This is a genomic window from Pantoea sp. X-Soil-ISGK-285 (assembly GCF_059730815.1).
The window spans coordinates 1037560-1261809 of sequence record NZ_AP035938.1; the positions used below are offsets into that span (position 1 = coordinate 1037560).

Here is a 224250-nt window from a genome sequence, read left to right on the forward strand (position 1 = left end):
CCAGATTTAATAAATTCAGCAGATTTTGCAGTGCCTGACTCATGGCGCATTCCTCAATATAGTGACCTCCTCAGTGTGAAAGATCGGACCAGTTGACGTCAATCAGACTTTCTACATTGTCGGTGCCAGGCAAAATTTCATTTTTGTGCCAACATTAAGGACATACGGCGAGTGAAGCGCTGTAAGCAGGATTCGCTGCCGACAATCATTTTGATCAAATGGAGACGACATCAATGAAACTCAGGCATGTGTTCAGTGGAGTAGTTATGGCGGTTGCTGTTGTAGGATGCGCCGACAAGAGTAAACCCGTGCCAACGCCAACTCTGGGTTCTGCAGTTGCAGGACAGACGGCGGCGATTGCGCAGCCTAACGTAAGTGGTTCAGTCTTTATCCGCCAGCGCATTGCGCTGCCGCCGGATGCGGTATTAACCGTGACGCTCTCTGATGCGTCCGTCGCCGATGCACCATCAAAAGTGCTGTCGCAGCGCGTGGTGCGAACCGAAGGCAAACAGGCACCGTTCCAGTTCGTGCTGCCGTTTAACCCAGCCGACATCAAGCCTGATGCACGCATTCTGTTAAGCGCAGCTATCTCAATCGACGGTAAACTGGCCTTTATCACTGAAGGCGTGAAGCCAGTGATTAACCAGGGTGGCACCAAAGCAGAGCTGCTGCTGGTACCGGTACCGTCTATGGCGATGCCAACCCAGCCGGGCGCAGCGACCACCGTTCCTTCGACCTCACCGACTCAGGTGACGCCGTCTGCTGCGGTTCCTGCTCCAACCCGTCTGTAAACTCTTTTCGGGGCGACATAGTCGCCCTTTTTTCCCTGTCTAAACTCGCCAGCGATAAGTCTCGAGATCGAGCTGTCCGTCGTCACTCACCTCTATGCCTTCCGCCTCCAGTGCATCCCGCTGCCGCAACAGACGGTCACCCTGAAGAGAAATTGTGCCGTGTCGGTTTACGACGCGATGCCAGGGAAGGGTAGTGCCCTCGGGTAAGCGGCTCAGCACGCCACCGACCTGACGCGCCGCGCGCGGAGAACCGGCCAGTAGCGCCACATCGCCATAGGTGGTGACGCGGCCAGCCGGAATAGCGGCAACAATTTGCCAGATGCGTTGCTGGAAAGTGTCTGGCTGATTCATGTACTTATTTCATCAGGAAAAAGGGTTTTAACTTTAGCACGGGGAAAAGGCGGAGAAAGCGTAAAAGCGGTGGTTGTTCAAGAAAACAACGGTTGTCCCGACTACGCTTGCAATTGCCACCTCCTTCCCAGATAATGCCCCCGCTCTCGTAAAGAGGGCTTGTCAATGGGGGCCCTGTTGGTTCTCCCGCAATGCTAGCTTGTGAACTCGGTCAGATCCGGAAGGAAGCAGCCGTAGCAGGTGACGCGTGTGCCGGGATGTAGCTGGCAGGGCCCCCACCACTTTCTCCCTTTGATATTCTCCCCCTAAGCTGCAGACAGGCAAAACCCGCCTGGGCCGATCCTTTGCCGGCAGGCAGGATTATCCGGTACTTTATTGGGGTAAAACTGAGCCGTAAGCGATCAGATTAACGGACAAATTTCCATACTGAACCCGGGACTTTATCGTAGAGCTTGTTCATCGTCAGTTCCGCCAGGCGATGGTCAGCTGCTGAGTAAAATACCGCTAATTCATCTTCCGGTAATTCATACTTATTTTTTTCAATCACCCTTTCCAGGGTATCAAGAGAGCGGCAGCGCCGCAGTCGCATCAAATAATCGGTTTTAGTCAGGGTTTTGTTCATAAATAAACCGTTCTCATGTCTTTACTATAATGAATGGCTCGGTTGCTGGAGAAAAGCGCACTCTTCAGTGAACAGATTAAATAAGCGTTTTGCTGAACGTTGCCACCGCTGAAGATCCGGACTATTGACACCATAATTGCTGAATAGCATAAAAGTATCATCAAGATATTCATCGATTTGCGAAATCAGCGCTTCATCTTCAACGTGCTTAATTTTGTAATTCATGGTGAAAGAGGCGATATGCTCAATCAAATCGTTAAGCTGTAGATTGCTTTCAGAAGTGGGATCATTAACCCAGCCATGATGACTGTCGGTTAATGTTGCCATGCTGTCGTCAAACAGACTCTCACAAAGGTATTTAAGCTGGGCAATATCATGCCGTTTCGGTGAGTATTCGTCCATCTTTTTCCCCTCCATAGCTAGCACAGTTGCCGCAGGGCGGCGAGAGAAGATCACGCGGCCAGGAAGCGATTATTCGGGCAGTTATTAAACGGGATACCTTAAAGATAGTGTAAAACCATTAGTTCTGCTCACCTCCATTACTAAATATTACAATTCATCGCCAGGGGAGGGTTGCTCATTGTCGATCACATCAAACTCAAGTGCACCGGGCTTAATGTGAAAGTTTACCTGTTCTGACTGCGTCACGGTTTCATTTAGATCCAGGCAGGGACTAAATAAATTCCAGTCAAAATCGTAAAGTAATTTAAAACTATTCAGATCCTGGTATTCAACCGAAATGATTTTTAAACTGCCTGGAACTAACCGGGCATTTTGTGAGTACCAGCGTAAATCCCCTACCAGCAAATCGGTTATTTTGAGAATATTCCGCTGAACAATCTCTGCTATTTTTGCGCAGTCCGATTCACCCGCGGCAATATCACATTCAATGCGTGACAGCATATCTGTTCCACTTATAACCGTTAATAAACCTATCATTGGTTTTCTGCAACTGGTTTGCAAGTCAGTTGAGCACAAAACTCTCAGTTTCTGAGATTTGCCAGACGCAGCCGCAGGCCTTACCGCCAGCGCGGGTCTGCCAGTGCGTGCAGGTGGTATTTATCTTTTGATACACAATCCCACATTCAACAGAGAGCAACATCAGGTATCTTTACTGTTATGTTATAACATTATGGTGAAGTAATGCGTCAGAGTGGATTACTTATGTCACTGGGCGGGCGGCTGGGAGTAGCACTGCTATTTATCACGCTGCTTGCTGTGGCAATAAAATGGGGGATCAGCGCATGATCCTGTTTAACGCGCTTCGCGCGGGCTACCAGGGACAGGTTGTGACCCCGGCTATTACCGGCCAGCTCGCAGCCGGCTCGATGACCGCGCTGGTCGGCGCGAACGGTAGCGGCAAATCAACCCTGTTAAAAACCATTGCTGGCTTACTGCCACCGATAGCCGGGCGCTGTGAGCTGCAGGTTGCACGCCGGGATATCGGCTGGTTGCCGCAGCGCACCGAACTTGAGACCCGCTTTCCCCTGACGGTATTTGAACTGGTCTCTATTGGCTGCTGGCCACGCTGCGGCTGGTTCGGCGGCATTAACCGGATACTGCGTCGGGAGATCTGGCAGTCGCTGGAAGCGGTTCAGATGAGTGATTATGCGGATGCGCAGCCCGCGACGTTATCCGGCGGACAACTGCAGCGGGTATTGTTTGCGCGGCTGATGCTGCAGCGCAGCCAGGTCTGGCTTCTGGATGAGCCTTTTAACGGCATTGACAGCCAGACGGTGACGCTACTGATGTCGATCCTTGAGCAGCAACAGCAGGCCGGAACAACCCTGCTGGTGGTGCTGCACGATCGTCCGCTGGTGGCGCGCTACTTCAGTAACGTGATGTCGATGGATGAACGTGAGGTTAACTGCACCTGCCTGCCAGCTTCCTCTCTGCGGAGTCGTGCGCCGTGACTCTCATTCAACCCTTTATTGAGTTTGGTTTTATGCGACGCGCGCTGGTGGCCTGTCTGGCGCTGGCCGTCAGCGCCACGCCGCTCGGGGTATTCCTCTCCCTGCGACGTATGAGCCTGATTGGCGATGCCTTATCACACGCGGTGCTGCCCGGTGCCGCCATTGGCTATCTGATCTCCGGATTGTCACTGGTCGCGATGGGTGTTGGCGGCCTGATCGCAGGTTTAGCCGTGGCGCTACTCTCTGGCGCGGTCAGTCGCTACACGCCGCTGAAAGAGGATGCCAGTTTTGCCGGGTTCTATCTGGGTTCACTGGCGCTGGGCGTCACGCTGGTTTCATTACGCGGCTCAAGCGTGGATCTGCTGCACGTTCTGTTTGGCTCGCTGCTGGCGGTAGACAACGCAGCGCTGTTGCTGGTGGGCGGCATCGCTGCCTTTACGCTGATTCTGCTGGCGGTGATCTATCGTCCGCTGGTCATCGATGCGTTTGACGGCGACTTCCTGCGTGCGCAGGGAAAATGGAGCGCGCCGCTGGTGCATGGTCTGTTTTTAATGCTGGTGGTGCTGAATCTGGTGGCGGGTTTTCAGGTGCTGGGCACCCTGATGTCGGTGGGTTTAATGATGTTGCCCGCCGCCAGCGCCCGCTTCTGGAGTCGCCATCTCGCCGCAATGCTGGTTATCGCCATTTTCATGGCAATGATTTCGGCGCTGGCCGGTCTGATGCTCTCCTGGCACTTCTCATTGCCGGCGGGTCCCGCTGTGGTGCTAAGCGCCGCCATGCTGTTTTTTTTCTCCATTCTTACAGGGCCGTGCGGCGGAATTTTACGCCGCCATTAATCTTAAGGGGTATCTATGAAAAAATTACCGGTTAGCCTGGCGCTCGCTGCGCTGTTTGCCACGCCTCTGGCGATGGCCAAAACGGTGGATGTCGTGGCCAGCTTTACTGTGCTGGCTGACATCGTTAAGCAGGTCGGCGGCGATCATGTAAAGGTTAAAAGCCTGGTGGGGCCGAATGGCGATCCACATACTTTTGAACCGACACCGCAGGACAGTCAGGCGCTGGCGAAGGCCGATCTGGTGTTTGTCAGCGGACTGGGACTGGAAGGGTGGATGGATCGGCTGGTCAGCGCCTCAGGGTATCGCGGTCAACCCGTTGTCGCCTCAACCGGTGTCACCACCCGCAGCATGGAGGAGGAGGGTAAAACCGTTACCGATCCTCACGCCTGGAACAGCATGCAGAACGGCGTTATCTACGCGACCAACGTGATGAATGCGCTGGTCAAAGCCGATCCTGAAGATGCTCCGGCCATTCGTCAGCGTGGACAGAATTACATTCAGCAACTGCAGGCGCTGGATCGCTGGGCAAAAACCGCCTTTGACGCTGTGCCAGCCGATAAGCGTAAAGTGCTGACCAGTCACGATGCGTTTGGTTATTTTGGACAGCGATATGGCGTGACTTTCCTTGCGCCGGTAGGGTTCTCTACTGAGGCGGAAGCGAGTGCCAGCAACGTGGGTAACTTAATCACCCAACTGAAGCAGCAGCACATCAACCGCTATTTCATTGAGAACCAGACCGACCCGCGTCTGGTAAAACAGATTGCCAGCGCCACCGGGGCAGAGCCGGGTGGTGAGCTCTATCCGGAAGCGTTATCCACGGCCTCTGGCCCGGCAGCCACCTATCAGGCGGCTTTTAAACACAACGTGAATGCGATGCTGAAGAGCATGCACTAAGCATAAAAAAGGCCGGGCAAGCCCGGCCAGTCATCACGACACAAACTAGCGTTTTTTCTTTCTTCCCTGTACTGCTTTAAACCGCGGGTTCGATTTACAGATCACGTAAATACGGCCTTTGCGGCGGACCACTTTACAATCCCGATGGCGATTTTTTGCTGAACGCAGCGAGCTTAATACCTGCATGATCCTCACCTCTATTTCTTTCCAAGAAAGCGCCCGAAACGCTGGTTAAAGCGCGCGGTGCTGCCCTCTTTGGCAAAATCTTTCTGTTTACCGGTGTAGAACACATGTGAGGCAGACGACACATCCAGGGTGACGTAGGGCAGCGTTTCGCCTTCGAACTCCACGGTGCGATCGGTTTTGATGGTTGATCCGATTTTGAACCAGACATCAGCCGATGTGTCATGGAAGACCACGTGGCGATAGTGAGGATGAATATTTGCTTTCATAATGCACACCTATGTAATGTTATACTATAACAATATTATGCGATGCACAGGCCAGGATTGCAACTGTCCGTGAGACAGGAAAAGCAAGGGAACAGGAAATGAGAAGGGCTGAATCGCAGGCATAAAAAAAGGCCGCTTGCGCGGCCTCAGATGATTTACAGCTTAGTGAGTCTGGTTATGCTCAACCGGATGACTGTTCGCTGATTCTTCTTTTTTCTTGCCAAAGCGGCGGCGTACCACCACAAAGAACACAGGAACGAAGAAGATCGCCAGTATGGTCGCGGTGACCATACCACCGATAACGCCGGTACCTACGGCGTTTTGCGAACCGGAACCGGCACCGGTACTGATCGCCAGCGGCAGTACCCCGAGAATAAACGCCAGTGACGTCATCAGGATAGGACGCAGACGCATACGGCACGCTTCCAGCGCAGCTTCAATCAGCCCTTTACCCTCTTTATCCATCAAATCTTTAGCAAATTCGACGATAAGGATGGCGTTCTTGGTGGAGAGGCCGATGGTTGTCAGTAACCCCACTACGAAGTAGACGTCATTACTCAGGCCACGCAGGGTGGTAAAGATCAGTGCACCAATGACCCCGAGCGGGACAACCAGCATAACCGAGAATGGAATCGACCAGCTCTCGTACAGTGCGGCGAGACACAGGAAGACCACAATCAGCGAGATGGCATAGAGCGCAGGGGCCTGGTTACCTGACAAGCGTTCCTGATAGGACATACCGGTCCAGTCATAGCCGATACCGGCAGGCAGTTTCGCCGCCAGCTCTTCCATCAGGTCCATTGCCGCACCCGAGCTTTTGCCTGGCGCAGCCTGTCCCAGGATTTCCATCGCAGGCAGACCGTTGTAACGCTCAAGGCGCGGTGAGCCATATTGCCATTTCGCTGACGAGAAGGCAGAGAAGGGCACCATGGTTCCGCTGCTGTTGCGCACGTACCATTTACCAATGTCGTCCGGCAGCATGCGGGCGTCCGCTTTACCCATGACGTAAACTTTCTTCACGCGACCGCGGTCAATGAAGTCATTGACGTAGGAACCGCCCCAGGAAGCCGCCAGCGTGGTGTTGATATCACTCAGTGATACGCCCAGGGCCTGTGCTTTCTCCTGATCGATCGTCAGCTTGTACTGTGGCGTATCTTCCATCCCGTTAGGACGGACGCCAACCAGCGTATCAGGATGTTGCGCAATCATGCCGAACAGCTGATTACGCGCTTCCGTCAGCTTATCGTGGCCAAGGTTATTCTGGTCGATCAGCTCAAAGTCGAAGCCGGTCGCGTTACCCAGTTCAATAATGGCTGGCAGGTTGAAAGGAATGACCATTGCATCTTTGATCGCGCCCAGCGCCTGCATGGCACGGCCAGCAATCGCCGGTACTTTCATGTCGCTGCCGGTACGCTCATCCCACGGCTTGAGACTGACGAAGGCGATACCGGTGTTCTGTCCACGACCGGCAAAGCCGAAGCCGTTAACGGTAAACACCGATTTAACCGTGTCTTTCTCCTGGGTCAGGAAGTAATCCGTCACCTGATCCAGCACTTTCTGCGTACGCTCCTGGGTTGCACCAGCAGGCAGCTGCGCCTGAGCCAGCAGCAGACCCTGATCCTCTTCCGGTAAGAATGAAGAGGGCAGGCGCACAAACAGAAACGCCATACCGACCACGATCACCAGATAGATCACCATATAGCGACCCGTACTGCGAACCATGTGACCCACACCATCCACATAGTGGTTGGTGCTTTTGTCGAACATGCGGTTGAACCAGCCGAAGAAACCGGTGGTTTTACCGTGCTCGCCTTTTTTAATCGGTTTCAGCATGGTGGCACAGAGTGCCGGCGTCAGAATAAAGGCGACCAGCACCGACAGCGCCATTGCCGAAACGATAGTGATGGAGAACTGACGGTAGATAACACCGGTCGAACCACCAAAGAACGCCATCGGAATAAAGACGGCAGCCAGCACCAGCGCGATACCGACCAGTGCGCCCTGGATCTGCTCCATAGAACGCTTAGTCGCTTCTTTTGGCGGTAATCCCTCTTCCGCCATCACGCGCTCAACGTTCTCGACCACCACGATGGCGTCATCCACCAGCAAGCCGATGGCCAGCACCATCCCGAACATCGTCAGGGTGTTTATCGAATAGCCAAAAGCGCTGATAACGGCAAAGGTACCCAGCAATACCACAGGGACCGCGATGGTAGGAATGAGCGTGGCGCGGAAGTTCTGCAGAAACAGATACATGACCAGGAACACCAGCACGATCGCTTCGATCAGCGTTTTCACCACTTCGAAAATCGAGATTTTAACGAAAGGCGTGGTGTCATACGGATAGACCACTTTCAAACCGGCCGGGAACGTCGGCTGCAATTTGGCCAGTTCTTCTTTCACCGCATTGGCGGTATCCAGCGCATTCGCACCGGTGGCCAGCTTGATACCGATACCGGACGCAGGCTTGCCGTTATAACGGGCAACGATTTCGTAGTTTTCCGCGCCAAGTTCAATCCTTGCCACATCACGCAGACGAACCTGAGAACCATCTTCATTCACTTTCAGCAGGATTTTGCCGAATTCATCGGTAGAGGTGAGACGGGTTTGCGCAATGATAGAGGCGTTAAGCTGCTGTCCCGGAACCGGAGGCGTACCGCCCAACTGACCGGCAGCGACCTGGGTGTTCTGCGTATTCAGGGCGCTGATAACATCAACCGGCGTCAGGTTGTAGTTGTTCAGCTTGTGCGGATCCATCCAGATACGCATCGCGTACTGCGCACCGAATACCTGGGTATCACCCACGCCTTTGGTACGGCTGATCGGATCTTTGATGGACGATGAAATAAAGTCAGAAATATCATTCTGCGTCATATTGTCATCGTCGCTGATGAAGCCCGCTACCATCAGGAAGCTACTGGAAGATTTCTTAACCTGAATCCCCTGTTGCTGTACTTCCTGCGGTAACAGCGGCGTCGCCAGCTGCAGTTTGTTCTGCACCTGAACCTGCGCGATATCGGCATCTGTTCCTGACTCAAAGGAGATCGTCAGGGTCAGCGTACCGGATGAGTCGCTGCTTGAGGACATATACATCAGTCCATCAATGCCGTTCATATTTTGTTCGATGACCTGGGTCACCGAGTCCTGCAGCGTTTTAGCATCTGCACCAGGGTAGGTGGCCTGAATCTCAATCGCCGGCGGTGCAACATTGGGATATTGCTCAATCGGAAGTTTGAGAATCGATAGCGCACCGACCAGCATAATGATGATGGCGAGCACCCACGCAAAGATGGGCCGATCGATAAAGAACTTAGCCATGAATCAACGGCTCCTGTTATGACGATGACTTGTCAGACTGCGGCTTTGAATCGGGTGCCGCTTTCGCATCGTCTGAGACTTCTTGTGGGGTAACCTGTGCGCCCGGCTTGGCTCGCTGCAGACCCGTGCTGATCACACGTTCACCCGCTTTAACACCGTCGGTGACTAACCACTTGTCGCCAATCGCCTGAGAGGTGGTGACCTGACGAGCTTCCACTTTGTTATCTGCACCTACCACCATGACCGTTGCCTGACCCGTTGGGGTGCGGGCTACCGCCTGTTGCGGAACCAGCAACGCATTAGGATTGGTACCTTCATCCAGACGAGCGCGAACAAACATGCCCGGTAACAGCGCATGGTTCGGGTTCGGGACAATGGCGCGCAGGGTGATAGAACCCGTGGTTTCATCAACGGTAACGTCAGAGAACTCCAGCGTACCTGTCTGTGGATAGCTGTTGCCGTTCTGCATCAGCAGGGTCACGTTGGCTTTGCCATCGTTCTGCTTCAGCTGACCCGACTCCAGTTCTGAACGTAAGCGCATGAAATCTTCGCTCGACTGGGTGACGTCGACATACATCGGGTCAAGTTGCTGCACAGTGGCCAGAGCGGTGGTTTGCGCGTTTTGTACCAGCGCACCTTCCGTTACTGACGATTTGCCGATGCGGCCACTGATAGGCGAGGTGACTTTGGTATAAGCCAGGTTAATGCGGGCCGTTTCTACATTGGCTTTTGCTACCTGAACCGCAGCATCGTTTTGCGCGGCCGTGGCAACGGCGGTGTCGTAATCCTGCTGACTGATATATTTGGTGCCGAGTAAAGGCTTATAACGTTTGACGGTCAGCTGAGCGATGCGTGCATTGGCCTGCGCCTGAGTTAAGTCACCTTTGGCGCTGTCATAGGCGGCCTGATAGGTAGCAGGATCGATCTGATAAAGAGACTGACCCGCTTTGACATCGCTGCCTTCAACAAAGTTACGCTTCAGAATGATACCGGAAACCTGCGGACGGACTTCGGCGACACGATATGCCGAGGTGCGGCCAGGTAATTCAGTCGAGATTTTCAGGGGTTCAGTTTTCAGTGTTACAACCCCCACTGCTGGCGGTTGCTGGGCGGCTTGTTCGGATTTATTGTTGTCACATCCTGTTAACAAAAAGCTGCCTGATAGCATCAGGACGGCCGCCAGAGGCGATAATCCTCTGATTTTATTCATAAATAAACCTCTAGTGTCCGATATCAATTGGTCAATGGATCACAAACTGAAAAACCCATTGCTGTGTCAAGTCGCAGGTCATGCTATGGTACATACATTCGCAAATGTATGTAAACTTACCTGTTTGTAAAAAAAGCCCCTTATGGCACGAAAAACCAAAGCGCAAGCACTTGAAACGCGACATCAAATTCTTGATGCCGCCATTGTTCTGTTTTCGCAGCAGGGCGTTTCAGCCACTTCTCTGGCGGATATTGCAACCGCTGCCAGCGTCACGCGAGGGGCCATCTACTGGCACTTCAAAAATAAAGCCGATGTATTACATGAAATATGGCTTCGTTGTGATGCTGGTCTGGACGATGTGGAACTTGAGTATCAGACAAAATACCCTGGCGATCCACTCTCTGTGTTGCGAGCGATGCTGGTCTATATCTTTGACGCGACAGCAAAGGATCCGCAGCGCCGCGCCTTGATGGAGATCATTTTCCACAAATGTGAATTTGTGGGCGAAATGTCGGCGCTGAAGAATATGCAGCAGAGCTTACTGCTGGAGTGCTACGACAAAATTGAAGATGTCCTGCGCCAGTGTATCGAAGCCGGACAACTTCCTGGCAGTCTCAGCACGCGTCAGGCCGCTCTTATCCTGCGCGGTTACGTCAACGGTATGATGGAAAGCTGGCTGTTTGCGCCGGACAGTTTTGATTTAGCCGGAGACGCGCCGACGCTGGTCAATGCCTTTATCGATATGCTGCGCCTCAGTCCGACGCTGACTGCCCACCACTAAGCCGATGGGCGATCACGCTTGTTTTCGAAATCGCGCTGCACCATGGCCAGCGCTGAGAGCACGGTTTCTACCGGCAGTTGATGCTCTTCCAGTAGCTGAATCAGATCAACTGCCAGTTTGACGTCGTCAGGGGCATTTTCCAGTGACATCTCTTCTCCTAAATACGTAGTCGGGCCGCGACCAGCAGCATCACTAATGCACCGAGAATCGCCATGCCCAGTGCGCCAATATGCAGCGTTGCCAGGGTGCCCAGTTCAAAATAGGTGGCGATATAGCCGCCAATCAGTGCACCGATCATCGACAGCGTCAGGGTAGCAACCAGGCCGCCCGGTGGTCCCGGCATCAGCAGACGCTTCAGCAACCCCAGCAGTAAACCGCTTAACAGCCACACAAGTAAAGCCATGGTTCTTCTCCGCGCCGAATCACACCCAGTATAGGAGCGCTTTTGTCACGCTGCGCTTTATTCGCTGCCGCGCAACGAAGAGGCCCATTCGACAGAGCGAATCGCCTGCCGACAGCGTGCCAGTCGCTGCTCTAACGTTTCCAGATCCTGTTTCAGCTGATGCTGTACCGCCAGCGTTTCGGCCAGCGCCAGTCTCTGCTCACGCTGATCGATCATTGCCAGCAAACGCCGTTCAAATTCACGGTACTCCTGATATTTTGCGGCGCGTGGGTTCCTGATGGGCTGTTCGCGTCGGGTACGCAGCTGTTGCGTACTCGCCTCACGTTGCAGGGCGGCAATCTGATCGACCAGGCGTTCAGCCAGCCACGCACTGCGGGCCAGATCGTGGCTGCTGTCGCACAGCCGGGCAAAACTCTGTTCCACTTCCAGCAGGTAATCAGCCAGCCGCGTGCCTTTGGTGCGAAACAGCTGAGTATCAAAACGTGGCAGACGGCAAACCCCATCTGAATGGCAGGCAAGCTCCTGCCGCAAGGCGATAAGGAGCTGTTGCAGGCGCTGTTGTATGGCGATCGCACTCATCGCGTGACGCTCAATTGTGCTAACGTACGCTGATGAGGAAAGAGTTGGGCGGCATTCATGCAACGCATTCTGTTATTAACCCTCGGCTGGCTGGCGATTGTGCTGGGGACGCTGGGCATTGTATTACCTTTATTACCTACCACACCATTCATGCTGCTGGCGGCCTGGTGTTTTGCCCGTTCATCGCCGCGTTTTCATCACTGGCTGCTGTGGAAATCGCCATTTGGCCGCTATCTGCGTCACTGGCAGCAGCATCGCGCGATGCCGCCAGGGACTAAAGTACGCGCTATCTGCCTGATAGTCGCAACCTTTAGTCTCTCACTCTTCCTGGTGCATCAGCTCTGGGTACGCATCATGCTGCTGATCATGCTGGCGGCGCTGCTGCTGTTTATGTGGCGTATTCCGGTGGTGGCAGAAGCAGCGGACGCACCGCCGCCGCCGCGATAAAGTTGCATTTAGCCGGTCATTTGCTTAGATTTGGGCGTCTTCGTGCGTGGCTTCCCTTTGTGAATTGACTTCCGCTGAGCCTGTTATCAGGTATTAGCGCTTTTGAAGCTGCGCGAAACAGAATTTTTTACCAGGCGTATCATTATGACCGACACTGCGCAGCAGCTTGAATTCATTAAAAACAGCATTAAAAGCATTCCCGATTATCCTAAGCCAGGCATCCTGTTCCGCGATGTCACCAGCCTGCTGGAAGATCCCAAAGCCTATGCCGCGTCGATTGCGCTGCTGGTTGAGCGTTACCGTAATAAAGGCATCACTAAGGTGGTGGGGACGGAAGCGCGTGGTTTCCTGTTTGGTGCACCGGTGGCGTTAGGCCTCGGCGTCGGTTTTGTTCCGGTGCGTAAGCCCGGCAAACTGCCCCGTGAAGTCTACAGCGAATCCTATGAGCTGGAGTACGGCACCGATAAGCTGGAATTGCACAAAGATGCCATCCAGCCAGGCGATCTGGTGCTGGTGGTTGACGACCTGCTGGCGACCGGCGGGACGATTGAAGCGACCGTTAAACTGATTCGTCGTGCAGGCGGTGAAGTTAAAGACGCGGCTTTCATTATTAATCTGTTCGATCTGACCGGAGAAACGCGTCTTAATGCCATGGGCGTTGAGAGCTACAGCCTGGTTAAATTCCCCGGCCACTAAGCCACTCTTTCGGCCTTGCCACCCGGCGAGGCCGTCACGCCTTCGGCGTCAAGATAACGAGTGCCAGCCAAAAGCGTAGCTGATAGACTACTGCAATCTTATACAGGGGTTGCAGAGCGTCTGCGCTCATCTTTCCATCCAACTTCGTCGAACTCCACATGAGCTATCAGGTACTTGCGCGAAAATGGCGTCCCCAGGCTTTTGCTGATGTTGTCGGTCAGGAACATGTTCTGACGGCGCTGGCGAATGGATTGTCTCTGGGACGCATCCATCATGCTTATCTCTTCTCCGGCACCCGCGGAGTAGGGAAAACCACTATTGCGCGTCTGCTGGCCAAAGGCCTTAACTGCGAAACCGGTATCACTGCCACCCCCTGTGGTCAGTGTGATAACTGCCGTGAAATTGAGCAGGGCCGCTTTGTCGATCTGATTGAGATTGACGCCGCATCGCGTACCAAAGTTGAAGATACCCGCGATCTGCTCGACAACGTGCAGTACGCCCCGGCGCGTGGCCGCTTCAAAGTCTATCTGATCGATGAAGTGCATATGCTGTCGCGTCACAGCTTCAATGCGCTGTTAAAGACGCTGGAAGAGCCCCCTTCACACGTTAAATTCCTGCTGGCGACCACCGATCCGCAGAAACTGCCGGTGACTATTCTCTCGCGCTGCCTGCAGTTCCACCTCAAAGCGCTGGATGTCGATCAAATCCGTCAGCAGCTTGAGCATGTTCTGAAGCAGGAACAGATTGAGAGTGAAACCCGGGCGCTGCAGCTGCTGGCGCGGGCTGCCGATGGCAGTATGCGTGATGCGCTGAGCCTTACCGACCAGGCCATTGCCATGGGGCAGGGCGCGGTGACCAGCAGTACGGTCAGCGTCATGCTCGGCACGCTGGACGATGAACAGCCGCTGGGGCTGCTGGAAGCGCTGGTCGACGGTGACGGTCAGCAGGTGATGAGCCTGTTGAGCCAGGCCGCGTCACGGGGTGTGGAATGGGAAGCGCTGCTGGTAGAAATGCTGCGCCTGCTGCACCAGATTGCGATGGTGCAATTGCTGCCGACCTCGCTTAATGACGATGATGAGAGTAACGCACTTCGCTTGCGTGAACTGGCGCGGGTTGTGCCGCCCGCCGATCTGCAACTCTATTATCAGACCCTGTTGATGGGCCGCAAGGATCTGCCTATTGCGCCCGATCGTCGCATGGGTGTGGAGATGACGCTGCTGCGTGCACTGGCGTTTCATCCTAAAGCTGCCGTAGCTGAACCCATTGCGCGTCCCGCATTAACTCAGCAGACGGCGCCTGTCGCCCCTGCGCAGACGTCACCGGCAGTATCCGGCCCATCGTCGTTAGCACGGCAACCGGCAGCACAGCCAGCCTCACCGTCACCTGCCGCTACGCCGCCGCCGCCGCACACCGCGTCGCCCGTCGCGCAGCAGACTCAACAGCAGATGCCGGAGCAGACTCAACAGCAGATGCCGGAGCAGACGCAGCAGCAGGTTGCCGCTCAGCCGCAGATGGCCGCGCCCGATGCTGCACCGCAGCATTCGCCGTCGCCTGACGTTGCACCTGACACCGCACTCTCCAGTTCCACCAGTCAGCTCCTGCAGGCGCGCACTCAGTTGTTGCGTCAGGGAGCGAACAAGCCAAAAAAGCGTGAGCCGGCAGCGCCAGGTGCGCGGCCGGCCAACTCCGCGCTGGAGCGGCTGGCCTCGGTCACCGAGCGCAGTCAGCAGCGTATCCGCGATCGCGAGCCTGCCGCCCCGGTAAAAGAGGAAGCGTACCGCTGGAAAGCGGTTAATCAGCCGGTGGAAGTGGCGGAGCCGGTGGCGACGCCAAAGGCCTTGCGTTCTGCGCTGGAGCATGAGAAAACCCCTGAGCTGGCGGCGCGTCTGGCCGAAGAAGCGCAGCAGCGCGATCCCTGGGCCGCAGAGATTGCGATCCTGCCGCTGCCGAAACTGGTGCAGCAGCTGGCGTTAAATGCCTGGAAAGAGACCACCGAAACTGGGGTCTGCCTGCATTTGCGTAGCAGCCAGCGTCACCTTAATTCACCGTCGGCGCAGCAGGTATTAAGCGATGCGCTGAGTCAGCATGCCGGGCAGAGAGTTGAACTCTCGGTAGTTGAAGACGATAATTCATCGGTGTTGACGCCACTTGAATGGCGTCAGGCCATTTACGAAGAGAAACTGGCGCAGGCGCGTCAGTCGATCACCTGTGATACCCACATCCAGACGCTGCAGCGCTTTTTTGATGCCGATCTGGATGAGGAGAGTATCCGACCTGTTTGAACACGCTGCTGCTATCTTAACGATAGCGTTGTAGCCTCAGCTGAGAGAGAAAACTATGTTTGGTGGTAAAGGCGGATTGGGCAACCTGATGAAACAGGCCCAGCAGATGCAGGACAAAATGGCCAAGGTTCAGGAAGAGATTGCCGCGATTGAAGTGACCGGTGAGTCTGGTGCTGGCCTGGTAAAAGTCACCATTAACGGCGCGCACAACTGCCGTCGCGTGGAAGTCGATCCCAGCCTGCTGGAAGATGACAAAGATATGCTGGAAGATCTGATTGCAGCCGCGTTCAACGATGCGGCACGTCGCATTGATGAAACCCAGAAAGAGAAGATGGCTTCTGTCTCTTCAGGCATGCAGCTGCCACCAGGCTTTAAGATGCCGTTCTGATGCAAACCAGTCCACTGCTTGAATCTTTGATGGAGTCGCTGCGCTGTCTGCCCGGCGTTGGGCCGAAGTCGGCACAGCGCATGGCGTTCCAGCTGCTGCAGCGCGATCGCAGCGGTGGCATGCGGCTGGCGCAGGCGCTGACCCGGGCGATGTCGGAGATCGGACACTGCGCCGATTGCCGGACATTCACCGAGCAGGAAATTTGCACCATCTGCGCCAATCCACGGCGTCAGCAGAATGGTCAAATCTGCGTGGTGGAAAGCCCGGCGGATATTCACGCCATTGAGCAAACCGGCCAGTTTGGCGGTCGCTACTTTGTGCTGATGGGCCATCTCTCGCCGCTCGACGGCATCGGTCCGGCTGATATTGGCCTGGATCGTCTGGAGCAGCGACTGGAGAGTGAAACCCTGCAGGAAGTGATCCTCGCCACCAACCCGACGGTGGAAGGCGAGGCGACCGCGAACTACATCGCAGAACTCTGTGGTCAGTATGGCGTCGACGCCAGCCGTATCGCGCACGGCGTGCCGGTGGGCGGTGAGCTGGAGATGGTTGATGGCACCACGCTGTCCCATTCACTGGCGGGCCGCCAGAAGTTTAAATTTTAATCACTTGCCGGTGTTGTGACAGACACCGGCTTGAAAATCTCCCTGTCACCCCCACATCAACCTCAACGTTTGTTCAACCTGTTTTGTTGAGGTAGCAATGACCATGAAAGGACAAGAGACCCGTGGCTTTCAGTCGGAAGTAAAACAACTTCTGCACCTGATGATCCATTCTCTCTATTCAAACAAAGAAATTTTCCTGCGTGAGCTGATCTCCAACGCCTCGGATGCGGCAGACAAACTGCGCTTCCGTGCCCTGTCAGATTCCAGCCTGTATGAAGGTGATGGCGAGCTGCACGTTCGTCTCTCTGTTGATAAGGACAACCGTACCATTACGCTCAGCGACAACGGTATCGGTATGCGTCGCGATGAGGTCATTGAGAACCTCGGGACTATCGCCAAATCAGGCACCAAATCCTTCCTTGAATCCCTGGGCTCCGATCAGGCGAAAGATAGCCAGCTGATTGGTCAGTTCGGTGTCGGTTTCTATTCTGCATTCATCGTGGCGGATAAAGTCACGGTGCGCACCCGTGCCGCGGGCGCGTCAGCCGAAGAAGGCGTGTTCTGGGAATCCGCAGGCGAGGGCGAATATACCCTGGCTGAAATTGAGAAAGCCGATCGCGGTACCGAGATCACCCTGCATCTGCGCGAAGGCGAGGATGAGTTCCTGGATGCATGGCGCGTGCGCAACATCATCAGCAAATATTCCGATCACATCGCACTGCCGGTTGAGATCGAAAGCAAAGATGAAGAAGGCGAAGGGACACACTGGGAGAAGATTAACAAAGCCCAGGCGCTGTGGACCCGCAACAAATCTGAGATCAGCGACGAAGAGTACAACGAGTTCTACAAGCATATCGCCCACGATTACAGCGATCCGGTCGCCTGGAGCCACAATCGGGTGGAAGGTAAGCAGGAATATACCAGCCTGCTCTACATTCCGGCGCGTGCGCCATTCGATATGTGGAACCGCGATCAGAAACATGGCCTGAAACTCTACGTACAGCGCGTCTTTATCATGGATGACGCTGAGCAGTTTATGCCGAACTATCTGCGCTTTGTGCGTGGCCTGATTGACTCCAACGATCTGCCGCTGAACGTCTCCCGTGAGATCCTGCAGGATAGCCGCGTGACCCAGAGTCTGCGCGCTGCGCTGACGAAGCGTACCCTGCAGATGCTGGAAAAACTGGCAAAAGATGACAACGAGAAATATCAGACCTTCTGGAATGAGTTCGGTCTGGTGCTGAAAGAGGGCCCGGCGGAAGATCACGCTAACCAGGAGACGATCGCTAAGCTACTGCGTTTCGCCACCACCCAGAGCGAAGGTTCGGCACAGACCATTTCGCTGGAAGATTACGTCAGCCGCATGGTGGAAGGTCAGGAGAAGATTTACTACATCACCGCTGACAGCTATGCCGCCGCGAAGAGCAGCCCGCATCTGGAACTGTTCCGCAAAAAAGGCATTGAGGTGCTGCTGCTCTCCGATCGCATCGACGAATGGATGATGAGCTACCTCACTGAGTTCGATGGTAAAACCTTCCAGTCAGTCAGCAAAGCGGATGAATCGCTGAGCAAGCTCGCGGATGAAGAGACCGAAGAGCAGAAAGAGGCGGAAAAAGCGCTGGAGCCTTTTGTTGAGCGGGTGAAAACTCTGCTGGGCGAACGTGTTAAAGAGGTGCGTCTGACGCATCGCCTGACCGATACTCCGGCGATTGTCACCACCGACGCCAACGAGATGACCACGCAGATGGCGAAGCTGTTTGCCGCGGCCGGACAGGAAGTGCCGGAAGTGAAGTACCTGTTCGAAATCAACCCGGATCATCCGCTGGTGAAACGTGTTGCGGATACGCAGGATGAAGCACGCTTCGGTGAGTGGATTGAGCTGCTGCTGGATCAGGCCTTGCTGGCCGAGCGCGGCACGCTGGACGATCCTAACCAGTTTATCCGCCGCATGAACCAGTTGCTGACCGCATAATGGTAACAGGCAGGTGGTTTTCACCGGCCTGAAGTTGCAGCTACGATGCTGGCTCAGGGAGCATACGCCCTCCGCAAAGACGCAAAAAGCCGCCATCCCTGGCGGGCTCAGCGCGGGCGATTACGCACCTCATCCCTGAGGTGCGCCCGTTGCCGGGCCAACGCTTTGCGTTGTTCAAAAACGCTCCCGGCGTTTTTGTCCATGGCCCGCGATGCTTTGCTCCAGGCGTATGCTCCCATCGCATTGACTCTGATGCCGTCTGTCTGAATCAGTCAGCGCTGATTGTGAGCGGGATTTCAGGGTTAAAAAGCAGTAAATTTGTCAGCTGTCTGAAGCCGGTGACCCTCACCGGCTTTTTTTATGGTTTTGCGGCATCCTGCAGCCAGTCGCGAAACAGGCTGATCTCCGTATCGTGCCGACGGCTCTGTTTTGTCATCATCCATGTGGCCCGCTCGACGCGTACAAAGCCAAGCGGCGCAAGCAGCGTGCCATCCTCCAGCTCTTTGCGTACCAGCAAACGCGGTGCCATCAGGACGCCAAGACCACTTCGTGCAGCCTGAATCCCCAGTGTCAGACTCTCAAAATGCTTTCCGCCGTTAAAGCGGCCGCTGACCCCTGCTTTGTCCGCCCACTCTGACCAGGCGTGCAGCCGGGTATCCGCATGCAGCAGGGGCATCGCGGCCAGATCCTCGCCGACCCGCAGTTGCGAAGCAAAGTGAGGTGCGCAGAGCGGTCCAATCTCATCCTCGCTGACCAGCGTGGCGTCTATGTCAGATTCAGGTGGCTCGCCGTGACTGAGGATCAGCACATCCACATGTTCGCTGCGCAGTTGCGAGATCTGCGTCAGCGGCTGGAAGTGAACTTCAATCTCCGGATAGCGTTGATAAAAGCTGGCGATACGGGGGATCAGCCATTGCGACAAAAAGCTGGGGGCGCAGGAGACCCGAATCTGCTGAAGCAGCCCGGTACGAATGCTTTCGCAGCTGCTGCGCAACTCACTGAACGCTTGCTGACAGCTCAGCAGCAGACGTTCACCGTGTGAGGTCAGTTTCACGCGGCCATGGCTGCGGACAAAAAGTGGTTTGCCCATCCAGCTCTCCAGCTGGCGAATCTGATGGCTGATGGCGCTGTGCGTAACATGCAGATGTTCAGCCGCCACGCTAAAACTGCTGTGTAAGGCTGCCTGGTGAAAATAGTGCAGCGCTCTCAGTGGCGGCAGTCCGTTCATCCTCTTCCCCTGTGCAAAAATCTAACAGGGATTGTCAATTTATATCATTTTAAAGTCCAGCCGCATTGACCTACTCTGTAGGGCAAATTCTGGCGGGTTGACTCAGCCTTATATCTGTGATTTTTCAGGGTATTCCGCCTCGCTTAACCAGCGTTCACGCCGCACACTCCCCGAAGCGAGACAACCATGGCACACCGCTCTTTATCCTCTGAAACTTCAGCAGAGGCGCGCCATCGGTTACGCCTGGCGCTCTCACGTTTTTACCGGCTGGAGCAGTTCGATCTCTTCTTCGCGCCCTCGCTGCATGTGGCGCAGGTCCTTCTTTCTCAGCTCTTTCTGCGGCAGGAGCAGGCGCGCAATCAGCACCGTTACGCCTCGCACTTTCCGGTAACCGAACTCAACATCCTGCCAGCAGTTCCGCTGATCGCGGGCAGCATCATGCTGGTACCGCATGTCGAATTGCCCAATGGCCGCGTGCGTCCGCTGCGGGATTGCCAGAACCAGGGTGTGACGGAGGCGAGCGAGAGTTTTGCCAGCGTGCTGCATCAGAAACTGATCGACGAAGCCCATCTGTTTGTCACCCGACTGGATCGCCACGCTGAGATCTGCAGCGATCTGGTGCTGGTGGCGTTGCGGACCCATGACTTCAGTACGCTGGTGCGCAGCGAACTGCGGCTTTTCGAACAGGGGCTGACCCTGACCGCCACGCATGAGGCACTGCGCCGCTTCGACGATCCGCACTGGCGGCCTTACAATGCCGCCACCGTCGATGCGCTCTCCCTGTCAGACCCGCTGCCGCTGAACTCCTGCCATCAGCCCGGTTTGCCGTTTGCCAGCTTTAATGTCCCGGCCTCCGTGATCACATCGCTTTCAGATGCGGAAGATGTGGTGAAATGGCCGCAGCAGGCGCGGCTGCTGCTGAATGCTAACGTGCGCGGCAGCGGCAAAAAAAGCGTGAATATGACCCATCATCTGAGCCGACGACTGCAATTCCTGCTCGGCTCAGGCGGTAAATCTGAAAAAGCGTCCGGCAGGCCAGGCGGGTAGGGGGCAGGGCCAAAAAGCAGCTCAGGTCGCCCTGCGCGATCCGCGCCCTTCCTTGTGATGAGCGGGTCATAATGGTATGTTCTTTCGCTTCTAAGATAGATCAATGCGATTCGCAAGGGGATTTACGCAATGCGTATTATTCTGCTCGGAGCTCCGGGCGCAGGTAAGGGGACTCAGGCCCAATTCATCATGGAGAAGTATGGCATTCCGCAAATCTCCACCGGCGACATGTTGCGTGCAGCAGTAAAAGCAGGCAGCGAGCTGGGCAACCAGGCGAAAGCCATTATGGATGCTGGCAAACTGGTGACCGATGAACTGGTGATTGCGCTGGTCAAAGAGCGTATCACCCAGGAAGACTGCAAAAACGGTTTCCTGCTGGACGGTTTCCCGCGCACCATTCCTCAGGCAGATGCAATGAAAGAGGCCGGGATCACCGTTGATCACGTGCTGGAGTTCGCCGTACCGGATGAACTGATCGTTGAGCGTATCGTGGGCCGTCGCGTTCACACGCCATCAGGCCGCGTTTATCACGTCACTTTTAATCCACCGAAAGTGGAAGGCAAAGATGATGTGACCGGCGAAGAGCTGACCATGCGTAAAGACGATCAGGAAGAGACCGTGCGTAAGCGCCTGGTGGAATATCATCAGATGACCGCGCCGCTGATTGCTTACTACAGCAAAGAGGCGGAAGCGGGCAACACTGCCTATCATAAAATCGACGGCACCCGTAAGGTGACCGAAGTCAGTGCCGAGCTGGCTAAGATCCTGGGCTAAGTTCACAGGGGCCGGTATTACTGGCCCCTTTTGCAGTAATCGCTTTTACCTCCCACTAATTCCGCTACAATTTCCCCGTTTTCACGCATCCCCGTTGTTATCAAGGAACTCAAATGAGGCAAGATAAGGCCGGCGTGTTATTGGTTAATTTAGGTACGCCAGACGCGCCCACCACACCTGCAGTTAAACGCTATCTGAAACAGTTTTTAAGCGATCCGCGCGTGGTCGATGCGCCGCGCTGGCTCTGGTGGCCGGTTCTCAATGCCGTTATTCTGCCGTTTCGCTCGCCGCGCGTCTCTAAGCTCTACTCATCGGTCTGGATGGAAGGCGGTTCACCGCTGCTGGTTTACAGCATGCGTCAGCGCGATGCGCTGGCGGCACGGGTCGATATGCCCGTCGAGGTGGGCATGAGCTACGGTAATCCCAGCCTGAAAAGCGCGGTTGATAAGCTAATGGCGCAGGGCGTGACCCGCCTGATTGTGCTGCCGCTCTATCCGCAATTCTCCTGCTCCACCGTGGCGGCAGTGTGGGATGGCCTGACCGAGGTATTCAAAGATTATCGCTCGCTGCCTGATGTGCAGTTTATCCGCGACTACGCCGAACATCCGGCCTATATCGCCGCGCTGAAAGCGACGGTGGAGCGATCCTTTGAGCGGCACGGTCAGCCCGATCTGCTGGTGTTATCCTTCCACGGCATTCCGCAACGTTTTGCTAACGAAGGCGATGACTACCCGCAGCGCTGTGCGGATACCACGGCGGCCCTGGTCAAAGCGCTGGGCCTGCGTGATGATCAGTATATGATGACCTTCCAGTCGCGTTTTGGTCGTGAGCCGTGGCTGATGCCCTACACCGATAAAACCATGGAAAGCCTGCCCGCTAAAGGGATCAAACATGTTCAGGTGATGAGCCCGGGCTTCTCGTCAGACTGCCTGGAGACGCTGGAAGAGATCAGTGGTGAAAACTGCGAAATCTTTATGCATGCCGGGGGTGAGAAGTTTGAGTATATCCCTGCGCTGAACGCCGATGAGGCGCATATCGACATGATGGTGCAACTGGTCGACGCACGCCGTTAAAGCGCAGGCGGAGAGTGTGATATCATTCTCCGCCTGTTTTTCCAGACGGCACCTCCCGATGAAATTTCCCGGCAAACGCAAATCCAAACACTACTTTCCTGTCAGCGCACGCGATCCCCTGTTACAGCCCGCCCAGCACGATGTTGATGCAGGCAGCTGGGTGGTGGGTATCGACCAGACGCTGGTGGATATCGAAGCCAAAGTCGATGACGCTTTTCTCGCACGTTATGGCCTGAGTGCCGGGCACTCGCTGGTTATCGATAATGCCGTCGCGGAAGCGTTGTACAACGAGCTGATGCAGGAAGCGCTGATCACCCACCAGTTTGCTGGTGGCACCATCGGTAACACGCTGCATAATTTCTCGGTGCTGGCCGATGACCGCTCCGTGCTGCTGGGCGTCATGTGCAATAACATCCAGATTGGCGGCTACGCCTATCGCTATCTCTGTAACACCTCAAGCCGGGTCGATCTTAACTATCTGCAGGGCGTGGATGGCGCCATTGGACGCTGCTTTACGCTGATTGGCGAACATGGCGAGCGAACCTTTGCTATCAGCCCCGGCCAGATGAACCAGCTGCATCCGGATAACGTACCGGAAGAGGTGATCGCCGGAGCCTCTGCGCTGGTACTGACCTCCTATCTGGTGCGCTGTGCCGAAGGTGAACCGATGCCACAGGCAACATTGCGGGCGATTGAGTATGCCAAACGCCACAACGTGCCGGTGGTGCTGACGCTGGGCACCAAACATGTGATTGGCGACAATCCTCAGTTCTGGCGCGATTTCCTGCGCGAGCATGTCAGCATCGTGGCGATGAATGAAGAGGAAGCGCTGGCGCTGACCGGCGAAAGCGATCCGCTGCTCGCCGCCAATATGGCGCTGGACTGGGTCGATCTGGTGCTGTGTACTGCTGGCCCGATTGGGCTCTATATGGCGGGTTACACCGAAGAAGAGTTCAAACGCAAAACCAACCATCCACTGCTGCCTGGCGCGATTGCTGAATTCAACCAGTATGAGTTCAGCCGGGTGATGCGCCAGCAGGATTGCCAGCAGCCGCTGCGCATTTTCTCGCACATCGCGCCTTATATGGGCGGACCGGAAAAGATCATGAACACCAACGGCGCCGGAGATGGTGCGCTGGCGGCGTTACTGCATGACATCACCGCCAACAACTATCACAGCCTGAATGTGCCGAACTCCAGCAAACATGCGCGTCCTTACCTGACCTACTCATCGCTGGCGCAGGTATGTAAATATGCCAACCGCGTCAGCTACCAGGTGCTGAATCAGCATTCGCCGCGTCTGACCCGCGGTCTGCCGGAGCGGGAAGACAGTCTGGAAGAGTCTTACTGGGATCGGTAAAGCTGGCAGCTGCCGCGCATAAAAAAGCCCTTCTGAAGAGAAGGGCCTTAGAAGACTGGCAACGTCTGGCTCGGTTAGCGATGAGATCGAGCCTGTTAAGGGAACACGGTCAGATCGGAAAATTGCTAAGCCATCCGTAGCCGGGCGAACTCTTCGCGTTGTTCAAAAACGCTCCCGGCGTTTTTAGTACGCACCTCATCCCTGAGGTGCGCCCGTAGCCGGGCCAACGCTTCGCGTTGTTCAAAAACGCTCCCGGCGTTTTTGTCCCGGTCGACGGGACGCTTTGCTCTTCTGTCCGTGTTCCCTGCGTGTTGAGTTTATTCGTTGCGGTAAAATTTACCCTGGTTTTGATATATCAGAAGCCTGCCAGGCTTTGCTTAACACGAATCAGCGCACGACATCGCAGGGCTGTAAATCTTCGCCCTGGGTCATCTCATCCTGCAGGATTTGCAGCATACTGCTGGCGATCTCACGTTCGCCCATCACCACACGGGTGGCACCCCGTTCCATGATGTACTCGACTTCATCGTCATAGTGGGCGCGGGCGATAATCTCGATATTCTGATGTTTTTCACGCGCGGCGGTGACCACTTCACCCGCTTCATAGCCATTCGGAATAGTCAGTAACAGCCAGCGGGCGCAGTCGAGTCGGGCCAGTTCCATGGTGTCAGCGCGGGCAGCATTACCCAGCACCGCCTTGATGCCGCGCTCGCGCAGCGCTTCAACACGCGCGCGGGAGTTTTCAACCACCACCAGCGGAACATTGGCCTCAAGCAGCTTCTGACCAATCAGACTGCCCACCCGGCCGTAACCTACAATTACCGCGTGATTGCAGAAATCCACCGGGATCTGCTTCTCTTCTTCAATCGCCTCTTCCAGCGTCTGCTCTTCCATCGTCTCCGTTTTCGCCAGGAAACGCTCCAGCAGGGTAAACAGGATCGGATTAAGCATAATCGACAGGATGGCGGCGGCCAGCACCAGGTTGCGGCCCTCGTCAGTCAGCAGGCCCAGCGAGATACCCAGACCGGCCAGAATAAAGGCGAATTCACCAATCTGCGCCAGACTGACCGAAATGGTCAACGCCGTACGACGTGAATGGCCGAGCAGCGACACCAGCAGCCAGGCGGCGACCGATTTACCCACCACAATAATCACCAGCGCGCCCAGCACTGCCAGCGGCTGCGTCACCAGAATCGACGGGTCAAACAGCATGCCGACCGAGACAAAGAACAGCACGGCAAAGGCATCACGCAGCGGCAGCGTATCGCGCGCGGCGCGGTGGCTCAGTTCCGATTCGTTCAGCACCATACCGGCAAAGAAAGCGCCCAGCGCAAACGAAACATCAAAGAATTCAACAGCACCAAAGGCGATGCCCAGCGCCAGCGCTAATACCGCCAGAGTAAACAGCTCACGCGAGCCGGTGGCGGCGCTGCGGGCGAGGATCCAGGGGACGGCACGCCGTCCCACCACCATCATCAGCACCATAAAGGCGGCGACTTTGCCGATGGTCCACAGCAGGTCCCAGGCCAGCAGTCCGGCGCTGGCATTGCCCTGTTCCATCATGCCGGCAATCGCAGGCAGCAGCACCAGTGTCAGCACCATCACCAGATCTTCAACAATCAGCCAGCCAATCGCAATCTGCCCGCGCTGGCTATCGATCAGTTGCCGCTCTTCAAGCGCGCGCAGTAACACCACGGTACTGGCGGTAGAGAGGCAGAGACCAAACACCAGGCCGGTCATCCACGACCATCCCAGCGTCCACGATAAGCCCATTCCCAGTAACGTCGCGACCGCGATCTGTGCGATGGCACCGGGAATGGCTATCGACTTTACCGACATGAGATCTTTCATTGAGAAGTGCAGGCCGACACCAAACATCAGCAGGATAACGCCGAGTTCTGCCAGTTCAGGAGCCAGATTGGTATCGGCAACAAAGCCGGGGGTAAAAGGGCCAGCCAGCACGCCTGCCATCAGGTAGCCAACCAGGGGCGAAATACGCAGGCGGTTTGCCAGCATCCCAAGGAGAAATGCCAGAACCAGTGCTCCGACAATGGTAGTGATCAACGGTGTGGTGTGATGCATGCCTGTCTCCTTGTATACAAATGTATCCGCTTGTAACAAATGAGTTTAAAACAAAATCTATTCTTTCGCTGAGCAATTTGCGGGAATACCCTAAAAAAGCAGGAAAAAAAGTCAAATGCACAATCGAAAGGGTGTTTTTGTTCATTATCCATAATATTGACTGATTTGACGGTTTAAAGCGGTCCGGGTAAATAAAAATTAGCATCCCTAAATGCCGTGGGTATGACACAAATAAGGGTTAAATGCGCGCACAGACAGGGTAAAGCCCGTCAGCGGCACTTTTGCAGGGGTAAACAACTGGTTAACATCAGGCCTGGCTACCCGTTCTGGCTTATCCGGAAGAAACCAGCCTGACGCTGGCACGGCCTTACGGCTATTGTCATGCTCAGCAAAAGCGGTCCGGAGATAAAAAGAGCGGCATACAGAGACAGGCGAATGTGCGTTGGCCTTGAGTTCGCCGGGGGAATGTGCGACACAGTGGGGCAAACCGGCAGAAAATCGGGCCAGACGGCAAATTAAGGAGAATCACAGTGTTGTTATCTAAATGGACAGGGGCGGGCGTGGCACTACTGGTGGCCCTGATGCCGCTGTTTTCACAGGCCGCCCAGGCCGATCGCACCTATCGTTTCAGCCTGCTGCACACCAACGATGAGCATGGTCATTTCTGGTTTACTGAGCAGGGTGAATATGGTCTGGCGGCGCAGAAAACCTTAATGGATACGATGCGCTACGATGTGCAGTCCAGAGGCGGCGGCGCATTGATTCTCTCTGCCGGTGATGTGAACACGGGCGTACCGGAGTCCGATGAGCTGGACGCTGAACCCGATTTTCGCGCGATGAACCTGATTGGCTATGATGCCATGGCGCTGGGCAACCATGAGTTCGACAAGCCCATCGCGGTCCTGCGCAAGCAGGAGAAGTGGGCACGATTCCCGCTGCTCGCCGCTAACGTTTATCAGAAAAGTACCGGTCAGCGCCTGTTTAAGCCCTGGGCGGTATTCAACCGTCTCGGGCTGAAAATTGCGGTGGTCGGGCTGATCACCCCGGACACGGCGAAACTGGCTAATCCGGCGGGTCTGACAGATACCGAATTCCGCGATCCGATTGCGGAGGCGGAGAAGGCGGTTGCCGAACTGCGCGCCACAGAGAAGCCGGACGTGATTGTCGCGCTGACCCACCTTGGTCATTATGACGACGGTAAGCATGGCAGCAATGGCATTGATGACGTCACCCTGGCGCGCAGCCTGCCTGCCGGCACCATCGATCTGATTGTGGGTGGTCATTCGCATGATGCGGTCTGCATGGAAAAAGAGAACGTCAGCGTCAAAAATTATCAGCCGGGCCAGCCCTGCAAACCCGATCAGCAGAACGGGATCTGGATTATGCAGGCGGATAAATGGGGCAAATATGTCGGACGTGGTGACTTCACCTTCCGTAATGGGCAGGTGACGCTGGAGGCTTATCAGCTGGTGCCGGTCAACCTTAAACATCAGATAAAGAACGCGGATGGCAGCGAAACCTGGCTCACCTGGCAGGAAGAGATCCCGAAAAACACCGCCATGATGAAACTGCTGATGCCATTCCAGAAACGGGCTGAGGCGAAGTTAACCGTGAATGTCGGCAGCGCCGACGGCAGCTTCAGCGGTGAAAAAGAGCAGGTTCGCTTTGAGCAGACGAATCTCGGCCAGCTGATTCTGCGCGCCCAGATGGCGCACACCAAAGCCGATTTTGCGGTGATGAGCGGCGGTGGTATTCGCACCTCGCTGAAATCGGGCAAGCTGAGCTGGCGTGACCTGCTGCAGGTCCAGCCGTTTGGCAATCAGGTGGTCTCGGTCAGCCTGACCGGGGCGGAGATCAAAAAATATCTGGATGTGGTCGCCAATATTCAGCCTGACTCAGGTGGCTACGCCCAGTTTGCCGGTATCAGCCTGACCGCAGACGGTAAACATGTCAGCGACGTCAGTATTAACGGTAAACCGCTGCAGGATGCACAGCATTATCGCATGGCAACCAACAGCTTCAATGCGGCTGGCGGCGACGGTTATCCGCGTCTGGATAATCATGCGGGTTATCTCAACAGCGGGGCAGTCGATGCGCAGGTGTTGCGTGACTGGATCAAGACGCACTCGCCGGTCAAAGCCAGCGACTATCAGCCGAAAGGGCAGATTGTGCATCTGACCGATGAGCAGATCCGGGCGCGGGATGAAGCTGCGGAAAAAGCGCGGAAGCGTAACTATCCCAAAATGATCCTGGCGTGGATCTGGCCGTGGGGGAACGAAACAGCCGCCACGCATTGAACTGACCGGGAGGCGCTTGCGCCTCCCGTTTTTCTTACGCCCGGCAGGGGTGACGTCTGATCCAGCGCTCGCGCAGTTTGTCCCACACCCAGTTGTAGGCCATGGTGTAGGGCAGGAAGAAGAGGAAAAAAGCCACTTCGACCAGGAAAGCCTGACCCAGAGAGATATCCAGCATCCAGGCGGCAATGGGCAGACCAATCAGGATAAATCCACCTTCAAACCCCAGCGCATGTAATACACGCACGCCCGGGCCACGTTTCTGGCCTGGCGCATAGAGGCGATCAAATCCGCTGTTGTAAATCATGTTCCATAGCATCGCGACCGTAGAGAGCATAATCGCCAGCGATCCCATCTGAAACAGCGGTTTATTCATTGCCCATGCCGCCAGCGGCGAAACGGTGAGAATCGCCAGTGTTTCAAAGCAGACAGCATGAAGAATACGTTCTTTAAGTGAGCGGGTACGCATTGTGAGTTCTCCTTCAATAATGCGGCGCATTTTCACACGTCGGAATGCTAAGATAAAATGAACACCTATCGAAAAAAGCGATGGTTCAGATGCGTTACTCCCCGGAATCCCTTGAGGCTTTTATGCAGACTGTCGCGAGCGGTTCTTTCTCTGCCGCTGCGCGCGCGCTGGGTAAAAGTCAGTCCACCATCAGCGCGGCGGTAGCCAGTCTTGAAGACGACCTTGGCTTTGCGCTGTTTGAACGGGCAGGGCGTCAGCCGGTCCTCACCGAGCAGGGACGCCGCGTTATTCCTCAGGTTCAGCAGATCCTGGCGGCCAGCGAGCGGCTGGATGCGCTGGCGATACGGCTTTCGCAGGGCGTTGAACCCCGGCTCAGTTTTGCCATGTCAGACTTCTGGCAAACGGATCATCACGAGCATCTGCTCAGGCAATTTGATGCCCGTTATCCGGAGATTGAACTGGAGGTCATGATTGCCGAGGATGGTGATGTGCTGGATCTGCTGCAGGCCGGGCGGGTACATCTGGGCGTGGTGCGGGCACAGCCCAATCTGCCGGTGGATATCGCCGTGGCGCGACTGCAGGTTGAAGCACAGATGGCGGTCTTTTTACATCGCGATCATCCGCTGGCCCAGCTTAAGACCCTGAGCGAAAGCGAGCTGGAAGGGGTTCGTCACCTGCGATTAAATACCTGGGTTGAGGCATCTGAACCCGCGCCAATGGGGCGCATCTGGTCGGCACCGACCTATCTGTTACTGCTGGAGATGGCGGAGCAGGGATTTGGCTGGACGGTTCTGCCGCGCTGGCTGGTGAAACAGTTTGGTCATGGCGTTCTGAAAGAGTTGTCGATGCCGGGCTGGCCGCAGCATATCGCCATTGAGGTGGTCTGGTCACGCCGTACGCCACCCGGTCCGGCGGGTCGCTGGATGATCGATCAGCTCTGCGCCCAGCCACGGGTTTAGTCGTGGCGGGCGATATCCGCAAACGGAGCGTCCAGCAGTCGTGAAAGATCCTGGGGAGCCAGTTCGATATCCAGTCCACGCTTGCCGCCTGAGATAAACATGGCGTCAAACGCGCTGGCTGAGTGGTCGATCACCGTAGGCAGCCGTTTTTTCTGGCCCAGCGGACTGATGCCGCCCACCAGATAGCCAGTGACCCGCTGGGCCAGCTGTGGGTCGGCCATATCCGCTTTCTTCGCGCCCAGCGCTTTTGCCACCTTCTTGAGATCCAGTTGCGTCGATACCGGCGTAATCGCCACTGCCAGCTGTTTCGCCTCGCCATTCAGCGCCACCAGCAGCGTCTTATAGACATGGCGCGCATCCAGATTGAGTTTACGTACCGCTTCGTCACCAAAATGGGTTTCGCTGCTGTCATGCTCATAGGGATGCAGGGTGAAGCTGACTTTTTGTTTTTCCAGCAATTTTACGGCGGGCGTCATACAGGTTCCTTACTAAGAAAAATCTTATTACGCAGAATCGTGGAAAAAGGTGGCGAAACTTTGTTCTTTGAGTGAAAATTAGCCGCGCGCCAGCAATCTGAATGCTGAGCGATAACCAAAATCATAAACAAATTCCTCTTTGACGGGCCGATAATATTATCGGCTCTCTTTTTTTCAGGGCTTCTTCAGCATCTCAGGCAGGTTATCTTCGCCGTAGAGATGCAGAGCACCGACCGCTACCACATAGTTTCCCGCTGATAATCCCTGAAGCCGGTCACACCACTGCGCATTTCGCTGACCGATCAACGTATCATTCAGCGCCTGGCTGAAGGTGGCGGGCAGGGTGATTTCCGGCTGGCGTGGCGGCGTATCGAGCCACCAGCTCACCATCATCTGCAGCAGGCGCGCATTGGTGTGCCAGTGCAGCAGCGTATCCTGCAACAACGCCATGCCGTCATCCGGCAGCGCAGTCAGCAGGGCGATCTGCGCCTCTGCGCCTTCCAGTTCAATCACCGGTTTGTTCAGACCTTTCGCGGCCTGCAACAGCTGATAATCGATGCCGTAGTCAGGTCGCAATCCCAGCCTTTGTGCCTGCTGCGCCTGTAACATCAGCGCCACCTGCCAGGCGGGCAGATTATCAAACAGGCTCAGATTGAGGCTCATCTCCTGACAGAGTGCGTTGAGCGTTTGCATCGCGTGACTATCCAGCCGGGTGGAAAGCTCAGGACGATCGCCGTGGTGATCAAAGGGTGAACCACCCTGCGTAATATCCGCTTCCACAATCAGTGCATCCGCCTGCTGCAACTGACGCAGTAGACGGGCGGGCAACGGCTGCATGTCGCGCGTCCCCATGTGGATGCTGCCGACCAGATGCAGCTGACGATCGCCAAGCCGGACATCCATCGCAGGCCAGCGGTAACTGGCGGGAAAAAGTTGGCTGATAAAGCCGCGCAGTGAGCGCCAGATGTTGCCTGTCATTCCCGGTCCTTTGCGATTCAAAACCCCATGCTAGCGACTTCAGCGCGTGAAAAACAGCGCTGAAACGGCGATCACTCGCGCGGTGGCCGGTAACGCAGCAGGCGGTTAGCATTGCTGACCACGGTAATGGAGGAGAGCGCCATCGCTGCACCCGCCACAATCGGGCTGAGCAGGGTACCGGTCAGCGGATAGAGCACACCCGCTGCCACCGGAATGCCGATGCTGTTATAGATAAATGCCCCAAACAGGTTCTGCCGGATATTGCGCAGGGTCGCGGAAGAGAGCGCTAACGCGTCTGCCACGCTGTTCAGGTCGGCACGCATCAACGTGATGCCCGCGGTTTCCACCGCCACATCGCTGCCGCCACCCATGGCAATGCCCACATCGGCCTGCGCCAGTGCGGGCGCGTCATTGATGCCATCACCCACCATCGCGACGCGACGGCCCTGCTGCTGTAATTGTTCAATTGCAGCCGCTTTGCCTTCCGGCATCACGCCCGCAATTACTTCATCAATACCGACCTCGGCAGCAATGGCGCGCGCGGTATTTTCATGATCGCCAGTCAGCATAATCAGGCGATAACCCTGCTGATGCAGTCGCTTCAGAGCTGCGCCGCTTTCCGGTCGAAGCTGATCGCGCAGCGCGATAAGCCCGGTTAGCTGGCCCTGCTCAGCCAGTAACACCGGCGTTGCACCCTGTTGCGTCAGCCGCGCAATCTCTGCTTCCGCCGCCTGGTAATCGACGCCGTTATCCTGCATTAGCGCGGCATTACCCAGCAGCAGCGTTCTGCCATCCAGACTACCGCTGACCCCTTTGCCGCGTATTGTACGAAATTGCGCTAACAGAGGCGGCTGGGTCAGTTTCGCTTCGGCGACAATCGCTTTCGCCAGCGGATGGCCCGAGGCGAACTCCAGCGCAGCCGCGGTCGCTAATACTGATTCACGGGTGGCATCACCCCAGACCTGCACGTCACTGACCTGCGGCTTGCCGGCAGTGAGTGTGCCGGTTTTATCAAACACCAGGGTGTCGATTTGGCTGGCGCGCTGCAAGGCATCGGCGTCGCGCACCAGCACCCCCAGTTCGGCGGCGCGGCCAACACCGGCAATAATCGACATCGGCGTCGCCAGGCCCAGCGCACAAGGACAGGCGATAATCAGCACGGTTGTCGCGATCACCAGCATATAGGCAATTTGTGGCTGCGGTCCGAACAGATACCATACTGCGCCGCTGAGCAGTGCGATCAACACCACCACCGGGACAAAAACGGCGGAGATGCGATCCGCCAGACGGCCCACATCCGGTTTACTGCTCTGCGCCTGACGCACCAGCCGGATAATGCGCGACAGGGTGGTGTGATTACCCGTCGCCCGGGCGATAAATTCTACCGAGCCATCCTGCACCAGGGTGCCGGCAAAGATGGCTGCGCCCGGGGTCTTGCTTTGCGGCACCGCTTCGCCGGTCAGCATCGCTTCATCAAACCAGGCTTCACCGGTAGCGATTTCGCCATCGACCGGCACCCGATCGCCGGTGACCAGGCGCAGCGTCATGCCGGGCTGCACTTCGCTGACCGGAATCAGCCTGTCGCCCTGTTGATCAACCTGCCGCGCCTGTGCTGGCGTCAGATCCAGCAATCTTTCCAGCGCTTTAGAAGATCGCTGGCGCGCCCGCTGCTCCAGGGCATGCCCCAGATTGATCAGGCCCAGGATCATGACGCTGGCTTCGAAATAGAGATGGCGCGCCTGTGGCGGGAAAAAGTCGGGCCACAGCACCACGCTAAAGGAGTAAATCCAGGCGGCGCCTGTGCCGAGTGCCACCAGCGTATCCATGGTGGCGCTGCCATTGCGTAAACTGCGCCAGGCACTGCGATAAAAATGGCTGCCGGTGACGATCATGATCAGCAGAGTCACGATGCCCAGCGTCAGCCAGACGCGGTGGTTGTGGTCGGTGAGCATCATGTTGTCGCCCACCATGCCCCAGATCATCAGCGGCAGGCCAAACGCTAAGGCGACTGCAGCCTGCCAGCTGAAACGCCGCATCGCGCTGCGGGCGCTGAGCTGCTGCTTCTCCCGTCGCTCCTGCTCGTCATCCACTACCTGCGCGCCATAACCCGCGGCATCGACGGCCGCTACCAGCTGCTGCGGATCAGCGTCGCCCAGCACCAGCGCACTGCGTTCGCTGAGATTGACGCGCGCCTGGCTGACGCCTGCGACCTGCTGCAGTGCTTTTTCCACCCGGCTCACGCAGCTGGCGCAGGTCATGCCCTCAATCAGCAGCATATGGGTGGGGAGGGTTGTTTCTGCCGGACGGGAAGCAGTCTCCGTTGTCAGCGCCTCCGGCGGCGGCTCTGATGCTGTCAACGGTTCAGACTTTGGGGAAGCGTCCGCGGTTTTCAGCGTCGCGTGATAACCCGCCTGCTCCACGGTGGCGATCAGCGCGGCCGCATCTGCGTGACCGGAAACCTGCGCTTCCTGTTGGGTCACGTCGGCCTGGTCAACATCATCGCGTTGTTCCAGTGCCTCTTTGACACGTTTGACACAGTGGCCGCAGGACAAGCCGTCCAGTGCCAGAGAAATAGTGTGTGACATAATCAACTCCTTCTGTAATCCCATTTGACCGATTGGTCATTTTCGATTCATGCTTAAGCATAAACCTTCCATCAAGGGGAAGGTCAAGGGGACGAAAATGAACATCAGCGATGTGGCAAAAAAGACCGGACTGACCAGCAAGGCGATACGTTTTTACGAAGAGAAGGGGGTGGTGACGCCGCCGTTGCGCAGTGAAAATGGCTACCGCAGCTACAACGGACACCATCTTGAGGAGCTGAACCTGTTACGTCAGGCACGACAGGTTGGCTTCACGCTGGATGAGTGTCGTGAGCTGGTGGCGCTGTTTAACAATCCGTCGCGCCACAGTGCCGATGTAAAAGCCCGTACTCTGCAGAAAGCGGAGGAAATTGCGGCGCATATTGAAGAGCTGCACGTCATGCGCGCTCGCCTGCTGGCGCTGGCAGAGGCCTGTCCCGGCGATGACGGCGCCGAATGTCCGATTATCAACAATCTGGCCGGGTGCTGCGGTCAGCGTGGCTGAATACGCAGCGTAATCCCTTCAATGCCGGTTACGACCACTGCTGTGCCCGCAGGCAGATCCTGCTCCGCCTCGACCCGCCAGCTGCTGTCCCCGATCCGCACATGGCCGGTGCGGTTATGCAGCGCGGTATCCAGCGTCAGCTGCAACCCGATCATCTGACTGCCGCGCTGGTTCAGGGCATTGGGTTTCTGACGCGCTTCACGATGGCGCATCCAGCGATACCATAAAAAGACGCAGATCAGCGTCAGCACGGCAAACAGAGAGCCCTGCGCCGTCCAGCTTACCGGCACAAACCACTCAATGAGGCCGACGATGACCGCCGCCAGCCCGCTCCAGAGCAGGTAACCGCTGGTGCCCAGCATCTCAGCCGCCAGCAGTAACCCACCCAGCGTCAGCCAGAACCAGTGCGGATGCGCGATAATATCGACCAGCATCAGCGTTTCGACTCAGTGCGTGATTCCTTCAGCAGTTCACCGATGCCCGCAATCGAACCCAGCAGACTGCTCGCCTCCAGCGGCATCATCACCACTTTGCTGTTATTAGCTTCACCGATTTTTTGCAGCGCATCGGTATATTTCTGTGCCACAAAGTAGTTAATGGCCTGAATATCACCTGATGCGATCGCTTCCGAGACCATCTTAGTGGCGTTAGCTTCCGCTTCCGCCTGACGTTCGCGCGCTTCTGCCTGCAGGAACGCCGAGGTCCGTTCACCTTCTGCTTTGAGGATTTGCGACTGCTTATCCCCTTCAGCGCGCAGGATCGCCGCCTGTCGCACCCCTTCGGCTGTCAGAATATCGGCGCGTTTAGTTCGCTCCGCTTTCATCTGCGCATTCATCGCGCCAATCAGCTCCTGCGGCGGACGCACATCGCGGATCTCGATGCGGGTGATCTTGACGCCCCACGGGTTGGTCGCTTCATCCACGATATGCAGCAGGCGGGTGTTGATGCTGTCGCGCTGTGACAGCATTTCGTCCAGCTCCATGCTGCCAAGCACGGTACGCATATTGGTCATGGTGAGGTTAAGAATCGCCTGCTCAAGATTGCTGACTTCATACGCGGCACGCGCGGGATCAACGACCTGAATAAAGCAGACCGCATCGATGGTGACGTTGGCATTGTCTTTGGAGATGATCTCCTGCGAGGGAATATCGAGTACCTGTTCCATCATGTTGATCTTACGACCGACACGATCCATGAACGGCACCACCAGGCTTAATCCTGGCTGCAGGGTGCGGGTATAACGGCCAAAGCGCTCAACCGTCCATTGAAAACCTTGTGGCACGATCTTGACGGTGGCCCAGACCGCCACCAGCGCCAGAATAATCAGGGCAGGAATTACAGTTATCATACAACCTCCGCGTTGTCAGATTAACGGGCCGAGTCGCTTCGGCCCGGGGTGCTGCCGCTTAGTAGAGCAGGGAATAGAGCTGACGACGATAACGCGCGGCAAGTGCATCGCCGGTACCCAGCGCCGCCAGAATCTCCTGCAGCATTTTACGCGCCTGGCCATCAGCGGCATTGAGATCGGATTTCAGGAAGCTGAACAGCAGTTCCAGCGCTTCTTCATTACGGCCCACCTGATGCAGCTGTAACGAGAGTTTAGCAGCCAGCCCGGCGTTAGTCGGGTCAGCCTCCAGCTGGGATTGCAGCTGCTGAATCTCCGGCGTATCCGCTGCCTGTTTCAGCAGATCGATCTGCGCCATCAGGCTCTGATAGCGGGTATCCTGATCCTGCAATGGCACCACTTTCAGCACCGCTTCCGCTTCATCGCTGCGGTTCAGGGTAATCAGTACGTCAGCCAGCAGGAAACCGATCTCGCTGGACTGATTGCTCAGCTGCCACGCATCTTTTAACAACGGCAGCGCCTCCAGCGGTTTACCTTCCTGCATCAGCGCCATCGCCTGCTGCGCTTTCAGCTCTTCTTCGCGCGGCAGGACTTTTTCCAGCAGGGCGCGGATCGCTTCTTCCGGCTGCGGTCCCTGGAAGCCATCAACCGGCTGACCATCCTGGAACAGATAGACGGTCGGGATTGAACGCAGACCAAACTGCGACGCCACCCTTTGCTCTTTGTCGCAATCCAGTTTTGCGAGAATAAACTGACCCGCGTACTCCTGCGCCAGGCGCTCCAGCACAGGCGTCAGATCCTGACAGTGCTGGCTGCGCTCAGACCAGAAGTAGAACAGCACCGGCAGCTGCATCGACTGCTCAAGGGTCTGCTGCAGGTTAGATTCGTTGATGTCGATGATCGAAGCTTGTGGTGACATGGATAAGTCTCTTTGCAAAAAGTGTTCTAAGAATATGGGGCCAACTGGCCCGGCTTCAAGCGCTATTGCGCATGGCTGATTAATGGCTGCGCAAAATGCGATCCAGCATCCAGCCGGGGAGTAACCGTTTCAGCAGGCTCATTATGTGTGCGACCAGTGTCACCGGATAGCGTAAACGCGGATGTTTACTCTCGAGTGCATGACGAAGTTTAGGCAGAATGGCTTCCGGTGGCAGGGTAAAACGTGCCGCGATGCCAGGGTTGCACACCGGGTTATGCTGTTCGCCCTGCGTCACATTGTCGGTAAAGCGGGTCTGAATCGGACCCGGTTCAATCAGGCTGACCCGGATGCCGCGGCTGCGCACTTCAAGCCGCAGCGCATCGCTCCAGGCTTCCAGTGCATATTTACTGGCGGCATAGGCGCCCCGGCCTGGTGTGGAGATCAGCCCCAGCACCGAGCTGGTATTAATAATGCGGCCATCGCCGCTGGCCTGCAACGCGGGCAACAGACGCAGTGTCAGCTGATGGACGCCGAAAAAGTTGCTGGAAAACTGCTGTTCCAGCTGCTGGCGGGAGAGGGTGTGCAGCGGGCCATAGAGACCAAATCCGGCGTTGTTAAACAACGCCGTCAGACGGTTATCGCAGAGCGCGAGCACTGTGTCGGCGGCCTGATCCACACTTTGCGGATCGTCGAGATCCAGCTGCAGCCCGGTAAAGCCCAGTGTTTCCATGCGGGCGACATCCTCTGCTTTACGGCAGGCGGCGATCACCCGGTAGCCCCGCGCCAGTAAATCGTGAGCGGCAACCAGGCCAATACCGCTCGAACAACCTGTAATCAGAATGGTTTTTTGCATTTCTTTACCCTTTTTGCGCATCCCGGCGCGCTACGGCTGCTTAACTAAGGGGGCCAGGTCTTTTGCCATTAACTGGGCGATAAAAGGCTGGGCATCAGGATTAGGATGAATGCCATCCTGCTGCATCCACTCGGGTTTCAGATAAACCTGCTCCATGAAAAAGGGCACCAGAGGAATGTTATGCTGCTGCGCTAATCCGGGATAGATGCCGCTGAACGCTTCGGTGTAGCGGCGACCATAGTTGGCAGGCAGACGAATCTGCATCAGCAGCGGCTTCGCATTGGCGGCTTTAACATCGTCGATAACTTTACTCAGATTCTGCGCGATAGCGTCGGGCGGGAAACCGCGCAAACCATCGTTACCGCCCAATTCGATTAACACCCATTGCGGCTGATGCTGTTTTAATAGTGCGGGCAGGCGCGCCAGCCCCTGTGCAGCCGTATCACCGCTGATACTGGCGTTGATCACTTTAGGTTTTTGCTGCCACTGCTTATCGAGCAGGCTGGGCCAGGCCGCAGTGGCAGACATGCGATAGCCCGCACTCAGGCTGTCGCCCAGTACCATCAGCGTATCTGCAGCAGCAAGACGCGACACCAGCAGAAGAATCAATAACAGGAAGGGATAATGCCAGCGGAAAACATTGTTGAAGTTCATCATCTTACTAAGTCCGTCGGTCAGGGAGAGCATCAGTTAACCATCCTTACCGGAGTTGAGTTGGTTGTCAAACCAGCTGAGACCATTGCGCTGATTGGCGAGTCCGGCTCCGGCAAGTCAACCCTGCTCGGAATTCTGGCCGGGCTGGACGATGGCAGCAGCGGCGAAGTCCATCTGCTGGGGCAGCCACTGCATCAAATGAACGAAGAGCAGCGTGCGGCCCTGCGTGCGCGACAGGTCGGCTTTGTATTCCAGTCATTTATGCTGGTGCCGACCCTGAATGCCCAGGAGAATGTGCAGCTACCTTCCCTGCTGCGCGGCGACAGCGATCGCCAGAGCCGTGAACAGGCGAGAGAGCTTCTGACGCTGCTCGGACTGGGTGAACGTCTGCATCATCTGCCCGCCCAGCTTTCAGGCGGCGAGCAGCAGCGCGTGGCGCTGGCCCGCGCCTTCAGTGGCCGTCCTGGTCTGCTGTTTGCCGATGAACCGACCGGCAATCTCGATCGTAAAACCGGTGACCGCATTGCCGATCTGCTGTTTTCCCTTAACCGCGACTTCGCCACCACGCTGATTCTGGTGACGCATGACGAGCAACTGGCGGCGCGCTGCGATCGTCGCCTGCGGCTGCGCGACGGTAAATTGTGGGAGGAGCAATGATCTGGCGCTGGTTCTGGCGCGAGTGGCGTTCGCCCTCGCTGCTGATTGTCTGGCTGGCCCTGACGCTGGCGGTGGCCTGCGTGCTGGCGCTGGGGTCGATCAGCGATCGCATGGAAAAAGGGCTGAATCAGCAGAGCCGTGATTTTATGGCCGGAGACCGTACGCTGCGCAGCAGTGATGCAGCGCCAGAAGCCTGGCTGGCAAAAGCAGCTGAAACCGGTCTGACGGTCAGCCGTCAGCTGACCTTTATGACCATGACCTTTGCCGATCAGTCACCGCAGCTTGCCTCAGTAAAAGCGGTGGACGATCGCTACCCGATGTTTGGCACGCTGCAGACGCAGCCGCCAGGGCTGAGGCCGCAGGCGGGTACCGCGCTGGCGGCACCGCGCCTGATGGCGCTGCTGAACCTGAAAGTGGGCGACACGCTGGAAGTGGGTGATACCCAGCTGCGCATCAGCGGGGAGGTGATCCAGGAGCCGGATGGCGGCTTTAACCCGTTTGAGATGGCACCGCGTCTGCTGATCAATCTGGCGGATGCCGCCAAAACTGGTGCGATTCAGCCAGGCAGCCGCATCACCTGGCGCTATAAGTTTTCCGGTAATCCCGATCAGCTGGCCAGCTATGACCGCTGGATTGAACCGCAGCTGAAGGCGGAACAGCGCTGGATCAGCGTGGAGAACTCGGAAGATGCACTGGGCCGTTCGATGCAGCGCGCGCAGCAGTTCCTGCTGCTCTCGGCCTTGCTGACGCTGATGCTGGCGATTGCGGCCGTGGCGGTCGCCATGAGCCACTATTGCCGCAGCCGCTACGATCTGGTGGCAGTGCTGAAAACCCTGGGTGCGACGCACGGCGCGTTGCAGCGGCTGATCATCGGTCAGTGGCTGGCGGTGCTGCTGCTGGCGGCGATTGCCGGTGGTCTGGTGGGGCAGGGCGTTGAAGCGATCCTGATGGCGATGCTGAAACCCGTGCTGCCTGCCAGCTTACCGGCGGCCAGCGTCTGGCCATGGATCTGGGCGGTGGGATCGTTGTTTGTGATTTCGCTGCTGGTGGGTCTGCGTCCCTATCGTCTGCTGCTGGCGACACAGCCGCTGCGGGTGTTGCGGCGCGATGCGGTGGCGAATCTCTGGCCGCTGAAGATCTATATTCCGGTGATGATCGCGGTGGTGGTGACGCTGTTAGCGCTGCTGGTTGGCGGCAGTAAAATGCTCTGGGCGCTGCTGGCGGGTGTGATGGTGCTGGCCGGATTGCTGGCCCTACTCGGCTGGGGAACCCTGCTGCTGCTGCGTCGGCTGGTAGTGCGCAACCTGGCGTTACGACTGGCGATCAACCGGCTGCTGCGCCAGCCCGGCATGACGCTGAGCCAGCTTGCGGCCTTTTCGCTGTCGTTCATGCTGCTGGCGCTGCTGCTGGTAATGCGTGGCGATCTGCTGGATCGCTGGCAGCAGCAGTTACCGGCGGATAGCCCGAACTTCTTCCTGCTGAACATGACGGCAGATCAGGTGCCGCAGATGCGTGATTTCCTGCAGTCGCATCAGATCACGCCCGGGACCTTTTACCCGATTGCGCGGGTGCGGCTCAGTGAACTCAACGGCAAACCGGCCGATCCGAAGCTGGATAATGCCCTGAACCGTGAGCTCAACCTGACGGAACTGGCCGATCGCCCGGATCATAATCCGCTGGTGGCAGGCAACTGGCCACCCAAAGCGGGTGAAGTGTCGATGGAAGTGGAGCTGGCCGATCGGCTGGGGCTGAAGCTCGGCGATACCCTGACGTTCGACGGCGATACGCAGACCTTCAGCGCGCGCATTACCAGTTTGCGTAAAGTGGACTGGGAAAGCCTGAAGCCGAACTTCTTCTTTATCTTCCCGCCGGGCGCGCTCGACAGCCAGCCGCAGACCTGGCTCACCAGCTTCCGCATGGAGGCGAATCCTGTTCTGCTGGCGCAGCTTAACCGTGCTTTTCCGGCGCTGAGTCTGCTGGATATCGGCAGCATAATGCGGCAGATCGGCCAGGTGCTGGCGCAGGTCAGCCAGGCGCTGGAGATCATGGTGGTGCTGGTAACCGCCTGCGGCGTGTTGCTGCTGCTGGCGCAGATTCAGGTCGGTATGCGCCAGCGGCGTCAGGAGCTGGTGGTCTATCGCACGCTGGGTGCCGGTAAACGCCTGCTGCGCACGACGCTGTGGTGTGAGTTTGCATTGCTCGGCGTGGTCTCCGGCGTGGCGGCGGCGATGGGGGCAGAAGCGGCACTGTGGGGATTACAGACTAAGATTTTCGACTTCCCGTGGCAGCCTGACTGGACCCTGTGGCTGGCGCTGCCGTTGTGTGGCGCACTGCTGTTATCGCTGTGCGGTGGCTGGCTGGGGATCCGATTACTGAAAGGGAAGGCGCTGTTCAGGAAGTTTGATGCGGCGTAAGGCAGGGCTGGAATAAGGCGGCACCAGGCCGCCTTTGACCTTTATCCCGATCGCACCCGTTACCGGCGTCTGCCTCTGACTTACCGGCGACTGAAACTGACCAACCGGTGTCGGACCTGACTTACCGGTGTATGCGCCCATCCCATTAACCTTCTGAACCGCCTGATAAACCCTTCATCAGGCGGTGCAGGGATTACAGTTTTTCAACCGCCCAGGCGATGCCGCTGGCGTACGCTTCCGGTAGCTGCGTCACCAGCGCATTAAGGGCAGCCCTGAGCCGCTCTGTATCACTGTCGGTCAGGTTCAGATGGCCCACTTTACGACCCGGACGCACCTCTTTGTCATACCAGTGCAGATGCACCAGCGGCTGCTGCAGCCAGCTGAGATTCACGTCAGTGCCAATCAGATTGACCATCGCCGACGGCGCAAACACCACCGGCTGTGGTAATGCCAGACCAAGAATGGCGCGCAGATGCAGCTCAAACTGGCTGATCGATGCACCGTTCTGCGTCCAGTGCCCACTGTTATGGACGCGCGGCGCCAGCTCATTGATCAGCAATCCGTCTGGCGTAACGAAACACTCCATCGCCATTACGCCGACGTAGTTCAGTTCCTGCATGATCGCGCTCAGCATCGCTTCAGCCTGCTGCTGCTGTGCCTGATCCGCCTGCGGCAGCGCGACGCTGGTGCGCAGAATGCCATCCTGATGCAGGTTATGCGTCAGCGGATAGAACACCACCTGGCCATCGTGACCGCGCGCCCCCACCAGTGAGACTTCACCGGAAAAGTTGATGCCCTGCTCAACGATGCATTCGCCGTAGCACGCCTCCGGCAGGGTGTGAGTCTCATCGGCACGCAGACGCCACTGACCCCGGCCGTCGTAACCGCCGGTGCGGCTTTTCACAATCGCTAATTCGCCCAGCGAGTCGAACACCGCTGGCCATTCGCTTTTATCTGCCAGCAACTGCCACGGCGCGGTGGCCAGTCCCAGCTGATCCAGCAGCTGTTTCTGCGTGAGACGATCCGCCAGACGCGGAAAGATATCGCGGTTAACAAAGGCCGGATGGCTGGCCAGCTCACGCGTCAGCGCCGTCTCCGGCCAGCGTTCGATTTCGGCGGTGATCACGCTGTCGGCGATAGGGAGCGCGGTAGGATCGGCGTCTAAGCCCACCGGATACACCGCGATGCCCAGGGGTTCACCCGCCTGACGCAGCATACGACCTAACTGGCCGTTGCCCAGTACGCAAACCGGCTTCATGCATCCACCCGCGGATCGGGATGGTTCAGCACCTCATCGGTCTGGCTCTGACGCCAGGTGGTCAGGCGTAACGCCAGCGCACTGTCATGCAGCGCCAGAATCTGCGCCGCCAGCAGCGCGGCATTGGCTGCGCCCGCCTTGCCAATCGCCAGCGTACCGACCGGAATACCGCGCGGCATCTGCACAATCGAATAGAGGCTATCGACGCCGCTCAGTGCCGCGCTCTGCACCGGCACACCCAGCACCGGCACCAGCGTTTTTGCCGCCAGCATACCCGGCAGATGTGCCGCGCCACCTGCGCCAGCAATAATCACCTGAAGACCCTTGTCGGCTGCCGTTTCGGCGAAGCTGAACAGTTTATCCGGGGTGCGGTGCGCAGAGACCACTTCAACATCAAAAGGGACGTCCAGGCTGGAGAGGATTTCAGCGGCGAACTGCATGGTGGCCCAGTCACTTCTGGAACCCATAACAATGGCGATGCGGGCCGGGGCGTTGGATGACATGGGGTCAACTCCTGTGAATGAACAAACAGACCTGGCCGGGCGGACAGGTTTTGAAGGGCACCGAGAATAGCATGAGAAGCACGCAAGGAAAACGGTTGCGTCGGGCTTAAGGTCGTGGATTTAACCGCAGATTAAAAGTCGAAATGGATAAGCTGAATGCCACTGGCGTCGAGCTGGATCATGGAACCCCGGCTGTGCCAGGCACCCAGCACCGCGCGTTGCGCCGGTTCACCCTGCAGGCTCAACGTATGAATCGCCGGACGATGAGTGTGACCGTGGATTAACAGCGGCACCTGCTGGCGCAGCATAGTGGCGACGACCGCTTCCTGATTCACATCCATGATGGTCTGGGATTTATGCTGGTTGGCCTGTTTACTGTCGGCGCGCATCCGGGCGGCAATGCGTTTACGTATCCACAACGGCAACGCGAGAAACAGCCGCTGGATCCAGGGATTATGCACTTTGGCCCGAAAACGCAGGTAACCCGCATCGTCGGTACAGAGCGTATCGCCGTGCATGATCAGCAACCGATGGCCGTAGAGCGTCAGCACCTGCTCTTCCGGCAGCAGCGTCATGCCACAGGCCTGCGCAAAACGTCGGCCAATCAGGAAGTCGCGATTGCCATGGATAAAGTAAACCGGAACCGGCAGGGCGCGCAGGGCGCGGGCAACCTGCTGATGCAGCGGATTGGGATCGTCGTCGCCAATCCAGGCTTCAAACAGATCGCCGAGAATATAGAGCGCGTCGCAGTGGGGCGCTTCGCGCTGTAAAAAATGCAGAAAACCGGCGGTAATCGCCGGTTCTTCCTGACACAGATGGAGATCTGCGATAAACAGCGTGCGCGACATTACTCGCTGACGGTCACTTTCTGGATAACGACGTCGTCTTTTGGCACATCCTGGTGCATGCCGCTGCGGCCGGTAGAGACCGCTTTGATCTTCTCGACCACATCCATACCTTCAACCACTTCAGCGAACACGCAGTAGCCCCAGCCCTGAACGCTTTCGTCACGGAAGTTCAGGAAGTCGTTGTCAGCTACGTTGATGAAAAACTGTGCGGTCGCAGAGTGCGGCGCAGAGGTACGTGCCATTGCCAGCGTACCTTTGGTGTTTTTCAGGCCATTGCTGGCTTCGTTCTGAATTTCGGCTTTGGTTTCTTTCTGCTTCATGCCCGGCTCGAAGCCGCCGCCCTGAATCATAAAGCCGTTGATTACGCGGTGAAAAATGGTGTTGTCGTAAAAACCTTCACGGCAGTAATCCAGGAAGTTCTGTACGGTTGCCGGCGCTTTATCATCGAAAGTTTTGATTACGATATCGCCATGGTTCGTCTGGAAAGTTACCATTTTTGTCGTCCTGTAAAGGTTGTCATCAGTTGCTGAGGTCGCTCTGTCGATGGGCGTCCCCCTTTTTGTCGACCGTTCTTATATCATAATTTCCAATGACGCGTCAGCAGCGCGGCGCAGTTGGCTTGCTTTGCGTCGCGCGAGCGATAAAAATACGGCACAATGTCTGGATACTTAAAAGTGCCAACCACACGCGAAAACGGAACCGTTCAATGCTTAAGATTTATAACACCCTGAGTCGACAGAAAGAGGAATTCAAACCCATTCATGCCGGTAAAATCGGGATGTATGTTTGCGGCATCACGGTGTATGACCTCTGTCACATTGGTCATGGGCGGACGTTCGTGGCGTTTGACGTGGTGGCGCGCTACCTGCGTTACCTCGGTTATCAGCTTAATTATGTACGTAACATCACCGACATTGATGACAAAATCATCAGGCGCGCCAACGAAAACGGCGAGAGCATCGAAACCCTGACTAACCGCATGATTGGCGAGATGCACAACGACTTCGCCGCGCTGGGGATTCTGCCGCCCGATGAGGAGCCGCGCGCTACCCGTCACATCGCTGAGATTATCGAGCTGGTGGAAACACTTATCGCTCGCGGTCACGCTTATGTGGCGGACAATGGCGATGTGATGTTCGATGTGCTTAGCGACACCGATTACGGCGCGCTGTCGCGTCAGGATCTGGAGCAGTTGCAGGCGGGCGCGCGCGTTGAAGTCGCCGACGTGAAACGCAATCCGATGGACTTCGTGCTGTGGAAAATGTCCAAAGCGGATGAGCCAGCCTGGTCATCGCCGTGGGGCAACGGTCGTCCCGGCTGGCACATCGAGTGCTCGGCAATGAACTGCAAACAGCTGGGCACCCATTTCGATATCCACGGCGGCGGTTCAGACCTGATGTTCCCGCACCATGAAAACGAAATCGCCCAGTCGAGCTGCGCCCATGACGGCCCTTACGTCAACTACTGGATGCACTCCGGCATGGTGATGGTTGACCGCGAGAAGATGTCTAAATCGCTCGGTAACTTCTTCACCGTGCGTGACGTGCTGCAACATTATGATGCGGAGACGGTGCGTTACTTCCTGATGTCCGGTCACTATCGCAGCCAGCTTAACTACGGCGAAGATAACCTGAATCAGGCGCGTGCGGCGCTGGAGCGTCTCTATACGGCACTGCGTCACACCGACAGCAGCGTGCCTGCCCACGGCGGCGAAGCGTTTGAAGCGCGGTTCCGCAGCGCAATGGATGATGATTTCAACACCCCGGAAGCCTATTCGGTGCTGTTCGACATGGCGCGTGAAGTGAACCGCCTGAAAAGTGAAGATGGCGCTTCAGCGCATGGGCTGGCGTCGAAGCTGCGCGAGATGGCCAACGTGCTGGGCATTCTGCAGCAGGATCCTGAGCTGTTCCTGCAAAGCGGCGCGCAGGTCAATGACGAAGAGGTTGCCGAGATTGAGCACTGGGTTAAAGCCCGTGCCGATGCGCGCGCCGCCAAAGCCTGGGCGGAAGCGGACATCGCGCGCGACAAGCTTAACGCGCTGGGTGTCATCGTCGAGGATGGGCCGCAGGGCTCCAGCTGGCGTCGAAAATAAACCGGAGAGGGCGAGCAATCGCCCTTTTTTATTATGGCGATTGAACAGATTCAGATCCGCGGCTTCCGCTCAATACGTAACCTGACGCTGTCGCTGCAGCAGCTGAATGTGGTGAGCGGTCCCAACGGCTGCGGTAAATCCAACCTCTACAAAGCGGTGCGGTTGCTGCATGAGGCGGCCAGCGGTCGTCTGGCACTGGCGCTGGCTGAAGAAGGCGGCATTCAGAAAGCGATGTGGGCGGGCGGCTTACGTCGGGGCGATCGCCGACACGATCCAAAGCGGCTGGAGCTGGCCGTGGTGATGGATGACATGGATTACCAGCTGGAGATTGGCTTTCCCGAGCCGCTGGTGACCAGCCTGTTTAATCTCGATCCGCTGGTGAAGCAGGAGCGACTCTGGCTGAGCGGTCAGCAGCGCCGTCCTTCCGCCTGTATTATGCAGCGCGAAAATCAGACCGCCTTTCTGCACAACGTTGAGGGCGAGCGCGTCGCCTATCCGGCGGTGCTGCATCCCGAAGAGTCGCTGTTTGGTCAGCTTGGCGAACCGCATCGCTATCCGGAGCTTTCGCAGTTGCGCGAACGTCTGCAGCAGTGGCGCTTTTACCATGAGTTTGCGGTCTGGCCTGGCTCACCGATACGGGCACCGCAGATTGGCGTGCGTGCGCCGGTGCTGAGCCATGATGGCAGCAATCTGGCGGCGGCCTGGGCGACCATTTTTGAGCGCGGTCATTCCGAACTCCTGTCTGAGGTGATGGAACAGGCGTTTCCCGACAGCCAGTTTGATGTCGATGTGCAGAATGGCCGTTTCCAGATGCTGATGTCGCGCCAGGGCATTCTGCGTCCGCTGGAGAGCGCGGAGTTTTCTGATGGCACGCTGCGGTTTCTCTGTCTGGTTGTCGCACTGCTCAGCCCGCGTCCGCCCGCCTTTATGGCACTGAATGAGCCGGAAAACAGCCTGCATGAAGATCTGTTGCCTGCGCTGGCGCGCTTAATCGCCGAAGCCAGCGAGTTCAGTCAGCTCTGGATCACCAGCCATTCACCCCGGCTCGCGACGTTGATAGCGCAGCATACGGCGGTGAATCATATTGCACTGGAACAGCGGGAAGGGGAGACGTGCGTAAAGGGGGATGAGCGGGTGTAACAGCGTCCCCGCAGGGACGCCCGGAAATTACTCGACCACAGTAATGCGGAAACCCGCGAATTCCACGGTCTGACCGGCTACGATTTTGCAGCGCTTGCGGGTTTCTACCGCACCGTTGACCTTCACTTCACCCTCGGCAATCACGACTTTCGCCTGTGCGCCGCTCTGAACCCATCCTTCCAGTTTCAGCAGGTCACACAGATCGACGTGCGGGAATTTACCCAGTGAAAAACTTGTCATTTATACTACCTCTTTATCATGAAACTCTTCGCACGCCTGCAGCGTGTTTTGAATCAGTGTTGCTACTGTCATCGGACCAACACCGCCCGGCACCGGGGTAATGTAGGAGGCGCGCTCGGATGCACTATCAAAATCAACATCGCCCACCACTTTGCCGCTCTCCAGCCGGTTAATGCCCACGTCGATGACGATGGCGCCCGGTTTGATCCAGTCACCCGGAATAAACCCGGGCTTACCCACTGCAACGACCAGCAGATCGGCATGCTCAACGTGATGGCGCAGATCTTTGGTAAAGCGATGAGTGACGGTCGTGGTGCAGCCCGCCAGCAGCAGTTCCATACTCATCGGACGACCAACAATGTTGGATGCGCCAACCACCACGGCATTCAGGCCGTAGGTGTCAATGTTGTAGCGCTCCAGCAGCGTCACGATACCGCGTGGCGTGCAGGGACGCAGGGTTGGCGCACGCTGACAGAGGCGACCGACATTATAAGGGTGGAATCCATCGACATCTTTATCAGGCGTGATGCGCTCCAGCACTTTGACATTATCAATGCCGGCTGGCAGTGGCAGCTGCACCAGAATGCCATCGATTTCGTCGTCCTGATTGAGCGCATCAATCAGCTCCAGCAGCTCAGCTTCGCGGGTCGTAGCAGGCAGATCGTAAGAGCGGGAGTGGAAACCGACCTCTTCACAGGCGCGGCATTTGCTGGCCACGTAGATCTGCGATGCCGGGTTTTCACCCACCAGAACCACTGCCAGACCTGGCGCGCGTTTTCCGGCGGCCAGGCGCTGCTTCACTTTTTCCGCAACCTCAACGCGCACCTGCTGCGCAATCGTTTTACCGTCAATAATTTTTGCTGCCATCAGAGAGGAAATCCACTGTGTTGTGTTGAATCGGGGAAGGGGGGTATTTTGTCAGAAGCGCGGCGCGCTGTCAGTTACAGTTTCAGCCGCGTATGTGCTTTCCGGCTTTTTCGTCGCGACGAGTGCCAGCCTGCATGCGTATGATATCTGCAGGACAATCCGGGGACGATGTAATGATTTGGATAATACTTGCTACTCTGGCGGTGGTGTTTGTCGCTGGATTTCAGCTGCTCACCGCTGGCTCACGACACGCCGCTCAGCGGCTCAGCAAACGGCTGCAGCTGCCACCGGTACAGGTGGAATCAATGATCTCTATGATGGGGAAAGAGGCGGCGAAAGAGTTTACCGACTATCTCAGCAAGGATAATGAAACGCACCTGCATAATGGCGCAGCGGTACTGCTGATCTGGCAGGTGTTCATTGTTGACGGCAGCGAGGAGAACAGCCAGCGCTGGCATGCGATTCTCAGTCGTGCCGGTTTTCCACCGCTTATTAACCGCCAGCAGTTGCTGCTCGCGCTGGGCTTTCTGCGCCAGCTGGAGCCGGACATCCAGGCGCTGCATGCACTTCGTGAGCAATACAATGCGCGTTTCACATCACAAGGGATTGAGCTGGAAGGAGAATTTACCGACAACAGTAAACTCGTGTCGCTCAGCGAATGGCGCAGGCGTCACTGACGCCAATTGGTCATTACCGCAGCACTTCGCTGCGGAGAAACGGCAAAAACGTTGACGTACCCGCTTCCCGACGTATAATCCGTGCCATCTCCATGCGCCCTTAGCTCAGTTGGATAGAGCACCGGCCTTCTAAGCCGTAGGTCACAGGTTCGAATCCTGTAGGGCGTACCAAATAAAATCATCGACTTACGCCAGCTTTAATCCTACCTGATTATCTCCTTGTGTCGTATTTGTGTCTCTCTCACCCAAAAGTGAGTCAATTTTGCGCGCATGTTCGGTCAGGTGGTTAGGTGCGAGGTGAGCATACCGGCGCACCATTTCGATACTTTCCCAGCCACCCATTTCCTGCAACGCGGAAAGCGGAACACCAGACTGTATTAACCAGCTCGCCCACGTATGCCGCAAGTCATGAAAGCGGAAGTCTTCTATGCCTGCCGCCTTTAGACCGATATTCCACGCCGTGTTATCATCACTGCGCATTTTCCTGCCTGCCGGCGCCAGCGTTCCGTCGCTGCGATGCTTCGCCTTGGTGTGTACGAACACCCAGCGTGAATGCTTCCCTATCTGTCCCTTCAGCACTTTGCATGCCGTATCATTCAGAGCCACGCCAATAGCCTTGCCCGCTTTGGCGTTCTCCGGATTAATCCAGGCGACCTTCCTTTGCATATCAACCTGCGTCCATTCCAGATCCAGAATGTTTGAACGGCGAAGGCCGGTAGCCAGCGCAAATATTACCACTGGCTTTATGCTTTCCGGCATGCAATCAATCAGCCGGTTCGCTTCCTCTCGCGTTAACAGCGGATGCGCTAGCTGTCAGGCTTCTTTGTTTTGATAACCGGCGCTGTCTTTATCCAGCCCCATTCATTTGCTGCTGCACGCAGCAGCGATTGCATAAGGGCTGCGCGGATGAGGTTATTCAGGCATTCACTATGCAGACACTTTTGAGTGAGTGGCGAAATATTACGCCACCCTTACTGGAATCTTATATAGCTGTGTAATAATGAACCTAAAACATTAGCTGGGATGAAAAATAATGGGATTTCAGTATTGGTTCACAGTATGTGCCGCCTTTATAGTTGGTCTAATAACGCTGGCTGAGTCTTTCATTTACATGCATCGGGGAATCTATACCAAAACCTTTAAGGGAACGAGTCGCAAGGAATTCATCTACAAGGATGCCAAACCTATTGAATATTGGATCAGCACTATTCTTCATTTTGGAATTAGCATCATGATGATTGGGATCGGCTTCTGGTTCTTACAGGAAATCCCCGCAGTTAACCATTGGTACAATGAAATCCGCACAATGCCAGCATTTTGGTTTTAGGTCTCGTTCGCAGTTCAACCTTTGCTTAGGAAAAACAACCTCATCGTTTACCCAATCTTAAACCTCTAACTTGCGGTTTTTTTATTGCCCGGAGAAAGCTATGGGCATTCAAGTAAAAGGCATTCAACTGGCTCAGTAGAACCTCAACCCTCTGATTGGAGACATTTAGGGCTGAGCAGCGAGAAGTGTTTGAAGGGGATTAAAATTTGAATGGGTAATCCATATTTCGCATGATGGTTATAATCTTCAGGTAGCTATACCATTTTTGCTGCACAACTTTTAGGTGGCGATGATGAGATTCTTGTTAGTCTGGGGGAGCACTCAGGGAGTATTGGGCTCGAAGAGCCAGAATTTATGAAAAGACTAATGAAGTTGTTGCAACAAAGAATCGCTAGTGCCTTTCCATAAATTCATAAAGTGCATAATGGCATAGCCCACTCAGGTGGTTTTTTTGCTATCAGGTCTCAAGCATTGGGCAGATTGGGCCACTTCTTATAAGCGAAGATATAGAGTGTAAAGAAATGCAAGCCGGGGAATGATAGTAACAGAGCCATTTTCCATCCGAATCCCGCCTTTTGAGCCATACGAAAGCATGGAATAAACATAAAAAACCAGATTATGAACGTCATCGCTGCGAGTGGGTTTGGGTGTTCCATTGTGATTTCTCCGTGATTTGCGTTCTCTGGCTTATCGGCAGGCGCGCTATGACTTTTAGCAAAATTGATCATTTTCCACTTTTTTTCGACTACTCCATGCGAGGATTTATCCCGTCTATTATTTTGGGTATAGGGATATGAAGAAGCTGATTTTTGGTGCGGTTATTGCAACATTGCTTTCCGGCCGCGTCTACACAGGCACTAACTTCGACGAATCAAAGCTGAAGAAATGGATAAAGTAATTACCATTTCTCAAAACGGCTTAGCCGCTTTGTCTGACAACTACACCAACCTTGCGCGAATGAATGCTCAGGCTAAGCCCCTGAGGTCCTTCTGTTGGCCGTCGATGAACATCTTCTTGAATGTCGCTTCGTTATCGTTGGTTAGCTTTGCGATATAGCCAGACACCGATAAAGGCCAGCAGAACCGAAAGCACCGCCTTAAGTGCAATCACTGTGAATTCGAAACTATCCATAGCGCCTTCACCGTCACCGCTAATGTGGCCTTCTACCAGGGATCTGATGATCCCTTCAGGTATGAGAAACCAGGTTGCGGAGAAGATTAAAATAAATATCAGTATTTTCATCGCACTACACACTTTGTGAAATCAGGAACATCAATGCGGCCGTATGCTGGTAATCCTCCTTTCATAAAGCAACGTCCCATTCTTACGGCTCCTTGATCGCTGCCCTGATATGCCTTCCGACTAACGCGTCTATTGGTTATCCCTTCTGTACAGTGCCCACTCCTCGATGCGCTCTCCGCCTGGCAGAGTACAGTAACCTGATTCACCATCCGGGCCCTTAACTATGTCCAGCTTGCCGCCCCTCTTTTCACAATGCACAGAGGCTGGGTTAGCCATGCCCACAGCGTGTTGTCTGTCATTATGGGGTACACAGGCTGTGAGTAATAAAGTGGTCGCTGCGATTGTAATTGCTTTCATTTTTAACCTTATCTGAAGAGATTGAGGAGGGTTAATTGTTATATCCACGCTGCTTCATCTCGCGCTGGCTTTTCTGTTTAATTAACCGGCTATTGTGACCTTGGGTAGCCATTGAAATCAGATCATAACCTGGGCTTAATCCCGCCAGTTAGTGTGGATTTATACATACATCGTGTTCATTAGGTGCATCACCTCTATCCCTTACCTTTGGGATCGCATCTCATCAGGGTACAGCCAGAGCTGCGTTGGCCACACCAACCGGCTTTCAGCAGCTGCATTGCTGGCCGCTTATTCGTCAGCTGTAACAGGCGCATTGATAGAGCACTTAAGGAGGGCAGCCATCGCGGGATTAACGGGTTACACCACAGCAATGACAGTAGCCTAGACAATTTCATCGGGCGGTACCGGTGTCGGCTACGTAAAGAGGTGGGTTAGCATGGGCCGGGTTCACTGTGCTATATTTCGCTCGTATCGCAACGTCATTCAGGATGAATCAGATGAACGAATTTGAGAAAGAACTCTTTAATAATGGCTTCTCTGCTAAAGAGATCGGTAAACTCAAAAGTATTATAAAAAAAGACGAGTCAAAAAAAGATACACTTCAGAGCCTCGTGATTGATCTAAGTAAACGCTTCTGGGGCGGAGTTATTGCTCTTATTATTTTGATGCTTATTGGACTGGATGGCATTTTCAATGCAGATGCTTCAAATGCCATTCCATATATTGTTGTTCTGACGTTTGCATTCCTTGTGGTCTATTTTGTTACGCCTATGAGACTGGCATGGAAATCCTACAAATTTGTCAGAAAAACCAGAAGTTAGTTTTGAGAGGAGCTATTTTGCATTTGATAAAGGTTGATACCTATTCCACTCCCCTTATAGGCTGCTCCAGCGCCTTTTAAAGCAAGTGCTGGTTTACTCATAACCTGTACTTTGCGGTAATAGTCAGTTGGCAGATATTTGTATAGCCTCCAGGCCTCTGGCTTCAAAGTCAGCTTGAAAATGCCATAGTATGAAGTGGTCAAATCAACAACCTGATAGGCTAGCAATCCCAGTCGCTTATCAAAGCCAAAGAAATCTGCAACATCTTCATATTTATCTCTTATTGGGTTAGATGGATGAGCCACACCGCTAAGTCTACCTATGCTCTCAATCCCTGATCCCACTCCATTCATCACAAGGGTGGACCCCGCTACAACACCTAAAATATTACCCGTGGTGACAGAACCCACAATCAGACCGACCCCAGCCACGATTTGTAAGCCACTCAACACCACGCCGATGCCATTGATTACATATCCAATGACCTTTTCATGGTCATGGTAAAACTGCACCGAAGACGATACGACAGCTTCACCGGTTCTGAGCATTCGGTCCTGAATCTTAAGATACTGGCTTTCCTGCTTCAGATTCTGGATACACTCCTGACACTGATCATCCGAAGTCGAATTGCGAATCGTATGGAGCTGTAGTCGAGCGAATCCACGCACTTCATCCTGAAATTTCACTCTTAAAAGAGCATCTTTAAGATGAAAGTGAGAGAGAGAGGTTGCTACATTAACTAACTGATTAGCTTCCAAATTTGCCATCGTTAGAAAGTAGTTTGAGAGTCTTTTCGTGTCCCAATAGTTGTCCATAACAATACCTTTATATAAACGTCGTTCTCACCAGACATGGTTAATCAGATCCTAAAATAGCTGGAGTTTTTAGAGATTACAAATTGAAGATTTTAAGGAGTGGTGACAATTTTAGTAAGGGGTGTCTCAGGAGCATGCAACAAATTCAAATAAACAATTTCTTATAGAACAATAGGCTTTCTGACAAGAGTAAATCCTTTAGGGTACCCAATCCTACCTTTTGTTTAGCATCCACATACTCTTTGTTTTCATACTGCCGTCATAATACCTTAATAGTTTGCTTTCGTTCGTACGCACGTATTTAATAGCCGTAATTTGACTATGCGGTGGTTTGGATATGGTTCCAATTTATGGCTTTGTCTGGAGGTTCGTAAAGTCAAAACCTGTTTATCGACAGTTCGAATGTTTGCATTCGCCGATTAATTGCTCACGCTGTAGGATTTTCAGCAAGTTGAAAAAAGGTTCATCCAGGGGTAGAAAAACACTGATGGCGGATCAGATCATATAAAAAGGTTGGTCAGGATGGTATCTTCGTACGCATAGAAACATACTTCAGGAGGAATCTGTTGAACGAATTTGAGCAAAAGCTTTTACAAAATGGTTTCTCAGCTAAAGATCTGCGAAAACTAAAAGATATGCTTACCAGAGATGAGAACAAATCATACACCCCGCAGTCTCTCGTCCAGGAACTCAGTAAGCGTTTTTGGGCTGGAATTATTTGCATGGCGACTTTAATTTCTGTTTTCATTTATGGAGTAGCAAAAGGACATCAGCAAAGCCTGATATCATATGCAATCGTCCTGATGGTAGGAGCAGTTATAGTCTATTTAGTGATACCGATGAATCTTGCATGGAAATCATATAAATTAACCAGAGCATGTAAGCGCTAATTTTCACCCAAAGTTAATTATCTGATTCCTGATTTGGCACGCATTTATAGTAGTACGATCCTTACAGGAACATAGTGTGTACATCGATAATCTGTATTTTGCGATAGCAATCTGATAATAACCATTTAATAATTCTCCAGAAATCATTCCAATCTATAGATTATCTATCCTCTCATTATAAAAGGCGATTAAAACAGGGGAGCGCTACGTTGGCGGGGCAAAAGATCCTTTAAATATAGAAACGCGGATAATTATTGCCAGCAATACTGATCTGCCGCTCCCCAGCCAGAAGCGGCATCCCTTCAGCAGAAATTAAACCTGACCCGCAACCACACCCGACAAAACCAGAACCTGCTTCTGTTTCCTGGCGGGCAGCTTATTCAGCTGCGCTAACGCGTTAACCAGCTGCTCATCGACCGGCACTGGTGGTTTCACGGTCAGCACAATACGGCCCGCTGTGACTTTTACTTCTACTTCGGTGCCGGTGGTAAATCCGGCGGCAGCCAGCCACTGGCCTTTCATAATAATCGACGGAATACGCGCGTAACTGGGATACCGGCTGGCGTAACTCACCGTTAATTTACGCTGGGAAGCGGAAGGGGCTTCTGAATTTAAACCAACTGCATTACACTCTGACTCAGTCATGATCTCTATTCTCACTCAATAGTGGTTGTGATTAGCGATACAGGAGTGCTCCAACACCTCTGTATCGCGCTAAATACCTGTACATATAATCAACTATTGCAGGAAAAGTCCAGCTGAAAATCGATGTAAATCAGTGGCTTTAATCATCTGATAAACAGCAAATTTTAGGATAACGATCTCAAAAAAATGCAATTAACTGAAAGCATTCATTGTTCGGAATATAAGGAAAGTCACAGATGATATCTCGTCATAAATATCTGCCATTAGCCGTATTCAGTAAGCCCGCTATCAGTAACAGGTGCTTAACCCGCAGTGTGCTTAAGCAGAAAGTCGATTAACGTTTTTACTCTTTTCGTTTTACCCGCGCTTTTAGGATAATAGAGATAAACCGGCGGATAAGTTTTCCAGTAACGCTCCATCACCGGAATAAATGCCTCTTTATCCGGCTGTAAATTATGAACCGGTTCAAACAGTCGCCCGATACCCAGCCCGTTGCGAATGCCATCAGCCATCACCTCAATATCATTACTCATCAACTGACCCGGCATCTCAACGGTCAGCTGTTCGCCATGATGATCCAGAATCAGCGGCAGAATACGATTATTGGTGATAAACCGGTAACCGATAAGCCGGTGCTGATGCAGGTCAGACGGAGACGCTGGAATACCGAACGCTGCCAGATAGGCAGAAGAGGCATACAAACCTTCGCGAAACGGCTTCATCAGCGGTCGCGCCACCACGCCACCTTCCAGAATGTCGCCAAACCGGATCCCCAAATCAAAGCGTTCATCAATGATGTTCACGGTGCCATCGTATACCGAAATTTCCAGCTGAATACCGGGATATTGCTGGCAGAAAGCGGCCATCGCAGGTTTCAGCACCAGCAGATAGGCAAAGCGCGAAAGGGTGATTCTGACCAGTCCCGACGGTTCCTGATTCTGGTCGCGGATGCTTTCCAGCGATTTTTCCAGCGAGGCTACCGCTGCTGAGGTTTGTTCCAGCAGCTGCTGTCCGGCATCGGTCAGCTCAATCCGGCGCGTGGTTCGTACAAATAGCGGATGACCGATGTGCGCTTCAAGCAGCTTCAGCGCCTTACTGACAGAGGGGGAAGTAATCTCCAGTTTGCGCGCTGCCGATGAAATATTCCCTTCGCGGGCGATGCTCTGGAAGATGCGTATCTGGTTATAGATGGCGTTGTTCACGGGATAATCCTGACACAATCGGGCTGCTTATTATTAGCCGCAGGCTAAATATCTTTGAGTCAATAGTGGCCTAATCTTCACTAAATCGCGAGCATATACTCCTTATCAGTTCCCCCTGGCCGTGAATCTCAGGAGATTGCTATGCGAATTTTGTGTCTGGATAAACCCGCCCCCGATGCCACGCTGGAAAAGTATCACCCTCATCTGGCTGCCGAAGCTTTCCATGCCTGGAGTCTGTATAAATCCGGTGCGCTACGCGATATTTACTACCGACAGGATCGACCCGGCGTTGCGATCTTCCTTGAATGCGACTCGGTGGAACAGGCCCAAAGCCTGCTGGCTGACTTTCCGCTGGCAAAAGCCGGTCTGCTGAGTTTTGACTGCATCCCGTTAGGTGCATTCACCAACTGGGAAAGCCTGTTCGCTGCAGAGTATAAGCCTCAGCAAGAGGGCGCCACCCAATGATCAGTCGCAAACCGCTACCGTGTGTTGTCACCAGTCATCCGACAGGTGTCAGGCAGGCGGCGCAGTAAAAACGCCGCGTGAAGCGCTGGCTGCAGGAAAGGCGGAAGCCGTAGCGAGTGGATTTGATTAAACGGTGCCGGACGGCAAAAAGTACCCAGCGCGTGATGGCATCGCCAACGCCTTGCCATCTGTTAAAAAAAGATGATTAAAAACTGAAAATGAAAAATATATTAATTATTTCCGGTCATCCTGACCTGAGCCATTCGGTCGGTAATGCTACCATTCTTAATGAAGTCGCTTCTGCGCTGCCTGATGCTGAAATCCGTCGTCTGGATGCACTTTATCCGGACAACAACATCAATGTCAGCGCCGAACAGGATGCACTGCTGAAGGCAGATATTATCGTCTGGCAATTTCCCTTCTCATGGTATTCGCTGCCAGGGCTCATGAAGTTATGGCTGGATGACGTATTTGTTCATGGGTTTGCGCACGGATCAACGGCCAGACTCGGCGGTAAAAAACTGATCCTCTCCTTCACCACTGGCGCACCGCAGGCGTTATACGCGGCAGATGGCGTCTTTGGTCATCAGCTGGAGGATTATCTGATTCAGTTTGAAACCACCGCCCGACTCTGCAATCTGGAGATGCAGAAACCGCTTTATACCTGCGGGATAAGCTATGCCAGTCGTAATGAAACTATCATCACGCAGCAAATTGCTGCAGCAAAGCAACACGCGTCGCGACTCATTGCTCAGCTCAATGCGGAACTCACAACGGCTTAATAGCCAGATGAAACAGAAATCGCGCCGGTTAATACACAGAATGAATCGCAAATCACCTCATCCGATAATTAAGGCAGACCGTGAACAATATTACCGCTCTGACTCTGACTCTGCTGATGGCCGGCCCGGCATCGGCAGCCGCTTTAACAGAACCCACAAATCGTGTCATTAATCTGCATGAAATGGAAATTAAGGCCGGGAAAAACGGACAGTACGATGAAGTTGCCAGAGATAATATTACCCGTTCGCTGGCAGAGCAACCAGGTACGCTGGCGATGTATTCACTGAAACATAAAGAAAATGCTCATCAGGCTTATATGATTGAAATTTATGCGAGTGAAGAGGCATACCAGCAACATCTCAGTTCAGAGCCGTACCGGTCTTTTATTACACGCGCACCTGATCTTATCGGCCAGAAAAAGAGCACTGTGCTGGAGCCGCAGTTTCTGGGTGATAAACCCTTCGTACAGAATAAAGAAACCATCAATAACCTGGTGATCGTTGACGTGAAACCGGCCGATCAGCAGGCATTCCGCGATATTGTGCTGCCTGAAATGGCAGAGTCACTGAAGGTGGAACCGGGCGTACTGGCGATGTATGCCGCGACCGATGCAAAAAACAGATATCGCTGGTTCTTCTATGAAATCTACGCGAGTGACGCCGCCTATCAGCAACACCGCGAAACGCCCCATTTTCGCGACTATATCCGGCTGACAGCTGCGATGACCGACCGCAAAGAGGCGATCCCCGTGGTGCCAGCTCTGCTGAAAAACCGCAGCGCTCTTAATGCTTTTGTTAACTGACCTTTACCAGGAAGCTGATCAGAGGATGAAAAAAGTGATTGCCGCCGCCGCGATCTCCATGATGCTGGCCGACCTGGCCGCTGCTGAACCCAAAAGAGGTGAAACTATGTTGAACGTCAATCCATCCAGCCTTTCGGTTGCCGACATTGAGTCCGTCTCTCCCGCACTGGCTCGTTTCGGACGTGAAGCGATAACCGACGATCTCTGGAAACGCGACGCACTTTCGATCCGAGACCGCAGTATCGTCACGCTTGCCATTCTCATCGCCCGCAACCAGCCTGCTGAGTTACAACATTACGCTGGTGTGGCGCTCGATTGTGGAGTGACGCCTGCTGAAGTCTCCGAAATAATTACTCACCTGGCGTTCTATTCCGGCTGGCCTAATGCGATGTCCGCAATTGCGGTGACCAAAAATGTGTTTCAGGCGCGAGGCATTGGTGCCGATCAACTGGCCGAAGCCTCTCCGGCACTGCTGCCACTGAATCAGACAGCAGAACAGCAGCGTTCTGCAACGGTGGAGAAAAATGTGGGGCCGATCTCGCCCGGGCTGGTCAGATTCACCGCCGATCCGCTGTTTCTCAATCTGTGGCAGCGGCCAGCGCTACAGCCTCGTGACAGAAGTCTGGTGACGGTCAGCGCACTGATTGCTTCGGGACAAAGTGCGCAAATTAGCTACCATCTCAACCGGGCGATGGACAACGGATTGACGGCTGAAGAAGCGGGCGAGATTATCACTCAGGCCGCGTTCTATGCTGGCTGGCCAAATGCCTTTTCAGCGGTTCCGGTGGTGGGTGAAGTGCTGCGGGATCGCGCAGCAAAACAGGAATAACCCGCAGCGGGTGAGGATCTCAGGTTTTACTTCACCCGCCGTTTCTTATGCCCGCCGGATACCGACAGAGATCCGGCAAAGTGCTGCGCCATTCTGGTGGTTTTTTCCCCTCCCGCCGCAATGCCATGATGACCGCTCCAAACCCTCCGCTTACGACCACCCGCCACCGGGCATAAAAACAGGGAGCACCGCGTCATGGAAAGTAAAAATCTGACAGATATTGCTGAAGACGTTCAGACGGTGTGAAATATAAAGCAGTAATAAATGAAGGATGGGCAGGGAAGGACGCAAGAGTTATTTAACAGAATAAATGAAATAAGCCGTGGCGGGCGCCACGGCTAATGTTTTATGCAGACTGCCACTCACTTTCAACATCCGCTTTGGCTTTAGAAAGGATGACTTTATTATCATCAACCTCTTTTACCCAGCTGAATGGAATAATGTGGTGTTTGCCGCCCGCTTCAGGATCGCTTTTCGCCAGCTTAATTTTGTCGTCGCCTTCGAAGTGGTCGACAATCCCGACATGTTCGCCATTCACATCAACAACCTGCGCGTGATCTAAAATCTCTGATTTATCTACCATGGTGGCTTAATCCTTATATTTAATGAGTTCAGTTGCCCTCAGACAAAACAAGCCTGGTTGTTAAATGCTGTTTTCGCCAGGGGATTAACAAAATGAAATAGTTCAGTGAACTGGACCTGGTCGTTGTTATTTATTGCCGGCAGGAGAATAAAGGGCACATAAGCGAAACCGCAAACAGAGTCGGAGTATCTGCAGCCACGGGTCTGCTGACCTCACTGCCTGCCACATCGACACCATCAGATTTGCCGCAATCGTCTGCCGCCCGTTCACCAATCAACGCTATGATAATCAGGTCAATCGCCACGCCGCAGATCGGCCAGAATGCGGGCGGTTTAACTTACCCAAAGGAGTGCCTATGACAGCAGTCAGTTCAATTACCACTGAAGGTGGCGTCTGGATTAATCAGCCGCCGGTACACAGCCTGGATGGCGATACGCTGAGGTTCGAAACCGCGCTGAACAGCGATTTCTGGCAGCGTACCTGGTACGGCTTCGAACGGCACAGCGGCCACGCTTTCGGCTTCTGGGTGGAACACGACTTTACCGTTCAGGTGCAGGTAAGGGCGGATTTCAGTCAGCTCTACGATCAGGCCGGGCTGTTTATTCAGGATAACGAAACGCACTGGGTTAAGGCGGGCATTGAGTTTAACGATGACCAGCCCGCCATTGGCAGCGTGGTGACGCGCGAGTTTTCCGACTGGTCTACCGGTGTGTTTCCCGGCGATGCGCGCCAGTTCTGGCTGCGCGCCACGCTGGAAAACGCGGCCTTAAGAATTCAGTACTCTACCGACGGCGTGAGCTGGCCGCTGTTACGGCTCTGCCCGTGGCCCGGTCAGGCGCGGCGGTTTGTCGGAGTGATGGGCTGCTCGCCTGAACGTGAAGGGCTGGCGATGAGTTTTACGGACTTCGCTATTACTCCACCGCTCGGCAAAGCACTGCACGATCTCTCCTGAGCCAGGCGGCGCATTGCATATCGTCGCAGAATCGGCTTAATTGTCAGGTCAGAATTTGCGGTGACGCGTCGCCCGTGCAAGACGACGCCTTAACAGGGAAAGCTATGCGTTGCGCCACCTCGTTTATCCCGCTGCTGGTCATCAGTTGCTGCGCCGGATGGGCACAGCAGGCCACTGCCGATACCGTCTGGCTGAATAATGGCGATCGGCTGACCGGCACGATTCGTTATCTCAGCGACGGCAAGCTGGGGATAGAGACACACTACGCCGGTACCGTCACGCTGGACTGGAGTGCGGTCAGTACGCTTGCCAGCGAGAATCCGGTGAATGTCGAAAACAAAAAGACCGGCGAACATTATCAGGTGCGGCTCTCCTCATCCGATCCCGGCTATGTCTGGGTGGAACGCAACGAGCAGGAGCAGCAGGTTTCGCTGCGACGCATTGATGAGTTTATGAAAGCCAAAGTCCGCAGCGATCAGCTTGCCTGGACCGGCAACATCGATGCGGGCGTGAAAGTCAAAAAAGCCTCGACCAAAACTGACGACTACAGCTTCGCGCTCAACACGAAACTGAACCAGGGAAAATGGCGTCACGATATCGGTGCGACCTACAATCGCGAGCAGGAAAACGAGAACATCAATACCGATAACTACAGCCTGCGCTACGCCTTCGACTATCTGGTCAGGGAGCAGTTCTTCTGGCAGACCCGCGCCACCTACAAGCGCGACTGGGTGGAGAATCTGTCACGTCAGGCGCTAATCGGCACCGGTCCGGGTTATCAGTTGTGGGACACCGAACTCAGCGCGTTCTCACTCTCGGTGCTGGGCGGTGCCTTTGAGTATGGCTACAGCGATGACCGGGAAGAGCGGCACTTTGGCGGCTCGCTGCGCTGGAACTATCAGCGCTATCTGCTGGGCAAGTCGGTCACGCTTTACAGCAATGGCGATGTTGGCCATTCGCTGGATGATGACGGCGTATTTATGCTGGATGCCGAAGTCGGGCTGCGCTACAGCCTGACTTCGTGGTCAACGCTGCACGTTGGCTATCACCGTAATCTGGTCAGCGGCATACCGGATACCCTGAACGAAGGCATTTTCTCCACCGGATTAGGGCTGAAGTGGTAAGCCGCTGATCGAACAGCGTCGCAGCAAATCCTTACGGTTTTTATCCGGTTACAGGCGTGGGATTGGCTAAGCTGCATGTATTGTCACAACGGGAAAGCAGAAGATGATCGTAAGCAGCAGGGTGTATCGTCCGGGATGCGCGGGCGAAGAGGTTGAAGTCGATGATATCAGTGAAGTGATCAAAGAGCCGGAGGCGTTTATCTGGCTCGGGTTGTGGCAGCCAGACGCTGAGTTTATGGCGAAGATTAAAGAGGAGTTCGGCCTTCATGAACTGGCGGTTGAGGATGCACTCAATGCCCATCAGCGACCTAAAATTGAACATTATGGCGAATCGCTGTTTATCGTGGTGAAAACGGTGTGCGCTAAGGATGACAGCTGCGAACTGGGCGAAACGCATCTTTTTGTCGGAAAAAACTTCCTGATCAGCATCCGTCACGGCGCCTCTGAAAGCTACACCCCGGTGCGGCAGCGGGCGGCTGAAAACCCGGCGCTGCTGAAGTTTGGTCCCGCTTATCCGCTCTACTGCCTGCTCGATTTTATTGTTGATCGCTATGCGGAGCTTTCTACCTCGCTGAATGAACGGGTCGGACAGATGGAGAACGATCTCTTCACCAGTGAATTTGATCGCAAGTCGGTGCAGTCGGTCTACACCGTGCGGCGTCATCTGCTGAAACTACGCAATGCGGCGCTGCCCGTGGAGGAGATCTGCAATCAGCTGATCCACCTGCATGAAGATCTGATCCCGCGTCCGCTGCGCGCCTACATCCGCGACGTGCAGGATCACGCCCGCCATGTCGTCACCGACGCGGAAGATATGCGCGAAATGCTGACCAGCGCCATGCAGGTCAATCTGGCGCTGGTGACGGTGCAGCAGAATGAAGTGGTGAAAAAGCTGGCAGGCTGGGGTGCGATCCTGGTGATCCCGACCGTAGTCTTCAGTATGTATGGCATGAACTTTGAGCATATGCCGGAGCTGAAGTCGCTGTATGGCTATCCGCTGGCGGTTGGGCTGACGCTGCTGGCCTGCGGCGGGCTGTGGGCCAAACTGCGTCGCTCCGGCTGGCTGTAAACGGCAGGATGCGGTGCCAGATTGTCCCGCTGAAAAGGTCACGACCCGCCAGATAGTGAACCGATACTGTCTGGCTATGCTTAACGCAGCGTGCAGTTTTTGTTCCTGAGCCAACAGTGTGTGAGGTCACGGTGAAAAAAGAGGATAGCAGCGGTCAGGCAGTACCGATTCAGGAAAACCTCCGCTGGGTACGCCGTGAATGGCTGATTCAGCGTATCGGTGAATACGTCCTGATTGCGCTGGTGATTCTGGGTGCGTGCGGACTCTTTTCCAAAGGCGTGCTGAGTAACGGCAGCGCCCGCTCGCCGGACGGGACCATCCAGGTGGAGTATGAACGGTTTGGCCGGGTTGAGAGCAATATGGATATGCGCATTCGCTACAACGCACCGGTAACCGATCGCTTTACCGTTACGATTGGCGGTGGCGCCCTGGATAACCTGCAAATCCAGACGCTGCAGCCTCAACCGCTGGAGGCGGTGACGATTGGCAGCGATCTGCGGCTGACCTTTTCGGCCCGCAACACCGGACCGGATCACGCGATCTGGCTTGGCCTGCAGCCGCGCAATGCGGGCCGCATTCACGTCACTATTCATGGTGACGGCTATGCTCCGGCCCGTTTTACCCAATGGATTTATCCCTGACAGAGGCGCTTTATGGAAACGGTATTACGTGCCGCAGCGATCTACCTGGTGCTGATGGTCGTGTTCAAAATTGCCGGCAGACGCACTCTGTTGCAGATGACCTCTTTCGATCTGATTCTGCTATTGATCATCAGTGAAGCAACTCAGCAGGCGCTGCTGGGCGACGATTTTTCGGTGACCGGCGCTGCGCTGACTATTATCACGCTGGTAGCGATTGATATTGTGCTGGGCAAACTGAAAAGTCGCTTTCCGGTGGTGGAGCAGGTGATCGATGGCGGCCCGGTGATCCTGGTCGAGAATGGTAATCTGCTGACTGACCGCATGAAGATGACCGGCATCAGTCCTGATGATGTGCTGGAAGCGGCGCGCTCCGGGCAGGGTCTGGAGCGATTTGATCAGATTAAATATGCGGTGCTGGAGGTTAACGGCCATATCTCGATTATTCCCCGAGCCGATAAAGAGTCCTGAGGGGCGTTCGCCCTGACAGGAGAGCGCCCGTGCCGGAGCCGCGCAGGTTACACACGCCTGAGATATCCTCATCCCCTTGCTGCAGCAGGCCCTGGATGCATTACAGATCCTCATTGCGTCACGCTGCGCTTGTTATGCCGCTTCCCTTGTAATCCTGTCGATTTCGTTCAGACTGAGTATTCCACTCATGCTTTATCATCAGAGCTGGCCTGACTATCAATCAGCGTTATGCTTTTACAGTCAGGATTAAATGAATGAATTTACGCGATTTACCTTCTACCCGGTTACCGGCTGGCATATTGGTCCCCTGAATACCCATCAGGCACTGGTAGTGAAATTCGGTTATATCGATCCCGATGCCCCGCGTGAAAAGGGCCCGCAGGAGACCCTATTTCTGGGTCTGACCCTCGAAATGGCGAAAAAGCTGGTCGCCAATCTTTCCGAACACATCGACTACGCTGAAAAAAAGAGCACCCAGCACTAGTTTCTCACCGCGATCGGTACCGCGCCCACCGTCGGGCTATTTTGCTGCGCTGTCGCCCGGTGCATAAACCCGCAGTGCACTGGCGATCAGGCGAAAATGCGCGGGTGTCTGACCGATAATCTCACCATCTGCATTGATGTAATGGGGACGGCGCGTCTCAATCGTCAGCTCCGTGGCGCTGAATGCCCGCACGTTACGCCAGCGACCGTGAGTGCCGCGCCGCAGAAAGGGCAGCAGCGCAATGAGCTGCCAGCTATGCTGCAGCTCCAGACTGTAGACATCCAGTAACCCATCGTCCGGTGCGGCACGCTGTTCCACTGTCATGCCGCCCCCATAAAAGCGTCCATTGCCCACCGACACCTGAACCGTTTTGATCGGCGTCCGATGGCCCTGATGCACCAGCGTAGCGCTGAAGGGACGGCTCTGCCGCAGCACCCGCAAAGCCGCCAGGGCATAACCGCCCACTCCCCAGCGTTTTTTCGATTCCGCCGTGAGGTTGCGCGCCAGTTCCACCGAAAAGCCGATGCTGGAGACGTTCAGAAACAGGTGCTGATTCACTTCACCCAGGTCTACTGCGCGCAGCTGCCCGTCAGCGATAATCTTTATCGCGGACTCCAGGCTGGCAGGAATGCCCAGCGTGCGGGCAAAATCGTTGGCGGTGCCCAGCGGTAAAATGCCCAGCGGCAGGCCGGTCTGCATCAGTCCCGGCGCGGCCGCATTAAGCGTGCCGTCGCCACCGCCGACGATCACCGCATCAACGCGATGGGCATACGCCGCGATTAATTCGCTGTAGCTGCGGGTATCATCTCCGGCCGGTTGCAGCAGGGTGAACCCGGCCTGAGCCAGCAGCGACTGTGCGCGGCTGGCCTCGGCGCGTCCTTTGCGCGAGCGCTGATTAATCAGCAGCAGGGCAGTTTTCTCCTGTTGAGACATACTTTTGCGTTATCCCGATGTCAAAATGGCTGTAACGAGACGGCAAGTACAGCACTGGCCTGACCGGTGAACAACCCTGCTTGCGCTACTTTACGTAACCTGTTGAGTGCCATAAGCGGCGATAAAGATCGTCTACACTGCTAAGGGTCAGATCCACACTGAGGAGTTGCGATGACAGAACACGAATTCAGAAAATTGTTAGCCGAACAGGGTTTTGACGAGCCTTTGTTGATTGAGCGTGCAGCCGCCGCCCAGCTTGATAATCACGTACATCCCTTTGAAGCACTGGCACTGATTCTGAGTGGTGACATCACCATCAGTACCGAACAAGGCGATACCACCTATCATCCCGGTGAGACATTTCATCTGCAGCCAAATGAACTCCATCGTGAGGCGTTCGGGTCGCAGGGCGTACGCTATCTGGCGGGACGTAAATATGAGTGACTGGCAATCAGCATGAAGGTTTCTGACGATCTTTTTACCCGGCTGTCACGCTCGCCGTTCCGTCAGCGCTTTCGTCTGGGACGCGCGGAATATGATTATGCGAGCAGCAAAGGCGAGCCGGTATTGCGCCAGCACGCCGCTGAGTTTGTGGCACAGCGGCTGGCGCCTGCGCAGCCTGAAAATGATGGCAAGCAGACGCCGATGCGCGGCCACCCGGTGTTTATCGCTCAGCACGCCACCGCAACCTGCTGTCGTGGCTGTCTGAGTAAGTGGCACAACATCGGACAGCACCAGCCGCTGAGCGCGGAGCAGCAGACCTATATAGTGACGGTGTTGCTGCAGTGGATCACTCATCAGATGCAGCAGCCTGCACCGCCTGCTCGCATCAGCCGAAGCCAGCCGAAACCGGACGACGATCCGCAACTCGCACTTTGGTAATGGACGAAAAAGCTAAAACCGGCGGCTTTTTCTGGTGAAAACTGGCCCTTTTTCATTCCTGGTTTATTCTTAAATCTTTCCTGGGAACACTATGCCAGGATTAAAACCTACACGGCAACGATTCATACAGAGGGAATTATGAAGAAATCAATTATTGCACTGTCTGCTATTTTGCTGGCCTCGCCGGTATTTGCTGCTACCACCACAGACAACACCGTTGCGGAAGCGCATAAAGGCGCCGATACCGCGAAGGAAAAACTGCATCAGACCCAGAACGAAGGCAAAGAGCTGAAGCTGAAGTCTGAGCACGCCGCTGAAGGCAAAAGCGATACCACCGGCAGTAAAATCACCGAAGGTACGCAGAAAGGCTGGCACAAAACCAAAGAAGGCACTGAGAAAGGCTGGGATAAAACCAAGCAGGGTGCTGAAGATCTGAAAAACAAAGCGACTAACTAATTCGCGGCTGTTCTCAGGTTAAAAAAAGAACCCACCGAAAGGTGGGTTTTTTTATGGGTGATAAAGCCGACGCGTAATGCCCCTGGCAGCAACGCATAAGCTCAACGCGCAGGGAACACGGTCAGAAGAGGAAAGCGTCCCGCGCCAGGGATGGCGCGGGCCGAGCATGCCATGGATGGCGGGTTTTGCGCCTTTCCGATCTGACCGTGTTTCCTGAGCAGGCCTCGCTCTCACTGCGATACTAACCTGGGTTTGCCTGACGCGGATTACGCTTTCTTTTCCGCTGTTTCTTTCTCTGAGGCGGCTAACGCCGCGACTTTCCTTTCCGTCTCTGCAGCCGCATCGGCGGAGGCCGCCGCCGCTTCAGCCGCAGCCTCTGCCGCGGTATCAGACTGTTTCTTACCTTCTTCGATAAACTCTTCGTCGATGGCTTCGATGTTTTCGCGGTTATCGCGTCCGGAGAGCAGGTTCCAGCAGGCGATAAACAGAGCGGCAATCACCGGACCGATTACAAAACCGTTGATGCCGTAAATCTCCATGCCGCCCAGCGTGGCGATCAGAATCAGATAGTCAGGCATTTTGGTGTCTTTGCCGACCAGTAGCGGACGCAGGATGTTATCCACTAGTCCGACAATCACCACGAAGAAGCCCACCAGGAACAGCCCTTTCCACAGTGCACCAGTGGCGAAGAAGAAGATCGCCGCAGGCACCCAGATAATGGCGGAACCGACTGCCGGAATAAGAGAGAGGAAGGCCATCAGTGCGCCCCACAGCAGGCTGCCGTCTATACCGGTAAACCAGAATGCCAGCCCACCGAGAATACCCTGAACAATACCGACCACCACCGTGCCTTTCACCGTCGCGCGCGCCACGGCCGCAAACTTCACCATCAGGTGATGCTTCACGTAGGTTGAGAGCGGCAGCGCTTCCAGGATCAGATGCACCAGATAGGAGCCATCTTTCAGCAGGAAGAACAGCAGATAAAGCATCACGCCAAAGCCGACGGTGAAGCTGAACGTCCCTTTACCGATGATAAAGGCGCTGCCTGCCACATACTGACCGCCCTTAAGGGCAAACGAGGAGAGCTTCTGCTGAATCTGTTCGGCGTTATCCAGGTTATTTTCAGCCAGATAATGTTTTGCCCAGCGCGGCAGATGCTGCAACAGATCGGCGAAGACCGCCGGGAACTGCGCCGAATTGGTCTGCAGTTTGTGATAGACCGCGTTGGTTTCGACCACCAGCGATGAGGCGATAATAGCCAGCGGCGTGAACACAATCAGACAGATACAGAGCAGGGTAATCAACGCGGCCAGGCCATTGCGTTCGCCCATTCGGACCCGCAGATACGTTTTCAGCGGATGGAAAATCACCGCCAGAATCGCCGCCCATAAAATCGGCGAGAAATAGGGCGAAAGCACCTCGAAAAAACCGAGGGTGGCGATAGCCAGAATCAAAATGAAAAACCCGATGTTCAATCCTTTAAAACGCATGGAAAAACCTCATCTCGAACAACTCTGATAAACCCGACGCGCGAATTTTCTGTGTCTGGCTTTGCTTATGCGGCTGCCTCGTCACTGATTATCGGTCAGGCTTTGCTTTTTAAACGCTGCTGATGACAGCATCATGCTGGCTAACTCTTTGAAAGGTCTGGCAGAAGTGATGAACGGGCAATGTGCGTTCGCTGCGTGACTTCCTATAGGTAACACGCTGCAACTGACAGCAGCGCGCTGAATCCTACATTAGCGTAGCGGTTTCGACCATTATTGGTAGGTCAGAGACTCATGATCCCGGGGGATGCTGCCGATAACAGTATTAACTGAATAAAAAACAGGCAATGAAAAATGAGTAAACAGAGCGTCTTAATCGTGCTGCTGACGCTGGTATTAAGCGGCTGCGCCACCAAGCAGTATCCGCAGGCATCCGCGGTCACCCCGGAAGAGACGGCGATGCTGAATTGCAGCGCGCTGGATCAGGAGCTGGTGAAAGCGCACAGCGTGCAGAGTGATATTGAGCAGACCGGCCAGTTCGATGCACTGACCGTGCTGGGCTTTGTCGGGGATTTCGGGCTGGGCAATGGCATTGCGAAATACAATGCCAGCCAGAAGGCGGAGCGGCGACTGACGCAGTTGCAGTCGCTGAAAGCCGCGAAGTGCAGCCAGCGGCTTTCGTAGCAACTGCGCCGGGTCAGCCGAGCGTCCGTTCGCTGACATGCTGCAGCCGGACATTTTCGGCGGCGCGTTTACCGGCAAGGAAGGCGTGATCCGAGTTGTAATATTCCCACTCGCTGTAGCGGCCTGACAGATGAATGTCCTGGGTCAGCAGCCACTGGCGGATCTGCGCCACGTTAGCGCTGCGCGCATGGTCATAGACCACGTAGGCGTAGGGCATATCGACCTCTGAGGCACAGAGCAGCGGATCGTCCGCGGTGATCATGCCAACTCTGATGCAATCCTGACGGCAGCGCTCAATCAGCGCATCCCCCGCCAGCGGCAGCGGATTGGCCGCGTTATAGGTAATTTCGCAGGTTAAGCCGAAACCGCCCGGCGGGTTGCAGTGCGGACTCGCATTGCCCTGCACAAAGATGCGGTGAAACAGCGTATCACCAGGATAGTAAATCCAGTGCTTTTCGGTCAGGTCAGCGCGGCCAATCCCCAGATTAACGCAGCGCACCGAGACAAACTGCAACTGCTGCGCCGCCCGTTGCACACTATCCGGCACTTCATCGCCCATCAGTTTAATCAGCTCCGGCAGCGGCATGGTGCTGATCAATTGTTCATAACGGTAGTGGCGGCCATCCGCCAGCAGCGCGACGTGCGCCTGCGGGTAGAGGCGGGTCAGGGTGGCGTCCGTTTCCAGCGTACATTTCAGGTGCGGCAAAAAGCCGGACATCAGCGCCTGGAAGCCACCGCGCAGCGGATAGCCGAAACGGGCGTTGAGGCCAACCGGTTTCGCCAGCGGTTGCAGTGCGCCATCAATGATCTGCGCCAGATCGGGCAGCGGTACGCGTCCGCCCAGCCATGAAGTTTCCATGTCGGTCAGCGGCACCTTCCACAGTTTCTGGTTGTAGGGCAGGGCAAAGTGACGCGCGATGCCTTTGCCCCAGGTGCGCATAATGAAGTGCTGGAAATCCTCTTCGCCTTCCACCACGCCTGTGCTGCTGCCCTCATCGGGGATCGCGCCATCTGCGCAGCAGTCCCGCCGTGCCCGCGCCCGATCCAGTGGCACCGCGGCGGCGGCCGTTTCGCCATAACGCGCCTCGATAGCGCCCAGCACGCACTCTTTTACCACCTCGACCGGCAAGCCGTGCAGCGCGGACTGGAAGGGATAGCGGGTATAAACGCCGTCGCTGTAGACCCAGGCTTCACGCGCCTGCCAGTGCAGGTTGTCGCCCAGCAACATCTCATACAGCTGCAAGACGTACGGGTCCTGCGAGAACATAATGTGACCGGCATAGTCGAAGGTAAAACCCTGATCGTCAATCGAGCGGCACCAGCCGCCAGGCGTGGCATTTTTCTCCAGCAACACTGCGCCTTCGCCATAGTGATAACCTGCGCTCAGCCCGGTTGGCCCGGCTCCGATAATCAGGCAGGGCACGGCTTCACTCTCCAGCATCAATGGGGTTAACGGCGTGATATTCGCCTGCGCGCTGCCCTGGCTGACCGAACTTAGTGCGGGCTGACGCTGCGTCAGCGCCTGCTGGATCAGTCCATGAATCTGTTCAGCGGTGCGATCCCATGAGGTGGCATCGACCTTTGCCTGCATCCGTCCCGCCAGCGCCAGCCGTTCTGCGGCACCAATCGCCATCGCCTGTTCACAGGCGGCAATAAATTCCGCGTGGCTCTCTGCCACCGCGACTTCCTCTGCGTAATGCCGCGCAACGTCAATAATCGCGGTACTGACAATCGGCAGCTGCGCCGCCATATACTCCAGCACCTTAGTCGGTGAGATGTAGCGCGTCGAGGCATTGATGGCAAACGGCATCAGACAGACATCCCAGCCCGCCAGAAACTGCGGCAGCGCCTGATAGGGCTGCTGGCCGAGCCAGTGAATATTGTCGCGCTGCGGCAGGCTGGCGGGATCAATTTTTACCACCGGCCCGACCATAATAATCTGCCACTCGGGGTGGCTGTCCGCCAGCGCCGCAATCAGCGGCAGGTCTATGCGCTCATCCAGCACGCCGTAATAGCCAAGACGCTGTGCCGGAATCGCATCCTGCATCGGATGACGATTGCTGCGATCGCGCGCCTGCTCAAAATGAATAGCATCGACGCTGCTGGGAAAGCAGTAAACCTGAGGATGTTTGTCACGCTTCGCTTCATAGAGGCTGGTGCCGCCGGTAAAGACCAGATCGGCGCGGGTCATCAGCGCGGATTCGCGCTGCTGCAGCTGGCGCGGTGCATTCTGAAAAGCGGAAAGCTCATCCATGCAGTCGTAAATCACCAGTGACGGATCAAAAGGGGTCAGCAACGGCAGCGCCATCGGCGTATAGAACCAGATCAGCGGCTGTTCATCTTCCTCCAGCAGCGGCGTCAGCAGCAGCAGCAGCGAGGCGATCTGGCTGTCGTGGAAACCAGGCGCGTCGCTGTCGGTATGCGGCTGGATCACCGTGATGTTAGCGGCAGGCGAGCTCTGATGCAGACCCTGTGGCCCCGCCTGCCAGACCGGCTCTTCGACAAACAGCACGCGATAGTGCTGTGCCAGTCGTGTCAGTAGCTGCTGCGGACGCTGAAAAACAAATCCCCAGCGTAAATGGCTGAAAACAATGAGAACAGGTGGTTTCATAGTGTGCTCCTGACAGGGGTGTTTTGAGGAGTGGATGTGCTGCAAAAAGCGCTGCGCCTGACGTAATGCGTCGGCATAAGGCTGCTGTAGCTGGCGGGCATAGGGATCGGCCCCCAGCAGATCGAGATCCCACAAACCGCTGCGGGTCCAGAAAGTCGTCTCCTCCCATAAGGGACGATCGAGGATCGGATAGAGGCAGATGCCGTGCAGCTCAACGCCTGCCAGTTGCGCCTGCGCAACCTGCGCGGCGATCTCAAGGATCCAGCTTCCGCGTCCGCTGCCGACGTGGCTGGTTTCCGCCAGCAGCAGTGGCCGCTGATAACGCTGCCAGACCTGCTGCAGCATCCGATGCAGCGGCAGGCGTCGGCTGTCGCCAAGATGCCAGTAAAGCCGCCGGTTTGATCCCTGCTCCCACTGGTTGTCGTGGTAGTAATTCACGCCAATCAGATCGAGATAGTGTGGGGCGCCGCCCAGTTCCGGGTTAAGCCTGCCGCTCAGCATGTCCCACGCCTGAAACTGGGTGTCACACATCTCACGTGCCAGCACATCGCTGGCCGGATCGACGGGATCGGGCACGATATGGATCAGTGGATCACAGTGCAGCAGACGGGCTCGCGGATCGGCCAGCCAGATGGCATCACAGGCTGCCAGCGTAGCGCGCACCAGCTGCTGCTTGGCGGCATCCGCCCGATCCGCCTCAGCGATCGCCTCACAGGTGAACAGCCCTACCGAGATACCCCAGCTGACAAAGGAGATCTCATTCATCGGAGAGTAGACTGGCGCCTGCTGATACCAGGGGGCCAGGAAGCGGGCCAGTGCGCCACAGAAGGCGGCGAAACGGCTGACAAAGTCGTGGTCAAACAGGCTGACGCCAGCGGGCCAGCCGTAGTGGCAGATTGTCCAGCTCAGCTGAATGCCCTGCTGCTCTGCGGCCTGCATCCGGGCCGCGACCGTCGAGAAGTCATAGCGGCCATCGTGCTCACATAACCGCCAGCCGACGCTTTCGCGCACTGTGCGAATGGAAAAGGGGGCCAGCGCGGCATAATCTTCTGCTGCACGCGCCTGATGCTGGTTAAGATCGTTCATCGACAGCGCAAGGCCGGCAGGATTGATATGATCGGCACCTTCGTAGCCGGCCTGCCAGAAACTGGAAAAGGGCGTCATGGCATCTCCCGAAAAAAAGCAACACGCTTCCCGCTGACGAGCCGTCGTGAAACGGGTCAGGGCGTTAGGGTATGCATTGCAGACTGATCGATCTGACCACTCTGAACGGACGGGCGATCCATGCCATAAGCCACAGACACTGAGTTGCAGGCATCAGGGCCTGTCGCGGTGTGGACGAGTGAGATAGCAGGTATAGGCCAGTGACGCTATCGGCAGAAAAAGGCTGGCTTCTCTGGATGTTGAAAGGATTTGCGGAAGCCTTACTGGAAAGTATAGGCAGTAAGGTTTGGTTCGCAATTTATTGAAGTAAAAGAAAAAAGCGCAGCGGTAAAAATTATCCAGCAAGAAACAGGAAGTTTTAGCATGCGGTTTTGCAAACGGCCCGATAAGCGTAGCGTGAATAGTGTCAGTGCCATTTTCAGCTTTGTTAACCTTTTCCTCAACATGCAGAGAGGTCAGACTCGCCCACTTTCGCGTTACAGCTTCGCTTGCCTTTTGGCGGGCTGGCGACAAGATTTACTTATCACTGGCCTGAATCTGCGGGTCATCAACGGGTGATGCGACGATGCGCGCCCCCTAAAACAGGATGTTTTACAGACTATGTTCTCATTCGACTGGCACCGTTTCTTACTTAACGATCAACCGGCCACCTTTTTGTTTGAGGTGGTGATACGGGTCATGATCGCTTATCTGGTGGTGTTCACCTTTCTGAAAGTCTCAGGACGACGCGGCGTGCGCCAGCTGTCGCTGTTCGAGCTGGTGGTGATCCTGACGCTGGGTTCCGCGTCCGGTGATGTGACATTTTACGATGATGTGCCGGTACTGCCGGTCATTATGGTGTTTGTAGTCCTGCTGGCGCTCTACCGCTTCACGACCTGGCTGACGGCGCACAGCCCGCGCTTTTCACGGCTTATTCAGGGCGACGTGATTACCCTGATTAAAGAGGGGTTGTATGTGCTGGAGAGTCTGGATCGTCTGAATATTTCCGAAGATGAGTTTTATATGGAGTTGCGCCAGAGTGGTGTGGAGCATCTGGGGCAGATCCGGCTGGCGCTGGTGGAGGTAGATGGTCAGCTTAGCCTCTACTTCTACGATGACGATGAGATGCGCGCCGGGTTAAGCGTGCTGCCGCCAGAGCACCGGCAGGATTACAGCACTGTGCCGGTCAGCGCGCTCTATGCCTGCACCCATTGCGGCCAGACGCAGATCATTGAGGCTGAGCAGCAGGCAGTCTGCCCGCGCTGTCAGCGACAGCGCTGGTCCGCGGCACTGACCGTGCGTCGGTTGCATTAATCGCCAGCATCCGCTCCGCGTTCAGGACTTGTCGCGTTTGCATCAGCCGGGTTAACGTCGGCGAAGCAGGCGCTGAGCGGGCGCTTTTGCTGTCCCCCGGCAGCGAAATTATCCGCACTTAGCCAGGCACTCAGGGCGCGCTGAACATCCGGCCATTCACGGTCAATAATTGATAGCCAGTCGGTATCGCGATTACGCTGTTTACGCGTCATCACCTGACGAAAACGGCCCTCAAAGCGGAACCCCAGCCGTTCTGCTGCGCGTCGTGATGCGATATTGGTTGAATCACAGCGCCACGCCACCCGCCGATAGCCGAGCGAGAAAGCCTGTTGCAGCAGCAGATAAATCGCCTCGCTGCCAATGACACTGCGCTGCATCAGCGGCGACCAGGTGACGTGACCGATTTCAACAGTGCCGTGTCCCGGCTCAATGCTGGCGAAGCAGACCACGCCGCAGGGCTGCTGATTTGGCGAGCAGACCGTGAAGGGCACGAGGGCCGCATCCGCCACTTTATCCGCAATCCAGTGCTGCATCTGCGGCAGAGAGGCGGGCCGCTCTGCGCTCAGCCAGGTCCAGTCGCGATCATCCGGTGCCAGCATAAATGCCTGCAATAGCGGTTCTGCATGATCGATGCTTAGCGGCAGGAGAAGGCAGTGCTGACCCGTGAGTGGCATACAGGGTGGTCTGGTGACCGGTTGCCAGTCGGGCAGAGCCTCACCGACCGGCTGATCAAACTGATTGAGGTTCAATAGCATTCTCCTGAAAGAAAACGGACGTTTAGCCGGGAAACTTATGATGCCGGGCTGACGGACTATCCTGAACCGCGGTTAAACCCGTCGCAGCTTGTTCCCGCTTACCACATAACTTTGCCTGTTACTGACAGAAAATGAAAACCCTTCGGGCAGCATAGCGGCACCGTTACCAAAGAGGTGTGCGTATGAAAGTGAGGCTAGCCAGTGCATTACTGTTTTTGCTGTTATCGTTTGGCGCGTTTTCACAACAGGTGATCAGCGAAAGTCATCCCCATTCACGCAGTGCGCGATGGCTGGAGCAGAGCAGTCAGGTTGATACGGCGGATTCGCCGGATGAACATCTGCTGGAGAGGCGGGAGTGGCGAAGCAGCCTGCAACGCAAGCCGTTCTGAGATGAGATCCCCGGCGGAAAACAGCCGGGGAGCCAGGGTTAAGCGTTTCAGACCCGTTGTGAAATTATATTGTGGCCTGTGTCGCAGCCATGCCAGGCACCAGAATCACCTTGCGGCACTCCTCTTCGCGTTTGGCGAAAATATCGTAGCCACGCGCAGCATCTTCCAGCGGCAGATGGTGGGTCACAATCTCTTCTGGCGTCAGATGACCCTGTTCGATCAGCTTCAGCAGGTCGGGCAGATAAGCGTGTACGTGGGTCTGTCCCATCTTAAAGGTCAGCCCTTTGTCAAAGGCGTCACCAAACAGGAAGCCGTGAATGAATCCGGCATAGACGCCCGGCACGCTGACGATACCGCCACGCCTTACTGCGGCAATACACTGACGCAACGCTTTACCGCTGCTGCCTTCCAGTTTGAGATTGGTGAGCACGGTTTCGGTCATGCTGCCTTTTGCCTCGAATCCTACTGCATCAATTACCGCATCCACACCGCGATTGCCGGTGCTGTGTTCGATAATCCAGCCGGCCGGGTCATCGATCTCATCGAAGTTAATCGGGATAACACCGTAGCGCTCACGGGCAAAGTTTAAGCGGTAGTTGTTGTGGTCGATCATGTAGATCTGTTCGGCACCCTGCTGTCGGGCGCAGGCGGCACTGAGCAGGCCAACCGGTCCGGCACCGAAAATCGCCAGGCTGGAGCCCGGTTTCACCTCGGCGTTTTTCACCGCCTGCCACGCGGTGGGCAGAATGTCTGACAGGAACAGCACTTTCTCATCCGACAGTACCGACGGCACTTTAAACGGGCCGGTATTGGCTTTCGGCACCCGGACATATTCCGCCTGTCCACCAGGCACACCGCCATAGAGTTTGCTGAAACCAAACAGGGCTGCGGGCGGCGTGATGTTTTTCCGGTTCAGGATGGCACCCCGTCCGCTGTTGGTATTTTCACAGGCAGCATACTGGCTCATCAGGCAGAAAAAACAGTCGCCACAGGCGATAACAAACGGGATCACCACCCGATCGCCTTTGGCCACGGCGGTCACTGCGCTGCCTGCTTCAACCACTTCGCCCATAAACTCATGACCAAAGATATCTCCGTGCCCGGTACCGGGGATTTTGCCGCGGTAAAGGTGCAGGTCTGAACCGCAAATAGCGGTGGCGGTCACACGCAGAATAATGTCATCTGCGGCTTCCAGACCGGGATCGGGCACGTTATCGACGCTGACTTTATGGGGGCCGTGATAAGTTAATGCTTTCATCTGTTTATCTCCTGATGATTAGGGGACGGCGGCCAGACCAGAAGGCGTGGCCACGCACGGGAAAGACTCAGGAAACCTGAAATCGAAACCTGCCTGAAGTGTAGTAATCCTTTAAGGAGTAAGCAGAGCGGTGCAGCAGGCTGGTCAGTTTCAGCCGGGCTGACAGGGCGGCTGAACCTGCGTTGTGGCGACCGTTACGGCTCGGGTTTCGGGTTGCCAGAGAGCGAGGTCGGCAAACGCACGACGATAAACCGTGTCGATTTGTGCCGGAACCTGTTCGATGTAGTGCCAGGCATGCTCACGCGTTACACCGGTGAGCTGCTGCAGATAGTGCCGCGCGTCGTCCAGCGTCGGGATCTGGCCTTCGACACCCGCCATGCGGGCAGGCAGACCGGTCCAGATCAGACCTTCTATGCCTTTGGTCTTAGCCCACTCTGCCAGTGGTCCCGCTGAGGTCGCTGTCACCGTCATCATCCCGATGCCATCGATACGGCTGTCCGGAATGGCTTCACGGAGGCGCAATGCGCCGCAGGCGCTCTCAAGTGAGGCGGTATTCAGCCAGGCCCAGTACACCGGCACCGGGCTGGCGTTAAGGCAGATCGCGGTCGACAGCTCGCCGCCGTCAGCGATGCGCACAAACTCAATCGGTAGCTCAGGACCATCATGATGCCACTGACTGGCCACCGGCAGTGCGCCAGCTTTCCAGATTAACGATCCCCATCCGAGGCAGGCAATTTTCATTCTCTTCTCCTGTGCACCTGTCGGCGTGATCGCGACAGAATCTGTTTAAGCGTAGCCCGTTGCGCTGAACCGTTACAGGGATCACCTTTTTAGGGGCGGTAAAACCGCCACAAAGATGGCATGATCGCCGCGCAGTCACTTTGCACAACCTGACGATTTTTTCAGCAATCCATGCGTGTTTTTCTGCACGGCTTGAACTTTTATCGTCAGGTAGTGTAAAAAGTGGCGCACGCAATCGATTACCTATGCACGGACGGGTCAGCATCACGTTGACTGATCCGGTTGCAGCTGAGGCGCAGAGTGGGGCGGACATTTGCCTGCCTGACGGCTCAGGTTACTGGCGGCTTTTAAAACGGAAGATCTGATGAAAACCACGCAAACTGGCACGCTGGGCGCGCTTGAGAGTGACGTCGATACGGGATGGCGTAAAACCGACACCATGTGGATGCTGGGTTTATACGGCACGGCGATTGGGGCGGGTGTGCTGTTCCTGCCTATCAATGCTGGCGTCGGCGGGCTGATCCCGCTGATCATCATGGCGATACTGGCGTTTCCGCTGACCTTTTTTGCGCACCGCGCCCTGACCCGATTCGTTCTCTCCGGTAAAAATCCGGCCGGGGATATCACCGAGGTGGTCGAGGAGCATTTTGGTGTTGGTGCGGGCAAGCTGATTACGCTGCTCTATTTCTTCGCTATCTACCCGATTCTGCTGATGTACAGCGTAGCGATCACCAACACGGTTGAGAGCCTGATGGTGAATCAGCTCGGCCTGGTGCCGCCACCGCGTGTGCTGCTGTCGCTGCTGCTGATTGTCGGACTGATGACCATTGTGCGTTTCGGCGAGAAGATGATTGTCAAAGCGATGAGCGTGCTGGTTTATCCCTTTGTGGCGGTGCTGATGCTGATGGCCTGCTATCTGATCCCGCACTGGCACGGCGCTGTGCTTTCGACCCTGAACGTTCAGCCCGCGGGCAGCAGCCTGTGGATGACGCTGTGGCTGGCGATTCCGGTGATGGTCTTCTCCTTTAATCACTCGCCGATTATCTCCTCATTCGCGCTGGCAAAGCGGGAAGAGTATGGCGATGCCGCAGAGAAAAAGTGTTCGCGCATTCTGGCCTGCTCGCACCTGATGATGGTGGTGACGGTGATGTTCTTTGTCTTCAGCTGCGTGCTGAGCCTGTCGCCTGAAGATTTACACGCCGCCAAGGCGCAGAACATCACCATTCTTTCCTATCTGGCGAACCATTTTAAGGTGCCGATGATCGCCTGGCTGGGACCGCTGATTGCCATTGTGGCGATCACGAAATCGTTTCTCGGTCACTATCTTGGCGCGCGCGAAGGATTTAACGGCATGGTTAATAAGGCGCTGCGCAGTCGCGGCAAAACCATCGCGCCCGCCAGACTGAATCGCCTGACCGGACTCTTTATGCTGCTGACGACCTGGCTGGTGGCAACGCTGGATCCCAATATTCTCGGCATGATTGAGACGCTTGGCGGGCCGGTCATTGCGATGATTCTGTTCCTGATGCCGATGTACGCTATCCAGAAGGTACCCGCGATGCGGAAGTACAGCGGTCACATCAGCAATCTGTTTGTCGTGCTGATCGGACTGATTGCCATCTCCGCAATCTTCTATTCGCTGGTGAAGTAACACTTAGCGCAACAGGCGCATCTCAATCCCCCTGGGATGCGCCTGCCATTCTGCCCGCCCTTCGCCATTCTCTCCGTGCACCTCCACGTATTCAGCGATATCGCTCCCTGATTTAAGCCCGCTGCCGCGTTGTTAATGCCGCCTCTCAGACGCATCTGGTTAGCAATAGTTACATTTGGTACTTATCAGCATGGTAGAGTTAACGCGAATAATTATTATTCCCTAAAAGGACAGGAGAAAAATGAAAATCGGGATAGTTGCTGCCACCACACTTTTACTGTCAACCGCCTGTGCGGCTACCACCTATCCGGTCACGGTGACCGATATGGATGGTCAGAAAATTACGCTGCAAAAAGAGCCGCAGCATGTGATTTTACAGGATGGGCGTGACGTGATGGCGCTGGCATTACTGGATCGCCAGAACCCGTTTCAGCGTGTCGTTGCCTGGAACAACCTGCCGAAAAAGCAGGATACCCAGACCTGGGACCTGCTGAAGCAGCGCTGGCCGCAGGCGGCATCGATTGTTGATATGGGCTTTAACGATCAGGGGCAGGTCAATCTGGAGAGCGTGCTGGCGAAGCAGCCCGATCTGATGATTGCGCAACTGCGCGCCAAACCGGCCCTGACCCAGTCAGGCGTGCTCGCCACCCTGAAAAATCTCCATATCCCGGTGCTGTTCCTTGATGTTGAACTTCATCCGAAAGAGAACACCCTGAAGAGCGTGAAAGTGCTGGGCACCGTTCTGAATCGCGAAGCCGAGGCGAAAGCCTACGCCGATTTTTACCAGCAGCGCTGGCAGATGCTTCAGCAGAAGATTGCGCAGGTGCCCCACAAGCCAACCGTGTTTATTGAACCTATTGCCGGTAACAGCGACAACTGCTGCTTTACCCACGGTCATAACGGCTGGGGCGCGCTGGTGGAAGCGGTCGGTGGCAAGAATATCGGTTCTGCACTGCTGCCCGGCAGCTCAGGATTTGTGTCGCTGGAGAAGATTATCGCCATGAAGCCGGACGTCTATATCATGACCGGCTCTAAACGCCCGAACAGTAACGTGCTGCCGTTTGGTTACGGTGCCAGTCAGACCGACGTGACCGCCACCTTTAACCGCCTGCAGAGCCGCACCGGTCTGGAGCAGATCGAACCGGTGAAACAGAAGCGGGTGTATGGCGTTTATCACCATTTCTATAATCACCCTTACAACATTATCGGCATGGAAATTCTGGCAAAAGATCTCTATCCGGAAGTGTTCCGCGATCTGGACCCGACGGCTGATTACCACCACATCGTGACGCACTTTACCGGGTTACCGGATGCGCCAGTGATCCTCAGCACGCCATAACCGCAAAAATGTCAGGGTGCGTTTCAGCATCCTGACTTTTCATCGGCCATCATCCGTCAACCAGAGCGTGATTTTCAGACAGCGCAGGTTGCCCGGTTAACCTCTGGATTGCGTCAGCAACGTTGTCATCGCATGTCCTGTGTTAAGAAAGCGCTAAGCAAGCGTAATAGTGTGTAAGTTACCGGATTTTAAGACTTTTACAGATGTCTCCCGCCACAATTATTGCCATGATGCCGATCAACGGTGCCTGAACAGCCGTTATTTTCGGAGGCAGTATCATGAAAAAAACAACATTAACGCTTATCGCTTCACTTTTGACATGCAGCACACTCTTTTCTCAGGCCTCACGGGCAGACGATCGTGATGACGCGCACCGCAAGCCTGTGCCGCATCAGAACGGTGACCATCGTGCTGACAATCGCGGTTCTGACCAGAATCAGGAGCGTGGCAACAACCGTCATGACAGCGTCAATCATCGCCCGGATCAGGACAACAACGGTCGGGGCAGAGAGGCACGTAATGACCGCGACCATTTCGCCTGGCAGGGACACGACTTCCGTCGCGGGCATCCTGTCCCGCAAGAGTACCGCGGCGACCATTACCGCGTAGCCGACTGGCATGAACGCGGTCTGCGTGAACCGCCGCGCGGTTATCACTGGGCAAACATCGACGGCAACTATGTGCTGATTGCTGCTGCAACCGGGGTAATTACCGCGCTGGTGCTGAACAGCGCCCTGAACTGATCCCCAGGGGATGGCTGCGGCCATCCCTCTTTCTTTCCGTTTTGCTGCGCCAGCGGCTATCCTGACACTCCACGCTGAAAATTCCCTGTGTGAGGAGTCATGATGACGACGGTTAAGATGGTTGCGGTAGATATGGATGGCACCTTTCTGGACGATAACAAGCAGTACAATCGATCCCGCTTTCTCGACTGCTATCAGCAACTCACCGCCCGTGACATCAAATTTGTGGTGGCCAGCGGCAATCAGTATTACCAGCTCAAATCCTTCTTCCCGGAGATCGCCAGCGATATCGCCTTTGTAGCCGAAAACGGCGCATGGATTATCGATCGTGATGAGGAACTGTTTTGCGGTGCCTTTGAACGCCGCGATGTTGACGCGGTGATCGATACCCTGCAAAACGGCGACTATCCGGGTCTGCGTTACCTGCTGTGTGGCCGGGAGAGCGCCTGGTACTTCGACGGCATGGAAGAAAACTGGCTGAAGAAGATGCGCCATTACTGTCACCGGCTGAAGCCGATTCATCATCTGGATGAGGTGCAGCATGACCGGCTGTTTAAGTTCGCGCTGAATCTCTCTGATGACTATATCGAGCCACTGATGGCGGATATTGAACGTCTGCATCAGGGGCGTGTGGCAGCGACCTCAAGCGGTCACGGCTCGGTGGATTTGATCGTGCCGGGGAATCATAAAGCGCACGGTCTGGATCTGCTGGCACAACGCTGGGGGATCGCGCACGACCAGGTGCTGGCCTTTGGTGATGGCGGTAACGATCTTGAGATGCTCAGACAGTCTGGCTTCAGTTTTGCCATGGACAACGCGCCACAGCGGGTGAAACAGGCGGCACGCTATGCCGCGCCTTCTAACAACGAGCAGGGCGTGCTGCAGGTGATTGAGCAGATGCTGGCAGGTGAGGGGCCTTTTAGCGCCACGCAGGCTTAGCCGTCTGGCGCTGCGATTAAGCCAGGGCGGTTAGCGCCGTGATTCAGCCAGCCGCCTGGCTCAGAGAGCGGGTGCAAGAGGATAGCGCTGAGGAGCAGCAAAGCCGGGCGAGGCTGGCAGGCCCGGTTGTGCCTGGTCAGCGAATGCGGGCAACGCGGCTCCTGATCACGCCGTGATTTCCCAGGCCTGCGCGATCATCATCTGCATCTGTTCGCGGCTGTAATTCACCAGCGAATTTTTGCTGTTGGCTCGCGCCAGAATCCACTCCACCTCGGCGCGGCTCAGTGAAGGGCCATCCTGCCAGAATGGGGTGATCGCCTGCTGCTGCAGCCACTGTTTCAGAAACTGCGCCGGTGAGTCCGTAGTTTCGCTGAAGAGCTGCGGGTGCAGTTCCGCCATTAGCTTACGCTGCAGCGGCTGTTCGCTGTCGGACAACAGATCCAGGAACGGAAACAGCAGACGTCCGCACACTTCACCGTGATGGAACGGCTTTATCGCGCCCAGTTCCCCCGCAATACCGTGGATCACCCCCAGACCCGCACTGCTGAGACTGACACCGCCCAGCCACGACGCCATCATCATCGCTTCCCGTGCCGCGTCGCCAGCAGCATCCTCACGATTAAGGGCAGGCCAGGCCTGAACAAACTGATGCAGGCCGGTCAGCGCCAGCTGTCGGGTAAAGAGGTTGCCTTTGCCGGAGAGATACGCTTCAAACAGGTGGGTAAACGCATCAATACCGCAGGTCGCCAGCACCCGGTCAGGCGCACCTTTCAGCAGATCGGCATCGAGAATCGCCACCTCCGGCACAAAGACCGGGTGGCGCAGTGACGCTTTTATCTGAATGTCACGCTGATCAGTCACTACCGCATTTTGCGTCACTTCACTGCCGGTACCGGCGGTGGTCGGAATAGCAATCAGCGGCAACGTGATGGGCTGAACCGCGGTGTCACCCACTTTTTCCAGATAGCGGGCGGTTGGCAATGGGTGTTGCACCATCGCGCTAAACGCTTTCGCCGCATCCAGCACGCTCCCGCCGCCAATCGCGACGACCCGATCCACATGACCGCGCCAGCGCGCAACCCAGCCATCAATCTCGGCGGGTGAGGCTTCATGGCTGACAATTTCATAGCCAATAATATGATCGTTGAGTCCGGCTTTTAGCCGGGCATATGCGGGGCCTTGCAGAAAAGATTGTCCACAAAACAGCAGGGTAGGCTGTGACCGGGCGGCCAGCAGCGGTACCAGTTTATCCAGGCTGCCCCGGCCAAAGAGGGTTCGTTGATTACTGTACAGCTCACTCAGGTTCTCACTCACCAGCGCATCCTTTTTACATTTCGCTAAAATCTGAGTGTAACGAAAAGCAAGGCGCCGGGACTGGCAAACTTTCTGATAACGCATTGGCAAAAAGTTGATCACCTTCGCAAAACAGAAATTCACCCCCGGCGGGGTGGTGCTTTCCTGCTGATGTTACCCTTAACATGTTATCGGTAACAGCGTTTGTCGGGATGTGTAAACATCTTACAGCGCACTGTTTTGTAGCCCTCAGGGGATCATGATAATAAACCGACACTGAATGATGTTCAGTGCACAAGGTGGAGAAAAGCTATGCCATTACTCTATGTGGCGATTGGCGTCGCGTTACTGCTGCTGCTGATGATTCGCTTTAAGCTTAATGGATTTATCGCGCTGATCCTGGTGGCGCTGGCGGTCGGTGTGATGCAGGGCATGCCGGTAAACAAAGTGATTACCTCAATCAAAGCGGGCGTGGGCGGCACGCTGGGCAGCCTGGCGCTGATCATGGGCTTTGGTGCCATGCTCGGTAAATTGCTGGCCGACTGCGGCGGTGCGCAGCGTATTGCCACCACCCTGATTGAAAAATTCGGCACTAAGCATATTCAGTGGGCGCTGGTGCTGACCGGTTTTATCGTCGGATTTGCGCTGTTCTATGAAGTCGGCTTTGTACTGATGCTGCCGCTGGTGTTCAGCGTTGCGGCATCGGCACGTGTGCCGCTGCTCTATGTCGGGGTGCCGATGGCGGCTGCCCTGTCCGTGACGCACGGCTTTCTTCCGCCGCATCCTGGCCCGACCGCAATCGCGACGCTGTTTAACGCTGACATGGGTAAAACGCTGCTGTTTGGTACGCTGCTGGGTATTCCTACGGTGATTCTGGCGGGTCCGGTCTACGCCCGCTTCCTGAAAGGCATCGACAAACCGATTCCTGAGGGTCTCTATAACCCGAAAACCTTTACCGAGGCGGAAATGCCTGGGTTTGGCGTCAGCGTCTGGACGGCACTGGTACCTGTGGTGCTGATGGCGCTGCGTGCGGTGGCAGAGATGCTGCTGCCTAAAGGCCATGTGCTGCTGCCCTATGCGGAGTTCTTTGGCGACCCGGTGATGGCGACACTGATTGCGGTGCTGATTGCAATCTTCACCTTTGGACTGAATCGCGGTCGCACGATGGAACAGGTCATGGATACCCTGACCGACTCGATCAAAATCATCGCCATGATGTTGTTGATCATCGGCGGTGGCGGTGCCTTCAAACAGGTGCTGGTGGACAGCGGCGTGGATAAATACATTGCCAGCATGATGCATTCTACTCAGCTGTCGCCAATCTTTATGGCCTGGTCGATTGCCGCGGTGCTGCGTATTGCTCTGGGTTCTGCCACGGTAGCGGCCATTACCGCCGGGGGAATTGTGGCACCGCTGATTGTTACCAGCGGCGCCAGCCCGGAACTGATGGTCATCGCCGTAGGGTCCGGCAGCGTGATCTTCTCGCACGTTAATGACCCGGGCTTCTGGCTGTTCAAAGAGTATTTCAACCTGACGATTGGCGAAACCATCCGCTCCTGGTCGGCGCTGGAAACCATTATTTCGGTCTGTGGTCTGGTGGGTTGCCTGCTGCTCTCCTGGGCGATTTAACTTCTGGCCGCTGGCAAGCCTGCCAGCGGCTCTTCGCTTTCGCGTCTCTCCCGCTGCCTCTTTGAGCTTTGAACATCCCGTCGCGCTTGCTGCCCCTGTTGCCGGTTAAACCGGAAAGGCGGGATGTGCGGGACAGACAGCATAAAAAAGGCCGCAAGGTGCGGCCTGACAGAGAAGATTCAGTCTGAATCTGCCACGTTAATGAGGCGGTTCAAAACCGGCTTTCACCATCTGTTCCCGCAGCGCGTGTGCAATGTCACGGTTGCCACCGGTAACGGGGTAGATAACGTTATTCACCACATCATCAAGGTAGTGCTCGTCAAACTCCTGCAGAGAGAGCTGCGTGCCGCCTTCATCGTTGATGGCGAAAGTCCCTTTGATGTGGTTACCGCTGTTTTTTGCCTTGAGGCTGTAGCGGCCCATGCTGGTATTAATCGTGCTCATAAGATCTCCTCGCGACTCATTTTCAATCTCATCACTCTTGAGGCCTGCCTTGCCGCCTAAATTTTAGCCAGGAGTGTTCTGTAAAACGAAGAAAGAGAGCCGTTAAAAAGTGGTGTTGCGATCGTTATCTCAGAATTTAAATAAAGCTCAGGGTTGATGAACTTATGACCAGTTGAGCCGTAAGTGAAGCGGCAGGGCGCATTTTCCTGTCTATAATGCTTACAGGAAAAGTGTTTAATTGGTGAGGGGAAAGGAAATGAAAATTATTCTGTGGATTATTGCGATCATTTTTATCGTTGGCTTACTGACCCTGACAGGGGTGTTCAAACTGATTTTCTGATATCTGTTAACGCTTTAGCAACAGCGGGCACCTAATCAGGTGCCCGCAATGTTTTCTGGCTGGCCAACAGAGCATCTGTAATGGGATCCATCGGCGTATTGGGCAGCAGATCCTGTGAGCCCAGAGGTTTCTTACAGTATGCGCAGCAGGCACCATGAAAGTTTCGCTGGCCCTCGCGGTAATCAGTAAAAACGAATCGGGCGCTTCCACATTGACCGCAACGTATCTTCATCACCATCCTGTGTCTCCCCCTCCTTTTACTCAGCATTAACGGATGCCTGTGCCTGACCGGTTAAGCGGACTTTATCTATTGCGCGGCAATATTATTTCGCACTGCGATAAGAAAAGTAGTTTCTTATGCTTTTGATTGTTTGTTGCCAAATGCGCATCCGGCCACTAAAAAGCATTTCATTGATCCAGATCAGTGTTTATTAGTTGTTGGCTAAAATATCCGCGAATAGCCTGCCATGACTGATGATAATTGCATAGCCGACTCATTTTTTTTGGCGAGGGAGCGGGATCTGCGCCAGTGAATTTAAGATTTATCGTACAATAAATAGCCACTGGCAGGACGCAGGCCTGAAAAAGCAGAAAAACGGGTTTAAGGTCATGGGACTTACCGTCCGGATGATAGAAAAAAAATGTCCTTTTAGCGGCGTAAACGTCATTAAGAACAGGAATATATCTTAATCAGATTTTTCTTTTTAACGTCAGTAACATAACCGCTTAAAATTAAAAAGGGTTTCGTTTCCAGCAGGTTAGCGACCGATACCCGCTCTGCGCCTGATACGCGTTGAGCGATGTTTCGCAAGTCGAAAAGCAGGAAAGTGTGATGGATGTACAGAATGTCGATATTTATCACTTTTTCATCAAATCATGCTGGACAAATCCCTCAGCAATTGCTGTACTAGACCCCGACACAGTTTAGTGTCCATTTTTCATGTAAAGGTAATATAGATGTCTAAGATCAAAGGTAACGTTAAGTGGTTTAATGAATCTAAAGGATTCGGTTTCATTACTCCTGAAGATGGCAGCAAAGATGTATTCGTACATTTCTCTGCAATCCAGAGCAACGGCTTCAAAACTCTGGCTGAAGGTCAGCGCGTAGAGTTTGAAATCACCGACGGCGCTAAAGGCCCATCTGCTGCTAACGTTATCAGTCTGTAAGTTAACAGTCAGAATTCTAAAAACCCGCCTTATGGCGGGTTTTTTTATGGCTGTAATCTGCGCTTCATCCCCCCTGTCGTACTCTCACTCTCGGCGTGTTGGCGCACAAACTGCGCGGCGGTTCACACTAAATAACCGTAACATATTTATAACAACCCGAGATGCAGCTTTTTGGCTTGCGACGCTATATAACTGTGCGACAGAACCCGGTGAGTGAGGAGGCAGGATGAACATACGTCAGGCAGAGTTGAAAGACAGTTTTGCGTTGAGTGCATTACTGAGCGAGTTAGGCTACGGCGGCACTGAAAGCTTTATTGAACAGCGCCTGGCGCAGTTATGCAGCGATCCCAGTGAAGCGCTGTTGGTGGCTGAACATGGCAGTCAGGTGCTGGGGTTTCTCTCCTTACATTTTATTCCTCAGCTGGCGCTGGCCGGTGATTTCGCCCGCATCAGCTATTTCTGCATTGCAGAAGGTGAGCGCAGTAAAGGCGTCGGCCAGCAGCTGATTCAGCATGCAGAAATGCTGGCGGCTCGTCGTGGCTGCGATCGCATGGAAGTCCATTGCCATCAGTCACGTCTCAAGGCGAACCAGTTCTACGCCCGCGAAGGCTATGTTGAATCCCCCTGTTATCTCATCAAAGATCTGCAAGCGAGTTAAATTCCCGTCCGCTGGCGATGACCAGCGCCCCGGCAATCATCTCCCGCTGTTCATCCCTGAGGCTGGCGATACTGACGCGAATAAATTGGGTTGGGCCGAGCCGACAGCGCTCGCCTGGCACGACCGCAATACCGCGGGCAGCCAGCGTGATCATGGCAAACTGCTCTGAAGTCACCGGAATATAGAGGCTTAATCCGTCGCGAAGCGGCAGATCAAGTCCACGCTGTGCCAGCGCCGCGAGCAACGCTTCACGCCGTTGCCGGTAGGTCGCGCGTGCGGTAGCGATCTGCCGTTGCGTTTCCTCATCCTCCAGCAGCCACGCCACCGCATCCTGCAGAATGCGGCTGGTCCAGCTGACGCCAAAATTTCGCCATGACTGAATGCGCCTGACCATCTCCGAGGTGGCAGAGAGCACTGCCAGCCGCAGGTCCGGTCCATAGGCTTTGGAAAACGAACGGACGTGCAGCGTGCGCTCAGGAAAGATTGAACCCAGGCTCCAGCTCGCCTCCGCGGAGAGATCGCCAATACCATCATCCTCAACGATCAGTGTGTTGCTCTGTTGCAGAACCTGCGCCATTGCCTGACGTCGCGCCGGGCTGATGCTGTTCCCGGTGGCCGAGTGGGTGCGGGGCTGATAGATCAACATTATCGGTGCCTGCTCCAGCAGAAGAGAAAGAACCTCTGGGAGCGGGCCTTGATCATCACACGCCAGCGGCAGAATCTCTGCGCCGACGTTATCCAGTATATCGAGCAGCCGGGTCGCGGTCGGATCTTCAATAATCACGCGGTCTCCCGGCGAGACCAGGGTTTGCACCAGCAGATTCATCGCGTCAAAACCGCCATCTGTCGCCAGAAACGCCTCTGCAGCATAGGGCCAGCGCGGCGCGATCGCCTGAAGCAGCGGCGCGGAAATCGCCTCACGGGTGTAGCTGTTGAGCTGCGGTGAGTGCAGGGCCGCCTGCAGCGCACGCTGCAGGTCAGGCAGCAGGGCGGGGTCGGGCGCGGCGAGGGTCAGATCGGCGCGGATGTTATCACCGTAGTTGCCGATCTTCTCAAAGCGAATCGGACGCGGCATCACCGTATTACTACTGACCCAGACACCACTGCGCCCCTTGCCCGCCAGCACTTTCTGCTTTCTGAGTTGCGCCCAGGCAGCAGAAACGGTTGCCGGGCTGACACCCAGCTGCTCCGCTATCTCCCGCACCGCAGGCATCTGCATACCTGTCGCGATCTGTCCGTCACGAATCAGCGCGGAGGCTGCCTGTGCAATGCCTTTCACTGAAGGCGATTTTATCTGGCTGCAAAACCAGTTGAGGTCGACGCTCTCTGTCATAAGAAAATACTTTGTTCAGTAACAAATTAATGATTGTTCAGGTAAGTATTCCGGATCTAGTATCAAATTCAAGCACTATTTCATGCCCCGTCCCGACGGTGCAGCGTAAACGGAGAGATCATGGCAAGGCTACTCATCAGACTGGCGGTACGCGACTGGGACTACTTCACCCCGCTGGCGCTGGGCGATATCAGACCAGAAGGTTTTGAACTGCAGATCGACCGCGTCGGCACACTTGTGAATGATCTGGCGACCAGCCCCGACTATGACGCGGGCGAAGTCTCCTTCAGCCGCTATGCTCAGGGCCGGGCCAGAGGAGACGAAACACTGCTTGGCCTGCCGCACTTCCTGATGCGCGGCTTCCGCCAGCGCTGCATTATCACAACCAGCAGCAGCCCCATCACCACGCCTGCGCAGCTGAAAGGTAAGAGAATCGGCGTCACCGGCTGGCAGGATTCGGGCAATACCTGGACACGCACGGTGCTGCGTGAAGCAGGCGTCGAAATCGATGATGTGTTCTGGTATGCCGGTCGTCTTACTGCCGATCATCCGATTGTCGATCGGCTGGCGGGATTTGGCCGCCCGGGCCGCATTGAACCCGCGCCTGACGAACGACCGCTGATAGAGATGCTGCAGGCGGGTGAGCTGGATGCCATCTTCACGCCATTTATGCCGGAGGGCTTTTTCCTGCCTGGTTCGGGATTACGTCAGCTGCAGATCGATTTTTATCAGGCGGAGCGGGACTACTTTAATCGTGTCGGCTATGTGCCGGGCATCCACATTCTGGCGCTGAAACCGGCACTGGCGGCGGCGCATCCGTGGCTGGCTGCGGCGTTAAGTGAAGTCATCGATCGCTCTTACCGGCTGTGGATGCAGAAAAGAGAGAAATATGCCGACACCACGCCGTGGCTGCTGGACGATTTGCGACGCACTGCGCAGGAATTACCCGCTGACTGGAATCAGAATGGTTTTAGCGTTAACAGAAAGATGATTGCGGACTTTGGTCGCGAGCTCTATGAGCAAGGGCTGACTCACCAGGTACTGACGCCGGAAGCAATGTTTCCGGCCGCTGCGGGAGAAGAGAAATGATGAAAGTAGCACTGGGACAATTTGCGGTGAGCCGCGAATGGCAGGAGAACGCCAGTATCTGTCTGGACTTAATGCAGCGGGCGACAGAAGGTGGCGCCGATCTGCTGGTACTGCCGGAAGGGGTGCTGGCACGTGATATAGCCGACCCCGATTTAGTGCTGAAGGCGGCGCAGCCGCTGGATGGCCCTTTTCTGAGCCAGCTGCTGGCCGCCAGCAAGCAGACTGCGCTGACCACCATGATGAGCATTCACGTTCCCACCGGCGAGCAAAAAGCGCTCAACGTGCTGGTAGCGATCCGCAACGGTGAGATCATCGCCGCCTATGAAAAGCTGCATCTGTACGATGCCTTTGCGATGCAGGAGTCGCAGCGGGTCAATCCCGGCCACGTCATTCCGCCGCTGATTGAGGTCGCGGGTATGAAAATCGGATTAATGACCTGCTATGACGTGCGCTTCCCGGAGCTGGCGCGTCGGCTGGTGCTGGATGGTGCAGAGGTGCTGGTGCTGCCTGCCGCCTGGGTTAAAGGTCCGCTGAAAGAGATGCACTGGGAACTGCTGACCCGTGCCCGCGCGCTGGAAAATACCTGCTATATGGTGGCGGTGGGGGAGTGTGGCCCGCGCAATATCGGCAACAGTCTGGTGGTCGATCCGCTGGGTGTAGCGGTGGCGAATGCGGCGGAATCGCCGGCGCTGCTGTTTGCCGATCTCGATCCTGAGCGCGTCGCCTATGCCCGCCGGGTGCTACCGGTACTGGAAAACCGGCGCTTTGCCCGTCCCGAACTCAACTGATCCGCTGAACCAGGAATCCATTATGACGAAGAGAGCAACCGCCTTAATCGTGGCGCTTGAGCTGACTGCATCCCTGTCGCAGGCTGCCGACGCTATTCCGGTGCAAAAAGTTGACCAGGCCCTGCATGACAGGCTGCCGGATGAGATCAAAAAATCGGGCAAAATGATTTCAGTGAATAACGGTTCATTTCCGCCCTATGAAATTGTGAATGGCCCGCACTCAATGGAGGGCGCGTCGGCCGAATTAACGACTGCACTGGCACAACTGCTGGGTGTGAAGATCGAGCATGCGACGGTGAGTGGTTTATCGGGCGTACTCACCGGCATCAATGCGGGTCGTTATCAGCTGGCAATTGGGCCGATTGGTGATTATCCGGACCGTCAGCAGAAAGTGGATTTCATCGATTTTGTGCAGGAGTTCGTGGTGTTCGGCGTGCAGAAGGGCAATCCGGCCAGAATCAATCAGCTGGACGACACCTGCGGCAAGCGCATTGCCGTTATGGCCGCTGGCTCTGCGGAACAGGTTATCCGTAAGCAGTCAGCCCGGTGTGTGGCCGACGGGAAACCGGCCGTGACGGTGCAGGCCTTTACCGATCAACCTTCATCAATTCTGGCGGTACGCTCTAAACGCTCCGATGCGTTCTTCTCATCACAGGCGCCGCTGACTTACTTTGTTAATCAGGCGAAAGGGCAACTTGAGCTGGCGGGCAAAGGGCAGAAAAACGGCTTTGGCGATATTTTCCAGGGCACGGTGGTGCCGAAAGGCTCGCCGCTGGGTCAGGTGGTGCTGGATGCCTACAAAGAGCTGTATCAGAACGGGACGTATGCGGCCATCATGAAAAAGTGGCAGCTTGAGGGCAACATGACCACCGCACCCGGACTGAATCTGGCGAATGAGGCCAGCAAATGAGCCCGCCGCGCCATCTGCACAGCGGCGAGGCACAGCTACGCGACGTGGCGTTCGCTCGCAGCGCCCCCACTTACGGACGCTGGATCAGCTGGATTTTAGTGCTGGTGATCGGCACCAATCTATTGTGGCTGGTGGCGACCAACCCTAATTTTGAATGGCAGGTGGTACTCAAGTGGTTTACCGAAGGATCCGTGCTCAAAGGGTTGCAGGTCACTCTGGGGCTGACAGTGGTGTCGATGGTGCTCGGCACGCTGCTCGGTCTGCTGCTGGGCGTCTGGCGGCTCTCTGAGAACCGGTTGCTGCGCGGCGTTGCCGGACTCTATATCTGGTTCTTTCGTGGCACGCCGCTACTGGTACAGCTGATCTTCTGGTACAACCTTTCTACGCTGTTTCCGGCGCTGTCGCTGACGCTGCCGTGGACCGATATCACGCTGGCCAGTTGGAATACCAACGATCTGATCACCCCACTGACAGCCGCTATTGCCGGGCTGGCGCTGAATGAAGCGGCCTATATGGCGGAAATTATTCGCGCCGGTCTGCTGTCGGTGGATAACGGTCAGGTAGAGACTACCCAGGCCTTTGGTATGAGTCGTTCACGGGCGCTGCGGCGCATCATCATTCCTCAGGCGATGCGATCGATTATTCCACCCACCGGCAACCAGCTGATCAGCATGATCAAGGCGACGTCGCTGGTCAGCGTGATCGCAATGGGCGATCTGCTCTACTCGGTGCAGGCGATCTACAACCGTACCTTCGAGATCATCCCGATGCTGATGGTGGCGGTGATCTGGTATCTGCTGATCACCTCGATCCTCAATCTGGGCCAGTCCGCCATCGAGCGTTACTACGCGCGTGGCACTCGTCGGGTGGCCAGCGCCCCCAGACGCGCCACCATCGCGGCTAACGTGCAACCCCAGCAGGAGGAGCAATGAGTCAGCGTGAACCCCTGGTCTGCGCCCGCAACGTGCAGAAGAATTACGGCGACAATCAGGTTCTGAAAGGGATCGATCTGGATGTCTGGCCCGGTGAAGTAGTGGTGATCCTCGGGCCATCTGGTTCCGGTAAATCCACGTTTCTGCGCTGCATCAATCATCTTGAAGAGATGAACGCCGGATCGATTCGGGTCGGCGATGAGCAGATCGGGTATGTACTTAAAGGGCATGTGCTGCACCGGTTGTCGCCACGCCAGATCGCCCGTCAGCGCCAGAAAATTGGCATGGTGTTTCAGCAGTTCAATCTCTACCCCCATATGACCGTGCTGCAGAACATCACTGAAGCGCCCATCGGCGTGCATAAATTCCCGCGTCAGGAGGCGATGGCCCATGCCCGATCGCTGCTGGCGACGGTGGGGTTAAGCGATAAAGCGGACGCCTGGCCACGTCACCTCTCGGGCGGACAGCAACAGCGTGTGGCGATTGCGCGGGCGCTGGCGATCAAGCCGCAGCTGATGCTGTTTGATGAGCCGACCTCCGCGCTCGATCCGGAACTGGTGGGCGAAGTGCTGGCGACCATGCGTACCCTGGCCGACCAGGGATTAACGATGATCGTGGTGACTCATGAGATTAGCTTTGCGAGGGAAGCCGCCGATCGCGTGGTCTTTATGGATGGGGGGGTGGTGGTGGAGCAGGGCACGCCTGAAGAGGTGATCGCGAATCCACAGCATCCGCGCACCCAGGCGTTCCTGAGTCGCTTTATCTGAGATCTTACTCTGTTACAGATTCCAGTTGTCGCCGCAGGCAAACTGCGCGTAAATATCAGTCACCGTGATTCGATAAAGTTGAAAGGTTAAATATGGAAGGTATCAGTATTGCCAAGCTGCTGATTATCGGTGCGCTTATCGTACTGCTTTTTGGTACCAACAAGTTGCGCTCACTGGGTGGCGATCTGGGCTCCGCAATCAAGGGCTTTAAAAAAGCCATGAAAGATGAAGATACCAGCGCAACCCGAACTGCGGCTGAAGACGTGCCGGCAGAACGCGTCGTTCATAAAGATTAATCGGTTATTTGCTGCAAATAACTGTTACTTTTTATTTCAGGCACAGATAAAAAAACCAGACTGTTTCCAGTCTGGTTTTTTGTTTTTCGGGCTTTCTAAAGCAAAAGCGTGCTTATTTCACTTCTTCGCCTTTGGCCTGCATATCCGCGTGATAGGAAGAGCGGACAAACGGACCGCACGCGGCATGGGTAAAGCCCATCGCCATCGCTTCTTCTTTCATCTCATCGAACTCAGCCGGGCTGACGTAGCGCTGAACCGGCAGGTGGTGGCGGCTCGGCTGCAGATACTGGCCCAGCGTCAGCATGGTGACACCGTGGCGACGCAGATCGCGCATCACCTCAACGATTTCGGCATTGGTTTCGCCCAGGCCCACCATCAGACCCGATTTTGTTGGGATATGAGGATGCGCCTCTTTGAAACGTTCAAGCAGCTTCAGTGACCACTCATAGTTCGCGCCCGGACGCACCTGGCGGTAGACGCGCGGTACGTTTTCCAGATTGTGGTTAAACACATCCGGTGGCGTCGCGGTAAGAATCTCCAGCGCGCGATCCATACGGCCACGGAAGTCCGGCACCAGCGTTTCGATTTTGATCGTCGGATTTTTTTCGCGAATCGCGCTGATGCAGTCGGCAAAGTGCTGTGCGCCACCATCACGCAAATCATCGCGGTCAACCGAGGTGATCACCACGTAGCGCAGGCCCATATCGGCAATCGTCTGCGCCAGTTTAGCGGGTTCGTTAGCGTCAGGGGCATTGGGGCGGCCATGTGCCACATCGCAGAACGGACAACGACGGGTACAGATTGCGCCAAGGATCATAAAGGTGGCGGTGCCGTGGTTGAAGCATTCGGCGAGGTTAGGGCAGGATGCCTCTTCACAGACTGAGTGCAGCCCGTTTTTGCGCATCGCGGCTTTAATGCCCTGAATACGACTGGAGTCAGCTGGCAGCTTGATTTTCATCCATTCCGGCTTACGCAACATCTCCTGCCGTTCAACAGCCACGGTTTTCACCGGGATCAGCGCCATTTTGTCTGCGTCACGATATTTGACGCCGCGTTCCATCTGAATTGGTTTACTCATAAATCAGCAGGTTCCGGTCGGATTGCGATTTGAAAGCGTTCCCACTCAAACCGGGAAGGCTGCTTTCAACTTTATTTGAAAAAAGTGCAAAAATTATATCATCACATCGCCTGCGAAGCAGCCACAGTCAGCGCGGATAAGTTACATATTTGTAAATTCGCATTCTGCGTTAAGGTTTAACAGGGAGATCCCCTGAAATCCATTCAACATTTTCATAACCTGACAGCCGCGCAAACGCGCTGACCAGCGGAGAGTGTACCTGCTCCGTCGTCACCTCTGGCTGGAAATTTTTCAACTGGGTCATGCTCATGCCGGCGTAACCACAGGGATTAATACGCAGGAAGGGCGACAAATCCATAGCAACATTCAGCGCCAGACCGTGAAACGAGCAGCCTTTACGGATGCGTAATCCCAGTGAACAGATCTTCTCTTCCCCGACGTAGACGCCAGGTGCATCAGCACGGGCGCGGGCGCTGACGCCAAACTCTGCCAGGGTGGCGATAACCGTCTCTTCCAGAATGGTCACCAGCTGGCGTACGCCGAGCTTACGGCGTTTTACATCGATCAGGACGTACATCACCTGCTGTCCTGGCCCGTGATAGGTGACCTGACCCCCACGGTCACTCTGCACCACCGGGATCTCGCCTGGCATCAGCAGATGCTCTGCTTTGCCCGCCTGACCCTGAGTAAAGACCGGAGGATGTTCAACCAGCCAGATTTCATCACGACTCTGGTCGTTGCGCTGGTCGGTATAGTGATGCATGGCGTCGGAGACAGATTGCCAGTCGCGCAGACCTGACTGGCGGACAAGAAGAGTTTCAACTGACAAAACGATAGCCCGCTAAAGGAAATAACGCTGAGGATAACGTCGGCAAACCGTCAGGCAGAGGCGCCTTGCCGACCCGTAAATTACAGTACCATCCGCACAATTTCGATGTTGCCCAGCTCTTCGTACAGGCGTTCTACCTGCTCGATGTGGGTGGCGGTGATAGTGATGTTGACGGAGTGATAGTTGCCTTTGCTGCTCGGCTTAACTTCAGGGCTGTAGTCGCCTGGCGCATGGCGTTGCACCACTTCAACCACTTGATCAACCAGCTCCGGTTGTGCCAGACCCATTACTTTGTAGGTAAATGGGGTAGGAAATTCGAGCAGCTCATTCAGTTTGGTTTTCATATTAACTCCGGTGCATAAAAAACAGGCTCCCGCCTGAGCGGGAGCAACATAATATCGTGTAATGGGGGCGAAGGGGTGATTTTTCAATCACCCGCCACGCTTAACCGAACCAGTGATGGAACATCAGCTTGATGTAATCAACGATACGGCCAAAGAAACCTCCTTCAGAGATCTCGTTCAGTACCACCAGCGGACGCTGTTCGATAGTCTTGCCATCCAGCTGAAAGTTGATGCTGCCGACCACCTGATTTTTCTTCAGTGGTGCATGCAGTTCCGTGTTGGTCAGCACATAGCTGGCTTTCAGATCTTTCATGCGGCCACGTGGGATGGTCAGGTAAGCATCTTTTTCCACGCCCAGCTGCACACGGTCGTTATCGCCGAACCAGACTGGCTCAGAGGCGAACTCTTTGCCCGCTTTCAGTGGCGCCACGGTTTCAAAGAAACGGAAGCCCCAGGTCAGCAGTTTCTTACTCTCAGTTTCACGGCCTTTGTAGGTATGACCGCCCATGACAGCAGAAATCAGGCGCATCTGGCCTTCAGTCGCAGACGCCACCAGGTTGTAACCGGCTGAGTTGGTATGACCGGTTTTGATGCCGTCCACATTCAGGTTGGTATCCCACAGCAGACCGTTACGGTTCATCTGACGGATATTATTGAAGGTGAACTCTTTCTCTTTATAGACAGCATACTCTTCCGGCACGTCACGGATCAGCGCCTGACCGATCAACGCCATATCGCGCGCGGAGCTGTACTGACCTTCCGCGTCCAGACCATGAACGGTCTGGAAGTGGGTATTCTGCAGGCCAATCGCTTTGACGTAATTGTTCATCAGATTAACGAACGCATCCTGGCTGCCAGCGACATAGTCAGCCATCGCAACACAGGCATCGTTACCGGACTGCAGCACAATCCCACGGGTCAGCTGAGAGACCGGCACGCGGTCGCCTGGCTTCAGGAACATCAGCGAGGAGCCTTTGAACACCGGGTTGCCGGTCGCCCAGGCATCCGGGCCGACGGTAACCATATCGTCCTGATGAATTTTACCCGCTTTAACGGCCTGACCAATGACATAGCTGGTCATCATCTTGGTCAGACTGGCAGGATCGCGGCGTGCATCGGCATTTTTCTCTGCCAGCACTTTGCCTGAGTTGTAGTCGATAAGGACGTACGCTTCGGCATCAATGTCCGGCACGCCCGGAATCATGGTCTTGAGATTGACGTCATCAGCAATAGCAGCATGGCTGAGAGAGAAAGCGATCAGTGATCCCACTGTCAGGCGTTTCAGCAAACGAGATGATTTCAGCGTGTTCATGTGTAGGACTACAACATCCGTGAGTTTGAGGTTGAAAATGTCACTCATCATACCCAATGCCAGATTAACTGGCACCGGACGTGATGATTGGGTTGTTAGCAGACGTAACGTGCAGCTGTCTGATAAACGGTTCAGCGACGCGTGTTAGTAATAAATGAGGCGGCCTGGCCTTCACTGCTCAGACGCTGTTGCAGCGCAGCCGCTTCGGCGCGGGAGGCGTAACCGCCGAGCTGAACGCGATACACATTGTTGCCCGCGTCTTCTACCTTACCGGGCACGCCATAACGCTGGCTCAGGCTTTTCATCATCTGCTGGGCACGCGCCGGGTCATTCAGCGCACCGACCTGCACCACATATCCGTCGGCACCACCACTGCTGGCTGCAGGCGCGGCGCTGGCTGCTGCGGGAGCAGCATTGCTGACTGCCGGTGCGGAACTGGCGGGTGCGGCGGCTGGCGGTTCATTACCTTCCAGTACGCCGGTCGCTAATGGCTGGGGTGCACCAAGAAAGCCGCTGCTCTGCACCGGCGCGCCCATGTTGTCACCGCTTTGCAGCGTACTGTTGCTGATGGCCTCAACATTTTGCGCAGGTGGCTCTGTGGGTGCTACGCTGCCGCCGTTCATCACCGCGCCACCACTCAGGTCCGGACGGGCAGGCAGAGAGTAGCTCTGTTTTGCCACGACGGTCCCGATGGTGCCGGGGCCAGAGAGCGAGCCGTCTGGGGCGACCTTGATGTAATCAACCCGCACGCGCGAATTGTTGGAGATGTTCAGGCGGTCACCGGCAGCCCGCGACAGGTCGATAATGCGTCCTGGCGTGTAAGGGCCGCGATCGTTAACGCGCACCACAATCTGACGGCCATTCGCGATATTGGTCACGCGCACATAGCTCGGCAGCGGCAGAGTAGGGTGGGCCGCGGTCAGTGCATCAGGATCGTAGGCTTCGCCGGTAGCGGTGCGGTTGCCCTGCGCCTCTTCGCCGTACCAGGTGGCCAGGCCGACTTCACTGTAGTTCGACGGATCTTTGATGACGCGATAATTTTTGCCGTTCACGCTGTAATCCTGGCTGGTGCCCGGATTGATCGGCTCATAACGTGGCTCAACGCCTGGAATCTCCACCACCGGTCCATTGTAAGCCGGTTGCGGCGGCGCCGTATTTTGGGGTTCCGGCGTGGTACAGGCCGCCAGAACCAGTGATGCCAGTGCAACGCCAAGCCATTCCTTACGCATCTGCAGCCTCTTAGACACTTTTAGATAACATTTTTCGGTGAGTGTGGATCGACATCACAATGCCAAATCCCGCCATAAGCACGATAAGCGCGGAGCCGCCATAACTGACCAGCGGCAGCGGCACGCCAACTACCGGTAAGATACCACTAACCATGCCAATGTTAACGAAAACATAAACGAATAAAATCAGCATTAAACCGCCCGCCATTACCCGGCCAAAGGTGGTCTGCGCCCGGGCTGCCACCACCAATCCCCGCATGATCAGCAGCAGATAAAGGGCCAGCAGCAGCAGCACGCCAACCAGGCCTAACTCTTCGGCCAGAACCGCAAAGATAAAGTCGGTATGACGTTCCGGTAAAAACTCCAGCTGAGACTGGGTGCCCTGCAGCCAGCCTTTACCGCGCAGACCTCCTGAGCCAATAGCAATTTTCGACTGGATAATGTGATAACCCGCTCCCAGCGGATCTGTTTCCGGGTCGAGCAGCATCATCACGCGGTCACGCTGATAATCGTGCATCAGGAAAAACCACAAAATCGGGATAAAGGCGGCGACCAGCAACACGGCTACGCCAATCAGTTTCCAGCTCATACCCGAGAGGAACAGCACAAACAAGCCGGAGGCGGCAATCAGAATTGAGGTGCCGAGATCGGGCTGTGCCGCCACCAGCAGGGTGGGCAGGAAGATCAGAATCAGCGCAATGCCGGTATTTTTCAGCGTCGGCGGACAGACATCGCGGTTGATAAAGCGCGCCACCATTAAAGGCACCGCTATCTTGGCAATCTCAGAGGGCTGAAAACGCACAAAGCCGAGGTCAAGCCAGCGTTGAGCGCCTTTACTGATCTGCCCAAAGGCATCCACCGCCACCAGCAGAATGACGCAGACAATATAGAGATAGGGCGCCCAGCCTTCATAGACGCGCGGCGGTACCTGCGCCAGCACAATCATGATGACCAGCCCCATCGCGATCTGACCGAGTTTACGCTCCATCATGCCGGGGTCCTGACCACTGGCGCTCCAGATCACCACAGCGCTGTAGGTCAGCAGGCCGAGAATGATCAGCATAAACAGCGGATCGATGTGGATGCGCATCCAGATCGAACGTTTCTGCGGACTATCTTGCATCGACATGTTTATTCACCTTCATAACCGGGCGGCACAGGAGCGGCGTCCGGCAGGACTGTATTGTTATCACCCAACATAATGTGATCCAGAATCTGGCGCATGACGGTGCCGACAGCCGGACCGGCGCCACCGTTTTCCAGGATAATGGTCACGGCGACCCGAGGTTTGTCATAAGGGGCAAACGCGGTCATTAATTTATGGTCGCGTAATCGTTCAGCAATTTTATGGGCGTTATAGGTTTCGTTCTCTTTCAGGCCAAAGACCTGCGCCGTACCGGACTTGGCGGCGATTTTATAGGGCGCATCGGCGAAGCTCTTGTGCGCGGTGCCGTTGGGCCGGTTCGCCACGCCATACATGCCATCTTTGGCAATTTCCCAGTAGCCGGAATGGATATCACCAATCGGGGCTTCAGGCGGCTGGCGATAGGGCACCAGGGTGCGGCCTTCGCGGGTGGCGCGCAGCATATGCGGCACCTTGACGACGCCGTCGTTGATCAGAATCATCATCGCTTTGTTCATCTGCAACGGCGTAGCGGTCCAGTAACCCTGTCCGATCCCCACCGGAATAGTATCGCCCTGATACCACGGCTTTTTAAAGCGTCTCTGTTTCCAGTCGCGGGTCGGCATGTTACCGGCGCTCTCCTGCGGTAAATCGATGCCGGTACGGCTGCCGTAACCAAATTTATTCATCCACTCCGACAGACGGTCGATGCCCATGTCATAGGCAACCTGATAGAAGAAGGTATCGGCAGACTCTTCCAGCGCTTTGGTGACGTTCAGACGTCCGTGGCCCCATTTTTTCCAGTCGCGGAAGCGTTTTTCTGAACCGGGAAGCTGCCACCAGCCGGGATCAAACAGGCTGGTATTACGGTTAATCACGCCAGCACTCAGGGCAGAGACCGCCACATAAGGTTTAACCGTCGAAGCCGGTGGATAGGCAGCCTGAATCGCACGGTTATAGAGCGGGCGGTTTTCATCTTCCAGCAGGCCGCGGTAATCCTTACTGGAAATACCGTCGACAAACATGTTGGCGTCATAGCTGGGCGTTGAGACCATGGCGAGAATTTCGCCGGTGCGCGGGTCGCTGACCACGACGGCCGCGCGACTGCCCGCCAGCAGGGTCTCGACATATTGCTGCAGTTTGAGATCGATAGTCAGATAGATATCACGGCCTGCCTGAGGGGACTCCTCATGCAGCTGGCGAATGACCCGGCCACGGTTGTTGACCTCAACCTCTTCAAAGCCGGTTTTGCCGTGCAGCAAATTTTCGTAATAGGCTTCAATGCCCAGCTTACCGATGTCGTGCGTCGCGGCGTAATTAGGCCATATGCCCTCTTTGTCGAGGCGTGCAACGTCACGATCGTTGATTTTTGAGACGTAGCCGACCACATGCGTCAGCGTGGCACCGTAAGGGTAGTAGCGGCGCTGGTAACCTTTAACTTCCACGCCGGGGAAGCGGTACTGATTGACCGCAAAGCGCGCGACCTGCACGTCATTCAGACCGGTTTTAACCGGGATAGAGGTGAACCGACGCGAGCGTTTACGCTCTTTCTGGAAGTTTTCGAGGTCGTCGTCAGTCAGCTCAAGAATCGGGCGTAAGTTTTCCAGGGTCTGTTGCAGATTATCTACTTTTTCCGGAACCAGTTCTGCCTGATAGATGGTGCGGTTCAGCGCCAGCGGCGTGCCGGTACGATCGTAAATTATGCCGCGGCTGGGGGCCACAGGCACCAGTTTGATACGGTTCTGGTTGGAGCGGGTGCTGTAATCATCAAAGCGAAGGATCTGCAGGTGGTAAAGGTTAACCACCAGTACTGAAGAGAGCAGTAAGATACCGACGAAGGCGATAAAGGCCCGACGGACAAAGAGTTTCTGTTCGGCGCTGTAATCGCGAAAGGCGTTGCTTTGTAATTTCATCCGCTACTTGTCATGTCTGATGTGGGCTGATCGGTCATTCACGATGATAAGGATGATTTGTCGTTATGCTCCAGGCCCGATACAGACTTTCGGCTACCAGCACGCGCACCAGCGGATGGGGCAACGTCAATGCTGACAGTGACCAGCTCTGCTCTGCCGCCGCTTTACAGGCGGGGGCCAGGCCTTCAGGCCCGCCAATCAGCAGGCTGACATCGCGACCATCCAGCTTCCAGCGTTCAATCTGCTGTGCCAGCTGCGGGGTTTCCCACGGATGACCAGGAATATCCAGCGTGACGATGCGATTGCCTTTGCCGACCGCCGCTAACATCGCTTCACCCTCTTTTTCAAGAATGCGTTTGATATCAGCATTTTTACCGCGTTTACCTGCGGTCACTTCGGTCAGCTCAAGCGGCATATCTTTCGGGAAGCGGCGCAGATATTCCATAAAACCGGTCTGCACCCAGTCAGGCATTTTCGTGCCGACGGCAACAAGTTGCAGTTTCACCGATTAGCCCCAGAGTTTTTCCAGCTCATACAGCTGGCGACTCTCTTCCTGCATCACATGCACGATGACATCACCCAGATCGACCACGACCCAGTCTGCCGCGCTTTTACCTTCAATGCCTAATGGCATCAGGCCTGCTAAACGCGACTCCTGCTCTACGTGTTCTGCGATCGAAGTCACATGACGCGTGGAGGTGCCGGTGCAGATGATCATGAAATCGGTGATGCTGGATTTGCCCTGAACGTCGATGGTGACAATGTCCTGGCCTTTGAGATCATCAATCTTATCAATAACGAACTCTTGGAGTGCTTTACCTTGCAAAAGGTTCCCCTTGGAATCTGGTGGTAACGAGCCGGCTGTAAGCCCGGAGAGTGCAGCCAAAAAATTAAGCGGCGTAGTATAGCATGCCCGGATCAGTCGCGATATAAGCCTTCGCGGTCGATATAATCGATAACCGCAGCGGGCAACAGATCGTCGCAGGGCTGATTCTGGTGGCGACGGCGGCGAATTTCCGTGGCCGAAATGTCATAGAGAGGGGTGTCCGCCAGCCAGATATGGCCTGCGGGCTGCTGATGCAGCTGCCGGATATCCTGAGCGAGGTGTTGCTCAAGCCAGCGCTGCATGTCAGGCGAGTCGAACCGGGTCGGATAGCCGGGGCGCTGGCACACCAGCAGATGGCAGAGTGACAGCAGATCCTGCCAGCGATGCCATTTTGATAAGCTCAGCAATGAATCCTGACCAATAATAAATCCCAGCGGCTGCTCTGCACCGCGTTCGGTGCGCCAGGCTTCCAGGGTGGTCACGGTCCAGGACGGCGTGTCGCGTTCCAGCTCGCGGGTATCGATCTCAAACAGCGGCAGGTCGCGGATAGCGCAGCGCAGCATAGCAACCCGCTGGGCAGCGCTGGCTTCCGGTTGCGGACGATGCGGCGGCACATTGTTGGGCAGCAGCGTCACACGCTGCAGGCCGGTCTGTTGCGCCAGCGCTTCGACCGGGCGCAGATGGCCAAAATGAATCGGATCAAAGGTGCCGCCAAACAGTGCGTGTAACTCAGACATGGGCAAAGCTCGTCGGAAAAGCACGACTGCTGAGCAGCAGCGTCAGGGTCTGTAACTGCGGCCACACCGGCTGTCCATAATCCTGCTTCAGGGTGATTTCAATCTGACTCAGCAGATGAATGGCGCGTTGCAGACGCGTGGCATCCACTCGTTGCAGCGCGTCGGTAAACAGCGCACGGCGATTCTGCCAGATGCGCTGCTGATCCATCAGCGTACGCAGCGGCTGCGCTGTCTGGTGGCGTTGCAGATGCAGCAGCGTCAGCAGATCACGCTGCAGCGTACGCAGCAGTATCACCACTTCGCTCTCTTCTTTCTCCAGCTGATGCAGAATATGCAGGGCGCGGCGGCTTTTTCCCGCCAGCAGGGCATCCACCCAGTGGAAAGGAGTAAAGTGCGCGGCATCACTGACCGCCTCTTCAACCCGGGGCAGTGTCAGCTTGCCGTCGGGCCACTGCAGCGAGAGCCGCTCAAGCGCCTGCGCCAGCGCCAGCAGATTGCCTTCATAGCAGTAACACAATAGCTGCACGGCTGCGTCATCCACCGATAATTTCAGCGCCTTAGCGCGATTAACGACCCAGCGTGGCAGTTGCGCCTGTTCAGGCGTCTGACAGGGCACCAATACCGCAGAGGCGGACAACGCTTTAAACCAGGCGCTGTTTTCCTGCGCTTTGGTCAGCTTCGCCATCCGGCAGATCAGCAGAATATCGGCGTGCAGCAACTGCGACAGCTTAACCAGTTGCTCTGACATCGCGGCGTTAGGGCCATTATCGGGGAATTGCAGCGTCATGGTCTGACGCTGAGCAAACAGACTCAGTGACTGGCAACTGACGAACAGGCTCTCCCAGTCAGTCTGTGCATCCAGCGTAAAACTAAAATGTTCTTCGAATCCCTGCGCGGTTGCGGCGACGCGAATCGCATCTGAACTTTCCTGCAGCAGCAGCGGTTCGTTACCGGCTAACAAATAACAGGCGCGCAGCCCCTCACGGAGCTGCGCGCTGAGTTGCTCAGGATAAATCCTGATCATTGCAGGCTGGTAGCAGAGGAAGTGGGCGCTTCCTGTGAACCCTGACCCGGCACCGGAATCACTGACGCCGGTAAGGTCTCTTTGCTGTTGATCTGCGCGGCGTGTACCGTCAGCAGTTTACGTACCAGCTGTTCAGCAGCACGCTGACGCATCTCCTGCGTAATCAGATCCTGCTCGGCATCTTTTGCCAGCGCAGCGTTCGGGTTATCGAAGAACGACCGATAAACCGTGGTGCTGATAGGATAGATACCTTTGCCCGGCAGCAGCACCTGCGCGGTGAGGGTCATCACCAGCTGATACTCGGCAGTGGTGCCGCTGATAAAGACCGAAGCCGTGTTACGGCCCGAGGATTCAGGCCCCAGGCGCAGCGTTGGAATATCCGTGCGATTCTGTTTGCTGTCTTCAACAATTTTGACATCGTTGATACGCAGCTGCTGACGCACAGTACGCGCCAGCGGCCCATAAGGATCGCCGGTTGAAACAATCAGGGTTTTCAGTTCGCTGGGCACCTGAGTGGTGCCGCGCGGATGAAAACCACAGCCAGCGGTGATCACCACCGCCAGCATGACAAACAGCCTGATAATCGGATGTCGCACAGTTCCTCCTGAACTTAACCTACGACCAGGTTAAGCAGTTTGCCCGGTACATAAATGACTTTACGGATAGTCACGCCGTCCAGATACTTCGCTACCAGATGCTCCTGCGCAGCGCGTGCCTGAACCTGTTCCTGTGTTGCATCGGCTGGCACGGTGATTTTACCGCGCACTTTACCGTTAACCTGAACCACTACCAGCAGCGAATCTTCAACCATAGCGGCTTCATCCGCAACCGGCCAGCTCGCTTCATCGATAGTGCCTTCGCCACCCAGCGTCTGCCACAGAACATAGCAGGCGTGCGGGGTAAACGGATAGAGCAGACGGACGATGGCCAGCAGCGCTTCCTGCATCAGGGCGCGATCCTGCTCGCTTTCCTGCGGGGCGCGTGCCAGTTTGTTCATCAGCTCCATGATCGCCGCAATGGCGGTGTTGAAAGTCTGACGACGGCCAATATCATCCGCCACTTTGGCGATGGTTTTGTGCAGATCGCGACGCAGCGATTTCTGCTCGTCATTCAGGCTCTCCACATCCAGTGCCACGGTCGCACCTTTCTGTGTATGCTCGAAGACCAGCTTCCAGACACGTTTCAGGAAGCGGTTCGCCCCTTCAACGCCCGACTCCTGCCACTCCAGCGTCATATCCGCCGGTGAAGCAAACATCATAAACAGACGCACGGTATCCGCGCCGTAACGCTCAACCATCAGCTGTGGGTCGATGCCGTTGTTTTTCGACTTCGACATTTTGCTCATGCCCGCGTAGATCACTTCGCGGCCCTGCGTGTCTGTGGCTTTAACAATGCGGCCTTTCTCATCCCGCTCAACCTCAACGTCAACCGGTGAAACCCAGTTACGCTCGCCGTTGGCACCAAGGTAGTAGAAGGCGTCAGCCAGCACCATGCCCTGGCACAGCAGACGTTTGGCTGGCTCATTGGAGTTCACCAGGCCGGCGTCACGCAGCAGCTTGTGGAAGAAGCGGAAATACATCAGGTGCATGATGGCGTGTTCAATACCGCCCACATACTGATCGACCGGCAGCCAGTAGTTTGCCGCTGCCGGATCCAGCATGCCTTCCTTGTAGCTGGCGCAGGTATAACGCGCGTAGTACCAGGAAGACTCCATGAAGGTGTCAAAGGTGTCGGTTTCACGCAGGGCTGGCTGGCCGTTTACCGTGGTTTTAGCCCACTCCGGATCCGCTTTGATTGGGCTGGTAATGCCATCCATCACCACATCTTCCGGCAGGATCACCGGCAGCTGGTCTTCTGGTGCAGGCATAACGGTGCCATCTTCCAGCGTCACCATCGGGATAGGAGCACCCCAGTAGCGCTGACGGGAGACACCCCAGTCGCGCAGGCGGTAGTTCACTTTACGCACGCCCACGCCTTTTGCCGCCAGCGAATCCGCGATGGCGTTAAAACCGGTGGCGTGATCCATGCCGTTAAACTCACCTGAGTTGAACAGCGCACCTTTGTCAGTCATCGCCGCGATGCTGACATCAGGAATGGAACCATCCAGATTCAGGATGACCGGCTTAATCGGCAGATCATATTTAGTGGCAAACTCCCAGTCGCGCTGATCGTGCGCCGGAACCGCCATCACAGCGCCGGTGCCATATTCCATCAGTACGAAGTTGGCAACCCAGACCGGGATAAGCTCGCCGGTCAGTGGATGAACAACAGACAGGCCGGTCGCCATGCCTTTCTTCTCCATGGTCGCCATATCGGCTTCGGCCACTTTGGTATTGCGGCATTCAGCGATAAAGTCAGCCAGCGCCGGATTATTGACCGACGCCTGGGTCGCCAGCGGATGGCCTGCGGCAACAGCAACATAGGTTGCGCCGATAAAGGTATCCGGGCGGGTGGTGTAGACAGTGACCTTCTCTTCGCTGTCAGCCACATCGAAGGTGATTTCGACACCTTCAGAGCGGCCAATCCAGTTACGCTGCATGGTTTTGACCTGCTCAGGCCACTCTTCCAGCGTATCCAGATCGTTTAGCAGCTCCTCCGCATAATCGGTGATTTTGATAAACCACTGCGGGATCTCTTTACGCTCAACTTTGGTGTCGCAGCGCCAGCAGCAGCCGTCAATCACCTGCTCGTTCGCCAGCACCGTCTGATCGTTCGGGCACCAGTTCACGGCAGAGGTCTTTTTATAGACCAGGCCTTTTTCATACAGTTTGGTAAAGAACCACTGTTCCCAGCGATAGTACTCTGGCTGGCAGGTTGCCAGTTCACGACTCCAGTCATAGCCAAAGCCCAGCAGTTTGAGCTGGTTTTTCATGTAGGCGATATTGTCGTAAGTCCACGGGGCCGGAGCGGTGTTGTTTTTCACCGCAGCGCCTTCCGCAGGCAGGCCGAAAGCATCCCAGCCAATCGGCTGTAGTACGTTTTTGCCGAGCATACGCTGATAACGCGCGATTACGTCGCCGATGGTGTAGTTACGAACGTGGCCCATGTGCAGGCGGCCAGAAGGATAGGGCAACATGGAGAGGCAATAGTATTTCTCTTTACCTTCCTGCTCAGTCACTTTAAACGTTTCGTTTTCATCCCAGTGCTGCTGCACACGGGATTCAATTTCTTCCGGGCGGTATTGCTCTTGCATGGCTGCCTGTGGTCCTTTATGAAAAACATTTTTCTGGCTCTAAGATCCGCATAGCATACCCATAAGGCCGCGTATCAACAACACTTCCCACTTTTGCCGGCACGATTTCTGCCGAAAGCGTCAGAGCCTTCACCCTTTTGTAATTCACTGTACAGACGACACGGCAAAAGCAACATTACGACTAAACTTAGTTCAGCGAGGGTCTGCATAAAGGAGAACAAAATGAATAAAGTGGCTCAGGAATATCGCGAGTCGTTAGCCGTATTGACCGAACGTCTTCGTCAGGGCGATCGTAACCTTGATGAGCTGATTGCCGGGCGACGAAGCCAGTTGCTGGTGCGCGATGATATGACGGAACAGGAGATTGACCAGGCGCTCAGCTCAGTGCGCCGTGATCTGGGCGAGTTTGCACGCAGCTACACCGATGTGGAAGAACCGCTGGCGGACTCACTGTTTATGCGCATCATCCGCGAGAGCGTCTGGAAAGAGCTGGCGGATATCACCGATAAAAGTCAGCTGGAGTGGCGAGAGGTCTTCCAGGATCTGCATCACCACGGGGTTTATCAGAGCGGGGAAGTGGTGGGGCTGGGCAATCTGGTCTGTGAGAAATGCCAGTTCACCCGGGCAATCTACACGCCTGAAACGCTGTCACGTTGTCCGGAATGCGGCAACGACCAGTTCCAGCGTCAGCCTTTCGAACCCTGATAGTGCGGCGTAGCTAAATGAAGCGGGCCACCCTGGGTGACCCGCCTGTTCGTCAGGTTTAGTGCAGAATTTTTGCGAGGAAATCTTTAGCGCGCTCAGACTGTGGATTATTAAAGAAGTCATCTTTGTTGGTGTCTTCGATAATTTTCCCTTCATCCATAAAGATCACGCGATTGGCAACCTTACGGGCGAAGCCCATCTCATGGGTCACCACCATCATCGTCATCCCTTCCTGTGCCAGTTCAACCATCACATCCAGCACTTCGTTGATCATTTCCGGATCCAGCGCGGAGGTGGGTTCATCAAACAGCATCGCGATAGGGTCCATGCAGAGCGCTCGCGCAATCGCCACACGCTGCTGCTGACCACCTGAGAGCTGGCCGGGAAACTTCTCAGCATGGGCGGAAAGACCCACACGCTTCAGCAGCTTCAGCCCTTTATCGCGGGCTGCCGCTTTGTCGCGCTTCAGCACTTTCACCTGCGCCAGAACCAGGTTGTTGATAATGCTCAGATGCGGAAACAGCTCGAAGTGCTGGAACACCATCCCGACCTGGCTGCGAAGCTGCGCAAGATTAGTCTTTTTGTTATTCACCTCGGTGCCGTTCACCGCAATCACGCCCTGCTGAATCGGCTCAAGGCCGTTCACCGTTTTGATCAGCGTTGATTTACCGGAGCCGGACGGGCCGCACACCACCACCACTTCACCGGTTTTGACGTCGGTTGAGCAGTCGGTCAGCACCTGAAAGTGACCATACCACTTAGAAACATTTTTCAGGCTAATCATTTAAACCGTCCTTTTTCTTTTTAGATAGCTGACCAACAGCGATGCGCTCAGGCTGATAACGAAGTAGACAAGACCTGCAAACAGAACCATTTCAACCTGGGTGCCATCACGCTCACCAATGGTGGATGCGGTACGGAAGAAGTCCGCCAGGCTTAAGACATAAACCAGCGAGGTATCCTGGAACAGCACGATACCCTGCGTCAGTAACAGCGGAACCATGGCGCGAAACGCCTGTGGCAGGATGATCAGTCGCATTGCCTGCCACTGCGTCATGCCCAGCGCCAGAGCCGCACTGCCCTGTCCACGCGAGATACTGATGATGCCGGCGCGAATAATTTCAGAGTAGTACGCCGCTTCGAACAGCGAAAAGGCGACCATGGCTGAAATCAGTCGGATATCCGTTTTGGGCGACAGGCCCAGCACCTGCTGCAGAAAACTCGGCACGACCAGATAGAACCACAGCAGCACCATGACCAGCGGCACTGAGCGGAACAGGTTGACGTAAATTTTAGCGAACCAGCTGATAGGCTTAAACGTCGACAGGCGCATCACCGCCAGCAGAGTGCCCCACAGGATGCCGAAGACCACGGCGGTAATCGTGATCTTAAAGGTGATCACTAAGCCATTAAGCAGATAGGGCAGGCTGGGTGTAATCGAACTCCAGTCAAACTCGTACATTACTTGCCTCCCGCATTGCCTGGCAGCCGGACTTTGCGCTCGACCAGACTCATCAACAACATAATCACCAGGTTAATCGCAACGTAGGCCAGCGTAATGGCGGTAAAGGATTCATAGGCGTGGGCAGAATAGTCGAGCAGTTTGCCCGCCTGCGCCGCCATATCGACCAGACCAATGGTGGAGGCGATAGCGGAGTTCTTCACCAGGTTCAGCATTTCCGAGGTCATCGGCGGCACAATCACGCGATACGCATTCGGCAGCAGCACATAGCGATAGGTCTGCGGCAGGGTTAAGCCCATCGCCAGACCGGCATTCTTCTGTCCACTCGGCAGTGACTGAATCGCTGCGCGCACCTGCTCGCAGACGCGGGCGGCGGTAAACAGGCCAAGACAGATCATCGAGGAGAGGAAGAACTGAATGTTGGGATCCAGCTCAGACTTAAACCACATGCCAAGCTTTTCGCCCACCAGCTCGGGCGCCACCAGATACCAGAAGAAGAACTGGACGATCAGTGGGATGTTACGAAACAGTTCTACATAGCAGGTGCCAATGGTCGACAGCAGGCGATTAGGCACGGTGCGCAGAATGCCGAAAAATGAACCCACACAGAAGGCGATAATCCAGGCGCAGCAGGAGACGGCAATTGTCACCTGAAAACCGGACCACAGCCAGCCGAGGTAGGTCGTGTTACCGAACGGGGCCTGTTCGAGGAATATGCCCCAGTTCCAATCGATACCCATAACGAGCTCCGGAAAAAAAGGGTAGCTAAGCTACCCTGAAGATTGATGAACGGCGTTTTATTTCCTGACTCAGGGGAACGACCCGTGTCAGTCTGTCTGTCCATGCCGCGGTTTCAGCAATCGAGAGGGCAGCCAGGCCGCCCTTGTTATACCCGTCGTCTTTCAGGCTGCATTTCTGTTGGCTACATTCACTCACCCGAATCACTTACCGGAGTAGGCTCATCGGGAGTCATTTTTCTGCTGCCTCAATGCAATCTGAAATCCATTGGGTATTTTGTTGTTAATTCAGTGCTTTATCATTTGGCGTTTTGAACAGCGCTTTCATGTCATCAGAGAGCTCAAAGTTCATGTTCAGGTTCTTTGGTGGAATCGGCTGTTTGAACCAGGTGTCGAACCATTTTTCTGCCTGGCCAGAGGTCTGGGCTTTGGCAATGGTTTCATCCACCAGGGCTTTGAACTGCGGATCATCTTTACGCAGCATGCAGCCATAAGCTTCTTTTGACTGTGGCGTGCCCAGAATTTCCCAGTTGTCCGGCTTTTTGGCTTTGGCGCGTTCGCCTGCCAGCAGGGCATCATCCATCATAAAGGCCACGGCACGACCGGTTTCCAGCGTACGGAAGGAGTCACCGTGATCTTTTGCGCTGATGATGCGCAGATCCAGTTTCTGTTCGTCGTTGAGTTTGTGCAGCAGCACTTCAGAGGTGGTACCTGAGGTCACCACTACGGTTTTGCCTTTCAGGTCAGCGAAATCTTTGATCGGGCCATCTTTCTTAACCAGCAGACGGGTGCCGATAACAAAAATAGTGTCTGAGAAGGCGGCCTGTTTCTGGCGCTCAAGGTTATTGGTGGTCGAGCCACACTCATAATCGTAGGTGCCGTTTTGCAGCAGCGGAATACGATTTTGTGAGGTGATCGGGATCATTTTGACCTGCAGATCAGGCTTGTTCAGCTTTGCTTTAATCGCTTCAACGATGGCGTTTGAGTAAGCCTGTGAGTAGCCGACGACTTTTTGCTGGTTGTCATAATAAGAAAAGGGAACTGATGATTCGCGATGCCCGACCACAATGACGCCATTGTCATTGATCTTCTTCAGGGTGCCGCTGAGATCTTCCGCCTGGGCCGCTCCCGCCGCTGCGCTGATCAGCAGAAGAGATAATGCCACTTTGCGTAGTTGCATGTTCCAACTCCTTCGTATGAAAAAGGCACAGGATATAACCTGCGCTGATTATGATGTTGTGTCTGTTTTCTGCTGCGTTTCTGCTCATTCTGCGGTTTAAACGGGCGCAGAAGAGTCATTAACATAGCGGATTGTTAACGCAATGAAACAAAAAAGTTTCTTTTTTGCGAGGTGATACGCACCAAAAAAAGGCAATTTTTTCACCCTGCGCGTTAATGGTGCAGCAGCGTCAATTGTTTTGGTGCAACCCGCCCGGCATCAGCGCCTGCAATCAGCCTGTTTGCGAAAAGCAGTGAAACATTTTGCAATCATCGTGCCAGAAAGAGGTTATGGGTTAGAAAGACAGCAGAGTGTGCGGCGTGGGGAGTGAAAAAAACCGGAGAGTCACCATGAAAAAGGCGAAGCACGTGCTTCGCCTTCAGTGAGCACAGGAGGGGAGGTTATCGACGCCGACGCAGGAGTGCTATCACCGCCGCCAGCAGCGTCAGTGACCAAACTGGCCAGATGCCAGCCCGCGCATAAGGGGTTTCTCCCTGTGTTGGCGTAACCTTGCTGGTCAGCACATCGCGGGTAAACTGCGGCAGCATGGCTTCCACATCACCACTGGCATTGACCACTGCAGTCACACCATTATTGGTGCTGCGCAATAGCGGACGTCCCAGTTCCAGCGCACGCATCCTCGCCATCTGGAAGTGCTGCCATGGGCCGATAGAGTGACCAAACCAGGCATCGTTCGAAACGGTGAGCAGGAAGTTGGTGTCAGGATGGAAGTTGGCCCGCACCTGTTCTCCCAGCACGATCTCATAACAGATGGCGCTGGTCAGGTTATAGCCCGCCACGCTGAGTTGCGGCTGGAGGTAGTTGCCACGACTGAATGCCGACATCGGCAGATCGAAGAACGGGGCCAGCGGACGCAGCAGATCGGCCAGCGGCACAAATTCGCCAAACGGCACCAGGTGATTCTTCTGGTAACGATTGCCGCTGAAGTAGTTGTACGGCGCTTTACCGCCCAGCACGATTACGGTGTTGTAATCGTGATAACGGTTCTGCTCCAGCCGGGAGTCCACAATGCCGGTGATCAGCGAACTGCCGCGCTCACGCAGTTCGTCATCCAGCGAACGCAGGAACGGCTGCTGATTACTCTCCAGATCGGTAATTGCCGATTCAGGCCAGATAATAATCGGCGCTTTGCCCATCAGCGGCTGACTCAGACCGTTGTAAATGCGCAGGGTAGTGAGCAGCTGCTGCGGATCCCACTTCATCGATTGCGGGATGTTTCCCTGCACCAGCGCCACCTCGACGGCCCGCTCGGGCATCGGCTGAACCCACTGGATGTAGCGCAACGGCCATGGCAATGCCAGCAGCAGCAGCGCTGCTCCCAGACTTCTGACGTTGCGCTGTTGCAGGGCATAAGCCAGCAGGCCAGCCACCACCATCAGCAGGAAGGTCAGCGTCTCTACGCCCGCCAGCGGGGCCAGGCCTTTTAACGGGCCATCGATCTGGCTGTAACCAAACTGCAGCCACGGAAAGCCGGTCAGCACCCAGCCGCGCAGGAACTCGGTGATTTGCCACAATGCCGGTGCCGCCAGCGCCAGGCGCCACAGCGTCGTTCGCGGCCAGATGCGATTCAGTACGCCGGCAAACAGCGCCGGGTAGATCGCCAGATAAGCCGCCAGCAGCGCCACGATAAAGACATTGACCGGGCCAGGCATGCCGCCAAAGGTGGCGACACTGACATAAACCCAGTTGATGCCACTGCCGAACAGACCTAAACCCCAGACAAACCCAATGGCGCTGGCCTGCGGGCTGGAGCGGTTAAGAGTCAGCAGCTGTAAGCCGCACAGCGAGAGCAGTGCGGCGGGCCAGAAATCGTAGGGAGAAAAGGCGAGGGTGCCAAGTGCACCCGTTATTAAAGCCAGCAGCAGGCGAACCCGCTGACGCGGGTAGAGTGAGGCTAAAGCCATAGACTTATTCGTCTTCCAGTTGAGGTTGTGGCGAATTTTCCGGAATAGTCACGTGAACCTGGATGATGCGGCGGCTGTCAGCCATCGCCACCTTGAACTGGTAACCCTCAATCTCGATGCTTTCACCGCGAGCGGGCAGATGACCGAAGCCCTGCATCACCAGACCACCGATGGTGTCGACTTCATCGTCACTGAACTGGGTGCCAAACACCTCGTTGAAATCTTCAATGGCAGTCAGTGCACGCACGGTAAAGGTGTGACGGTTGAGCTGACGGATATCACGATCTTCTTCGTCGTCATACTCATCTTCAATTTCACCGACGATCAGCTCCAGGATGTCTTCAATGGTCACCAGACCGGAGACACCGCCAAACTCATCAATGACGATCGCCATATGGTAACGCTGGGAGCGGAACTCTTTCAGCATCCGGTCGACACGCTTACTTTCAGGCACAACCACCGCAGGACGCAGCACTTTCTCAATGCTGAAAGGCTCAGATTCGCTGCTCATAAACGGCAGCAGATCTTTCGCCATCAGAATCCCTTCCACATGATCTTTATCTTCGCTGATCACCGGGAAACGAGAATGGGCGGATTCGATGATGACATCCAGACACTCTTCGAGGCTCTGATTACGTTTCAGGGTGATCATTTGCGAGCGCGGGATCATGATGTCACGCACGCGCTGCTCCGCAATATCCAGTACCCCTTCGAGCATGTCGCGGGTGTCCTGGTCAATCAGCTCTTTGTTATTCGAGTCGCGGATCAGCTCCAGTAGCTCATCACGGCTTTTTGGTTCACCGTGAAAGAGTTGGTTGATCAACAGGGAGAAAAATCCCTTTTTACTACTGGGTGCATCGCTGTTTTGAGAATGGTCGTCGCTCATGGCGGTTTTTAAAGATCTCTCTGGTGAGGAATGGGTGCTGTCAGTAACCTGTACTGACAGCAGGATTGACTGAATTCAGGATTCAGGCGTCTTCTTTCTCCGAAATGTACGGATCAGGATACCCAAGAGCAAGCATTATCTCGGTCTCCAGCCCTTCCATCTCGTCCGCTTCGTCGTCTTCAATATGGTCATAACCCAGCAGATGCAGCGTGCCGTGTACCACCATATGTGCCCAGTGGGCTTCAGCGCTTTTACCCTGTTCAGCGGCTTCCTGCTCAACGACCTGGCGGCAGATGATCAGATCGCCCAGCAGCGGCAGCTCAATGCCCGGCGGTGCTTCAAACGGGAAAGAGAGGACGTTGGTCGGCTTGTCTTTGCCGCGATAAGTCAGATTAAGCTCATGACTCTCCGCTTCATCAACCAGACGCACCGTAACTTCGCTTTCCGGCTGAAAAGGGGTGACAGCCGCTGACAGCCAGCGATGAAACTGGCTTTCATCAGGCAGGTCAGCGGTGTTGTCACAGGCGACCTGCAGGTCGAGAATCACCTCGCTCATTTGCTCTCCTGCGTGGCGCTCTGTGCAGCCAGTGCTTCACGTTTACGCTCTTCGGCCTGCTGGTCACGACGGGTCTGATCGGCCGCTTCCCAGGCTTCATAGGCGGTAACAATGCGGGCAACTACCGGATGGCGCACCACATCTTCGCTGTGGAAGAAGTTGAAGCTGATCTCTTCAACGTCCGCCAGCACCTCAATGGCATGACGCAGGCCTGACTTGACGTGACGCGGCAGGTCAATCTGGGTAACGTCGCCGGTAATCACCGCTTTAGAGTTAAAGCCGATACGCGTCAGGAACATTTTCATCTGCTCGATGGTGGTGTTCTGGCTCTCATCAAGAATGATAAACGCATCGTTCAGGGTACGACCACGCATGTAGGCCAGCGGGGCGACTTCAATGACGTTGCGCTCCATCAGCTTTTCCACCCGCTCGAAGCCGAGCATTTCGAACAGCGCATCGTAGAGCGGACGCAGATAAGGGTCGACTTTCTGGCTCAGATCGCCTGGCAGAAAGCCCAGCTTTTCACCCGCTTCGACGGCAGGGCGGGTCAGCATGATGCGGCGAATCTCCTGACGCTCCAGCGCATCCACTGCCGCGGCTACCGCCAGATAGGTTTTACCGGTACCAGCCGGGCCGACACCAAAGGTGATATCGTGGTCGAGCACATTAGCGATGTACTGGGCCTGGTTTGGGGTGCGCGGCTTGATCACACCGCGCTTGGTCTTGATATTGACCGCTTTACCGTACTCCGGCACGCTCTCAGCGGTTTGCTCCAGTACCCGGCTCTCTTTGATCGCCAGGTGAATCTGATCAGGCTCGATATCCGGGATGTCGCCACGCACAGGCGCGGTATCGACATAGAGGGTTTTCAGAATATCTGCTGCGGCATTGACGCAAAGTGGACGTCCTGACAGCTTAAAAACGTTGTCGCGACGATTGATCTCAATGCCCAGACGACGCTCAAGCTGTTTTACATTATCGTCGAAAGGCCCACACAGGCTCATCAGACGACGGTTATCAGCCGGTTCAAGGGCGATTTCACGAGTTTCGATATTCAAACGAATCCTTTGGGTCACTCAGGGCCAGTTATGGGATGTGTCTGACGCACCGTTAAACTTAACCGGATGCACCATAACGAAATTATTTATGCCGTAACGCCTGGGCGCAAGCTTATGGAGAGATATTTGGGCGACACTTTCAGAAAGCAAGTGGTGCAAAGTGAAATTGGCGGCAACGCGATGCGCGCTGCCGCACAGTAAAGCGGGCATCACGGCTGGAACAGACTCACGCCGATTTCATTTTCTTTACGGGTACGGGCGATCACTGACGCCGGGCTTTCCGCCATGCGCAGCCCCATCTCTTCTTCAGTACGCACCAGTTTGCCGCGCAGCGAGTTGGTGTAGACATCAACAATCTCAACATCCACAAAGCGGCCGATCATTTCAGGCGAGCCTTCGAAATTCACCACGCGGTTATTTTCGGTGCGGCCAGAGACTTCCATCACGTTCTTGCGGGAGATGCCTTCCACCAGAATACGCTGCACTGTGCCCACCATGCGGCGACTGATCGCCTGCGCCTGCTGGTTAATGCGGTCCTGCAGGATCCACAGACGCTGCTTTTTCTCCTCTTCGCTGACATCATCCGGCAGGTCAGCGGCGGGCGTGCCGGGACGGGCAGAGTAGATAAAGCTGAAGCTGACGTCGAAATTGATCTCGGCGATAAGCTTCATGGTCTGCTCGAAATCCTGCTGAGTTTCACCGGGGAAACCAATGATGAAGTCAGAGCTGATCTCAATATCCGGGCGCGCCGCGCGCAGCTTGCGGATAATCGACTTATATTCCAGCGCGGTATGAGCACGCTTCATCAGCGTCAGAATACGGTCTGATCCACTCTGAACCGGCAGGTGCAGGAAGCTCACCAGTTCCGGCGTATCGCGGTAGACCTCGATAATGTCATCGGTGAACTCAATCGGGTGGCTGGTGGTGAAGCGAATGCGGTCGATACCGTCGATGGCGGCGACCAGGCGCAGCAGCTCAGCGAAGGTACAGATTTCACCATCAAAGGTGGCACCACGATAGGCGTTGACGTTCTGGCCAAGCAGGTTAACTTCACGCACGCCCTGCGCCGCCAGCTGAGCGATCTCCAGCAGAATGTCATCGCTGGGACGGCTCACTTCCTCGCCACGGGTGTAAGGCACCACGCAGAAAGTACAATATTTGTTGCAGCCTTCCATGATGGAGACAAAGGCAGTCGGGCCGTCTGCGCGCGGTTCCGGCAGGCGATCAAATTTCTCGATTTCCGGGAAGCTGATGTCGACCACCGGGCTTTTGGTGCCGCGCACGGTGTTGATCATCTCCGGCAGGCGGTGCAGTGTCTGCGGACCAAAAACGATATCCACGCAGGGCGCACGCTGGCGGATATGATCCCCTTCCTGCGACGCCACGCAGCCGCCCACGCCGATAATCACATCCGGGTTGCGCTCTTTGAGTTTTCTCCAGCGTCCCAGCAGGTGGAATACTTTCTCCTGCGCTTTCTCACGAATAGAACAGGTGTTAAGCAGCAGAATATCCGCCTCTTCAGGAACCTCGGTCAGCGTATAGCCGTGCGTACTGTTCAGCAGATCAGACATCTTGGATGAATCATACTCATTCATCTGACATCCCCAGGTTTTGATATGCAGTTTTTTTGTCATCGCGCTAACCATTGATTCAGTGCAGTGAAGTGCGGGGGCCGTATTGTAATGCTTTGATGCTGTTGTGACCAGCCTCAGGGCTTTTCTGCCAGCAATCCGGTTTTCCGGTACACTTTGCTTTATTCAGACCCGTGTTGCGCAGGCTGGCGGGAATAAGAGAGGGACATAAGCAATGCAGGATAATCAGTTTGATGTAGTGATTGTTGGCGGTGGCATGGTCGGTGCGGCGCTGGCCTGTGGACTGACGCAGCAACATTTTCGCGTTGCGGTCATTGAGCGTGCCGAACCCGCGCCTTTTGATGCCGACAGCGATCCCGATCTGCGAATTTCTGCGATTGGCTCATCCTCGGTGGGGTTGCTGAAGCAGCTCAACGTCTGGCCACGGGTAGAGGCGATGCGCAGCGCGCCCTATCGCAGGCTGGAAACCTGGGAGTGGCAGACGGCGCAGGTGAGTTTTGATGCGGCCTCGCTGGGGCTGCCCGAGCTGGGCTTTATGGTCGAGAACAGCGTGCTTCAGCGGGCGCTATGGGAGGAGATGCAGTCGCTGGGCGTGACCTGCTATTGCCCGGCCACACTGGAGAACCTGCAGCCAGAAAATGGCGGCTGGCGCATCGACCTCAACGACGACGTTGCCTTACACACCCGCCTGGTGGTTGGGGCTGATGGCGCGAACTCTCAGGTGCGACAGATGGCCGGGATCGGTATTCATGGCTGGAGCTATGCGCAATCCTGTTTACTGATCAGCGTGACCTGCGAACATCCGGCAGGCGATGCGACCTGGCAGCACTTTACGCCTCAGGGACCGCGCGCCTTTTTACCGCTGTATGGCAACCGGGCCTCGCTGGTCTGGTATGACGCGCCTGCAAGAGTCCGCCAGCTACAGGCGATGCCGATGGCCCAGCTGGAAAAAGAGATAGCCAGCCACTTCCCGGCGCGGCTGGGACGTTTTAAAGCCCATGCGGCTGGCGGCTTCCCGCTGGTACGGCGTCACGCTTCACGGTATGTCCTGCCAGGACTGGCGCTGGTCGGTGATGCCGCGCATACCATTAATCCGCTGGCCGGGCAGGGCGTGAATCTGGGCTATCGCGATATTGATGCGTTGATTAATGTGCTGGTCAGCGCACGCGGTGCGGCGGAAGATTGGGCATCCGAGCGCGTATTGCAGCGCTATCATCGGCAACGTCGTAAAGACAATATGCTGATGCAGGGCGGTATGGATCTGTTCTATTTTGCCTTCAGCAATCAGCTGGCACCGCTGCGGTTTGCACGTAATCTCGGATTGATTGCCGCCGAACATTCCGGGGTACTGAAGCGGCAGGTATTGCGCTACGCGCTGGGGTTATAGCAGATTGCGCATGTTGGCTCGCCGCACGGCGGGCCTGCAATCAGGAAATCAGGAAGGGGAACGACAAAAACAACAAAGCCCGCAAAAGCGGGCCAGGTTGTGCAATTTGGCTGGGGTGCAGGGATTCGAACCCCGGAATGCTGGTATCAGAAACCAGTGCCTTACCGCTTGGCGACACCCCAATAATGGTGTTTTTCAAATTGTCTTTTGTATGGCTGGGGTGCAGGGATTCGAACCCCGGAATGCTGGTATCAGAAACCAGTGCCTTACCGCTTGGCGACACCCCAATTATATGGTGGCTACGACGGGAATCGAACCTGTGACCCCAGCATTATGAGTGCTGTGCTCTAACCAGCTGAGCTACGTAGCCAAATTGTACTGCATTTCAATGATGGCTGGGATACCTGGATTCGAACCAGGGAATGCCGGTATCAAAAACCGGTGCCTTACCGCTTGGCGATATCCCATTCGTCCGTTCTCAGCCTCGAGAATCATCGAAATTGGCTGGGATACCTGGATTCGAACCAGGGAATGCCGGTATCAAAAACCGGTGCCTTACCGCTTGGCGATATCCCATCCACGCTGCCGAATAATGAAATGGTGCGGGAGGCGAGACTTGAACTCGCACACCTTGCGGCGCCAGAACCTAAATCTGGTGCGTCTACCAATTTCGCCACTCCCGCAAAAAAAGATGGTGGCTACGACGGGAATCGAACCTGTGACCCCAGCATTATGAGTGCTGTGCTCTAACCAGCTGAGCTACGTAGCCATCTTTTTTTCGCGTTACCTTCATCGGCGTTGCGGGGCGCATTATGCGGAGTTGACCAGACAGCGTCAACAATTTTTTTACCGTTTTTTGCCAGATAATCGCTGTTTGACTGGCTTATAACCAGCCTGGATGTTTATTCGGCAATTTTTCAGTGAATACAACGCTAATCGTAAAAAAAATGGGCCGCAGCGGGCCCATTCTGGTTGCTTTCAGCCGGCTTATTTATAGGCTGACTGATGCACACCCACGGCACGACCAGATGGATCGTCCATGTTTTTAAACGCTTCATCCCATTCAATCGCTTTGGCAGAAGAACAGGCGACCGATGGACCGCCAGGCACACACTCTGCCGCGCTCGCCAACGGGAACAGCTCTTCAAAGATCTCACGATAGAGATAGGCTTCTTTCGAACCCGGCGTGTTGAACGGGAAGCGGAAGTGAGCGGTAGCCAGCTGCTGATCGCTGATTTGCTTCGCAGCCACTTCTTTCAGTGAGTCGATCCAGCTGTAACCCACGCCATCCGAGAACTGCTCTTTCTGACGCCACGCCACGCTCTCCGGCAGGTAAGAGGAGAAACATTCACGCAGAATGTGCTTCTCCATTTTACCGTTGCTGCCGCACATTTTATCGGCCGGATTGATTCGCATCGCCACATCCAGGAATTTTTTATCCAGGAACGGTACGCGGGCTTCAACGCCCCAGGCGGACATCGCTTTGTTGGCACGGGCGCAGTCGAACATATGCAGCGCCTGCAGTTTACGTACGTTTTCTTCGTGGAACTCTTTGGCGTTTGGCGCTTTATGGAAATAGAGATAGCCGCCGAAGACTTCATCTGCGCCTTCGCCCGACAGCACCATCTTAATGCCCATCGCTTTAATTTTACGCGACATTAAGTACATTGGCGTAGAGGCACGAATGGTGGTGACGTCATAGGTTTCAATGTGATAAATCACATCGCGAATGGCATCCAGACCTTCCTGCACGGTGAAATGAATTTCATGGTGTACGGTGCCCAGATGCTCCGCCACCGATTTCGCCGCTTTTAAGTCGGGTGAACCTTCCAGCCCTACCGCGAAGGAGTGCAGCTGTGGCCACCACGCATCACTTTTATCCTGATCTTCAACCCGCTTCGCCGCGTAACGCTTGGTCACGGCTGAAATGATGGAAGAGTCCAGACCGCCTGACAGCAGCACGCCGTAAGGCACATCTGACATCAGGTGGCTTTTCACGGACTCTTCCAGCGCATGTTTCAGGCCAGCGGCGTCGGTGGTGTTGTGCTCAACGTTTTTATATTCCATCCAGTCGCGCTGCCAGTAACGGCGGATCTCGCCATCGGTGCTGGAGAGGTAGCTTCCCGGCGGGAACTCTTTGATTGAACGGCAGGCAGGTACCAGCGCTTTCATTTCTGAAGCAACAAACAGGTTGCCATGCTCATCGTTACCCATATAGAGCGGGATGATGCCGATGTGGTCGCGACCAATCAGGTACGTTTTTTTAACGGTGTCATAGAGGATAAAGGCGAACATGCCTTCCAGCTCATCGAGGAAATCGACACCTTTCTCCTGATAGAGCGCCAGAATCACTTCACAGTCAGAACCGGTCTGAAACGCGTAGCGATCGCTGAGTTCAGCGCGCAGTGCCTGGTGGTTATAAATTTCGCCGTTAACTGCCAGTACGTGGGTGTGATCGGCGTTGTATAGCGGCTGTGCGCCATTGTTAACGTCAACAATTGAGAGACGTTCATGCGCCAGAATAGCATGGTCATCGGCGTAGACGCCTGACCAGTCCGGGCCGCGATGACGCATTAAGCGTGAACATTCCAGCGCTTTTTTGCGCAGCTCAACAGGATCGGTTTTCAGATCCAGCACACCAAAAATTGAACACATAACTGACTCCTGAGCTCACCTTACGGCGATGTTATCTTTTGCGTTTGTCCGGCAGCCTGATGCTGCGTGATACATAAGAAAATGCGCTATTTGGTGCATTCAATGCAAGAGGAATCGTGATTTACTGATAAAAAGATTGCTTGCATGGCAATAAAATTGAATAAACGATAATTTTAAAGCCGATTCATTGATGGATCAGCAATAAAATAGCTTTTTAGAGCAGAAAGCAGACAGTAAAAGTGGGAGATATAGCGCAAAAAGGGGGGACGCATCACAGATTAGCCGGATGCGTCATAAGAGAAATGAATCAGAACAGGTCGATATCGGCCACAGAAGGGTAGATCCAGTCCGGACGGAACGGCATGGCATCGATATCACTCAGCGTCGAGACGCCGGAGAGCACCAGCACCGTCTCCAGACCCGCCTGAAAACCGGCCAGAATATCGGTTCGCAGATTGTCACCGACAATCACGGTCTCTTCCGAGTGGGCCTGCATTTTGTTCAGCGCGGCGCGCATGATGTAGGGGCTGGGCTTGCCGACAACAAACGGGCGACGGCCTGATATCTTCTCAATACCCGCACAGAGTGCGCCACAGGCAGGAATAAAACCGCGCGCATGGGTATCCGGATTGGTGGCAATAAAGCGAGCGCCATTAGCCACGAAGAAGGCCGCTTTATGCATCATGTCCCAGTTAAACGAGCGCGTCTCTCCGACAATGACAAAATCGGGATTCACATCGGTAATGGTAAAGCCCGCTTTGTAGAGTTCATGAATCAGTGCGCCCTCACCAATCACATACGCCTTTTTGCCCTCCTGACGGCGCAGGAAGTCGGCGGTTGCCATTGCGGAGGTATAGAAAACGGAGTCGGGCACCTCGACACCGGCCGAGGCAAAGCGGTTTGCCAGATCCTGCTCGGTTTGCGAGGGATAGTTCGTCAGCACCACCAGCGGCATCTCTTTGGCCAGAATGCGCTGTAAAAACTCCTGTGCGCCGGGAACGGCCGTGTTGTCGTGCATCAGCACGCCATCGATATCACAAATTACGCTTTTAATGGTCATAGTCAGATCCGATATGGCCCGCCACAGCAGCGGGTTAGCTTAGTCTTCCAGAAGATGTTGCAGCAGAATGCCGTTAAGCATGGCACGTTTAGCGAGCGCAAAGGCACCAATAGCGGAACGATGATCCAGGGTGGAACGCACGACCGGCAGATTTTTACGGAAGGCCTCTAATGCCTGAGTATTAATGCAGCCCTCAATCGCTGGCAGCAGCACTTTTTCTGCTTCAGTGATCTCACCCGCCAGCACCACTTTTTGCGGATTAAACAGGTTGATCGCAATCGCGATAGCTTTGCCAAGATAACGGCCAACGTGCTCAACCACTTCGCAGGCCAGTGCATCACCCTGATTGGCCGCTTTGCAGATGTGGGATATCTGGCACGCCTCCAGCGTCAGTACGCTGGGATAGCCCTGATTCAGCAGATGGCGTACCCGATTTTCAATGGCGCCGTTGGCGGCAATGGTTTCAAGGCAGCCAAAGTTGCCGCAGTGGCAGCGCTCGCCAAGCGGGTCGACCTGAATATGGCCGATTTCGCCAACGTTGCCGTTGCTGCCGAGAAAAATATGGCCGTTGGCAATAATGCCGGCGCCCGTGCCCCGGTGTAAACGCACCAGAATCGAGTCAGCACAGTCGCGGCTTGCACCGAAATAGTGCTCGGCCAGCGCCAGGCTGCGAATATCATGACCCACAAAACTGGTAACGTTAAAACGTTTTTTCAGACTGGCGACCAGCGGCCAGCGGCTGACAGAGATGTGGGGCATATAACGGATCACGCCGTTAATCGGATCGACCAGCCCCGGCAGGATCACTGAAATCGCGATCAGCTCGCGAATTTTACGCTGGTGCTGCTCAATGAAGCTGCTGATGGCGTTAAACAGCGCATGTTCCAGCGTCTCCTGAGTGCGTTCCGGCAGCGCATAATCTTCCTGCGCCAGCGATTTACCGCTGAGGTCAAACAGAGTCAGGGTGGCGTCGTTGCGTCCGAGGCGGACGCCGATGGTATGGAAATGGCGGGTTTCAGTGATAATGGAGATGGCGCGGCGACCACCGGTAGACGCCTGCTGGTCTACCTCTTTGATCAGGCCGCGCTCAATCAACTGACGGGTAATTTTGGTGACGCTGGCGGGCGCGAGCTGGCTAAGTTCGGCAATCTGAATGCGCGATATCGGCCCCTGTTGATCAATCAGCCGGTAAACCGCTGCGCTATTGAGTTGCTTAACAAGATCGACATTTCCTATTTGTGACTGGCCGCCAGTGGTCATTCAGTGCTTACTCGCTCAGGACGTCGTCTCCGTTGACAAACGTCTTTATGATTTTAAAGTCGCGCGTAAACACAGTCAGGTTCGCGATTTTTCCTGCTTCGATCGAGCCTGACTGCCTTTCCACGCCCATCGCCCGTGCCGGGTAGAGTGTTGCCATGCGCAACGCTTCGTCCAGTGCGATCCCTGCATGCTCAACGCTGTTTTGTACCGCTTCAATCATCGTCAGGGCAGAACCACTTAATGTGCCGTTTTCGTCGACACAGAGCCCATCGCGATAATAGATTGTTTTGCCTGCAAAAATAAACTCGCTTATGTCCGCGCCAGCCGGTGCAGTGGCATCCGTGACCAGCACCAGTTTGTCGCCTTTGATGCGTTTTGCATTGCGCACGTTAGCGTAATGTACATGTAAACCGTCCGCAATAATGCCGCAGTATACATCAGGCGAATCAAACAGCGCACCGATAAGCCCGGGTTCACGTCCGGCAAAGGTGGGCATGGCGTTGTAGAGGTGCGTCGCGAAACTCACACCAGCAGAAAAGCCCGCTTTAGCCTCTTCATAGGTCGCATTCGAGTGACCGGCTGAGACAATAATCCCGGCATCAGTCAATTGACGAATCACATCGCTACCCGCATTTTCAGGGGCAAGCGTGACTTTGGTGATGACATCCGCGTTGTCGCACAGGTACTGCACCATTGCCGCATCCGGCAGGCGAATCAGCGCCGGATCGTGGGTGCCTTTTTTCGCTTTACTCAGCCAGGGCCCTTCCAGATGCAGACCCAGCGCCTGATTCTGATGTTTCTGCAGGTAGGCGCGCATGGTTTCAATCGCCCGTTTCATCAGGGCGTCGCTGCTGGTTATCAGCGTCGGTAAAAAGCTGGTGCAGCCAGACTTTTCATTGGCGCGCTGCATCGTTTCCAGCGTTTCAATGCTGAGCGCCTCAAGGCTGTCATTGAACTGCACGCCACCGCAGCCATTGAGCTGGAGATCGATAAAGCCTGGCGCAATATTCGCCCCCGCCATATCCCGCTGCTCAATATCCGCCGGGAGGGCTTCACGCGGACAGACGCGCGCTATACGCCCATCGGCAACCACCACCGCGTGATTATCCAGAACCTCATGGCCACTGTAGATTCGACCGTTAACTAATGCGTACATCTTTCTTCTCCCGTCCTGGCCTGCTGTCACTCAGCGTAACAGCAGGGCATGACAATGTTCTGTTACACGCCTTTCATATTTTCCGCTTCCATTTCGCGGAAATATTTCACGGTTTTCACTTTCAGTTCCATGGTGGCCGGCTCATCGCACACTACCACCGATTTCGCGTGCAGCTGCAGACAGCTGATGGTCCACATATGATTAACGTTGCCTTCAACCGCCGCCTGTAATGCCTGCGCTTTAACATGGCCGGTAACCAGAATCATCACTTCCTCTGCATCCAGCAGCGTACCGACGCCGACCGTCAGCGCATATTTAGGCACCTGATCAACGTCACCGTTAAAGAAGCGGGAGTTCGCCACGCGGGTGTCATGGGTCAGGGTTTTAATGCGGGTACGGGAAGCGAGAGAGGAAGCCGGTTCGTTAAAGGCGATATGACCGTCGTTGCCAACGCCGCCCATGAACAGGTGAATTTTACCCAGCGCGCGAATTTTCTCTTCGTACTGACGACATTCTGCGTCAATATCGGGGGCATTACCATTCAGCAGGTTGATATTTTCCGGTTGAATATCAACGTGATCGAAGAAATTTCGATACATGAAGCTGTGATAGCTCTCAGGATGCTCTTTTGGCAGGCCAACATATTCATCCATATTGAATGTCACGACGTTTTTAAAACTGACCTGGCCCGCTTTGTGCATATCAATCAGGTGTTTGTACGCTTCCAGTGGCGTACCGCCGGTTGGCAGACCCAGGACAAAAGGTTTATCCGCCGTCGGGTTAAACGCATTGATACGATTAACAATATGTCGGGCGGCCCATTTTCCCACCTGGGTTGGTGTCGCTAAAGGAATCAGTCTCATGTTTCACCTCAATTGAAAATAGAAAGGGGATGGCTAAGCCGTTGCGTGAGTCAACAATCTGAACAGATGATTCATTGTCGCCATGGCCAGCGCATAATTCAATATTTCGGATCATAAAATAAGTTTACGGTCATAGCCAGATGTTGCCGTATGAAACGATGTTTTTTAGTGATAAAAATCACATTTACCAGGCTTTTAATTTGCGAGGCGAATTAATTTATCATTACACTTCGCTGCGTGATATGAAGTGTATTAACGATCTTTGCAGCTGACATAACAACATTAAGCAGCGCAAAGCGACAAGTCAGGCTCATAGGGGGAAGGGGATATGTTAGGTTACTTACAAAAGGTGGGGCGCGCACTGATGGTGCCGGTAGCAACCCTGCCAGCAGCAGCGATATTAATGGGCGTGGGCTACTGGATCGATCCAGACAGCTGGGGCGCAGGTAATGCGCTGGCGGCATTGCTGATCAAATCTGGTGCTGCCATCATTGAAAACATGTCAGTGCTGTTTGCGATTGGTGTCGCGTATGGCATGTCGAAAGATAAAGATGGTGCGGCAGCCCTGACCGGCTTTGTCGGATTTCTGGTAGTCACCACGCTCTGCTCACCGGCCGCGGTGGCGATGATACAGAAGATGCCGGTTGACCAGGTACCTGTGGCGTTTGGCAAAATTAATAACCAGTTTGTCGGTATTCTGGTCGGTATCCTGTCGGCGGAGGTCTATAACCGCTTCAGCCACGTCGAGCTGCCGAAAGCACTCTCCTTCTTCAGCGGACGGCGACTGGTGCCGATACTGGTCTCGTTCCTGATGATCCTGGTCGCCTTTATCCTGATGTATATCTGGCCGGTTATCTTTAACGGTCTGGTGGGCTTTGGTGAACATATCCAGAAGCTCGGCTCTGCCGGTGCCGGTATCTACGCCTTCTTTAACCGCCTGCTGATTCCGGTCGGTCTGCATCACGCCCTGAACTCGGTGTTCTGGTTCGATGTTGCGGGCATTAATGACATTCCTAAATTCCTTGGCGGTGCACAGTCACTGGCTGATGGCTCGGCAACAGTCGGCATCACCGGTCGTTATCAGGCGGGCTTCTTCCCGATCATGATGTTTGGTCTGCCGGGTGCTGCGCTGGCTATCTACCACTGTGCGCGTCCTGAGAACCGCGTCAAAGTGGGTAGTATCATGCTGGCCGCGGCGTTTGCTGCCTTCTTTACGGGTATTACCGAACCGCTGGAGTTCTCCTTCATGTTCGTGGCACCCGTGCTTTATCTGATCCACGCCGTCCTGACCGGTATTTCTGTCTTCATCGCTGCCAGCATGCACTGGATTGCCGGATTTGGTTTCAGCGCCGGGCTGGTGGATATGGTGCTGTCGACCCGTAATCCGCTGGCGACACACTGGTACATGCTGATCCCGCAGGGTCTGGTCTTCTTCGTTATCTATTATGTGGTGTTCCGCTTTACCATCAAAAAATTCAACCTGATGACGCCGGGCCGCGAGCTGGCGGTTGATGGTGATGAAACTGATGGTTATGACGTTAACGTTGATAAAACGGATAGCGGTGAAAGTGCCACAGAGTCACTGGCGCGCCGCTACATTGGGGCGATTGGTGGTTCAGCTAACTTAACCAGCATCGATGCCTGTATCACCCGTCTGCGTCTTAACGTGAATGACTCGGCGCAGGTGAATGAGGCGGTTGCTAAGCGTCTTGGCGCGTCCGGTGTGATCCGTCTTAACAAACAGAGCGTGCAGATCATCGTGGGTACCCAGGCAGAAAGCATCGCCTCGGCCATGAAAAAAGTGCTGACCAAAGGTCCGGTCGCTGCAGCGGCTACCAGCAGTGCGCCGGCCGAGCCGGACGTTAAACCGCAGGCGGTGCTGAACAGTGAGAAGCAGGTCATCGCCACGCTGCTGGCGCCGGTCAGCGGTGAAGTCGTGGCGCTGGATGATGTGCCGGATGAAGCCTTTGCCAGCAAAGCGGTGGGCGACGGTCTGGCGATCAAGCCCAGCGACAAATGGGTAGTGGCACCGATTGCCGGTACGCTGGTGAAAATCTTTAACACCAATCATGCCTTCTGTCTGGAAACCGACAATGGCGTGGAGATTGTGGTGCACATGGGGCTGGATACCGTGGCGCTGGAAGGTAAAGGCTTTACCCGTCTGGTTGAAGAGGGGGCCAGCGTGGTCGCCGGTCAGCGAGTACTGGAGATGGACCTTGAATTCCTTAACGCCAATGCTCGCTCAATGGTGAGTCCGGTCGTGGTCAGCAACAGCGACGATTTCGCCGGTCTGACTTTACTGGCACAGGGTCAGGTAATAGCAGGGGAAACCCCGCTGTATGAAGTGAAAGGCTAATCCCCGCAACAGAACCCCACAGGCAGGAAGCGATTCCTGCCTTTTTTGTTTTAAAGGCTTAACAAACGGTTGTTTCCCTCAGACGCTTTGTGGATCATACTCCGTTACTTCGTGGTACAAATCACCCGTTATTCGTATTGAGGATTTTTGAGATGAGTGAGGCTGAAGCCCGCCCAACTAACTTTATTCGTCAGATCATTGACGAAGATTTGGCGAGCGGTAAGCACAGCAGCGTGCATACCCGTTTTCCGCCGGAGCCCAATGGCTATCTGCATATTGGTCATGCGAAATCGATCTGTCTGAATTTTGGCATCGCCCAGGATTATCAGGGGCAATGCAACCTGCGTTTCGACGATACCAATCCGGTTAAAGAGGATATGGAATTCGTTGAATCCATCAAGCGTGACGTTCAGTGGCTGGGTTTTGAGTGGAGCGGTGAGGTCTGTTACTCATCAAACTATTTCGATCAGCTCTACAACTATGCCATCGAGCTGATTTCCAAAGGACTGGCCTACGTTGATGAACTGAGTCCGGATGAGATTCGTGAATATCGCGGCACCCTGAAAGAGCCGGGTAAAAACAGCCCTTATCGCGATCGCAGCGTGGAAGAGAATCTGGCGCTGTTTGAGAAGATGCGAAACGGTGAGTTTGCCGAAGGCACCGCCTGTCTGCGCGCCAAAATCGACATGGCCTCTAATTTCATCGTGATGCGCGATCCGGTGCTTTACCGCATCAAGTTCGCGGAACACCACCAGACCGGCAATAAGTGGTGCATCTACCCGATGTATGACTTTACCCACTGCATCTCCGATGCGCTGGAAGGCATTACGCATTCGCTCTGTACGCTGGAGTTTCAGGACAACCGCCGTCTCTATGACTGGGTGCTGGACAACATCACTATTCCGGTTCATCCGCGTCAGTATGAATTCTCGCGCCTGAATCTGGAGTATGCGGTGATGTCGAAACGTAAACTCACTCAGCTGGTGACCGAGAAGCACGTAGAAGGGTGGGACGATCCGCGCATGCTGACCGTTTCAGGTCTGCGTCGCCGTGGATACACCGCCGCTTCTATCCGTGAGTTCTGCCGTCGTATTGGCGTGACCAAGCAGGATAACATCGTGGAGATGGCTTCGCTGGAGTCCTGTATCCGCGATGATCTCAACGAGAATGCGCCCCGCGCCATGGCGGTTTTAGATCCGCTTAAAGTGGTGATCGAAAACCTGCCAGCAGGCCATAGCGAAATCGTCACCATGCCAAATCATCCGGGTAAACCGGAGATGGGCACGCGTGAAGTGCCGTTCAGCCGCGAGATCTGGATCGATCGCGCGGATTTCCGTGAAGAGGCGAACAAACAATATAAGCGTCTGGTGCTGGGCAAAGAAGTCCGCCTGCGTAACGCCTATGTGATTCGTGCTGAGCGGGTCGCCAAAGATGAAGCGGGCAACATTACCTGCATCTACTGCACCAGCGATGTTGATACGCTGAGCAAAGATCCAGCCGATGGCCGCAAAGTCAAAGGCGTGATTCACTGGGTTTCTGCGGATCACGCGCAGCCAGCTGAGTTCCGTCTGTATGATCGTCTGTTCAGTGTGCCAAACCCGGCTGCTGCAGAGGATTTCCTGGCGGTCATTAATCCTGAGTCACTGACCATCAAAAACGGCTTTGTTGAACCCAGCCTGCGCGATGTGGAACCGACAACACCGTTTCAGTTTGAACGTGAAGGTTATTTCTGCGCCGACAGCGTTTACTCGAAACCGACGCAACTGGTGTTTAACCGCACCGTCGGTCTTCGTGATACCTGGACCAAAACGGGCGAATAAATTTTTTGGGGCTGACCTCATAAAATGACAAAAGGGCGATTTATCGCCCTTTTTTATTGCCCCGATTTTTACCATCGCCGACGTTTATTCTGCACTAACCACAACCGGTTCAATACCGACTTGTGGGAGTAATCTGAGTTTAAAAAAATTAATCAATTTCAGGATGTGAATTGTCAGCTTTCAGGTAGGCTATCCGCTCTCAGAGGTTGCAAAGCGGGTTACAGAAGGAAAAAAAATGACAGTTCTCGCCCAGGAAGCCAAACACTGTGTCGTCGTTTTACATCAGCTCATTGAACGTATTTTTAATCAGCCAGCCGGATCTGACGACAGTTTCCAGCTGCTGATGTCCTATTTTCATCCTGAGTTTCGCATGGTGACCCCAAAGGGCAAAGAGTACAATCTGAACGAGGTCGAGGATCTTTTCCAGCAGTTACAAGGGCAGCGGGAAGGGATGCGCATTGCCACCTGTGAACATGTCATTCTCTCTCATCATGAAAAAGAGATCGTCGTACAGTACCGCGAAATGCAGATGATGAACGGCAATAACCAGAGCCGCATTTCGCTGGCCATTCTGGATTGCAGCAGCTCCATTCCACGCTGGCGCTATCTGCAGGAGACGCTGGTCGCCTGAGATGAGGGCAGAAAACAGACGAAAAAAAACCGGTGAATTCACCGGTTTTTTTATTTCAGGCCGCGCCAGCGTTACTGGTCGTGCAGCGTTTCGTCTTCACGGCAATCGCCCAGCGTACAGTGTCCATAGAGATAGAGGCTGTGGTTGGTCAGCTTGATGCCATGGCGGGTCGCGATTTCACGCTGACGCGTTTCAATCGATTCGTCGCTGAACTCGATAACCTTGCCGCAATCCAGGCAGATCAGGTGATCGTGGTGATGCTGCTGCGTCAGTTCGAAGACAGACTTGCCGCCTTCAAAGTTGTGACGAGTCACAATACCGGCATCATCAAACTGGTTCAGAACACGGTAAACGGTCGCCAGGCCAATCTCTTCGCCAATGTCGATCAGGCGTTTATACAAATCTTCCGCACTGACGTGATGGCACTCAGGTTCCTGAAGCACTTCCAGAATTTTCAGTCTGGGCAGCGTTACTTTCAGGCCAGCCTTCTTTAATGCGGTGTTGTTGTCAGTCATGCGGATTTTGTCCTGTTACTAATATTCACTTTTGTGGCTTATCGCCTTGAATGTCGATCTGTGCTCATTCTCATTTGCGTCTCATTATAGAACTGAAGCGATGAAATGAAAACCAGAGGGCGTGTCTGAATCATCATGGGCTATTGGGGATGCGTCACCGGGCCGGGGAAGATTCTGACAGAGGTCTGTTAGCACATCACTTAGTCTTGCCGCCTGAGAAAATAAGCGGAAGATCGATGCGGGTATTCTACAGATTAAACGGAGAAAGTTAAAAAAATGTGGCTATTATTTCTATAGGCATTTTCATTGCCTCAATGTGAGCTGGCGCTCACATTGAGTCGGGCAGGATCAGGCTTCGATGATCTCTTTCAGCTGCAGTTCATCAAAAATCTGCTTAACCCATTGGTCAACACGCTGGCTGGTCAGCTCAGGCTGGCGATCTTCGTCAATGGCCAGGCCCAGGAAGTGGGTATCATCGGCCAGGCCTTTCGAAGCTTCGAAGTGGTAGCCTTCAGTTGGCCAGTGTCCGACAATGACGGCACCGTGCGGTTCGATAATGTCGCGAATCGTGCCCATGGCATCACAGAAATACTCTGCGTAATCTTCCTGGTCGCCACAGCCAAACAGCGCAACCAGCTTGCCGTTAAAATCGATCTCTTCCAGCGTCGGGAAAAAGTCATCCCAGTCGCACTGCGCTTCGCCGTAGTACCAGGTCGGAATACCCAGCAGCAGGATATCAAACGCTTCCAGATCTTCTTTTGTGCTTTTTGCGATGTCATGGACTTCTGCAACATCTGTACCCAGCTGTTTCTGGATCATTTTTGCAATGTTTTCGGTATTGCCGGTATCGCTGCCGAAGAAGATGCCTACGAGTGCCATGAGTAAAATAACCTCTTAAATCCTGATGATGAGATGTGTGCCGCAGCACATTTCAGCGAATAATAGCAGACGAGAGAAAACCGGTGAACGGTTAAAGCCCCGACATTTGCCTCTGCGTGCGATTTGCCCGCATTAATCCAGTTTGAGCTGTGCCAGTAGCATCTGTTCAATCAGTTCGCTACGGCTGAGATTGCGCTGTTCTGCCAGCGTATTGAGTGCATCGACGGCGTCACTGTTCATTTTCAGTTCGACACGACGAAGCCCGCGTCCTTTGTCACGTTTCAGTTGATTGCGCTTGTTAATGCGCAGCTGTTCATCACGCGAAAGCGGACTGGTTTTGGGTCGACCAGGGCGGCGCTCATCAGCAAAGAGATCAAGCGTCGTGCGGTCAGTCTGTTCTTTTGCCATGGCTTAGTAAAACTGAATGGGGGCGGGCGCCAGACACTCACCGCGCAGATTATAAATTATTGGCCATTGCCGCAGCAAAACTGACCCGCGGCAAAATTTTAGCGCGCCATCATACTTCACGCTTACGCCGGACGCCAATCCTAAACTTTTACCGCCATCTATTTGCTTTTAAAGCGCAAAAAAGCGACGGACACTGCGCAAAACGGCATCGGGTTTCTCTGCATGAACCCAGTGTCCTGCGCCACCGATCACATGCGCCTGAGCGGCCGGGAACTGCTGCAGCAACGCATCGCGATAGCTGTTATCCAGGTAGCTGGAGTCGCCGCCGCGAATAAACAGCGCCGGGTGATTCCAGGCGGGAACCGGCTGCCAGCCAGATATCGTGGTGTAGTTATCCCACAGCACCGGGACGTTGAAGCGCCACTCCCCCTCCTGGAAGGATTTCAGCAGGAACTGGATCACCCCTTCTTCCTCGATCAGCGTTCGCATGACCTTCGCCGCCTCGCTGCGGGATGAGACGCCCGCATCGGTGACGGCACGAATGCCGGCAAATATCTGGTCATGACGGCGCGTCTGGTAATCCACCGGGGCGATATCGATCATCACCAGGCGCTCAATGCGTTCCGGCACCAGCGCGCTCATGGTCATGGCGATTTTACCGCCCATCGAGTGTCCGATCACCGCGACGCGATCAATGCCATGTGCATCCAGTGTTTCGACCATATCCTGCGCCATTACAGCGTAGTTCATCTCGTCAGATCGTGGTGAAAGTCCGTGGTTGCGGACATCTACCTGCAGCAACGGACCGGCATCTTTCAGCCCGCGCGCCAGCACGCCAAGGTTATCGAGACTGCCAAACAGACCGTGGATAAGCAGGATGGGCAGAGAATCAGCAGGGGATTGTTCAGTTTGCAGACGGGCGTTCAAAATCATAGCAAAGTTCTTAAGTTTGAGACCTGAGCTTAGGTTATCATGGTTTCACCTTTTCAGGCGCGCCGGTTCCGGCGGCATTAGGACATATTCTGACTTTTGCCCGTAAACCGTTTGATTGCTAACAACCCGCCTGACTTTAACTTTATAATCCTGATGTTAGAACCCACACACCCTTTGAATTGCCTGACTATACTCAGAGCTTTTCAGGAAACAGGTGGTTCTGTCATGAGAAAGAACCGTACGGAATAAGATGAAAACGATCGAAGTTGACGAAGAGCTCTACCGTTATATTGCCAGCCACACGCAACACATTGGTGAAAGCGCATCCGACATTCTGCGTCGTATGCTGAAGTTCACGGCCGGTCAGACTGCACCCGCTTCGCCTGCACAGCCAGCCTCAAAAGATGCAGCGAAAGAGTCCCAGCCTGCGTCTGTGGGTTCGCGCCCGCAGGATCGTGTCCGCGCGGTGCGCGAGCTGCTGCTTTCCGATGAATATGCGGAGCAGAAGCGGGCGGTGAATCGCTTTATGCTTATCTTGTCAACGCTCTATCGTCTTGATACCGCAGCCTTTGCTGAAGCTACTGCATCTCTGCAGGGCCGCACCCGCGTCTATTTTGCAGGTGATGAGCATACGCTGTTGCAGAATGGCACCCATACTAAGCCGAAGCATGTGCCCGGCACGCCGTACTGGGTGATCACCAACACCAATACTGGTCGTAAATGCAGCATGATTGAACACATCATGCTCTCGATGCAGTTCCCTGCGGAACTGACCGAGAAAGTTTGCGGCACCATTTAAAACTTAAGCGTCAGGGAGCAGCGCCAATGGCCAATCACCCACGTGCCGGGCAACCCGCCCAGCAGAGCGATTTGATTAACGTTGCACAATTAACGTCACAATATTATGTCCTGCAGCCCGATGTGGCGAACCCGGAACATGCGGTGAAATTTGGCACTTCCGGCCATCGCGGCAGTGCAGGGCGTCAAAGCTTCAACGAGATGCACATTCTGGCGATCGCTCAGGCGATTGCCGAAGAGCGTAAAAAGAATGGTATCACCGGGCCTTGCTACGTCGGTAAAGACACCCATGCGCTGTCTGAACCCGCCATCCTGTCTGTTCTGGAAGTGCTGACGGCGAACGGCGTTGATGTGATTGTGCAGCAGGATAATGGCTATACGCCAACCCCTGCGATCTCGAATGCGATTCTTGAGCACAACAAAGCGGGTGGCGCGCTGGCTGACGGCATCGTGATTACGCCGTCGCATAACCCACCAGAAGATGGCGGCATCAAGTACAACCCACCTAACGGCGGACCTGCTGATACCAACGTCACCAAAGTGGTGGAAGATCGTGCCAATCAGCTGATCAAAGATGGCCTGAAAGAGGTGAAACGTCTGCCGCTGGAGCAGGCGATGGCCAGCGGTCATGTGGTCGAGAAAGATCTGATCCAGCCTTATGTTGAAGGTCTGGCAGAGATTATCGACTTCCCGGCGATTCAGAAAGCGGGCCTGAAGCTGGGTGTGGATCCACTGGGTGGTTCCGGTATTGCTTACTGGCAACGTATTGCTGAGCACTACAAGCTGGATCTGACGCTGGTGAATGACGCGGTCGATCAGACCTTCCGCTTTATGCATCTGGATAAAGATGGCGTGGTCCGCATGGACTGCTCGTCTGAAAGCGCAATGGCAGGCCTGCTGGCTTACCGTGACAAGTTCGATCTGGCGTTCGGCAACGATCCCGATTATGACCGTCACGGCATTGTGACCCCGGCGGGTCTGATGAATCCAAACCACTATCTGGCGGTGGCGATCAACTATCTGTTCCAGCACCGCCCACAGTGGGGTCAGGATGTTGCCGTGGGTAAAACCCTGGTCTCCAGCGCCATGATTGACCGTGTGGTCAACGACATTGGTCGCAAGCTGGTGGAAGTGCCGGTGGGTTTCAAATGGTTTGTTGATGGTCTGTATGACGGCAGCCTCGGTTTCGGTGGCGAAGAGAGCGCAGGCGCTTCATTCCTGCGTTTCGACGGTACGCCGTGGTCTACGGACAAAGATGGCATCATCATGTGTCTGCTGGCCGCTGAAATTACTGCAGTGACCGGTAAAAACCCGCAGCAGCACTATGACGAACTGGCAGCGCGCTTTGGCGCACCAAGCTACAACCGTCTGCAGGCATCAGCCACCTCAGCGCAGAAAGCCGCGCTGTCGAAGCTGTCACCGGAGATGGTCAGCGCTGATACGCTGGCGGGTGATCCTATCACCGCTCGTCTGACTGCCGCGCCAGGTAATGGTGCATCTATCGGCGGTCTGAAAGTGATGACGGAGAATGGCTGGTTTGCTGCCCGTCCTTCAGGCACCGAAGACGCTTACAAAATCTACTGTGAAAGCTTCCTGGGCGCTGAACACCGCGCGCAGATTGAGAAAGAAGCCGTTGAGATTGTCAGCGAAGTGCTGAAAAACGCCTGATTAGTCGGGCAGATAAAGAGGCGCATCGCGCGCCTCAGACTGCTGGTAAAGCGCGGCCTTCATCGCTGTGAGGCCGTGTAGCTAGCTCAGGAAACGCGGCCAGATCGGAAAGACGCAAAAGCCGTCATCCATGACACGCTCGGCCCACGCCATCCCTGGCGTGGGACGCTTTCCTCTTCTGGCCGTGTTCCCTGCGCTTTGAATTTATTCATTGCGGTGAGATTCACAGGATTTGGCTTTATCAGCACTCTGAAGGCGCCTCTGGCGCCTTTTTTTATGGCATAAAGCGATAGCCGATCCCGGTTTCCGTCAGCAGATGAGCCGGTTGTGTCGGATTGGCTTCCAGTTTCTGGCGCAGATGTCCCATATAGATGCGCAGATAGTGGCTGTGCTCCACCGCATTGGGTCCCCAGACCTGGCTCAGCAACTGCCGCTGTGTCAGCACCTTACCGGCATTGTTAAGCAGAATACTCAACAGACGAAATTCAATCGGGGTAAGGTGAATCTCGCTGCTGCCGCGCTGTACCCGTCGTGCGGCGAAATCGACGCTGACGTCGGCAAACGTCACTCTGGCATCCGGCTGCTGGCCACTATGACGACGCAGCGCAACCCGGACGCGCGCCAGCAGTTCGCCAATGCCAAAGGGTTTGGTCAGATAGTCATCTGCTCCCGCATCCAGTGCGGCGATCTTATCCTGCTCATCGCTGCGCGCTGACAGCACAATCACCGGTATGGCGCTCCACTGTCGCAGGTCACGAATGAAATCGGTGCCATCTCCATCCGGCAGACCCAGATCCAGGATCACTAAGTCCGGCTTGCGGGTCGCCGCTTCAATCAGTCCGCGTTGCAGTGTATCGGCATCAAACACCTTAAGGGCTTCATTTTCCAGCGCCAGCCGGACAAAGCGCCGGATCTCTTTTTCATCTTCAACGATCAAAACCGTGGTCACGCAATACCTGCCTTGAGTGGGGACCGAAGCGCTACTTTATCAACATTTTATGCTGGCGTCCGCGACCATAATCTGTCGGCCCTTTCAACGCTAACGCAACCAGGCGGTAACCTTTTTGTAACTTAATTACAGGTTAATTCTTAAACAGCAAAAATAGCGGTAAATAAGTGGTCAGATGAGTAGTAAAATTACACAACCTGGCGTAAAGTTGAACACAGATCACATTCACACTATTTCACTTACCGGGAGGAGAAACCATGTATCGGGCTTATCCACGTTATAAAATTATTGCGCGACGTACGCTGGTGGTTCTTCTCGGCGTACTGGCGCTTCCTGTTATGCTGTTTCGACAGGATCGGGCACGTTTCTACAGCTATCTGCACCGCGTCTGGTGTAAGACCAGCGCCAAGCCGGTCTGGCTGGCGCAGGCTGAAGCGGGCGGTGGCGCGTTCTGGTGATTTCCCCTGCCGCAAAACAGGCCTGGTCAATTGACCGGGCTTTTTTTTGCGTTTTTTCTGAGAATAAGCGATCCGGAATCCCGTTTTAACCCTTTATTCCTGACCATTTTACGCTACACTTAAACCTCTACAAGATTTCGGAGGTTGTACAAGTATGAGCAAAAAAATCCCCGTTGGAATCAGTGCATGCCTGCTCGGCGACCGCGTCAGATTTGATGGTGGGCATAAGCGTCTTACTTTTGCGACCGACGATCTCACCCCATTTGTCCGTTTTGAGCCCATCTGCCCTGAGATGGCGATTGGTCTGCCAACGCCGCGCCCGGCATTGCGTCTGGTGAAGCAGGGCGATGATGAGCTGCATCTCTGCTTCAGCAAAGATGGCGGAGAAGAGGTTACGACGCAGATGCGTGACTGGTCTGCTGAGCGGGTAAAATCGCTGCATCACCTCTGTGGCTATATCCTCTGCGCCAAATCACCCAGTTGTGGCATGGAGCGGGTGCGGGTTTATGAGCCCGATAACAACAATAACCGCAAAGCAGGCACCGGTATTTTTACTGAATTCCTGCAGCGCGAGATGCCCTGGCTGCCGCTGGAAGAAGATGGTCGTCTGCACGATCCCGCCCTGCGTGAGAACTTTATCGGTCGTGTCTGCGCGCTGCATGAATTTAATCAGATGTGGGAAAGCGGTCTGACCCGGCAGGGACTGATCGCCTTCCACAGCCGTTACAAGCTGATGATGCTGGCGCATTCGCAGGAGAAATACCGCGAGCTGGGACCCTTTGTCGCCTCCATGAGCCAGTGGGAGTCGCTGGACGCCTTTGCCTTTGAGTACCGCAATCGCATGATGGAACTGATGTCACGTCCCGCCTCACGTCGCAATCACACCAATGTGCTGATGCATGTGCAGGGCTACTTCCGCACGCATCTGAGTTCACCGCAGCGCCAGGAGCTGGCAACGCTGATTGACCGCTATCGTCAGGGCACACAACCGCTGCTGGTGCCGATTACCATTCTCAAACACTACATGGCGGAGTACCCGCACCCGTGGCTGGCCCAGCAACGCTATTTCGATCCCTATCCCGAAGCCTTGTGCTTACGCTACGGACAGTAATACAGGAGGAGTATGACCACCCATCTGGTCTGGCTGCGTAACGATTTACGCGTCAACGACAATCTGGCGCTGCACGCCGCCTGCCGCGACAGCGATGCAAAAGTGATTGCGCTCTACCTTGCCACGCCAGCACAGTGGCAGCAGCATGACATGTCACCGAAGCAGGCGGCGTTTATCCACGCCAGTCTGTTGCAGGTGCAGCGTGCGCTGGCAGAGCGGGGCATTGAACTGCACTATCAGGCGTGTCACGCCTTCAGCGACAGTATTGATGCGCTGCTGCAGTTCTGCGCTAAGCAGCAGGTCGATCAGCTCTTCTACAATTACCAGTATGAAGTTAATGAACGCCAGCGCGATGCGGAGGCTGAAAAACGTCTCGACGACGCGGGCGTGATTTGCCAGGGCTTTGATGACAGCCTGTTGCTGCCGCCCGGCAGTGTGCAGAGCGGCGATCGCTCGATGTATAAGGTGTTTACCCCGTTCAGCAAAGCCTTTGTCCGCCGCTTGCAGCAGGGGCTGCCTGAGTGCGTGCCTGCGCCGAAAGCGCGCGAAGGCGCACCGCTGAAAGCCTCCCCGATTCCCGCCTTTGACTATCCAACCGAAGACTTTGATCAGGATCTGTTTCCGCCAGGCGAAGCGGCGGCGCTGAAGCGGTTGCGCCATTTCGCCACGCAACCGGTTATCGACTATCCCGCTAAGCGCGACCTTCCGGCGCTGGACGCCACCAGCCGTCTGTCGGTTTATCTGGCGACCGGCGTACTGTCGCCACGTCAGTGCCTGCATCGCGTGCTGCATGAACATCCCGATGCGCTGGACAACAGCCGCGCGTTCACCTGGCTGAACGAGCTGATCTGGCGTGAATTCTACCGTCATCTGCTGGTTGCCTGGCCGGCGCTGTGCCGACACAAGCCGTTTATCGACTGGACGCGAAACGTTGAATGGCAGCGTAACGACGCACATTTCGACGCGTGGAAAGCGGGTAAAACCGGCTATCCGATTGTCGATGCCGCAATGCGTCAGATGAAGGCGCTGGGCTGGATGCACAACCGCTTACGGATGATCACCGCCAGTTTCCTGGTCAAAGATCTGCTGATCGACTGGCGTGAAGGTGAACGCTATTTCATGCAGCAGCTGATTGATGGTGACCTGGCTGCGAACAACGGCGGCTGGCAGTGGGCGGCCTCGACCGGCACGGACGCGGCGCCCTATTTCCGCATCTTTAACCCGACCACGCAGGGCGAGCGCTTCGATGAGAAGGGGGATTTTATCCGTCACTATCTGCCGGAACTGGCCGGGGTGCCTGACAGCGATATTCACCAGCCCCATGTCTGGGCGGAGAAGCATCATAAGAAACTCGATTATCCGGCACCAATCGTGGATCATAAGGTGGCACGCAAAAAGACATTAGACGCCTTTGAGCGCGCCAAAAGCGCAGCCTGAGGCCTCGAAGGAGCCTGAATGAACCATTACGAATTAGAGACGCTGATCAATCAGCAACTCGATAGCCACAGTTTCAGCGATTACGCCCCCAACGGTTTGCAGGTTGAGGGACGCAGCGAGATCAAAACGATTATCACCGGCGTCACTGCCTGTCAGGCGCTGCTGGATGAGGCGGTGGCGCGTCAGGCCGATGCGATTATTGTCCATCATGGCTATTTCTGGAAAAGTGAACCGGCCACGATTAAGGGCATGAAGCGCCGTCGTCTGCGGACTCTGCTGGCCAACGATATCAATCTCTATGGCTGGCATCTGCCGCTCGACGCGCATCCTGAATTAGGCAACAACGCCCAGATGGCGAAACTGCTGGATATCGAAGTGCGCGGCGAAGTGATGCCGCTGGTGTTCTGGGGTGAGCTGGCTGAGCCCCTGTCCGGCGAACAGCTGGCCCGCCGAATCGGTGAGAGGCTGGGACGTGAACCCCTGCATTGTGGTGACAACGCGCCAGCGCTGATCCGTCGTATTGCCTGGTGCAGCGGGGGCGGGCAGGGCTTTATCGACCAGGCCGCGGCGGCGGGCGTCGATGCCTTTATCACCGGTGAAGTTTCTGAACAGACTATTCACAGCGCGCGTGAGCAGGGGCTGCATTTCTTTGCCGCAGGCCATCACGCCACCGAGCGCGGCGGCGTAAAAGCGCTGGGCGACTGGCTGGCGCAACACCACGATCTTGATGTGACCTTCATCGATATCCCCAATCCTGCCTGACACTCTCCCTTGTCCTGCGCGCCTGCGCAGGACCTAAATCTGTTGACACATCCCTGTCACTTTCGCATAACTGTTTGCTTTACGTAGATAAGCAATGGGCTGCACCGGGCATCCGGTCAGGTCGGCCAGGCGCGATCTCAACTGAGCGGGAGGTAGCTGTTGCAACGAGCACGGTGTTATTTATTGGGTGAACGCGCTGTCGTGCTGGAGCTGGAACCGCCGGTCTCACTGGAGAGCCAGCAACGAATCTGGGGACTGAATCAGCGACTGCACGACTATGCCAGCGTGCTGGAGGTAATCCCCGGCATGAACAACATCACCCTGATCCTGCGTGATCCCCAGCAGAGCGCGCTGGACGCAATAGAGCGGCTTCAGCGCTGGTGGGAAGAGAGTGAAGCGCAGTTGCCGGAGTCGCGTCAGGTGGAGATCCCGGTGATCTATGGCGGCGAGTCTGGCCCCGATCTGACGGTGGTGGCGGAACACGCCGCGCTGACGCCCCGTCAGGTGGTTGAGCTGCACAGCAGCAGCGACTATGTGGTCTTTTTTATCGGCTTTCAGCCCGGTTTTCCCTATCTGGGCGGACTGGATCAGCGCCTGCACATCCCGCGGCGTGCTGAGCCCAGGGTTGCAGTGCCCGCCGGCTCGGTGGGCATCGGCGGCAGCCAGACCGGCGTCTATCCGCTGGCTTCGCCCGGCGGCTGGCAGTTGATTGGCCAGACGCGCACCGCGCTGTTTGATCCCCTGCAGCAACCGCCCACGCTGCTCCGTCCCGGTGACAGGGTTCGCTTTGTGCCGCAACAGGAGGGCGTATGTTAAACATTCTGCGAGCCGGCCTGGCCGCCACTATTCAGGATGCGGGCCGTTACGGCTGGCGTCAGTATGGCATCAGCCCTGGCGGTGTGCTGGATCATCCCGCGATGTTCACCGCCAATGTGCTGGTGGGCAATGATCCCGACAGCGCGGTACTGGAGATGGTGCTCGGCCAGTTCAAAGCGGAGTTTACCCGCGATGGCTGGTTTGCGCTGACCGGCGCAGGCTGCCATGCGGAGCTTGACGGCCAGCCGGTCTGGACGGGCTGGCGTACCCCGGTGAAACGGGGGCAGCTCCTGTCACTGGCGATGCCGCAGCGCGGCATGCGCAGCTATCTGGCAGTGCAGGGCGGTTTTGATATCCCCGCGATGCTCGGCTCTGCCAGCACCGATCTAAAAGCAAAATTTGGCGGATTCCAGGGGCGAACCTTGCAGGATGGCGATCAGCTCCCGCTGGGTAAACCGACCCGCACGTTTGACCGTAAAGTCGGGGTGCGGCAACTGCTGTGGGGCAACCGCATCCGCGCACTACCTGGCCCGGAGTATCACGAGTTCAGCCGCGAAGCGCAGCAGGCGTTCTGGCGTACCGCATGGAAACTCAGCCCGCAAAGTAACCGGATGGGATACCGGCTTGAGGGACGCAAGCTTGAGCGCGAAAGTCCGCGCGAGTTGCTGTCACACGGCGTGATGCCGGGTGTGATTCAGGTGCCGCCGAACGGACAGCCTATCGTGCTGATGGCGGATGCCCAGACCACCGGCGGCTATCCGCGCATCGCCTCGGTTATCGAAGCCGATCTCTATCACCTGGCGCAAATCCGGCTGGGTGAGCCGATTCACTTTATTCACTGCACCCTGCCAGAAGCGATGCTGGCACGTCAGCATCAGCAACGCGCCCTGGACCAGATGAAGTGGGGACTCAATGAAAATTGATTTAAACGCCGACCTGGGCGAGGGCTGCGCCAGCGATCAGGCGCTGCTGCAACTGGTGAGTTCCGCCAACATCGCCTGTGGCTTTCACGCAGGTGATGCGCAGACCATGCTGCAGTCGGTGCGCTGGGCACAGGCATCCGGCGTCGCGATTGGTGCACATCCCGCTTTTCCCGATCGGGAGAACTTTGGCCGCAGCGCCATGCAGCTGCCGCCGGAAACGGTCTACGCCCAGATGATCTACCAGATTGGTGCGCTGAAAAGTCTGGCGGAAAGCGAAGGTGCGCGGCTGCTTCATGTTAAACCGCACGGCATGCTCTACAACCAGGCTGCAGCCGATCCGGTGCTGGCGGACGCCATTGCCCGTGCCATCAGGGCGGTCGACAGCCAGCTGATTGTGGTGGGACTGGCTAACAGCGAATCGATTCGCGCGGCGGCGCATTACGGCCTACGCACGCGGGAAGAGGTGTTCGCTGACCGTGGCTATCTCAGCAGCGGTGCGCTGGTGCCGCGCAGCGAGCCGGGTGCGCTGATTGAAGATGAACAGCAGGCTATCAGTCAGACGCTGACGATGGTGCAGCAGGGCAAAGTAAAAAGTATCACCGGAGAATGGGTTGCGGTGAATGCACAGACCGTCTGCTTACATGGCGACGGCGCGCACGCCCTGCAATTTGCACAGCGGTTGCGTGATGCGTTTGCCGATCAGCAGATTCGTGTCACCAGCAACTGAACAACCACACTTAGCCCGGCGTATGCCGGGTTTTTCAACTCTGAGGGAAATCCATGGATAGTGCAGTAAATCTCTGGCCATTACTGGGCATCGCCGCCATCGTCGTCGGCTTCCTGTTACGGTTCAATCCGGTGCTGGTGGTGATTGTCGCCGGGTTTGTGACCGGTCTGGCCGCGATGATGCCGCTGGCGGACATTCTGGAAAAGCTCGGGGCAGGTTTTCTCAACACCCGCAACCTGCCACTGATCCTGCTGCTGCCGCTGGCAGTCATTGGCCTGCTGGAGCGTCACGGACTGAAAGAGCGGGCGCAGGCGTGGATTGCACAGATCAAAACGGCAACCGCCGGACGGCTGCTGATCGTCTACCTGTTTGTGCGCGAAATCACCGCCGCGCTGGGGTTAACCAGTCTCGGCGGACATCCGCAGATGGTGCGTCCGTTGCTGGCACCGATGGCGGAAGGAGCAACTGAAAGTCGCTATGGCGAGATCTCACCTGAGCTGCGCCATCGGCTGCGCGCGATGTCAGCAGCGACCGATAATGTCGGTCTCTTCTTTGGTGAGGATATCTTCGTGGCGTTTGGCGCGATTATCTTTATGCACAACTTTATGCAGGAGTCAGCCGGGATTCAGACCGAACCGCTGCACATCGCCTTATGGGGCATTCCGACTGCCGTCGCCGCGTTCCTGATCCACTCGGCACGTCTGGTGCGGCTGGATCGGCAACTGGCGCGAGAGCTGCAGCAGCTGAACCGTCAGGCGCTGAAAGCCAAAGGAGGTGAGTAATGTTCCAGCAACAATATCTGATGTGGCTGGCGGGCATTATCCTGCTGGTAGTGGCGGTGCTTTCCTGGCGTGACAGCGCGAATCCACGTCGCTTTACCACCGGACTGTTCTGGGCCTTGTATGGCCTGGTTTTTCTGGTCGGTGACTGGACGACGCAACTGATGAGCGCCTGGATGGGTTCAGATGCGGCGGGCACCCGTATGCTGCACATCGGCATCGGTGTCATTGTGGTGGTGATGGCGCTGATTGCCGGGTTTGGCGGTGTCAGGCTGGGTCGCTATCATCAGCGCAGCGATGAAGAGAAACAGGCCAGTGCGCTGCGTCTGCGCAATAAACTGTTTCTGCCTGCACTGTCGATTCCGGTCGTGACCGTGGTCGGTGTGCTGGCGTTTAACCATATTCCCGGTTTGCAGGATGCGGTGTTCGGCCCCGGTAACCACGCCACGCTGGTGACGCTGTTTTCAATGATGGTCGGTTGCGTGATTGGCTGGCTGGTGGCGTTAAAACTGACCCACGAGAAACCGGTGCAGTCGATGCAGGAGACCCGTCGCCTGCTGGATTCGATTGGCTGGGCCTTTATCCTGCCGCAGATCCTCGCCACCCTGGGGCTGCTGTTTACCAGCGCGGGCGTGGGCAGCGCCATTTCGCATCTGACAGAAACCTGGCTGGCGGTAGATAATCGCTTTGTCGCGGTCACCGTCTATGCCGTCGGGATGGCGCTTTTAACCATGATCATGGGTAATGCTTTTGCGGCGTTTCCGATTATCACCGCAGGCGTCGGCATCCCGATTCTGGTGTTGCAGCACGGCGGAAATCCGGCAGTGATGGCGGCAATTGGCATGTTCTCCGGCTATTGCGGCACGCTGATGACGCCGATGGCGGCCAACTTCAATATCGTCCCGGCAGCGCTGCTGGAACTGCCCGATCGTAACGCGGTGATCAAGGCTCAGATTCCGACCGGTGTGCTACTGTTAATCGTTAATATTTTCCTGCTCTATTTCCTGATGTTCCTGTGAGGTTGCATGAAAACTGTCCTGATGACCGCCTTTGAACCTTTTGGCGGTGAAACGATTAACCCTTCATGGGAAGCGGTGCGCGCGCTGGAAGGTAAACAGATTAGCGGGGCGACGATAGTTATCCGCCAGTTGCCGGTGGTATTCAGCGACGTACTCAGGGTGCTGAATCAGGCGCTGGAAGAGGTGAAACCGGATGCGATTCTGTCGGTGGGGCAGGCGGGCGGGCGAAGCGACATTACCGTTGAACGTATTGGTATTAATGTCGATGACGCCCGTATCCCGGACAACGCTGGTCATCAGCCGGTAGATGAGCCCGTTGTAGCAGGTGGCCCGGCAGCCTATTTTTCCCGTCTGCCCATCAAAGCGATTGTGGCGGCGGTGCGGGAAGCGGGGATCCCCGCTTCAGTGTCGCAAACGGCGGGCACCTTTACCTGCAACCGCGTAATGTACGGCCTGCTGCACTGGCTTGAGCAGCATGACAGTCCGGTGCGGGGAGGCTTTATCCATATTCCTTATCTGCCTGAACAGGCGGCGCAGCATCCGGGCGCACCGAGCATGGCGCTGGCGTCCATTATTCAGGCGCTGGAAATTGCGGTAAAGGTCACGCTGGAGACCGGCGAGGATATCAGACAGGCTGGCGGCGCCACCCATTAAGAGGATGAACGATGCCTGAAGGACCGGAAATTCGCCGCGTGGCGGATAAACTTGAAGACGCCATTGTGGGTCAGCCGTTAACGGAAGCGTGGTTCGCGTTTCCTCAGCTCAAAACCTATGAACCGGCATTGATTGGTGAGCAGGTTAATGCGATTGAGACGCGGGGTAAAGCGCTGCTGACTCATTTCAGCAATGGCCTGACGCTCTACAGCCATAACCAGCTTTATGGTGTCTGGCGCATTGTAAAACCCGACACCGAACTGAATTCCACCCGTCAGTTGCGGGTGCGACTGGCGACGGCGGGCAAAGCGATTCTGCTCTACAGCGCCTCTGATATTGAGCTGCTTAATGCGGATACGCTGGCGGCACATCCGTTTCTTAATCGTATCGGGCCGGATGTGCTGAACAGCGCGCTGACAGTGGAAGAGGTGAAAGAGCGGCTGCTGTCACCCCGTTTCCGGCGGCGGCAGTTCAGTGGTCTGTTGCTGGATCAGGCTTTTCTGGCCGGGCTGGGAAACTACCTGCGTGCCGAGATTCTGTGGCTGGCGCAGTTGCTGCCAAATCATCGGGCGCAGGATCTCAGTAACGATCAGCTGACTGCTTTCAGCGAAGCGCTGCTTTCAGTGCCGCGCCATGCCTATCGGATGCGTGGAACCATGAAGAAATATCATGAGGAAGCGGCGTTTCAGTTTGAGGTTTTTCATCGGCAGGGCAAAAAATGCCGACGCTGCGGCACGGTGATTGAGAAGGGCACGCTCTCATCACGGCCTTTTTACTGGTGTCCGGGTTGTCAGAGATAGACAGTAAAGTCAAAAGGGTAAAATGCTCTTACGGCTGACAGAGTCAAACCCGTGTGAATCTTACAGCAATAAAATAGCTTAACGCGCAGAGAACACGGTCAGAAGAGGAAAGCGTCCCGCGCCAGGGATGGCGCGGGCCGAGCGTGTCATGGATGACGGCTTTTGCGTCTTTCCGATCTGACCGTGTTCTCTGCGCAGGCGCAGTATCACAGCTAACTGCCCCCAGCTTTATACCAACATCAAGCGGAAATCCCTATCTGCCCTGCGAACCTTACTTTTTCAGCTGTGAGCTGAATTCGCGCTCGGTATAACCGGTGTAGAGCTGACGTGGACGGGCAATCTTCATGCCTTCGTCGTGCATCTCTTTCCAGTGTGCAATCCAGCCAACGGTACGGGCCATCGCGAAGATCACCGTAAACATGGAGGATGGAATACCCATCGCTTTCAGAATGATACCGGAGTAGAAGTCCACGTTTGGATAGAGTTTACGCTCAATGAAGTACGGGTCGTTCAGCGCAATGTGTTCCAGCTCCATCGCCACTTCCAGCAGGTCATCCTTCATACCCAGCTCATTCAGGACTTCATGGCAGGTATCGCGCATCACGGTCGCGCGTGGATCGTAGTTTTTGTAAACGCGGTGACCAAAGCCCATCAGACGGAAGGAGTCATTTTTGTCTTTGGCGCGTTTAACAAATTCCGGAATATGCTCAACGGTGCTGATCTCTTCCAGCATACGCAGGGTCGCTTCGTTGGCACCACCGTGCGCCGGTCCCCACAGGGAGGCGATCCCGGCGGCGATACAGGCAAACGGATTCGCGCCGCTTGAACCGGCGGTACGAACGGTAGAGGTTGAGGCGTTCTGCTCATGGTCAGCATGCAGGATCAGGATGCGGTCCATGGCGCGTTCCAGCACCGGATTCACTTTGTACTCTTCGCACGGCGTGGCAAACATCATGTGCAGGAAGTTACCCGCATAGGAGAGATCGTTGCGCGGATAGACAAACGGCTGGCCGATAGAATATTTGTAACACATCGCTGCCATGGTCGGCATTTTAGAAAGCAGACGGAATGCTGCGATTTCGCGGTGGCGCTCAATGTTTACATCCAGCGAATCGTGGTAAAACGCAGCCAGTGCACCAGTAACACCGCACATTACCGCCATCGGATGCGAATCGCGACGGAAGCCGTGGAACAGGCGGGTAATCTGCTCATGAATCATGGTGTGGCGGGTAACCGTGGTACGGAACTCATCAAACTGTTTCTGGTTTGGTGCTTCGCCGTTCAGCAGGATATAGCAGACTTCCAGATAGTTAGAGTGGGTCGCCAGCTCAGAAATAGGGAAACCACGGTGCAGCAGGATACCTTCATCCCCATCGATAAAGGTGATTGCAGATTCGCAGGACGCGGTAGACGTAAAACCGGGATCGAAGGTGAACAGGCCACTTGAACCCAGAGTGCGGACATCAACGACATCCTGGCCCAGCGTACCTTTCAGCACGTCCAGTTCAATAGATGTTCCATCTTGCAGGGTTAGCGTTACTTTTTTATCTGTCATTTTCGTCTCCATAGCGCCTTATGTAGGTAAGGATCTTTAGACACCTGAAACGCGTTCATGTTGCGGTTGGCAAAACTACACAGTATCACTCTGCGGGGATAAAACGGGTGCAGGGTACAGAGTGAGCGGCGCGTTCCCAGCGGGAACCGGTGAGCCATGGACATGCTGCATATCGCGGTTGTTAAAGATCCGGTCAGGACATAACTTCTTGGTAACCAATAACCTGATGCTTTTTAATGCTCATTATCGCAATGTTACATAACTTGCGCTTAGGGGAAAGTGTATCCCCATAACTTTTGCGCATCATAGGAATTTACAGGCTTAGTTTGTAACTGAATTGTTGAACTATTGTCAAATCAGATAATTAAAATTGTATCAATTGTGAAAATCGTGAGTAGGATCACTGTTCCACCTAAAATATACCAAAGAGTTTGTAGGGGAATTGTAATCAGAATGTGATCCTCCTATACTCCAGGCAGGTCTCCGGAACACCCTGACACCAGGAGCCACCCAGCGTTTACTACCGCGTCAATTAACACTGGATGTTGCTTTTTTGGTGACGGTTAAAGTCTGCCACGCGTTGTGATTAGACTCCGCCTCAGGTCCGGAGGAAGCAAAATAAAAAAGAGCTGTGTGGGCAAAACCGTGAAAAAACAAAGACCTGTCAACTTGGATCTCTCGACGATCCGGTTTCCCGTTACTGCAATATCGTCCATTCTTCACCGCGTCTCCGGCGTAATCACATTGGTTGCCATTGGCATCCTGCTGTGGCTGCTCGGTCTCTCTCTCTCCTCTCCTGAAGGTTTCCAGCACGCTGCGTCCATCATGGATGGCTTCTTCGCGAAGTTCATTATGTGGGGCATCTTAACGGCGCTGGCCTATCACGCGGTGAGCGGGATTCGTCATATGTTGATGGATTTTGGTTATCTGGCCGAAACGCTGCAGGTTGGTAAGCGTTCCGCTCATATGACTTTTGTGATCACTGTCGTGCTGGCAATTCTGGCGGGAGTCCTCGTATGGTAAGCAATGCATCCGCATTGGGTCGCAACGGCATTCAGGACTGGCTGCTGCTGCGGGCAACTGCAATTCTCATTACGCTGTACATCGTCTACATCCTCGGTTTCGTGGTGATGACAGACACGCTGACTTATGACCTGTGGCGTGGCTTCTTCGCTTCCGCATTCACCAAAGTGTTCACGCTGCTGACGCTGTTCTCCATTCTGATCCACGGCTGGATTGGCATGTGGCAGGTGTTAACAGACTACGTTAAATCACTGCCAACCCGCCTGTTGTTGCAGTTTGTGATTGTCGTGGCACTGTTGTGGTATGCGATTTATGGCTTTGTTGTTGTGTGGGGTGTGTAAATGAGTTTGCCAATCAGAGAGTTCGATGCCGTGGTAATCGGCGCAGGTGGCGCAGGAATGCGAGCCGCACTGCAAATCTCCCAGGGCGGCCAGAGCTGTGCCCTGTTATCTAAAGTTTTCCCGACCCGTTCCCACACCGTATCTGCGCAGGGCGGTATTACTGTTGCGCTGGGTAATACCCATGAAGATAACTGGGAATGGCACATGTACGACACCGTCAAAGGTTCCGACTATATCGGTGACCAGGACGCGATTGAATATATGTGTAAAACCGGCCCGGAAGCGATTCTGGAACTGGAACACATGGGTCTGCCTTTCTCGCGTCTGGAAGATGGTCGTGTCTATCAGCGTCCGTTTGGTGGCCAGTCAAAGAATTTCGGTGGCGAGCAGGCGGCACGTACGGCGGCTGCGGCTGACCGTACCGGTCACGCATTGCTGCACACTCTTTATCAGCAGAACCTGAAAAACAAAACCACTATCTTCTCTGAGTGGTATGCACTGGATCTGGTGAAAAACGCCGATGGCGCAGTCGTGGGTTGTACCGCTATCTGCATCGAAACCGGCGAAACGGTTTATTTCAAAGCGAAAGCGACCATTCTGGCCACCGGCGGCGCGGGCCGTATCTACCAGTCCACCACCAATGCACACATCAACACCGGTGACGGCGTAGGTATGGCACTGCGTGCGGGCGTACCGGTGCAGGATATGGAGATGTGGCAGTTCCACCCAACCGGTATCGCCGGTGCGGGCGTGCTGGTCACCGAAGGCTGCCGTGGTGAAGGCGGCTATCTGCTGAACAAACATGGCGAACGCTTCATGGAGCGTTATGCGCCGAACGCCAAAGATCTGGCGGGCCGCGACGTGGTTGCGCGCTCGATGATGATTGAAATCCGTGAAGGTCGCGGCTGTGATGGCCCGTGGGGTCCACATCTCAAACTGAAACTGGATCATCTGGGTAAAGAGGTGCTTGAGTCACGTCTGCCTGGCATCCTTGAGCTGTCACGCACCTTTGCGCACGCCGATCCGATTAAAGAGCCGATTCCGGTCATCCCGACCTGCCACTACATGATGGGCGGTATACCGACCAAAGTGACCGGCCAGGCCCTGCGCGTCAATGAGCAGGGCGAAGATGTAGTGATTCCAGGCCTGTTCGCCGTCGGTGAAATCGCCTGCGTATCGGTGCATGGTGCCAACCGTCTGGGCGGTAACTCACTGCTCGACCTGGTGGTCTTTGGCCGTGCAGCGGGTCTGCATCTGCTGGCGAGTATTCAGGAGCAGGGCGACCTGCGTGATGCCACAGAAGATGAGATCGCCGGGGCGATGGCGCGTTTCAACCGCTGGGAAAATAACACCACGGGTGAAGATCCGGTTGAGATTCGTAAAGCGCTGCAACGCTGCATGCAGAATAACTTCTCGGTATTCCGTGAAGGCGAAGCGATGGCACAGGGTCTGGAAGAGCTGAAAGAGATTCGCCAGCGCCTGAAGTCAGCGCGTCTGGATGACCGCTCACCGGATTTCAACACCCAGCGTATTGAGTGCCTGGAGCTGGATAACCTGATGGAGACGGCCTTTGCCACGGCGGTAGCGGCTAACTATCGCACCGAAAGCCGCGGTGCGCACAGTCGCTTCGACTTCCCGGATCGTGATGATGAAAACTGGCTGTGCCACAGTCTTTATGTCCCGGAAACCGAAAGCATGACGCGCCGTGAGGTGAACATGCAGCCGAAACTGCGCGCGGCCTTCCCGCCGAAAGTGCGTACCTACTAATTTCGGAGACGATCATGAGACTCGAGTTTTCAATTTATCGCTACAATCCGGACGTCGATGACAAACCGCGCATGCAGGATTACACCCTGGAAGCGGAAGATGGTCGCGACATGATGCTGCTGGACGCACTGATTCGCCTGAAAGAGAAAGATCCGACCCTGGCGTTTCGTCGCTCCTGTCGTGAAGGCGTCTGCGGTTCCGATGGCCTGAACATGAACGGTAAAAACGGACTGGCCTGCATTACGCCCGTCTCGGCGCTGGGCAACGGCAAACAGAAAATTGTTATCCGTCCACTGCCAGGTTTACCGGTGGTGCGTGACCTGGTTGTAGACATGAGCCAGTTTTATGCACAGTATGAGAAAATTAAGCCTTTCCTGTTGAATAATGGGGAAAATCCGCCAGCTCGTGAACATCTGCAGTCGCCGGATGAGCGTGAGCACCTGGATGGCCTGTACGAATGTATACTCTGTGCCTGCTGCTCAACCTCATGCCCATCATTCTGGTGGAATCCTGAGAAGTTCATCGGTCCTGCTGGCCTGCTGGCCGCTTACCGCTTCCTGATTGACAGCCGCGACACCGAAACCGAGGCGCGTCTCGACAATCTGAATGATGCTTTCAGCGTATTCCGCTGCCATAGCATCATGAACTGTGTGAGCGTATGTCCGAAAGGGCTGAACCCGACGCGCGCCATCGGCCATATCAAGTCGATGCTGCTGCAGCGCGGCGCATAAACAGTTTCTGCCGGGAACCTCAGGTTCCCGGTGTTTTACGGAAGCCTCTGTAAGCGCGGTGATTACCACGTTTACAAAGGTTCCCTTACGGGCCACGCGCGCTGCGCAAAGTGCTCGTATCGCTGAACTCACTACGGCAAACCGCGAAAGCGGCAACAAATGAAACCTCAAAAAAGCATAGCAATGCTTAAGGGATCACAATGCAGAACAGCGCGATGAAGCCCTGGCTGGACTCTTCCTGGCTGGCCGGCGCGAATCAGTCTTACATAGAGCAGCTCTATGAGGATTTCCTGACCGATCCTGACTCTGTCGATGCAGTGTGGCGCTCGATGTTCCAGCAGTTACCGGGCACCGGAATGAAACCTGAGCAGTTTCACTCCACCACACGTGAGTACTTCCGTCGCCTGGCGAAAGACGCATCTCGTTACACCTCATCTGTCTCCGATCCTGAAACCAACTCCAAGCAAGTAAAAGTGCTGCAGCTGATTAACGCGTTTCGTTTTCGCGGTCATCAGCACGCCAATCTTGACCCGCTTGGTCTGTGGAAACAGGACCGGGTAGCCGATCTCGATCCCGCTTTTCACGATCTGACCGAGGCCGATTTTCAGGAAAGCTTTAACGTCGGCTCTTTTGCCATTGGCAAAGAGACTATGAAGCTGGCCGAACTGTTCGAGGCGCTGACTCAGACTTACTGCGGCTCGATCGGTGCAGAATATATGCACATCAACAACACTGATGAGAAACGCTGGATTCAGCAGCGTCTTGAGTCAGTCGCGGGCCGTGCAGCCTTCAGCAATGAAGAGAAAAAAGGTTTCCTGAAAGAGCTGACCGCGGCCGAAGGGCTGGAAAAATATCTCGGAGCGAAATTCCCGGGTGCCAAACGCTTCTCGCTGGAAGGCGGCGATGCACTGGTTCCGATGCTGCGCGAAATGATCCGTCATGCCGGTAAGAGCGGAACCCGTGAAGTCGTATTGGGTATGGCACACCGTGGCCGTCTCAACGTGCTGATCAACGTGCTGGGTAAAAAGCCACAGGATCTGTTCGACGAGTTCGCCGGTAAGCACAAAGAGCATCTGGGCACCGGTGACGTGAAGTACCACATGGGCTTCTCGTCTGACGTGGAAACCGAAGGCGGCCTGGTTCACCTGGCGCTGGCGTTTAACCCGTCGCACCTGGAGATCGTCAGCCCGGTGGTGATGGGTTCAGTACGTGCCCGTCTGGATCGTCTGGATGAGCCAGCCAGCAATAAAGTCTTACCGATCACCATTCATGGTGATGCGGCCGTGATTGGCCAGGGCGTGGTTCAGGAAACTCTGAACATGTCACAGGCGCGCGGTTATGAAGTGGGCGGTACCGTTCGCATCGTCATCAACAACCAGGTTGGCTTCACCACCTCCAACCCGAAAGATGCGCGTTCGACCCCTTACTGCACCGATATCGGCAAAATGGTGCTGGCACCGATTTTCCACGTCAATGCTGACGATCCGGAAGCGGTCGCGTTTGTGACCCGTCTGGCGCTCGACTATCGCAACACCTTTAAGCGTGATGTGTTTATCGATCTGGTCTGCTATCGCCGTCATGGTCACAACGAGGCGGATGAGCCAAGTGCGACCCAGCCGCTGATGTACCAGAAAATCAAAAAACACCCGACGCCGCGTAAAATCTATGCCGACCGTCTGGAAGGTGAAGCCATTGCCACGCAGGAAGATGCGACCGAAATGGTCAATCTCTACCGTGACGCGCTGGATGCGGGTGAGTGTGTGGTGCCGGAATGGCGTCCAATGAGCCTGCACTCCTTTACCTGGTCACCTTACCTGAATCATGAGTGGGATGAACCTTACCCGGCTCAGGTCGACATGAAACGTCTGAAGGAGCTGGCGCTGCGTATCAGCCAGGTGCCGGAAGAAGTGGAAGTGCAGTCGCGTGTTGCCAAGATTTACAACGACCGTCGCCTGATGGCTGAAGGCGAGAAAGCCTTTGACTGGGGCGGCGCGGAAAACCTGGCATACGCCACGCTGGTTGATGAAGGCATTCCGGTGCGTCTGTCGGGTGAAGATACCGGTCGCGGAACCTTCTTCCATCGTCACGCGGTAGTCCATAACCAGGCGAACGGCTCAACCTATACCCCTCTGCACCACGTGCACAGCGGACAGGGTCAGTTCAAAGTGTGGGACTCCGTGCTGTCAGAAGAGGCGGTACTGGCCTTTGAATATGGTTATGCCACCGCAGAGCCGCGCATCCTGACCATCTGGGAAGCGCAGTTTGGTGACTTCGCCAACGGCGCACAGGTTGTTATCGACCAGTTCATCAGCTCCGGTGAGCAGAAATGGGGCCGGATGTGTGGCCTGGTGATGCTGCTGCCGCACGGTTATGAAGGTCAGGGGCCAGAGCACTCCTCTGCGCGCCTGGAGCGTTATCTGCAACTCTGCGCTGAGCAGAACATGCAGGTCTGCGTGCCGTCTACCCCTGCGCAGGTTTACCATATGCTGCGTCGTCAGGCGCTGCGCGGTATGCGCCGTCCGCTGATTGTGATGTCGCCGAAATCACTGCTGCGTCATCCGCTGGCGATCTCCACGCTGGATGAACTGGCTAACGGCAGCTTCCAGCCTGCGATTGGCGAAGTCGATGATCTGGATCCGCAGGGCGTGAAACGCGTCGTGCTGTGCTCCGGTAAAGTCTATTACGACCTGCTGGAGCAGCGTCGTAAAAATGAGCAGACCGATGTGGCTATCGTGCGCATCGAGCAGCTCTATCCGTTCCCGCATCACGCGGTACAGGAAGCATTAAAAGCGTATGCTCACGTGCAGGATTTTGTCTGGTGTCAGGAAGAGCCACTGAATCAGGGCGCCTGGTATTGCAGTCAGCATCATTTCCGTGAAGTTGTGCCGTTTGGTGCCACCTTACGTTATGCAGGCCGCCCGGCATCCGCCTCACCGGCCGTGGGTTACATGTCCGTACACCAACAACAGCAGCAAGACCTGGTTAATGACGCGCTGAACGTTAATTAATTAAAAGGAAAGATAATGAGTAGCGTAGATATTCTCGTTCCCGACCTGCCTGAATCGGTTGCCGATGCCTCTGTGGCAACCTGGCATAAAAAACCAGGCGATGCAGTCACTCGCGATGAAGTGCTGGTCGAAATCGAAACTGACAAAGTTGTGCTGGAAGTGCCAGCCTCTGCGGACGGTATCCTGGAAGCCGTTCTGGAAGAAGAGGGCGCCACCGTCACTTCCCGCCAGATCCTGGGTCGTCTGAAAGAGGGCAACAGCGCCGGTAAAGAGAGCAGCGCGAAGTCTGAAAGCAAAGAGTCTACCCCGGCTCAGCGTCAGACTGCGTCACTGGAAGAAGAGAGCAACGATGCGCTCAGCCCGGCTATCCGCCGTCTGATTGCAGAGCACAATCTTGATGCCTCACAGATCAAAGGCAGCGGTGTTGGCGGTCGTCTGACCCGTGAAGATGTTGAAAAACATCTGGCCAACAAACCGCAGGCTGCCAAAGCCGCTGCGCCAGCTGCTGATGCGGCCGCCGCGCAGCAGCCAGTGGCTAACCGCAGCGAAAAACGCGTGCCGATGACCCGTCTGCGTAAGCGTGTTGCCGAGCGTCTGCTGGAAGCGAAGAACAGCACCGCGATGCTGACCACCTTCAACGAAATCAACATGAAGCCCATCATGGATCTGCGTAAGCAGTATGGTGAGGCCTTCGAGAAGCGTCACGGTGTACGTCTGGGCTTTATGTCCTTCTACATCAAAGCGGTTGTTGAAGCGCTGAAACGCTATCCGGAAGTGAATGCTTCTATCGATGGTGAAGATGTGGTTTACCACAACTACTTCGACGTCAGCATTGCGGTCTCTACGCCACGTGGTCTGGTTACACCAGTCCTGCGTGACGTGGATGCGCTGAGCATGGCGGACATCGAGAAGAAAATCAAAGAGCTGGCAGTGAAAGGCCGTGACGGCAAACTGACAGTTGAGGATCTGACCGGCGGTAACTTTACCATCACCAACGGCGGCGTCTTTGGTTCACTGATGTCCACCCCGATCATCAACCCACCGCAGAGCGCCATCCTGGGCATGCACGCCATCAAAGATCGCCCGATGGCGGTCAATGGTCAGGTTGTGGTGCTGCCGATGATGTATCTGGCGCTCTCCTACGACCACCGTCTGATCGATGGCCGTGAATCAGTTGGTTATCTGGTTGCAGTGAAAGAGATGCTGGAAGATCCGGCGCGCCTGCTGCTGGATGTCTGATTTTCACCGGGCGCGCCTTGCCGCGCGCCCAACCTCATTACTCTTTTCAGACCTGAATGGATAGAACATCATGAACTTACACGAATACCAGGCGAAACAACTGTTTGCACGGTATGGCATGCCGGCACCAACGGGTTACGCCTGTACTACACCACGTGAAGCGGAAGAAGCAGCCTCTAAAATTGGCGCAGGCCCGTGGGTAGTTAAATGTCAGGTTCATGCCGGTGGCCGCGGTAAAGCGGGCGGTGTGAAAGTGGTTAACAGCAAAGAAGAGATTCGCGCTTTTGCTGAAAACTGGCTGGGCAAACGCCTGGTTACCTATCAGACAGACGCAAACGGCCAGCCGGTAAACCAGATTCTGGTTGAAGCGGCGACCGATATCGATCAGGAGCTCTATCTGGGCGCTGTGGTCGATCGCGCAACGCGTCGCGTAATTTTCATGGCCTCCACTGAAGGCGGCGTGGAAATTGAAAAAGTGGCGGAAGAGACCCCGCACCTGATCCACAAAATGGCGCTGGATCCACTGACCGGCCCGCAGCCTTATCAGGGTCGTGAGCTGGCGTTCAAACTTGGCCTGACCGGCAAGCTGGTTGGCCAGTTCACCAAGATCTTCATGGGTCTGGCGACACTGTTCCTGGAGCGCGATCTGGCGATGGTTGAGATCAACCCGCTGGTGATCACCAAACAGGGCGACCTGATCTGCCTGGATGGCAAACTGGGTGCCGATGGCAACGCCCTGTTCCGTCAGCCAGAGCTGCGCGAAATGCGCGATCCAAGCCAGGAAGATCCGCGTGAAGCCCATGCGACACAGTGGGAACTGAACTATGTTGCGCTGGAAGGCAACATCGGTTGTATGGTTAACGGCGCAGGTCTGGCGATGGGCACCATGGACATCGTTAAACACCACGGCGGTCAACCGGCCAACTTCCTTGATGTCGGCGGCGGCGCAACCAAAGAGCGCGTGACCGAAGCCTTCAAAATCATCCTGTCTGACGATGCGGTTAAAGCCGTATTCGTTAACATCTTCGGCGGTATCGTACGCTGCGACCTGATTGCCGACGGCATCATCGGCGCAGTCGCTGAAGTGGGTGTGAACGTACCAGTTGTGGTACGTCTGGAAGGTAACAACGCCGAGCTGGGCGCCCAGAAACTGGCGGACAGCGGTCTGAACATCATTGCAGCAACCAGCCTGACAGACGCCGCACAGCGTGTTGTTGCTGCCGCGGAGGGTAAATAATGTCCATTCTGATCGACAAAAACACCAAAGTCATTTGCCAGGGTTTCACCGGTGGCCAGGGGACTTTCCATTCTGAGCAGGCGCTGGCATACGGCACCCAACTGGTTGGCGGCGTGACGCCAGGCAAAGGTGGCACGACCCATCTCGGCCTGCCGGTGTTCAACACCGTTCGCGAAGCGGTAGAAGCAACAGGCGCGACCGCCACTGTGATCTACGTTCCGGCTCCTTTCTGTAAAGATGGCATCCTGGAAGCGATCGACGCGGGCATCAAACTGATCATCACCATCACCGAAGGCATCCCGACCCTGGATATGCTGACTGTGAAAGTGAAGCTGGATGAAGCAGGCGTGCGGATGATCGGTCCAAACTGCCCAGGCGTTATCACCCCAGGCGAATGTAAAATCGGCATCATGCCGGGCCACATTCACCAGCCGGGCCGCGTCGGTATCGTGTCACGTTCAGGCACCCTGACCTATGAAGCGGTTAAGCAGACCACGGATATCGGCTACGGCCAGTCAACCTGCGTTGGCATCGGTGGTGACCCGATCCCAGGCTCTAACTTCATCGACATCCTGAAAATGTTCCAGGATGATCCACAGACTGAAGTTATCGTGATGATCGGAGAGATCGGCGGTAGCGCAGAAGAAGAAGCTGCAGCCTTCATTAAAGAGCACGTGACCAAGCCGGTTGTAGGCTACATTGCTGGCGTCACCGCGCCGAAAGGCAAGCGTATGGGCCATGCTGGCGCCATCATTGCCGGTGGTAAAGGTACAGCAGATGAGAAATTTGCTGCGCTGGAAGCGGCAGGCGTGAAAACTGTCCGCAGTCTGGCGGATATCGGTGACGCAGTTAAAGCCGTATTACCGGCTAAATAAGTCAGCGTCATCTGAGACTAAGCCACCTTCGGGTGGCTTTTTTTATGGCTGTAAATGAGAGGTATAACGCAGGGAGCTAAAGAGTAGAGTGCGCGGTTAAATAACCGGCCCACGACTCATCACGTTAAGAAAAAGTGTCAAAGGTAAATGATTCCTTCGCGCTTTATTTCAATGCTGACATCTCATTAACAAGAAACCTACCTGACCCTATCTGGAAACTTATTGCGTTAATCCAGATCAATTAATCGCGACTTATATCCAACTATATCTCTGGCAAAGCGCAACGCTAAGGGCGTAAATTGCGCTGCATCAATCCAGCCTTTTACACAAATTTTCAAACGTCTGCTCAACCCGGGATAACACCCGCTTTCCTCCTGTTAAAGCATGCGTTAACGAAAGCGCTGATTGACAATTTTCTGAGCTGCTTCATTCGCTACTCGCCTGTTCGGGCAGCTCACAGACCTGTTCTGCGGGTAATAAAAAACTGGAATCAATAAACAGTCGTTGCTGACTCTGATTGCGTTCGATCTGATCGCGCGCGTGACGGAGACAAAGCGAGGAGCAAGGAGTCCTTATGTTAGATATCGTCGAGCTGTCGCGGTTACAGTTTGCCTTAACGGCGATGTACCATTTTCTGTTCGTCCCTTTAACGCTGGGTATGGCGTTCTTGCTGGCGATCATGGAAACGGTATATGTCCTGAGCGGCAAACAAATCTATAAAGATATGACGAAGTTCTGGGGCAAGTTATTTGGTATTAACTTTGCGCTGGGTGTCGCCACCGGCCTGACCATGGAATTTCAGTTCGGGACTAACTGGTCATATTACTCTCACTACGTCGGCGATATCTTCGGCGCGCCGCTCGCCATCGAAGGTCTGATGGCGTTCTTCCTGGAATCCACCTTTGTTGGCCTGTTCTTTTTTGGCTGGGATCGCCTGGGCAAAGTGCAGCACCTCGCCGTCACCTGGCTGGTGGCGCTGGGCTCAAACATGTCGGCGCTGTGGATTCTGGTGGCTAACGGCTGGATGCAGAACCCGATCGCCTCTGAGTTCAACTTCGAAACCATGCGCATGGAGATGGTCAGCTTCTCAGAGCTGGTGCTGAACCCGGTCGCGCAGGTGAAATTCGTTCACACCGTGGCAGCCGGTTACACCACCGGTGCAATGTTTATTATGGGCATCAGCGCCTGGTACATGCTGAAAGGCCGTGACTTCGCCTTTGCTAAACGCTCGTTCGCTATCGCGGCCAGCTTTGGCATGGCGGCGGTGCTGTCAGTCATCGTTCTGGGCGATGAGTCAGGTTACGAGATGGGGGACGTGCAGAAAACCAAACTGGCCGCTATCGAAGCGGAGTGGGAAACCCAGCCGGCACCGGCCTCGTTTACCCTGTTTGGCCTGCCCGATCAGGCAACTCAGGAGAACCGATACGCAGTACAGATCCCCTGGCTGCTGGGCCTGATCGCCACCCGATCTACCGATACGCCGGTAACCGGCCTGAAAGATCTGATGGCACAGCATGAAGTGCGCATCCGCAACGGCATGAAAGCCTATGCCCTGCTGAATGAGCTGCGCGGTGGCAGCCAGGATCCGGCGGTGCGTGACGCGTTCAACAGTCACAAACAGGATCTCGGCTACGGTCTGCTGCTGAAGCGTTATACCGACAACGTGGCTGATGCAACCGAAGCGCAGATTAAACAGGCGACGCAGGACTCTATCCCGCGTGTCGCTCCGCTCTATTTTGCCTTCCGCATCATGGTGCTGTGTGGCGTACTGCTGCTGGGCATTATCGCGCTGGCGTTCTGGAGCGTACTGCGTAACCGCATCGGTAAAAATCGCTGGTTACTGAAAGCGGCGCTGTTTGGTATTCCGCTGCCGTGGATCGCTATCGAATCAGGCTGGTTTGTGGCGGAGTATGGCCGTCAGCCCTGGGCTATCGGTGAAGTGCTGCCGACTGCGGTGGCCAACTCCTCCCTGACCGTTGGCGATCTGCTTTTCTCCATGATCCTGATCTGCGGACTCTACACAATGTTCCTGGTGGCTGAGATGTACCTGATGTTCAAATTCGCCCGCCTTGGGCCGAGCAGCCTGAAAACCGGGCGTTATCATCATGAGCAGATTACGGCAATCACCCAGCCGGTACAGGGATAAGGAGAGCGACCATGTTTGATTATGAAGTTCTGCGCTTTGTCTGGTGGCTGTTGATTGGCGTACTGCTGATTGGCTTTGCCGTCGCAGATGGTTTTGATATGGGTGTCGGGATGCTGACGCGCATTCTGGGCCGGAATGATACTGAACGTCGCATCATGATTAACAGTATCGCACCACACTGGGACGGTAACCAGGTCTGGCTGATCACCGCAGGTGGCGCGCTGTTTGCCGCCTGGCCGATGGTTTACGCGGCAGCCTTCTCTGGCTTCTACGTGGCGATGATTCTGGTGCTCGCGTCGCTGTTCTTCCGTCCGGTTGGCTTCGATTACCGTTCGAAGATTGAAGACAATCGCTGGCGCGGTGCCTGGGACTGGGGGATTTTTATTGGCAGTTTCGTGCCGCCGCTGGTGATTGGCGTAGCGTTTGGCAACCTGTTACAGGGCGTGCCGTTCCATGCCGATGAGTATCTGCGCCTGTTCTATACCGGTAACTTCTTCCAGCTGCTGAATCCGTTTGGGCTGCTGGCGGGTGTGGTCAGTGTGGCGATGATTCTGGTGCAGGGTGCAACCTATCTGCAGATGCGCACCACCGGCGAACTGCATCTGCGTTCACGCACCGCAGCACAACTTGCCGCCCTGGTGATGATGGTCTGCTTTATCCTGGCGGGCGTCTGGGTGAAATATGGTATCGATGGTTATGTGGTGACCAGCACCATGGATCACTTCGCCGCCTCTAACCCACTGGGCAAAACCGTAGTGCGCGAAGCGGGTGCCTGGATGGTCAACTTCCAGAACCATCCTGTGCTGTGGCTGTTCCCGCTGCTGGGCGCTGTGCTGCCGCTGCTGACCATACTCTGCTCGCGGGTTGAGAAGGGCGCCTGGGCGTTCCTGTTCTCCTCACTGACGCTGGCCTGCGTCATCATGACAGCCGGCATTGCAATGTTCCCGTTCATCATGCCATCCAGCACGGTGCCGGGTATGAGCCTGACCATGTGGGACGCAACGTCCAGCCTGCTGACGCTGCAAACCATGACCGTTGCCGCCGCTATCTTTGTGCCGATCATTCTGGCCTACACCACCTGGTGCTACTGGAAGATGTTTGGTCGTATCACCAAAGAGCATATTGAAAGCAACAGTCACTCACTCTATTAATTAAGGAGACGTCGCATGTGGTATTTTGCCTGGATTCTCGGCACGTTGCTGGCCTGTGCCTTTGGTATCGTGACCGCGCTGGCGATTGAGCACATTGAAGCGCAGGATGAGCCTCACTGATGCGAACGCTAATTCGGATGCTGTATGATCTGATGGATAAGGGCCCGTTACGGGCCCTTTCACTGCTGCTGGCGCTGCTGACCGCAGGCGGCGTGATGTGGGATCCGACACGCTTTGCCAATCAGGCAGGCCAGTTACCGGCTCTGCAGGGGCTGGTGCTGATCTGGGCGGTCTGCAGTGGGGTGATCCACGGTGTGGGCTTCCGGCCAAAGCAAACCCGATGGCAGGCGCTGTTTGCCCCGTTACCCGCCATGCTGGTGCTATTTATTGCGCTTTACCGTTTTTATCTTTAAGACCCCGCCTCATCGGCGCTGTCAGTGAATTTTTGTCAGCGTCTGGTCAATTAATCTCCCTGAAATCGTTCCGTTTGTTACGGAGCGATAATTATTTTCGCCTGGCTCTGACGAGCCATTCCCAACCCCAATTCTCTTGCGTATAGTAACAACGTTTAAAACGAGGCCGGGATGTAGAGTGAGTACAACGCTGTTTCGCTGGCCGGTTCGGGTCTACTACGAAGATACTGATGCCGGTGGTGTGGTTTATCACGCCAGCTATATCGCTTTTTATGAACGAGCACGTACTGAAATGTTGCGACAGCACCATTTCAATCAGCAGACGCTGTTAGAACAGCAGATCGCTTTTGTGGTACGGCGTATATCGGTGGACTATCTGGCGGCGGCGCGTCTTGATGACCTTCTGGAGATCCAGAGCGAGGTCACATCAATGACACGGGCTACCATGACGTTCACTCAGCGTATCGTGAATACTGAAGGCAAAGTGCTCAATGAGGCAGAAGTCCTGATTGCCTGCATTAACCCACATCTAATGAAGCCGATTGCGCTTCCCAAGTCTATTGTCGCGGAGTTCAAGCAGTGACTGACATGAACATTCTTGATTTGTTCCTGAAGGCGAGCCTTCTGGTCAAACTTATCATGTTGATTTTGATCGGCTTTTCTATTGCCTCCTGGGCCATCATTATTCAGCGCACACGTATTCTGAATGCGGCGGGAAGAGAAGCGGAGGCGTTTGAAGACAAATTCTGGTCCGGCATCGAACTCTCGCGCCTCTATCAGGAGAGCCAGGAGCGCCGGGAAGAACTGGGTGGTTCGGAGCAGATTTTCTATTCCGGCTTTAAAGAGTTCGCCCGCCTGCATCGCGCCAACAGCCATGCGCCGGAAGCGGTCATTGATGGTGCGAGCCGTGCGATGCGTATCTCAATGAACCGTGAGCTGGAAGCGCTGGAAAACCACATTCCATTCCTCGGCACCGTCGGTTCTATCAGCCCTTATATCGGACTGTTCGGCACCGTCTGGGGGATCATGCACGCCTTTATCGCACTGGGTGCCGTGAAGCAGGCAACCCTGCAGATGGTTGCACCGGGTATCGCTGAAGCGTTAATTGCGACCGCTATCGGTCTGTTTGCCGCGATTCCGGCGGTGATGGCGTACAACCGTCTGAACCAGCGCGTAAACAAACTGGAGCAGGGCTACGACAACTTCATGGAAGAGTTCACTGCCATTCTGCATCGCCAGGCTTTCTCCAGCGATAGCGCTAAGTAAATAGAGGTTAATGATGGCCAGAGTACGTGGTCGCAAACGCCGCGACCTGAAGTCGGAAATCAACATCGTTCCGCTACTGGACGTCCTGTTGGTGCTGTTGCTGATCTTCATGGCAACGGCGCCCATTATTACCCAGAGCGTGGAAGTGGATCTGCCTGATGCGACCGATTCGAAAACCGTTGCCAGCGATGATAATCCGCCGGTGATTGTCGAAGTGGCGGGCGTGGGTCAGTACAGCCTGGTCGTGGATCACGATCGTATGGATCAACTTCCGCCAGAGCAGGTAATCAGCGAAGCGCAGCGTCGACTGGAAGCGAATCCTAAGACGGTCTTTTTGATCGGGGGCGCGAAAGAGGTGCCTTACGATGAAATTATTAAAGCGCTCAACCTGCTGCACCAGGCGGGTGTTAAATCTGTCGGTTTGATGACGCAGCCGATTTAAAATCGAACCGTTTTTTGGGAACCGAGTGTGTCGAAGGCAACCGAGCAAAACGAGAAGTTAAAGCGCGCGATAATCATTTCGGTGATTCTGCATATCGTGCTGATCGCGCTGCTGATTTGGAGCTCGTTTAATGAGCACATTGACGCCAGCAGTGCGGGTGGCGGAGGCAGTGATATTGATGCAGTGATGGTCGATCCCGGTGCCGTCGTGAGTCAATACAATCGTCAGCAGAACCAGCAAAGTGACAGCCAGCGGGCTGAGCAGCAGCGTAAAAAGCAGGCGCAGCAGCAGGCTGAAGAGCTGCAACAGAAACAGGCTGCTGAACAGCAGCGTCTGAAAGCGCTGGAAAAAGAGCGTTTAGCCGCGCAGGAAACCGCGAAAGAAGAGGCAAAACAGCAGGCTGAGCAGCAGAAGGCTGCCGAAGACGCTGCTAAGCAGGCGCAGGAGCAGCAAAAAACGGCGGAAGCGGCGGCTGCCAAAGCCAAAGCGGATGCAAAAGCTCAGGCAGATGCGCAGGCAAAAGCCGCGGCTGAGCAGGCGAAACAGGCCGCAGCCGAAGCAAAGAAGCAGGCTGATCAGCAGGCGAAAGCCGCCGCTGCCGCTGCTGCAAAAGAGAAAGCCGTTGCGGAAGCGAAGGCGAAATCTGAAGCAGATGCGAAAGCCGCAGCTGAAGCCAAAGTGAAAGCGGCGGCGGATGCCAAAGCCAAAGCGGCTGAAGAGGCTAAACAAAAAGCTGCTGAAGCCAAAGAAAAAGCCGCAGAGGCGGCGAAAGAGAAAGCCGCAGAAGCAGCAAAAGAGAAAGCGGAAGCGGCTAAAGAGGCCGCCAAAGAGAAGGCGGAAGCTGCCGCGAAAGCGAAAGCCGATGCCGCGGCGAAAGCCAAAGCCGATGCTGCCGCTAAGGCCAAAGCGGATGCTAAAGCGAAAGCCGCCGCCGATGCTGCCAACGACAGCGATGTCGATGATTTGCTGGGTGGACTCGCTTCCGGTAAAAATGCACCGAAAAGCGGCACCTCTGGCGGCGCAGCAGGGCAGGGAAACCAGAAGAAAGCGGGTGCATCAGGCGCGGAAATCAACTCCTACATGGGTCAGGTTGTGAGTGCGATTCAGAGCCGATTCTATGATGCGGATCTGTATCGCGGAAAAACCTGTGATTTGCGGATTAAACTTGCGCCTGATGGCTTGTTGATTGATGTTAAGTCAGAGGGTGGCGATCCCGCGCTCTGTCAGGCCGCGATTGCTGCCGCAAAACAGGCACGTATTCCGAAGCCGCCTTCGCAGGCGGTCTACGAAGTGTTTAAAAACGCCCCAATGCGTTTTAAACCGCAATAATGCAGTAACGGGCGGCAAGTTGATCTATGTTTAGCGTGCCGTACTTAAGTTGTACTCGTGGTTTCCAGGAACAGTGCCAATTATCGTGGACTGAGGTTCAGATAAGGGAGATAAAATGAAGCAAGCTCTTCGCGTTACGTTAGGCTTTTTTATCCTGCTGTGGGCAGCCATGCTGCATGCAGAAGTTCGAATTGAGATCACCCAGGGTGTCAACACTGCGCGCCCGATTGGCGTGGTGCCGTTTAAATGGGCCGGTGCTGGCGCAGCGCCGGAAGATATCGGCGGCATCGTTGCAGCTGACCTGCGCAACAGTGGCAAATTTAATCCACTGGATCGCTCGCGTCTGCCACAGCAGCCTGCCAGCGCTCAGGAAGTTCAGCCTGCCGCGTGGAGTGCACTCGGCATTGATGCCGTGGTCGTCGGTCAGGTCGCGTCTAACCCGGATGGCAGCTATCAGGTTTCGTACCAGCTGGTCGACACTGGCGGTGCTCCCGGTACCGTGCTGGCTCAAAACAGTTATAAAGTGACGAAGCAGTGGCTGCGTTATGCCGCTCACACGGCCAGTGACGAAACATTCCTGAAGCTGACCGGTATCAAGGGCGCTTTCCGTACCCGTATCGCCTATGTGGTGCAGACCAACGGCGGCCAGTTCCCGTATGAACTGCGCGTTGCTGACTACGATGGTTACAACCAGTTTGTCGTGCATCGTTCACCACAGCCTCTGATGTCGCCAGCCTGGTCTCCGGATGGCAGCAAAGTCGCTTACGTGACCTTTGAAAGCGGCAAATCTGCGCTGGTGGTACAGACGCTGTCGAACGGTGCTATCCGTCAGATCGCCTCCTATCCACGTCACAACGGTGCCCCAGCGTTCTCGCCGGATGGCTCTAAGCTGGCGTTCGCGCTCTCTAAAACCGGCAGCCTGAACCTCTATGTGATGGATCTGGCCTCAGGTCAGACGCGTCAGATTACCGATGGTCGCTATAACAGCACCGAACCAACCTGGTTCCCGGACAGCCAGACACTGGCTTACACCTCCGATCAGGCTGGTGCTCCACAAATCTACAAAGTCGGACTTAACGGTGGCGCGCCACAACGTATTACCTGGGAAGGCGGTCAGAACCAGGATGCGGATGTCGCAACAGATGGTAAGTCAATGGTGATGATTAGCACCAACGGTGGTGCTCAACACGTCGCCAAACAGGATCTGGAAACGGGAGCCGTTCAAACGTTAACGGACACGTTCCTGGATGAAACGCCGAGCCTGGCACCCAATGGCACAATGGTAATCTACAGCTCTACTCAGGGTATGGGTTCCGTGTTGCAGTTGGTTTCTACCGACGGCCGTTTCAAAGCGCGTCTTCCGGCAACTGATGGACAGGTAAAATTTCCTGCCTGGTCGCCGTATCTGTAATGTCTGACAGTTCAGACATCACAAACAATAAACAATAATGGGATTTTGAAATGCAACTGAACAAAGTGCTGAAGGGTTTGATGCTGGCTCTGCCGGTTCTGGCAGTAGCGGCTTGTAGCTCACACAAGAACAACAACAATGACCAGACTGGCATGGGCGCTGATGGCGGCGCTTACGGTGCAAATTCTGGCATGAACGGCAACGGCGGCAACATGTCTTCTGACGAGCAGGCTCGTCTGCAGATGCAGCAGCTGCAGCAGAACAACATCGTGTACTTCGGCCTGGACAAGTATGACGTTCAGTCTGATTACGCACAGATGCTGGATCAGCATGCAACCTTCCTGCGCAGCAACCCGTCATACAAAGTGACCATCGAAGGTCATGCGGATGAGCGCGGTACGCCGGAATACAACATCGCCCTGGGCGAACGTCGTGCTAACGCGGTTAAAATGTACCTGCAGGGCAAAGGCGTGTCGGCTGATCAGATGTCTATCGTATCTTACGGTAAAGAGAAGCCAGCCGTTCTGGGTCATGACGAAGCAGCGTATTCTAAAAACCGTCGTGCCGTTCTGGTCTACTAAGAGAATCACATGGTTAGTAACTTCAGACATCACCTGTTGAGTCTGTCGTTACTGATTGGCGTAGCGGCCCCCTGGGCCGCTAATGCCCAAGCGTCAATCAGTAGCGTTGGCTCCGGCTCGGTCGAAGACCGTGTCACCACTCTTGAACGAATTTCTAATGCCCAGGCACAGCTGATGCAGCAATTGCAGCAGCAGATGAGCGATAACCAGCGTGATATCGACGCGCTGCGTGGGCAAATCCAGCAAAACACGTATCAGTTGAATCAGGTGGTTGAGCGGCAGAAGCAGCTTTACCAGCAGATTGACAGCCTGAGCAGCGCCAGCACCAGCGGCGGTCAGCAGGCAGCGGGCAGTAATGCCGCAGCGGATACCGGCGCAGCAGCAACCGCAGGCGCGGCAGCATCAACGGATAGCGCACCTGCGCAGACCGGTGACGCTAACAGCGATTACAATGCGGCTGTGGCGCTGATTCTGGAGAAGAAACAGTATGATCAGGCGATCAGCGCGCTCCAGGCGTGGGTAAAACGTTACCCGGATTCGACCTATCAGCCGAACGCCAATTACTGGCTGGGACAGCTGAACTATAACAAAGGCAAAAAGGACGACGCGGCTTACTATTACGCCACGGTAGTGAAAAACTATCCGAAGTCGCCGAAAGCTGCAGAAGCGTTGTTGAAAGTGGGCGTCATCATGCAGGAGAAAAAAGACACAGCGAAAGCTAAAGCGGTCTTCCAGCAGGTGATCAAACTTTATCCAGACACCGAATCTGCTAAGCAGGCGCAAAAACGTCTGACAAGTCTGTAATCTGTACGGTTCAGGCCAGATATCGTGTGATTTCTGGTCTTGCCGTATGAAAGGTAAGCAACTGAAGCATTTAGCAGAAATAAGAGTTGCGCTACCCCGCTAAATCAGTAATATATGCCGCCGTTGCCGGGACACATTGCAAAGTGTCTGGTAAGCCTGAAGATGGGTCGTTAGCTCAGTTGGTAGAGCAGTTGACTTTTAATCAATTGGTCGCAGGTTCGAATCCTGCACGACCCACCATCTTCCTCAGACGCGCTTTTACCGCGCAGTTTTAAGAAGAACACTTCAGCATTGCTTCACAACCTAAGATGGGTCGTTAGCTCAGTTGGTAGAGCAGTTGACTTTTAATCAATTGGTCGCAGGTTCGAATCCTGCACGACCCACCATCTTATCTCAGCCGCCTGGCGTGTTGAACGGTTGTAAGCCCCCAGCGGGTCGTTAGCTCAGTTGGTAGAGCAGTTGACTTTTAATCAATTGGTCGCAGGTTCGAATCCTGCACGACCCACCAATTAAGAAAAAAGCGCCCTCAGGGCGCTTTTTTTGTTTCTGCGGCACGGCGTTCCCCGTGCAGGGTGAGAACCTGCAGCAGGTTCGACTGAATCGCCAGGCGATTCAGGCTGATGCGACAGCATCACCCGAAGGGCGAGGCCCCGGATGGGCCGAGGCAATCCTGCACGACCCACCAATTAAGAAAAAAGCGCCCTCAGGGCGTTTTTTTTGTTTCTGCGGTATCTGATTACTTTTTCAAAGCAAAACGTGATTGGTTTTTGAAATTGTGAGCAAACTCCGGCCCGTTCCGCTGTGAGATCGAGCCTGCGTAGAGAACAGGGTCAGATCGGAAAGACGCAAAAGCCGTCATCCATGACATGCTCGGCCCGCGCCGTCCCTGGCGCGGGACGCTTTCCTCTTCTGACCCTGTTCCCTGCGCGTTGAGCTTTTTCGTTGCGGCCAAATCCAGTCGGGTGCGAGTTTGTAAGCAGTCTGGAAAGCCTCTGGCGATGGCTGTCGGCCCGCGCCATTCTCTTCTGACCCTGTTCCCTGTTCCCTGCGCGTTGAGCTTCTGTATTGCTGGCAGATTTGCCCCCACTCTCGCCGTCACGGCTTTTTCTTTGCCTTTGCCACTGCCAGGCTCTCCCAGATATGCATCACTGCATAGCTGCGCCAGGGACGCCACGACTGCGATCGCGCCTCCGCTTCTTTCGATGACATGCCGCCCAGGTTATTCCGGATGGCAATATCCTCTTTGGGAAAGGCATCCGGCCAGCGCAAAGCGCGCATCGCGATGTAGTGCGCGGTCCAGGGACCAATACCCGGCACGCTGACCAGCTTTTTGATGACCTCGTCTGGCGCCTGAGCGGCACTAAGACGCAGATCTCCGCTGGCGCAGGCATTTGCAAAGGCGATGATGGCGCGGGAGCGGGCGGCACTGACAATCCCCATCGGCGCGACATCGTCTACCGTCAGTCCGGCGATGCGTTCAGGATGGGCGGTGTAGCGGGTCAGATCGGCGAACGGCGTCTCACAGGGTTCGCCAAAGGCGGCGGCAAAACGGCTGCTGACCGTGGTGGCCGCTTTGACCGTCACCTGCTGGCCGATAATGGCGCGCACGCCCAGCTCAAAGGCGTCGAATGCGCCAGGCACACGCAGACCCGGATGCGAGATCAGGCAGGGTGCCAGCAGTGGGTCCTGCGCCAGACAGGCGGCGATACGCTGCGGCTGTGCGTCGAGATCGAACAGATCACGCAGACGGCGCAGCAGCAGAGGCAGAACCGGCGTCAGCGAGGTTGAGAGCGTCACCTGCAGCGCATTCTTTTGCGGCAGATGCGAAACAGAAACCCAGCCCCGGCAGCGGCCGAGCACCACGGTGCGTCGCCAGCAGCCATCTTCCACCGCCTCGACCTCTTTCATCAGATGTGTCTGCAAAAACCAGAGCATCGCCGCCCAGTCATAGGGAGGGCGATAGGCCAGCCGCAGCGTCACGCGGTCGCCGGGCTGCGCGCATTGAGTGCCCGTATCGTCCCTGCGCAGCGCGCCTGGCGTCATGCGGTAACGCGCCTGGAAGACATCATTAAAGCGCCGCAGGCTGCCAAAGCCGCTGGCATAGGCAACGTCAATAATCGGCAGTCGGGTTTCGGTCAGCAGCTGTTTAGCCAGCAGCATGCGCCGCGTCTGCTTCAGCTCCAGCGGCGAGACACCCAGCTCCTGCTGCACGATACGGCGCAGTTGACGCAGGCTGATACCGAATTCAGCGGCAATCGCCTCCAGTCCTTCACGTTCCTCCAGCATGCCTTCCTCGATACGCTGAACCAGCCGCTCTGCCACACGGTGCGGCTGATCAACCGGCGCATTACCGGGTGCCAGTTCAGGCCGACAGCGCAGGCAGGGGCGAAAGCGGGCTTTCTCCGCCGCTTCGGCGCTGCTGAAGAAAAGGCAGTTCTTCTGCATCGGCGCTTTAACCGGGCAGACCGGACGACAATAGATACCGGTTGAGGTCACGCCAACAAAGAAAACGCCGTCAAAGCGGGTATCACGAGAGGTCAGCGCCTGATAGGCAATGTCGGGATCGAGCATGGCAGTTCTCCGGTAAATAAGCGCAGCCTACACCGGTGAATCCCGGCAGACTGGCTGTTTTCGGACAGCACAACAGTTTATCGCCATGACCGAAAACAGCCAGTCAGGCTGATGAAAAGTGCGATAATAGGCGACAGAACCGTGACGGGAGAATCACCATGTACTACTTCAAACCGATAGTCACCCCGGTGGGTGAACTGAAACTGGTCGCCAGCGATAGCGGCCTGGCGGGTATTTTGTGGGAAAACGACGATCCCAAACGCACCCGGTTTTTGCCGCAAACGCGCGATGACGATCATCCCATTCTGATCGAAACTGAGCGTCAGCTCAGCGAGTACTTCACCGGTGCTCGTCGCTGCTTTGAGCTGCCACTCGATTTTGTCGGCACTGAGTTTCAGAAAAAAGTCTGGCAGGCGCTGGTGGCGATCCCGTTTGGTGAGACGCGCAGCTACAGCCAGATTGCGCGGGAGATCGGCCATCCGCTGGCGGTGCGAGCCGTCGGTGCGGCCAATGGGCGTAATCCGCTCTCGATTGTCGCACCGTGCCACCGCGTGATTGGGGCCAACGGCAAGCTGACCGGCTTTGCGGGCGGACTGGATATCAAAGCCTTTCTGCTGGCACTGGAAGCGCCGCAAAAACCGCTGGTACTGGCAGATGAAACGCAGCCCGGCAGGGTCGGCGCTGTGATGCAGACAGAATAAATATCGCACGACACAGCCAGGCTTTTCCGCTATCGTGTTTAGCATATAAAACACGATGGCGGATTCAACGCCATAAGTCGCCGGAACAGGCGATTTTCGTTAATTAGACAAAACGAGAGCTGTGTCATGAGTGTGATGTTCGATCCAGAAAGCGCCGTTTATCCCTTTCCGCCCAAACCCGCTCGTCTGAGTGACGACGAGAAGGCGTTCTACCGTGAGAAAATTAAAGCGCTGCTGAAGGCGCGAAACGCAGTGATGGTGGCGCACTACTACACCGATCCGGAAATTCAGGCGCTGGCAGAAGAGACGGGCGGCTGCGTTTCCGACTCGCTGGAGATGGCACGCTTTGGCAGCAACCATTCGGCGACGACACTGCTGGTGGCGGGCGTGCGCTTTATGGGGGAAACCGCCAAAATCCTCAGCCCGGAGAAAACCGTACTGATGCCGACGCTGCAGGCGGAGTGCTCACTGGATCTCGGCTGCCCGATTGAAGAGTTTAACGCCTTTTGCGACGCCCATCCCGATCGCACTGTGGTGGTCTACGCCAATACCTCGGCGGCGGTAAAAGCGCGGGCCGACTGGGTGGTGACCTCAAGCATTGCGGTCGAGTTGATTGAGCACCTCGACAGTCTGGGCGAAAAAATTATCTGGGCGCCGGATCGCCATCTTGGCCGCTACGTCACCCAAAAATCGGGCGCGGACGTGCTCTGCTGGCAGGGTGCCTGCATTGTGCACGACGAGTTCAAAACCCAGGCGCTGCAGCGTATGAAAGCGCTCTATCCCGACGCGGCAGTGCTGGTGCATCCTGAGTCACCGCAGGCGATTGTCGATCTGGCCGATGCGGTCGGCTCGACCAGCCAGCTGATTCAGGCCGCCAAATCCCTGCCGCATCCGCAGATGATTGTGGCGACCGATCGCGGCATCTTCTACAAAATGCAGCAGGCGGTGCCGGATAAAGAGCTGCTTGAAGCGCCGACCGCCGGTGAAGGTGCCACCTGCCGCAGCTGTGCTCACTGTCCCTGGATGGCGATGAACGGCCTTAAAGCCATCGCAGAGGCGCTGGAGTCGGGTGGGATGGAACATGAGATTCAGGTGGATGAGGCGCTGCGTGAGGCGGCGTTACTGCCGCTTAATCGCATGCTATCCTTTGCAGCGGAACTTAAACTCAACGTGAAGGGAAACGCGTAAGCGTTTTCCGGACAGGTGCTCAGCATGGACTTCTTCAGCACACACAATATTCTGGTTCACATTCCTCTGGGTGCCGGAGGCTACGATCTCTCATGGATTGAGGCTATCGGCACGCTGGCGGGCTTACTCTGCATCTGGTTTGCCAGCCTGGAAAAAATCATCAACTATCCCTTTGGCCTGATTAACGTCACGCTGTTTGCGGTGATTTTCTTTCAGATCCAGCTCTACGCCAGCCTGCTGCTGCAGCTCTTCTTTTTTGCCGCCAATATCTACGGCTGGTACGCCTGGAGTCGGCAAACCTCCGATCATCAGGCGGCGCTGAAAATCCGCTGGCTGCCGCTGCCTAAGGCGCTGGCCTGGACGGCGGGCTGTGTGATTGCGATTGCGCTGATGACCCTCTATATCGATCCGGTGTTTGCGCTGTTAACCCGTGCGGCTGTCACGCTGATGAACGGCCTTGGCCTGTCGGTGGCGATGCCCGCGCTGCAGCCGGATGCGTTCCCGTTCTGGGACTCCTGCATGATGGTGTTGTCGATTGCGGCGATGGTGCTGATGACGCGCAAATATGTTGAGAACTGGCTGCTGTGGGTCATCATCAACGTGATTAGCGTGATGATTTTTGCCCGTCAGGGCGTCTATGCGATGTCGCTGGAGTATGTGATTCTGACGCTGATTGCGCTGAACGGCTCGCGCATGTGGATCCGCAGCGCGCGGCAACAGGGTTCCCGCGCGCTGTCGGCTCAGTGAGTGTGCGCTTCGCCTTTAGCATGAGCATGCTCATGGTCGTGTGAATGGCTGTGATCATGGCCGGTGGCGGCAGCGCCGCTTAAGCCGAGTTCACACTCGGCACCGGCACAGGGCTGATACTCCATCTGCACGGTCGCATGCGCAATCTGATAGTGCTGGCGCAGATAGTCGTGGATACGATGCAGCAGCGCATCGTGATCGTAAGGCGGGATCACCTGCGCATGCAGCGTCAGCATCGGCTTTTCGCCCACCTGCCACAGATGCACATGGTGAACATTGCGCACCTCTGCGATGTTCAGGGTGAGATCACGTATCAGCCGGTTCACATCCAGCGAACGCGGCGCCCCTTCCAGTAACTCCTGCAGACTCTCACGCAGCAGCGCCCAGGCGCTGCGCAGCACCAGCAGTGACACCAGCAACGACAGAATCGGATCGATTGGGGTCCAGCCGGTCAGCATAATAATCACCGCCGCGACAATCGCACCCACCGAGCCAAGCAGGTCGCCCATCACATGTAGCGCCGCGGCCCGCACATTGAGATTCTTCTCTTCGCTGCCGTGATGCAGCAGCCAGAACGACAGAATATTGGCCAGCAGGCCGCCAATAGCAATCCCCAGCATCAGGCCGCCGGTCACCGGTTGCGGGTCGGCAAAGCGGCGCACCGCCTCCCAGACGATCAGTGCGGTAATGCCCAGCAGCGCAATGGCGTTAACAAATGCGGCCAGCGTGGTCAGACGCAGCAGGCCAAAGGTGTGGCGTGCATTGGGTTTACGGCGCGAGAACTGCACCGCCAGCAGGGCCATCAGCAGCGCGGCGGCATCGGTCAGCATATGCCCGGCGTCCGCCAGCAACGCCAGTGAACCCGAGAGCCAGCCGCCAATCACTTCAGCCACCATAAAGACAACGGTCACCCCGAAGGCGGCCGCCAGACGCGTGCGATTACTATCCTGCCCGCTATGAGTGTGGGTATGTGCCATAAGATTCCAGTTTTTTCAGTAACCTGTTTGCTAATAATATCAGTAATTGCCACGTCTCAGACGTGTCCTGATGCTGTTTTGCCTGCTCCGCCAGTTGCTGGCTGAGCTGTGCGCCGTGATCCAGTCCCACCAGTAACCAGCTTCCTTTCATCCGGTGTGCCGCTTCGGCGAACGGCATCCACGCCTCGCGTTCGCGTGCTTCGCGCATCACGGCCAGATCCTGTGTCACCGTGCTGTGCAGCGTCTGGCTCAGACGGCGGAGGAATTTCTCATTCTGCTGCGCCAGTTGCCACAGATTATCATCCAGCGCCGCCAGCGGATCTTCCTGCCACTCTGTCAGCAGCGCGCTGAGATCGGCTAACTGCACCGGTTTTATCATTACCCGCTCCCGCGCCTCCAGCGGTCGTGACAGCAGCTGGGCATCCGCGGAGCAGAGCACCCGCATCGCCTGACGCTTCCGCTGACGGTCACGCCGCCGCAATATCCGCAGCAGCAGCGTGCCGTCAGGCCGCGGCATCATCTGGTCGATAAACAGCAGGTCATAAGGCTGTTGCGCATCGGCCTGCAGCAGCGCGCGTCCCTGCTCAAAGATGTCAGCCTGAATCGCAAAACGCGACAGCTGCTGCTGCATCACCAGCAGATTGGTCGGATGGTCATCGACAATCGCCACCCGCAGCGGTGGAAGGTCGGGAAGGGCGGTTTCATCCACGTGGTTTGCTGGTGCGCAGACCTCCAGTGGCAGCGTCACGGTGACCTGGGTGCCGTGACCGGGTTCAGAGGCGAGCCGGATGTCGCCGCCCATCCGCTGCACCATTTCCCGGCAGATAAACAGCCCCAGGCCGCTGCCCTGCACCGAAACCGATTTACCGGACGGCGCCTGATACCAGGGATCGAACAGCTTCTGCTGCTCCTCTGGCGGAATGCCGCTGCCGCTGTCGCTCACCGTCAGAATCAGCTGTTGTTGCTGTGCGGCCAGCGTCAGGCGAATCGCGCCGTGGCGGGTAAATTTCAGCGCATTGGTCATCAGGTTGTTGACCACCTGCTGCAGGCGATCGGCATCGATCATCACGGCATCAGGCAGCGGCGTCAGCGCCTCGACGATCAGATGCGGGCCGTCTTCGCGCATTAACGGATGATAAAAGTGCTGCTGCTGATTGAGCCACTGCGCCAGCGCCAGCGGACGGGGCGCCAGGGTAAAACTGTTGCTCTCGATGCGCGCATGATCCTGCAGATCATTCAGCAACGTCAGCAGCGATTGCGCACTGCTGTGCAGCAGCGTCAGGTTCTGGCTGCTGTGCTGCTGCTTCTCCAGCTCCAGCAGTCCGAGGATCGCCTGCATCGGCGTGCGCAGCTCATGGCTGACGGTCGCCAGGAACTGGCTCTTCATCGCATTGGCGTGCTCAGCCTGTTCACGCTGCTGACGCTCCCGGCGCTGTTGCCAGTAGCGGCGCGCCAGCAGCAGCAGCAGCAGCGCAATGGCCGCACCTGCCACCGCCAGCACCATCATCGGCAGCGAACGCATCACCATCACGCTGCCGGGCTGTGGCGGGGTTGACCAGCTGTCGCGCATCTGACTCTGTGTGTCAGCCGGGATCTGCTGCAGCGCGCGATCCAGCAGGGTGCGCAGCACCGGCTGGTCAGCCGTCACGCCCAGCGCGATCGGCCAGGCGATGTCGCTGGCGGCAAAGGCGAGGTGGATGCGCGCATCATCGCGGCTGGCGATACGCCAGCGGGCGGAGAGCACGTTATCGACCAGCGCATCGATCTGCCCTTTTGCCAGCGCGTCATAGAGACTATTACGATCGGCAAACTGCAGCGGCTGCAGATCCGCAGGCAGCAGACGCAGCGCCAGGTCATCCTGTAACACGCCGACCCGCTTGCCGCGCAGGTCGCGCCAGTGCGCCAGCGTATCGGGCTGGAGGGTGTAGATGCCCCACAGCGCGCGCCACACCGGCAGCGAGGTGCTCTGCATCGCATCGCCGTTCAGCGGCTGCATCAGCTGCAGCATCGCCTGCTGCTGACCGATCAGCGTGTTCGCCTGACGCGGATTGCTGACCCACACCGGTTCAAACTGCAGGCCGGTGCTCTGAGCTATCGCTTTCAGCAAATCCACGCCATAGCCTCTGGCGGTCCCGCTGGCATCGCGATAACTCCAGGGATAGTTGTCCGGTTCGGCGGTGTAAGTAATACGCGGATGATCGGCAATCCAGGCGCGTTCAGTGGGGCTGAGCATCAGGGTCTGCGTATCCTGGTAGCGCGGCAGGGTACTGCTCCAGCGCGCCTGCAGCGTGTTCATCAGTTCTGCTGGCAACTGACGCAGGCTCTGATTAATCCAGCTGATAAGCTCCGGATCGCGGGAGACCGCGCGCAGGTTGAGCTGTCCGGCCTCGATGTGTGAGGCGATCTGATAAATCTGGCCCTGTTGCAGCTGGCTCAGCAGAAATCCGGCGCTGGTCTCATCCGCCACCACATAATCATTCTGCTGATTCAGCAGGGTATAGAGCGCCTGCAGATCACTGCTGTAGCGTCGCCAGCTGTGGCGGGCCGCCAGCGCAGGCGGCAGTTGTGCCAGCGTGCTTTCGCTGATCGCCAGTTGGGCATTCTGGCTGTTAAACATCACGGCACGCTGGTTTTGCTGATTGCGGTAGACCCGAAGCGGGCTGCTGTACCAGTTATCGCTGCTCAGCGCGCCGGCTGGCAGGGGAGAAATCCACATGCCAAGCGCAAAATCGATCTGGCCGCTGTTCAGCGCCTGCATCAGATGCGGCTGATCGCTGTAGAGGTTGAGGCTGAACTGCGCGCCAGTCAGCTGGCGCAGTGCGGAAAGATAGTCAGCATTGATGCCATACAGGTCGTTGCCGATGCGCATCGCCCAGGGGGCGTGGTTCTCTTCCAGCAGGCCAACACGCAGAATTTTGCCCTGCATGGTTTCCGCGTGTGTCACCGGCAGCATCATCGGCAGATTGATGCTGCTCACCGGACGCACCTCAGCCAGAACGGAGCCGCACAGCAACAGCAGCATCAGCAGGAGAGTTCTCACTGCTGCGCCTTCCACAGGTCAGCCAGTTCCACCACCGAACGGGCGCCGGTTTTTTCCAGAATGTTCTTTTTATGGGTGCTGACCGTTTTATTACTGATGTGCAACTGGGCGGCGATTTGCAGATTGGACAGGCCGCTGGCCAGCAGCGCCAGAATCTGACGCTCTTTCTGGGTCAGCGGGAGTTCCGGTTCATCATCCATCACCGGAAACGCCGTCTGACCGCCCAGCACCGCCAGGATAGCGCTAAGCAGCTGCGCCATGCGCTGGCTCTTCACCACATAACCGGCGGCACCCAGCGCCTGGGCGCGACGCACATAGTGGCGGGTCTGCTGAGCAGAGTAGATCAATACCGGACAGTCGGGCCGATGGATCTTCAGGCGACGCAAAAACTCCAGCCCATCGCTATCCGGCAGGCCAATATCCAGCACGATGATGTCCAGTGGCTGCTGAAGCAGGGGACGGGCGGCTTTTTCACTGCTGGCAGAGAGGAGCTGAACCGGAATAGGCGACTGGCTCAGAGCGGCTTCAAGTGCCACTTCAACCAGCGGATGATCGTCAATCAGAAGCAAAACGGCCATGAAGGATTTCCTGTAAAATTCACAGGATTAGCATAGCGGAAGAGTGGGACAGAGGGGAGAAAAACCAGGAGAGCGTCAGCTCTCCTGGCTAAACAGAATTACTGGGTGGTGCCGTCGGTTTTGGTATCTACGTCACCGCCGCCCACTTTAGTCTGAACTTTTTTATTGATGTTCGGACATTTACCATCTTTACACTGGGCGTTCTGGTCCATTTCGTTAGCAGACATATTACCATGGCTGGTGGTGCTGCCAGACGTTGCAGGATTGGTATCGTTGCCAGTGTTATTAATTTTGCTGTTATCGACATTATTTGGCGGCAGATTCTCTTTCGCTCCGCCCGCTGCTGCACCTGCACTGGCTGCCTGATTCGATGTACCGTTATTGCTGCTGCTGTCTGCAGCCAGTACCGCACCGCTGCTCAGTGTCATTGCTGCTGTCAAAAAGAGTAAGGCAAACTTTTTCATCATTATGCTCCCGTTAATAAATGAAGATGCTTTAAGCCCAGAGGTGCAATTTCGGGTAAGAAAATCCCTGACGAAATATAATTCGCCGGTTGGCTTAAACAGGGTGATTTAATTTGGTAAGCGGGACGTTCCTCAGTGCTTACCATTAAAAAGTCTAGTCGCTAACCTGATTAATGCAAATATCACCCGCACATTTAACCCGCAGCGGGAATTTACACCCCAGGCGCTTCGGGCTACATTGGGCAGGTTGTGTCCGGCGGGCGCCGGGCCAGAAATAATATGGAATCAGTATGAATTACCAGAACGATGACTTACGCATCAAAGAGATTAAAGAGCTGTTACCTCCGGTTGCGCTGCTCGAAAAATTCCCGGCGACCGATCGTGCTGCACAGACCGTTTCACAGGCCCGTCAGGCGATTCATCAGATCCTGCAGGGCAAGGACGATCGCCTGCTGGTGGTGATCGGCCCCTGCTCAATTCATGACACTGAAGCGGCAAAAGAGTATGCCGACCGCCTGCTGGCGCTGCGTGATGAGCTGAAAGGCGAGCTGGAAGTGGTGATGCGGGTCTATTTTGAAAAGCCGCGCACCACGGTGGGCTGGAAAGGGCTGATCAACGATCCCTACATGGATAACAGCTACCAGCTCAATGACGGTCTGCGTCTGGCGCGTAAACTGCTGCTGGATATTAACGACAGCGGCTTACCGGCGGCGGGCGAGTTTCTGGATATGATTACCCCGCAATATGTGGCTGACCTGATGAGCTGGGGCGCGATTGGCGCGCGCACCACGGAATCCCAGGTACACCGTGAGCTGGCGTCCGGTCTCTCCTGTCCGGTCGGCTTCAAAAACGGCACCGATGGCACCATTAAGGTGGCGATCGATGCCATCAACGCGGCGGGATCGCCGCACTGTTTCCTGTCTGTGACGAAGTATGGTCACTCCGCCATTGTGGAAACCAGCGGCAACGGTGACTGCCATATCATTCTGCGCGGCGGCAAAGAGCCGAACTACAGTGCGCAGCATGTTGCAGAGGTCAAAGAGGGCCTGGCAAAAGCGGGTCTGCCACAGCAGGTGATGATCGATTTCAGCCACGCCAACAGCAGCAAGCAGTTCCAGCGTCAGATGGTTGTGGCAGACGATGTCTCACAGCAGCTGATTAATGGTGAGCAGGCGATTGTCGGTGTGATGATCGAGAGTCATCTGGTGGAAGGCAACCAGAGTCTGGAGAGCGGCGAGCCGCTGGTCTATGGCAAAAGCGTCACCGACGCCTGTATCGGCTGGGAAGATACCGACAAGGTGCTGCGTCAGCTGGCGGCAGCGGTTAAACAGCGCCGCGGCTGAGTGGGATAACTGACAAGGTCTGACCCGGTTCGCGTTGAGGATTGTGCCTCTGACCGTATTCCCTGCGCTTTGAGCCAATCAGTTGTTGCCTGGCTCATTGATCTCTTTATTCTGACAACGAACACAGTGCGCAGCGTTCGTGCGCGCAGCCCAATAAAAAAGGCCAGACTTTCGTCTGGCCTTTTTGCATTTCAGCGAGAAATTACTTCGCTTTACCCTGATTCGCAACGGCTGCGGCTTTCGCGGCAATCTCGTCCTGGTCGCCCAGGTAGTAGCGTTTCAACGGTTTGAAGTTTTCATCGAACTCATAGACCAGCGGTACGCCGGTAGGGATGTTCAGTTCGAGGATTTCATCTTCGCTCAGGTTATCCAGATATTTCACCAGCGCACGCAGTGAGTTGCCGTGTGCGGCAATGATCACTTTCTCACCGCTTTTGATGCGCGGCAGAATGGTTTCGTTCCAGTAAGGGATAACGCGGTCAATAGTCAGCGCCAGGCTTTCGGTGGTTGGCAGCTGCTCTGGGGTCAGTTTCGCGTAACGCGGATCATGGCCCGGGAAGCGCTCATCTGAACGATCCAGCTCTGGCGGAGTAACGGCAAAGCCGCGACGCCACTGCTTAACCTGCTCATCACCATATTTGGCAGCGGTTTCCGCTTTATCCAGACCCTGCAGCGCACCGTAGTGACGCTCGTTCAGACGCCAGGTTTTCTCAACCGGCAGCCAGGCCTGATCCAGCTCATCCAGCACATTCCACAGCGTGTGAATGGCACGCTTCAGTACTGAGGTGTAAGCGAAATCGAAAACAAAGCCCTCTTTTTTCAGCAGCTGACCTGCTGATTTGGCTTCGCCACGACCTTTCTCAGAAAGGTCAACATCATACCAACCGGTAAAGCGGTTTTCGTTGTTCCACTGGCTTTCGCCGTGTCGCACCAGAACCAGCTTAGTTACAGCCATAGCTTAACTCCTTAATACTGTGATGTTTCTGTGAGATTGGAAACCTGCTGCTGCCCGCCTGACACGCGAGCTGATTGCGCCATACCATAACGGAAAAGCGGGCAGCACGTAAGCCTGTGTGTGACGCACTGCGCGTTTTTCAGCCGGAGGCTCAGCGTGGCGTGAAGCGATAACGCGTCACGGATTCCCAGCGATCTCCCGGCTGCAGCCAGCAATCAGGCTGAGGCCATTCATCATGATTAGGCGAATCCGGTAAAAATTCGCTCTCCAGCGCAATACCCTGAAATGCAGTATAGCTCGCCTGTTCACGGGCACGGGTGCCTGCCAGGTAGTTGCCGGAGTAGAACTGCAACGCCGGTGCCGAAGTGGTCACGCTGAGCTGCAGTCTGCCATCTTCCGACCAGAGTTCTGCCGCAGGCTGAGTGTCGTCGCCTGCGCTGCTGAGCAGAAACGCATGGTCATAGCCCTTCACCGCTCGCTGGTCGTCGTCTGCCAGAAACTCCTGTGCCACGACTTTGGCCTCGCGGAAATCAAAACTGGTTCCGGCAACCTCTTTCAGCGGCGCATTCGGGATGCCTTCGCTGTCGACCGGCAGATAATGGTCGGCGTGCAGTTGTAAGCGATGCTGGCGGGCGTCGCCATGATGCGCATCAAGGTTAAAGTAGGCGTGGTTAGTCAGATTGACCGGGCAGGGCTGATCGCAGCGCGCTTCATAGCTAATGCTCAGGCAGTTCTGGTCATCCAGCTGATAGCGCAGATCGGCAATCAGATTGCCGGGATAGCCCTGATCGCCATCAGGCGAATCAATGCGGTAGTGCACCTCGCTGTCAGACTGGCTGACAATCTGCCAGCGGCGCTTATCAAAGCCTTCCGGTCCGCCATGCAGCTGATGTGCGCCCTGGTTCGGCACCAGCTGGCGGTTCAGTTTATTCAGTTTTGCCCCGGCGATGCGGTTAGCGTAGCGGCCGACCGTCGCGCCCAGATAGGCATCCTGATGGAGATAGTCAGAGGGCGTGGCGCAGCCGAGCAGCGCTTCACGCACCGTGCCATCCTGCATCGGCACGCGGGCGGAGAGCCAGGTCGCGCCCCAGTCCATAAAGGTGGCCAGCATGCCGTTGGCATTGCGCAGCACCGTTATGCGCCACGGCTGACCGTCGGGCGCATGGGAGTTGACGTCGTTCAGCATTGGCCAGCTCCTTCAGAGGCTTTGCAGACGTAGAAGGTCTCTTTGATGCCGGTTGCTGCTTCATACTGCTCCGCTACGGCGGCTTTGACCTGATCGACCAGATCCAGTGGCATCAGCGCGACGATACAGCCACCAAAGCCGCCGCCGGTCATACGCACGCCGCCGCGCTCACCGATCTGCGCTTTCACGATCTCAACCAGGGTATTGATCGGTGGCACGGTGATCTCGAAGTCGTCACGCATCGAGGCGTGAGATTCGGCCATCAACTGGCCCATACGGGTCAGGTCGCCCTGCGTCAGCGCATCGGCTGCTTCCAGGGTGCGGGCGTTCTCGGTCAGGACGTGACGCACGCGTTTTGCCACCTGCGGGTCGAGCTGCGCCTGTGCCGCTTCAAACTCGGCCAGTTCAACGTCACGCAGCGCCTTCTTATTGAAGAAACGCGCGCCCGCTTCACACTGCTCACGACGCGTGTTGTATTCGCTGCCAACCAGGGTACGACGGAAGTTGGAGTTGATGATCACCACCGCGATATCTTCCGGCATCGACACCGGACGCGTGCCCAGCGTGCGGCAGTCGAGCAGCATGGCGTGATCTTTCCGGCCCAGCGCTGAGATCAGCTGGTCCATGATGCCGCAGTTACAGCCGACGAACTGGTTTTCCGCTTCCTGACCATTCACGGCAATGGCGGCGCCATCCAGCGGCAGATTATAGAGTTGCACCACCACGGTGCCGACCGCCACTTCCAGCGACGCAGATGAGCTGAGGCCCGCGCCCTGAGGCACGTTGCCGCTGATCACCATATCGATACCGCCGAAATCGGCATGTCGCTGCTGCAGATGTTTCACCACGCCGCGCACATAGTTGGCCCACATCGGTTCCTGCAGGCTGACGATCTCTTCATCCAGCGAGAATGTGTCCTGCGCATTTTCATAATCCGCCGCGACCACCCGAATCTGGCGATCGTCACGGCGGGCACAGGCAATCACCGTCTGGTAATCGATGGCGCACGGCAGCACGAAGCCGTCGTTATAGTCGGTATGCTCGCCAATCAGGTTAACGCGGCCCGGTGCCTGAATGGTATGCGTAGCGGCGTAACCGAAGGTGTCAGAGAAAAGCTGCTGCGTGATGGTTTTTAAGCTCATTGTTGTGCCTCACGGAAGTGAACGTCGCTGACAGAACGCAGACGTTCCGCCGCCTGTTCCGCCGTTAAATCGCGTTGGGTTTCGGCCAGCATTTCATAGCCAACCATAAATTTACGCACCGTTGCTGAGCGCAGCAGCGGCGGATAGAAGTGAGCATGCAACTGCCAGTGATCGTTGGCTTCGTCGTTAAACGGCGCGCCGTGCCAGCCCATGGAGTAGGGGAATGAGCACTGGAACAGGTTGTCGTAGCGGCTGGTCAGCAGCTTAAGCGCCAGCGCCAGGTCAGTACGCTGCGCCTCATTGAGGTCGGTAATTCGTTTGACGTGCGCTTTCGGCAGCAGCAGGGTTTCAAACGGCCAGGCGGCCCACCACGGCACCACCGCCAGCCAGTGATCGGTTTCCACCACGGTGCGGCTGCCATCCTGCTGTTCACGTGCCAGATAATCGACCAGCATCGGCGAGCCATGTTTAGCGAAATAGTCGCGCTGATGATCATCTTCACGCTGCGCTTCATTCGGCAGGAAGCTGTTGGCCCAGATCTGACCATGCGGATGCGGGTTGGAGCAGCCCATCGCCGCGCCTTTGTTCTCAAACACCTGCACCCAGGGATAGTGCTGACCCAGATCGGCGGTCTCTGCCTGCCAGGTACGCACCACCTCTTCCAGTGCGTTCAGCGACATCTCCGGCAGGGTTTTGCTGTGATCGGGCGAGAAGCAGATGACCCGACTGGTGCCGCGTGCGCTTTCACAACGCATCAGGATATCGTCGCTCTCGGGCGCGTCTGGCGTGTCGGTCATCAGCGCAGCAAAGTCATTGGTAAAAACGTAGGTGCCCGAATAGTCCGGGTTTTTGTCGCCGGTGATGCGGGTGTTTCCGGCACACAGGAAGCAGTCCGGATCGTGCGCCGGTAACGTATTGACCGCCGGGGTTTCCTGCGCGCCTTGCCACGGACGTTTGGCCCGATGAGGTGAAACTAAAATCCATTGATCAATCAGTGGATTGTAACGGCGATGCGGGTGATCGACCGGGTTGAATTTTTCCATGTTAGATCCTGGTAAGCGTCAAAAGCCAAAGAGGCATCGGTAAAAAGTAGCACATCAGCGCGCCCGAAAGCGTGATCAAGTCTGAATAAATGGTATCGTTTACACAAGCTGAATATTCTTATTTCGTGGCAATGTGCGCGGATATATGGCGTGAAAGGTGATGTGGAATGGTAGCGCTTACACAAGAGCGCTTTAAAACGCCGCAGCAGCGGCGTGGGGTGATGCGTTACAAGAGCCCTAGTGCAGGGTTTCCTGCTGATAGTGATAGCCGCCGTCATGGGCGATAAAGCTCAGGCGATGTGTAATGCAGGCGGGCGCATCTTCCGCGTGATGCGAAACAAACAGCAGCTGAGTCCGTCCCTCGCCAATCAGCACATCGACAAAGCGCCGCACCAGCTGGCGGTTAATCGGGTCGAGCCCCTGTAGTGGCTCATCCAGTATCAGCAGCGTCGGATGCTTAACCAGCGCGCGGGCAATCAGCACCAGCCGCTGCTGTCCCCATGAAAGCGAGTGGAACGGCGCATCGGCCTGTCCGTTATCCATCCCCAGCAGTGCCAGCCACTGCTGCGCCAGCGCTTTTTGCCGGTCAGAAGCCGCCTGATAGAGACCAATGGAGTCGAAGAAGCCCGACAGGATCACCGTGCGCACATTGGTGCTGACGCGGTAATCGAGATGCAGGCTGCTGCTGACATAGCCAATATGCTGCTTGATATCCCAGATGGTTTCACCACTGCCGCGACGGCGGCCAAACAGGGTTAAATCATTGCTGTAGCCCTGAGGATGATCGCCGGTCACCAGGCTGAGCAGGGTCGATTTCCCTGCGCCGTTCGGGCCGGTAATCTGCCAGTGCTCGCCGGCGTTGACCTGCCAGTTCAGACCCTGAATTACTGGCTGATCGTTATACGAGACGGTGCCGTTGCGCAGGATAACGCGCGGCGCATCATCCGCCAGCGATGGCCGCTGATCCGGCACATCCGCCTCAGGTAACGCCATTCCCATCAGCTGTTCACTGTGTGCCAGCTGTGCCACCAGCGCTTCCGTTAAAATGGCCTGGCGTGGCCCGCTGTGGGTGAGGGTGCACTCCGCCAGCACGCCAACCTGCTGAATGAAGTCGGGAATATCGTCAAAGCGATTGAGCACCAGCACCAGGGTAAATGTCGGCTGCTGCAGGCCGCGCAGCGTGTCGGTCAGGCTGGCGCGCGACGCCACATCCAGCCCGTCAAACGGCTCATCCAGAATCAGCAAATCTGGCTGGTTCATCAATGCCTGACAGAGCAGGGTTTTGCGGGTTTCGCCGGTAGAGAGATATTTGAAGCGGCGTGAAAGCAGCGCTTCGATGCCGAACTGCTGTGCCAGCTGCTCGCAGCGCTCGGGCTGCTGCACCTCCGCCTGAATCACCTCTGCCACGGTCAGCCCGGTATCCTCTTCACCTTCGCTGAGCATATCGGTGTTGTTGCGCTGCCACTCCTGCGCCACCAGTGTTTGTAGCTGCTCCAGCGACAGCCGGACCGGCCGTCTGAAGTCGCTGCTGACTGAACCGGCCAGCGGCGGCAGTTCTCCAGAGAGTGCGCGCGCCAGTGATGATTTGCCGCTGCCGTTGGCTCCGACAAACGCCCAGCTTTCGCCGCGCTGCAGTTCCACCTGATTCAGACTCAGTATCCGGGTATCGCTAAGACGAAACGTGCCTTGCGAAATGTGCAATGAAGCCATGTTCTGTTCCATTTTTTGCATCGTGTCACTGAGTTGTAACCATTGCCCGTAATGAAGTCAAATCAACGGCTAGAGCAGGGTGGCGACGATGGCGTGTTCGGCATTGAAACTGGCGATCACTGCGTCGCCGGGCTGCAGCGTCAGTTGCTGCAGCTGATCGTTGCTCAGGGTCGCGCACAGGATTTCGCCGCTGGCGAGCTTCATCAGCACTTCACTCATCTGCTCGCCGGGTTCGATGGCACTGACCGTCGCTGCCAGCTGATTGTCATCCTGTGCGGCGTCACGACTGATGCGGATCCACGGCGCCTTGATCAGCACCAGCACCTCTTTACCGGCGGCCAGTTGCAGGCGATCGGCGCTGCGCTGGGTCAGCGCCACATTAAGCTGCGTGACGCCATCGGCCAGTTGAATCAGCAGATGCTGGACCACCTGCTGCGCATCGTTACTGACAACGGTGCCAAACAGCTGGTTACGGGCGCTGGTCTGCAGAGAGAAACGGGCGATGGCCGCCAGCAGACTGTCGAGCGGTAACGTATCCTGCTGCAGCGCATCAAAGGCTTTCTGCTGGATCTGCTCCATCAGCTGGAACAGCTGAATCAGGCGTTCACCGTAGCGGGTCAGCGTTGCACCGCCGCCGCCTTTGCCACCGGTGGCCCGCTCCACCAGCGTTTCATCCGCCATCTGGTTCATCTCATTAATCGCATCCCAGGCACTTTTGTAGCTGATGCCGGCCAGCTTCGCACCCTGACTGATCGACCCGGTCTGCTGTACGCGTTTCAGCAGCTCAATACGTCGCGGATCGGCAAACAGTTTCTGTTGTAAACGGATATGAAGGGACAGTTCGGCTTCCATGACAGCTCCGGCAAAGGGTTAAGGCGAAGGCCGATGATAGCGGCGTTTTGTGACCAAAGTAAAAGCACGAAAAGGGCTGCGCAAAATTTTGCTGACCCGTTACAATCTCTTTTTTGTTAGCAGAGTGAGACTCTCCATGCTGGAATTACTTAAAAGCCTCGCCGTCGCCATACTGATGGTGCCTGTCGTGATGGCGCTGATGCTGGGCATGATTTATGGCCTGGGTGAAGTGTTTAACGTCATCTCTAAAATTGGTCATCGCGAAAAATCCTCAGCCCGTTCGCACAATTAATTGCTGCTACGCCCGCCATCTGCGCGGGCGTGGTCGTTTTTATCTCTCCTGATTTAACCTTTTGTTCCCCCTGCCGATAATTTACTGAACCTCACTGACATTGCGCTATATTATCCGCTACACAACGAATAGCCGGAGAAAATCATGTCATTTAAACACTATCGCTGGGGCGTCGCGGCCCTGATCACCGTTTCGCTGGCCGGGCAGGCTGTGGCCGCCGACAACATCACTGTATTTGCCGCGGCTTCTCTGACCAACGCGATGCAGGATATTGCCAGCCGTTACAAGCAGGAAAAGGGGGTGACGGTGGTCTCTTCGTTTGCCTCCTCTTCAACGCTGGCGCGCCAGATTGAGCAGGGTGCTCCTGCCGATCTCTTTATCTCTGCCGATCAGCAGTGGATGGATGATGCGGTGGCGAAAAAAAGTGTGATTACCAGTAGCCGCTATACCCTGCTGGGCAACGATCTGGTATTGATTGCGCCACGCAGTGCTGACGCGAAAGCGGTGACGCTGGACCCGCAGACTGACTGGAAAACCTTGCTGCACGGTGAGCGTCTGGCAGTCGGCGATCCGGACCACGTTCCTGCGGGCATCTACGCCAAAGAGGCGCTGCAAAAGCTGGGTGCCTGGGAAGGCGTTGCGCCTTCGTTAGCGCCAGCCAATAATGTGCGGGCAGCGCTGGCGCTGGTCGAGCGTGATGAAACGCCCTATGGCATTGTCTACGGGTCTGACGCGGTCGCCAGCGACAAAGTGCAGGTCGTCGGGCATTTTCCGGCAACCAGCCATAAACCCGTAGAATATCCGATGGCGATCGTGAACGATCACGACAACGCTGCCGTTAAAGCGTTTTATGATTATCTGAAAGGGCCTCAGGCCGCGGCTATCTTTAAACATTACGGATTCACACCGACGAAATGATACTCAGCGATCCCGAATGGCAGGCGGTACTGCTTAGCCTTAAAGTCTCTGGCATAGCCGTGATAGGCAGTCTGCCGTTTGGCATCCTGATGGCCTGGATTCTGGTGCGCTGCCGTTTTCCTGGTAAAGCGCTGCTCGACAGCCTGATCCACCTGCCGCTGGTGCTGCCGCCGGTGGTGGTGGGTTATCTGCTGCTGATTAGCCTTGGGCGGCGCGGCATCATAGGCGAAAAGCTTTATGACTGGTTCGGCTTCAGCTTTGCTTTCAGCTGGCGTGGTGCCGCACTGGCCTCTGCCGTGATCGCTTTTCCATTGATGGTGCGCGCCATCCGGCTGGCGCTGGAGGCGGTGGATAGCCGGCTGGAGCAGGCGGCGCGCACGCTGGGCGCCGGACGCTGGCGGGTCTTTTTCACCATTACGCTCCCGCTGACGTTGCCGGGCGTGATCGTTGGCACGGTGCTGGCGTTTGCCCGATCGCTGGGCGAGTTCGGCGCCACCATCACCTTTGTTTCCAATATTCCCGGCGAGACGCGCACGCTGCCGCTGGCGATGTTTACACTGATAGAGACACCGGGTGCGGAAGGGGCGGCGGCACGGCTCTGCGTCATCGCGATCGTGCTGGCCCTGGCGTCACTGCTGGCGTCGGAATGGCTGGCACGTGCAGGCCGTAAGCGGATGGAAAACTGATGCTATCACTCAACATTATGCAGCAGCAGGGCGATCACGTGCTGGAGGTCGACCTGCAGATCCCGGCCAAAGGGATCACCGCTATTTTCGGCGTGTCAGGCGCCGGAAAAACCTCCCTGATCAACGCGATCAGCGGGCTGACTCAGCCGCAGAGAGGACGGATCCAGCTGCACGATCGTCTGCTGTTTGATGCGGAGCAGAAGATTGCGCTGCCGCCGGAAAAACGGCGTATCGGTTATGTGTTCCAGGATGCGCGGCTGTTCCCGCACTATCGGGTCCGTGGCAACCTGCAATATGGTATGGCACCTAAGATGAAAGCGCAGTTCGACAGTCTGGTCTCTCTGCTGGGTCTGGAGGCGCTGCTGCCGCGCTTTCCGCTGTCGCTGTCGGGCGGGGAAAAGCAGCGGGTCGCGATTGGCCGTGCGCTGCTGACCGCACCGGATATGCTGCTGCTGGATGAGCCGCTGGCGTCACTGGATCTGCCACGCAAACGTGAACTGATGCCCTATCTGCAAAAGCTGGCGAAGCAGGTTGAGATTCCGATGCTCTACGTTTCGCACAGCCTGGAGGAGATCCTGCAGCTGGCTGATAACGTGCTGGTGCTGGATGCGGGCAAGGTCAAAGCCTTTGGTCCGCTGGAGCGGGTCTGGAGCAGCAGCGCGATGCGGCCCTGGCTGCCGGTGAGTGAACTGACCAGCGTGCTGCGGGTGCAGGTGCTGGAACAGCATCCCGACTATCCGATGACCGCGCTGTCGCTGGGCGATCAGCACATCTGGGTCAGCCGGGTGAATCAGCCGGTTAAAACCCCGCTGCGTATTCGCATTGCCTCGGCCGATGTCTCGCTGGCGTTGCAACCGCCGCAACACAGTTCGATCCGCAACATTTTACCGGCACAGGTGGTGGAATTGCTGGAGGTCGGGGACCAGGTTGAGGTGAAGCTGCGCATCGGCATCAGCGAACTCTGGGCGCGCATCACGCCGTGGGCGCGGGATGAGCTGGGCATCCGGCCGGATCAGTGGCTTTATGCCCAGATCAAAAGCGTCTCGGTGACGCCCTGATTACAACACGTACTGATAGAGGGTATCGGCAATACCGGTTTCAAGGTTGGTGCCGATCACCATTTTCGCCCGCGCTTTGATCGCCTCATCGGCATTACCCATCGCCACGCCCAGTCCGGCCGTTTCCAGCATGCTGAGATCGTTATAGTTATCACCGAACGCGATCACATCGGACATACTCAGCCCCAGTGATTCAACCCACTGCGCCAGTCGTTTGCCTTTGCTGTTGCCGCCTTTGGCGATATCGACCTGATCGTGCCACGACCATTCGCAGGCCAGCCCCAGTTCCGCTTCCACTCTGGTGGCGAACTGCTGCAGTTCCGGAATGTTGTTGTGCGACAGGGCAAACTTCCAGATCGAACCGGCGTCGCGTGCCGCCTGGGCTAAGTCGGGCACCTGGCGGAACAGTGGACGCTGGTGGGCGGGCAGCGATTCGGCCCACTTCAGGGTGCGCATCACGTGGCCGGTCGGGGTCTGATAGAGCATCGCATCATCCACGTAGAGCAAACCGTGAATCTGCTGCTGATTCAGCATCTCAATCACCTGTAACGCCAGCTGCGGGTCGAGGGGATCGGACGCCAGCACCTTTTTCGCCTGGTAATCATACAAATAGGTGCCATTACAGCAGATTGCGGGTGTATCCAGCTGTAACGCCTGATAAAAAGGGTGGATAGCGCAGTGATGGCGTCCGGTCACGATAGCGACATGAACGCCCGCCTGGCGTGCCTGATTTAGCGCTTCGATTGACTGCGGCAGAATCGTTTTGGCTGGGGTCAGCAGCGTGCCGTCGAGGTCGAGGGCAATTACACGGTAGCTCATTAATCCTCTCGTTTTTCCTGGTTTGCAGGGGCTGAAGTCTACACCTCACCACGGCCCGGAGACAAAAAACAGGGCACAAATGATCCCAGCGCAGGGCAATAAAACAGGCTACAGTGATTCACAGATCATGATCAGGCAGCAAAAAAGGAGAATGCATGAAACAAGTTGTCTACACCGCCAGTCCCGAGAGCCAGCAGATCCACGTCTGGCAGATGAATGATGAGGGCGGGCTGACGTTGCTTCAGGTGACCGATGTCGCCGGCCAGGTTCAGCCGATGGTGGTGAGTCCGAACCGCGATTTTCTCTATGTCGGTGTGCGTCCCAATTTCCGCGTGCTGGCGTTTCGCATTGCCGCCGATGGCACGCTGACCGAAGCGGGTCAGGCGCCGTTGCCCGGCAGTCCGACTCACATTTCCACCGATCGCCAGGGCAGATTCCTGTTCTGCGGCTCCTACAATGATGCCTGCGTCAGCGTCAGCCCGATTGGCGATGACGGCATCCCGCAGGCCCCGCTGCAGGTGATCAGCGGACTGGATGGTTGTCACTCGGCCAACATCGATAATGACAACAAGACGCTCTACGTGCCGGCTCTGAAGCAGGACCGTATCTGTTTATTTAAGCTGGGCGAAGATGGTCAGCTGACGCCGCCGCGTAAACAGACGCAGGTCACGACGGTAGAAGGCGCTGGCCCGCGTCATATGCAGTTCCATCCGGGCGGCCAGTATGCTTACTGCGTGAATGAGCTCGACAGCACGGTTGAGGTCTGGGCATTAAATACGGGCGAAGGCGAAGCAGAAAGCGTGCAGACGCTGGATATGATGCCGCCTGACTTCAGCGGTACGCGCTGGGCTGCCGATATTCATCTGACGCCGGATGGCCGTTTCCTCTATGCCTGCGATCGCACCAGCAGCACGCTGGCAGTCTTCAGCGTCAGCGACCTGGGCGATGAGCTGACCCTGGAAGGGTTCCAGCCGACGGAAACGCAGCCGCGCGGATTTAATATCGATCACAGCGGACGCTATCTGGTAGCGGCGGGACAGAAATCTCATCACATCGAAGTTTATGCGATTACCGAACCGAAAGGGCTGCTAAAGCCGCTGGGACGTTATGCGGTGGGGCAGGGCCCGATGTGGGTTGTGATTCATCAGTTACAGGCGTAACCCGCTACGAAAAACGCCTCTCCTTTCAGGGAGAGGTATGAGATAGTTGACGAAGTCTGCCGCAGCCCAGCTGTGAGATCGAGCAGACACAGGGAACGGCGTCAGATCGGAAAGACGCAAAAACCGCCATCCATGGCACGCTCTGCCCCCGCCATCCATGGCGTGGGACGCTTTCCTCTTCTGACGCCGTTCCCTGCGTTTTGAGCTAATACGTTGCTGCCAGGTCACCCAGCCTTGGGTTTGCCAGTAGTCTGGCGTGATGAATTACTGATAATTCACGGTCAGCGAGGCGCTCGCCAGTGCGTGGAAATGCACATTAAAGCCGACCATTGCGCCACTGGCGCCTTCATCTACTTCAATCGTCTCCACATCCAGCGCATGCACGGTGAAAATGTAGCGATGGGTTTCGCCCTGTGGCGGCGCCGCGCCACCGTAGCCCGCCTGACCGAAATCGGTACGGGTCTGGATTGCGCCTGCTGGCAGTGACGCTTTGCCGGAACCGGCACCCTGCGGCAGTGACGTCGTGCTGGCCGGAATATTCGCTACCACCCAGTGCCACCAGCCGGAACCGGTCGGGGCATCAGGATCGTAGCAGGTCACCACAAAACTTTTGGTACCCTCTGGTGCCGCTTCCCAGGCAAGATGGGGAGAGATGTTCTCGCCCTGATAACCCATGCCGTTGAAAACATGCTTTTCAGGCATTTTCTCGCCGTCATTAAAACCCTGACTAAAAACGCGCATCACATCTCCTTAATTGTCGATGAATAGCCTGTCATCATAACCAAAAGTGCCGTCAGTGCCAGCGGTCAGCCCGCTTCAGGCGGCAAAATGTTGAGAATGCTCCAGCGCGCCGCCAATCGCCTGCACCAGCCTGCTCAGCGCCTGCGGCGTGATGATGTAGGGTGGCATCAGGTAGATCAGCCGGCCAAAAGGCCGGATCCAGACGCCCTGTTCAACAAAGAACTGCTGCAGCGCCGCCATATTAACCGCCTGATGGGTTTCCACTACGCCAATCGCGCCCAGCACGCGCACATCGGCCACCTGCGGTGAACTGCGCAGCGGCAGCAGCTCAGCCCGTAACTGCTGTTCGATCGCCGTCACCTGGCGCTGCCAGTGACCTTCCGCCAGCATGGTCAGGCTCTCCGCCGCTACCGCGCAGGCCAGCGGATTGCCCATAAAGGTCGGGCCATGTATAAAGCAGCCCGCCGCGCTGCGGCTGATGGTGTCCGCGACCTCGCGGCTGGTCAGGGTCGCCGCCAGCGTCATCATGCCACCGGTCAGTGCTTTGCCGACGCAGAGAATATCCGGGGTAATGCCCGCATGCTCGCAGGCAAAAAGTTTGCCGGTACGGCCAAACCCGGTGGCGATCTCATCCGCAATCAATAGCACGCCATAGCGATCACAGGCTTCCCGTACCTGCTGCAGATAGCGCGGATGGTAGAAACGCATGCCGCCCGCACCCTGCACAATCGGCTCCAGAATGACGGCTGCCAGTTGCCGGTGATGCTGTTCTATCAGCCTGGCGAAATCATCGAAATCAGGCTGGTGCCATTCATCATCAAAGCCGCAGGCCGGGGCCGCCGCAAAGTGATGCTCGGGCAGATAGCCGCGCCACAGGCTGTGCATCGAGTTCTCGGGGTCGCACACCGACATCGCTGCAAAGGTATCGCCGTGATAGCCGCGTTTCAGCGTCAGGAACTGCTGACGCGTCTCGCCACGCCCCAGCCAGTACTGCAGCGCCATCTTCATCGACACTTCCACCGCCACCGAGCCTGAATCGGCCAGGAAGACGCACTCCAGCGCCTCAGGCGTCATCGCCACCAGCTGACGGCAGAGCGCCACCGCCGCAGGATGGGTAATGCCGCCAAACATCACGTGCGACATCTGTGTGACCTGCTCTGTCAGCGCCCGGTTCAGGCGCGGATGGTTGTAACCGTGGATCGCCGCCCACCACGAGGACATCCCATCCACCAGCTCACGGCCATCGGCCAGTTTCAGCTGAAAACCCTGTGCGGCGACCACCGGGTAGCAGGGCAGCGGATCCTGCATCGAGGTGTAGGGATGCCAGATATGCTGGCGGTCAAAGCGGGCATCGTCTGAGGAGAAAACGGGGATAGTCATCGGAGTTGTAAACCAAAATAAAAAAATATAGTTTACAAGTATAACCCTGCTTTTCGTCGGGATGACACCCTTTTTGGAGTAAGTAATGGCTCAACGCTGGACAATTGCACAGGCGCAAGCGCTGTTTGATCAACCCTTTCTTGAACTGATGTTTAAAGCGCAGCAGGTGCATCGGCAGCACTTCGATCCGCGCCAGGTGCAGGTCAGTACTCTGCTGTCGATCAAAACCGGCGCCTGTCCGGAAGATTGTAAATACTGCCCGCAGAGTGCGCGCTACAAGACCGGCCTGGAGTCGGAGCGGCTGATGGAAGTGGAAGAGGTGCTGACCTCAGCGCGTCAGGCCAAAGCCGCCGGTTCAACCCGTTTCTGCATGGGTGCCGCGTGGAAAAACCCGCACGAGCGCGATATGCCCTATCTGGAGAAGATGGTAGAAGGCGTGAAGGCGATGGGAATGGAAACCTGCATGACGCTGGGCACGCTCAGCGACCACCAGGCGCAGCGACTGGCGGGCGCGGGTCTCGATTTCTACAACCATAACCTCGACACCTCACCGGAATTCTACGGCTCCATCATCACCACCCGCAGCTATCAGGAACGTCTGGATACGCTGGGCAAAGTGCGCGACGCCGGCATCAAAGTCTGTTCGGGTGGCATTGTCGGCCTGGGCGAAACCGTTAACGACCGCGCCGGTCTGCTGGTGCAGTTAGCCAACCTGCCAACGCCGCCGGAGAGTGTACCGATCAATATGCTGGTGAAGGTAAAAGGCACGCCGTTGGCGGATAACGATGATGTGGAACCGTTCGATTTTATCCGCACCATCGCGGTGGCGCGCATCATGATGCCGACCTCGCATGTGCGCCTCTCAGCGGGCCGTGAGCAGATGAGCGAGCAGACCCAGGCGATGTGCTTTATGGCCGGGGCGAACTCGATTTTCTACGGCTGCAAACTGCTGACCACGCCGAATCCGGAAGAGGATAAAGACCGCGTGCTGTTCCGCAAACTGGGTCTTAACCCGGAGCATACTCACACTCATCACGGCGATCAGCAGCAGGAGCAGCAACTCAGCGAGCAGCTATTCCATGCCGACACTGAACAGTTCTACAACGCGGCGCTGTAATGGGCTGGCAGCAACGTATCCGTCAGGCGCTGACGCAGCGCCGGGCGGCCGATGGCTGGCGGCAGCGACGGGTGATCGATCAGCAATCGACCCGCACGCTGCACAGCGGCGGCCGCAGCTATCTCCACTTTTCCAGCAATGATTATCTCGGCTTAACCCAGCATCCGGCGGTGATTGCGGGCTGGCAACAGGGCGCGGCGCAGGCGGGCGCAGGTGCCGGTGCTTCAGGGCATGTCACGGGTTATCACCGTCAGCACGCCGATGTTGAGGCGCAGCTGGCCGACTGGCTCGGCTACGACCGTGCGCTGCTGTTTATCTCTGGCTTTGCGGCCAATCAGGCGGTCATCCATCTGCTGGGCGAGAAAAACGATCGCATCCTGGCCGATAAACTCAGCCACGCCTCGCTGCTCGACGCCGCCAGCCATAGTCCGGCACAGCTACGACGTTTCCATCACAACGCACCGGAGAGTCTGGCAGCCCGGCTCGCCTCTCCCTGCGAGGGCGAAACGCTGGTGGTGACGGAAGGTATTTTCAGCATGGATGGCGACAGTGCGCCGCTGGCCGCCCTGGCGCAACAGACGCGCCAGGCAGAGGGCTGGCTGCTGGTGGATGATGCGCACGGCATTGGCGTGGTGGGTGAGCAGGGGCGCGGCAGCTGCTGGCAGCAGGACGTTAAACCGGAACTGCTGGTGGTCACCTTTGGTAAAGCCTTTGGCGTCAGCGGTGCCGCGCTGCTGTGCGACGCGGCCACCGCCGACTATTTCCTGCAGTTCAGCCGACATCTGATCTACTCCACCGCGATGCCCGCGGCGCAGGCGAGCGCGCTGCAGGCGGCGCTGCGTGAAGTTCAGCAGGGCGATGCCCTGCGGCAGCAACTGCAACAGAACATCGGGCATTTCCGGCGCGGTGCGGCCTCGCTGCCGTGGCAACTGATGGACTCCGGCAGCGCGATTCAGCCGCTGCTGGTGGGCGAAAATGGCGATGCGATGGCGCTCTCCCTGCGGCTGGCTGAGGCGGGCTGCTGGGTCAGCGCCATCCGGCCACCGACCGTGCCGCCCGGGACGGCCCGGCTGCGCATCACCCTGACCGCGGCTCATCATCCTGAGGATATTGACCGGTTACTGGAGGCGCTGCATGACGCTGCGGATTGACAAGCAGGCGGTGGCACGCGCCTTTGGCCGGGCGGCCAGCCATTACGATTCCCATGCGGCGCTGCAACGCCTCAGCGGCGATGCCCTGCTGGCACTGGCGCCCGCACAGAGTGGTCTGCAACTGCTGGATGCCGGTTGCGGCACCGGCTGGTATAGCAGGCTGTGGCGCGAACGTGGCAAACAGGTAACGGCTCTGGATCTCTCTCCGCAGATGCTGCAACAGGCGCGGGACAATGACGCGGCGCAGCACTATCTGGCCGGTGATATCGACGCGCTGCCGCTGGCGGATAACACGATTGATCTGGTGTGGAGCAACCTGGCGGTGCAGTGGAGCGAGGATCTGCCCGGCGCGCTGAGCCAGTTCCGGCGGGTGCTGCGGCCCGATGGCACGCTGCTGTTTTCCACTCTGGGCGACGGATCTCTGCAGGAGGTTCATGAAGCCTGGTCCCATCTGGATGCGCTGCCTCACGCCAACCGCTTTCTCAGCGAGCCACAGATTGCGGCGGCCTGCCACGCAGAGCAGCTGCGCTGTACCTCAGAGGTGGTGACCCTGCATTTTCCCGATGCGCTCAGCGCCATGCGCTCTCTGAAGGGGATTGGCGCGACCCATCTGCATCAGGGGCGTGACGGGCAGGTATTAACCCGACAACGGCTCAACCAGTTAGAGGCGCGCTGGCCGCGCGATCGGCACGGCTATCGTCTGAGTTACCATTTAATCTATGGAGTAAGTGCATCATGAAACGCCTGTTTATCACTGGCACCGACACCGAGGTCGGTAAAACCGTTGCCAGCGGCGGGCTGCTACAGGCGGCAGCCGCAGCGGGCTATCGCTGTGCGGGCTATAAGCCGGTTGCCTCTGGCTGTGAGATGACGCCAGAGGGCATCCGTAACAGCGATGCGCTGGCGCTGCAGCGTTACAGCAGCGTGCCGTTAACCTATCAGCAGGTCAATCCGCTGGCGTTTCTCGAGCCGACTTCGCCGCACATCGTCAGCGCCGAAGAGGGCAGGCCGATCACCCATCTGGCGCTGTCGGCGGGTCTGGCGGCGCTGCAACCGCTGGCAGACTGGATTCTGGTAGAGGGCGCGGGCGGCTGGTATACCCCATTGTCGGAGACGCACACTTATGCGGACTGGGTGGTCAGCGAAAAGCTGCCCGTGATTCTGGTGGTAGGGATTAAGCTTGGCTGCATCAATCACGCCATGCTCACCGCTGACGCGGTGCGGGCAAGCGGCCTGCCGCTGGTGGGCTGGATCGCCAACACCGTCGAACCCCCGGGTAAACGCTATCAGGAGTATCTCACCAGCCTGAAAAATCGACTGCCTGCGCCTTGTCTGGGCACCATCCCGTTTCTCACTGATGCGGCGCAGCAGGCGTCCTGTGGTCACTACCTGACGTTGCCGGAGTAACCGCGTAGCCTGGCTATTTTATTTGTCGTGCTGAATCCGGGCAGTGCTCTCCATCCTTGCGCGCTGTGTACACGCTCCGGTGGTTCCGCGCGCTCCGTCTTCAGCCTGCCTGCAACACTTACGCCCGGTGGGGCAGGCGCTGAATGTCAGGCCACCGTCAGCCATTTATCGACGGTGTGGTCATCAAGCTGTTCCATGCTGCCCTGCGCCACATTGCGGCCGCGGTGCAGCAGCAGGAAATAGTCCGCCACGCGACGGATCAGCGACAGGCGCTGCTCCAGCAGCAGGATGGTCAGCCCGTAGTCGAGGTTAAGCCGACGGATCAGATTGCCCATCTCCTCTTCCAGCCACGGCGACATCCCGTCGGTCGGCTCATCCAGAATCAGCAGTTTGGGCTGCAGCACCAGCGCGCGCGCCAGGGCCAGCTGTTGCTGCTGATCGATCGGCAGATCGCCGCTGCGCTGCTGGCGCAGAGAGTAGAGCGCCGGGAAGAGGTCGAACACCATTTCGGGAATGGCGCGATGGCGGTCGCGCTGGCTGGCACCCGCCAGCAGGGCAATCAGCAGATTATCTTCCACGCTCATCTGGGTAAAAATATGGCGGCCCTGCGGCACATAGCCAATCCCCATCTGCGCCCGCTGTTCAGCCGGTTGCAGCAGCAGATCTTCCGGCGGCGAGCCATCCTCTTTCCAGGAGATAGAGCCGCTGTTAATTGGCAATCTGCCCATGATGCAGTTTACCAGCGTGGTTTTACCCATGCCAGGTCGGCCCAGAATGCCGGTGCAGGTGCCAGGCGACAGATCCAGGTCCACATCCCACAGAATATGGTTTTGACCGTAAAATTGATTTACCGAACGTAAACTCAGCATCTGACACTCTCCTTCCCGATCGTTAGCCTGATTGCTTCCGCGCTCTGTCGTCTGGCAAACAAGTCATCAGCAATGGCAGCCTCGCCATTGCAGCACAGTGCGCGTTTCGCGCGGTGACGCCACTGAACTCCTGCAATTCCCAGGCCAGATCTAAAAACGGCCCTGTTTCCTGCTGCAGCGCCACGTATCAGGGATGAAAGGTGAGAAAAACTTATCAATTTCCCACGGTGACCACGCGCCTGCACTTTTGCAGTGCCCTGGAGCGCTGTTTCTGGTGCAGACGTACTGTAACGTGGCAGGAAGTCCGATTAAGAATCTTAGTATGAGGCGTACAAATTTGCGTACGACACCCGGTGACAGATTAAAATTGCAGAATAATCCGTCAGCAGGCGACGCGAAATTTAACGCAAAAAAAATTATTTTCACGGTAGTGAGAAGGCAGGGAAAAATTATACACAGCTGATGGCGTCGGGGCTGCCATCACTTATCCACCATTCCTGTGGATAACCTTGTGCATTAGGTAATGAAAACCAGTTGGAAGCGAGGAAATACGCGGCCTGGTAACATAATGACGAGAATCTGGCCTCATAGCCTTATATCAGTAAAATCAGTTGCTTATCAAAAAACAAGCCTGAGAATTATCTGTCAGGTAACCGTACTGTAATTTTGTGACACTCTATTGACAAATGTTAAATCAGATCCCTTCCTGGGGATAACATTGCGCAACATGCTGAGCGATAACGCTGCCAGCCTGCAGGGACATCAGGTGCCATCCTGCTGGCGTTAACATTGCACCAATACTGTTTTTATATCCAGTATTATTTTCTGGCAAAATCACCATAGCAGAGTAAAATAAGTGCCTGCCCGCCGACTTCTCCAGCAGGAACTGCATTCATGAGCAAAGCCTTTAAATTGAACTCCGCCTTTAAACCTTCGGGCGACCAGCCTGAGGCGATACGTCGCCTGGAAGAGGGGCTGGAGGATGGACTGGCCCATCAGACCTTATTAGGCGTAACCGGCTCCGGTAAAACGTTTACCGTCGCCAACGTGATTGCCGACCTCAACCGTCCGACCATGGTGCTGGCACCCAACAAGACGCTGGCCGCCCAGCTCTATGGCGAGATGAAAGAGTTTTTCCCGGATAACGCCGTCGAGTTTTTCGTCTCTTACTACGACTATTACCAGCCAGAAGCCTATGTGCCGAGCTCCGACACCTTTATCGAAAAAGATGCGTCGGTGAACGAACATATCGAACAGATGCGTCTGTCGGCCACCAAGGCGCTGCTGGAACGGCGCGATGTCATTGTGGTGGCATCGGTTTCGGCTATCTACGGTCTGGGCGATCCCGATCTCTATCTGAAAATGATGCTGCACCTGACCCGCGGCATGATTATCGATCAGCGGAGTATTCTGCGCCGTCTGTCAGAGCTGCAGTACACCCGCAACGACCAGGCGTTCCAGCGCGGCACCTTCCGGGTGCGCGGCGAAGTGATCGATATCTTCCCGGCGGAGTCGGACGATATTGCGCTGCGCGTCGAGCTGTTTGACAAAGAGGTTGAGCGTCTGTCGCTGTTTGACCCGCTGACCGGCCAGATTGATTCGGTCGTGCCGCGCTTTACCATCTACCCCAAGACGCACTACGTCACGCCGCGTGAGCGTATTCTGCAGGCGATGGAAGATATCAAAGTCGAGCTGGCGGACCGCCGCCGGGTGCTGCTGGAGAACAATAAGCTGCTGGAAGAGCAGCGCATTACCCAGCGTACCCAGTTTGACCTGGAGATGATGAGTGAGCTGGGCTACTGCTCCGGCATCGAGAACTACTCACGCTACCTCTCCGCACGCGGACCAGGCGAAGCGCCACCGACGCTGTTTGACTATCTGCCCGCCGATGGCCTGCTGGTGGTGGATGAGTCGCACGTGACCATTCCGCAGATTGGCGGCATGTATAAAGGCGACCGGGCGCGTAAAGAGACGCTGGTAGAGTATGGCTTCCGCCTGCCGTCGGCGCTGGATAACCGTCCGATGAAGTTTGAAGAGTTTGAGGCACTGGCCCCGCAAACCATCTATGTTTCGGCGACGCCGGGCAAATATGAGCTGGAAAAGTCGGGCGACGAAGTGATCGATCAGGTGGTGCGTCCTACCGGTCTGCTGGATCCGATCATCGAAGTGCGTCCGGTCGGTACCCAGGTCGACGATCTGCTGTCAGAAATCCGTCAGCGCGTGGCGATCAACGAACGTGTACTGGTGACGGTGCTGACCAAACGCATGGCGGAAGATCTCACCGAATATCTGTCTGAGCATGGTGAGAAGGTGCGTTATCTGCACTCCGATATCGACACGGTAGAGCGTATGGAGATTATCCGCGACTTACGTCTGGGCGAGTTTGATGTGCTGGTGGGCATCAACTTACTGCGTGAGGGGCTGGATATGCCGGAAGTGTCGTTGGTGGCGATTCTCGATGCGGATAAAGAGGGCTTCCTGCGCTCCGAACGCTCGCTGATTCAGACCATTGGCCGTGCGGCGCGTAACATCAACGGTAAGGCGATTCTCTACGGCGATAAAATCACGCCGTCGATGGCGCGCGCCATTGAAGAGACCGAGCGCCGCCGTGAGAAACAGCAGCTGCACAACGAAGAGAACGGCATCGTGCCGCAGGGCCTGAATAAGAAGATTACCGATATTCTGGAACTGGGCAAAAACGTGGTGAAAACCCGCGGCAAAGCGAAACCAGCCCGTCCTGGCGAAGCTCAGGCGCTGGCCGATTTCCAGCTGTTAACGCCGCAGGCTCTGCAGAAGAAAATCCACGAACTGGAAGGGCAGATGCAGCAGCATGCGCAGAACCTGGAGTTCGAACAGGCGGCCAACGTGCGCGATCAGCTGCATGAACTGCGAACGCTGTTTATTGCGGCCTCGTAGCGCCGTTAAAGCCCTGAATGGCGTGTTCCAGCGCCACCCGTAACAGCTGGCGGTCGTGACGATATTGGATATCGGCGGCCTCCAGCGGTTCACGGACAATCAGTCGGTTTTCAATGCCACGGGTGTCCACTGCCGGGCTGACGACCAGCGCATCAATCACCCGCTTGCCGATATAACGCTCCATCATCTGCAGCTTGTCAGCCACTGAGAGACTGGCGGCGGCAGGACTCAGTTCGCGGCCCAGATTGCCGATAAACACCATAGTGGCAGGCGTGCGACGCAAGGCCTGCGCCATCTCTTCCATCAGCAGAATCGGCATCAGGCTGGTGTAAAAGCTGCCGGGTCCAATCAGGATCAGATCCGCTTCACCAACCGCCTGCAGCGCTTCCCGCGTTGGCTGAACGTTAGGGTGCAGCATCAGCTCCTGCGGCGGCTGCTTCATCTCGTCAATTGCGGTTTCGCCATAAACCATGTTGCCTTCAACATCCATCGCCACCAGATCCACCGGCTGCTCCGACATCGGGATTAAAAAGGCGTCGACTTTAAGCAGGTTACGGATGATGTTGATCGCTTCAAGCGGTCGAACGCTGAGATGATCCAGCGCCCGCAGCATCAGATTACCCAGGTTGTGTCCGGCCAGTTCGCCGTTACCGGCAAAACGGTACTCAAACATCGCCGAGGCGACGCTGGGTTCTGCAATCAGCTGGTTAAGGCAGTTACGCATATCGCCCCAGGCGATGCCGCCTTCTGAGCGACGAATACGGCCGGTTGATCCGCCGTTGTCGGTGGTGGTGACGATACCGGTGAGACGCGAGCCCAGCGGGGAAAGGGCAGACATGACGCGGCCTAAACCGTGTCCGCCTCCCAGTGCCACAACGCGATCAAGATCGGCCAGTGTGCGATTCATACTTCTCCTTAATATCCGTTCGCGTGGCGTGGCTCTAATCGCTAAGCCCGCGCGGATGACTTACGTCAAAATCTGGATCGCATTTTAACGTATCCTGTCGCGGAAATGCGGTGAAAATTCGATATGTATAAGAATATATAGCGAAAACAGCAAATGGAAGAGTGACGAAAATCACGCTACCATCATGCTTACCGCGCTGATCAACGGGTCAGCGTACACTCAAGCCTGAATGCCTACTTCTGCGGATAGGGGGTTCAGGCCGTAGCCATCGAGCTGCCAGGGTGCAGGAAGAAATGACTGCATCTCCCAATCTGGAAAGGTGTTCTGGTGTCACAATTTACTGATGCATACGCGCGTAAGTTCTATTACCTGCGCCTGTCGGTCACGGATGTCTGTAATTTCCGCTGTACCTACTGTCTTCCTGACGGCTACAAGCCGCAGGGAATTCGTAACAAAAGCTTTCTCTCGCTGGATGAAATCCGCCGCGTCACGCGGGCCTTTGCCGCTGCCGGAACGGAAAAAGTGCGGCTGACCGGCGGTGAGCCATCGCTGCGCCGCGATTTCACCGACATCATTGCGGCGGTGCGCGAAAACGCCTCCATTCGCCAGATCGCGGTAACCACCAATGGCTACCGGCTGGCACGTGACGTGAAACAGTGGCGTGACGCGGGGTTAACCGCACTCAACGTCAGCGTCGACAGCCTGGATGCCCGTCAGTTTCACGCCATTACCGGTCAGGATAAATTCCATCAGGTCATGAGCGGTATTGATGCTGCCCTCGACGCCGGTTTTCGCCAGGTCAAAGTCAACAGCGTGCTGATGCGCGATCTCAATAGCCGTAATCTGGCTACGTTCCTCGACTGGATCCGCACCCGTCCGATTCAGCTGCGCTTTATCGAACTGATGGAGACCGGCGACGGCGGCACGCTGTTCCGCGATCAGCACGTTTCCGGCATGGTCATCCGCGATCAGCTGATCGCCCAGGGCTGGCAGCGTCGGGAGAGCGGACGCAGCGACGGCCCGGCGCAGGTCTTTTACCATCCCGATTATGTCGGCGAGATTGGTCTGATCATGCCTTATGCCAAAGATTTCTGTGCCAGCTGCAACCGTCTGCGCGTTTCGGCGCACGGTAATCTGCATCTATGCCTGTTTGGTGACGGCGGTGTGCCGCTGCGCGATCTGCTGGCGTCAGACGACCAGCAGGCCGAACTGCAGGCGCGTATTGCCAGCAGTCTGGGGCAGAAAAAGCAGACGCACTTTCTGCATCAGGGCAACACCGGCATCACACAGAATCTCTCTTACATTGGCGGCTAATTTCAGGAGGCAGTATGGGTAAACCAGCCAGCGAATTTCAGGCAGTGCAGATTGCGGTGATGACCGTGTCAGATCGTCGCGATGCCAGTGACGATACCTCCGGCGACTATCTGCGCGAAGCCGCAGCCGAAGCGGGGCATGAGGTGGTCGATCACGCCATCGTGCCGGATAATCTCTATCGTATTCGCGCCACCGTGTCGCGCTGGATCGCCAGTGAAGATGTTCAGGTCGTGATTATTAATGGCGGAACCGGCTTTAACCTGAAAAACAGCACGCCGGAAGCGCTGCTGCCGCTGTTTGACCGCGAGATTGATGGATTTGGCGAACTGTTCCGGATGATCTCCTATGAAGAGATTGGCGGTTCGACATTGCAGTCGCGCGCGATTGCCGGTCTGGCTAATCAGACGCTGATCCTGGCCGTGCCGGGTTCCACCAGCGCCTGCCGCACCGCCTGGGAACGCATTATCGTTGACCAGCTTGATGCGCGCACCGCGCCCTGTAATTTTGTCTCACATCTCAAGAAACGGTAAGTATGTCTCAACTCACACACATTAACGCCGCGGGCGAAGCGCACATGGTGGATGTCTCCGCCAAGGCGGAAACCGTGCGCGAAGCGCGGGCAGAAGTGCTGGTGCTCATGCAGCCAGAAACGCTGCAGATGATTATCGAAGGCAGCCACCACAAAGGGGATGTCTTTGCCACCGCGCGCATCGCCGGCATTCAGGCGGCGAAACGCACCTGGGAACTGATTCCGCTCTGTCATCCGCTGATGCTGAGTAAAGTGGAAGTGAACCTGGAGGCTGAACCGGACCATAACCGGGTCCGCATCACCACGCTCTGTCGCCTGACCGGCAAAACCGGCGTGGAGATGGAAGCGCTGACGGCCGCATCGGTTGCCGCGCTGACTATCTACGACATGTGCAAAGCGGTGCAGAAAGATATCGTTATCGATCAGCTGCGGTTAATCAGCAAGAGCGGTGGCAAAAGCGGCGATTTCCAGGCGGTCGCGCATGATTAAGGTGCTGTTTTTCGCCCAGGTCCGTGAGCTGATCGGCACCTCATCGCTTGAGGTCGGTGCTGATTATCCGGATGTGGCCGCGCTGCGCAGTGCGCTGGCAGATCGCGATGACCGCTGGGCGCTGGCGCTCGAGTCGGGCAAGCTGCTGGCGGCGGTGAATCAGACGCTGGTGCCGATGAGTCATCCGCTGCACGCCGGTGATGAAGTGGCCTTTTTCCCGCCCGTGACCGGAGGCTAAGATGGAAACGCAGATTCGCGTCGGTCCCGCGCCCTTTGATATGGCGGAAGCGTATCGCTGGCTGGCGGCCTGTGATGAAGATGGTGCGGTCGTGACCTTTACCGGCAAAGTCCGTAACCACAATCTGGGCAACGACGTCGCGGCACTGACGCTGGAGCACTATCCCGGCATGACCGAAAAAGCGCTACAGGAGATTGTTGATGCGGCGCGCGAACGCTGGCCGCTGCAGCGCGTCACGGTGATCCATCGCGTGGGCGAACTGTTTCCCGGCGATGAAATCGTGCTGGTGGGCGTGACCAGTGCCCATCGTGGCAGCGCCTTTTCCGCTGCAGAGTTCATCATGGATTACCTGAAAACCCGCGCGCCGTTCTGGAAGCGAGAAGCGACAGAGCAGGGCGATCGCTGGGTGGATGCCCGCGACAGCGACCACCAGGCGGCTCAGCGCTGGGACTAAGCTGCATTAACGGCTTAGCGGGCAGAAGTGTCTGCGCCCGCTGAGCCGTTAACCGCAGACACGCCGCTGCCCGCATCCCCGGACATCACGACGCTTAGGGCGGGATTAAGGCTGCTTTAGCTGCTCAGCCGGACCAAAACCGGTCTGACCGTGGCTGTGTTCGCCGCCGCCGGCGGTGCGCTTCAGCTGAATGACCTGGCCCTGTTGCCAGGCGTTGGCACCTGCCGCGGCAGGATGCGCCACGATATCCGCACGCTGGGCGCGGATCTTTTTGCTGTCGACGTCAAAACGACGATCGCGGTCCGCCAGCAGTCGCGAGTCCATCTGACCATCCTCCGTAAAGCCCATCATCAGCGCCGGAATGCCGATCGGCAGCGTTTTGTCGCGATCGGTGTGCCAGGTGTGCCAGGTTTTCCCGTAGGTGTTCACAATGCGCTTCATCAGGGCGTGGTCGGCGGCTTCCGGTAAGCCTGGTGCAATCAGCGTGCCCGATTTCACCTCATACTGATGGCTGTGCCAGAGCTTCTTCTCTTCGGGCGGCAGGGTGTTAAACAGCCGTTCGCTGATAATGTACTCCACGCCCATCAGCCGTGCATCGCGCGTGTTGCCGTCGTAAATCACCGCCTGCATCACATCGTCATTCAGCACGGTGACATAGTGGTGCGCCTCCATCTGACCGTTCTTATCGCCGTTATAAAAATGGAATCCGTCAAGATAGGTGTTGATGGCGTCGATGGGCGGACGTGACTGCATCACGCTGGCGCCGGTCTCCAGCACCTTAAGCGAGGAGGAGGTGGGTGCGCCCGGTGATTTTACCTGGGCAGGCGTATTATTGGCGCCGCAGCCGGTTAATAACAGGCTGAACGCCGCAACTGGCCAGAGTTTAAACATCGTAAGTTCCTTTAACGGTAAAAAAGATAACCTTAGTTCAGTTCTCGCCTGCCTGTGAAACTCTGGCAATGGTAGAGTAGAGCTTTGGTTCATTCTGAGGACAGGCATGTCATCCACCCCGATTCTGCAACGTCTGACACTGGTCGCCGCACTGGTGCTGGCAGGTTGTAGCAGCAAGAAAACCCCTGAGGCGCCGGTGCGGCAGCCTGAAGATGTCAAAGCGCAGATCCAGCGGCTGCTGCCGTCGCACGTCAGCAATAAAGCGGCGTGGAGCGACGATATCTACACCACCTTCCGCACTCAGCAGATCGATCCCAGCGCCAGCAACCTCTGCGCGGTGATCGCCGTGGCGGATCAGGAGAGCAACTTCAGCGCCGAGGCCGCCGTGCCGGGTCTGCCAAAAATCGCCTGGGGCGAGATCAATCGCCGTGCGGCGCAGGTGCACGTTCCGGCATTCCTGGTGCGTACCGCGCTGCAGATCAAATCGCCCACCGGTGAAAGCTACGCCGCCCGGCTGGACAAAGTGCGCAGTGAGAAAGAGCTGAGCGCTATTTTCGATGACCTGATCGATATGGTGCCGATGGGCCAGACGCTGTTTGGTAATCTCAATCCAATCCACACCGGCGGGCCGATGCAGGTCAGCATTGCGTTTGCCGAAGCGCATGCCAAAGGCTACCCGTGGCCGATCGATGGCACCATCCGACGTGAAGTCTTTACCCGCCACGGCGGGATCTACTTCGGGACGATGCACCTGCTCGGCTATCCGGCTGACTACAGCCAGCTGCTCTACCGCTTTGCCGACTACAATGCGGGCTGGTATGCCAGCCGCAATGCGGCCTTCCAGGCGGCGGTGTCGCGCGCCACCGGCATGAAGCTGGCGCTGGATGGCGATCTGATTCTTTATGGATCGGATGCGGCGGGCGGCACCGAACTGGCGGTGCGCACGCTGTCGAAGCAGATCGATATGAGCAACAGCGACATTCGCCGCGATCTGGAGAAAGGGGAGAAAGCGTCGTTCAGCGACAGCGAACTCTGGAAACAGGTCTTTACCCTGGCGGATAAAATGGCGGTTCGAAAGTTACCGCGTGAAATGCTGCCGGGCATCAAGCTGGAAAGCCCGAAAATTACCCGTAATCTCACCACGGCGTGGTTTGCGCAGCGTGTCGACAGCCGTTATCAGCAGTGCCTGTCGCGACGTTAAGCGGCATGTTGTGGCACAGTTGAGCTGAGCTGTGCCACACTTAGAGCCAGTTCCGGGCGACTTTTATTGTTATTCTGGCCCTGAACTGTGCGCATCCTCATAAGGCCGTACGGGCCCGTGGCGGTTGTGTCGCGCTGTCGCTGGCCACAGGTGCTGAAACAGAAACAACGTATGCCTGCCAGACCAGGTTATTCATCCGGTTCCCTGTGTGGAGCCGGTCCTAATCCGTTTAACAAGAGGTGCATCATGGACCGATATCCACGAAATGATTCCATCGTTCAATCCGCATCTCGCGGTTTACAAGCCTATATGGCGCAGGTTTATGGCTGGATGACCTGCGGTCTGTTACTGACGGCGTTTGTCTCCTGGTACGCTGCACGCACGCCAGCGATCATGGAGCTGGTGTTTGCTAACCGCATCACTTTCTTCGGACTGATTATCGTGCAGCTGGGGCTGGTCTTCTTTCTGTCAGGTATGGTGCATCGCCTGAGCGGGGCCGTGGCAACCGGGCTGTTTATGCTCTACTCGGCGCTGACCGGCCTGACCATGGCGAGTATCTTCCTGGTTTACACTAACTCCTCGATCGCCAGCACCTTCTTTATCACGGCGGGGATGTTTGGCGCGATGAGCTTCTACGGCTATACCACCAAACGCGATCTCAGCCGTTTTGGCAGCCTGCTGTTTATGGCGCTGATTGGCATCGTGCTGGCGTCGCTGGTGAACTTCTGGCTGAAAAGCCCGGCGCTAATGTGGGCGATTACCTACATCGGGGTGGTGGTATTTGTGGGGTTAACGGCCTATGACACGCAGAAGCTGAAAAATATCGGTGAGCAGATCGATGCCCGCGATACGGAAAACCTGCGTCGCTACTCGATTATGGGCGCACTGACGCTGTATCTCGACTTTATCAACCTGTTCCTGATGCTGCTGCGGATTTTCGGCAACCGCCGTTAAGCCTGAGGGAGTAGCGGGGGAGGCGCACTGTCTGCGCCTCCCCTTTTTTATTACGACTTCTGCAACTTCTGCTCGTTCTTCTGACGCAGATGCTTCGCCCGACTCTCCAGCCCCAGATAGAGCACCAGCGCTAACAGCAGCGGCAGGATAAAGTAGAGCACGCGATAAGCCAGCAGCGCCGCAATGATAGTGCCATGCGAGGCGTGCTGACCGCTGAGTAACGCCAGGAAGACCGCTTCCAGTACGCCAATGCCCGCCGGAATATGAATGATTACCCCGGCAATACTGCTGATCAGCAGCACGCCCAGCACCATCGGATAACCGACGTCTCGTCCCAGCAGCAGCCAGATAATCGCCCCCATCACCATCCAGTTGGCACAGGAAACCGCAAACTGCAGCAGCGCCATGCGCAGCGAGGGCAGCTGCAGCGTCTGGCCTTTTACCGTCCAGCGACGCTGCTTTGAGAAGGCACAGGCCCAGAGGTAGACCGCCACCAGCACCAGCAGAGCGCCACCAATCAGCCGCAGGGTGGTTTCACCAATAAACCAGCCGCTGGGAATCGACACCATGCCCGCACTGAATACCACGCCCGCCAGCAGAATATAGCCCAGCCAGTTAGTGGCGATGCTCAGAGAGAAGATGCGGGTGATGGTGCCGCTATCCAGCCCTAACCGTGAATAGAGCCGGTAGCGCATCGCGACGCCACCCACCCAGGTGCTCAGCGTCAGGTTGAAGGCGTAACAGATAAACGACACCAGCATCACCTGCCGCTTCGCCAGCTTATGGCCGCAGTAGGCGCGTCCAATCAGGTCATAGCAGCCATACACCAGGTAACTCAGCACCACCAGTCCGGCGGCGGTCAGTACCACAAAGCGGTTGTAGTTAACGATGACGTCATAAACATCTTCCCAGTTCACTTTGCGGGCATAGACCACCAGCAGAACCACCACCGCGATGAAAAAGAGCACGGTGAGGATTTTTTTCGCCAGTTGCCAGCGTGGATGTTTTTTTGCCATCAGGATTTTGCTCCCGGGTTATCAGTTTCAACGCGATCCTGCGTCTCCATTTCAGGCTGTACCGGCTCACCTACCTGGGCCAGCAGCGGCGTATGCGCCGGCAGCCAGCCAGCGATGGCCGGGAAATGGCGCAGGAAGTGGAATACCACCACGCTTTTACTCAGTTGCCACCAGTTGCGCGGCGGTAAGCGATCTTCCTGCACGCGCTGGCAATCGTTGGCCAGCAGCGCTTCCAGGTTATCACGCAGCGTCTGGTTAAACGGTCTGTCGTGGATGATCAGATTGGCTTCAAGGTTAAGTGACAGGCTGAGCGGATCGAGATTGCTGGAGCCGACGGTGGCCCAGTAGTCGTCTTTTACCGCGATCTTGCCGTGCAGCGGGCGACGGATATATTCGTAAACTTCAACGCCGCCATCGACCAGATAGTTGTAGAGCAGCTCCGCGCCCACTTTCACAATCGGCATATCTGGCTCGCCCTGCACAATCAGTCGCACCCGGACGCCACGCTGCGCGGCGTTGCGCATCTCACGCAGCAGCCGGTAACCCGGGAAGAAGTAGGCATTGGCGATAATCACATCCCGCTTCGCCTCGCGCAGCATCTCCAGGTAGTGGACTTCGATGTCGTCACGATGCTCGTCGTTATCGCGATAAACATAGAGCACCTGAGCATCGCCGGGCGTGGCGTTGACCGCCGGACGATGAGAGCGCGATCCCCACCAGCGGCGGGTATTCTGTTCGCTGCCAATCGCCTGTTGCAGATAGCGGGCGATGTCGCCCACCACCGGGCCTTTGACCTGCACCGCATAATCCTGTTTGGCTTCCGGGCCATAATCGGTGTTGTGCTCGGCTGAGAAGTTAATGCCGCCGACAAAGGCTACCACGTCATCCACCACCACGGTTTTGCGGTGCAGGCGGCGGAAAACGTTGGTGCGCATCCCCATCACCAGCGGACGCGGATCGTAATAGATGAAACGCACGCCAGCGCTGGTCAGGCTGTTAACAAATTTGTCGGAGAGTTCGGCAGAGCCATAACCATCGACCATCACTTCGACCCGCACGCCGCGCTGGGCTGCCGCCAGCAGTTCGCGGTGCAGGGCGTTGCCCACGTCATCCTCAAACAGAATAAAGGTTTCGATTAATACCGTACGTTCCGCCCGCTGGATCGCGCCAAAGACCCGCGGGAAAAACGCTTCGCCATTTTCCAGCAACAGCAGCCGGTTGCCTTCCTGCCAGCTAAAATTCATAGGTGAATCTCCACCGCCAGCGGCGCATGGTCGGAAAGATGGGACCAGGGCTTGCGCGGCAGCGCCCACGGATGACTGACGGTGGCGTTGCGGACATAGATGCGGTCAAGCCGCAGGATCGGGAAGCGCGCCGGGAAGGTGCGCGCCGGGCGTCCGGTTTTCATGCTGAATACCTCTTTCAGGCCTGCGCCATGTTTCAGAATGGAGTTAGCGCGTCGCTGCCAGTCGTTGAAATCGCCCGCCACCACCACCGGCGCGTCGGGCGGCAGTGAGTTAACCATTTCACATATTTTCTTCATCTGCGCGTGACGATGGGCCACTTTCAGACCCAGATGAACGCAGATGACATGCAGCGTGCCGTGCGGCTCGGGCAGGGCGATCTGGCAGTGCAGCATGCCGCGGTTTTCACTGCCCGCCACCGAGATATCCCGGTTCTCATAGTCGGCGATCGGGAAGCGAGACAGCACCGCATTGCCGTGATGCCCCTCCGGATAGACCGCATTACGCCCATAGGCGAAATCGTTCCATATGGTGTCGGCCAGAAACTCATAATGAGGAGAGTCGGGCCACTCCTCATGGTTAAGGGAGTGGATGGCATGCGTGCCCATCACCTCCTGCAGAAAGACCACATCCGCCTCCGTTGCGCGAACGGCGTCGCGTAATTCGGGCAGGATGAAGCGGCGATTGAAAGGGGCGAAACCCTTATGTGTATTGATCGTCAGGACTTTTATTGAAAATCCTTGCTTGTTTTGTGGCATACTCGCGACGCACTCCTTTTCATCATCAATAGAATCAAAGTGTAGTCTTTGTCACAAATGGGTGGTGAAAGAGGGCGAAAATTAGGGCGTTATCCGAAAATTGTTTTACATTGAGGAAATCGTTTCCGGCTTGTGCCGGTAGCACTTGGGCGACCTGTTGGGTCTGCCAGGAGAACTGAATGAAATGGTCTAATCGTATTCAAATTATCACGGGTCAAACGTTGTTGCATATTGCTATGCATCTGCTGGTGATCGCTGCACTGATCTGGGGCTGGAAGCACAAAGCGCTGGTTGATGTCTGCAGTACGCTGGTGGCGATGTACGCACTGGTTTTTGTTGCCATGCTGGTGACACAGCGCATTGCCCGTTTACGTACTCTCGGCGATTATCTTGAAGAAGCGACCACCACTTACTACTTTGGCGCCGCCATGATGACACTGTTCCTGGTGTCGCGGATTTACCACAACAACCTGCTGCTGGCGTGTCTCGGCGTAGTGATGTTGCTGGGTCCGGCGCTGGTCTCGCTGCTGGCCAAAGAGCCACCGCGACGAATCGAAAACAAACGTAGTTAAGTTGAAGGCCACCGGAAGGTGGCCTTCCTGTTTTCAGGCGGTTAAGTTGTGTCAGGAAATGTGAGCTATCTCGCACACTGCTCTCAAAGCTGTTACACTCGCCCGCTTACGCATCGTAGTTTGCGCCCTTTTCACGCGTCAGCCCTGGCTGGCGTCACTATCCCTCTGAAAACTACACCGTGAATCACGGTCAGAGCGGACCGGAGTAAATCACTTAATGTCTTTTGACTCTCTCGGCCTGAGTGCCGATATTTTGCGCGCGGTCGCCGAACAAGGCTACAGCGAACCCACACCTATCCAGCGCCAGGCGATTCCTGTTGTGCTGGCAGGCCGCGATCTGCTGGCGAGCGCCCAGACCGGCACCGGCAAAACAGCCGGCTTTACCTTACCGATGTTACAAAAACTCTCTGCCACTGCCACGCCCATCCGCGGTCGTCGCCCGGTGCGCGCCCTGATCCTGACCCCAACCCGTGAACTCGCGGCGCAGGTCGGCGAAAACGTCAGCGACTACAGCAAATATCTCTCGCTGCGTTCCATGGTGGTGTTTGGTGGCGTCAGCATCAATCCACAGATGGTCAAACTGCGTGGCGGCGTCGATATCCTGGTGGCAACGCCTGGACGCCTGCTGGATCTGGCACAACAGAATGCGGTTGACCTGTCACAGGTCGAAATTCTGGTGCTGGATGAAGCGGACCGTATGCTGGATATGGGCTTTATCCACGACATCCGTCGCGTACTGGCACGTCTGCCGGCCAAACGTCAGAACCTGCTGTTCTCTGCCACCTTCTCTGATGAGATCAAAGGCCTGGCTGAGAAACTGCTGACCAACCCGGAAATGATTGAAGTGGCTCGCCGCAACACCGCCTCCGAGCAGGTCGCGCAGCAGGTGGCTTTCGTTGATAAGAAGCGTAAGCGTGAATTGTTGTCTCAGCTGATTGGCGAAGGCAACTGGCAGCAGGTGCTGGTCTTTACCCGTACCAAACACGGCGCGAACCACCTTGCCGAGCAGCTGGGCAAAGATGGCATCTCCGCCGCCGCGATCCACGGCAACAAGAGCCAGGGTGCACGTACCCGCGCGCTGGCCGACTTTAAGTCAGGCGGAATTCGCGTCCTGGTTGCCACCGATATCGCGGCCCGTGGCCTGGATATCGAAGAGCTGCCACACGTCGTGAACTATGAGCTGCCTAACGTCGCCGAAGATTACGTTCACCGTATTGGCCGTACCGGCCGTGCGGCGGCGACCGGTGTCGCACTGTCACTGGTCTGCGTCGATGAGCATAAACTGCTGCGTGATATCGAACGTCTGCTGAAGCGTGAAATCCCGCGTCTGGCCGTTGAAGGTTATGAACCCGATCCGAGCATCAAAGCGGAGCCGATCATCAACGGTCGTCAGCAGCAGTCTCGCGGCGGTGCAGGTGGCGGTGGCGGCGGCCGTGGTCGCAGCCAGGGCGGACAGGGTGCAGGCGCATCGCGCTCATCTTCATCCGGCGAAAAGCGTCCTCAGGCGCGTCGTCAGAGCCAGGCCGCTCCTCAGGGCGATAGGCCCGCAGCCCGTCCGCGTCGTCCGGCAGCAGCGAAGCGTACCGGAAACGTCTGAGTATGAGGGTTTTACTGGCACCGATGGAGGGCGTGCTGGATTCACTGGTGCGCCAGCTGTTATCGGAAGTGAACGACTACGATCTCTGCATCACTGAGTTTTTGCGCGTGGTCGATCAACTGCTGCCGGTAAAATCTTTCTACCGTCTCTGCCCCGAACTGCATAACGCCAGCCGCACGCCTTCCGGCACGCGGGTGCGTATGCAGCTGCTGGGGCAGCATCCCGAATGGTTAGCCGAAAACGCCGCACGTGCGGTGGAACTGGGCTCATGGGGTGTGGATCTCAACTGTGGTTGTCCTTCTAAACTGGTCAACGGCAGCGGAGGCGGCGCAACTCTTCTTAAAGATCCCGATCTGATCTATCGCGGCGCGAAAGCGATGCGTGAAGCGGTGCCTGAAGATTTGCCGGTAACGGTAAAAGTTCGGCTCGGCTGGGACTCCAGCGCCCGCAGTCTGGAGATTGCCGATGCGGTGCAACAGGCCGGTGCCAGCGAGCTGGCGGTGCATGGACGAACCAAAGAAGAGGGCTACCGTGCAGAGGCGATTAACTGGCAGGCGATTGGCGATATTCGTCAGCGGCTGCGCATTCCGGTGATTGCCAATGGCGAAATCTGGGACTGGCAAAGCGCGCAACACTGTATGGCGGTAACCGGCTGCGATGCGGTGATGATTGGCCGTGGCGCACTGAACATCCCCAACCTGAGCCGGGTAGTGAAATATAACGAGCCGCCGATGGCCTGGCCTGATGTGGTGCGGTTATTACAGAAATACAGCCGGCTGGAAAAGCAGGGAGATACCGGCCTCTACCACGTGGCGCGTATCAAACAGTGGCTCGGTTATCTGCGCAAAGCCTATGGCGAAGCCGATGGCTTATTCAGCGAAATCCGTGCGTTAAAATCGTCGGGCGACATTGCACAGGCGATTGATCGTCACGCACATGTTCATGGTTTGTGATAAAAAATCAGGCGACCCTTTAGCGGCCTGACGGTATAGTGGGAAAAATTTCCTGGACCCCTTGCCTGCTATGTCTGACTCCGCTGTGTTGAGCAACAGCCAGCTCAACAAACGAATCCTCTCTGTTATTATCTTCACTTTCTTCTGCTATCTCTCTGTCGGACTGCCGCTGGCCGTGCTGCCAGGCTTCGTCAAAAATCATCTTGGCTTCAGCTCCTTTATCGCCGGACTGATTATCAGCATTCAATATTTTGCGACGCTGCTCAGCCGTCCGCAGTCGGGCCGTCTGGCCGATCGCCTTGGACCAAAGCGGGTGGTGATGCTGGGACTGCTCTGCTGCGGCATGAGCGGGGTGCTGACTATCGTGGCCGCACTGCTGAGCGGCTGGCCATGGCTGAGTCTGGCGCTGCTGGCCATCGGGCGGTTGTTTCTCGGCGTGGGTGAAAGCTTCAGCAGCACCGGCTCAACCCTGTGGGGCATGAACATCGTCGGGCCAATGCAGACCGCGCGCGTGATCTCCTGGAACGGTGTTGCGACCTATCTGGCAATGGCCGTCGGTGCACCGCTGGGCGTGCTGCTGAACAGTGAATTTGGTATGAGTGGATTTGCCGGGCTGATTGCGCTGATGGGCGTGGCGGGCTATCTGATGGCCAGCCGCAAACCGGCGGTGACGGTCAGTGTGGGCGAGCGCATTCCGTTTCACCGCGTCTTCTCCCGCGTCTGGCTCTATGGCCTGGCGCTGGGCTTCGGCACCATCGGTTTTGGCGTTATCGCTACCTTTATCACCCTCTATTTTGCCAGCCGCGACTGGCAGGGCGCGGCCTATGCGCTGACGCTGTTCAGCCTGGGTTTTGTGCTGGTGCGTCTGGGGTTTGGTCGCTTTATTACCCGTTTCGGCGGGCTGCGCGTGTCGCTCTTCTCTTTCCTGCTGGAGTGCCTGGGACTGCTGATTATCTGGCAGGCGGACAGCGCCTGGCTGGTAGGGGCGGGCGCATTCCTTACCGGCAGCGGATTTTCTCTGGTCTTTCCGGCGCTGGGCGTTGAGGCGGTTAAACGGGTTGAGCGTCAGGATCAGGGCTCTGCACTGGGCACCTATTCAGCTTTTCTCGATCTGGGCCTGGGCTTAACCGGCCCGGTGGCGGGATTGCTTATCGGACACTGGGGGATGCAGTCAGTCTATCTGGCGGCGGCGTTGATGGTGCTGGGAGCGCTGCTGATTACCCTGCGGCTTTACTGGCAGCAGCGGCTTATCGCCTGAATGACTATAAGCCGCAGACCGTTAAAAATGGCTGAACGCCCAGTAGAGCAGGGCAGAGAGCAGAATAGATACCGGCAGCGTTAAAATCCAGGCGACGGCCAGGTTACGCAGCGTCGAGAGCTGCAAGCCGGAACGGTTCGCCGCCATAGTGCCCGCTACGCCGGATGAGAGCACGTGAGTGGTGGAAACCGGTAAACCGAAACCGTCTGCCGCGCCAATGGTCATCATCGCCACCAGTTCGGCGCTGGCGCCCTGAGCATAGCTCAGATGGGTTTTACCGATCCGTTCTCCCACTGTGACCACAATCCGGCGCCAGCCGACCATGGTGCCCAGTCCCAGCGCAATCGCCACCACCACTTTCACCCACATCGGAATAAAACGGGTGGCGCTGTCGAGTTCCGTTTTCACTGCCTTAAGGTTGCGTTCCGTCTCCTGCGGCAGTCTGACCTCGGCGCTCTGCAGATGCTTGATCGATTCTGACGCCAGATACATCTGGTTGCGGGTATTGGTCACCGCCTGGGCTGGAATGTTTTCCATTGAACCGTAACGACGAATCTCATCGCCGACTTCGCGCAGCGTCATCGCCAGCGCGGGCAGCACGTCGGGATTCATGCTGTTGCTGCCAACAAAGCCGGTCAGTACCTCACGGGCCGGAGGAGGGTTCGCCGAAGCGGGTTGCAGTTGCAGCAGCTGATGGGCGGTCACTTCGTTCAGCGCCGCGACGCGCGGGATCTGATCGGGTGGCAGCGATCGGTTCAGGGCGTAGGCGATCGGCATGGTGCCCACCAGGATCAGCATAATCAGCCCCATTCCTTTCTGACCATCGTTAGAGCCGTGCGCAAACGACACGCCGGTACAGGTCAGGATCAGCAGGCCGCGGATCCAGACCGGTGGCGACTGATTGCTTTCTGGCGCCTGATAAAGCTGGCGATTGCGGATAAACAGTTTCATCACCCACAGCAGCAGCCCGGCGCAGACAAAGCCGACCACCGGCGACAGCAGCAGTGCATAGCCGACCTTCAGTGCCTGATCCCAGTCAACCCCGCTCAGACCGCTGCGTCCGTGCAGCATCGCATTGGCAACGCCGACGCCGATGATCGAGCCGATCAGCGTATGGGACGACGACGACGGCAGCCCTAAATACCAGGTGCCCAGGTTCCAGATAATCGCTGAGAAGAGCAGCGCATAGACCATGGCAAACCCGCTGCCGCTGCTGGCCTGCAGGATCAACTCCACCGGCAGCAGTGAGATAATGCCAAACGCCACCACGCCGCTGGAGAGCAGCACACCCAGAAAGTTACAGAAACCGGACCAGACCACCGCGACGCCGGGCGTCAGCGAATGGGTGTAGATCACGGTCGCCACGGCATTGGCGGTATCGTGAAAGCCATTCACGAACTCAAAGCCGAGCGCAATCAGCAGTGCCAGCCCCAGCAGAAAGAACGGCAGATAGCTGGTGACCGGCATATTGGTCTCTTCAACATCGCTGACCAGATTGAGACCGGCGAACGCCAGTCCGGCAACCAGCAGAATAAAGAACAGCGGTTTACTGAAACGGCTATTTTTGCCGTTGAAATCGGGGCGACCTCGGGCTGATGAGGAGGAGAGACTGTTTTCGCTCATGGTGTACCTCTGGTGGCTGATGCCGGATGCTGATTTGCACCGGGTCAACGCAGTTTGATACGCGCTTTATATGACAGATTAATGATCGTCGGACGGGGCATTCTGAGCGGAGTGCGGGGAAAAACGCAGAAACGCAGGCAATAAAAAAGCCAGCGACAGGCGCTGGCTTCTGCAAGCAGGACGGCAATTACGAGCTGGTATTGGCCGCGGCTGCAGGGGCTGCTGGTGTTACCGGAGCGGCCGGTGCGGCTGGCTCAGTGGCCGGCTGCTGTGGCTGCGCGGCATCACTGTTTGCGCCCTGAGAGGTGACTGGCGTCATTGGCTCTTCCTGTGGCACAGCCTGCGGATTTTCCGGCATCGGAACTGGCGCAGTCTGGATGTTGTTCTCCACGCCGTTCACTTTTACTGGCATACCGGTACGGCCCTGAATCGCGCCATTAACCTGATCCTGATTGACGCTGGCATCAACCAGAACTTTGCTCACCGCCTGATTCAGCGTAATCGGCACCAGCTCACGCGAGTTGAACTGCTCTTCGGTGGTCGACAGCGGGTTATGCACTTCTACATACCGTGAACCGTCTGGCTCCACGGTCGCTTTTACCGGCTGATCAACAAACTGTACGCGCGTACCGACCGGCACGTTCTGATACAGCCATTTGATATCGTCAGCGCGCAGACGCACACAACCATGGCTCACGCGCAGGCCGATACCGAAGTTGGCGTTGGTGCCGTGAATCGCATAGAGACGACCGATATAGAGCGCATACAGGCCCATCGGGTTATCCGGGCCTGGCGGGAAGACCGCTGGCAGGGTTTCACCGCGCGCCGCGTAATCCGCATGCATGCCTTTGGTTGGCGTCCAGGTCGGGCCATCTTTTTTACGTTCTACCGCTGTGGTCCAGTTAATCGGGGTATCTTTACCCAGTTCACCGATACCAATAGGCAACACCACCACGGTTTTGCTGCCTTTCGGATAGTAGTAAAGACGCATCTCCGCGCTGTTAATCACAATGCCTTCACGCGGTGCGTCCGGCAGGATCAGCTGCTGTGGGATGATCATTTTGCTGCCAGCCTTAGGCAGATAAACGTCAACGCCCGGATTGGCTTCCAGCATATTGCTGAGGCCCATCTGGTACTGCGCCGCAAAAGCTTCCAGCGGCAGTTTGCTGTCTTCAGGGACAGTAATTTCGATATTTTCGCCGATCAGACGACTGTTGGCCGGCGGTAACGGGTAAACCACAGCAAAGGCTGACTGGCTGAAGGCCGCCAGAGCCAGTGCGATTGAAGCGAAAGCGCGAATGATTTTCATATTTTACAATTCTTTATCGCCATATTTCAGGCTGTTCAGTGTGTCGAATTCATGCTGGCCACTGTGACCTGCTGCGCATTATATGTTCATTAATCTGACGTTGTGAATCGGGATTTTAACCTGCCTGCAATACTTTACGTAAATTCACCGCGGATATTAGCGCATTTCCGGAAAGCAGGGCGCTAAAAATGGGGCTTTCCGGGGTTATCCCTGACTAAGGTTGCCACTGCGTTTGTTCGCCGCTGAGTTTGCGGTTCAGGAAAAAGGCGGCACTGATTAACGCCAGATGGGTCAGCGCCTGCGGCGTGTTGCCCAGCGCATGGCCGTGGCTGTCAAACTCCTCTGCGTAGAGGCCCAGTGGATTGGCGTAGCTCAGCAACTTTTCAAATTCAAAATGCGCTTCCTGAATCCGGCCCGCGCGCGCCAGACACTCGACATACCAGAAGGAGCAGGCTCCAAAGGACCCTTCTGAGCCTTTCAGGCCATCGGCAGGCGTCTCATGTGTATTGTAACGGCGCACCATACCGTCGCTGACCAGATTAGTTTTGATCGCATCCAGCGTGGCAATCCAGTCCGGGTCGGTAGCGCCCACAAAACGCACCAGCGGCATCAGCAGCATTGAGGCGTCGAGATATTCGCCATGACGGGTCGAAGAGAAGTGACCCTTCTCATTGTTCCAGAAGTTAGCCCAGATATCTTCGCGGATCTCCCGGCGCGCCCGATCCCAGCGTTCATAAGGCATCGGCAGCGATCGCTTCATGCCCAGACGCAGCGCGCGATCCATCGCCACCCAGCACATCAGACGCGAGTGCAGGAAATGTTCCGGTTCACCGCGCATCTCCCAGATACCGGCATCGGGCTGATCCCAGTTCTCACACAGCCAGTCGATCATTTTGACGACATGTTCCCAGCCGCGCTGGGAGATCGCCTCACCATACTTATTGGCCAGATAGACCGCATCCATCAGCTCGCCATAGATGTCGAGCTGGGTCTGCTGCCAGGCGTCATTGCCGATGCGCACCGGACGGGAGTCGGCATAGCCGGAGAGATTCAGCAGCTCCATCTCGTGTAGCTCGGTGCCGCTGTCCAGCCGGTACATGACCTGCAGGCGCATCTCATCGTGATGGCTGTTTTCAACGCAGCGACCAACCCAGTGGGTAAAGTGTTTGGCTTCATCGATATAGCCCAGACGCATCAGGGCATACATGCTGAACGAGGCGTCACGGATCCAGGAGGCGCGATAGTCCCAGTTGCGTTCACCGCCCAGCTCTTCGGGCAGGCCAAAGGTCGCTGCCGCCGCAATAGAGCCGTGCTGATGTGAGGTCAGCAGTTTGAGGACCAGCGCCGAACGCTGCACCATTTCGCGCCAGCGTCCCTGATAGTTACTGTGGGCGCTCCAGCGTCGCCAGTAGTTCAGCGTCTCTTCAAAGCAGTGTTCGGTGGTCAGGGCTTCGATATGCGCATCATCCACGCTGCCAAATTCAAACTGCGCATGTTCACCGGGTTGTAACGTGAAGAGGGCGGTCGCGCTCTCATCCTCCAGCGTCATCGCCACGCTGGCGGCGAGGCGCAGCGACGGCTGGCCTTCGGCATGAAAATCGATACAGCCGTTGTGCGCCTCTGCACGGGTCTGCGCCCGGGCGTAGTCGTGACGCGGTGAACAGCGCAGGCTAAAGGTCGCGCTGCCGCGAACCATTTTGACCCGCCGGATCAGACGCGGCAGCTTGTCCTTGTCATCACAAATCGGCATGTAGTCGGTGATCTCCGCCACGCCTTCATCATCCAGCCAGCGGGTCTGCAGGATGTTGGTATCGGGCAGGTAGAGCTGCTGACGTCGCGCATTGGGCCAGTCAGGGGCCAGGGAGAAAAGCCCGGCATCATCGCTGTCGAGCAGGGCGGCAAAGACCGACGGGCTGTCGAGTTCCGGCCAGCAGAGATAATCAATGGTGCCATCATTCGCGACCAGTGCGCAGGTGCGCAAATCTCCGATCACGCCATGGTCTTCAATCTTACGTTTTACCTTACTCATCCTCATCTCCCTGTCAGTGTCCATCCTAACTATAGCTGAGCCATCTGATGCGGCTTCGTTTGGGCACAGATGGTTAACGTACGGTTGAATGAGGCAGGGAAGGGGTGAGGGCGGGTGAGACATGGGAAATCGCCAGCAGGGTCGCCTGGCGCTGCTCAGCGTCGGCGACCCTTACCACCGGTCAGCTCACTCTCATAGACGATGGCGTCTGCTGGCGAATCCGTGGTTCATTTATTCCTGATCGGCACGACGATTGTGCCAGCGGCGGATCACCCAGCGCAGCGCAAAGGCGAATACCACTGCGCCGACCAGCCACAGCAGATGCTTCAGATGCTGGTCGAGTTTATGCAGCCACGGCGCGATGATGCCGCCCGCGAAATAACCCAGGGTGACAAAGATCAGCGCCCAGATAGCCGCCCCGATGACGTTAAGAATAAAAAATTTCATCGGATTGAGGCGGCTGGCCCCGATGATGATTGGGCCAATCAGTCGAAAGCCATACATAAAGCGCACGCCAATCACAAACAGGCTGGGATGGCGTTTAATCAGGCGGTTCGCCTTGACCACTTTATCCTGATGCTTTTTAAAGCGGCGCAGGATCTGTGTGCCCCAGCGGCGACCGACCCAGTAGAGCAGTTGATCGCCGACAATACCGCCACCCATCGCGGCCAGCACCACCCCTACATAATGCAGCAGCCCCTCATGCGCGGCGACGCCGCCCAGCAACGTAAATGTTTCCCCCTCGGCGATACAGCCAATAAAAAGTGCCAGATAACCGTACTGCGTAATTAATGCGTTGATATCCAGATGCAAAATGACCCTCCCTGTTCAGTGACTGTTTCTTCAAGTCTATACGCGATTTGGCTTCGCTTCCGCCCATGGCTCATGGGGGCGTTTATTTATGCTGTTTTTTTGTCCGGTCACCACGAAAGTTTCGCTGCCGTTTATACTTGAGAGGACGCTGCCCCCAAAGACGGATGCATCATCGGGCGGCCCACTGCATCAGAGGAGTGAATCTATGAATCATGTCTGGGGTCTGCTGGCGCATCCGAATCAGGAAATGCGTCATATCAAGCAAGAGAATGAGAGCGTATCGCACCATTACACCCACCATGTTCTGCTGATGGCGGCGATTCCGGTGATCTGCGCCTTTATCGGTACAACTCAGCTGGGCTGGAATCTGGGCGAGGGGCAATATGTGCAACTCAACCTGTTGACCGGGATTGGGCTTGGCATTCTGTTCTATCTGATTATTCTGGGTGGCGTCGCGGTAATGGGACGCGTGATTCACTGGATGGCACGTGATTATCCGCAGCGCCCCGGCGTACAGCGCTGTACGGTGTTTGCGGGCTATGTGGCCACGCCGCTGTTTCTCAGCGGGCTGGTGGCACTCTATCCGCTGGTCTGGCTCTGCGTGCTGGCGGGCGCCCTGGCGCTGCTCTACACCGGCTATCTGCTCTATATCGGTATTCCACTGTTTCTTAATATCGACCGCGAAGAGAGTTTGCGCTTTTCCGGTTCAACGCTGGCCATCGGCGTGCTGGTATTTGAAGTATTACTGGCATTAACCGTGGTGCTGTGGGGATATGGACCGCATCTGTTCTGACAGCTCGCTGCCGCCGCTCTGGCGGCAGTTCTCTTTTTACGCCCGGAAACACTCTCACCAGGAAATTTCTTAACCTTACGGGTATGATATCGCCGCCAGCCCGCGCTCCGACCTCACTGAAGCGGGCGGCCTGTGTCGGTCTGACACAGTACATATTCATAACCGGGTTTTTTCTACGATGCCTGCAAAAATTCGTTCTACCCTGCTTTCGCTGGCGCTGCTCGTTTCAGGGCAGATTGTTTCACTTCCGGCGCAGGCGACGACGTCGCTGTCGCAACTGGCGCCGATTGCTCAGCCGCAGATCGCCTCTGGCAGTGCGATGATTGTCGATCTCACGACTAATAAAGTGCTGTTTTCCAGCCACCCTGATCGGGTCAGGCCCATTGCCTCCATCACCAAGCTGATGACCGCAATGGTGGTGCTGGATGCGCATCTGCCGATGAACGAGATGATAACCGTCGATGTCAGCCAGACGCCGGAAATGCGGGGTGTCTTTTCACGCGTTAAGCTCAACAGCCAGATCAGCCGCCGGAATATGCTGCTGCTGGCGCTGATGTCCTCGGAAAACCGCGCCGCCGCCAGCCTGGCTCATGCTTATCCGGGCGGCTATAACGCCTTTATCCGGGCGATGAACGCGAAAGCGCGGTCACTGGGCATGAAACAGACCCGCTATGTGGAGCCAACCGGCCTGTCGACGCAAAACGTCTCCAGCGCGCAGGATCTGGTTAAACTACTCAAAGCGACGCGGGAATATCCGCTGCTTGGCGCGCTCAGCACCACTAAAGAGGAGACGGCAGTGTTTGCCCATCCGAGCTATGCGCTGCCGTTCCGCAACACCAACCATCTGGTCTATAAAGATGACTGGCATATTCAGCTAACCAAAACCGGTTACACCGATGAGGCGGGACACTGCCTGGTGATGCGCACCATGATTAATAATCGTCCGGTGGCGCTGGTGGTGCTGGATGCCTTTGGCAAATATACCCACTTCGCCGACGCTAACCGTCTGCGCAGCTGGATTGAGACCGGTAAAGCGGCGCCGGTGCCGGCTGCCGCACTGGCATATAAAAAACAGAAATCGGGCCAGGTTGCCAGTAATGGGGCCAGCAGCGCCGACGTTGAGTAGAAAACAGCCGGTGTTGCGCGCTGCGGACACTGGCATTATCTGCAGGCTGAGCGGGTATCCGGGATTATGCAGGCAGAGGCGTACAGCGATTTTCACGCCTCTGTCTGCACCGAATTAGCCCGAAAAATGCCCGTTATTCCTATATTGCCATCCCTTGCAAAGCCCTACACTACGCGCGACTGGCGAGGGACGATCGCCTGATTTATGCTGCCGGAATCTTACTCATATGTTTAAGCTACGATCCTTTTTTGCATTGTTAATGCTGGCGCTGGTGGCGTTTGCCCCGGCGCTGACGCTGGCCGCGGATGATAAGGCCACTGCTGCTCAGGAACAGGATGCGCCGCCGAAGCTGAATGCTGCGGTTGAACTGCCGAAAATGCAGAAGATCCTCGATAAAATCAAAAGTCAGGTCTCCGTTGATGCTGGCGAAAACAAGCTGACTCAGCTGAATGAAATGGCGCTTGAGCTCTCGGGCAGTGCCGACACGCTGGGCCAGGCGCTGCTCCCCGATCGCCAGCAACTGGAAGCCCAGTTGCAGGTTCTGGGGCCGGCACCTAAAGCTGACAGCGGCGTAAAAGAGACGTCGGAAGTTACGCGCAAGCGTAACGCGCTGGAGAGTCAGAAAAGCAAACTCGACGACCAGATCAAACAGGCCGAAGGCATTAAAAATGGCGCGCTGATGCTCTCCTCGCAGATTGTTAACCTGCGCCGCGATCAGCTGAAAAGCCAGCTGGCGCTGAACTCCGGCACCATTCTGGGGCCGCGCTTCTGGTCACCGCTGCTCAATAGTCAGGATCTGGATGGCGAGAAAATCGGTGAATTCCTGCAGGAGTTGCAGGACACTGCGGCACTCTCATGGGAGCCGGGCTGGCGCGTGGGCAGTGTTTTCTGGCTGCTGGCTGCGATGCTGGTGATGACGGCTGGCCGTCGTTACAGCGAAGAGTTTCTGGCCTGGATCAGCATTCACAAACTGCCGGAAGGGAAGCTGCGCCGCAGTTTCCTGGCGGCAGCGATAGCCCTGACCACCCTGGTGGCTGTCGTCCTCACCTTTAACTTTATCGCCCTGGCCTTTACCCGCCGTGATGAGGTTTCTGAAAACGTTCAGGACTTTGTGGATCAACTGGTTCGGCTCAGTGTCTTTTGTGGCCTGATTGCCGGACTGGGACGCGCTTTCCTCTCTACCCGTCGACCCAGCTGGCGTTTACCGACCATCTCCAATGAAGTGGCGATGGCGTTAAAACCGTTTCCACCGATTACCGCCGTGCTGGTCTTTATCTTCCAGACGGTCGAGGCGTTTAACTACAGCGTCGGCACCAGCCTGAATACCACCATTTTTGCCAACGGGCTGACGGCACTGCTGATTGGTACTACCGCGCTGGCGATCAGCATGCGCACCAACCGGGTTCGTCGCCGTATGACCCAGGCGGGCACACCACCGGAGGCCCGTTCTACGCTGGTGGGACTGATCCAGATGGGCCTGACGCTGACCGGCATCGCCATTCTGGTGTCGCTGCTCATCGGTTACGTCACGCTGGCGCGGTTCCTGAGTTATGAAGTGATCTGGTGCGGCCTGCTGTTTGGTTCGTTCTACTTCCTCAGTCATCTGCTTAACGATGGCTGTGAGAGCCTGTTCTCGACCAGTAACGCAACCGGTCGCCGCATTCAGAGTTCGCTTAACATCAATGAGCGTCATCTGCAGCAAACGGCTACGTTGCTGACGGCTATCGGTAAAACCTTCCTGGTGCTGGTTGTGGCGCTGGCGCTGGTCAACGGGACCTTTGCCTCTTCAACGCCGATTGAACTGCTGCAAAAAGTGATTGAGTTCTGGGGCGGTAAAGGACTTGAATCCCTGAATATCGTCCCGGCGCACATGGTGAATGCGATTATCTGCCTGATCGTCGGCATCTATGTGCTGCGAACGGTGCGCCGCTGGCTCGACACCGATTTTCTGCCGAAAACCACCATGGATGTGGGTA

222 protein-coding genes, 11 tRNA genes, 2 other RNA genes, 1 pseudogene, 1 riboswitch and 1 other annotated feature (2 of these 238 cut by a window edge) are annotated in these 224250 nt (G+C 56.1%); of the genes and pseudogenes, 127 read left to right on the forward strand and 109 right to left on the reverse strand.

Annotation, left to right across the window (positions count from 1 at the left end):
• Positions 1-43 carry the beginning of an acyl-CoA thioesterase II gene (gene tesB, locus AC6I8B_RS04745; protein ID WP_010255880.1) on the reverse strand. 821 nt of this gene lie to the left of the window's left edge, so only the first 43 of its 864 coding nucleotides appear in the window; its start codon is at positions 41-43; its stop codon lies off the left edge, out of view.
• 190 nt (positions 44-233) lie between these two features.
• Between tesB and AC6I8B_RS04750 the strand changes: the two genes are divergently transcribed.
• Positions 234-791, forward strand: a complete 558-nt coding sequence (locus tag AC6I8B_RS04750; protein ID WP_010255881.1) for a YbaY family lipoprotein — start codon at positions 234-236, stop codon at positions 789-791.
• Between the two features lie 39 nt (positions 792-830).
• Here the strand turns inward: AC6I8B_RS04750 and AC6I8B_RS04755 are convergent, their stop codons facing one another.
• Positions 831-1142 carry an MGMT family protein gene (locus AC6I8B_RS04755; RefSeq protein ID WP_033756781.1) on the reverse strand — a complete coding sequence of 104 codons (312 nt, stop codon included), beginning with the start codon at positions 1140-1142 and terminating at the stop codon, positions 831-833.
• 175 nt (positions 1143-1317) lie between these two features.
• On the opposite strand from AC6I8B_RS04755, the gene ffs reads away from it, so the two are divergent.
• Positions 1318-1414: signal recognition particle sRNA small type (gene ffs, locus AC6I8B_RS04760), an RNA gene on the forward strand.
• A gap of 134 nt (positions 1415-1548) precedes the next feature.
• Here the strand turns inward: ffs and hha are convergent.
• The 3 genes from hha to AC6I8B_RS04775 all read right to left on the reverse strand — a co-directional run bounded on the left by hha (position 1549) and on the right by AC6I8B_RS04775 (position 2667).
• A complete protein-coding gene (hha, locus tag AC6I8B_RS04765; RefSeq protein WP_003850458.1) occupies positions 1549-1764 on the reverse strand; it encodes a hemolysin expression-modulating protein Hha in 216 nt (71 codons plus the stop codon).
• Positions 1765-1788: 24 nt separating this feature from the next.
• Positions 1789-2166 (reverse strand): Hha toxicity modulator TomB, encoded by a 378-nt coding sequence (gene tomB, locus AC6I8B_RS04770; RefSeq protein WP_003850455.1) that lies wholly within the window; start codon positions 2164-2166, stop codon positions 1789-1791.
• A 147-nt stretch (positions 2167-2313) separates the two neighbouring features.
• Positions 2314-2667, reverse strand: coding sequence for a hypothetical protein (locus AC6I8B_RS04775; protein WP_010255885.1), 354 nt, complete (start codon positions 2665-2667; stop codon positions 2314-2316).
• Between the two features lie 341 nt (positions 2668-3008).
• On the opposite strand from AC6I8B_RS04775, the gene AC6I8B_RS04780 reads away from it, so the two are divergent.
• The 3 genes from AC6I8B_RS04780 to AC6I8B_RS04790 are packed head-to-tail and all read left to right on the forward strand — an operon-like array spanning position 3009 to position 5407.
• Entirely contained in the window at positions 3009-3677 is a 669-nt protein-coding gene (locus AC6I8B_RS04780; RefSeq protein WP_157351651.1) for a metal ABC transporter ATP-binding protein, read from the forward strand.
• On the forward strand, positions 3674-4513 hold the full coding sequence (locus tag AC6I8B_RS04785) for a metal ABC transporter permease (RefSeq protein ID WP_010255890.1): 840 nt from the start codon (positions 3674-3676) through the stop codon (positions 4511-4513). Before AC6I8B_RS04780 ends, AC6I8B_RS04785 begins: the two co-directional genes overlap by 4 nt.
• Positions 4514-4528: 15 nt before the next feature.
• Positions 4529-5407: a metal ABC transporter substrate-binding protein gene (locus AC6I8B_RS04790; RefSeq protein ID WP_010255893.1), complete on the forward strand. Its 879-nt coding sequence runs from the start codon at positions 4529-4531 to the stop codon at positions 5405-5407.
• 45 nt (positions 5408-5452) lie between these two features.
• On the opposite strand, the gene ykgO is transcribed toward AC6I8B_RS04790, so the two are convergent.
• The 4 genes from ykgO to AC6I8B_RS04810 form a co-directional block, all read right to left on the reverse strand.
• Positions 5453-5593, reverse strand: coding sequence for a type B 50S ribosomal protein L36 (gene ykgO, locus AC6I8B_RS04795; RefSeq protein WP_010255896.1), 141 nt, complete (start codon positions 5591-5593; stop codon positions 5453-5455).
• 11 nt (positions 5594-5604) lie between these two features.
• Entirely contained in the window at positions 5605-5859 is a 255-nt protein-coding gene (locus AC6I8B_RS04800) for a type B 50S ribosomal protein L31 (protein ID WP_010671219.1), read from the reverse strand.
• Positions 5860-6021: 162 nt separating this feature from the next.
• The gene (locus AC6I8B_RS04805; protein ID WP_010255902.1) at positions 6022-9177 is read right to left on the reverse strand and encodes a multidrug efflux RND transporter permease subunit AcrB; all 3156 of its coding nucleotides are present in this window, start codon (positions 9175-9177) and stop codon (positions 6022-6024) included.
• A gap of 16 nt (positions 9178-9193) precedes the next feature.
• Positions 9194-10387 carry an efflux RND transporter periplasmic adaptor subunit gene (locus AC6I8B_RS04810; RefSeq protein WP_010255904.1) on the reverse strand — a complete coding sequence of 398 codons (1194 nt, stop codon included), beginning with the start codon at positions 10385-10387 and terminating at the stop codon, positions 9194-9196.
• A 142-nt stretch (positions 10388-10529) separates the two neighbouring features.
• On the opposite strand from AC6I8B_RS04810, the gene acrR reads away from it, so the two are divergent.
• Positions 10530-11168, forward strand: coding sequence for a multidrug efflux transporter transcriptional repressor AcrR (gene acrR / locus AC6I8B_RS04815; RefSeq protein ID WP_010255906.1), 639 nt, complete (start codon positions 10530-10532; stop codon positions 11166-11168).
• Here acrR and rsmS read toward each other — a convergent pair.
• The 3 genes from rsmS to priC are packed head-to-tail and all read right to left on the reverse strand — an operon-like array spanning position 11165 to position 12150.
• Complete coding sequence (gene rsmS / locus AC6I8B_RS04820; protein WP_010255907.1) at positions 11165-11317, reverse strand: pleiotropic regulatory protein RsmS; 153 nt, start codon at positions 11315-11317, stop codon at positions 11165-11167. The two genes, acrR and rsmS, sit on opposite strands and share 4 nt — an antisense overlap.
• Before the next feature lie 8 nt (positions 11318-11325).
• Positions 11326-11571 carry a GlsB/YeaQ/YmgE family stress response membrane protein gene (locus AC6I8B_RS04825; protein ID WP_022626108.1) on the reverse strand — a complete coding sequence of 82 codons (246 nt, stop codon included), beginning with the start codon at positions 11569-11571 and terminating at the stop codon, positions 11326-11328.
• A gap of 57 nt (positions 11572-11628) precedes the next feature.
• Positions 11629-12150, reverse strand: a complete 522-nt coding sequence (priC, locus tag AC6I8B_RS04830) for a primosomal replication protein PriC (protein WP_157351653.1) — start codon at positions 12148-12150, stop codon at positions 11629-11631.
• Positions 12151-12207: 57 nt separating this feature from the next.
• Here priC and AC6I8B_RS04835 point away from each other — a divergent pair, with 57 nt between their 5' ends.
• The 6 genes from AC6I8B_RS04835 (at position 12208) to htpG (ending at position 18540) form a co-directional block, all read left to right on the forward strand.
• Complete coding sequence (locus AC6I8B_RS04835; RefSeq protein ID WP_157351655.1) at positions 12208-12597, forward strand: DUF454 family protein; 390 nt, start codon at positions 12208-12210, stop codon at positions 12595-12597.
• Positions 12598-12741: 144 nt separating this feature from the next.
• Positions 12742-13293: an adenine phosphoribosyltransferase gene (apt, locus tag AC6I8B_RS04840; RefSeq protein ID WP_010671221.1), complete on the forward strand. Its 552-nt coding sequence runs from the start codon at positions 12742-12744 to the stop codon at positions 13291-13293.
• A gap of 158 nt (positions 13294-13451) precedes the next feature.
• On the forward strand, positions 13452-15575 hold the full coding sequence (gene dnaX, locus AC6I8B_RS04845; RefSeq protein WP_154209630.1) for a DNA polymerase III subunit gamma/tau: 2124 nt from the start codon (positions 13452-13454) through the stop codon (positions 15573-15575).
• Positions 14917-14978: a sequence feature (DnaX frameshifting element), on the forward strand. (Overlaps the previous gene by 62 nt.)
• Positions 15576-15630: 55 nt before the next feature.
• Complete coding sequence (locus AC6I8B_RS04850; RefSeq protein ID WP_003850423.1) at positions 15631-15963, forward strand: YbaB/EbfC family nucleoid-associated protein; 333 nt, start codon at positions 15631-15633, stop codon at positions 15961-15963.
• On the forward strand, positions 15963-16568 hold the full coding sequence (gene recR / locus AC6I8B_RS04855; RefSeq protein ID WP_003850420.1) for a recombination mediator RecR: 606 nt from the start codon (positions 15963-15965) through the stop codon (positions 16566-16568). Before AC6I8B_RS04850 ends, recR begins: the two co-directional genes overlap by 1 nt.
• A gap of 97 nt (positions 16569-16665) precedes the next feature.
• Positions 16666-18540 (forward strand): molecular chaperone HtpG, encoded by a 1875-nt coding sequence (gene htpG, locus AC6I8B_RS04860; RefSeq protein ID WP_029519428.1) that lies wholly within the window; start codon positions 16666-16668, stop codon positions 18538-18540.
• Between the two features lie 358 nt (positions 18541-18898).
• Here the strand turns inward: htpG and AC6I8B_RS04865 are convergent, their stop codons facing one another.
• Entirely contained in the window at positions 18899-19768 is an 870-nt protein-coding gene (locus AC6I8B_RS04865; RefSeq protein ID WP_022626103.1) for a LysR substrate-binding domain-containing protein, read from the reverse strand.
• Positions 19769-19954: 186 nt separating this feature from the next.
• Between AC6I8B_RS04865 and AC6I8B_RS04870 the strand changes: the two genes are divergently transcribed.
• The 4 genes from AC6I8B_RS04870 (at position 19955) to AC6I8B_RS04885 (ending at position 24022) form a co-directional block, all read left to right on the forward strand.
• On the forward strand, positions 19955-20815 hold the full coding sequence (locus AC6I8B_RS04870) for a DUF6024 family protein (RefSeq protein WP_010255933.1): 861 nt from the start codon (positions 19955-19957) through the stop codon (positions 20813-20815).
• Positions 20816-20944: 129 nt separating this feature from the next.
• On the forward strand, positions 20945-21589 hold the full coding sequence (gene adk, locus AC6I8B_RS04875; protein ID WP_010671225.1) for an adenylate kinase: 645 nt from the start codon (positions 20945-20947) through the stop codon (positions 21587-21589).
• 113 nt (positions 21590-21702) lie between these two features.
• Complete coding sequence (gene hemH, locus AC6I8B_RS04880) at positions 21703-22662, forward strand: ferrochelatase (RefSeq protein ID WP_033766646.1); 960 nt, start codon at positions 21703-21705, stop codon at positions 22660-22662.
• 58 nt (positions 22663-22720) lie between these two features.
• On the forward strand, positions 22721-24022 hold the full coding sequence (locus tag AC6I8B_RS04885) for an inosine/guanosine kinase (protein ID WP_010255936.1): 1302 nt from the start codon (positions 22721-22723) through the stop codon (positions 24020-24022).
• Between the two features lie 387 nt (positions 24023-24409).
• On the opposite strand, the gene ybaL is transcribed toward AC6I8B_RS04885, so the two are convergent.
• Positions 24410-26104, reverse strand: a complete 1695-nt coding sequence (gene ybaL, locus AC6I8B_RS04890; RefSeq protein ID WP_010259074.1) for a YbaL family putative K(+) efflux transporter — start codon at positions 26102-26104, stop codon at positions 24410-24412.
• Positions 26105-26634: 530 nt separating this feature from the next.
• On the opposite strand from ybaL, the gene ushA reads away from it, so the two are divergent.
• Positions 26635-28401, forward strand: coding sequence for a bifunctional UDP-sugar hydrolase/5'-nucleotidase UshA (ushA, locus tag AC6I8B_RS04895; RefSeq protein WP_307380726.1), 1767 nt, complete (start codon positions 26635-26637; stop codon positions 28399-28401).
• A gap of 34 nt (positions 28402-28435) precedes the next feature.
• Here the strand turns inward: ushA and AC6I8B_RS04900 are convergent, their stop codons facing one another.
• Positions 28436-28867: a multidrug/biocide efflux PACE transporter gene (locus AC6I8B_RS04900; protein ID WP_022626100.1), complete on the reverse strand. Its 432-nt coding sequence runs from the start codon at positions 28865-28867 to the stop codon at positions 28436-28438.
• 89 nt (positions 28868-28956) lie between these two features.
• On the opposite strand from AC6I8B_RS04900, the gene AC6I8B_RS04905 reads away from it, so the two are divergent.
• Positions 28957-29826 carry a LysR family transcriptional regulator gene (locus AC6I8B_RS04905; RefSeq protein WP_157351659.1) on the forward strand — a complete coding sequence of 290 codons (870 nt, stop codon included), beginning with the start codon at positions 28957-28959 and terminating at the stop codon, positions 29824-29826.
• Here AC6I8B_RS04905 and ybaK read toward each other — a convergent pair.
• From ybaK to copA, 3 genes are all read right to left on the reverse strand, one after another.
• Positions 29823-30302: a Cys-tRNA(Pro)/Cys-tRNA(Cys) deacylase YbaK gene (ybaK, locus tag AC6I8B_RS04910; RefSeq protein ID WP_157351661.1), complete on the reverse strand. Its 480-nt coding sequence runs from the start codon at positions 30300-30302 to the stop codon at positions 29823-29825. The genes AC6I8B_RS04905 and ybaK overlap by 4 nt on opposite strands.
• Before the next feature lie 174 nt (positions 30303-30476).
• Positions 30477-31280, reverse strand: coding sequence for a TraB/GumN family protein (locus tag AC6I8B_RS04915; RefSeq protein WP_157351663.1), 804 nt, complete (start codon positions 31278-31280; stop codon positions 30477-30479).
• A gap of 71 nt (positions 31281-31351) precedes the next feature.
• Positions 31352-33865, reverse strand: a complete 2514-nt coding sequence (copA, locus tag AC6I8B_RS04920; protein ID WP_497817594.1) for a copper-exporting P-type ATPase CopA — start codon at positions 33863-33865, stop codon at positions 31352-31354.
• 97 nt (positions 33866-33962) lie between these two features.
• Between copA and cueR the strand changes: the two genes are divergently transcribed.
• A complete protein-coding gene (cueR, locus tag AC6I8B_RS04925) occupies positions 33963-34367 on the forward strand; it encodes a Cu(I)-responsive transcriptional regulator (protein ID WP_010671233.1) in 405 nt (134 codons plus the stop codon).
• Here cueR and AC6I8B_RS04930 read toward each other — a convergent pair.
• From AC6I8B_RS04930 to tesA, 5 genes are all read right to left on the reverse strand, one after another.
• Positions 34355-34801 carry an NfeD family protein gene (locus AC6I8B_RS04930; RefSeq protein WP_010671234.1) on the reverse strand — a complete coding sequence of 149 codons (447 nt, stop codon included), beginning with the start codon at positions 34799-34801 and terminating at the stop codon, positions 34355-34357. The genes cueR and AC6I8B_RS04930 overlap by 13 nt on opposite strands.
• Entirely contained in the window at positions 34801-35715 is a 915-nt protein-coding gene (locus tag AC6I8B_RS04935; RefSeq protein WP_010259065.1) for an SPFH domain-containing protein, read from the reverse strand. Before AC6I8B_RS04935 ends, AC6I8B_RS04930 begins: the two co-directional genes overlap by 1 nt.
• A gap of 58 nt (positions 35716-35773) precedes the next feature.
• Positions 35774-36631, reverse strand: coding sequence for a thioredoxin family protein (locus AC6I8B_RS04940; RefSeq protein WP_010259064.1), 858 nt, complete (start codon positions 36629-36631; stop codon positions 35774-35776).
• A 79-nt stretch (positions 36632-36710) separates the two neighbouring features.
• Entirely contained in the window at positions 36711-37484 is a 774-nt protein-coding gene (locus AC6I8B_RS04945) for an SDR family oxidoreductase (protein WP_157351667.1), read from the reverse strand.
• Between the two features lie 30 nt (positions 37485-37514).
• A complete protein-coding gene (gene tesA, locus AC6I8B_RS04950; protein WP_010671236.1) occupies positions 37515-38141 on the reverse strand; it encodes a multifunctional acyl-CoA thioesterase I/protease I/lysophospholipase L1 in 627 nt (208 codons plus the stop codon).
• On the opposite strand from tesA, the gene ybbA reads away from it, so the two are divergent.
• The gene (ybbA, locus tag AC6I8B_RS04955; protein WP_010259059.1) at positions 38109-38795 is read left to right on the forward strand and encodes a putative ABC transporter ATP-binding protein YbbA; all 687 of its coding nucleotides are present in this window, start codon (positions 38109-38111) and stop codon (positions 38793-38795) included. The two genes, tesA and ybbA, sit on opposite strands and share 33 nt — an antisense overlap.
• Positions 38792-41209, forward strand: a complete 2418-nt coding sequence (ybbP, locus tag AC6I8B_RS04960) for a putative ABC transporter permease subunit YbbP (RefSeq protein ID WP_157351669.1) — start codon at positions 38792-38794, stop codon at positions 41207-41209. Before ybbA ends, ybbP begins: the two co-directional genes overlap by 4 nt.
• 193 nt (positions 41210-41402) lie before the next feature.
• On the opposite strand, the gene purK is transcribed toward ybbP, so the two are convergent.
• The 4 genes from purK to ppiB all read right to left on the reverse strand — a co-directional run bounded on the left by purK (position 41403) and on the right by ppiB (position 44312).
• On the reverse strand, positions 41403-42467 hold the full coding sequence (gene purK / locus AC6I8B_RS04965; RefSeq protein WP_052272117.1) for a 5-(carboxyamino)imidazole ribonucleotide synthase: 1065 nt from the start codon (positions 42465-42467) through the stop codon (positions 41403-41405).
• Positions 42464-42970, reverse strand: a complete 507-nt coding sequence (gene purE / locus AC6I8B_RS04970) for a 5-(carboxyamino)imidazole ribonucleotide mutase (RefSeq protein ID WP_010259054.1) — start codon at positions 42968-42970, stop codon at positions 42464-42466. The genes purK and purE overlap by 4 nt, the downstream gene beginning before the upstream one ends.
• Positions 42971-43101: 131 nt before the next feature.
• Positions 43102-43818 (reverse strand): UDP-2,3-diacylglucosamine diphosphatase, encoded by a 717-nt coding sequence (gene lpxH / locus AC6I8B_RS04975; RefSeq protein WP_031592136.1) that lies wholly within the window; start codon positions 43816-43818, stop codon positions 43102-43104.
• A complete protein-coding gene (gene ppiB / locus AC6I8B_RS04980; RefSeq protein ID WP_010259052.1) occupies positions 43818-44312 on the reverse strand; it encodes a peptidylprolyl isomerase B in 495 nt (164 codons plus the stop codon). The genes lpxH and ppiB overlap by 1 nt, the downstream gene beginning before the upstream one ends.
• Before the next feature lie 212 nt (positions 44313-44524).
• On the opposite strand from ppiB, the gene cysS reads away from it, so the two are divergent.
• The gene (gene cysS, locus AC6I8B_RS04985) at positions 44525-45910 is read left to right on the forward strand and encodes a cysteine--tRNA ligase (protein WP_010259051.1); all 1386 of its coding nucleotides are present in this window, start codon (positions 44525-44527) and stop codon (positions 45908-45910) included.
• 33 nt (positions 45911-45943) lie between these two features.
• Positions 45944-47050, forward strand: coding sequence for an AAA family ATPase (locus tag AC6I8B_RS04990; protein ID WP_157351673.1), 1107 nt, complete (start codon positions 45944-45946; stop codon positions 47048-47050).
• Positions 47051-47077: 27 nt separating this feature from the next.
• On the opposite strand, the gene ybcJ is transcribed toward AC6I8B_RS04990, so the two are convergent.
• Both ybcJ and folD read right to left on the reverse strand, forming a co-directional pair.
• The gene (gene ybcJ, locus AC6I8B_RS04995; protein WP_003849455.1) at positions 47078-47290 is read right to left on the reverse strand and encodes a ribosome-associated protein YbcJ; all 213 of its coding nucleotides are present in this window, start codon (positions 47288-47290) and stop codon (positions 47078-47080) included.
• Positions 47291-48157: a bifunctional methylenetetrahydrofolate dehydrogenase/methenyltetrahydrofolate cyclohydrolase FolD gene (gene folD, locus AC6I8B_RS05000; RefSeq protein WP_497817595.1), complete on the reverse strand. Its 867-nt coding sequence runs from the start codon at positions 48155-48157 to the stop codon at positions 47291-47293.
• 173 nt (positions 48158-48330) lie between these two features.
• Between folD and AC6I8B_RS05005 the strand changes: the two genes are divergently transcribed.
• Both AC6I8B_RS05005 and AC6I8B_RS05010 read left to right on the forward strand, forming a co-directional pair.
• Positions 48331-48834: a DUF1198 family protein gene (locus tag AC6I8B_RS05005; RefSeq protein ID WP_033785436.1), complete on the forward strand. Its 504-nt coding sequence runs from the start codon at positions 48331-48333 to the stop codon at positions 48832-48834.
• Positions 48835-48928: 94 nt separating this feature from the next.
• Positions 48929-49005: transfer RNA gene (locus tag AC6I8B_RS05010), tRNA-Arg, on the forward strand.
• Positions 49006-49020: 15 nt separating this feature from the next.
• On the opposite strand, the pseudogene AC6I8B_RS05015 reads toward AC6I8B_RS05010, so the two are convergent.
• Positions 49021-49733: pseudogene (locus AC6I8B_RS05015) on the reverse strand (site-specific integrase); the annotation flags it as partial.
• 134 nt (positions 49734-49867) lie between these two features.
• Here AC6I8B_RS05015 and AC6I8B_RS05020 point away from each other — a divergent pair.
• The gene (locus AC6I8B_RS05020) at positions 49868-50161 is read left to right on the forward strand and encodes a DUF2542 family protein (protein ID WP_033766659.1); all 294 of its coding nucleotides are present in this window, start codon (positions 49868-49870) and stop codon (positions 50159-50161) included.
• 1029 nt (positions 50162-51190) lie between these two features.
• Here AC6I8B_RS05020 and AC6I8B_RS05025 read toward each other — a convergent pair.
• Both AC6I8B_RS05025 and AC6I8B_RS05030 read right to left on the reverse strand, forming a co-directional pair.
• On the reverse strand, positions 51191-51403 hold the full coding sequence (locus tag AC6I8B_RS05025) for a hypothetical protein (protein WP_033766660.1): 213 nt from the start codon (positions 51401-51403) through the stop codon (positions 51191-51193).
• 129 nt (positions 51404-51532) lie between these two features.
• On the reverse strand, positions 51533-51760 hold the full coding sequence (locus tag AC6I8B_RS05030; RefSeq protein ID WP_071997996.1) for a putative hemolysin: 228 nt from the start codon (positions 51758-51760) through the stop codon (positions 51533-51535).
• A 497-nt stretch (positions 51761-52257) separates the two neighbouring features.
• Here AC6I8B_RS05030 and AC6I8B_RS05035 point away from each other — a divergent pair, with 497 nt between their 5' ends.
• On the forward strand, positions 52258-52581 hold the full coding sequence (locus AC6I8B_RS05035) for a hypothetical protein (RefSeq protein WP_050442314.1): 324 nt from the start codon (positions 52258-52260) through the stop codon (positions 52579-52581).
• Here the strand turns inward: AC6I8B_RS05035 and AC6I8B_RS05040 are convergent.
• Positions 52578-53396, reverse strand: coding sequence for a DUF4225 domain-containing protein (locus tag AC6I8B_RS05040; RefSeq protein WP_052272112.1), 819 nt, complete (start codon positions 53394-53396; stop codon positions 52578-52580). The genes AC6I8B_RS05035 and AC6I8B_RS05040 overlap by 4 nt on opposite strands.
• 566 nt (positions 53397-53962) lie before the next feature.
• Between AC6I8B_RS05040 and AC6I8B_RS05045 the strand changes: the two genes are divergently transcribed.
• Positions 53963-54286, forward strand: coding sequence for a hypothetical protein (locus tag AC6I8B_RS05045; protein WP_033756836.1), 324 nt, complete (start codon positions 53963-53965; stop codon positions 54284-54286).
• A gap of 312 nt (positions 54287-54598) precedes the next feature.
• Here AC6I8B_RS05045 and AC6I8B_RS05050 read toward each other — a convergent pair whose 3' ends face one another.
• Together AC6I8B_RS05050 and AC6I8B_RS05055 are read right to left on the reverse strand one after the other, a co-directional pair.
• Positions 54599-54931, reverse strand: a complete 333-nt coding sequence (locus tag AC6I8B_RS05050) for a SymE family type I addiction module toxin (RefSeq protein WP_157351675.1) — start codon at positions 54929-54931, stop codon at positions 54599-54601.
• A 302-nt stretch (positions 54932-55233) separates the two neighbouring features.
• On the reverse strand, positions 55234-56133 hold the full coding sequence (locus AC6I8B_RS05055; RefSeq protein ID WP_163762818.1) for a LysR family transcriptional regulator: 900 nt from the start codon (positions 56131-56133) through the stop codon (positions 55234-55236).
• A gap of 141 nt (positions 56134-56274) precedes the next feature.
• Between AC6I8B_RS05055 and AC6I8B_RS05060 the strand changes: the two genes are divergently transcribed.
• The 4 genes from AC6I8B_RS05060 (at position 56275) to AC6I8B_RS05075 (ending at position 59012) form a co-directional block, all read left to right on the forward strand.
• Positions 56275-56598 carry a YciI family protein gene (locus tag AC6I8B_RS05060; protein WP_022626074.1) on the forward strand — a complete coding sequence of 108 codons (324 nt, stop codon included), beginning with the start codon at positions 56275-56277 and terminating at the stop codon, positions 56596-56598.
• A 218-nt stretch (positions 56599-56816) separates the two neighbouring features.
• A complete protein-coding gene (locus AC6I8B_RS05065; protein ID WP_033756840.1) occupies positions 56817-57380 on the forward strand; it encodes an NAD(P)H-dependent oxidoreductase in 564 nt (187 codons plus the stop codon).
• Between the two features lie 80 nt (positions 57381-57460).
• Entirely contained in the window at positions 57461-58183 is a 723-nt protein-coding gene (locus AC6I8B_RS05070; protein WP_332837806.1) for a putative quinol monooxygenase, read from the forward strand.
• A 25-nt stretch (positions 58184-58208) separates the two neighbouring features.
• Entirely contained in the window at positions 58209-59012 is an 804-nt protein-coding gene (locus AC6I8B_RS05075; RefSeq protein ID WP_157351679.1) for a carboxymuconolactone decarboxylase family protein, read from the forward strand.
• A 346-nt stretch (positions 59013-59358) separates the two neighbouring features.
• Here the strand turns inward: AC6I8B_RS05075 and AC6I8B_RS05080 are convergent, their stop codons facing one another.
• Positions 59359-59595, reverse strand: a complete 237-nt coding sequence (locus tag AC6I8B_RS05080; RefSeq protein ID WP_003854080.1) for a DUF2171 domain-containing protein — start codon at positions 59593-59595, stop codon at positions 59359-59361.
• A gap of 355 nt (positions 59596-59950) precedes the next feature.
• Between AC6I8B_RS05080 and AC6I8B_RS05085 the strand changes: the two genes are divergently transcribed.
• The 6 genes from AC6I8B_RS05085 (at position 59951) to AC6I8B_RS05110 (ending at position 64333) form a co-directional block, all read left to right on the forward strand.
• Positions 59951-60547, forward strand: coding sequence for a DUF1349 domain-containing protein (locus tag AC6I8B_RS05085; protein ID WP_022626070.1), 597 nt, complete (start codon positions 59951-59953; stop codon positions 60545-60547).
• A gap of 104 nt (positions 60548-60651) precedes the next feature.
• Positions 60652-61671: a DUF481 domain-containing protein gene (locus tag AC6I8B_RS05090; protein ID WP_010259026.1), complete on the forward strand. Its 1020-nt coding sequence runs from the start codon at positions 60652-60654 to the stop codon at positions 61669-61671.
• Positions 61672-61774: 103 nt separating this feature from the next.
• A complete protein-coding gene (locus AC6I8B_RS05095; RefSeq protein ID WP_010259025.1) occupies positions 61775-62740 on the forward strand; it encodes a magnesium and cobalt transport protein CorA in 966 nt (321 codons plus the stop codon).
• Between the two features lie 131 nt (positions 62741-62871).
• Positions 62872-63381, forward strand: coding sequence for a hypothetical protein (locus AC6I8B_RS05100; RefSeq protein WP_232526420.1), 510 nt, complete (start codon positions 62872-62874; stop codon positions 63379-63381).
• A gap of 12 nt (positions 63382-63393) precedes the next feature.
• On the forward strand, positions 63394-63849 hold the full coding sequence (locus AC6I8B_RS05105) for a DUF421 domain-containing protein (RefSeq protein WP_010671255.1): 456 nt from the start codon (positions 63394-63396) through the stop codon (positions 63847-63849).
• A gap of 250 nt (positions 63850-64099) precedes the next feature.
• Positions 64100-64333, forward strand: a complete 234-nt coding sequence (locus tag AC6I8B_RS05110) for a BssS family protein (protein ID WP_033779612.1) — start codon at positions 64100-64102, stop codon at positions 64331-64333.
• 36 nt (positions 64334-64369) lie between these two features.
• Here AC6I8B_RS05110 and AC6I8B_RS05115 read toward each other — a convergent pair whose 3' ends face one another.
• Positions 64370-65266: a lipid kinase gene (locus AC6I8B_RS05115; RefSeq protein ID WP_010259020.1), complete on the reverse strand. Its 897-nt coding sequence runs from the start codon at positions 65264-65266 to the stop codon at positions 64370-64372.
• Positions 65267-65437: 171 nt separating this feature from the next.
• Between AC6I8B_RS05115 and AC6I8B_RS05120 the strand changes: the two genes are divergently transcribed.
• The 3 genes from AC6I8B_RS05120 to AC6I8B_RS05130 all read left to right on the forward strand — a co-directional run bounded on the left by AC6I8B_RS05120 (position 65438) and on the right by AC6I8B_RS05130 (position 66604).
• Positions 65438-65710, forward strand: coding sequence for a cupin domain-containing protein (locus AC6I8B_RS05120; protein ID WP_010259018.1), 273 nt, complete (start codon positions 65438-65440; stop codon positions 65708-65710).
• A gap of 12 nt (positions 65711-65722) precedes the next feature.
• Positions 65723-66148: a DUF4186 domain-containing protein gene (locus AC6I8B_RS05125; RefSeq protein WP_061901682.1), complete on the forward strand. Its 426-nt coding sequence runs from the start codon at positions 65723-65725 to the stop codon at positions 66146-66148.
• Positions 66149-66286: 138 nt separating this feature from the next.
• The gene (locus AC6I8B_RS05130; RefSeq protein WP_010259015.1) at positions 66287-66604 is read left to right on the forward strand and encodes a KPN_00521 family repetitive protein; all 318 of its coding nucleotides are present in this window, start codon (positions 66287-66289) and stop codon (positions 66602-66604) included.
• A gap of 266 nt (positions 66605-66870) precedes the next feature.
• On the opposite strand, the gene AC6I8B_RS05135 is transcribed toward AC6I8B_RS05130, so the two are convergent.
• Positions 66871-68094, reverse strand: a complete 1224-nt coding sequence (locus tag AC6I8B_RS05135) for an AI-2E family transporter (protein ID WP_010671259.1) — start codon at positions 68092-68094, stop codon at positions 66871-66873.
• A gap of 351 nt (positions 68095-68445) precedes the next feature.
• On the opposite strand from AC6I8B_RS05135, the gene AC6I8B_RS05140 reads away from it, so the two are divergent.
• Positions 68446-68775, forward strand: a complete 330-nt coding sequence (locus AC6I8B_RS05140; RefSeq protein ID WP_010259013.1) for a hypothetical protein — start codon at positions 68446-68448, stop codon at positions 68773-68775.
• Between the two features lie 13 nt (positions 68776-68788).
• Here AC6I8B_RS05140 and AC6I8B_RS05145 read toward each other — a convergent pair whose 3' ends face one another.
• Positions 68789-72550: an NAD(P)-binding protein gene (locus tag AC6I8B_RS05145; protein ID WP_497817596.1), complete on the reverse strand. Its 3762-nt coding sequence runs from the start codon at positions 72548-72550 to the stop codon at positions 68789-68791.
• A gap of 600 nt (positions 72551-73150) precedes the next feature.
• On the opposite strand from AC6I8B_RS05145, the gene AC6I8B_RS05150 reads away from it, so the two are divergent.
• The gene (locus AC6I8B_RS05150) at positions 73151-73843 is read left to right on the forward strand and encodes a DUF421 domain-containing protein (protein WP_157351683.1); all 693 of its coding nucleotides are present in this window, start codon (positions 73151-73153) and stop codon (positions 73841-73843) included.
• On the opposite strand, the gene AC6I8B_RS05155 is transcribed toward AC6I8B_RS05150, so the two are convergent.
• The gene (locus AC6I8B_RS05155; protein ID WP_157351685.1) at positions 73840-74592 is read right to left on the reverse strand and encodes a GNAT family N-acetyltransferase; all 753 of its coding nucleotides are present in this window, start codon (positions 74590-74592) and stop codon (positions 73840-73842) included. The two genes, AC6I8B_RS05150 and AC6I8B_RS05155, sit on opposite strands and share 4 nt — an antisense overlap.
• 188 nt (positions 74593-74780) lie before the next feature.
• On the opposite strand from AC6I8B_RS05155, the gene AC6I8B_RS05160 reads away from it, so the two are divergent.
• Entirely contained in the window at positions 74781-74987 is a 207-nt protein-coding gene (locus tag AC6I8B_RS05160) for a hypothetical protein (RefSeq protein ID WP_122889111.1), read from the forward strand.
• Positions 74988-75051: 64 nt separating this feature from the next.
• On the opposite strand, the gene AC6I8B_RS05165 is transcribed toward AC6I8B_RS05160, so the two are convergent.
• On the reverse strand, positions 75052-76245 hold the full coding sequence (locus AC6I8B_RS05165; RefSeq protein WP_010259005.1) for a zinc-dependent alcohol dehydrogenase: 1194 nt from the start codon (positions 76243-76245) through the stop codon (positions 75052-75054).
• A 150-nt stretch (positions 76246-76395) separates the two neighbouring features.
• Positions 76396-76986, reverse strand: coding sequence for a hypothetical protein (locus AC6I8B_RS05170; protein ID WP_497817597.1), 591 nt, complete (start codon positions 76984-76986; stop codon positions 76396-76398).
• A 364-nt stretch (positions 76987-77350) separates the two neighbouring features.
• Between AC6I8B_RS05170 and AC6I8B_RS05175 the strand changes: the two genes are divergently transcribed.
• The 4 genes from AC6I8B_RS05175 to AC6I8B_RS05190 all read left to right on the forward strand — a co-directional run bounded on the left by AC6I8B_RS05175 (position 77351) and on the right by AC6I8B_RS05190 (position 81658).
• Entirely contained in the window at positions 77351-78637 is a 1287-nt protein-coding gene (locus AC6I8B_RS05175) for an HAAAP family serine/threonine permease (protein WP_010671264.1), read from the forward strand.
• Between the two features lie 241 nt (positions 78638-78878).
• A complete protein-coding gene (locus AC6I8B_RS05180; RefSeq protein ID WP_033756865.1) occupies positions 78879-79976 on the forward strand; it encodes an ABC transporter substrate-binding protein in 1098 nt (365 codons plus the stop codon).
• A 278-nt stretch (positions 79977-80254) separates the two neighbouring features.
• Positions 80255-80719 (forward strand): RcnB family protein, encoded by a 465-nt coding sequence (locus AC6I8B_RS05185; RefSeq protein WP_033756867.1) that lies wholly within the window; start codon positions 80255-80257, stop codon positions 80717-80719.
• Positions 80720-80821: 102 nt separating this feature from the next.
• Positions 80822-81658 carry a Cof-type HAD-IIB family hydrolase gene (locus tag AC6I8B_RS05190; RefSeq protein ID WP_033756869.1) on the forward strand — a complete coding sequence of 279 codons (837 nt, stop codon included), beginning with the start codon at positions 80822-80824 and terminating at the stop codon, positions 81656-81658.
• Between the two features lie 165 nt (positions 81659-81823).
• Here AC6I8B_RS05190 and AC6I8B_RS05195 read toward each other — a convergent pair whose 3' ends face one another.
• Positions 81824-82972 (reverse strand): iron-containing alcohol dehydrogenase, encoded by a 1149-nt coding sequence (locus AC6I8B_RS05195; RefSeq protein WP_029519431.1) that lies wholly within the window; start codon positions 82970-82972, stop codon positions 81824-81826.
• Between the two features lie 291 nt (positions 82973-83263).
• On the opposite strand from AC6I8B_RS05195, the gene gntT reads away from it, so the two are divergent.
• The gene (gntT, locus tag AC6I8B_RS05200) at positions 83264-84580 is read left to right on the forward strand and encodes a gluconate transporter (protein WP_010258995.1); all 1317 of its coding nucleotides are present in this window, start codon (positions 83264-83266) and stop codon (positions 84578-84580) included.
• A gap of 198 nt (positions 84581-84778) precedes the next feature.
• On the opposite strand, the gene AC6I8B_RS05205 is transcribed toward gntT, so the two are convergent.
• A complete protein-coding gene (locus AC6I8B_RS05205; protein WP_010258994.1) occupies positions 84779-85024 on the reverse strand; it encodes a hypothetical protein in 246 nt (81 codons plus the stop codon).
• Positions 85025-85280: 256 nt separating this feature from the next.
• On the opposite strand from AC6I8B_RS05205, the gene AC6I8B_RS05210 reads away from it, so the two are divergent.
• The 3 genes from AC6I8B_RS05210 to AC6I8B_RS05220 all read left to right on the forward strand — a co-directional run bounded on the left by AC6I8B_RS05210 (position 85281) and on the right by AC6I8B_RS05220 (position 87189).
• The gene (locus AC6I8B_RS05210; RefSeq protein ID WP_019105993.1) at positions 85281-85364 is read left to right on the forward strand and encodes a small membrane protein YohP; all 84 of its coding nucleotides are present in this window, start codon (positions 85281-85283) and stop codon (positions 85362-85364) included.
• Positions 85365-86321: 957 nt separating this feature from the next.
• Entirely contained in the window at positions 86322-86531 is a 210-nt protein-coding gene (gene cspE, locus AC6I8B_RS05215) for a transcription antiterminator/RNA stability regulator CspE (RefSeq protein ID WP_006118399.1), read from the forward strand.
• Between the two features lie 226 nt (positions 86532-86757).
• Positions 86758-87189, forward strand: coding sequence for a GNAT family N-acetyltransferase (locus tag AC6I8B_RS05220; RefSeq protein WP_010258992.1), 432 nt, complete (start codon positions 86758-86760; stop codon positions 87187-87189).
• On the opposite strand, the gene AC6I8B_RS05225 is transcribed toward AC6I8B_RS05220, so the two are convergent.
• Positions 87167-88522: an aminotransferase-like domain-containing protein gene (locus AC6I8B_RS05225; RefSeq protein WP_497817598.1), complete on the reverse strand. Its 1356-nt coding sequence runs from the start codon at positions 88520-88522 to the stop codon at positions 87167-87169. The genes AC6I8B_RS05220 and AC6I8B_RS05225 overlap by 23 nt on opposite strands.
• Positions 88523-88642: 120 nt before the next feature.
• On the opposite strand from AC6I8B_RS05225, the gene AC6I8B_RS05230 reads away from it, so the two are divergent.
• From AC6I8B_RS05230 to tatE, 6 genes are all read left to right on the forward strand, one after another.
• Complete coding sequence (locus AC6I8B_RS05230; RefSeq protein ID WP_157351691.1) at positions 88643-89611, forward strand: ABC transporter substrate-binding protein; 969 nt, start codon at positions 88643-88645, stop codon at positions 89609-89611.
• Positions 89611-90399 (forward strand): deaminated glutathione amidase, encoded by a 789-nt coding sequence (locus AC6I8B_RS05235; RefSeq protein ID WP_157352820.1) that lies wholly within the window; start codon positions 89611-89613, stop codon positions 90397-90399. Before AC6I8B_RS05230 ends, AC6I8B_RS05235 begins: the two co-directional genes overlap by 1 nt.
• Positions 90400-90421: 22 nt before the next feature.
• A complete protein-coding gene (locus tag AC6I8B_RS05240; RefSeq protein WP_497817599.1) occupies positions 90422-91309 on the forward strand; it encodes an ABC transporter substrate-binding protein in 888 nt (295 codons plus the stop codon).
• The gene (locus AC6I8B_RS05245) at positions 91306-92241 is read left to right on the forward strand and encodes an amino acid ABC transporter permease (protein WP_022626058.1); all 936 of its coding nucleotides are present in this window, start codon (positions 91306-91308) and stop codon (positions 92239-92241) included. The genes AC6I8B_RS05240 and AC6I8B_RS05245 overlap by 4 nt, the downstream gene beginning before the upstream one ends.
• Complete coding sequence (locus tag AC6I8B_RS05250) at positions 92238-93008, forward strand: amino acid ABC transporter ATP-binding protein (protein ID WP_010258981.1); 771 nt, start codon at positions 92238-92240, stop codon at positions 93006-93008. Before AC6I8B_RS05245 ends, AC6I8B_RS05250 begins: the two co-directional genes overlap by 4 nt.
• 92 nt (positions 93009-93100) lie before the next feature.
• Entirely contained in the window at positions 93101-93304 is a 204-nt protein-coding gene (tatE, locus tag AC6I8B_RS05255; RefSeq protein ID WP_010671272.1) for a twin-arginine translocase subunit TatE, read from the forward strand.
• A 112-nt stretch (positions 93305-93416) separates the two neighbouring features.
• Here the strand turns inward: tatE and lipA are convergent, their stop codons facing one another.
• The 13 genes from lipA to leuS all read right to left on the reverse strand — a co-directional run bounded on the left by lipA (position 93417) and on the right by leuS (position 106912).
• Positions 93417-94382, reverse strand: a complete 966-nt coding sequence (lipA, locus tag AC6I8B_RS05260; protein ID WP_010258979.1) for a lipoyl synthase — start codon at positions 94380-94382, stop codon at positions 93417-93419.
• Positions 94383-94551: 169 nt separating this feature from the next.
• Positions 94552-95211: a lipoyl(octanoyl) transferase LipB gene (gene lipB, locus AC6I8B_RS05265; RefSeq protein WP_029519432.1), complete on the reverse strand. Its 660-nt coding sequence runs from the start codon at positions 95209-95211 to the stop codon at positions 94552-94554.
• Positions 95212-95291: 80 nt separating this feature from the next.
• The gene (gene ybeD / locus AC6I8B_RS05270) at positions 95292-95555 is read right to left on the reverse strand and encodes a DUF493 family protein YbeD (protein ID WP_003854030.1); all 264 of its coding nucleotides are present in this window, start codon (positions 95553-95555) and stop codon (positions 95292-95294) included.
• Positions 95556-95655: 100 nt separating this feature from the next.
• Positions 95656-96867 (reverse strand): D-alanyl-D-alanine carboxypeptidase DacA, encoded by a 1212-nt coding sequence (dacA, locus tag AC6I8B_RS05275; RefSeq protein ID WP_010258977.1) that lies wholly within the window; start codon positions 96865-96867, stop codon positions 95656-95658.
• A gap of 131 nt (positions 96868-96998) precedes the next feature.
• The gene (gene rlpA, locus AC6I8B_RS05280; protein WP_157351695.1) at positions 96999-98096 is read right to left on the reverse strand and encodes an endolytic peptidoglycan transglycosylase RlpA; all 1098 of its coding nucleotides are present in this window, start codon (positions 98094-98096) and stop codon (positions 96999-97001) included.
• Positions 98097-98106: 10 nt separating this feature from the next.
• The gene (mrdB, locus tag AC6I8B_RS05285) at positions 98107-99219 is read right to left on the reverse strand and encodes a peptidoglycan glycosyltransferase MrdB (RefSeq protein ID WP_010258973.1); all 1113 of its coding nucleotides are present in this window, start codon (positions 99217-99219) and stop codon (positions 98107-98109) included.
• Positions 99220-99227: 8 nt separating this feature from the next.
• Positions 99228-101132: a peptidoglycan DD-transpeptidase MrdA gene (mrdA, locus tag AC6I8B_RS05290; RefSeq protein ID WP_010258971.1), complete on the reverse strand. Its 1905-nt coding sequence runs from the start codon at positions 101130-101132 to the stop codon at positions 99228-99230.
• 34 nt (positions 101133-101166) lie between these two features.
• A complete protein-coding gene (rlmH, locus tag AC6I8B_RS05295) occupies positions 101167-101637 on the reverse strand; it encodes a 23S rRNA (pseudouridine(1915)-N(3))-methyltransferase RlmH (RefSeq protein ID WP_010258969.1) in 471 nt (156 codons plus the stop codon).
• 3 nt (positions 101638-101640) lie between these two features.
• A complete protein-coding gene (gene rsfS / locus AC6I8B_RS05300; RefSeq protein WP_010258968.1) occupies positions 101641-101958 on the reverse strand; it encodes a ribosome silencing factor in 318 nt (105 codons plus the stop codon).
• Between the two features lie 92 nt (positions 101959-102050).
• Positions 102051-102695, reverse strand: coding sequence for a nicotinate-nucleotide adenylyltransferase (nadD, locus tag AC6I8B_RS05305; RefSeq protein ID WP_022626055.1), 645 nt, complete (start codon positions 102693-102695; stop codon positions 102051-102053).
• Positions 102688-103719: a DNA polymerase III subunit delta gene (gene holA / locus AC6I8B_RS05310; protein ID WP_022626054.1), complete on the reverse strand. Its 1032-nt coding sequence runs from the start codon at positions 103717-103719 to the stop codon at positions 102688-102690. The genes nadD and holA overlap by 8 nt, the downstream gene beginning before the upstream one ends.
• Positions 103716-104315 carry an LPS assembly lipoprotein LptE gene (lptE, locus tag AC6I8B_RS05315; protein WP_010258965.1) on the reverse strand — a complete coding sequence of 200 codons (600 nt, stop codon included), beginning with the start codon at positions 104313-104315 and terminating at the stop codon, positions 103716-103718. The genes holA and lptE overlap by 4 nt, the downstream gene beginning before the upstream one ends.
• A 14-nt stretch (positions 104316-104329) precedes the next feature.
• Positions 104330-106912 carry a leucine--tRNA ligase gene (gene leuS, locus AC6I8B_RS05320; protein ID WP_010258964.1) on the reverse strand — a complete coding sequence of 861 codons (2583 nt, stop codon included), beginning with the start codon at positions 106910-106912 and terminating at the stop codon, positions 104330-104332.
• A 222-nt stretch (positions 106913-107134) separates the two neighbouring features.
• On the opposite strand from leuS, the gene AC6I8B_RS05325 reads away from it, so the two are divergent.
• Positions 107135-107617: a zinc ribbon-containing protein gene (locus tag AC6I8B_RS05325; RefSeq protein WP_010258963.1), complete on the forward strand. Its 483-nt coding sequence runs from the start codon at positions 107135-107137 to the stop codon at positions 107615-107617.
• Between the two features lie 58 nt (positions 107618-107675).
• Here the strand turns inward: AC6I8B_RS05325 and AC6I8B_RS05330 are convergent, their stop codons facing one another.
• The 9 genes from AC6I8B_RS05330 to miaB all read right to left on the reverse strand — a co-directional run bounded on the left by AC6I8B_RS05330 (position 107676) and on the right by miaB (position 117094).
• Positions 107676-108401 carry an amino acid ABC transporter ATP-binding protein gene (locus AC6I8B_RS05330; protein WP_010258962.1) on the reverse strand — a complete coding sequence of 242 codons (726 nt, stop codon included), beginning with the start codon at positions 108399-108401 and terminating at the stop codon, positions 107676-107678.
• Entirely contained in the window at positions 108402-109079 is a 678-nt protein-coding gene (gene gltK / locus AC6I8B_RS05335) for a glutamate/aspartate ABC transporter permease GltK (protein WP_010258961.1), read from the reverse strand.
• A complete protein-coding gene (locus tag AC6I8B_RS05340) occupies positions 109079-109819 on the reverse strand; it encodes an amino acid ABC transporter permease (RefSeq protein WP_010258960.1) in 741 nt (246 codons plus the stop codon). The genes gltK and AC6I8B_RS05340 overlap by 1 nt, the downstream gene beginning before the upstream one ends.
• Before the next feature lie 280 nt (positions 109820-110099).
• Positions 110100-110996 carry an amino acid ABC transporter substrate-binding protein gene (locus AC6I8B_RS05345; protein WP_010258958.1) on the reverse strand — a complete coding sequence of 299 codons (897 nt, stop codon included), beginning with the start codon at positions 110994-110996 and terminating at the stop codon, positions 110100-110102.
• Positions 110997-111436: 440 nt separating this feature from the next.
• Positions 111437-112960, reverse strand: a complete 1524-nt coding sequence (gene lnt, locus AC6I8B_RS05350) for an apolipoprotein N-acyltransferase (RefSeq protein ID WP_064689945.1) — start codon at positions 112958-112960, stop codon at positions 111437-111439.
• A gap of 4 nt (positions 112961-112964) precedes the next feature.
• Positions 112965-113846, reverse strand: coding sequence for a CNNM family magnesium/cobalt transport protein CorC (gene corC, locus AC6I8B_RS05355; RefSeq protein ID WP_008925004.1), 882 nt, complete (start codon positions 113844-113846; stop codon positions 112965-112967).
• 82 nt (positions 113847-113928) lie between these two features.
• The gene (ybeY, locus tag AC6I8B_RS05360) at positions 113929-114402 is read right to left on the reverse strand and encodes an rRNA maturation RNase YbeY (RefSeq protein ID WP_022626053.1); all 474 of its coding nucleotides are present in this window, start codon (positions 114400-114402) and stop codon (positions 113929-113931) included.
• The gene (locus AC6I8B_RS05365) at positions 114399-115460 is read right to left on the reverse strand and encodes a PhoH family protein (protein WP_010258952.1); all 1062 of its coding nucleotides are present in this window, start codon (positions 115458-115460) and stop codon (positions 114399-114401) included. Before AC6I8B_RS05365 ends, ybeY begins: the two co-directional genes overlap by 4 nt.
• A 209-nt stretch (positions 115461-115669) precedes the next feature.
• Positions 115670-117094 (reverse strand): tRNA (N6-isopentenyl adenosine(37)-C2)-methylthiotransferase MiaB, encoded by a 1425-nt coding sequence (gene miaB / locus AC6I8B_RS05370; protein WP_010258951.1) that lies wholly within the window; start codon positions 117092-117094, stop codon positions 115670-115672.
• 172 nt (positions 117095-117266) lie between these two features.
• On the opposite strand from miaB, the gene ubiF reads away from it, so the two are divergent.
• Entirely contained in the window at positions 117267-118439 is a 1173-nt protein-coding gene (gene ubiF, locus AC6I8B_RS05375) for a 3-demethoxyubiquinol 3-hydroxylase (RefSeq protein WP_050680187.1), read from the forward strand.
• A 107-nt stretch (positions 118440-118546) separates the two neighbouring features.
• Here ubiF and AC6I8B_RS05380 read toward each other — a convergent pair.
• The 12 genes from AC6I8B_RS05380 to nagB form a co-directional block, all read right to left on the reverse strand.
• Positions 118547-118621: transfer RNA gene (locus AC6I8B_RS05380), tRNA-Gln, on the reverse strand.
• Between the two features lie 30 nt (positions 118622-118651).
• Positions 118652-118726, reverse strand: a tRNA-Gln gene (locus AC6I8B_RS05385).
• Between the two features lie 6 nt (positions 118727-118732).
• Positions 118733-118809 (reverse strand) — tRNA-Met (locus AC6I8B_RS05390).
• 22 nt (positions 118810-118831) lie between these two features.
• A tRNA-Gln gene (locus AC6I8B_RS05395) sits at positions 118832-118906 on the reverse strand.
• A gap of 34 nt (positions 118907-118940) precedes the next feature.
• Positions 118941-119015: transfer RNA gene (locus AC6I8B_RS05400), tRNA-Gln, on the reverse strand.
• 22 nt (positions 119016-119037) lie between these two features.
• Positions 119038-119122 (reverse strand) — tRNA-Leu (locus tag AC6I8B_RS05405).
• A 9-nt stretch (positions 119123-119131) separates the two neighbouring features.
• A tRNA-Met gene (locus AC6I8B_RS05410) sits at positions 119132-119208 on the reverse strand.
• Between the two features lie 218 nt (positions 119209-119426).
• On the reverse strand, positions 119427-121094 hold the full coding sequence (gene asnB, locus AC6I8B_RS05415) for an asparagine synthase B (protein ID WP_010671283.1): 1668 nt from the start codon (positions 121092-121094) through the stop codon (positions 119427-119429).
• Positions 121095-121401: 307 nt separating this feature from the next.
• Positions 121402-122154 carry an HAD-IIA family hydrolase gene (locus AC6I8B_RS05420; protein WP_010260664.1) on the reverse strand — a complete coding sequence of 251 codons (753 nt, stop codon included), beginning with the start codon at positions 122152-122154 and terminating at the stop codon, positions 121402-121404.
• A gap of 39 nt (positions 122155-122193) precedes the next feature.
• Positions 122194-123414, reverse strand: coding sequence for a DNA-binding transcriptional regulator NagC (gene nagC, locus AC6I8B_RS05425; protein ID WP_010260667.1), 1221 nt, complete (start codon positions 123412-123414; stop codon positions 122194-122196).
• 7 nt (positions 123415-123421) lie between these two features.
• Positions 123422-124570 carry an N-acetylglucosamine-6-phosphate deacetylase gene (gene nagA / locus AC6I8B_RS05430; protein ID WP_010671285.1) on the reverse strand — a complete coding sequence of 383 codons (1149 nt, stop codon included), beginning with the start codon at positions 124568-124570 and terminating at the stop codon, positions 123422-123424.
• A 62-nt stretch (positions 124571-124632) separates the two neighbouring features.
• The gene (gene nagB, locus AC6I8B_RS05435) at positions 124633-125433 is read right to left on the reverse strand and encodes a glucosamine-6-phosphate deaminase (protein WP_010260676.1); all 801 of its coding nucleotides are present in this window, start codon (positions 125431-125433) and stop codon (positions 124633-124635) included.
• Positions 125434-125761: 328 nt separating this feature from the next.
• Between nagB and nagE the strand changes: the two genes are divergently transcribed.
• The 3 genes from nagE to AC6I8B_RS05450 all read left to right on the forward strand — a co-directional run bounded on the left by nagE (position 125762) and on the right by AC6I8B_RS05450 (position 130240).
• Positions 125762-127789, forward strand: a complete 2028-nt coding sequence (nagE, locus tag AC6I8B_RS05440) for an N-acetylglucosamine-specific PTS transporter subunit IIBC (RefSeq protein WP_031293061.1) — start codon at positions 125762-125764, stop codon at positions 127787-127789.
• Positions 127790-127941: 152 nt separating this feature from the next.
• Positions 127942-129609 (forward strand): glutamine--tRNA ligase, encoded by a 1668-nt coding sequence (gene glnS / locus AC6I8B_RS05445; protein ID WP_010671287.1) that lies wholly within the window; start codon positions 127942-127944, stop codon positions 129607-129609.
• Between the two features lie 235 nt (positions 129610-129844).
• Complete coding sequence (locus AC6I8B_RS05450) at positions 129845-130240, forward strand: hypothetical protein (RefSeq protein WP_497817600.1); 396 nt, start codon at positions 129845-129847, stop codon at positions 130238-130240.
• Between the two features lie 71 nt (positions 130241-130311).
• Here AC6I8B_RS05450 and fur read toward each other — a convergent pair whose 3' ends face one another.
• The 4 genes from fur to ybfF all read right to left on the reverse strand — a co-directional run bounded on the left by fur (position 130312) and on the right by ybfF (position 132975).
• A complete protein-coding gene (fur, locus tag AC6I8B_RS05455; RefSeq protein ID WP_009091454.1) occupies positions 130312-130755 on the reverse strand; it encodes a ferric iron uptake transcriptional regulator in 444 nt (147 codons plus the stop codon).
• Positions 130756-131103: 348 nt separating this feature from the next.
• Positions 131104-131634, reverse strand: a complete 531-nt coding sequence (gene fldA, locus AC6I8B_RS05460; RefSeq protein ID WP_010260687.1) for a flavodoxin FldA — start codon at positions 131632-131634, stop codon at positions 131104-131106.
• A gap of 132 nt (positions 131635-131766) precedes the next feature.
• Positions 131767-132042, reverse strand: coding sequence for a LexA regulated protein (gene ybfE / locus AC6I8B_RS05465; RefSeq protein ID WP_010260688.1), 276 nt, complete (start codon positions 132040-132042; stop codon positions 131767-131769).
• Positions 132043-132210: 168 nt separating this feature from the next.
• Complete coding sequence (gene ybfF / locus AC6I8B_RS05470) at positions 132211-132975, reverse strand: esterase (protein WP_033766681.1); 765 nt, start codon at positions 132973-132975, stop codon at positions 132211-132213.
• A 250-nt stretch (positions 132976-133225) separates the two neighbouring features.
• Here ybfF and seqA point away from each other — a divergent pair, with 250 nt between their 5' ends.
• Both seqA and pgm read left to right on the forward strand, forming a co-directional pair.
• Positions 133226-133774: a replication initiation negative regulator SeqA gene (gene seqA / locus AC6I8B_RS05475; protein ID WP_010260690.1), complete on the forward strand. Its 549-nt coding sequence runs from the start codon at positions 133226-133228 to the stop codon at positions 133772-133774.
• A 26-nt stretch (positions 133775-133800) separates the two neighbouring features.
• A complete protein-coding gene (pgm, locus tag AC6I8B_RS05480; protein WP_132499465.1) occupies positions 133801-135441 on the forward strand; it encodes a phosphoglucomutase (alpha-D-glucose-1,6-bisphosphate-dependent) in 1641 nt (546 codons plus the stop codon).
• Between the two features lie 274 nt (positions 135442-135715).
• Here the strand turns inward: pgm and kdpE are convergent, their stop codons facing one another.
• The gene (gene kdpE, locus AC6I8B_RS05485; protein ID WP_010260694.1) at positions 135716-136390 is read right to left on the reverse strand and encodes a two-component system response regulator KdpE; all 675 of its coding nucleotides are present in this window, start codon (positions 136388-136390) and stop codon (positions 135716-135718) included.
• 257 nt (positions 136391-136647) lie between these two features.
• On the opposite strand from kdpE, the gene AC6I8B_RS05490 reads away from it, so the two are divergent.
• The 11 genes from AC6I8B_RS05490 to nei all read left to right on the forward strand — a co-directional run bounded on the left by AC6I8B_RS05490 (position 136648) and on the right by nei (position 145876).
• Positions 136648-136848, forward strand: coding sequence for a DUF2517 family protein (locus AC6I8B_RS05490; protein WP_010671290.1), 201 nt, complete (start codon positions 136648-136650; stop codon positions 136846-136848).
• Between the two features lie 154 nt (positions 136849-137002).
• The gene (locus tag AC6I8B_RS05495; RefSeq protein WP_010260698.1) at positions 137003-137959 is read left to right on the forward strand and encodes a YbgA family protein; all 957 of its coding nucleotides are present in this window, start codon (positions 137003-137005) and stop codon (positions 137957-137959) included.
• 12 nt (positions 137960-137971) lie between these two features.
• Positions 137972-139396 (forward strand): deoxyribodipyrimidine photo-lyase, encoded by a 1425-nt coding sequence (phrB, locus tag AC6I8B_RS05500; protein WP_022626044.1) that lies wholly within the window; start codon positions 137972-137974, stop codon positions 139394-139396.
• Between the two features lie 18 nt (positions 139397-139414).
• A complete protein-coding gene (locus tag AC6I8B_RS05505; protein WP_157351703.1) occupies positions 139415-140158 on the forward strand; it encodes a type 2 GTP cyclohydrolase I in 744 nt (247 codons plus the stop codon).
• 159 nt (positions 140159-140317) lie between these two features.
• On the forward strand, positions 140318-140974 hold the full coding sequence (gene pxpB / locus AC6I8B_RS05510) for a 5-oxoprolinase subunit PxpB (protein ID WP_052270803.1): 657 nt from the start codon (positions 140318-140320) through the stop codon (positions 140972-140974).
• Complete coding sequence (pxpC, locus tag AC6I8B_RS05515) at positions 140968-141897, forward strand: 5-oxoprolinase subunit PxpC (RefSeq protein ID WP_010260710.1); 930 nt, start codon at positions 140968-140970, stop codon at positions 141895-141897. Before pxpB ends, pxpC begins: the two co-directional genes overlap by 7 nt.
• On the forward strand, positions 141887-142624 hold the full coding sequence (gene pxpA, locus AC6I8B_RS05520; RefSeq protein WP_010260713.1) for a 5-oxoprolinase subunit PxpA: 738 nt from the start codon (positions 141887-141889) through the stop codon (positions 142622-142624). The genes pxpC and pxpA overlap by 11 nt, the downstream gene beginning before the upstream one ends.
• 53 nt (positions 142625-142677) lie before the next feature.
• Complete coding sequence (locus tag AC6I8B_RS05525) at positions 142678-143406, forward strand: DUF969 domain-containing protein (protein ID WP_010671295.1); 729 nt, start codon at positions 142678-142680, stop codon at positions 143404-143406.
• Positions 143406-144422, forward strand: coding sequence for a DUF979 domain-containing protein (locus tag AC6I8B_RS05530; protein WP_031592206.1), 1017 nt, complete (start codon positions 143406-143408; stop codon positions 144420-144422). Before AC6I8B_RS05525 ends, AC6I8B_RS05530 begins: the two co-directional genes overlap by 1 nt.
• A gap of 6 nt (positions 144423-144428) precedes the next feature.
• Positions 144429-145076, forward strand: coding sequence for a pyroglutamyl-peptidase I (gene pcp / locus AC6I8B_RS05535; protein ID WP_010671296.1), 648 nt, complete (start codon positions 144429-144431; stop codon positions 145074-145076).
• Between the two features lie 11 nt (positions 145077-145087).
• Positions 145088-145876: an endonuclease VIII gene (nei, locus tag AC6I8B_RS05540; protein WP_010671297.1), complete on the forward strand. Its 789-nt coding sequence runs from the start codon at positions 145088-145090 to the stop codon at positions 145874-145876.
• A 271-nt stretch (positions 145877-146147) separates the two neighbouring features.
• Here the strand turns inward: nei and AC6I8B_RS05545 are convergent, their stop codons facing one another.
• The gene (locus tag AC6I8B_RS05545; protein ID WP_010260725.1) at positions 146148-147431 is read right to left on the reverse strand and encodes a citrate synthase; all 1284 of its coding nucleotides are present in this window, start codon (positions 147429-147431) and stop codon (positions 146148-146150) included.
• Positions 147432-148064: 633 nt separating this feature from the next.
• Here AC6I8B_RS05545 and sdhC point away from each other — a divergent pair.
• The 23 genes from sdhC to AC6I8B_RS05660 all read left to right on the forward strand — a co-directional run bounded on the left by sdhC (position 148065) and on the right by AC6I8B_RS05660 (position 167880).
• The gene (gene sdhC / locus AC6I8B_RS05550) at positions 148065-148454 is read left to right on the forward strand and encodes a succinate dehydrogenase cytochrome b556 subunit (protein WP_029519433.1); all 390 of its coding nucleotides are present in this window, start codon (positions 148065-148067) and stop codon (positions 148452-148454) included.
• Positions 148448-148795, forward strand: a complete 348-nt coding sequence (sdhD, locus tag AC6I8B_RS05555) for a succinate dehydrogenase membrane anchor subunit (RefSeq protein WP_009091417.1) — start codon at positions 148448-148450, stop codon at positions 148793-148795. The genes sdhC and sdhD overlap by 7 nt, the downstream gene beginning before the upstream one ends.
• Positions 148796-150562 (forward strand): succinate dehydrogenase flavoprotein subunit, encoded by a 1767-nt coding sequence (sdhA, locus tag AC6I8B_RS05560; protein WP_022626042.1) that lies wholly within the window; start codon positions 148796-148798, stop codon positions 150560-150562.
• A 14-nt stretch (positions 150563-150576) separates the two neighbouring features.
• The gene (locus tag AC6I8B_RS05565) at positions 150577-151293 is read left to right on the forward strand and encodes a succinate dehydrogenase iron-sulfur subunit (protein ID WP_010260736.1); all 717 of its coding nucleotides are present in this window, start codon (positions 150577-150579) and stop codon (positions 151291-151293) included.
• A 200-nt stretch (positions 151294-151493) separates the two neighbouring features.
• Positions 151494-154301 carry a 2-oxoglutarate dehydrogenase E1 component gene (gene sucA, locus AC6I8B_RS05570; RefSeq protein WP_010260738.1) on the forward strand — a complete coding sequence of 936 codons (2808 nt, stop codon included), beginning with the start codon at positions 151494-151496 and terminating at the stop codon, positions 154299-154301.
• 15 nt (positions 154302-154316) lie between these two features.
• Complete coding sequence (gene odhB, locus AC6I8B_RS05575; protein ID WP_010260740.1) at positions 154317-155540, forward strand: 2-oxoglutarate dehydrogenase complex dihydrolipoyllysine-residue succinyltransferase; 1224 nt, start codon at positions 154317-154319, stop codon at positions 155538-155540.
• Between the two features lie 70 nt (positions 155541-155610).
• Positions 155611-156777 carry an ADP-forming succinate--CoA ligase subunit beta gene (gene sucC / locus AC6I8B_RS05580; protein ID WP_003853151.1) on the forward strand — a complete coding sequence of 389 codons (1167 nt, stop codon included), beginning with the start codon at positions 155611-155613 and terminating at the stop codon, positions 156775-156777.
• The gene (gene sucD, locus AC6I8B_RS05585) at positions 156777-157652 is read left to right on the forward strand and encodes a succinate--CoA ligase subunit alpha (RefSeq protein ID WP_010260744.1); all 876 of its coding nucleotides are present in this window, start codon (positions 156777-156779) and stop codon (positions 157650-157652) included. Before sucC ends, sucD begins: the two co-directional genes overlap by 1 nt.
• Positions 157653-158226: 574 nt before the next feature.
• On the forward strand, positions 158227-159798 hold the full coding sequence (cydA, locus tag AC6I8B_RS05590; protein WP_010260749.1) for a cytochrome ubiquinol oxidase subunit I: 1572 nt from the start codon (positions 158227-158229) through the stop codon (positions 159796-159798).
• A gap of 11 nt (positions 159799-159809) precedes the next feature.
• Positions 159810-160949: a cytochrome d ubiquinol oxidase subunit II gene (cydB, locus tag AC6I8B_RS05595; protein WP_157351705.1), complete on the forward strand. Its 1140-nt coding sequence runs from the start codon at positions 159810-159812 to the stop codon at positions 160947-160949.
• A 15-nt stretch (positions 160950-160964) separates the two neighbouring features.
• On the forward strand, positions 160965-161069 hold the full coding sequence (cydX, locus tag AC6I8B_RS05600) for a cytochrome bd-I oxidase subunit CydX (protein WP_010260755.1): 105 nt from the start codon (positions 160965-160967) through the stop codon (positions 161067-161069).
• The gene (gene ybgE, locus AC6I8B_RS05605; RefSeq protein ID WP_022626040.1) at positions 161069-161362 is read left to right on the forward strand and encodes a cyd operon protein YbgE; all 294 of its coding nucleotides are present in this window, start codon (positions 161069-161071) and stop codon (positions 161360-161362) included. The genes cydX and ybgE overlap by 1 nt, the downstream gene beginning before the upstream one ends.
• 178 nt (positions 161363-161540) lie before the next feature.
• The gene (ybgC, locus tag AC6I8B_RS05610; RefSeq protein ID WP_010260759.1) at positions 161541-161945 is read left to right on the forward strand and encodes a tol-pal system-associated acyl-CoA thioesterase; all 405 of its coding nucleotides are present in this window, start codon (positions 161541-161543) and stop codon (positions 161943-161945) included.
• Positions 161942-162628, forward strand: coding sequence for a Tol-Pal system protein TolQ (gene tolQ / locus AC6I8B_RS05615; protein ID WP_010260762.1), 687 nt, complete (start codon positions 161942-161944; stop codon positions 162626-162628). Before ybgC ends, tolQ begins: the two co-directional genes overlap by 4 nt.
• A 13-nt stretch (positions 162629-162641) precedes the next feature.
• A complete protein-coding gene (tolR, locus tag AC6I8B_RS05620; RefSeq protein WP_010260764.1) occupies positions 162642-163070 on the forward strand; it encodes a colicin uptake protein TolR in 429 nt (142 codons plus the stop codon).
• 27 nt (positions 163071-163097) lie between these two features.
• On the forward strand, positions 163098-164399 hold the full coding sequence (gene tolA / locus AC6I8B_RS05625; RefSeq protein WP_022626037.1) for a cell envelope integrity protein TolA: 1302 nt from the start codon (positions 163098-163100) through the stop codon (positions 164397-164399).
• Positions 164400-164514: 115 nt separating this feature from the next.
• The gene (gene tolB, locus AC6I8B_RS05630) at positions 164515-165810 is read left to right on the forward strand and encodes a Tol-Pal system beta propeller repeat protein TolB (RefSeq protein ID WP_010260769.1); all 1296 of its coding nucleotides are present in this window, start codon (positions 164515-164517) and stop codon (positions 165808-165810) included.
• A 50-nt stretch (positions 165811-165860) separates the two neighbouring features.
• Positions 165861-166391, forward strand: coding sequence for a peptidoglycan-associated lipoprotein Pal (gene pal, locus AC6I8B_RS05635; protein ID WP_010260771.1), 531 nt, complete (start codon positions 165861-165863; stop codon positions 166389-166391).
• A gap of 9 nt (positions 166392-166400) precedes the next feature.
• Entirely contained in the window at positions 166401-167195 is a 795-nt protein-coding gene (gene cpoB, locus AC6I8B_RS05640; RefSeq protein ID WP_010260773.1) for a cell division protein CpoB, read from the forward strand.
• Positions 167196-167359: 164 nt separating this feature from the next.
• Positions 167360-167435, forward strand: a tRNA-Lys gene (locus AC6I8B_RS05645).
• 70 nt (positions 167436-167505) lie between these two features.
• Positions 167506-167581, forward strand: a tRNA-Lys gene (locus AC6I8B_RS05650).
• A gap of 46 nt (positions 167582-167627) precedes the next feature.
• Positions 167628-167703: transfer RNA gene (locus AC6I8B_RS05655), tRNA-Lys, on the forward strand.
• Positions 167704-167746: 43 nt separating this feature from the next.
• A non-coding RNA gene (locus tag AC6I8B_RS05660) (RtT sRNA) lies at positions 167747-167880 on the forward strand.
• 410 nt (positions 167881-168290) lie between these two features.
• On the opposite strand, the gene AC6I8B_RS05665 is transcribed toward AC6I8B_RS05660, so the two are convergent.
• Positions 168291-169766, reverse strand: coding sequence for an AlkA N-terminal domain-containing protein (locus AC6I8B_RS05665; RefSeq protein ID WP_497817601.1), 1476 nt, complete (start codon positions 169764-169766; stop codon positions 168291-168293).
• 158 nt (positions 169767-169924) lie between these two features.
• Here AC6I8B_RS05665 and AC6I8B_RS05670 point away from each other — a divergent pair, with 158 nt between their 5' ends.
• The 3 genes from AC6I8B_RS05670 to pnuC all read left to right on the forward strand — a co-directional run bounded on the left by AC6I8B_RS05670 (position 169925) and on the right by pnuC (position 172402).
• Positions 169925-170467, forward strand: a complete 543-nt coding sequence (locus AC6I8B_RS05670; RefSeq protein ID WP_010260149.1) for a methylated-DNA--[protein]-cysteine S-methyltransferase — start codon at positions 169925-169927, stop codon at positions 170465-170467.
• Between the two features lie 126 nt (positions 170468-170593).
• Positions 170594-171655, forward strand: coding sequence for a quinolinate synthase NadA (gene nadA / locus AC6I8B_RS05675; protein WP_010260151.1), 1062 nt, complete (start codon positions 170594-170596; stop codon positions 171653-171655).
• 24 nt (positions 171656-171679) lie between these two features.
• A complete protein-coding gene (gene pnuC, locus AC6I8B_RS05680) occupies positions 171680-172402 on the forward strand; it encodes a nicotinamide riboside transporter PnuC (RefSeq protein WP_010260155.1) in 723 nt (240 codons plus the stop codon).
• Here the strand turns inward: pnuC and zitB are convergent.
• The 4 genes from zitB to AC6I8B_RS05700 form a co-directional block, all read right to left on the reverse strand.
• Entirely contained in the window at positions 172396-173379 is a 984-nt protein-coding gene (gene zitB, locus AC6I8B_RS05685; RefSeq protein WP_010260158.1) for a CDF family zinc transporter ZitB, read from the reverse strand. The two genes, pnuC and zitB, sit on opposite strands and share 7 nt — an antisense overlap.
• Positions 173357-176401 carry a hybrid sensor histidine kinase/response regulator gene (locus tag AC6I8B_RS05690; protein WP_497817737.1) on the reverse strand — a complete coding sequence of 1015 codons (3045 nt, stop codon included), beginning with the start codon at positions 176399-176401 and terminating at the stop codon, positions 173357-173359. The genes zitB and AC6I8B_RS05690 overlap by 23 nt, the downstream gene beginning before the upstream one ends.
• Before the next feature lie 14 nt (positions 176402-176415).
• Complete coding sequence (locus tag AC6I8B_RS05695; RefSeq protein ID WP_033756983.1) at positions 176416-176997, reverse strand: response regulator transcription factor; 582 nt, start codon at positions 176995-176997, stop codon at positions 176416-176418.
• A 98-nt stretch (positions 176998-177095) separates the two neighbouring features.
• Positions 177096-177464 carry a YbgS-like family protein gene (locus AC6I8B_RS05700; protein WP_022626030.1) on the reverse strand — a complete coding sequence of 123 codons (369 nt, stop codon included), beginning with the start codon at positions 177462-177464 and terminating at the stop codon, positions 177096-177098.
• 287 nt (positions 177465-177751) lie between these two features.
• Here AC6I8B_RS05700 and aroG point away from each other — a divergent pair, with 287 nt between their 5' ends.
• On the forward strand, positions 177752-178804 hold the full coding sequence (gene aroG / locus AC6I8B_RS05705) for a 3-deoxy-7-phosphoheptulonate synthase AroG (RefSeq protein ID WP_010669658.1): 1053 nt from the start codon (positions 177752-177754) through the stop codon (positions 178802-178804).
• Positions 178805-179006: 202 nt separating this feature from the next.
• Here the strand turns inward: aroG and gpmA are convergent, their stop codons facing one another.
• From gpmA to modE, 6 genes are all read right to left on the reverse strand, one after another.
• Positions 179007-179759 carry a 2,3-diphosphoglycerate-dependent phosphoglycerate mutase gene (gene gpmA / locus AC6I8B_RS05710; protein ID WP_033756988.1) on the reverse strand — a complete coding sequence of 251 codons (753 nt, stop codon included), beginning with the start codon at positions 179757-179759 and terminating at the stop codon, positions 179007-179009.
• A 151-nt stretch (positions 179760-179910) separates the two neighbouring features.
• Complete coding sequence (galM, locus tag AC6I8B_RS05715) at positions 179911-180945, reverse strand: galactose-1-epimerase (RefSeq protein ID WP_157351713.1); 1035 nt, start codon at positions 180943-180945, stop codon at positions 179911-179913.
• Positions 180939-182087, reverse strand: a complete 1149-nt coding sequence (galK, locus tag AC6I8B_RS05720) for a galactokinase (protein WP_157351715.1) — start codon at positions 182085-182087, stop codon at positions 180939-180941. The genes galM and galK overlap by 7 nt, the downstream gene beginning before the upstream one ends.
• A complete protein-coding gene (gene galT, locus AC6I8B_RS05725; RefSeq protein ID WP_010260177.1) occupies positions 182084-183130 on the reverse strand; it encodes a galactose-1-phosphate uridylyltransferase in 1047 nt (348 codons plus the stop codon). The genes galK and galT overlap by 4 nt, the downstream gene beginning before the upstream one ends.
• 237 nt (positions 183131-183367) lie before the next feature.
• The gene (modF, locus tag AC6I8B_RS05730) at positions 183368-184840 is read right to left on the reverse strand and encodes a molybdate ABC transporter ATP-binding protein ModF (RefSeq protein ID WP_497817602.1); all 1473 of its coding nucleotides are present in this window, start codon (positions 184838-184840) and stop codon (positions 183368-183370) included.
• A gap of 69 nt (positions 184841-184909) precedes the next feature.
• Positions 184910-185692, reverse strand: a complete 783-nt coding sequence (modE, locus tag AC6I8B_RS05735) for a molybdenum-dependent transcriptional regulator (protein ID WP_497816184.1) — start codon at positions 185690-185692, stop codon at positions 184910-184912.
• A 136-nt stretch (positions 185693-185828) separates the two neighbouring features.
• Here modE and AC6I8B_RS05740 point away from each other — a divergent pair, with 136 nt between their 5' ends.
• From AC6I8B_RS05740 to modC, 4 genes are all read left to right on the forward strand, one after another.
• Positions 185829-185984: an AcrZ family multidrug efflux pump-associated protein gene (locus AC6I8B_RS05740; protein WP_010260183.1), complete on the forward strand. Its 156-nt coding sequence runs from the start codon at positions 185829-185831 to the stop codon at positions 185982-185984.
• A 144-nt stretch (positions 185985-186128) separates the two neighbouring features.
• Positions 186129-186902, forward strand: coding sequence for a molybdate ABC transporter substrate-binding protein (gene modA, locus AC6I8B_RS05745; protein ID WP_497817603.1), 774 nt, complete (start codon positions 186129-186131; stop codon positions 186900-186902).
• Positions 186899-187588 carry a molybdate ABC transporter permease subunit gene (gene modB, locus AC6I8B_RS05750; RefSeq protein WP_497816185.1) on the forward strand — a complete coding sequence of 230 codons (690 nt, stop codon included), beginning with the start codon at positions 186899-186901 and terminating at the stop codon, positions 187586-187588. The genes modA and modB overlap by 4 nt, the downstream gene beginning before the upstream one ends.
• On the forward strand, positions 187588-188646 hold the full coding sequence (gene modC, locus AC6I8B_RS05755; protein WP_167422882.1) for a molybdenum ABC transporter ATP-binding protein ModC: 1059 nt from the start codon (positions 187588-187590) through the stop codon (positions 188644-188646). The genes modB and modC overlap by 1 nt, the downstream gene beginning before the upstream one ends.
• Here modC and AC6I8B_RS05760 read toward each other — a convergent pair whose 3' ends face one another.
• Positions 188647-189465 (reverse strand): pyridoxal phosphatase, encoded by an 819-nt coding sequence (locus AC6I8B_RS05760; RefSeq protein WP_010669666.1) that lies wholly within the window; start codon positions 189463-189465, stop codon positions 188647-188649. It lies immediately after the preceding gene.
• Positions 189466-189620: 155 nt separating this feature from the next.
• On the opposite strand from AC6I8B_RS05760, the gene pgl reads away from it, so the two are divergent.
• On the forward strand, positions 189621-190625 hold the full coding sequence (pgl, locus tag AC6I8B_RS05765; RefSeq protein WP_497816186.1) for a 6-phosphogluconolactonase: 1005 nt from the start codon (positions 189621-189623) through the stop codon (positions 190623-190625).
• A gap of 264 nt (positions 190626-190889) precedes the next feature.
• Here the strand turns inward: pgl and AC6I8B_RS05770 are convergent, their stop codons facing one another.
• Positions 190890-191366, reverse strand: a complete 477-nt coding sequence (locus tag AC6I8B_RS05770) for a kinase inhibitor (RefSeq protein ID WP_497816187.1) — start codon at positions 191364-191366, stop codon at positions 190890-190892.
• Positions 191367-191441: 75 nt separating this feature from the next.
• Positions 191442-192746 carry an adenosylmethionine--8-amino-7-oxononanoate transaminase gene (gene bioA / locus AC6I8B_RS05775; protein WP_497817604.1) on the reverse strand — a complete coding sequence of 435 codons (1305 nt, stop codon included), beginning with the start codon at positions 192744-192746 and terminating at the stop codon, positions 191442-191444.
• Between the two features lie 85 nt (positions 192747-192831).
• Here bioA and bioB point away from each other — a divergent pair, with 85 nt between their 5' ends.
• Genes bioB through bioD form a run of 4 tightly spaced genes read left to right on the forward strand, consistent with a single transcriptional unit; the run spans position 192832 to position 196421 of the window.
• Positions 192832-193863: a biotin synthase BioB gene (gene bioB / locus AC6I8B_RS05780; protein ID WP_497817605.1), complete on the forward strand. Its 1032-nt coding sequence runs from the start codon at positions 192832-192834 to the stop codon at positions 193861-193863.
• Positions 193863-195014, forward strand: a complete 1152-nt coding sequence (gene bioF / locus AC6I8B_RS05785; protein WP_497817606.1) for an 8-amino-7-oxononanoate synthase — start codon at positions 193863-193865, stop codon at positions 195012-195014. The genes bioB and bioF overlap by 1 nt, the downstream gene beginning before the upstream one ends.
• Positions 194998-195753: a malonyl-ACP O-methyltransferase BioC gene (gene bioC / locus AC6I8B_RS05790; protein WP_497817607.1), complete on the forward strand. Its 756-nt coding sequence runs from the start codon at positions 194998-195000 to the stop codon at positions 195751-195753. The genes bioF and bioC overlap by 17 nt, the downstream gene beginning before the upstream one ends.
• Positions 195750-196421, forward strand: a complete 672-nt coding sequence (bioD, locus tag AC6I8B_RS05795; protein WP_010260220.1) for a dethiobiotin synthase — start codon at positions 195750-195752, stop codon at positions 196419-196421. The genes bioC and bioD overlap by 4 nt, the downstream gene beginning before the upstream one ends.
• 146 nt (positions 196422-196567) lie before the next feature.
• On the opposite strand, the gene AC6I8B_RS05800 is transcribed toward bioD, so the two are convergent.
• Positions 196568-197290: an ABC transporter ATP-binding protein gene (locus tag AC6I8B_RS05800; protein ID WP_010260222.1), complete on the reverse strand. Its 723-nt coding sequence runs from the start codon at positions 197288-197290 to the stop codon at positions 196568-196570.
• A gap of 894 nt (positions 197291-198184) precedes the next feature.
• On the opposite strand from AC6I8B_RS05800, the gene uvrB reads away from it, so the two are divergent.
• Positions 198185-200206: an excinuclease ABC subunit UvrB gene (gene uvrB, locus AC6I8B_RS05805; RefSeq protein ID WP_497817608.1), complete on the forward strand. Its 2022-nt coding sequence runs from the start codon at positions 198185-198187 to the stop codon at positions 200204-200206.
• Here uvrB and AC6I8B_RS05810 read toward each other — a convergent pair.
• On the reverse strand, positions 200190-201113 hold the full coding sequence (locus tag AC6I8B_RS05810) for a gluconeogenesis factor YvcK family protein (protein WP_010260233.1): 924 nt from the start codon (positions 201111-201113) through the stop codon (positions 200190-200192). The two genes, uvrB and AC6I8B_RS05810, sit on opposite strands and share 17 nt — an antisense overlap.
• 204 nt (positions 201114-201317) lie before the next feature.
• Positions 201318-201451: riboswitch (molybdenum cofactor riboswitch) on the forward strand.
• Between AC6I8B_RS05810 and moaA the strand changes: the two genes are divergently transcribed.
• The 5 genes from moaA to moaE all read left to right on the forward strand — a co-directional run bounded on the left by moaA (position 201441) and on the right by moaE (position 204137).
• A complete protein-coding gene (moaA, locus tag AC6I8B_RS05815; RefSeq protein ID WP_022626014.1) occupies positions 201441-202427 on the forward strand; it encodes a GTP 3',8-cyclase MoaA in 987 nt (328 codons plus the stop codon). (Overlaps the previous riboswitch by 11 nt.)
• Before the next feature lie 14 nt (positions 202428-202441).
• Positions 202442-202957: a molybdenum cofactor biosynthesis protein B gene (moaB, locus tag AC6I8B_RS05820; protein WP_061704214.1), complete on the forward strand. Its 516-nt coding sequence runs from the start codon at positions 202442-202444 to the stop codon at positions 202955-202957.
• Positions 202958-202959: 2 nt separating this feature from the next.
• A complete protein-coding gene (gene moaC / locus AC6I8B_RS05825; RefSeq protein WP_050680592.1) occupies positions 202960-203445 on the forward strand; it encodes a cyclic pyranopterin monophosphate synthase MoaC in 486 nt (161 codons plus the stop codon).
• On the forward strand, positions 203438-203683 hold the full coding sequence (moaD, locus tag AC6I8B_RS05830; RefSeq protein WP_010260243.1) for a molybdopterin synthase sulfur carrier subunit: 246 nt from the start codon (positions 203438-203440) through the stop codon (positions 203681-203683). The genes moaC and moaD overlap by 8 nt, the downstream gene beginning before the upstream one ends.
• A gap of 1 nt (position 203684) precedes the next feature.
• Positions 203685-204137 carry a molybdopterin synthase catalytic subunit MoaE gene (gene moaE / locus AC6I8B_RS05835; protein WP_010260246.1) on the forward strand — a complete coding sequence of 151 codons (453 nt, stop codon included), beginning with the start codon at positions 203685-203687 and terminating at the stop codon, positions 204135-204137.
• 105 nt (positions 204138-204242) lie between these two features.
• Here the strand turns inward: moaE and AC6I8B_RS05840 are convergent, their stop codons facing one another.
• Complete coding sequence (locus tag AC6I8B_RS05840) at positions 204243-205028, reverse strand: OBAP family protein (protein WP_010260249.1); 786 nt, start codon at positions 205026-205028, stop codon at positions 204243-204245.
• Positions 205029-205134: 106 nt separating this feature from the next.
• On the opposite strand from AC6I8B_RS05840, the gene AC6I8B_RS05845 reads away from it, so the two are divergent.
• Together AC6I8B_RS05845 and AC6I8B_RS05850 are read left to right on the forward strand one after the other, a co-directional pair.
• Positions 205135-206229, forward strand: a complete 1095-nt coding sequence (locus AC6I8B_RS05845) for a DUF1615 domain-containing protein (RefSeq protein WP_497817609.1) — start codon at positions 205135-205137, stop codon at positions 206227-206229.
• A 246-nt stretch (positions 206230-206475) separates the two neighbouring features.
• Positions 206476-207183: a Bax inhibitor-1/YccA family protein gene (locus tag AC6I8B_RS05850; RefSeq protein WP_010260256.1), complete on the forward strand. Its 708-nt coding sequence runs from the start codon at positions 206476-206478 to the stop codon at positions 207181-207183.
• A 50-nt stretch (positions 207184-207233) separates the two neighbouring features.
• On the opposite strand, the gene AC6I8B_RS05855 is transcribed toward AC6I8B_RS05850, so the two are convergent.
• The 3 genes from AC6I8B_RS05855 to AC6I8B_RS05865 are packed head-to-tail and all read right to left on the reverse strand — an operon-like array spanning position 207234 to position 210201.
• Positions 207234-208199, reverse strand: coding sequence for a lysylphosphatidylglycerol synthase domain-containing protein (locus AC6I8B_RS05855; RefSeq protein ID WP_033757029.1), 966 nt, complete (start codon positions 208197-208199; stop codon positions 207234-207236).
• Entirely contained in the window at positions 208199-209443 is a 1245-nt protein-coding gene (clsB, locus tag AC6I8B_RS05860) for a cardiolipin synthase ClsB (protein ID WP_010260263.1), read from the reverse strand. Before clsB ends, AC6I8B_RS05855 begins: the two co-directional genes overlap by 1 nt.
• Positions 209440-210201, reverse strand: a complete 762-nt coding sequence (locus AC6I8B_RS05865) for an endonuclease/exonuclease/phosphatase family protein (protein ID WP_022626009.1) — start codon at positions 210199-210201, stop codon at positions 209440-209442. The genes clsB and AC6I8B_RS05865 overlap by 4 nt, the downstream gene beginning before the upstream one ends.
• A 179-nt stretch (positions 210202-210380) precedes the next feature.
• Here AC6I8B_RS05865 and AC6I8B_RS05870 point away from each other — a divergent pair, with 179 nt between their 5' ends.
• The 4 genes from AC6I8B_RS05870 to AC6I8B_RS05885 all read left to right on the forward strand — a co-directional run bounded on the left by AC6I8B_RS05870 (position 210381) and on the right by AC6I8B_RS05885 (position 214581).
• Complete coding sequence (locus AC6I8B_RS05870; protein ID WP_031594396.1) at positions 210381-210773, forward strand: YbhQ family protein; 393 nt, start codon at positions 210381-210383, stop codon at positions 210771-210773.
• A 217-nt stretch (positions 210774-210990) separates the two neighbouring features.
• The gene (gene rhlE / locus AC6I8B_RS05875; protein ID WP_022626008.1) at positions 210991-212370 is read left to right on the forward strand and encodes an ATP-dependent RNA helicase RhlE; all 1380 of its coding nucleotides are present in this window, start codon (positions 210991-210993) and stop codon (positions 212368-212370) included.
• A 2-nt stretch (positions 212371-212372) separates the two neighbouring features.
• Entirely contained in the window at positions 212373-213323 is a 951-nt protein-coding gene (dusC, locus tag AC6I8B_RS05880; protein ID WP_010260276.1) for a tRNA dihydrouridine(16) synthase DusC, read from the forward strand.
• Positions 213324-213393: 70 nt separating this feature from the next.
• The gene (locus AC6I8B_RS05885; RefSeq protein WP_010260279.1) at positions 213394-214581 is read left to right on the forward strand and encodes an MFS transporter; all 1188 of its coding nucleotides are present in this window, start codon (positions 213394-213396) and stop codon (positions 214579-214581) included.
• Between the two features lie 21 nt (positions 214582-214602).
• On the opposite strand, the gene AC6I8B_RS05890 is transcribed toward AC6I8B_RS05885, so the two are convergent.
• The 4 genes from AC6I8B_RS05890 to AC6I8B_RS05905 all read right to left on the reverse strand — a co-directional run bounded on the left by AC6I8B_RS05890 (position 214603) and on the right by AC6I8B_RS05905 (position 220355).
• A complete protein-coding gene (locus tag AC6I8B_RS05890) occupies positions 214603-216204 on the reverse strand; it encodes an inorganic phosphate transporter (RefSeq protein WP_157351735.1) in 1602 nt (533 codons plus the stop codon).
• 187 nt (positions 216205-216391) lie between these two features.
• The gene (locus tag AC6I8B_RS05895; RefSeq protein ID WP_010260287.1) at positions 216392-217513 is read right to left on the reverse strand and encodes a L,D-transpeptidase family protein; all 1122 of its coding nucleotides are present in this window, start codon (positions 217511-217513) and stop codon (positions 216392-216394) included.
• Positions 217514-217727: 214 nt separating this feature from the next.
• Positions 217728-219542, reverse strand: a complete 1815-nt coding sequence (locus AC6I8B_RS05900; RefSeq protein ID WP_033757041.1) for a glycoside hydrolase family 15 protein — start codon at positions 219540-219542, stop codon at positions 217728-217730.
• A gap of 231 nt (positions 219543-219773) precedes the next feature.
• Positions 219774-220355: a DedA family protein gene (locus AC6I8B_RS05905; RefSeq protein WP_083068646.1), complete on the reverse strand. Its 582-nt coding sequence runs from the start codon at positions 220353-220355 to the stop codon at positions 219774-219776.
• Positions 220356-220560: 205 nt separating this feature from the next.
• Between AC6I8B_RS05905 and AC6I8B_RS05910 the strand changes: the two genes are divergently transcribed.
• The 3 genes from AC6I8B_RS05910 to AC6I8B_RS05920 all read left to right on the forward strand — a co-directional run.
• On the forward strand, positions 220561-221148 hold the full coding sequence (locus tag AC6I8B_RS05910; RefSeq protein ID WP_010260296.1) for a Yip1 family protein: 588 nt from the start codon (positions 220561-220563) through the stop codon (positions 221146-221148).
• 178 nt (positions 221149-221326) lie between these two features.
• On the forward strand, positions 221327-222274 hold the full coding sequence (gene pbpG / locus AC6I8B_RS05915) for a D-alanyl-D-alanine endopeptidase (RefSeq protein WP_010669685.1): 948 nt from the start codon (positions 221327-221329) through the stop codon (positions 222272-222274).
• A 226-nt stretch (positions 222275-222500) separates the two neighbouring features.
• Positions 222501-224250 carry the 5' portion of a DUF3772 domain-containing protein gene (locus AC6I8B_RS05920; RefSeq protein ID WP_050680587.1) on the forward strand. It continues 698 nt past the right edge of the window, so the window shows 1750 of its 2448 coding nt (coding positions 1-1750); the start codon lies at positions 222501-222503; its stop codon lies beyond the right edge, outside the window.

Excerpts from the sequence above, each read along its gene's own strand:
- AC6I8B_RS05230 (WP_157351691.1), top strand. The coding sequence starts at position 88,643 with ATGGCAAGGCTACTCATCAGACTGGCGGTACGCGACTGGGACTACTTC.
- AC6I8B_RS05420 (WP_010260664.1), bottom strand. The coding sequence starts at position 122,154 with ATGACCATTAAAAGCGTAATTTGTGATATCGATGGCGTGCTGATGCAC.
- gntT (WP_010258995.1), top strand. The coding sequence starts at position 83,264 with ATGCCATTACTCTATGTGGCGATTGGCGTCGCGTTACTGCTGCTGCTG.
- AC6I8B_RS05565 (WP_010260736.1), top strand. The coding sequence starts at position 150,577 with ATGAGACTCGAGTTTTCAATTTATCGCTACAATCCGGACGTCGATGAC.
- folD (WP_497817595.1), bottom strand. The coding sequence starts at position 48,157 with ATGGCAGCAAAAATTATTGACGGTAAAACGATTGCGCAGCAGGTGCGC.
- AC6I8B_RS04750 (WP_010255881.1), top strand. The coding sequence starts at position 234 with ATGAAACTCAGGCATGTGTTCAGTGGAGTAGTTATGGCGGTTGCTGTT.
- modC (WP_167422882.1), top strand. The coding sequence starts at position 187,588 with ATGCTATCACTCAACATTATGCAGCAGCAGGGCGATCACGTGCTGGAG.
- nagB (WP_010260676.1), bottom strand. The coding sequence starts at position 125,433 with ATGAGACTGATTCCTTTAGCGACACCAACCCAGGTGGGAAAATGGGCC.
- corC (WP_008925004.1), bottom strand. The coding sequence starts at position 113,846 with ATGAGCGACGACCATTCTCAAAACAGCGATGCACCCAGTAGTAAAAAG.
- AC6I8B_RS05505 (WP_157351703.1), top strand. The coding sequence starts at position 139,415 with ATGAACCATTACGAATTAGAGACGCTGATCAATCAGCAACTCGATAGC.
- AC6I8B_RS05740 (WP_010260183.1), top strand. The coding sequence starts at position 185,829 with ATGCTGGAATTACTTAAAAGCCTCGCCGTCGCCATACTGATGGTGCCT.
- odhB (WP_010260740.1), top strand. The coding sequence starts at position 154,317 with ATGAGTAGCGTAGATATTCTCGTTCCCGACCTGCCTGAATCGGTTGCC.
- moaD (WP_010260243.1), top strand. The coding sequence starts at position 203,438 with ATGATTAAGGTGCTGTTTTTCGCCCAGGTCCGTGAGCTGATCGGCACC.
- nadA (WP_010260151.1), top strand. The coding sequence starts at position 170,594 with ATGAGTGTGATGTTCGATCCAGAAAGCGCCGTTTATCCCTTTCCGCCC.
- ybeY (WP_022626053.1), bottom strand. The coding sequence starts at position 114,402 with ATGAGCGAGGTGATTCTCGACCTGCAGGTCGCCTGTGACAACACCGCT.
- AC6I8B_RS05800 (WP_010260222.1), bottom strand. The coding sequence starts at position 197,290 with ATGCTGAGTTTACGTTCGGTAAATCAATTTTACGGTCAAAACCATATT.
- ybaK (WP_157351661.1), bottom strand. The coding sequence starts at position 30,302 with ATGACGCCCGCCGTAAAATTGCTGGAAAAACAAAAAGTCAGCTTCACC.
- copA (WP_497817594.1), bottom strand. The coding sequence starts at position 33,865 with ATGTCACACACTATTTCTCTGGCACTGGACGGCTTGTCCTGCGGCCAC.
- clsB (WP_010260263.1), bottom strand. The coding sequence starts at position 209,443 with ATGAATTTTAGCTGGCAGGAAGGCAACCGGCTGCTGTTGCTGGAAAAT.
- AC6I8B_RS05060 (WP_022626074.1), top strand. The coding sequence starts at position 56,275 with ATGCGAATTTTGTGTCTGGATAAACCCGCCCCCGATGCCACGCTGGAA.
- ybfE (WP_010260688.1), bottom strand. The coding sequence starts at position 132,042 with ATGGCAAAAGAACAGACTGACCGCACGACGCTTGATCTCTTTGCTGAT.
- nagA (WP_010671285.1), bottom strand. The coding sequence starts at position 124,570 with ATGTACGCATTAGTTAACGGTCGAATCTACAGTGGCCATGAGGTTCTG.
- AC6I8B_RS05120 (WP_010259018.1), top strand. The coding sequence starts at position 65,438 with ATGACAGAACACGAATTCAGAAAATTGTTAGCCGAACAGGGTTTTGAC.
- AC6I8B_RS05240 (WP_497817599.1), top strand. The coding sequence starts at position 90,422 with ATGACGAAGAGAGCAACCGCCTTAATCGTGGCGCTTGAGCTGACTGCA.
- ybaL (WP_010259074.1), bottom strand. The coding sequence starts at position 26,104 with ATGCATCACACCACACCGTTGATCACTACCATTGTCGGAGCACTGGTT.
- gltK (WP_010258961.1), bottom strand. The coding sequence starts at position 109,079 with ATGTACGAGTTTGACTGGAGTTCGATTACACCCAGCCTGCCCTATCTG.
- AC6I8B_RS05065 (WP_033756840.1), top strand. The coding sequence starts at position 56,817 with ATGAAAAATATATTAATTATTTCCGGTCATCCTGACCTGAGCCATTCG.
- AC6I8B_RS05140 (WP_010259013.1), top strand. The coding sequence starts at position 68,446 with ATGAGTAAACAGAGCGTCTTAATCGTGCTGCTGACGCTGGTATTAAGC.
- AC6I8B_RS05210 (WP_019105993.1), top strand. The coding sequence starts at position 85,281 with ATGAAAATTATTCTGTGGATTATTGCGATCATTTTTATCGTTGGCTTA.
- AC6I8B_RS05840 (WP_010260249.1), bottom strand. The coding sequence starts at position 205,028 with ATGTTTAAACTCTGGCCAGTTGCGGCGTTCAGCCTGTTATTAACCGGC.
- AC6I8B_RS05885 (WP_010260279.1), top strand. The coding sequence starts at position 213,394 with ATGTCTGACTCCGCTGTGTTGAGCAACAGCCAGCTCAACAAACGAATC.
- AC6I8B_RS05770 (WP_497816187.1), bottom strand. The coding sequence starts at position 191,366 with ATGCGCGTTTTTAGTCAGGGTTTTAATGACGGCGAGAAAATGCCTGAA.
- ybeD (WP_003854030.1), bottom strand. The coding sequence starts at position 95,555 with ATGAAAACCAAACTGAATGAGCTGCTCGAATTTCCTACCCCATTTACC.
- AC6I8B_RS05695 (WP_033756983.1), bottom strand. The coding sequence starts at position 176,997 with ATGGCCGTTTTGCTTCTGATTGACGATCATCCGCTGGTTGAAGTGGCA.
- AC6I8B_RS05135 (WP_010671259.1), bottom strand. The coding sequence starts at position 68,094 with ATGCGTTTTAAAGGATTGAACATCGGGTTTTTCATTTTGATTCTGGCT.
- AC6I8B_RS05125 (WP_061901682.1), top strand. The coding sequence starts at position 65,723 with ATGAAGGTTTCTGACGATCTTTTTACCCGGCTGTCACGCTCGCCGTTC.
- AC6I8B_RS05225 (WP_497817598.1), bottom strand. The coding sequence starts at position 88,522 with ATGACAGAGAGCGTCGACCTCAACTGGTTTTGCAGCCAGATAAAATCG.
- pgm (WP_132499465.1), top strand. The coding sequence starts at position 133,801 with ATGGCCAATCACCCACGTGCCGGGCAACCCGCCCAGCAGAGCGATTTG.
- AC6I8B_RS04865 (WP_022626103.1), bottom strand. The coding sequence starts at position 19,768 with ATGAACGGACTGCCGCCACTGAGAGCGCTGCACTATTTTCACCAGGCA.
- AC6I8B_RS04935 (WP_010259065.1), bottom strand. The coding sequence starts at position 35,715 with ATGATAACTGTAATTCCTGCCCTGATTATTCTGGCGCTGGTGGCGGTC.
- AC6I8B_RS04870 (WP_010255933.1), top strand. The coding sequence starts at position 19,955 with ATGGCACACCGCTCTTTATCCTCTGAAACTTCAGCAGAGGCGCGCCAT.
- gpmA (WP_033756988.1), bottom strand. The coding sequence starts at position 179,759 with ATGGCTGTAACTAAGCTGGTTCTGGTGCGACACGGCGAAAGCCAGTGG.
- ybfF (WP_033766681.1), bottom strand. The coding sequence starts at position 132,975 with ATGATTTTGAACGCCCGTCTGCAAACTGAACAATCCCCTGCTGATTCT.
- moaB (WP_061704214.1), top strand. The coding sequence starts at position 202,442 with ATGGGTAAACCAGCCAGCGAATTTCAGGCAGTGCAGATTGCGGTGATG.
- priC (WP_157351653.1), bottom strand. The coding sequence starts at position 12,150 with ATGAGTGCGATCGCCATACAACAGCGCCTGCAACAGCTCCTTATCGCC.
- ubiF (WP_050680187.1), top strand. The coding sequence starts at position 117,267 with ATGCAGGATAATCAGTTTGATGTAGTGATTGTTGGCGGTGGCATGGTC.
- AC6I8B_RS05330 (WP_010258962.1), bottom strand. The coding sequence starts at position 108,401 with ATGATTAGCCTGAAAAATGTTTCTAAGTGGTATGGTCACTTTCAGGTG.
- zitB (WP_010260158.1), bottom strand. The coding sequence starts at position 173,379 with ATGGCACATACCCACACTCATAGCGGGCAGGATAGTAATCGCACGCGT.
- bioC (WP_497817607.1), top strand. The coding sequence starts at position 194,998 with ATGACGCTGCGGATTGACAAGCAGGCGGTGGCACGCGCCTTTGGCCGG.
- pcp (WP_010671296.1), top strand. The coding sequence starts at position 144,429 with ATGAAAACTGTCCTGATGACCGCCTTTGAACCTTTTGGCGGTGAAACG.
- AC6I8B_RS05490 (WP_010671290.1), top strand. The coding sequence starts at position 136,648 with ATGTATCGGGCTTATCCACGTTATAAAATTATTGCGCGACGTACGCTG.
- AC6I8B_RS04810 (WP_010255904.1), bottom strand. The coding sequence starts at position 10,387 with ATGAATAAAATCAGAGGATTATCGCCTCTGGCGGCCGTCCTGATGCTA.
- AC6I8B_RS05175 (WP_010671264.1), top strand. The coding sequence starts at position 77,351 with ATGAAAACCACGCAAACTGGCACGCTGGGCGCGCTTGAGAGTGACGTC.
- AC6I8B_RS05870 (WP_031594396.1), top strand. The coding sequence starts at position 210,381 with ATGAAATGGTCTAATCGTATTCAAATTATCACGGGTCAAACGTTGTTG.
- sucD (WP_010260744.1), top strand. The coding sequence starts at position 156,777 with ATGTCCATTCTGATCGACAAAAACACCAAAGTCATTTGCCAGGGTTTC.
- AC6I8B_RS05165 (WP_010259005.1), bottom strand. The coding sequence starts at position 76,245 with ATGAAAGCATTAACTTATCACGGCCCCCATAAAGTCAGCGTCGATAAC.
- AC6I8B_RS05035 (WP_050442314.1), top strand. The coding sequence starts at position 52,258 with ATGAACGAATTTGAGAAAGAACTCTTTAATAATGGCTTCTCTGCTAAA.
- AC6I8B_RS05890 (WP_157351735.1), bottom strand. The coding sequence starts at position 216,204 with ATGAGCGAAAACAGTCTCTCCTCCTCATCAGCCCGAGGTCGCCCCGAT.
- AC6I8B_RS05170 (WP_497817597.1), bottom strand. The coding sequence starts at position 76,986 with ATGAAAATTGCCTGCCTCGGATGGGGATCGTTAATCTGGAAAGCTGGC.
- AC6I8B_RS05845 (WP_497817609.1), top strand. The coding sequence starts at position 205,135 with ATGTCATCCACCCCGATTCTGCAACGTCTGACACTGGTCGCCGCACTG.
- tomB (WP_003850455.1), bottom strand. The coding sequence starts at position 2,166 with ATGGACGAATACTCACCGAAACGGCATGATATTGCCCAGCTTAAATAC.
- ybbA (WP_010259059.1), top strand. The coding sequence starts at position 38,109 with ATGCCAGCGGAAAACATTGTTGAAGTTCATCATCTTACTAAGTCCGTC.
- nei (WP_010671297.1), top strand. The coding sequence starts at position 145,088 with ATGCCTGAAGGACCGGAAATTCGCCGCGTGGCGGATAAACTTGAAGAC.
- uvrB (WP_497817608.1), top strand. The coding sequence starts at position 198,185 with ATGAGCAAAGCCTTTAAATTGAACTCCGCCTTTAAACCTTCGGGCGAC.
- tolB (WP_010260769.1), top strand. The coding sequence starts at position 164,515 with ATGAAGCAAGCTCTTCGCGTTACGTTAGGCTTTTTTATCCTGCTGTGG.
- AC6I8B_RS05085 (WP_022626070.1), top strand. The coding sequence starts at position 59,951 with ATGACAGCAGTCAGTTCAATTACCACTGAAGGTGGCGTCTGGATTAAT.
- cspE (WP_006118399.1), top strand. The coding sequence starts at position 86,322 with ATGTCTAAGATCAAAGGTAACGTTAAGTGGTTTAATGAATCTAAAGGA.
- AC6I8B_RS05105 (WP_010671255.1), top strand. The coding sequence starts at position 63,394 with ATGGAAACGGTATTACGTGCCGCAGCGATCTACCTGGTGCTGATGGTC.
- cueR (WP_010671233.1), top strand. The coding sequence starts at position 33,963 with ATGAACATCAGCGATGTGGCAAAAAAGACCGGACTGACCAGCAAGGCG.
- AC6I8B_RS05325 (WP_010258963.1), top strand. The coding sequence starts at position 107,135 with ATGAATAAAGTGGCTCAGGAATATCGCGAGTCGTTAGCCGTATTGACC.
- modB (WP_497816185.1), top strand. The coding sequence starts at position 186,899 with ATGATACTCAGCGATCCCGAATGGCAGGCGGTACTGCTTAGCCTTAAA.
- cydB (WP_157351705.1), top strand. The coding sequence starts at position 159,810 with ATGTTTGATTATGAAGTTCTGCGCTTTGTCTGGTGGCTGTTGATTGGC.
- moaE (WP_010260246.1), top strand. The coding sequence starts at position 203,685 with ATGGAAACGCAGATTCGCGTCGGTCCCGCGCCCTTTGATATGGCGGAA.
- AC6I8B_RS05220 (WP_010258992.1), top strand. The coding sequence starts at position 86,758 with ATGAACATACGTCAGGCAGAGTTGAAAGACAGTTTTGCGTTGAGTGCA.
- bioD (WP_010260220.1), top strand. The coding sequence starts at position 195,750 with ATGAAACGCCTGTTTATCACTGGCACCGACACCGAGGTCGGTAAAACC.
- cydA (WP_010260749.1), top strand. The coding sequence starts at position 158,227 with ATGTTAGATATCGTCGAGCTGTCGCGGTTACAGTTTGCCTTAACGGCG.
- ybgE (WP_022626040.1), top strand. The coding sequence starts at position 161,069 with ATGCGAACGCTAATTCGGATGCTGTATGATCTGATGGATAAGGGCCCG.
- leuS (WP_010258964.1), bottom strand. The coding sequence starts at position 106,912 with ATGCAAGAGCAATACCGCCCGGAAGAAATTGAATCCCGTGTGCAGCAG.
- ybcJ (WP_003849455.1), bottom strand. The coding sequence starts at position 47,290 with ATGACAAGTTTTTCACTGGGTAAATTCCCGCACGTCGATCTGTGTGAC.
- AC6I8B_RS05235 (WP_157352820.1), top strand. The coding sequence starts at position 89,611 with ATGAAAGTAGCACTGGGACAATTTGCGGTGAGCCGCGAATGGCAGGAG.
- nadD (WP_022626055.1), bottom strand. The coding sequence starts at position 102,695 with ATGTCTGAGTTACACGCACTGTTTGGCGGCACCTTTGATCCGATTCAT.
- rhlE (WP_022626008.1), top strand. The coding sequence starts at position 210,991 with ATGTCTTTTGACTCTCTCGGCCTGAGTGCCGATATTTTGCGCGCGGTC.
- AC6I8B_RS05670 (WP_010260149.1), top strand. The coding sequence starts at position 169,925 with ATGTACTACTTCAAACCGATAGTCACCCCGGTGGGTGAACTGAAACTG.
- AC6I8B_RS05855 (WP_033757029.1), bottom strand. The coding sequence starts at position 208,199 with ATGGCAAAAAAACATCCACGCTGGCAACTGGCGAAAAAAATCCTCACC.
- AC6I8B_RS05160 (WP_122889111.1), top strand. The coding sequence starts at position 74,781 with ATGAAAGTGAGGCTAGCCAGTGCATTACTGTTTTTGCTGTTATCGTTT.
- bioB (WP_497817605.1), top strand. The coding sequence starts at position 192,832 with ATGGCTCAACGCTGGACAATTGCACAGGCGCAAGCGCTGTTTGATCAA.
- tatE (WP_010671272.1), top strand. The coding sequence starts at position 93,101 with ATGGAAGGTATCAGTATTGCCAAGCTGCTGATTATCGGTGCGCTTATC.
- AC6I8B_RS05115 (WP_010259020.1), bottom strand. The coding sequence starts at position 65,266 with ATGTCTCAACAGGAGAAAACTGCCCTGCTGCTGATTAATCAGCGCTCG.
- miaB (WP_010258951.1), bottom strand. The coding sequence starts at position 117,094 with ATGACAAAAAAACTGCATATCAAAACCTGGGGATGTCAGATGAATGAG.
- AC6I8B_RS04940 (WP_010259064.1), bottom strand. The coding sequence starts at position 36,631 with ATGTCACCACAAGCTTCGATCATCGACATCAACGAATCTAACCTGCAG.
- AC6I8B_RS04930 (WP_010671234.1), bottom strand. The coding sequence starts at position 34,801 with ATGCTGGTCGATATTATCGCGCATCCGCACTGGTTCTGGCTGACGCTG.
- seqA (WP_010260690.1), top strand. The coding sequence starts at position 133,226 with ATGAAAACGATCGAAGTTGACGAAGAGCTCTACCGTTATATTGCCAGC.
- holA (WP_022626054.1), bottom strand. The coding sequence starts at position 103,719 with ATGATCAGGATTTATCCTGAGCAACTCAGCGCGCAGCTCCGTGAGGGG.
- dusC (WP_010260276.1), top strand. The coding sequence starts at position 212,373 with ATGAGGGTTTTACTGGCACCGATGGAGGGCGTGCTGGATTCACTGGTG.
- aroG (WP_010669658.1), top strand. The coding sequence starts at position 177,752 with ATGAATTACCAGAACGATGACTTACGCATCAAAGAGATTAAAGAGCTG.
- sucC (WP_003853151.1), top strand. The coding sequence starts at position 155,611 with ATGAACTTACACGAATACCAGGCGAAACAACTGTTTGCACGGTATGGC.
- AC6I8B_RS04850 (WP_003850423.1), top strand. The coding sequence starts at position 15,631 with ATGTTTGGTGGTAAAGGCGGATTGGGCAACCTGATGAAACAGGCCCAG.
- AC6I8B_RS04990 (WP_157351673.1), top strand. The coding sequence starts at position 45,944 with ATGGCGATTGAACAGATTCAGATCCGCGGCTTCCGCTCAATACGTAAC.
- AC6I8B_RS05080 (WP_003854080.1), bottom strand. The coding sequence starts at position 59,595 with ATGGTAGATAAATCAGAGATTTTAGATCACGCGCAGGTTGTTGATGTG.
- AC6I8B_RS05005 (WP_033785436.1), top strand. The coding sequence starts at position 48,331 with ATGATTTGGATAATACTTGCTACTCTGGCGGTGGTGTTTGTCGCTGGA.
- AC6I8B_RS05700 (WP_022626030.1), bottom strand. The coding sequence starts at position 177,464 with ATGATGAAAAAGTTTGCCTTACTCTTTTTGACAGCAGCAATGACACTG.
- AC6I8B_RS05205 (WP_010258994.1), bottom strand. The coding sequence starts at position 85,024 with ATGAGCACGATTAATACCAGCATGGGCCGCTACAGCCTCAAGGCAAAA.
- AC6I8B_RS04825 (WP_022626108.1), bottom strand. The coding sequence starts at position 11,571 with ATGGCTTTACTTGTGTGGCTGTTAAGCGGTTTACTGCTGGGGTTGCTG.
- AC6I8B_RS05025 (WP_033766660.1), bottom strand. The coding sequence starts at position 51,403 with ATGAAAATACTGATATTTATTTTAATCTTCTCCGCAACCTGGTTTCTC.
- AC6I8B_RS05665 (WP_497817601.1), bottom strand. The coding sequence starts at position 169,766 with ATGCTCGATCCCGACATTGCCTATCAGGCGCTGACCTCTCGTGATACC.
- pxpA (WP_010260713.1), top strand. The coding sequence starts at position 141,887 with ATGAAAATTGATTTAAACGCCGACCTGGGCGAGGGCTGCGCCAGCGAT.
- lipA (WP_010258979.1), bottom strand. The coding sequence starts at position 94,382 with ATGAGTAAACCAATTCAGATGGAACGCGGCGTCAAATATCGTGACGCA.
- AC6I8B_RS05095 (WP_010259025.1), top strand. The coding sequence starts at position 61,775 with ATGATCGTAAGCAGCAGGGTGTATCGTCCGGGATGCGCGGGCGAAGAG.
- AC6I8B_RS04755 (WP_033756781.1), bottom strand. The coding sequence starts at position 1,142 with ATGAATCAGCCAGACACTTTCCAGCAACGCATCTGGCAAATTGTTGCC.
- modE (WP_497816184.1), bottom strand. The coding sequence starts at position 185,692 with ATGGAAGCCGAACTGTCCCTTCATATCCGTTTACAACAGAAACTGTTT.
- AC6I8B_RS05130 (WP_010259015.1), top strand. The coding sequence starts at position 66,287 with ATGAAGAAATCAATTATTGCACTGTCTGCTATTTTGCTGGCCTCGCCG.
- asnB (WP_010671283.1), bottom strand. The coding sequence starts at position 121,094 with ATGTGTTCAATTTTTGGTGTGCTGGATCTGAAAACCGATCCTGTTGAG.
- tesA (WP_010671236.1), bottom strand. The coding sequence starts at position 38,141 with ATGATGAACTTCAACAATGTTTTCCGCTGGCATTATCCCTTCCTGTTA.
- purE (WP_010259054.1), bottom strand. The coding sequence starts at position 42,970 with ATGTCATCCAACGCCCCGGCCCGCATCGCCATTGTTATGGGTTCCAGA.
- AC6I8B_RS04915 (WP_157351663.1), bottom strand. The coding sequence starts at position 31,280 with ATGACAGGCAACATCTGGCGCTCACTGCGCGGCTTTATCAGCCAACTT.
- galK (WP_157351715.1), bottom strand. The coding sequence starts at position 182,087 with ATGAGCTTAAAAACCATCACGCAGCAGCTTTTCTCTGACACCTTCGGT.
- adk (WP_010671225.1), top strand. The coding sequence starts at position 20,945 with ATGCGTATTATTCTGCTCGGAGCTCCGGGCGCAGGTAAGGGGACTCAG.
- AC6I8B_RS05545 (WP_010260725.1), bottom strand. The coding sequence starts at position 147,431 with ATGACAGATAAAAAAGTAACGCTAACCCTGCAAGATGGAACATCTATT.
- pnuC (WP_010260155.1), top strand. The coding sequence starts at position 171,680 with ATGGACTTCTTCAGCACACACAATATTCTGGTTCACATTCCTCTGGGT.
- glnS (WP_010671287.1), top strand. The coding sequence starts at position 127,942 with ATGAGTGAGGCTGAAGCCCGCCCAACTAACTTTATTCGTCAGATCATT.
- AC6I8B_RS05525 (WP_010671295.1), top strand. The coding sequence starts at position 142,678 with ATGGATAGTGCAGTAAATCTCTGGCCATTACTGGGCATCGCCGCCATC.
- modF (WP_497817602.1), bottom strand. The coding sequence starts at position 184,840 with ATGGCTTCATTGCACATTTCGCAAGGCACGTTTCGTCTTAGCGATACC.
- sucA (WP_010260738.1), top strand. The coding sequence starts at position 151,494 with ATGCAGAACAGCGCGATGAAGCCCTGGCTGGACTCTTCCTGGCTGGCC.
- AC6I8B_RS05180 (WP_033756865.1), top strand. The coding sequence starts at position 78,879 with ATGAAAATCGGGATAGTTGCTGCCACCACACTTTTACTGTCAACCGCC.
- AC6I8B_RS05865 (WP_022626009.1), bottom strand. The coding sequence starts at position 210,201 with ATGCCACAAAACAAGCAAGGATTTTCAATAAAAGTCCTGACGATCAAT.
- AC6I8B_RS04900 (WP_022626100.1), bottom strand. The coding sequence starts at position 28,867 with ATGCGTACCCGCTCACTTAAAGAACGTATTCTTCATGCTGTCTGCTTT.
- AC6I8B_RS05190 (WP_033756869.1), top strand. The coding sequence starts at position 80,822 with ATGACGACGGTTAAGATGGTTGCGGTAGATATGGATGGCACCTTTCTG.
- ybbP (WP_157351669.1), top strand. The coding sequence starts at position 38,792 with ATGATCTGGCGCTGGTTCTGGCGCGAGTGGCGTTCGCCCTCGCTGCTG.
- AC6I8B_RS05090 (WP_010259026.1), top strand. The coding sequence starts at position 60,652 with ATGCGTTGCGCCACCTCGTTTATCCCGCTGCTGGTCATCAGTTGCTGC.
- purK (WP_052272117.1), bottom strand. The coding sequence starts at position 42,467 with ATGAAGCCGGTTTGCGTACTGGGCAACGGCCAGTTAGGTCGTATGCTG.
- tolR (WP_010260764.1), top strand. The coding sequence starts at position 162,642 with ATGGCCAGAGTACGTGGTCGCAAACGCCGCGACCTGAAGTCGGAAATC.
- cysS (WP_010259051.1), top strand. The coding sequence starts at position 44,525 with ATGCTTAAGATTTATAACACCCTGAGTCGACAGAAAGAGGAATTCAAA.
- modA (WP_497817603.1), top strand. The coding sequence starts at position 186,129 with ATGTCATTTAAACACTATCGCTGGGGCGTCGCGGCCCTGATCACCGTT.
- AC6I8B_RS05895 (WP_010260287.1), bottom strand. The coding sequence starts at position 217,513 with ATGAAAATCATTCGCGCTTTCGCTTCAATCGCACTGGCTCTGGCGGCC.
- dacA (WP_010258977.1), bottom strand. The coding sequence starts at position 96,867 with ATGAACACGCTGAAATCATCTCGTTTGCTGAAACGCCTGACAGTGGGA.
- AC6I8B_RS04775 (WP_010255885.1), bottom strand. The coding sequence starts at position 2,667 with ATGCTGTCACGCATTGAATGTGATATTGCCGCGGGTGAATCGGACTGC.
- AC6I8B_RS04885 (WP_010255936.1), top strand. The coding sequence starts at position 22,721 with ATGAAATTTCCCGGCAAACGCAAATCCAAACACTACTTTCCTGTCAGC.
- pgl (WP_497816186.1), top strand. The coding sequence starts at position 189,621 with ATGAAACAAGTTGTCTACACCGCCAGTCCCGAGAGCCAGCAGATCCAC.
- apt (WP_010671221.1), top strand. The coding sequence starts at position 12,742 with ATGACCGACACTGCGCAGCAGCTTGAATTCATTAAAAACAGCATTAAA.
- sdhD (WP_009091417.1), top strand. The coding sequence starts at position 148,448 with ATGGTAAGCAATGCATCCGCATTGGGTCGCAACGGCATTCAGGACTGG.
- htpG (WP_029519428.1), top strand. The coding sequence starts at position 16,666 with ATGACCATGAAAGGACAAGAGACCCGTGGCTTTCAGTCGGAAGTAAAA.
- hha (WP_003850458.1), bottom strand. The coding sequence starts at position 1,764 with ATGAACAAAACCCTGACTAAAACCGATTATTTGATGCGACTGCGGCGC.
- AC6I8B_RS04905 (WP_157351659.1), top strand. The coding sequence starts at position 28,957 with ATGCGTTACTCCCCGGAATCCCTTGAGGCTTTTATGCAGACTGTCGCG.
- AC6I8B_RS05020 (WP_033766659.1), top strand. The coding sequence starts at position 49,868 with ATGGGATTTCAGTATTGGTTCACAGTATGTGCCGCCTTTATAGTTGGT.
- cydX (WP_010260755.1), top strand. The coding sequence starts at position 160,965 with ATGTGGTATTTTGCCTGGATTCTCGGCACGTTGCTGGCCTGTGCCTTT.
- AC6I8B_RS05145 (WP_497817596.1), bottom strand. The coding sequence starts at position 72,550 with ATGACGCCCTTTTCCAGTTTCTGGCAGGCCGGCTACGAAGGTGCCGAT.
- sdhA (WP_022626042.1), top strand. The coding sequence starts at position 148,796 with ATGAGTTTGCCAATCAGAGAGTTCGATGCCGTGGTAATCGGCGCAGGT.
- ppiB (WP_010259052.1), bottom strand. The coding sequence starts at position 44,312 with ATGGTAACTTTCCAGACGAACCATGGCGATATCGTAATCAAAACTTTC.
- galT (WP_010260177.1), bottom strand. The coding sequence starts at position 183,130 with ATGGAAAAATTCAACCCGGTCGATCACCCGCATCGCCGTTACAATCCA.
- AC6I8B_RS05030 (WP_071997996.1), bottom strand. The coding sequence starts at position 51,760 with ATGAAAGCAATTACAATCGCAGCGACCACTTTATTACTCACAGCCTGT.
- AC6I8B_RS05910 (WP_010260296.1), top strand. The coding sequence starts at position 220,561 with ATGAATCATGTCTGGGGTCTGCTGGCGCATCCGAATCAGGAAATGCGT.
- fldA (WP_010260687.1), bottom strand. The coding sequence starts at position 131,634 with ATGGCACTCGTAGGCATCTTCTTCGGCAGCGATACCGGCAATACCGAA.
- rlpA (WP_157351695.1), bottom strand. The coding sequence starts at position 98,096 with ATGCGTAAGGAATGGCTTGGCGTTGCACTGGCATCACTGGTTCTGGCG.
- mrdB (WP_010258973.1), bottom strand. The coding sequence starts at position 99,219 with ATGCAAGATAGTCCGCAGAAACGTTCGATCTGGATGCGCATCCACATC.
- rsmS (WP_010255907.1), bottom strand. The coding sequence starts at position 11,317 with ATGTCACTGGAAAATGCCCCTGACGACGTCAAACTGGCAGTTGATCTG.
- recR (WP_003850420.1), top strand. The coding sequence starts at position 15,963 with ATGCAAACCAGTCCACTGCTTGAATCTTTGATGGAGTCGCTGCGCTGT.
- AC6I8B_RS05900 (WP_033757041.1), bottom strand. The coding sequence starts at position 219,542 with ATGAGTAAGGTAAAACGTAAGATTGAAGACCATGGCGTGATCGGAGAT.
- AC6I8B_RS05185 (WP_033756867.1), top strand. The coding sequence starts at position 80,255 with ATGAAAAAAACAACATTAACGCTTATCGCTTCACTTTTGACATGCAGC.
- AC6I8B_RS04800 (WP_010671219.1), bottom strand. The coding sequence starts at position 5,859 with ATGAAAGCAAATATTCATCCTCACTATCGCCACGTGGTCTTCCATGAC.
- AC6I8B_RS04780 (WP_157351651.1), top strand. The coding sequence starts at position 3,009 with ATGATCCTGTTTAACGCGCTTCGCGCGGGCTACCAGGGACAGGTTGTG.
- lpxH (WP_031592136.1), bottom strand. The coding sequence starts at position 43,818 with ATGTCGCGCACGCTGTTTATCGCAGATCTCCATCTGTGTCAGGAAGAA.
- AC6I8B_RS05530 (WP_031592206.1), top strand. The coding sequence starts at position 143,406 with ATGTTCCAGCAACAATATCTGATGTGGCTGGCGGGCATTATCCTGCTG.
- dnaX (WP_154209630.1), top strand. The coding sequence starts at position 13,452 with ATGAGCTATCAGGTACTTGCGCGAAAATGGCGTCCCCAGGCTTTTGCT.
- AC6I8B_RS05450 (WP_497817600.1), top strand. The coding sequence starts at position 129,845 with ATGACAGTTCTCGCCCAGGAAGCCAAACACTGTGTCGTCGTTTTACAT.
- moaC (WP_050680592.1), top strand. The coding sequence starts at position 202,960 with ATGTCTCAACTCACACACATTAACGCCGCGGGCGAAGCGCACATGGTG.
- fur (WP_009091454.1), bottom strand. The coding sequence starts at position 130,755 with ATGACTGACAACAACACCGCATTAAAGAAGGCTGGCCTGAAAGTAACG.
- AC6I8B_RS05495 (WP_010260698.1), top strand. The coding sequence starts at position 137,003 with ATGAGCAAAAAAATCCCCGTTGGAATCAGTGCATGCCTGCTCGGCGAC.
- galM (WP_157351713.1), bottom strand. The coding sequence starts at position 180,945 with ATGCTGAACGACGTCAACTCCCATGCGCCCGACGGTCAGCCGTGGCGC.
- AC6I8B_RS04805 (WP_010255902.1), bottom strand. The coding sequence starts at position 9,177 with ATGGCTAAGTTCTTTATCGATCGGCCCATCTTTGCGTGGGTGCTCGCC.
- AC6I8B_RS04945 (WP_157351667.1), bottom strand. The coding sequence starts at position 37,484 with ATGCAAAAAACCATTCTGATTACAGGTTGTTCGAGCGGTATTGGCCTG.
- pal (WP_010260771.1), top strand. The coding sequence starts at position 165,861 with ATGCAACTGAACAAAGTGCTGAAGGGTTTGATGCTGGCTCTGCCGGTT.
- hemH (WP_033766646.1), top strand. The coding sequence starts at position 21,703 with ATGAGGCAAGATAAGGCCGGCGTGTTATTGGTTAATTTAGGTACGCCA.
- pbpG (WP_010669685.1), top strand. The coding sequence starts at position 221,327 with ATGCCTGCAAAAATTCGTTCTACCCTGCTTTCGCTGGCGCTGCTCGTT.
- AC6I8B_RS05110 (WP_033779612.1), top strand. The coding sequence starts at position 64,100 with ATGAATGAATTTACGCGATTTACCTTCTACCCGGTTACCGGCTGGCAT.
- lnt (WP_064689945.1), bottom strand. The coding sequence starts at position 112,960 with ATGGCTTTAGCCTCACTCTACCCGCGTCAGCGGGTTCGCCTGCTGCTG.
- AC6I8B_RS05690 (WP_497817737.1), bottom strand. The coding sequence starts at position 176,401 with ATGCTGCTGTTGCTGTGCGGCTCCGTTCTGGCTGAGGTGCGTCCGGTG.
- phrB (WP_022626044.1), top strand. The coding sequence starts at position 137,972 with ATGACCACCCATCTGGTCTGGCTGCGTAACGATTTACGCGTCAACGAC.
- acrR (WP_010255906.1), top strand. The coding sequence starts at position 10,530 with ATGGCACGAAAAACCAAAGCGCAAGCACTTGAAACGCGACATCAAATT.
- bioA (WP_497817604.1), bottom strand. The coding sequence starts at position 192,746 with ATGACTATCCCCGTTTTCTCCTCAGACGATGCCCGCTTTGACCGCCAG.
- AC6I8B_RS05150 (WP_157351683.1), top strand. The coding sequence starts at position 73,151 with ATGTTCTCATTCGACTGGCACCGTTTCTTACTTAACGATCAACCGGCC.
- AC6I8B_RS05340 (WP_010258960.1), bottom strand. The coding sequence starts at position 109,819 with ATGGGTATCGATTGGAACTGGGGCATATTCCTCGAACAGGCCCCGTTC.
- AC6I8B_RS04790 (WP_010255893.1), top strand. The coding sequence starts at position 4,529 with ATGAAAAAATTACCGGTTAGCCTGGCGCTCGCTGCGCTGTTTGCCACG.
- nagE (WP_031293061.1), top strand. The coding sequence starts at position 125,762 with ATGTTAGGTTACTTACAAAAGGTGGGGCGCGCACTGATGGTGCCGGTA.
- AC6I8B_RS05040 (WP_052272112.1), bottom strand. The coding sequence starts at position 53,396 with ATGGACAACTATTGGGACACGAAAAGACTCTCAAACTACTTTCTAACG.
- AC6I8B_RS05760 (WP_010669666.1), bottom strand. The coding sequence starts at position 189,465 with ATGAGCTACCGTGTAATTGCCCTCGACCTCGACGGCACGCTGCTGACC.
- AC6I8B_RS05050 (WP_157351675.1), bottom strand. The coding sequence starts at position 54,931 with ATGACTGAGTCAGAGTGTAATGCAGTTGGTTTAAATTCAGAAGCCCCT.
- AC6I8B_RS05250 (WP_010258981.1), top strand. The coding sequence starts at position 92,238 with ATGAGTCAGCGTGAACCCCTGGTCTGCGCCCGCAACGTGCAGAAGAAT.
- AC6I8B_RS05850 (WP_010260256.1), top strand. The coding sequence starts at position 206,476 with ATGGACCGATATCCACGAAATGATTCCATCGTTCAATCCGCATCTCGC.
- pxpC (WP_010260710.1), top strand. The coding sequence starts at position 140,968 with ATGTTAAACATTCTGCGAGCCGGCCTGGCCGCCACTATTCAGGATGCG.
- mrdA (WP_010258971.1), bottom strand. The coding sequence starts at position 101,132 with ATGAAATTACAAAGCAACGCCTTTCGCGATTACAGCGCCGAACAGAAA.
- AC6I8B_RS04835 (WP_157351655.1), top strand. The coding sequence starts at position 12,208 with ATGCAACGCATTCTGTTATTAACCCTCGGCTGGCTGGCGATTGTGCTG.
- ykgO (WP_010255896.1), bottom strand. The coding sequence starts at position 5,593 with ATGCAGGTATTAAGCTCGCTGCGTTCAGCAAAAAATCGCCATCGGGAT.
- AC6I8B_RS05075 (WP_157351679.1), top strand. The coding sequence starts at position 58,209 with ATGAAAAAAGTGATTGCCGCCGCCGCGATCTCCATGATGCTGGCCGAC.
- bioF (WP_497817606.1), top strand. The coding sequence starts at position 193,863 with ATGGGCTGGCAGCAACGTATCCGTCAGGCGCTGACGCAGCGCCGGGCG.
- AC6I8B_RS05810 (WP_010260233.1), bottom strand. The coding sequence starts at position 201,113 with ATGAATCGCACACTGGCCGATCTTGATCGCGTTGTGGCACTGGGAGGC.
- AC6I8B_RS05345 (WP_010258958.1), bottom strand. The coding sequence starts at position 110,996 with ATGCAACTACGCAAAGTGGCATTATCTCTTCTGCTGATCAGCGCAGCG.
- cpoB (WP_010260773.1), top strand. The coding sequence starts at position 166,401 with ATGGTTAGTAACTTCAGACATCACCTGTTGAGTCTGTCGTTACTGATT.
- nagC (WP_010260667.1), bottom strand. The coding sequence starts at position 123,414 with ATGACCACTGGCGGCCAGTCACAAATAGGAAATGTCGATCTTGTTAAG.
- AC6I8B_RS05245 (WP_022626058.1), top strand. The coding sequence starts at position 91,306 with ATGAGCCCGCCGCGCCATCTGCACAGCGGCGAGGCACAGCTACGCGAC.